Here is a 173,231-nt window from a genome sequence, read left to right as displayed (position 1 = left end):
GACCGTCGGCAGGCCCTCGCGCACGCCCCGCCAGAACGCCCGCCGCAGATGCTGCAGCTCCACCGTCGCCGTCATCGCCCGACCTCCAGGTCAGTCAGGGCGTTGCAACGACCCCTTGAAGCCGGGTCACCTGATCCCAGCCGGGCCTATCAGGCGAGGCCGAGGTCGGAGAGCTCGTAGGCGGCGCGGTACTCGAAGCCGGCCGCCTCGACCGCCGCGCGCGCCCCGCGGTCGACGATCACCGCGACACCGACGACCTCCGCCCCGGCCTCCTGCAGCGCCTCGGCCGCCGTCAGCGGGCTGCCCCCCGTGGTGGAGACGTCCTCGACCACGAGCACCGCCCGGCCGGCGACGTCCGGGCCCTCGATGCGCCGCTGCAGGCCGTGGGCCTTGCCCGTCTTGCGGACGACGCAGGCGTCGAGGAACCCCTCGCCCGCCGCCGCGGCGTGCAGCATCGCCGTCGCCACCGGGTCCGCGCCCAGGGTGAGCCCGCCGACGACGTCGTAGCGCAGGTCGCCGGTGAGCTGGCGCATCACGCGGCCGACCAGCGGGGCGCCCTCGTGGTGCAGCGTGAGCCGGCGCATGTCGATGTACCAGTCCGCCTCCCGCCCCGACGAGAGCGTCACCTTCCCGTGCACGACGGCGAGGTCGACGATCAGCTCGAGCAGGCGGTCGCGGTCGGGGTGGTACGCGGGAGCCGTCATGGTGATGACCCTAGGAGGGCGGTCAGCTCACCAGCACCTCGACCGAGTGCCAGCCCGTGGCACCGGCCGGGAAGGGGTCGGCACGCGCGTCGGTCTGCACCTCGCCGTCGGCACCGGTGGCCCGCACCGTCAGCACGTGCCGGCCGGGCGCGAAGTCGTGCGGCAGCACCCACTGGCGCCACAGGTCGGCGTCCACCGCCGGTGACAGCCGCGCCTGCTGCCAGTCGCCGTCGTCCACCCGCACCTCGACCGTCGCGATCCCGCGGGTCTGCGCCCAGGCGACCCCGGCGATGGCGCGGCGCCCGGCCGGGATCGCGCGCCCCGCGCCGGGGGTGTCGATGCGCGACGCGATGCGGATGGGCCCGTCGGCCGCCCAGTCGCGCTGGATCCAGTAGGCGTCGACGGCGTCGAACGTGGTCGCCTCGATGCGCGTCAGCCACTTGCACGCCGAGACGTAGCCGTACAGCCCGGGGATGATCATCCGCACCGGGAAGCCGTGCACGACCGGCAGCGGCTCGCCGTTCATGCCGAAGGCCAGCATCGCGTCCTCGACCTCGAGCGCGCTGCGGGTGGGCGCCCCGATCGTCATCCCGTCCGCCGACCGGCACAGCAGCTGGTCGCTGCCGGGGCGGATGCCGTTCTCCCGCAGCAGGGCGGCCAGCGGGACGCCGAGCCACCGCGCACTGCCCACGAGCGCGCCCCCGACCTCGTTGGAGACGCACGTGAGCGTGATGTCGCGCTCGATCACGTCGGCGCGGGCGAGCAGGTCGTCGAGCGTGTAGGTCCGCGGGGAGTCGAACATCCCGGTCAGCTGGAGCCGGTAGTCCGCGGGCCGGATCCGCGGGGCGATGAGCGCGGTGTCGATCCGGTAGAACTCGCCGTTGCGGGTGACCAGCGGGGTGAGGCCCTTGACGTCCCCGGCGAGGTCTGCGCCCGGCGGGAGCGCGCGGGCCGGGGACGACGGCGTCGGCAGCGTGACGCCGGCGCGCAGCGACGTCACCTCGGTGCTGCGCTGCAGCAACCGGCCGGCGCCCCCGCTGACGGCGGCCACGCCGACGGCGGCCGCACCGGTGAGGACGAACCGGCGGCGGTCCAGCTGGCCCCCCGGCCGGTCCGGGGCTCCGGCGGGGGCGGCGGTCGCCAGCGGGGCGAGCAGCGCCAGCAGCGCCAGCACGCCGGCGGCCGTGCCGGCGAGGGAGGGCAGCACGTCGGCCGACTGGCCCGCGGGCCGGGTGAGGGCGGCGAGGGCGCCGACGGTCCCGAACAGGACGATCCCGAGGACGGCGAGGCGGCGGTCCCGCAGCCCCAGGACGCCGACGAGCAACGCGTACAGGGCGACGACGACCAACGTGCCCGCGATCAGGGCGACCTTGTCGGCCTCGCCGAAGATACGGATGGCCAGCGCCGTGACCGGCTGGGGCACCAGCGCGATGACGGCGTCCCCCACCGCGACGACCGGGGAGGACGCCGGCCGCACGAACCCGGCGACCAGCTCGCCCACGCCGAGGGCCACGGCCGCCGCCAGCAGCCCCGCGAGGGCGGCGAGACCGCGTCGCGCCGGGCCCCGGCCGGCCGGGGCGGCGTCCGGGGCGCACAGCGTCGTCGTCACGCCTTCTCTTCGCAGCCCGGGCCCATCGGGATTCATCCCCCGATGATCGGAGCGCGCCGGAACTGTCAGGCTGGGCGGGTGCCGACCGCCCCCTCGCCCGCCCCCCGCCCGGTCATGCCGCCCTCGGTGCGCGTCGCCGTCGGGGTGCTGGCGGTGCTCGCGCTGCTGCTGCTGTCCAACGGCCTGCTGCTGTGGGCCGGGTTCGACGTCGCCGTCGACCGCGTCGTCGAGGCGGCCGACGACATCACCCGGGACGAGGCCGAGCAGTTCGTCCTGCTCGCCCTGGTGCCCTACCTCGTGCTGGGGCTGGTGCTGGCCGTGGCCGCCGTCTTCCTGGTGCGCCGGCGGGGCTGGGCGCGGTGGGCCGGCGTCGTCGCCACCGGGGCGCTGGCCCTGCTGACCGTGGTCAGCGTGCTGGCGTCCGGCGGCGTGACCATCGCCTCGCTGCTGCTGCTCGTGCTGTCGATCGCGGGCCTGACCAGCCTGCTGGCGGGCACGACTCGCGCCTGGCTGCCCGGGGCGGAGCGCCCCGCCTGATCAGCGGGACCGGCCCGTGGCCCGCGCCCAGCCCATGTACCGGTACCAGTCGTTGCTGGGCTTGAGCGCCAGCAGCACGATGCCGGCGATCGTGAGCAGCAGGCTGAACACGTTCAGCCCGTCGATGTAGCCGACCCCTGTACCCCCGCTGCCCATGCCGGCGAATCCGCTCAGCACGGACAGGCCGCCGAGCACCCACAGCACGATGCGGGCCCAGTTGCGCCCACGCCAGGCGAACCAGAGGAACAGCAGGTAGACCGCCGTGAAGATCGCGCTGACGACGAGGCTGAACTGCACGACGATCTCGGCGATGTCCTGCGCGGTCTCGCGGTCCTCGCCGGTCAGGCCGGCACCTGCCTGAGCGATCGCCTCGTCGAGCACCGTGTCGTAGTTGAAGAACATGACCACGGAACCGACGAGGCCGAGCACCACGGTGGCGACGAACGCACCGATTCCCGCCCGCACGGTGAACGGCTGGTCGGCCGAGCCGGGCGGGGGCGGCGGCTCGTAGGGGTTCCCGTAGCCGGGCCACTGTCCCGGCTGCTGCCACCCCTGCTGCGGCTGACCCTCCCAGCCCTGCGGCGGCGGGGCGCCCCACCCCTGCTGCGGAGGCGGGGCGCCCCATCCCTGCTGCGGAGGAGGCGGCGGTGCGTTCCAGCCCTGCAGGGGAGGAGGCTCGGACCCGCCTTCGGGGCGACCGGCGGGCTCGCCCTGCGTGCCACCCTGGTCCGACGTCATGTTTGCTGCCTCCCCGGCTCGGTGTGCCTCCCGATCATGGCCGACGCGTCCAGTCGGGTCCGCCGCCGCCCCGCGGTCGATCAGCCCCGCGTGACGCTCAGCCCGGCGTCGCCCTCGGTGACGTCGGCCGGCCAGTCCACGACGACCACGTCGCCGTCCCGGATCTCGCCGGAGAGCAGGGCGCGGGCGAGCTGGTCGCCGATGGCCGACTGCACCAGCCGGCGCAGCGGCCGGGCGCCGTAGACCGGGTCGAAGCCGTTGAGCGCCAGCCACTCCCGCGCCGCGTCGGTGACCCGCAGCGTGAGCCGCCGTCCGGCCAGCCGCCGGGCCAGCACGCCGACCTGGAGGTCGACGATGCCGGCGAGCTCCTCGGTGCCCAGGGCCCGGAAGATGACGACGTCGTCGAGCCGGTTGAGGAACTCCGGCTTGAAGTGGCTGCGCACGACCTCCTGGACCGCCGTGCGCCGGCGGTCCTCGGGCACGGACTGGTCGGCGATGATCTGCGAGCCCAGGTTCGACGTCAGGATCAGCAGCGTGTTCCGGAAGTCGACCGTGCGGCCCTGGCCGTCGGTGAGCCGGCCGTCGTCGAGCACCTGCAGCAGCACGTCGAAGACGTCGGGGTGCGCCTTCTCGACCTCGTCGAGCAGCACCACCGTGTACGGACGGCGCCGCACCGCCTCGGTGAGCTGGCCACCGGCCTCGTAGCCGACGTAGCCGGGGGGCGCCCCGACCAGCCGCGCCACCGAGTGCTTCTCCGAGTACTCGCTCATGTCGATGCGGACCATCGCCCGCTCGTCGTCGAACAGGAACTCCGCCAGCGCCTTGGCCAGCTCGGTCTTGCCGACACCCGTGGGGCCGAGGAACAGCCAGGAACCGGTGGGCCGGTCGGGGTCGGCGACGCCGGAGCGCGCCCGGCGGACGGCGTCGGCGACGGCGCGGACGGCGTCGGGCTGGCCGACGACCCGCTTCGCGAGCTCGTCCTCCATGCGCAGCAGCTTCTGGGTCTCGCCCTCGAGCAGCCGGCCGGCGGGGATGCCGGTCCAGGCCTGGACGACCTCGGCGATGTCGTCGGGGCCGACCTCCTCCTTGAGCATGGAGTCACCGGTCTCCACCGAGGTCTCCGCGTCGGCGAGCGACTTCTCCAGCTGGGGCAGCCGGCCGTAGCGCAGCTCGGCCACGTGGGCGAGGTCGCCGTCCCGCTCGGCGCGCTCGGCCTCGAGGCGCAGGCGCTCCAGCTCCTCCTTGATGGCCTGGATGCGGCCGATCGCGCTCTTGTCCTGCTGCCAGCGGGCGGTCAGCTCGGCCAGCTCCTGCCGTCGGTCCGCCAGGTCGGCCCGGAGCGCCGCCAGCCGCTCGAGGGACGACGGGTCGTCCTCCTTGGACAGCGCCATCTCCTCGATCTCCAGCCGGCGCACCGCGCGCTCGACCTCGTCGACCTCGACGGGACGGCTGTCGATCTCCATGCGCAGCCGGCTGGCCGCCTCGTCGACCAGGTCGATCGCCTTGTCCGGCAGGAAGCGGGCCGTGACGTACCGGTCCGACAAGGTGGCGGCCGCGACGATCGCGGCGTCGGTGATGCGGACGCCGTGGTGGACCTCGTAGCGCTCCTTGAGCCCGCGCAGGATGCCGATGGTGTCCTCGACGCTGGGCTCGCCCACCAGCACCTGCTGGAAGCGGCGCTCGAGCGCGGGGTCCTTCTCGATGTGCTCGCGGTACTCGTCCAGCGTCGTCGCGCCGACCATGCGCAGCTCACCGCGGGCGAGCATCGGCTTGATCATGTTGCCGGCGTCCATGGCCGACTCGCCGGTGGCGCCGGCCCCGACGATGGTGTGCAGCTCGTCGATGAAGGTGACGACCTGACCCTCGGCGTCGATGATCTCCTGCAGGACGGCCTTGAGCCGCTCCTCGAACTCACCGCGGTACTTGGCGCCGGCCACCATCGCGCCGAGGTCCAGCGCCATGAGGCGCTTGCCCTTGAGGCTCTCCGGCACGTCGCCCGCGACGATCCGCTGGGCGAGGCCCTCGACGATCGCCGTCTTGCCGACGCCGGGCTCGCCGATGAGGACCGGGTTGTTCTTGGTCCGCCGCGAGAGCACCTGCACCACGCGGCGGATCTCGGTGTCGCGGCCGATGACCGGGTCGATCTTGCCCTCGCGGGCGCGCTCGGTGAGGTCGACGGCGTACTTCTCGAGGGCCTGGAACGTGCCCTCCGGGTCCGGCGTGGTGACCTTGCGGCTGCCCCGGACGGTGCGGAACGCCGCGAGCAGCGCGTCGCGGGTGGCCCCGGCGCCGGTCAGCACCGCGCCGGCCTCGCCGCCGGCGCCGGCCAGGCCGACCAGCAGGTGCTCGGTGGAGACGTACTCGTCGCCCAGGGCGCTCGCCTGCTCCCCGGCGTCGTTCATGACGCGGAGGAACTCGCGCGTGGGCGAGGGCGCGGGCACGGTCGCCCCGCTGACGCTGGGCAGCCGGCGCACGGCGGCCTCGGCCTTCGCCCGCACGTCCGCGGCGTCGGCGCCGACGGCCTTGAGCAGCGGAGCGGCGATGCCGTCGTCCTGCTCGAGCAGCGCCGCCAGCAGGTGCAGCGGCTCCAGCGCCGCCTGGCCACGGGCGACCGCGAGCCGCTGGGCGGCGGCGATGGCCTCCTGCGAACGGGTGGTCAGCTTGCTCTCCATGGTCGCGGACCGCGTCCTTCCGTCTGTCGTGCTGGTGCCGCCTCGTCGGCGGCCCGGTGGTCGCTGTCACCAACGACCGTGGAGTTGAGTCTGTTCCACTCAACCCTGGCGAGTCCACCCGAGCGCCGGGACGCAGCTCACGCCGGGGCCGCGGACTCGGCGGTCCGCATCCACGCCCGGGCGCCGTAGACTCCAGCCATGACCGCCCTGCCGGCACCCAGCGTGGCGCTCGACGACCAGCTCTGCTTCGCGCTGTACGCGGCCTCCCGCGCCGTGACCGCGCGCTACCGACCCATGCTCGACGCCATCGGTCTGACCTATCCCCAGTACCTCGTCATGATGCTGCTCTGGGAAGAGGACCACCAGACCGTGGGGCAGCTGGGCTCCCGCCTGGCCCTGGACAGCGGCACGCTGTCCCCGCTGCTCAAGCGGCTCACCGCCGCCGGTCTGGTCACCCGTCACCGCCGCGTCGAGGACGAGCGCTCCGTGGCGATCGCGCTGACCGACGAGGGGCGCGCGCTGAAGGAGAAGTCCTACGGCATCTCGCAGGAGATGATCGGGGCCATCGGCTTCGACACCGACGAGTTCGCCGACCTCAAGCGCCGGCTGCAGCTGCTGGTCGAGCGGGTGAACGGCGGAGCAGCCGTCTGCTGAATGCGTGGACCCGGGACGTCCCGGGGTAGGGGCTGCCCCGATGCGCCGTCCAGGAGCGGGCGGCGCCCGGCACGGGAGAAGTGACATGCCCACTCGCACCGCACGCACCGCGTGGAACGGCACCCTGCAGGAGGGCTCCGGCCAGGTCGAGCTCTCCAGCTCGAAGGTCGGCACCTACGAGGTCTCGTTCCCGAAGCGGGCCGCCGACGAGGCCGGGGGCACCACGAGCCCCGAGGAGCTCATCGCGGCCGCGCACTCCTCCTGCTTCGCCATGGCGCTGTCGAGCGAGATCGGCAAGGCCGGCGGGACGCCGACCGCCCTGGAGGTCACCGCCGACGTCACGCTGGGCCAGAAGGACGGCGCCCCGACGATCACCGGCATCAAGCTGACCGTCCGCGGCGAGGTCGAGGGCCTGGACGCCGACGGCTTCCAGACCGCGGCCCAGGCGGCCAAGGTCGGCTGCCCGGTCAGCAAGGCGCTGACCGGCACCGAGATCACGCTGGACGCCGCCCTCGACTGACGAGGAACCCCCTGACGGACGAAGGCCCGGCCCCCTGACGGGGCCGGGCCTTCGTCGTGCTGGTCCTTCGTCAGACGCCGACGACGTCGGGGGTGCCGGACTCGTCGCGCAGCCGCTGGTCGCCGCTGCGGGTGCTCAAGGCGATCTCGCGGATGAAGGCGATCGCGATCACCGCGGCCACCGCCACCACCGCGGAGACCAGGAAGATCCGGCCGGTGGCGTCGCCGTAGGAGATCCGGATCAGCTCCTGGATCGCCGGCGGGGCGTCCGCGAGGTCGGCGAGGCCCACGCTGCCGTTGCCGGCCGCGGCGGCGGCCTCGGGCGGCAGGCCCGCGGTGATCAGCGTGGTGACCCGGGCGCTGAGCACCGCGCCCAGCACCGAGACGCCGATCGTGCCGCCGAGGCTGCGGAAGAAGGCCACGGCGGAGCTCGCCGCGCCCAGGTCCGACGCCGCGACCGTGTTCTGCACGGCCAGCACGAGGTTCTGCATCGTCATGCCGATGCCGACGCCGAGGACGAAGAGGAAGACCCCCAGCAGGACCATGTCGGTCTCGTGGTCCAGCAGCGACAGCAGGCCGAAGCCGAGCACGACGAGCACCGAGCCCGCGGTGAGGAACCGCTTCCACCGGCCGGTCCGGGTGATCAGGATGCCGGAGACCGTGGAGGAGAGCAGCAGCCCGCCGACCATGGGGACGGTGAGCAGACCGGCCGCCGTCGGCGAGTACCCACGGGAGATCTGCAGGTACTGACCGAGGAAGACCGTCGACCCGAACATGGCCACACCGATGGCGATGCTGGCCACGACCGCCAGCGTCGTCGTCCGGTCCCGGAAGAGCCGCAGCGGGACGATCGGCTCCAACGCGTGCGTCTCGGTGACCAGGAAGGCGGCGATGGCCAGGACCGAGCCGCCGACGAAGAGCACCGACTCGGTGGAGAGCCAGTCGAAGCTCGACCCGGCGAGGGTCACCCAGATCAGCAGCGCGGAGACCGCGGCGGTGAGCAGCGCGGCGCCCAGGTAGTCGATGTGCACGTCCCGCTTGGTCACCGGCAGGTGCAGCGTCCGCTGCAGCAGCACCAGGGCGGCCGCGGCGAAGGGGACGCCGACGTAGAAGCACCAGCGCCAGCCCAGCCAGCTCGTGTCGACGAGCAGACCGCCGATGAGCGGCCCGCCGACGGTGGCGACGGCCATGACGCTGCCGAGCAGACCGGAGTACCGGCCGCGCTCGCGCGGGCTGATCATGGCCGCCATCGCGATCTGGACCAGCGACTGCAGGCCCCCGAGGCCCAGCCCCTGGAGCACGCGCCAGGCGATGAGCGTCTCGACCGACCCGGACAGCCCGGCCAGCATCGAGCCGACGATGAAGATGACGATGGCCAGCTGGAGCAGCAGCTTCTTGCTGAACAGGTCCGAGAGCTTGCCCCAGATGGGCGTGGACGCGGTCGAGGCCAGCAGGGTGGCGGTGACCACCCACGTGTACTGGCTCTGCGAGCCGCGCAGGTCGGTGATGATCGTGGGCAGCGCGTTCGAGACGACGGTCGAGGACAGGAACGCCACGAACATCGCCAGCATCATCCCGGACAGCGCCGAGAGGATCTGGCGGTGCGTCATGCGCCCCTGCTGCTCGAGGGGGGCCTCGACGACCGGCCGGTCGACGGTGCTGGTCATGGTTCTCCTGCCGGGCTGCGAGGGGCGTTCGTGCGTGGTGGGCGGAACGGCGGGGCGCCGGTCATCGACGGGCCTCCTGCGGTTCGGGCCGGGCCGTCCGGGGTGCCGGGACGGCCACCTCGATGTCGGCGCGGAGGCGGTCGAGCAGGTCGGTCAGCCGGAGGGCGTCGTCCTCGCTCCAGCCGGACAGCGCGGCCAGCGCCCAGTCCGCGCGCATCGCGCGGGTCGCGGCGAGCGCCTCGGCGCCCTGCGCGGTGAGCCGGAGCAGGCTGGCCCGCCCGTCGCGGGGATCGGGGTGCCGCTCCACGTAGCCCGACCGCTCGAGAACGGCGAGCTGGCGGCTGGCCACGGAGACGTCGACACCGGCGCGCGCGGCCAGCGCGCTGCAGCGCTGGTCGCCGTCCTGCTCGAGGGGCAGCAGCAGCGTCCAGCCGTAGGAGGGGAGCTCGCCGTAGAGCTGGGTGGCCGCGCGGGTGCTGACGTGGCGGCCGGTCCGGATGAGCTGCGCGATGCTGGCGGTCAGCCGGTCGCGCGTCCCAGGACTGATGGGCATGACGGGGGTCCTGACGATCGGAAAGCGTGCAGAGTGCAACCATAGACTTTTTGGTTGCTGTCTGCAACGAACAATGCGTCAGGCTTCTTCCCGGGCGGCCCTCAGTCCACGGGCTCCTCGTCGGCCTCGCGTGCCCACGCGTCACCGATCCGGTTGAGCCGGTGCAGCAGCTCGGCCAGCGTGGCGACGTCCTCGGCGGGCCAGTGGCCCAGGTCGGCCTCCCAGCGCTCGCGGCGGGCGTCGCGGATCTGCGCCAGGCGCGCCGCGCCCTCGGCCGACGGCGTCAGCACCTGCGCTCGACCGTCGTCGGGGTCCGCGCTGCGCTCGACCAGGCCCAGCCCGACGAGGCTGGCCACCTGCCGGCTCACCGTGCTCTTGTCCAGGCCCAGCCGCGCCACGAGGTCGCTGGCCCGCAGCGGACCGGTGTCCTGCAGCAGCGCCAGCAGACCGAAGGCGGCGCCGTCGAGGTCGGGGTGCAGCTGACCGGCCAGCCGGGACGAGATCGCCCGGGAACGCCGCAGCAGCAGGCCGATCTCGCGCTCCAGCTCGACGAACGCGGCGTGCGGGTCGAGCTCGCTCACCGACCGCTCCGCGGGCGCCACACGACCAGCGCGTTGCCGGGCCGGCGCTGCGGCACGAGCTCGGCGCGGTAGCCCGCCGGGACCGCGGCCTCGGCGGCCATCCGGCGGTGCTCGCTGTGCTCCAGCTCGGCGAGCAGCTCGTGGACGCGCGCCTGGAGCGCCTCGACCTGCGACTCGAGCTCGATGATCCGCTTGATGCCGGCGAGGTTGACGCCGTCCTCCTGCGACAGCCGCTGCACCTCGCGGAGCAGCGCCACGTCCCGCGGGCTGTACCGGCGGCCGCCGCCGGGCGTGCGCCCGGGGCTGACCAGGCCGAGCCGGTCGTACTGGCGCAGCGTCTGCGCGTGCATGCCGGCCAGCTCGGCCGCCACGGAGATGACGAAGACCGGCGCGTCCTCGGCGACCGACCGCGCGGCGCCCCGCGCCGGGTCGACCGGGCCGGTCACCGCTGGCCTCCCGCCTGGAGGGCCGCGGTGATCTGCGGACGCGGGTCCTCGTCCATCTCCTCGGCCAGCTGCTCGACGAGCTTGCGCTCCGCGGGCGTGAGCCGGACCGGCACCGCGATGTCGAGGGTGACCAGGAGGTCGCCGGTGCGCTTCTTCGCCGGGACGCCGCGGCCGCGCACGCGCAGCGTGCGCCCGCTGGAGGTGCCGGCGGGCACCTTGAGCGAGACCGTCCCGTCGAGGGTGGGCACGGTCAGCGTCGTCCCCAGCGCCGCCTCGGCGAAGGTGATCGGCACGGTGAGCGTCAGGTCGTCGTCCTTGCGCCCGAACAACGCGTGCTCGGACACGTGGACGACGACGAAGAGGTCACCGGCCGGTCCCCCGCGCCGTCCCGGGGCACCCTTGCCGGCCAGCCGGATGCGCTGGCCGTCGCGGACGCCGGCCGGGATGCGGACGGTGATCGTGCGGGTCTGGCTGGTGATGCCGCTGCCCGAGCAGGTCGAGCAGGGGTCGTCGACGACGGAGCCGGTGCCGCGGCAGTTGCGGCAGGGCTCGGAGAACGCGAACGCCCCCTGGCTGCGACTGGTGACGCCGGCGCCCTGGCACACCGGGCAGGTGTGCGGGCTGGTCCCCGGCTTCGCGCCGCTGCCGGCACAGGTCGGACAGGTGCCCGGGCTCTGCATGCGCAGCGGCACAGTGACGCCGAGCACGGCCTCCTCGAAGGAGAGCGTCGCCTCGGTCTCGACGTCCTGACCCCGGGCGGGGCCGGACGCCGCCTGGCTGCGCGCCCGGGCGCCTCCCCCGGCGCCCCCGAAGAGGCCGCCGAGCAGGTCACCGAGGCCGCCGGCACCGCGACCACCGGCCGCGGTCCCGGCGGAGCCGGCGTTGAACAGGTCGCCGAAGTCGAAGGTCTGACCGCCGGCACCGGGGAACCCGCCGGGGAACCCGGCCCGCGCCCCGGCGCCGCCGGCGCCGAACAGCCGCCGGGCCTCGTCGTACTCTCCGCGCCGCTTGGGGTCGGAGAGCACGTCGTAGGCCTCGGAGACCTCCTTGAACCGGGACTCCGCCTCGGCGTTGCCGGGGTTCTTGTCCGGGTGCAGCTCGGTGGCCAGCTTGCGGTAGGCCTTCTTGATCTCCGCGGCGTCGGCGCCCTGGGGAACGCCCAGCGCGCCGTAGTAGTCCTTCTCGATGAAGTCGCGGGTGCTCATCGGGTGTCCCCCTCCCTGTGGATCAGTCAGATGCCGCGGCGCCCGGGTCGGCCGGCACGGCGCCGTCGACGGCGGGCGCCGGGTGCTCCGGCTCCGTCACCGCCACCATCGCCGTCCGCAGCACCCGGTCACCGCGGCGGAAGCCCTGCCGCAGCACCGTCGTCGCGGTGGGCACGACCACGTCGGCGGACGTGTCGTGCATGACCGCCTCGTGCAGCGACGGGTCGAAGGCGTCACCGGCCGCGCCGAACGCCTCCACGCCGAGGCCGTCCAGCAGCCCCAGCACGCGGTCGGCCACGACCTTGAACGCCCCGGTCAGGTCGCCGTGGTCCCGCGCCCGCTCGATGTCGTCGACGATCGGGAACAGGTTCGCGGCGAACCGCTCGGCGGCCTGGTCGACCACCAGCGTCCGGTCGCGGTCGACCCGGCGCCGGTAGTTGGCGTACTCCGCGGTGACTCGCTGGAGGTCCTCGGTCCGCTCCGCCAGCTGGGAGGACAGGTCGTCCCCACCGGCCGACGGCACCTGCTGCGGCTGGTCGTCCACGGGCATCTCGTGCTCGCTCATCTGCTCCCCTGCGAGGGTCGGGCCGGGCGGGGCACCGGCCGGCTGCTCGCCGGCCGGTGCCCGCACCTCACCACTGTTCGGGTCGATGCGCCGCTTGTCGCGGATGACGACGCGCGGCTGCTCCTCCCCGCTCGTCATCGGCGGTCGTCACCCTCGTCGACGATCTCGGCGTCGACGACGTCGTCGTCAGCCGTGGAACCGCCGGCCGAGGCTCCGCCGGCCGTGGCACCGCCGGGCGCGGCACCCTCGGCGCCGGGGGCACCCTCGGCGCCGGCCGCCTCGCCCGCCTGGGCGTAGAGCGCGCCGCCGACCTCCTGGGAGACCCGGGCGACCTTCTCCTGCGCGGTCTTGATCGCCTCGATGTCCGAGCCGCCCAGCGCGCTGCGCAGCTCGGTCAGCGCCTCGCCGAGCTCGTCCTTCTTCTCGGCCGGGATCTTGTCGCCGTTCTCGGCCAGGAACTTCTCGGTCTGGTACTGCAGCGACTCGGCCAGGTTGCGGGTCTCGGCCTCCTCGCGGCGCTTCTTGTCCTCCTCGGCGTGCGCCTCGGCGTCCTTCATCATCCGCTCGATGTCGTCCTTGGGGAGCGCCGAGCCGCCGGTGATGGTCATCGACTGCTCCTTGCCCGTTCCGAGGTCCTTCGCGGTGACGTGCACGATGCCGTTGGCGTCGATGTCGAAGGCGACCTCGATCTGCGGGACGCCGCGGGGCGCCGGGGGCAGCCCGGTCAGCTCGAACATGCCGAGCTTCTTGTTGTACATCGCCATCTCGCGCTCGCCCTGGAAGACCTGGATCTGCACGGACGGCTGGTTGTCGTCGGCCGTCGTGAAGATCTCCGAGCGCTTGGTCGGGATCGTGGTGTTGCGCTCGATGAGCTTGGTCATGATCCCGCCCTTGGTCTCGATGCCCAGGGACAGCGGGGTGACGTCGAGCAGCAGGACGTCCTTGACCTCGCCGCGGAGGACACCGGCCTGCAGGGCGGCGCCGATGGCCACGACCTCGTCCGGGTTGACGCCCTTGTTGGGCTCCTTGCCACCGGTCAGCTCGCGCACCAGGTCGGTGACGGCCGGCATGCGGGTCGAGCCACCCACGAGGACGACGTGGTCGATCTGGCCGACGGAGATGCCGGCGTCGCGGACCACCTGGTTGAACGGCGCCCGGGCCCGGTCCAGCAGGTCCTGGGTCATCCGCTGGAACTCGGCGCGGGTGATGGTGACGTCGAGGTGCAGCGGGCCCTCGGCGCCGGCGGTGATGTAGGGCAGGTTGATGTTGGTCGACTGCGCGCCCGACAGCTCGATCTTGGCCTTCTCGGCCGCCTCGCGGAGGCGCTGCATGGCCAGCTTGTCCTTGGACAGGTCGATGCCGTTGCTCGCGTTGAAGGTCTTGACCAGGTGGTCCATGACCTTCTGGTCCCAGTCGTCACCACCGAGGTGGTTGTCACCGGCGGTGGCCTTCACCTCGATGACGCCGTCCCCGATCTCGAGCAGGGAGACGTCGAAGGTGCCGCCACCGAGGTCGAACACGAGGATCGTCTGCTCGGTCTCGCCCTTGTCCAGGCCGTAGGCCAGCGCGGCCGCGGTCGGCTCGTTGACGATGCGCAGGACGTTGAGGCCCGCGATCTCACCGGCCTCCTTGGTGGCCTGGCGCTGCGCGTCCTCGAAGTAGGCCGGCACGGTGATGACGGCGTCGGTGACCGGCTCGCCCAGGTAGGTCTCGGCGTCCCGCTTGAGCTTCTGCAGGATGCGCGCGCTGATCTCCTGCGCGGTGTACTTCTTGCCGTCGATCTCGTCGGTCGTCCACGCGGTGCCCATGTGGCGCTTGACCGAGCGGATGGTGCGGTCGACGTTGGTGACGGCCTGGTTCTTCGCGGACTGGCCGACGAGGACCTCGCCGTTCTTGGCGAAGGCGACCACCGACGGGGTGGTGCGCGAACCCTCGGAGTTGGCGATGACCGTGGGCTCGCCGCCCTCGAGGACGGTGACGACGGAGTTCGTCGTGCCGAGGTCGATACCGACAGCTCGTGCCATGGGGATGGCCTCTCTTCCGTGTGCTGGGGTGGTGCTGGTCCGTGTGGGGAGTCGAGCCCGGGCCGCCTTGCGCGTGGTCCGCTCAACTTTCCTGCCCACGATAACGGCAGCCCCCGACCCCGTGTTCCCGGGAGGTCCGGTCATGTTTCTTCGGCTCGCGGTACGACCTCGACCACGCGGTGTGGCAGTCGAGCGCGCGGTCGACGTCGAGGTCGGCTGCCACATGCCGCGCCCGAGTCGCTCCCGCGCGGTCGAGCACCTGCGGCTGTCCACAGGGAGGCCCCGACATCTCCGCCCACGGCGCCACACTTCGGCCGTGCACCCCCTCCTCCGCGCCCGGGCCGAGCGCCAGTTCGGCCTGTTCACCGCGCCCGACGCGCGCCGTGCCGGCTACGAGCACGGCGAGATCCGCCACCTGTGCTCGTCCGGCACGTGGACGCGCATGCGACGCGGGATCTACGCCCTGACCGACGAGCTCGCGGCGGCACGCGCCGCAGGCCGGTCGCACACGGTCGACTGCACCGCCGTGGTCCTCGAACTCGGCAGGCCCGACCTCGCCGTGAGCCATTCGTCCGCCTTCCGCCTCCTGGGCCTGCCCGCGCGACGCCTGCTGCTGCCGGACACCGTCCGACTGACCGACCCGGAGCTGTGGCGGCGCGGCAAGGGGTTCACCGTCAACCGGGCGCCTCTCTCGGCCGGTGAGGTGGAGGTGCGTGGTCCGCTGCGGATCACGACGCCGGCGCGCACGCTCGTCGACTGCGCGCGACAGTGGCCGCTCGAGGACGCCGTCGTCGCCATGGACGCCGCGCTGCTCCGCGGTGCGGTGTCCCGCCAGGCGCTCGACGCCGCGGTCGCCGCCGCCCGGACCTGGCCCGGGGCGCCCCGGAGCGCGCGGGCCGCGGGCCTCGCCGACGGGCGGGCCGAATCACCGCTGGAGACCCGCGGCCGGCTGCGCATGCTGGGCGCCGGCTTCCCCCTCCCCGAGCTGCAGGTCGAGATCCACCTCGCCGGCCGGCTGCTCGGTGTGGCCGACGCGTGGTTCGAGGAGGCCGCGGTCGTCGTGGAGTTCGACGGGCGGATCAAGTACACCGATCCGTGGCGTGGCCGCTCTCCGGAGCAGGTGCTCTGGGAGGAGAAGCGCCGCGAGGACACGATGCGCGCGGAAGGCATCCGCGTGCTGCGCATCGTCGACGCGGATCTGGACACCGGGTGGGATCCGGTGGAGGACCGGCTGCGCTCGATGCTCGCCGTCCCCGGCCCCGCCCGCCGTCGCTTCACCACGACGGCCCGGGCGCGGGGTATCGTCCGCGCCGGCTGACCTCGACCTCGCCGTATCGCAGCGAGGTGCGCCGTCGACCGCGCGGTCGACTGCCACACCGCGCGGCCGAGGTCGCCGGTCGAGGCTCGGCGCGGGGGCCGGAGGGGTGACGGCCGGATCGTGATCACCGGCCCGGGCTACGCGCGAGTAGCCTGCGGGCACGCCAGCTATCGTGCGACCCGTGCGGGCACGCCGTGCCCGCATGCGTTCCGCGCGCCGGTCCCCCGACCGGCGCTGACGACGGCGCATGCACCGACCACAGCTTCGCCGTCGCGCATCGGCGCACGGGAGTCAACCGACGCCGCCAGGCGTGCGGGGGAGGAAAAGATGACGGGCCCGCTGCAGATCGTCCTCGGGACGATCAGCGTCCTGTTCCTGATCGTCGCGTCCGTGATGGCCTACCGGGCCGTCCGGGCCATGGTGCGGATCATCCGCACCGGCCAGCCCGACGGCACCCGCTGGGGGCCGGTCGCCACCCGTCTGAAGACCACGGCCATCGAGTCGCTGGGGCACACCCGGATGCTCAAGTGGTCCTCGATCGGGATCGCCCACTGGTTCGTGTTCCTGGGCTTCTACGGCCTGTTCCTCACGCTGGTCGAGGCCTTCGGCGAGGTGTGGAACCCCGAGTTCCACCTGCCGATCATCGGCGAGTGGTTCCTGTGGAACCTGTTCGCCGACATCATCGGCACCGGCACGATCCTCGGGATCATCTACCTGATCTACCGGCGCCAGAAGGACCACCCGCGCCGGCAGGGCCGCAAGAGCCGCTTCGCCGGCAGCAACGAGGGCCGCGGCTACTTCGTCGAGTTCGTCGTCTTCACCGTCGGTCTCTGCATCCTGCTGATCCGCGCGCTCAAGGTCTCCTCCGACCTGACCGACGCCCCCGGCTGGTCGCACCCGATCTCCGGCGCGCTCGGCCAGATCCTCCCGGACAGCCCCGACCTGCTCAGCGTCGTCGCGTTCGTCAAGATCGTCGTGAGCCTCACCTGGCTGGTCGTCATCAGCCGGATCCTGAACATGGGTGTCGCCTGGCACCGCTTCAGCGCGTTCCTCAACATCTACGCGAAGCGCAACGCCGACGGCGCCCCCGCGCTCGGCCCGCTGCAGCCCATGACCTCGGGCGGCAAGCCGATCGACTTCGAGGACCCGGGCGAGGACGACATCTTCGGCCGCGGGAAGATCGAGGACTTCACGTGGAAGGGCATGCTCGACTTCACCACCTGCACGGAGTGCGGTCGGTGCCAGAGCCAGTGCCCGGCGTGGAACACAGGCAAGCCGCTCAGCCCGAAGATGGTGATCATGGACCTCCGCGACCACCTCTACGCGAAGGCCCCCTACCTCCTCGGTGAGAAGACCGCGTCGGAGACGGCTCCGGACTACGACGTCCTCGAGCCCAGCGACGAGCAGGTCTGGGCCAGCGGCTACGCCCGCATCGAGGGCACCAACGACGCCCAGGCGCACCGCCCGCTGGTCGGCACCCTCGAGGAGGGCGGGGTCATCGACCCCGACGTCCTGTGGAGCTGCACCAACTGCGGCGCCTGCGTCGAGCAGTGCCCGGTGGACATCGAGCACATCGACCACATCGACGACATGCGCCGCTACCAGGTGCTCATCGAGTCGAACTTCCCGTCCGAGGCCGGCGTCATGCTGAACAACCTCGAGAAGCGCGGGAACCCGTGGGGCATGGGCGGCAACGTCCGCGAGGACTGGATCAAGGAGCTCGACTTCGAGGTCCGCGTCGCCGACGGCCCGCTGCCGCACGAGGTCGAGTACCTGTTCTGGGTCGGCTGCGCCGGCGCCGTCGACGACCGCGCCAAGAAGGTCACCAAGGCCGTCGCGGAGCTGCTGCACACCGCGGGCGTCGAGTTCGCCGTCCTCGGCAACGGGGAGACCTGCTCCGGCGACCCGGCCCGCCGCCTCGGCAACGAGTTCGTGTTCCAGCAGCTGGCCATGGAGAACGTCGAGACCCTCAACGGCGTCTTCGAGGGCCGCGTCCCCGGCACCCGCAAGATCGTGGCCACCTGCCCGCACTGCTTCAACTCGCTGGGCAAGGAGTACCCGCAGGTCGGTGGCGAGTACGAGGTCATCCACCACACGCAGCTGCTCGGCCAGCTGGTCGAGGAGGGCCGGCTCACCCCGGTCACCCCGATCGACCGCAAGGTGACCTACCACGACCCGTGCTTCCTGGGCCGGCACAACAAGGTCTACACGCCTCCGCGCGAGATCCTCGACTCCGTCCAGGGCCTCACCACGCAGGAGATGCACCGCTGCAAGGACCGCGGCTTCTGCTGCGGCGCCGGCGGTGCCCGCATGTGGATGGAGGAGAAGATCGGCAAGCGGATCAACATCGAGCGCACCGAGGAGGCGCTCGAGCTCGATCCCGACGTCATCTCCACCGCGTGCCCGTTCTGCATCACGATGCTGTCGGACGCCCTCACGTCGAAGAAGCAGAACGGCGAGGCCGGCGAGCACGTCGAGGTCCTCGACGTCAGCCAGATCCTGCTGCGCTCGATGCAGCCGGTGGCGGCGGGCGTGCAGGGCGCGGCCTCCGGTCCCGACGTCGGCACCACGAGTGACGACGTCGTCGGGCTGGACTCCGCCGCGACGGAGCACGACCCGAAGTAACGCACCGAGCAGTGACGGCGCGTGTTCCCCGCCCGGGGAGCACGCGCCGTCGTCGTTCGTGCATCGTGTCCGCGTGCTCCTGCAGCTGCGCGTGACCGTTCCCGCCGACCGGACGGCGCAGGTCGAGGACCTGTTCACCGGCGACCCCGGCACCGCCCACCTGTCGGTGCTCCCCGGTGCGTCGGTGGCGCCGGCGGGGGACCTGGTGATCGCGGAGGTGGCCCGGGAGTCGGCCGACGGGCTGATCCACGCGCTCCAGCAGCTCGGCGTCGACGAGGACGGCGGCATCGTCATGGTGTCGGTCGACGCCGCGGTGTCCACCGCCGCCCGCCGGGCCGAGGAGCGCGCCCCGGGGGACGGCGCCGACGCCGTCGTCTGGGAGCAGGTGGTGCGCACCACCGACGCGGAGTCCTCGCTCTCGGCCTCCTACCTGGCCTTCCTGACGATCGCCACGCTGCTGGCCGCGACGGCGATCATCAACGACTCCGCGATCCTGGTCATCGGCGCGATGGTGCTCGGGCCGGAGTTCGCCCCGCTCGCGGCGCTCGCGGTCGCCGTCGTCCACGGGCGGCCCTCGATCGCCCGCCGGGCGGCGGTGTCCCTGACCGCCGGGTTTGCCCTCGCCATCGGCGTCACCGCGCTGGCGGTGCTCGCCGGACGGACCCTGGGCTGGTTCGGCCGGGAGGTGCTCACCGCCGAGCGTGCGGAGACCGGCTTCATCACCCAGCCCGACCGCTGGTCGGTCGTCGTCGCCGTGCTGGCCGGGATCGCCGGGGTGCTGTCGCTGACCGCGGCCCGGAGCGGCGCGCTGGTCGGCGTCTTCATCTCGGTGACCACCGTGCCGGCGGCGGCCGACATGGCGGTCGCGATCGCCCTCGGCGGCGGGGCTGAGTTCTCCCGGGCCGCCACGCAGCTGGGCATCAACGTCGTCGGAATCCTCGCCGCCGCGCTGGCCACCCTCGCGCTGCAGAAGGCCGTCTGGCGCCGGATGCCGCGGGTGGTGCCCGACCTGCGGCGCGTCCAGCCGGCCCCCTGAGCCCCCGCTCGGTGCGGCTCGCGGCACGGAGGACCATGTCCGGAGTGAGCCGCGCCGCCCCCTCCAGCACCGTGACCGCACCCGCCCCCGGAGGGCTCGCCCTCATCGGCACCGCAATCGTGCTCACCGGCCTCAACCTCCGCACCGCGGTCAACAGCGTCGGCCCGGTGCTGGAGGAGATCGAGACGGCGCTGGGCGTCTCCAGCGGGGTGGCAGGGCTGATCACCTCGCTCCCGGTGCTCTGCTTCGCCGCGATCGGGTTCGCCGGGCCGCCGCTGTCGGCGCGGTTCCGCGACGCGCACGTGCTCGGCGGGGCGCTGGCCGCCATGGCCGTCGGACTCGTGCTGCGCTCGCTGGCGGGCTCCTTCTGGCTGTTTCTGCTCGGCACCGTGCTGGCCATGTCCGGCGGGGCGCTGGGCAACGTGCTGCTGCCCGGCCTCGTCAAGCGCTACTTCCCCGACCGCACCGGCCTGATGGTCGGCGCGTACGGCACGGCCCTGAGCGCCGGGGCCGCCGTTGTGTCGGTGAGCACGCAGCCCATCGCCGACGCCGTGGGCACCGAGGACGGCTGGCGCTGGGGGCTGGGCGTGTGGTCGCTGCTGGCGCTGGTCGCCGCCCTCGCCTGGCTGTTCGTCCGGGCCGCGCCGGGGGTGTCGCGGGCCTCGCACGTCTCCGTCCGGATGCGGGACCTGGTGCACAGCCGGCTGGCCGTCGCGCTGACGGTGTTCTTCGGCCTGCAGGCGATGCAGGCCTACGTGATCGTCGGCTGGTCGGCGCAGTACCTGCGCGACACCGGGCTCAGCGCGGCCACCGCCGGGCTGCTGCTCGGGATCAACTCGATCGTGGCCATCCCGGTCAACGCGATCGTGCCGGCGGTGACGGTGCGGCCGCGGGCGCAGTGGCCGCTGCTGTCGTTCTTCATGGCCTGCTACGTCGCGGGCTGGGTCGGCCTCTGGGCGGCACCCCTGGCGGCCCCGTGGCTGTGGATGGTGCTGCTCGGCCTCGGGCTCGGCACCTTTGCGATGGTGCTCACGCTGTTCGGGCTGCGGGCCCGCACCCCGGAGACGACGGCGGCGCTGTCCACGGTCGCCCAGGGGTGGGGCTACCTGATCGCCGGAGCCGGGCCGCTGCTGGTGGGCGTGCTGCGCGGTGCCACCGGCGGCTACGACGGGATGTTCGTGCTGGTGCTGTCCGGTGTCGCGGGGCTGTGGCTCCTCGGCCGGCTGGTCACCCGGCCGCGGTTCGTCGACGACGAGGTGGACCGGTCCGTCCCGGGCTGGTCGACGGCCGGCCGCCCACCGGAGGACGCCGAGCTGGTGGAGAGCGCCGGCGCCGAGGCCCCGGTGACCGCGCAGGTCAGGCCGGGCGACGGGTCTCCGCGCGGGTGAAGTTGCGGAAGGACCGGGACGGCGTGGGGCCGCGCTGGTCCTGGTACCGGGAGCCGTAGACCGCCGAACCGTACGGGTGCTCGGCCGGGCTGGTGAGCCGGAACATGCACAGCTGGCCGATCTTCATGCCCGGCCAGAGCGTGATCGGCAGGTTGGCCACGTTGGAGAGCTCCAGCGTGATGTGCCCGGAGAAGCCGGGGTCGACGAAACCCGCGGTCGAGTGCGTGAGCAGGCCCAGCCGGCCCAGCGAGGAGTTATGGGTCGGCACATAGGAGCTCCCGATGAGGAACATCCCGCTCGGTGCGGACACCTGGATGCAGCGCACCGGGACGGTCGGCACCTCGCGCACCGCGCGGATCGACCGGAACTCGTGACCGCGCTCGTCGGTCTCCAAGCGGGCGAGCTTGCGGGCGAGACGGAAGACCGGCACCCGCCGAGGCGTGAACGTGACCTGGAACGCCGGGCCGTGGTCGATACCGCCCAGCATCGCCGGCCTCTTGCGGGTGGTGGGCCGCAGACCAAGGCTCGCGGCGAGCTCGTGCACGGCCCAGGCGATGTCCTCGCGCATGTTCACGAACTCGCAGCGGCCGACCTCATCCACGTAGCCGTCGGAGTCCATGAGCCCCTGGAGCAAAGCAAGCCGTTGGTCGATGTCGCCGATCAGATAGCGATGCGGGACGTGCTTGTTCCCCAGGACCCGGAGCGCACGCAGATGGCTGCTCAACGAGCCGTTCCCGCCGAATCGCCCGCCCTCGCCGCGGCGGTGCTCGTGATCGGGATGGCGAGCTGCGCCGCCCAGTCGGTAGGCGAGCGGCGAGGACGACGGCCAGACGGTGTACCCGGCCGCCTCGAAAGAGGTCAGCACCTCGACGTCTCCCGCACCGACGGTGATCTCACCCTTGGTGCTGGTGCCGTCCCCCAACCAGTAGCCGAGCACGTAGGGATCTACTGGTAGGTCGGCTGTCGGGTACTGGGCGGCCCCGGCGAGCGCGATCTGATGGCTGTTCTCGGTGCCGTAGCGGAGCGTGCGGGCGATGTCGTCGGTGGTCTTGACGGACGAGGTCCGCGGGCGGCCGGGCCGTCGTTCCTGCTTGCTGGTCGTGACCCACAGGTGCGCCGCATCGGCGATGAACACCGAGCCGTCACTCAACTCCACCTCGCGGCAGGGCCGTCCCAGCATCACCTCGGTCGCGGCCAGCACCCGACACGGAGCGCCGTGCTCGTCGAAGACTTGATCTCCGACCGCGAGCTCGCCCATCGTCGTCCAGCCGGCCGGTGTGGGCACCTGCGTCTCGAGAGCGAGGGCTTTCCCCTCCAGCCGGGCCGCCAGGTCGTCGGGGAGGCTGACGACCTCGAGCGTCGAGCCGAGCACGAACTCGCCGGGGTGCAGCACGAACGGGTCGTCACCGTCGGGCTCCACCGGCGTGGTGAGGTCGTCCTGCTGCTCGGCCGGATCGATGTGGGTGTACCGCGAGTTGTTGAAGACGCGGAAGAACCGGTCGAGCCGGACGTCGATGCTCGAGGGCTGCACCAGGCCGGGGTCGTAGGGCTCGATGCCGAGGCGTCCCTCGGCGATCGCGGCCGTGATGTCGCGGTCGCTCAGCAGCATGGCGCGGAGTCTAGGGAACCGCCCTCCCCCTCCCCCGGGTGAACCTCCTCGAGCCCGCGGGCACACGCGCCGTTGCGAGCCCGATGACGCCTGCCGGCGCCCTTCGGGGTGCCGGCTGCTTCCGGACGGGCCGGGACGCGGGCGTACGGAGGGGCCACTACTCCGTCACCCGCGGCCGGGGCGCCGGACGTGACGGGCGACATGACACGTCGTGTGAGTGCGCTGTGACGGTGTCGCCCGCACCACGTCGTCGTCCGGTGCCGGGGATCCCGTCGGCTGCCGATGACTCCCGCGGATCCGTCGTCGTCCCGAGGAGGAACTGCGTGCTCGACATCCGGCCGGCACCCCGCGGCTCCCGTCCCGCCCCGCGGCCGACCGGTGTGGAGCGGACCTTCGCCCCCGACGAGCTGATCGTCTCCAAGACCGATCCGCGGGGGGTGATCAGCTACGCCAACGACGTCTTCCTGCGGGTGAGCGGCTACGACGCCGACGAGGTGCTCGGGCAGCCGCACAACCTCATCCGCCACCCCGAGATGCCCCGCGCCGTCTTCAAGCTGCTGTGGGACACCCTGGCCGCCCGCCAGGAGGTGTTCGCTTACATCGACAACCTGGCCGCCGACGGAGCGCACTACTGGGTGCTGGCACACGTGACGCCGTCCTACGGCGCGAACGGCGCGGTCGTGGGCTACCACTCCAACCGCCGGCGGCCGGCTCCCTCCGCCGTCGCGCGCGTGCAGCCGCTCTACCGGGCGCTGGTGGCCGAGGAGCGCCGGCAGCCGACGGCCAGAGCCGCGGTGGAGGCATCCACGCGCGTGCTCACCGAGACGCTGGTCGACCGGCAGCAGACCTACGACGACTTCGTCTGGTCGATCATCAACGACGAGGAGAGCTGAGATGGGCCTGCGCAGCCGCGTCGCCGCCCGCACGGACGCCGAGGAGCTGGCGGTCTACCGAGCCTTCGTGCAGCAGCTGACCCGTACCTGTGAGGCCGCCGCCGCCGGCGATCTCGAGGCCCGCAGCAACGCCCCGGCCGCCGGCATTCCGGAGCTGGCCGCGCTGAACGACGGCGTCAACCGGGTGCTGGACGTCTCCGACGCCTTCGTGCGCGAGTCCTCGGCCGCGCTGACCACCGCGGCCGAGGGCCGCTTCCACCGGCGGCTGCTCCTCACCGGGCTGCGCGGAGCGTTCCGGAGGGGCGCCACCGACATCAATGTGGCACGCAGCGCGATGCAGGAGACCGCCGGCCGCGTCACCGAGGCGCAGACCTCGCGGCTGCGGCTGGCCGACGAGTTCGAGTCGGTCGTGCTGGCCATGTCCGAGCAGGTGGCGACGGCGGCGACGGAGGTGAGCGCGTCGGCGTCCGGGTTGACCCAGGCGGCATCGGCCGCGAGCTCCGAGGTCGGCACCGCCCGGGAGACGATCTCCTCGCTGACCCGTTCGTCGGCCGAGATCAAGGACATCATCGCGCTGATCGACTCGGTCGCCGCCCAGACGCGGCTCCTGGCGCTCAACGCCACCATCGAGGCGGCTCGCGCGGGGGAAGCGGGCAAGGGCTTCGCCGTCGTCGCCTCCGAGGTCAAGGACCTCGCCGACCAGACCGGCCGGGCGACCGAGCGCGTCACCGCGCAGGTGGAGCAGATCCGTCAGGTGTCCGAGGACGTCGCCGCGGTCATGGCCGAGGTGGGGACGACGGTCGGCGACATGAACCGGCTGGTCGACGGGATCGCCGCGGCGGTCGACGGATCGGCGTCCCTGGGCGTGGACGGCTCCGACGTGACCGGGCTGTCGCAGATGGCCGAGCGGCTCCGCTCGGAGGCGATCGGATTCCTCGCCGAGATGCGCCGCTGACGCGACGAGCCACCGGCGCGATCGGGCTGGCCGCCGTGTACTCTCAGCGCGACCGCTCGACCGTCACCACGACGGGGCGCCAGCACGAAAGTGCTGGTCAGAGCGGTACGCGGGTGTAGTTCAATGGTAGAACATCAGCTTCCCAAGCTGACAGTGCGAGTTCGATTCTCGTCACCCGCTCCACCAGGCGCCCTCGCGCGGCCTCCCGCGGAGAGCGCAGCCGCCGCTACGGATGGCACACGTCACATCACGCCACGCGCGGGAACGGGCGGCCGTGGGCCCTTGGGCCCTGGGGAAGAGCTGTCCACCGGGTGACGATCGGCTGCATGAGCCGGCCCGCTTTCTACGCATCCCAGGCCGACGACGGACGCCCCGAGGTGGCACCGATGTCCCGACGCCGCACCCCGTGGGTGCTCGTGGAGGTGGACGGGTCCGCCGAGTCGCACCACGCGCTCGTCTGGGCCTTCCGCGAGGCCGCCCGGCGCGAGGCCACGGTGGTCGCCGTCAGCATCCTCGACGGCGCCGACGGCGATCCCCTGTCGAGCGTGACCCGGGTGTCCCGGCGTACGCAGGAGGTGATCCGGGACCACCTCGAGGCGCTGGTCCTGCGCGCCATCGCCGAGACCGGCTTCTGCGGGCGGGCCCGCACCGCCGTCCTCGAGCGCTCGGTCTTCGACGCGCTGGACGCGGCGATGCATGGTTCGGACCTGGTGATGGTGGGCGCCGGGGGCAAGCGGCTGCTCCGCCCCGTGGTCGCGCGACAACCGCTGCGCCGTGCCGTCGCGCGGGGGGCATGACCTGGCGCGGCAACCCCTTCCCGCCGTCGGCGGGTCCACCTACCGTCGGGCCGTGACCCCGCCCGACGGGGTGGTGGGCCGATGACGGGTGCCACCCCCCGCAGCGCACCGGAGCTGGCTGCGGCCGTCCTGGCCGCCGCCTCCGGCAGCCACCTCGAGGCCACCCTGCGCGAGGTGCTGCACGCGGCCGTCCTGCACGTCGAGGCGAGCTTCGGCGCGCTGGGCGTCCTGAGCCCCGACGGCCGCCGGCTGGACCGCTTCGTCATCGAGGGGATGGAGGAGGACGATCGCCGCGGCATCGGCACCCCGCCCACGGGGCAGGGCCTGCTCGGGTTGCTGGTGGCCGAGCCGGTCGCCCTCCGCCTGGCCGACCTCGCCGACCACCCCGCCTTCCGGGGCTTCCCGGAGGGCCACCCGCCGATGCGGTCCTTCCTGGGCGTGCCCGTCCGCGTCGGTGACGCCGTCTTCGGCAACCTCTACCTGACCGAGAAGCAGGGCGGTCGGCCGTTCACCGACGCCGACGTCGAGGTGACCCAGGCGCTGGCCGCCGTGGCGGGGCTGGCCATCGAGAACGCCCGGCTGCTGGAGCGGGCCGAGCGGCGGGCCTGGGCGCAGGCGGGGCTGGACGTCTCCACCGCGCTCCTGAGCGGCGCCGACCCCGGCGAGGTGCTGCGCAGTGCCGCGGCCCGGGTCGCCGCCCTCTCCGGGGCGCAGGCCGGCGGGGTCCTGACCCCGGTCCCGGGGAGCGACGGTGCGCTGCGCGTCATGGCGGCCGTCGGCCCCAACGGCCCCGACGCCGAGGGCGTGCACGTGCGCGTGGACGACGAGGTGCTGCGCGAGGTGCAGCAGTCCGGAACCCCGCGACTCGTGACCGACGTCGAGTTCGAGCGGCTGGCCGCCGGGGCCCCCGAGCTCGCCGCGCTGTTCTCCCATGCGTACGGCCCGGCCGTGCTGATCCCGCTGGGCGGGCCTCCCGCCCTCGGCACGCTGGTGGTGATGCGGCGGCGCGACCTGGAGCCCTTCGAGCCCGAGCTCCTCGACCTGGCCGGGGCCTTCGCCGCCCAGGCGACGGTGGCGCTGGAGCTGGTGCGCAGCCAGGAGCGCGAGCGCCGGCTGCAGGTGCAGGCCGACCGCGATCGCATCGCCCGCGACCTGCACGACCACGTCGTCCAGCGGATCTTCGCCACCGCGCTGGCGCTGGACCGGATCGGCCGGTCCGTGGAGGCCGAGACGCCGGACCTGGCCCGGCGCCTGGCCGAGCGGGTGGACGAGCTCGACGGCACGATCTCCCGCATCCGGACGTCGATCTTCGAGCTGCAGCACCAGGACGCCTCGCCCGAGGGCGTGCGCCACCGGCTGGTCGAGGTGGTCCGCTCCGTGGTGGACGGGCACGGCCTGCGTCCGGACCTGCGGGTGCACGGCGAGGTGGAGGAGCTCCCGGCCGCGCTCGTGCCCGACGTCGTCGCCACGGTGCGCGAGCTGATGACCAACGTGGTCCGGCACGCCCGTGCCGAGCGGGTCACCGTCACCGTGACCGTCAGTGACCGGGTGCGCGTGCAGGTGACCGACGACGGCTGCGGGCTGCCCTCGATCACCGTGCGGAGCGGGCTGGCGAACCTGGCCGACCGCGCCGAACGCCGGGGCGGGCGGCTCGGCGCCACGGGCGGGCCGTCGGGCACCCAGGTCGAGTGGTGGGTGCCGCTGGCGCGCTGAGCGTCAGCCGCCGGCCGTCTCGCGGAGCTGGGTGGCCAGGATCGCCGCCTGCGTCCGCCGCTCGAGCCCCAGCTTGGCCAGCAGGTGGCTCGTGTAGTTCTTCACCGTCTTCTCGGCCAGCCCCATGCGGTCGCCGATCTGCCGGTTGGTCAGCCCCTCGCCGATGAGCCGCAGCACGATGCGCTCCTGGTCGGTGAGCAGCTCCAGCCGGTCCCCGCCGGCGGGTGCGGCCGGACGGGGGCGGGGCGGCGGGCCGGGGAGCTCCTCCAGCAACGTGCCACCGGAGGCCACGGTGTGGACGGCGGACACCAGGGCCGGGCCGCGCACCTGCTTGAGCAGGAAGCCGGTCGCCCCGGCCCGGATCGCCGCCTCGCGCGCCTCGGGTTCGGAGTAGCTGGTCAGCACCAGGCACGGCAGGCCGGGGAGCCGCCGGCGCAGGGACCGGCAGAGGTCCGCGCCGCTCCCGTCGGGCAACCGCATGTCGAGGACGACGACGTCGGGCCGGACCGCGGGCACCCGGGCCAGTGCCTCGGCCACGGAGCCCGCCTCGCCGGCCACCATCAGCCCCGGATCGTCCTCGAGCACCTCGGCCACGCCCCGGCGGACCACCTCGTGGTCGTCCACGAGGAACACCCGCACCGCCGGCCCGACGTGATCCACGGCACACACGGTAGCCCCCGCAGGCCGCCAGGGTCACCGCTCGGCTCCTGCGAGAGGAGCGGAGCGGGCTCAGACGGGGAGCAGCAGGGCCGCGTACAGGGTGAGGCCGGGACCGAACGCCATGGCGACCACCGGCCCGTCGACGTCGGCCATCTCCTGCAGGACCAGCAGCACGGTGGCCGAGGAGCAGTTGCCGTGCTCGGACAGCACCCGGCGGGAGGCCGCCACCTGCTCCTCGGCCAGGCCCAGCTCGTCCCGGACGACGTCGATGATCCGCGGTCCACCGGGGTGCACCGCCCAGCCCGCGACGTCCTCCACCCGCAGGCCGGCGCCGGCCAGCAGCTCGTCCACCACGTCGCCCACGTGCTTGGACAGCACCCCGGGCACCCGCGGGGACAGGCCCATGCGGAAGCCGAGGTCGGTGACGTCCCACGTCATGAGGTCCGCGGTGGAGGCGTCGGTGCGGGCGACGACGCCGGCCAGCCGGCGGCCACGGCCCGCGCCGGGCTCGACGACGACGGCGGCCGCCGCGTCGGAGAACAGGGCGTGGGCGACCACCTGCTCGAGGTCCCGCTGCGCCGGCTGCACGTGCAGGCTGGTCAGCTCGCAGCACAGCAGCACCGCGGGACGGGAGCGTGCCGCCACGAAGTCGCCCACCGCGGCCAGGCCGGGGATCGCGGCGTAGCAGCCCATGTGGCCGATCAGCAGCCGCTGCAGGCCGGCCGGCATGCCCAGGTCGCTGGCCAGCCGGATGTCCAGGCCCGGGGTGGCGTACCCGGTGCAGGTGGCGACGGCGAAGAGGCCGACGTCCCCCGGCGCGAGCCCGGCGGCGTCCAGCGCCCCGGCGACGGCCTGCTTGCCGAGCGGCATGGCCTCCTGGACGTAGCGCGCCATGCGGGCGCCGGTGCCCCATGCGCTGAGGTCCTCGTCGACGGGGTTGGCCACCGCGTGGCGGCGGCTGACGCCGGCGCCGAGGAAGATCCGCTCGGCAGCGCGGACGTCGGCGTAGTGGGCGGCGAAGAAGCCCTCCCAGGCCGCCTGCTGGTCCAGCGCGGCCGGCAGGGCCGAACCGGCCCCGGTGACGACCGCCGCGGTCACGGGCGCCGCTCCGCGACGCGCACGCTCGAAGTCATGGCTCCGACGGTACGTGCGTGCTCGGGCGGTTGTCGCCTTCCCGCTTCCGCCCGTAGCCGGCGAAGACCACGGCCGTGGACCGGATCGGCTTCATCCGCACCTCCGCGCGCCGGCCCACGACCCAGCGGACGGCGTCCCGCATCGAGGGCCGCAGCCCCACTAGCCTCAGGTCCAGGCCGAGCCCGTCGGCGGCGGCGAGCAGGCGGGCGCGGTCGACGAACAGCGCGGGGTCGTGGATGCCCCGGGGCGGCCCGCCGGGCAGCCGCTCCGCGATCGTGACCATGAGCAGCCGGCCGATGCGGGTGGCGGCCAGCGCGTCGACGACCAGCGTGCCGCCGGGGCGCAGCAGCCGCGCGCACTCGGCGAGGACGGCGACGTCGTCCTCGACGTGCTCGAGGATCTCCCCCGCCACGACGACGTCGGCGCAGCCGTCGGCCAGCGGGACCGCCAGCACCGAGCCGACCACCGGGCGCACCCCGTGGGCCCGGGCCACGCGCAGCCCCGCCTCGCCGACGTCGACGCCGACGTGCCGGTACCCGAGACGAGCCGCGTGCGGCGCCATCAGCCCACCCCCGCAGGCGAGGTCGACCAGCACCTCCCCCGGGGCGGCGGGCGGGAGGTGCTCGGCCCGCGAGGCCGCGAGCCAGTGCAGGGCCGCGAACCCGCCGGACGCCTCCCACCACTGGTCGGCCAGCTGGTCGTACTGGGCCGGGTCGTTGAGGGCGAGGGGCGTCGACGGCACGGGGGCTACCCCTTCTTCAGCGGATCGTGGCCCCAGTTCATCAGGGAGTACCGCCACCGGGAGGTCTCGACGTCCTGCTTGGCCGGTTCCTGCGCCAGATGCCGCTGCACGTAGCCGTGGACCGTGCGCATGTGCGCGAGGTCGTCGTCGGTGAGGTCGTCCTTCTTCGTGCGCAGCAGCTCCACGATCCGGCGGCCGGAGGCGTGCCCGGTGGACTCGCCGTCGCCGTCCTTCTGCCCGACGGCCTGCGACTCCTCGCTGTCGAGCCAGGTCTCCAGCTCCGACGCCGTCATGTTCACCGCCTCGCCGAACTCGCGCCGGATCGTCCCGGTGTCCTCGTCCGCCATCGGTCCTCCGCTCGGGGTTCCTGCAGGTCAGGTGCTGGTCCTCCGGTACCGCTCGGCCGGAGCGCGGAAACCGCCGTCTGGTTGGGTGGTGCGGCCATCGCAGGCCCACCTACCCGTCCCCGTGGAGCTCCCCGTGTCCGTGACCGTCGTCGGCAGCGTCAACGAGGACGTGCTGGTCGCCGTGGACCGGCTGCCCGGCCGCGGCGAGACCGTGGTCGGCCGCTCGGTCACCCGTGCGCCCGGCGGGAAGGGCGCGAACCAGGCCGCCGCCGCGGGGCTGCTCGGACCCGGCGTGCACATGGTCGGCCGGGTCGGCGAGGACGCTCCCGGCGACCGGCAGCTGGCCGCGCTCGCGGGCTCCCGGGTCAACGTCAGCCGGGTGCACCGCACCCCCGGCCTGCCCACGGGCTCGGCCACCATCCCGGTCGAGGACGACAGCGGCGAGAACCTGATCGTCGTCGTCCCCGGGGCGAACGAGGCGCTCACCCCCGACGACGTCGACGTCGAACCCGTGCACCGCGCCGAGGTGCTGCTGCTCCAGCTCGAGGTGCCGACGGAGACGGTGCTGGCCGCCGCCACGGCCGCCACGGGCACCGTGGTCCTGACCCCGGCACCGCCGCAGGCCCTGCCCGACGGGCTGCTCAGGCGCGTCGACGTGCTGGTGCCCAACGAGCACGAGCTGGTGCAGCTCGCCGGCGCGGCGCCGGGTGAGCGGACGCCGGCCGAGCTGGCCGGCCTGGCGCGGGGCCTGGGCGTGCGGTCGGTCGTGGTGACGCTCGGCGCGCGCGGGGCGCTGGTCGTCCCCGCCGACGGCGGTCCGGCGCTGCTGCAGGGAGCGCTCGCCGTGGATGCCGTCGACACCACCGGCGCCGGCGACTGCTTCACCGGCGCGCTGGCGCAGGGCCTCGCCCGCGGGGAAGACCTGGCCGGCGCGGTCCGCTACGCGGTGGCGGCCGCCGCGCTCTCGACGACCGGCGTGGGAGCCCGGGGCGCGCTGCCCGGCGACGACGACGTCCGGGCGGTCCTGGACCGGGTGCCCCCGGCCGGCGAGGTCGGCTGACGGTTTCCGGTCCGGAGGCACGGGCACAGGGCCGGGAAGGACCACCGAGCCCGAGGAGGCACCGCGATGACCGAGTCCGACCGCGCATCCGACGTCGACCAGCCCGAGGGCGGCGCCCCGTCCCGCGAGGCCGAGGGCACGGGCCGGACGCCGCACCCGGAGGAACCGGCCGAGGGCAAGGAGCTCGAGGGGGGCGCGGACACCCCCGACGCCTGAGCCGGGGCGCGGGCCTTCCGGACGATCCGGACCGCCATACTCGGCTGCCATCGGTCGCCGGCGGAGGAGGACGCGTGCGGCACGCCCCCCTCCGCGCCGGGGTCACGGTGCTCGCGCTCCTCGCCGCGTCCGCCTGCTCGGCCGACCGCGCACCGGGCAGCGAGGCCACCGTCGCCTCCGGGGATCCGGCCGCCTGCCCCGGCGAGGTCCTCGACGTCGTGGTCTCGGTGGCGGCGTGGAGCGACGTCGTCCGGCGGCTCGGCGGGGACTGCGCCACCGTCACCACGATCGCCGCCTCCCCGGCCGGGGTCCCCGACGACGTCGTGCCCGCCGACCGGGCCGCGTTCGCCGCGGCCGACCTGGTCGTCCTCAACGGAGCCCGGTACGACCGGTGGGCGGTCCGGGCACTCGAGGCCTCCGACGGCGACCCCGTGGTGATGACCGCGGCCGACGTCGCCGACGACGACGCGGCCCGGCCCGGCCCCCAGCTCTGGTACGCACCGGACGTCGTCCCGGCGGTGGCCGAGGCGGTCACCCGGGAGCTCGCCGCCCTCTCCCCCGACGCGGCGCCCTACTTCGACGCCCAGCACACCGCTTGGACCGCCGAGCTGCAGCCCTACCTCGCCGCGGTCGCCGCGCTCCGGGAGGGCTCCGCAGGGCACACCTGCGCCACGACGCTGACGGCGTGGGGCCCGATGGCCCGCGCCGTCGACCTCGCCGACGCGACCCCGTCGGGGTTCCGGCGCAGCCTGCGGTCGGGCTCCGAGCCGGCCCCGGAGGACGTCGAGGCGTTCGAGACGGCGCTGCGTGCGGGGGACGTCGACGTCCTGGTCCACGACGGCGCCGCTGAGGGCACGACGGCGGACCGGCTCCGCGACATCGCCGAGGACGCCGGCGTGCCCGTCGTCGAGATGACCGCGTTCCCTCCGGACGACGACGGGTTCGTCGACTGGCAGGTGACCCAGCTCGCCGCGGTGGCCGAGGCGCTGGCGGAGGAGGGCTGACGGAGGTGCGCCGTGAGCCAGATCTCCCACCCGGACTGGTGGAAAGTGCCTGATCAGCGTGTTTCCGGAACGGTTCGGAGGGCAGGCTGGAGACATGGACGACGACCAGCGCGACGACCGGGCAGCCGACACCTCTCCGCGGACCACCGCCGACGACCCCCGGGGCGTGGAGTCGACCGCGACCACCGTGGCCCGGATGCTGGCCAACCCCCGCCGGGTGCGCCGCTCCTGAGCCTTCCCGGGTCCCGACCGGGCTCCGGTCACGCTCGGTGATCACAGCCGCCCCACCGGCACGTCTCACCACGTAGAACACGTCAACCTCTCGTCACTCAGAGCGACCACGATCGGCGCGCCGCGACCGAGGGCCTCCAGGGCTGGGGCAGCATGCCTGCCGTGACCGCCGCCATGACCCTCGCCTCCGTCGATGACATCTCGACCCCGGTTCGCCGGAGCCGGGCCGAACGTCAGGCGATCGTGCTCGACACCGCGGAGCGGCTGTTCTCCAGCCGCAGCTCGCGCAGCGTCGGCATGGACGAGCTGGTTCGCGAGACCGGCCTGGGCAAGATGACCGTCTACCGGCTCTTCAAGAGCAAGGACGACCTGGTCGGGGCGTACCTCACCCGCAAGTCCGCGACGGTCCTGGGCTTCATCGACGCCGACATCGTCCGGCTCGAGGGCGACCCGCGCGCGGCCCTGCTCTCCGTCGTCGACGCCGTCGAGCGCGACGTCACCCGCGTCGGCTTCCGCGGCTGCCCGTTCACCAACGTCAGCAGCGAGTACGACGACCCGCAGCACCCGGCCCGCAGCGCGGCGGCGGACTACAAGTTCGAGCTGCACACCCGGCTCGAGCGGCTGACCGACCAGATCGTGCCCGGTGGCGGTGAGGACCTCGCCGCGCAGATCCACCTGATCATCGACGGCATGTACCTCTCCGGCGGCCTGCTGGGCCCCGACGGCCCCGCCGCCCACGGCCGCCGGCTCGCCGAGAAGCTGATCGACGCGGCGGTCGCCCGCGCCTGAGCACCCAGGCACAGGAAGCTCTGCCTACGGCGGCCGCCGCTCACGCGCAGGTAGAGCTTCCTGAGCCTGACGTCGGGCGTGGTCGGAGGACTCCCCGCACGATGGTGCGGTGAGCGACGACCACCGCACCCCCGACCGCACCCGACCCGACCTCGACGACACGACGGTCGAGGCGCTCGGCAAGCTCTCCGAGGCCCTCGAGACGGTCGACCAGGCCCGCGGGTTCCTCTACGCCTTCCACCAGCTCACCGGGAAGGCCGACCGCCTGCTGCAGGAGTCGGTGGACCTCTTCGAGAAGGCGGGCGCGACCGGGCTCGCCGCGGACCTCGACCGCGACCTCGTCGGGCGCAACGTCATCGCCGACCGGTGGACGTTCCAGATCGTCGAGGACTTCGACGCCGGCTACTGGAGCGCCTTCCGCGGCTACGACGAGCGCGCCCGCGAGGAGCACTCCGGCGGCGACCGGCACGTGTTCGAGGCGCGCATGAAGCAGCGCGAGCGGACGCACGGCCACCCGCGTCACGAGGCCGGTCCCTCCCTCGCCGACCAGGGCTGATCCCGTTTCCTTCCCCGGAGCGGCGGGAAGGACCGCACGGTGACCATGCCCGACGAGAACGACGCCGGCACCGACCGCGAGGCGAAGCCCCTGGGCGCCGAGAAGGCGCCGGGCGAGGACAGCGACTCCCTCGGTGCGACCGAGGGCCCCGCCGACGGGATCGCCGGCCCCGCCTACCCGCCCGCCGACACCGAGCCGGACGCCCGGTGACCGCCCCCGACCCCCGGACGACCGGCGCACCGTCGGACCCCCTGAGCGTGGGCCTGGACCGGCCCGCGGCCTCAACGGAACCGGCGCGACCCACGGCGCCCTCGGGGCCCGGCCGCACCCGGCAGGCGGCGGGCACCGTCGGCCTCGGGATCGCGCTCGGACTGCTGATCTTCGTGACGATCGTGCTGGTGCTCTTCGTCGTCTACAACGGCGAGACGGTGCCCATCAGCCTGGTCTTCACCGACATCGAGGCCCCGCTGGTGGTGGCCCTGCTCATCGCCGCCGCCCTCGGTGCACTCATCAGCGGGCTGCTCGGCCTCGTGCTCCGCGCCCGCCGCCGACACCGCTGACCCTCCGTCCACTCGGGCACCCCTCCGGGGCGTGTCCGGGTGGAACGGTGCGTGCTCCTTGCTACCAGCCGGTAATATCGCTTGTTACCGGCGAGTAGCTTCGCCGTTCCCAGGACGATCCGGAGCACGGGAGCACCAGCGCGATGACGCACTACACGGCGAACCTGCGGGACCTCAAGTTCAACCTCTTCGAGTTCCTCGACACCAAGGACCGGTTCGGCACCGGACCGTTCGAGCAGATGGACGCCGACACCGCACGCGGCGTCCTCGCCGAGATCCGCAAGCTCGCCGAGGGCCCCATCGCAGCGTCGTTCACCGACGCCGACCGCAACCCGCCGGTGTTCGACCCGGCCACGAACTCGGTGACCCTGCCCGAGTCGTTCAAGAAGTCGGTCCAGGCGCTCGCCGACGGCGAGTGGTTCCGGCTGGACCTGCCCGAGGAGATGGGCGGCTTCGGCGCTCCCGTCCCGCTGCGGTGGGCGGCCTACGAGATGATCCTGGGCGCCAACCCCGCCGTCTTCATGTACGGCTCGGGCCCGAGCTTCGCCACCGTCCTCGACGAGCTGGGCACGCCCGAGCAGAAGAAGCTCGCCGCGCTCATGGTCGAGAAGCAGTGGGGCGCCACCATGGTGCTCACCGAGCCCGACGCGGGTTCCGACGTCGGCGCCGGCACCACGAAGGCCGTGCAGCAGCCCGACGGCTCCTGGCACATCCAGGGCGTCAAGCGCTTCATCACCTCGGCCGAGCACGACCTGAGCGACAACATCATCCACCTGGTCCTGGCCCGCCCCGAGGGCGCGAAGCCCGGCACCAAGGGCCTGTCGCTGTTCGTCGTCCCCAAGTTCCACGTGGACCTGGAGACCGGTGAGCTCGGCGAGCGCAACGGCGCCTACGTCACCAACGTCGAGAAGAAGATGGGCCTCAAGGTGTCCACCACCTGCGAGGTCACCTTCGGCGACGGGCCGGTGCCGGCCCAGGGCTGGCTGGTCGGCGAGGTGCACGACGGCATCGCCCAGATGTTCACGATCATCGAGTACGCCCGCATGTTCGTCGGCACCAAGGCGATCGCCACGCTGTCGGCCGGCTACCAGGTGGCGCTGGACTACGCGAAGACCCGCGTCCAGGGCGCCGACCTGACGGCGACGTCGAAGGACGCCCCGCGCGTCACGATCACCCACCACCCCGACGTGCGCCGCTCGCTGATGCTCCAGAAGTCCTACACCGAGGGCATGCGGGCGCTGTACCTGTACACCGCGAGCTTCCGCGACCAGGTCACCGCCGCCGAGGCCGAGGGCAGCGCGGACAGCGAGCAGGCGACGCTGGCCGCCCGGCTCAACGACCTGCTGCTGCCGATCGTGAAGGGCTTCGGCTCCGAGCGCGCCACGCAGCTGCTGACGGCGGAGTCGCTCCAGACGCTGGGTGGCTCGGGCTTCCTGCAGGACTACCCGATCGAGCAGTACATCCGCGACTCCAAGATCGACACCCTCTACGAGGGCACCACCGCGATCCAGGGCCAGGACTTCTTCTTCCGGAAGATCGTCAAGGACGGCGGGGTCGCGCTGACCTGGCTCGCGGGCCAGATCCAGGCGACGATCGACAGCGAGGCCGGCAACGGCCGCCTCAAGGAGGAGCGGGCGGCGCTGGCCGCGGCGCTGGGCGACGTCCAGGGCATGCTCACGGCGATGTTCGGCCACCTCACCGAGGCCCAGCAGGACATGAAGGCGCTCTACAAGGTGGGCCAGAACAGCAGCCGCCTGCTGCTGGCCGTGGGCGACCTGGTCACCGCGTGGCTGCTCGTCCGCCAGTCGGAGGTCGCGCTGGCCGCCCTGGCCGGCGACGTCAGCGAGAAGGACCGGTTCTTCTACGAGGGCAAGCTCGCCGCCACCCGCTTCTTCACCAGCCAGGTGCTCCCGCGGCTGGCGAGCGAGCGGGTCATCGTCGAGAACACCGACAACTCCCTCATGGAGGTCGACGAGGCTTCGTTCTGAGGCTCACGGCCGCCGCTCCCTGGCAGGGAGTGGCGGCCGTCGTCGTTTCCGGGCGGGGGTGCCCGGGCATGGCCGGACCGACGACGACGTCGATCGAGGAGGCACCGTGAGCGACCCGCAGGGCAGCGACCGGATCCAGCAGGACGTCCCCACCGCATCGGGCACCGGGGACAACAGCGACACCGCCTCCAACATCGACGACGTGCCCCTCACCCGCGAGGACGCCTTGGAGCGCGACGCCGCCCAGGGCGACGACCTGCCCGCCGGGGCCGACAGCGACGTCGCCCGCGCCCGGCGGGCCGGTGCGTCCGGCGAGGTCGAGGGACCCACCACGAGATCTGGAGGACCAGACGCATGAGCGACCCCACCGGCTACCACGAGTCCCCCGACACCGCCGACGGCACCGCGCCGTCCCCCGACGACGCACCCGAGGCCTCGGCGACCCTCACCACCGACGACGAGGCCCAGCGGGACGAGGGCGTGGCCCGTCCCGGCAACGACTGAGCACGCCCCCGCACGCGGCGCGGTGCCCGGACGGCGCCACCTATGCTGGCCGGGTGCCCGCCGCCGCCCTGACCGTCCTGGCGGCGGCGGAATGGCGGGCGCGGACCACGGCGCACGAGGAGCGCATCGATCGCTGGGCGGCGCCGCACCGCGCGCGGCGGTCGCGGGGCGAGACCCACCCGGTGCACGACTTCCTGTTCACGTACTACTCCGAGACGCCGGGCCGGCTGCGCCGCTGGCACCCCGGCGCCGGCACCGGGCTGGCGCCCTCGGACGACGGCCCCGCCCCGCACGCCGGGTGGCGCTGGTACCGCACCGACGACGACGGCGTCGTCGCGCTGGACCGCGCGGCCTACCTGGCCGACCGCGGCCCGACGGTGGAGTTCGTGCGCGGGCTGCTCGCCGCCACCGCGGGCCGGCCGGCCTTCACCGGCTGCTTCGGGCTGCACGAGTGGGCGATGGTCTACCGCGCCGACGAGCGCCGGCACGCGCTGCCACTGCGGCTGGGGCGGGCCGGCACCGACGCGGTCGTCGAGAGCCACCAGATCCGCTGCAGCCACTACGACGCGTTCCGCTTCTTCACGCCCGACGCCGTCGGCCGCAACCGCCTGCAGCCGACCCGGGAGACGCAGACCGCGACCGAGCAGCCGGGCTGCCTGCACGCCACCATGGACCTCTACAAGTGGGCCTACAAGCTCGGTCCGCTCGTGCCCGGCGAGCTGCTCGCCGACTGCTTCGCGCTCGCCGCCGACGTGCGCGAGCTGGACATGCGCGCCTCCCCCTACGACCTCCGTGACGCCGGCTTCCCGGCCGTCGCGATCGAGACGCCCGAGGGCAAGGCGGAGTACGCCGCTGCCCAGCGCGGGTTCGCCGCCCGCGGGGCGGAGCTGCGCCGGCGCCTGCTGGCCGTCTGCGGGTCGCCGACCCTGGCATGAGCCGGACACCCGCTCGCCGTACGGTCAGCAGGTGACCTCTGCACACGACGGCCGCTGGATCCGCCTGGACGGCACCGCGAACACCCGCGACCTGGGCGGGCTGCCCACCACCGACGGCGGCCGCACGCTGCCCTCCCGCATCCTGCGCAGCGACAACCTGCAGACGCTCAGCGACGACGACGTCCGCCGCCTGGTGGGCGAGATCGGCCTGCGCCAGGTGCTCGACCTCCGGACGAGCGCCGAGGTGCTGCTCGAGGGCCGGGGGCCCCTGAGGTCGCGGCCGGAGGTTGTCCACCGCCACTTCACGCTGCTGCCCGAGCGCGGCGAGTACACCGACGTCTTCGCCGCGGACGAGCCAGAGGTCCCCGACCTGCCGTCCGGGTGGCTGGAGTCGGTGCTGCCGCGAGGGATCGCCGAGCGCGACCAGGACGAGCCGCCGTCCGTCCGCATCTACCTCGGGTACCTCGCCGACCGGGGCGATGCCGTCGTGGCGGCGCTGCGCGCGCTGGCCGCGGAGACCGACGGCGCCTCGGTGGTCCACTGCGCCGCCGGCAAGGACCGCACGGGCGTGGTCGTCGCGCTCACCCTCGCCGTGGCCGGGGTGCCGCACGAGGAGATCGCGATCGACTACGGGCTCAGCGGGGACGTGATCCACGAGATCATGGCCCGACTGTCGGCGTCCCCCACCTACGCCCGGGACGCCGCCGCCCAGGAGGGCCCGCGGGACAGCTCCGCCCACACCCCGCGCGCGGAGACGATGACCCGCGTCCTCGAGCTGCTCGACGAGCGGTACGGCGGGCCGATCGGCTGGCTGGAGTCGCACGGCTTCGGCGCCGACGAGCAGGCCGCCCTGCGCGCCCGACTGCGCGGCTAGAGCAGGTCAGGCGCCGGCGGAAAGCGTGCCGGCCGTGGGGGGTAGGTGGGTCTTCCGCTTGTCGCGGTACATCGCGGCGTCGGCCTGGCGGAGCAGGTCCTCGGCCCCGTTCCCGGGCGCGTGCACCGCGACCCCGACGCTGGTGCCGACCGCGACCTCGCGCCCCTCGAGCCGGAAGGGCTCGCGGAAGCAGTCGACGACCCGCGCGGCCAGTCGCTCCGCGTCGACGGGCTGCTCCAGGCCCGGCAGCACGATGGCGAACTCGTCACCGCTGAGCCGCCCCACGGTGTCGCCGGGGCGGACGGCGGCCCCCAGCCGCGCCGCGACCTGGCGGAGCAGCTCGTCGCCGGCCGCGTGGCCGAGGGTGTCGTTCACCCGCTTGAAGCCGTCCAGGTCGCAGAACAGCACGCCGAGGTGGGCACCGGGGCCCGCGGTCGGCAGCGCGGCCAGCAACCGCTCCATGAACAGGACGCGGTTCGGCAGCCCGGTGAGCGAGTCGTGGTGGGCCTGGTGCCGCACGGTCTCCAGGAGCCGGGCCCGCTGGAGGGCGGAGACCGCCTGGTCGCCGGCACCCCGCAGCCGGGCGAGCACGTCGCCGCACAGCTGGTCGGGCGCCTGGCCGGTCTCCCAGCTGGCGGTCACGACGCCGAGGAAGGTGCCCGCCGTGACCAGCGGGACCGCGACGACATCGGCGACGTCGATGTCCGCGAGCAGCCGGCGCAGTGCCGGGCTGCTGTCCGCGTCCCGGATGATCTGCGGCTCGCGGCTGGTCAGAAGGTTCATGAGCTCCGGGGTGTCCTCCGGGCGCAGCCGGGCCCCGAGCAGGAGGCCCGTCGCCTCGCGGCTGAGGTTGACCGACGCCCGCGCCTGCAGCTGGCTGCCGGCCGGGTCCCAGAGCATGACCGCGGCGCTGGCGCAGCCGACGACCTGCGGCAGCGCCTCGGCGACCACGGCGCAGATGGAGTCGACGTCCTCCACGGCGGCCAGCGCGTGCGCCAGCGCGAGCAGCGCACCGGCCCGGTCGGCCTCCCGCCGGGTGTCCTCGAGGGCGATCAGCAGGTCCAGCGCCGCCGCTGCGTGACCGGCGTAGGCGGCCAGCATGGCGGCCTCGTCGCCCATCGGCTGGTCGCCGGGGCGGTACAGGGCCGCCAGCCGTCCGTGCGAGCGGCGGGGGGAGACGATGTCGGCGACCACCGCGCCGCTCCCGAGGTCCCCGCCGCTGAGCAGCGCGGCCGCCAGCTCCGCCACCCGCTCCTCGGGCACCCCGGCGCTGTGCACCAGCGGCCCTCCCCCGGTCGGCGACCGGACGGCGAGCAGGTAGGCGGGGGCCAGGACCGCCTCCGCGGCGCGGCCCACGATGCGCTCCAGCACCGTCTCGAGGTCGTCGCTGGCGACGAGGTCCGTGGCCGCGGACTGGAGGATCTGCAGCTGACCGCGCAGAGCGTGCAGCTCGGGGTCGACGGCCGGCGTGCGGCCGCGCCGCCACGGCAGCCGCGAGCGGTGCGCCCACTCCAGGCGGTAGATGCAGGCCGCGTGGCCGTCGGACTGGCACTCGTCGTGCTCGATCTCCGCCGGGGGCAGCGCGAAGATCGCCGGGACCGTGCTGAGCAGCCCCTGCGCGTACAGGCAGTCCAGCCGGGAGTGCGGGTAGCCCTCATGCAGCCGGTAGCGGATGGTGGCCGTCGTCCGCCCGGTCTCGAGGATCTCCATCGTCGAGGTGGTGCTGAACTTCTGCACGGCCCTGGGCAGCGTGCCGAACACCTGGCGCGGCGAGCCCATGGCGCGCAGCAGGATGACCAGCGAGTGCGCGAGGCCCGTCTGCAGCGCCGCGGCGCCGACCTCGTACATCGTGCGGGGATCGCGCAGGACCTCGGTCGCCGCGGTGAACAGGCGGATCCGGGTGTCGTAGCTCCACCAGCGCGACTGGTCGTCGAGCTGGGCCGCCGTCGCCGCCGTGCCGGCCCGGGCCAGCACCTCGGCCACCGCGTCGTCACCGCCGATCCGGCGGACGTACCGCAGCAGACCGCCGGTGGTCGCGCCACTGGTCTCGGGGGCCTCGACGGGGGCCGTCATCGCAGCCTCCTCGTCGGGGGGTGGTGCGCCGGGTGCCGGTCCCAGACCCTACCGAGGAGCCGGGGCCGTCTCCCGGTCGTCCGTGCGCGCGTCACCCTCGGGTGGTCGGCAGGATGCGGCACCACCCTGAGCGGCATCACCCCTTCGGGGGAGTCCCCGGACAGCGGACGACCCCGGTCTCGACGGAGAACCGGGGTCGGTCGGAGGGGGGCGCCGCCGCGGCGGCGCGACCCGCGTCAGCGCAGCGAGGTGCTGCGGCTCGCGAGCGTCAGGAGCTCGTCCCGCATCGCCGGGCTGCTGCTGCGGGCCAGGGCCGCGTCGATGGCGCGGCGGGTGCGGGCCGCCTGGCGCCGCTGCCGCCAGGTGGAGGTCAGGCTGTTCATGGTCATGCCTCTTTCGTCGTCTCGATGTGCGCGTCACCTGAGATAAGCAGGGCGAGCGCCACCATATTCCGACGAAACGTAATGAGACGGACAGCCAGGCCGATGTTTCCTCACCCTTGCGAGTGATGCTCCTCACCGAGACGCGACAGCGCCCGCCCTCCGTCGGGAGGGCGGGCGCCGTCGGGTGGGACCGCCTCCGCTCGCCCGTGGGCGAGCGGGGTCCTGCGTCAGTTCGGGCGGGGGACGTCGCCGCGCCAGGCGCCGGTCTCGGTGCCGCGGCTCTCGATGAACTCCTTGAAGCGCTTCGCGTCCGCCTTCACCTGGCGGTCGTCGAAGCCCAGGGCGGCACCGGCCTTCTCGATCAGCCCCTCGGGCTCCCAGTCGATCTGGATCATGACCCGCGTCTTGGCGTCGTCCAGACGGTGGAAGGTCACCACGCCGGCGTGCTTGGCCTCGCCGCCGGTGCTGGTCCAGGCGACCCGCTCCTCGACGTGCTGCTCGGTGATCTCGGCGTCGAACTCGCGCTTGACGCCGTCGATGTTGGTGACCCAGTGGGTGTGCGTGGGGTCGATCTGGGTGATCTTCTCGACCCCGCCCATGAACTGGGGGAAGGACTCGAACTGCGTCCACTGGTCGTAGGCGACCCGGATCGGGACGTCGACGTCGACGGACTCCTGCACGGTGGCCACGGTCTCAGCTCCTCGTGTCGTTGATCGGTCGTGCGGCACCTACCCGGGAGCCGCGGCACCGACACGTGCGAGTTCGCAGGTCAGGCGGCTGCACCCGGCCGGACGACGACGGTCGGTCAGCCCTGGGACGCGTCCCGGCGGGCCGCGGCCACGTCGAGGGCCACCTGGACGGTGGCCCCGCCGACGAGCAGCAGGCAGACCAACCGGGCCAGCCCGGCGCCGATGTTCGCCCCCTCGTCCTCGGCGGCGAGCAACGTCAGCCCGTCGACGAGCAGCATCACCGCGGCGGCGGCGAGCACGAGCCCGCCGAGCCGCCTGCCCCGCTGGTCGGAGGCGCGCACCAGCACGACCCCGCCGGCGATGGCGCACGCATAGGCGAGCAGCTGCACGACCCCGGGCGCCGTCCCCTGGGCCGAGGCGGGGCGCGAGCCGCTGACCACGATCGCGACCCCGGTGAGGACGACGAAGAGCATCAGGGCTGCGAGTGCACGCTCACGGCGGTCCACGTCGGTCTCCTCGGGGTCGGGCCGCCGGTCAGCAGAGCAGCGCGCTCCCCGGATCCTGCAGCACCGCGCCGACGTCGGCCAGGAACCGCGAGCCCAGTTCGCCGTCGACGATCCGGTGGTCGAAGGAGAGCGCCAGCGTGGTGACCTGCCGCGGCCGGACCTTCCCCTTGTGCACCCACGGCCGTTCGCGGACCGCCCCGAACGCCAGGATCGCCGCCTCGCCCGGGTTGAGGATCGGCGTGCCGGTGTCCACGCCGAACACGCCCACGTTGGTGATCGTGAACGTGCCGCCGGTCATGGCTTCCGGCGCCGTGCGCCCGGCGCGTGCCGTCGTGGTCAGCTCCGCGAGGGCGCCGGCCAGCTCGGGGAGGGTCAGCCGCCCGGCGTCCCGGATGTTCGGGACGACGAGGCCCCGCGGGGTCGCCGCGGCGATGCCGAGGTCGACCCGACCGTGGACGACGATCTCCTGCGCCGCCTCGTCCCACGAGCTGTTGATCATCGGGTGCCGGCCGATCGCGAGCAGCACCGCCTTGGCGACGAACAGCAGCGGGCTGACCGGCACCCCGGCCAGCTCGGGCCGCTCGGCCAGCCGGCGGCGCAGCTTCATCGTCCGGGTGACGTCGACGGTGAGGAACTCGGTGACGTGCGGCGCGGTGAACGCGCTGGCCACCATCGCCGCGGCCGTGTGCTTCCGCACGCCCGTGACCGGTATCCGCTGCTCGCCCGCCGACGGTGCCGGGGGTACCGCCACCGGGACAGCGGCCGCGCGAGCGGCGTCGACGTCGGCCCGGGTGATGACGCCACCCGCCCCCGTGCCGCTGACCGTGGCGAGGTCGACCCCGCAGTCCTTGGCGTACCGCCGCACCGGCGGCTTGGCCAGCGGCCGCGGGCCGCGCCGGCCGGGCGCGACGGCGGTCGACGAGGCGGCGTCCGCTCGGACGGCGGCCGCCTCGGCCTGCCGGCCGACCTCCAGGCCGCCGTGGCGCACCGGCTTGGTGCGGGCGTCCGGCGCGGTGGCGAGCAGCGGTGCGCTCCCGGTCTCGGCGGTGCGCCGCGGCCTGCGGCGGGCCTCGGTGGTCCGCGGGCCGTAGCCGACAAGGACCGCCGTCCGCCCGGTGGCCGTGGTCTCGCCGATCAGGCCCGTGCCGGCGGGCTCGGACGGCGCCTCGCCGGTGTCGATGGTGATGATCGGCGTGCCGACGTCGACGGTCGCGCCGGCGTCGACGAGCAGCTCGACCACCCGCCCGGCGTGCGGCGAAGGCAGCTCGACGGCCGCCTTCGCCGTCTCCACCTCGCACAGCGGCTGGTTGACGGCGACGGTGTCCCCCACCGCCACCAGCCACTGGAGGAGCTCCGCCTCGGTCAGGCCCTCGCCGACGTCGGGCAACCGGAACTGGCGCAGCGCGCCCGCGGTCTGCGTCATGTCAGAACCCCATCGCGCGGTCGACGGCGTCCAGCACCCGGTCGAGGTCGGGGAGGAGGAGCTCCTCGACCTTCGACGGCGGATAGGGCACGTCGTAGCCCCCCACCCGCAGCACCGGCGCCTCCAGCGAGTGGAAGCAGGTCTCGGTCACCCGCGCGGCGATCTCGGCACCCGGCCCCAGCGTCACCGGGGCCTCGTGGACGACGACGCAGCGCCCGGTGCGCCGGACGGACTCGTGGACGGGCTCGAGGTCCAGCGGCGAGATCGTGCGCAGGTCGATCACCTCCAGGGACCGTCCCTCGGTGGAGGCCGCCTCGGCCGCCTGCAGCGCGGTCGTGACCATCGGGCCGTACGCCAGCACGGTGACGTCGTCGCCGGCGCGCACGACTCGCGAGGTGAACAGCGGCCCGGGGGTCGCGGAGGTGTCGACCGGCCCCTTCTCCCAGTACCGCCGCTTGGGCTCCAGGAAGATGACGGGGTCGGGCGCGGCGATCGCCTGCTGGATGCCCCAGTACGCGTCGACCGGGTTGCTGACGGCGACGACCTTGAGCCCGGGCGTGTGGGCGAAGTAGGCCTCGGGGCTCTCGCTGTGGTGCTCGACGGCGCCGATGCCGCCGCCGAACGGGATCCGGATGACCATCGGCAGCGGCACCAGGCCCCGGGAGCGGGCGTGCATCTTGGCCACCTGCGTGACGATCTGGTTGCAGGCGGGGAAGACGAAGCCGTCGAACTGGATCTCCACGACCGGCCGGTAGCCGCGCATCGCCAGACCCACCGCGGTGCCGACGATGCCCGCCTCGGCCAGCGGGGTGTCGACGACCCGGTCCTCGCCGAAGTCCTTCTGCAGCCCGTCGGTGATGCGGAAGACCCCGCCCAGCCGGCCGATGTCCTCCCCCATCAGCACGACCTTCGGGTCGTCCTCCATCGCCCGGCGCAGCCCGAGGTTGAGCGCCCGGCCGATGGTCAGCTCCTGGGTGGCCGGCGCGTCCAGCACCTCGGCGCTCACGAGCGCTCACCCCCCTCGAACGACGCCTGGTAGGCCTCGAACTCGGCGCGCTGCGCGGCCAGCGGCGGCGTCTGCTCGGCGTACACGGCGTCGAACATGGCCGTGGGCCGGGGATCGGGCATGCCGATCGTGCCGCTGCGGATGCGCGCTGCCAGCGCGTCGGCCTCGGCCTCGACGCCGGCGAAGAAGGCGGCGTCGGCCAGTCCGCTGCGGGAGAGGTAGGCCATGAGACGGGCGATGGGGTCGCGCAGCTTCCACTCCTCGACCTCGGCGGCCAGCCGGTAGCGGGTCGGGTCGTCGGAGGTGGTGTGCGCGCCCATCCGGTAGGTGAACGCCTCGATGAACGTCGGGCCCTGCCCCTCGCGCGCCGCCTGCAGCGCGGCACGGGTCACGGCCAGCACGGCCAGGACGTCGTTGCCGTCGACCCGGACACCGGGGAAGCCGAACCCGGCGGCCCGGCGGTAGAGCGGCACCCGCGACTGCCGCTCGAGCGGCACGCTGATCGCGTACTGGTTGTTCTGGCAGAAGAAGACCACGGGCGCGGAGAAGCTCGCGGCGAAGACCATCGCCTCGTTGACCTCGCCCTGGCTCGTGGCGCCGTCGCCGAGGAAGGCCAGCACGGCGCTCTCCGCGCCGTCGCGCTGCACGCCCATGGCGTAGCCGGTCGCGTGCAGGGTCTGGGCGCCGATGACGACCGTGTAGAGGTTGAAGCCGAGCGCGACCGGGTCCCAGCCGCCGTTGTCGACGCCGCGGAACAGGCTCATGACGTGCAGCGGGTCGACCCCGCGGGCCCAGGCGACGCCGTGCTCGCGGTAGGTCGGGAAGGCGGTGTCGCCGTCCCGCAGCGCGCGGCCGGCCCCGAGCTGGGCGGCCTCCTGACCGAGCAGCGAGGCCCAGATGCCCAGCTCGCCCTGCCGCTGCAGCGCCGTCGCCTCGCCGTCCCACCGGCGGACGAGGGCCATGTCGCGGTAGCAGCCGCGCAGCTCCTCGTCGGAGACGTCCAGCGGGTAGTCGGGGTGCTCCAGCCGCTCGCCCTCGGGCGTCAGCAGCTGCACCAGGTCCATCTGCCGGGGCAGGTGCGGCGCACCGGCCCCCGGTACGGGGTCGACGACCTCGTGCAGGTCGCCGATGTCGGCGTCGTCGGTCTCGTGGCGCACAGCGGTCACCGCTCGCTCCTCGTCTCAGCCGCCCTGGCCGGGGTCACCGGCACCGTGCGGAGGTGGACGTCTGCGCGGCGCCGGGGTGTGGCACCACTCACACATCCTGGCACGTGGGCGCGCCGGGACACGACCACGACGCCCACGACCGCCACGGGTCACCCGTCGGGAGGTACGCCCGTGCTTGTCCTGGGGACGGCTGGCGAGCATCATCCGCGCATGCGACGCACGGGGGTCCTGCTGCTGCTCAGCGCGCTGCTGGGCGCCCTCGTCGTGCTGGGCGCCTCGCCGGCACAGGCCTGCGAGTGCGTGACCGGCACGACGGCGGAGTTCACCGAGCGGGCGGACGCCGTCTTCACCGGCCGGCTGATCGCGCGCGAGGAGCCGAGCGGGGTCATCATCAGCAGCACCGACCCCGCCCTCCACGTGTTCGCCGTGGACGCCGTCGCCAAGGGTGCGGTGTCCGAACGGCAGGAGGTCCTGTCCCCGGTGTCCGGCGCCTCGTGCGGGCTGGAGATCCCCGGGGGAGGGCCGGTCGCCGTCTTCGCCACCCGCACCGCCGATCCCCACCTCAGCCCGGGGTCGCCGCCGCTCGAGGACGACCAGTACTACGCCTACCTCTGCGGCGGCACCGCACCGCTCACCCCGGAGCTCGAGTCCGCCCTGGGGCCGTTGCAGCCCGTCGCCGGCGCGCCCGCACCCGCACCTGCTGTCGAGCCGCGGGCCGTCGCGACCACGGCACCGGACAGCGACGGGCCGCCCTCGTCGCTCCTGGTCCTCGGCGGTGGAGCAGTTCTCCTCGGCGCGGGAGCGCTGCTCGTGCTGCGCCGTCGACGGGCCCGCTGACCGGCGTCAGCTCTCCCGGCGCCTGATCCGGACCGGGCCGCGGGCGGTGGCGACGTCGACGACCACCCCGCCCTGGGTCACCTCCACCTGACCCGCCGCGGCCAGTCGTCCGGCCGCGTCCCGGGCGGCGGGCATCAGCTCGCGCCACTCGTCGGCGCCCACCTGCCGGGCCGCCTCGGACGGGCAGATCGTGGCGCCCGCGCGCCGGAGGTCGAGCAGGTCGCTGATCGCCTGCTCCAGCCGCGCGCCGACGTCGTCCACACCCCCGAGCCTGCGCGGCGATCCGCCGGAGCGCCAGCGCACCGCCCGGGCGGGTTGCGGGAACTGGCGGCGCGGCGGGTCGGCGGGCGCCGTTCGGGTACTGGCCCCGGCATGGTGGAGCGGACACCCTTCGGGGTGCGCGGCAAGGGCAAACGCGGGATCAGCACGCTGGGCTGGGCACTGCGCGGCGCGGCCGCCGGTGCGGCGGGCAGCACGGCGCTCAACGCCGTCACCTACCTGGACATGGCCGTCCGGGGGCGCGGCACCAGCTCGACGCCCGAGGACACGGTCGAGCAGCTGGCCGCGAAGGCGCACGTACCGATCCCCGGCGACGGCGTCACCCGGCAGCACCGGGTGCAGGGCCTCGGTCCGCTCCTGGGCCTGGTGGCCGGCGTCGGGGTGGGGACGATCGGCGGGCTGGCCCGCGCCCGCGGCTACCTCTCGGCCAAGCCCGTGGGCATCGCCCTCACCACGGCCGGGGTCATGGTCGCGGCGAACGGCCCGATGACGGTGCTCGGCGTGACCGATCCGCGCACGTGGTCGGCGACGGACTGGCTCAGCGACGTCGTCCCGCACCTGGCGTACGGCGTCGTCGTCAAGAACACGATCGACGCCTTCGACAGGCCCTGACCCCACCCCGCGGAAGGGGGCAGGATGCGCGGGGTGGAGGAGATCACCACCGAGGAGCAGCTGCGCGCGCTGCTCGGGGACCCCGTGCCCGCGGCGCTGGCCAAGGAGCGGACGGCGCTCACCGACCTCGACCGCGAGTGGCTGGCGGCCAGCCCGTTCTGCCTCATCGCGACCAGCGGCGCCGACGGCAGCTGCGACGTCTCCCCCAAGGGCGACCCACCCGGCTTCACCCTCGTCCTGGACGACCGCACGATCGCGGTGCCCGAGCGGGCCGGCAACCGCCGGGCCGACGGGTACCGCAACATCCTCGCCAACCCGCACGTCGGCCTGATCCACCTGCTGCCCGGGCCGCACGGACACCCTCCGGATCAACGGCCGGGCGCGCCTGGTCACCGAGCCGGCGCTGCTGGACCGGATGGTCGTCAAGGGGCACCGCCCGGTGCTGGCCGTGGTCGTCGAGGTCGAGCAGGTGTTCCACCACTGCGGCAAGGCGTTCCTGCGCTCGCAGCTCTGGGATCCGGACAGCTGGGCGCCCGACGCCGTCCCCTCGCGGGCCCGGATCGCGCACGCGCTGGAGCGCAAGGACGAGCCGCTCGAGGAGCTGGAGCGCTACTACTCCGACGCGACCTACGCGGCTGGGCTCTACCCCTCGACCGTCCAGCCGGCCTCGTCCACGCCGCCGGGCACGGGCGCGTCGGGGTCGTAGGGCGTGCGGGTGAAGACGAAGGTGCCCAGGTCGAGGTGGTCCGCGGCGATGCGCAGCGTCTCGCCGGCGTAGTAGCCGTCCAGCCCCACCCAGCGCCCGTCCCGCTGCTCGAACCGGCTCGCCCGCCCGGTCCGGCCCGGCAGCGGCCCCAGGTGCAGTCGCCCGCCGGCCACCGCCCGCAGGATGCTGGGCGAGACGCCCCAGAACCAGACGCCGAGCACGTCCAGCGGCACGGGCGACGGCGACGGGCGCCAGGCCTCGACCACCCGCGGCTCGGCGGCCCGCAGGTCGGCCAGCACCCCGAAGACGACCGGCTCCACGCCCGCGGTGGCGTTGGCCAGCGAGACGGCGCCGGTCTGCTCCTCGCGGTCGACGAAGACCCCCGCGAGGAAGCCGGGCATCGAGCCGCCGTGCCCGACGAGGGTCCGCCCGTCGACGCGCATCACCTGCAGCCCCAGCCCGTACGCCGACCAGCCGGGGACGGAGGAGTCCACGCCGGCGGGCTGGGTCATCTCCTCGAGCGTGGCCGCGTCGAGGACGTCGGCGGTGTCGCCGAGCAGGAAGGCGGCGAAGCGCCCCAGGTCGGTGAGCGTCGCCCAGAGCTGCCCCGCGGCCGCCATCACGCCCGCGTGGTGCTCGGGCTCGGCGAGGACGACGTCGGCCCACGGGTGGACGGCGCGCCCCTGGGCTGCGGGGGCGACGGGGCGCGGCGTCGTCCGGGTCATCCCGAGCGGTGCCAGCACCTCGTCGCGGACGGCGTCGTCCCACGAGGTGCCGCGCATCCGCGCCGCGAGCTCGCCCAGCAGGCCGAAGCCGAGGTTGGAGTAGTGGAAGCGCCGGGCGGCACCGAGGACGACGTCGGCGTCGCCCAGTCCGAGGTCCTCCAGCGAGCCGCCGGGCACGCGCTCCCACCAGCCGCCGGGGCTCTCCGCCGAGGCGCCGGCCAGGTGCGAGAGCAGCTGCCCCACGGTGCGGTCGCCCAGGGGCGTGCCGGGCAGATGCCGCTCCAGCGGGTCGTCCAGGGAGAGCCGGCCCTCGTCGCGCAGCCGCAGAACCAGCACGGCGGTGACCGCCTTGCTGATCGACCCCAGCCGGTACTGGACGTCGGTGTGCGGCTCGGCCACCTCACCGCGCCCGGCCGACCACACGAGCCCGCCGTCGCGCACCGCGCCCACGACCAGGCTGGGCGCCCGGCCGTCCCGCTGGGTGCGCGCCGCGCGGGCGAGCAGCGTGCGGGCGGTGGCGGGCAGCACGGGTTCGGGCATGCCGGCGACCGTAGCGCCGCGCCGCCGCGCGGGTCAGGTGGTGGGGACGACGTCCCGCGCCGGGAGGCGGCCGGTGCGGGTGGCCCACCGCTCGAACCAGACCGTCACCAGCGGGGGGATGGAGGCGGCCAGCGCGAGCACGGTGGTGCCCGGCGACCAGCGCAGCACCCGCGCGGCCAGCAACGTGATCAGCACGTAGGCGAGAAAGATGCCGCCATGGATCGGCCCGAAGATCTTCACCCCGATCTCGCTGGTCTCGGGCACGTACTTGACGAACATCCCGATGAGCAGGCCGACCCAGGAGAAGGCCTCGGCGATGGCGGCGACACGGAACGCGCTGGCGACGGTGCGGGGGGTCACGTCCCCGATCCTGCCCGAGCCCTCGACCGAGGCGGGCCCGTCCACGGTGTGAGATCCCGTACCCACCGGGCGAGGCCATGGTGGCAGGGTCGCGGCCGTGCGGGGTCTGGCGCGGCGGGAGTTCTGCCTGGTCCTGCTGCGCCGGATGGCCGACGTCCGCCCCGACCTGGTCGCCGAGGCGCTGCCCCGGCTGGGCGCCACGCGGGCCGAGGCGCACGCCGCCCACACCCGGTGGCAGTAGAAGGACCCCGTCCCTCTCACGCCTCGCACGCTCGGCGCGAGCCTCCGGACGGGGCCGAACCCGAGGAGCTGGAGGATTGCCGGTTCGGCGACCTCGACGTCCAGGTGCGCCGCTGGCCGCTGCCGCTGTGGCCGCACCTCTTCTGGGAGGTGGTGAGCGGCCCCGGTGGCTCGGTGCTGGACGAGCACCTGGCCCGCGCGCCGGGGTCCCCGGTGCCGCCGGCCGCCCCCGGGCAGCTGCTGGTGTGGGAGCACGTGCTCGACGACGTCGTCGCCGTGCCGGGAGCCCGCAGCATCGACCCCGGGGTCGTCACCCGGCGGCAGGTCGAGCTCCCCGGAGGGGTCCGGGCGACGTTCGTGTGGGGGCTGCTGCAGCGGGTCGATCAGGCCGCGAGCCGGCGGGCGCCGGCGTAGCCGCCCATGACGTCGATCGACGCGACCTTCACGACGTCGCCCGACGTTGGGGCGTGGACCATCTGGTTGCCACCGATGTAGATGCCCACGTGGCTGACCGGGCTGTAGAAGAACACCAGATCGCCGGGCTGCAGCTCGCTGCGGGAGACCGAGCGGCCCATCTGGGACTGCATGCGGCTGGAGTGCGGGAGGCTGATGCCCGCCGCCGCGAAGGCGTACTGGGTGAGGCCCGAGCAGTCGAACGCGCGGGGACCGCCCGCGGCCCAGACGTAGGGCTTGCCGCGCTGGGCCATGGCCGTGTCGATGGCGACCTGGGCGGCACCGCTGTTGGCGACGACGGGAGCCGAGGCCGCGGCCAGCGGCTCGGTGCGCTCGGCGCGGCTGGCTCGCGTGGTGTGCCCCGCGGCGGCCACGGCCTGCTTCTCCTCGTCGCTGAGCCGGTCGTGGACCGCCTTGTACTCGGCGATCTCCCGCTCCAGGTCGGCCTGCTGACCGAGGAGGGCGTCGTACTGGCGCTGGGCCTCGGCGACCGACTCCTGGACCTGCTGCTGCGCGGCCACCGCGGCGGTGTTCGCGTCGGCGGCGAGGCCGAGCAGCTCGTTCTGGTGCCCGGCGACCATCTGCAGCGTGGACATCCGGTTGACGAACTCGTCGGCCGAGCCACTGATCATCAGCGCCTGGAAGGAGTTGAGCCCCTCGCCGGTGTAGGCGGTGCGGGCCACGCCCCGGACGGTCTCCTGCGCCTGTGCCAGCACCGCCGCGGCCCGGTCGAGCTCGACCTGCGCCGCCTGAGCCGCGGCCTGCTGCGCCGTGAGCGTCTCGCGCGCCTCGTTGAACTTCTCGGACAGGGCCTCGAGGTCGTGCCCGCGGGCGGCGACGAGCTCGGCGGCCTCGGCGGCCGTGCCCGGCGTGGCCGGGGCGGCGGAGGCGGGCGTCGCGGCCAGCAGGACGCCGACGGCTCCGACGAGGGCGAGGGCGGCGCGACGGGCGGTGCGGCCGGGGAAGGGCTGCAGGCGGGACGCCATGAGCGGCGGCTCTCCGTTTCTTCGGTACAGCGGCGATCTGACGCCCGTTTGGTGACTGAACGCCTCGGCGGGCGCACTGACCGTAAGCCTGTTATCGAGCCGTGACAATGGGTGAATCACAAGTTTGTGGTTTGGCCCGGAGGTGGCCGGGTAACGGTGCAGGTCAGCCCGCTACCACTGTGACGAACTCGTCCGGCTTGTCGCGCGCGCCACGCGCGTCCGACCCCGGCCGCCACGCCCGAATCGGTTTCGCATGGCGCCCCGGGGACCACTACGGAGTCATGGACCTTCGCCGCCCCCTCCTGCTCCTGGTCGTGGCAGGATCGCTCGTCGCCTGCGGCGACAACACCGATCTCCAGCGCGGTGAGACCAACTGCGACTCGACGTCCGAGGAAGCCAGCAACCCCCACGACGCCAGCTGCCAGGAGCCCGGCACCGACGCCGACAACTGATGACCCGGAGGCCCCGCTGAGCGCACGTCCGCTGCGCTCCTGGGCGCGGGCCCTCCTCTCCGGCGCGCGGCGACGGCTGCGGGGCCGCGACCTCGCGCTGATCGCCGCCGGGCTGACCTTCTACGCGGGCATCGCGGTGGTGCCCCTGCTGGTGCTGGCCTTCTCGCTCACCGCCCGGCTCACCTCCGCGGACCGCGTGCGCGAGCTCGGCGACCGGGTGGCCCAGCTGCTGCCGTCGGAGCTCGGCGCGCCCGACGCTCTCGACCGGCTGGTCGAGGCCGGCGTGGGGCTGGGCCCGCTGGACATGCTGCTCGCGCTGCTGCCCATGTCGCTGTATGGCGAGGGCCTGCGCCGGGCACTGCTGCGCTTCAGCGCCCGCGAGGAGGGGATGACCGCCTGGCGGGGCCGGCTGGCCGCCCTGCCGCTGCTGCTCGTCTCACCCTTCCTGCTCTACCCCCTGCTGCTGGCCGCGGGCGCGATGGCCGGCCTCGCCGACGACGGCGGCGCCTGGGCGACGATCGGCCGGGTCGCGGTGGGCTTCTACGCCTGCCTGGCCGCCCTGGCGCTGCCCCTGGCCTGGGGCTTCCGGGTCGTCGGCGGTGGCCGGGTGCGGTGGCCCGCGCTGGTCTGCGGCGCCCTGTTCACCGCCGCCTGCGTCTCGGGCTTCCTGCAGGGGTTCGTGCTCTTCCTGACGCTGCCGCTGGACCTCGGGGCCCCGTTCGGCGGGCTGGAGGTGGTCGGTGGCGTCGTGGCGATCGGCTTCTGGCTGTTCCTGCTGCACCTCGTGGTGCTCGCGGGGTGGCTGCTCACCGGCTCGCTGGACGAACTCCTGGAGCGCCGCCGGGCGGGCGCCCGGGACTGAGGCCGGATCAGCCCGGGACGGCGGCCAGCTGCGGCGGCAGGTCGTCGCGGTGCAGCACCACCAGCGTGCTCACCGCCCGGGTGAGCACGACATAGAGGCGGTGCAGCCCGCGCGGTTCGGCGGCCACGATCGCCGCCGGGTCGGCCACCACGACCGCGTCGAACTCCAGGCCCTTGGCGAGGGTCGCCGGCACGACCGCCACCCGCGCCGGGGGCTCGCCGTCGTCGACGAGCGCGGCGGCCGGGATGCCCGCGGCCGCCAGCAGCTCGACCACCTGCCCCACGACGTCGTCGGCGCACACCACCCCGACGGAGCCGGGCTCCGCGGCCAGCTCCCCCACCACCGCGGCCAGCGGTCCGGCCAGGTCGGTGATCGGCCGGATCCGCAGCGACCCCGGCTCGCCGCGGACGGCGGTCGCGGCGGGCAGCCCCGGCGCGATGACCGGCAACAGCCGGTTGGCGTAGTCGAGCACCTCGGCCGGCACCCGGTACCCGCGGGTCAGCGGCCGGACGACGGTGTCGGGCCGGCCCAGCCCGGCCAGGGTCTGCCGCCAGTCGGCCGAGGACCACGGGCTGGTCGCCTGGGCCAGGTCACCGAGCACGGTCAGCGACCCGGCGGCGAGCCGCCGGGCGACGGCGCGGCACTGCATCGGGGAGAGGTCCTGCGCCTCGTCGACGACGACGTGCCCGAACCCCTGCGTCCGCTCGAGCAACCCGGCCGCCTCGTCGACGAGCACGGCGTCGGCCTCCGACCAGCGCGCCGAGCGGACCGACCGGGGCGGTGCCGACCAATGCAGCAGGGCCTGCTCGGCGTCGTCCAGCACACCGCGCGCCGCACGGGCGAGGAGCGCGGCGTCGGTGAAGAGGGCGGCGACCAGGCCCGCGGCGTCACGGGCCGGCCACGTCTGATCGCAGAAGGCGCGGACTTCCGGGCTGCGGGCCGCCCGGCGCGTCTCGGCGTCGGTGGGGCTGCCGCCCGCGGCCTCCTTCTGCCGGCGGGCGTCCCCGGCCAGCAGCATCGCCAGCCGCTCCCGCCCGGCGGCGTAGTGGAGGAGCTGCTGGTCGTCGTCGCCCCGGGCGCGGCGGCGCAGGTCGTCGACGTAGCGCTTGAGCCGCTCGACGGGGACGCGGTAGCGGCGTCCGGCCAGCGGCACCATCACGTCGTCGGCCGGCTTGCGGATCTCGCCCTACAGCGCCCGCCGGAGCACCTCGGCCATCCGGACGTCGCCCTTGAGGACGGCGGCGGCGGGCGTGTCCGTCCCGCGCACCGGCACCCGTCCGGTCAGGTCGGCGACCGTGGACTGGACGACGTCGACCTCGCCGAGCGTGGGCAGCACCTGCTCGATGTACCGCAGGAAGGCGCGGTTGGGCCCCACGACGAGGACGCCGGTGCGCGCCAGCTGGCCGCCGTGCGTGTAGAGCAGGTAGGCGGCGCGGTGCAGGCCGACGGCGGTCTTGCCGGTGCCCGGGGCGCCCTGCACGCAGATGGACTCGCCGAGCGGCGCGCGGACGATGTCGTCCTGGTCGGGCTGGATGGTGGCGACGATGTCGCGCATCGGCCCGCTGCGCGGGCGCTCGATCTCCGCACGGAGCAGAAGGACCCCACTGCCCCCCTCCGCTCGCGAGCTCGCGGCGGGGCCCTGCAGCGGGGCCACACCGTGGTCGGCCACCAAGATTTCGTCCTCGTAGCCGGTGAGCTCACCGCCGGCGAAGCCGAACCGGCGCCGCCGCGCCAGGCCCTGGGGGTCGGCGGCGGTGGCCTGGTAGAACGGCCGGCTCATCGGGGCGCGCCAGTCGATGACGACCGGGTCGCCGGCGTCGTCGCGCACGTGCCGGCGGCCGATGTGGAAGGTCTCGGGCGCCGGGCCGCCGCTGTCGGTCCGCCCGAAGAACGGGGGCACGCCGGGGTCGGCGGCGAGGGCTCGCAGCCGGGCGGCGCGGGCGGCGCCGAGGCGCTCGGACGCCCAGGCGTCCACGCCGGCATCGGTCACCGCGGTGGCGGCGGCCCGCATCTCGGAGAGGCAGTCCAGCGCGCGGGCCAGGTGGTCGCGCTCGGCGGCGAGGACGGGATCGGGAGGGGAATCGGTCTCGGACGGGGCGAGAGGAGACACGGTCGGAGGACGTTACGCCGACCGCGGCGGATGGTCGAGGGACTTCCTGCCGGCCCTAGAACGACAGCGACGCGAGAGCTGCCTTCCCGGGGCAGTTCTCGCGTCGTCATCGCGGCCCTCGGTCGACGAGGGCGAAATGGCTCAGCTGTGGGCGCGGAGGATGCGTCCCAGGCGGGCGATGAAGCGCACGCCGTCGCCCTGCGAGGCGCCGATTGGGGCGCGGTCGGCCTCGAGGTAGGACGGGTCCGCGAAGAGCATCGGAGCGAAGCTCATCGGGATGTTGCCGAGCGTGCTGGGCCTGTGAGCGGTGTGCGTTCCCATGACTGTCTCCTGACGAGTGGTCCGTGGTCGCGGTGTTCATCGGCCACATCGGGGTGGTGCTTTAGTGATAACGCCGAATGGCGCGGATGACTCCCGGACATTTGTGAGACGCTGCTCACTGGAATGAGAAAAAGTGTCGGCCGCCACGTCCAGGAAGTGACGGCTGACACTTTTCGGCCATTCGGGCGAAGCCGGTCAGGCGCGGTCGCCGGGCTCCACGATGGTCACCTCGACGGCCCGCAGCTGCCCCGGCGTCTCCAGGAGCACCGCCTTGGTGGGCTCGCCGACCTCCAGGGACGGCTCGCGGCGCAGGGCGGCCAGCCCGGTCAGCCTCCGGTCGGCCAGCACCTCGTCGACCAGCCCCCGGTCGCCGCCGGTGAACAGCGCGACGACGTCGGCCAGGTGCGGCAGCAGCACGCGCGCCGCGGTGTCGGCGGCCGAGGTGACGACGGCGTCGGTCTGGTGGCCGCGCCGGCGGGCGAACCGCTGCTGCGACCAGCCGCCGGCCGCCGTGCGCCCCTGGACCTGGCGCGCGTCGACCTTGGAGGCCACCAGCCGCTCCCCCGTGCACACGCCGACCGCCCACCGGCCCCGGCGCACCAGGAGCACCGCCGCCGTGCGCTCGGCGCGGGCGGCCTCGGTGAACCCGGCGAGCACCGGCTGCTCCGGCGTCCAGCCGAACGGCGCGCGCAGGACGATCGTCGTGGTGTCCGTGCAGGTGAGCCGGACCGTGCCGTCGTCGTCGGCGACGACGTCGGCGAACGCACCGTGCCGCTCCGCCACGCCGTCGAGCCACCTGCCCAGCCGCTCGGGTGCGACGCGCAGCCGCCGGCCGCCTCCGGGAGCCGGCCGCGGCCGGGTCACCGGGACCGCAGGTCGAGCAGCCGGCCGAGCACGTCCCCGGTGCGCAGGCCGTCGTGCTCGAACTCGTTGGTCACCCAGGTGCGCACGTTCCCCACCGCCTCGGCGGTCTGCAGCGAGAGCTCGGTGTCGACGTACATGTCGTCGAAGTACACGGCGGCGTCGACCGGCACCTCGTTGGCCGCCAGCCGGGCGGGGTCGTACAGCTCCGGGAGGTCCGCCCGGGCGGCCAGCGCGTGCGCGGCCGGGCCGAAAGGCCGCAGCGAGGCGATCTCGTCGAACATCCAGGGGTAGATCATCTCGCCGGTGAACGGCAGGGGGCGGACGGCGCCGTCGAACTCCGGGCCCCGCTCGGCCTCGGCGGCCCACGCCGTCGCTCCGGGGCCGGCGGCGTAGATGCTCTCGTGCAGGGCCGCGTAGAGAGGGTTGTCCCAGAACGAGGTCCGGCGGGCCACCTGGTCGAGGAAGGTGTCGGACAAGCCGCTCGGGGCGCCGTCGTCCAGGGCCTCCTCCAGCAGCCAGTGCAGCTCCTCGGCGCCGGCCTGGCTGCCCAGCACCTGCCCGACGGTCTGCAGCCGGCGGACCGAGAGCACGTCGCCGTCCGGGAGCCGTACGGGTGCGGCCGCCAGCCGGTCGGCGACCGCACCGGCACGGGCCACGTCACCGGGGTACCGCTCGTAGAAGCGGCGCACCTTGGCGGCCACCCGTGGATAGGTGCGCCGGTACGGCTCGCGGGCGTCGGGCTGCAGCGCGGGGAGCCCCCCGGTGATCAGGCAGCGCTCCAGCCCCTGCGGCGCCCGGGACAGGTAGGTCAGGGTGACGAAGCCGCCGTAGCTCTGCCCCAGCGTCGTCCAGCGCCGTCCGCCGTAGAGGGTGGCGCGGACGTGCTCGGCGTCGGCCACGATCGAGTCGGCGCGGAAGGCCAGCAGGTGGTCGGCGGCGGCCCGGGCGTCGGGGAACCGCTCCACGACTGCGCCGGTGACGCGGGAGCTGCGGCCGGTGCCGCGCTGGTCGAGGAGGACGACGCGGAAGGCCTGCAGCGCGCGGGCGATCCAGCCCCCGCGGGTCGGCCGGGGCGATTTCCCGCCGGGCCCGCCCTGGAGGAACAGCAGGAGCGGCAGGTCGCGGTCGCGCTGGTCCGGGTGCACCAGCTCGCGGACGAAGACCTCGATGCCCGCGCCGTCCCCGGTGCTCCAGTGCAGCGGGACGTGCACAGTCCGGTCGCGGACCAGCGCCCCCGGGATCTCGTACCGCTCGTCCACCTGGCGTACTCCGGTCAGCGCGCCAGCGCCGGCACGGAGGCGTGCTCTGCGGGCACGTGCAGCGCCCGCTGGGTCAGGGCGACGACGACGGCGGCGATCGCGGCGGCCACGGGAGCCACCGACAGGGCGGCGTTCGCGCCCGAGACGTCGACGACCTTGCCCGAGACGGACGCACCGACGGCGACACCGAGGGCCAGCGCGGTCCCGATCCAGGTGAACGCCTCGGTGACCGCGGCCCGCGGCACGAGCCGCTCGGCGAGGGTGAAGGCGCTGATCAGGGACGGCGACACGGCGATGCCGGCCAGCAGCACGAACGGCACCATGAGCCACACGTCGCGGACCAGCATCAGGGGGGCGCTGAGCACCGTCAGCAGCACGAGCACGCCGGCCAGGCGGTGCCGCAGCGGCAGCCGCCAGTGGACGCAGCCCCAGCCGATGCCGCTGATCATCGACCCGACCGCCAGCGCGGCGATGAGGACGCCGGTCATCGGCCGCTGATCGAGCTCGTCGGCGAAGGCGACCAGGCAGATCTGGAAGGTCCCGAGGACGACGCCCACCCCGGCGGCGACGACGAAGAGGACCTTGAGCCCGTCGCACCGCATGGCCGAGCTGACGGGGCGGTGCTCGGACGCCGTGGGCAGCGGCTCGGTGCGGCGCTGCGCGGCGAACAGCAGGCTGCCCACGGTGGCGAGGACGAAGGCGGTGACCAGCCCGGCGGTGGCGTGCCCGGTGGTGGACAGGATCGTGACCAGCACCGGGCCCAGCACGAACACCAGCTCGTCGACCGCGGACTCCATGGCCATCGCGGTGGGCAACCGGTGGCTGCCCCGCAGCAGATGGGTCCAGCGGACCCGGATCATCGAGGACACCGGGGGCAGGCAGGCCCCGGCCAGCCCGGCGGCGAGGAACACGACGGCCAGCGGCCAGTTTTGGCGGACGGCGACCAGGAAGGTACTGCCCGACGCGACGAAGACGGCGAGCAGCGGGAGCAGCACGCGCCGCTGCCCGAGGGCGTCGGACAACCGGCCGACGACCGGGCCCGCGACCGCCGTCGTCACGGCACCGACCGCGGCCACGGCGCCGCCGAGGCCGTAGGAACCCGTCTCGGCCGCCACGAGGAGCACGCACCCCAGGCCGACCATGGACAGCGGCAGCCGGCCGACGAAGGCAGCCAGCACCATCGGCAGGGCGTGCGGCGTGCGCAGCACCTGCAGGTAGGGATTCGCCACGTGGGGAAGAGCCTCCGTCGAACGGGTTGCGGCTCTCCCACGCTAACCGACCCGGGGCGCCGTCGCCGGGCTCACGGAGTGGTCGACCCGGCCGCCGACGCCGTTGTCGGCGGACGGATCGCGGGCACGCTATCGCGGGGGGCGCGGCTCAGCTGCGCCCGTACGCGGGCCCGACCTCGGCGAGGAAGTCGTCCCACACCTCCGGGGCGGGCGTGCCGGTCACCTCGGCGCCGAACTTCTCCAGGTACCAGTGCCAGCCCAGGGCGAAGTCGACGACGTCGACATCGGCGCCGAAGACCTGGACGAAGCGGAGCACGGTGCGGTCGCCCTCGGTGGCCAGGTCGAGATCGATCCGCCAGTTCTCCGAGCCCTCCTGCTCCCACTCGACCGCCAGCCGCCGCGGGGGGTCGCACTCGAGGATCGTGGTGGGGCTGCCCTCCTGCTCGCCCTCCTCGTGCGTCATCGTGAAGGTGCCGGTTCCCCCGGTCCCCCGCTCGCCCTCGTAGGTGCCGATCCAGCGGGCCATCCGGTCGGGCTCGGTGAGCGCCGCCCAGACGTCGTCGATGGGGTCGGGCCACTCGCGGCGGAACTCCAGTCGCTGCCGGCCGTCGTCGAGCCGGGTGACGACGCCTCGCCGCTGGTTCTCGCTCATTCCGGTTCTCCGTTCCTCTTCGACCGCCCACCGCGGGCGATCTCGGTGTCCAGTGCGTCCAGCCGCTGGGCCCACAGGTCGCGGTAGGGCTCCAGCCAGTCGTCGAGCTCGCGCAGCGGCGCGGGGTCGAGCGCGTAGAGACGCCGCTTGCCCTCGGACCGCACGGTGACCAGGCCGGCCTCGCGCAGCACCCGCAGGTGCCGGCTGATGGCCGGACGGCTCACCAGGAAGCGGCCCGCGAGCTCGCCGGCGGCCACCTCGCCGCGCGCCAGCAGCCCGACGAGCTCCCGGCGGACCGGGTCGGCGAGGGCAGCGAGCGCGTCCACCGGCCGGGCGTAACACACCGGTTACGCGTCGGCCAGGGGTTCCGTCGTCCCGCATCGGGGCATCCGAGTGAGCATGACCGTCACCGATCCCGACACCCCGGATCCGCTCAACGACCCGCGCACGCTGCAGGCCGACCCCGGCGCGCTGGGCGAGGGCGAGGACCTGGCCTCGACCGCCGACGATCCGGTCGCCTCCGGCGAGGACGAGCTCGCCACCGAGGACGAGGGCGAGACCGGCTACACCACCCCGTAGTCGTTGCGGACGTGTGACGGATCGGTCCGGCACGGGTATCCCTCGGGTGCACCATCGAGCACCCGAGGAGGACCCCATGGCCACCGGAGAGACCGGCTTCGAGGACGTCTTCTACGACCTCGTCTCCGTCCAGTACCACTCGCTCAAGGCCGGGCACGACTACGGCCAGTACGTCCGGGACGCCGAGAACGCCGGCCTGGACGACATCGCGGGTTTCTTCCGCGAGGTGATGGAGCAGGACTCGGCGCGGGCAAAGCGCTGCCACGAGTTCCTAGGACGTCTGCAGCGCACGTCGCAGGGCGGCCCCGCCACGCAGTGACCCGGTCGCGGGGCACGATGGGCGCGTGATCAGTACCCCGCTGACCCGCTGGTTCGACCTCACGACGCCGGTCATCGGCGCCCCGATGGCCGGTGTCTCGGGTGGCGCCCTGGCGCGCGCCGTCTCGCAGGCCGGCGGGCTCGGCATGATCGGCGTGAGCGGCCGGCACAGCGCCGAGTTCGTGACCGCGGAAAGCGCCGTGGCCGGGGAGGACCAGCTCCCGTTCGGCGTGGGGCTGATGATCTGGACGCTGGCAGACCGGCCCGAGCTCTTCGAGGCGACGGTGGCCGCGCAGCCCAGCCTGGTGTCGATGTCGTTCGGCGACCCGGCGCCGTACGTGGGGCCGCTGCACGACGCGGGGATCGCGGTCGCGGCGCAGGTGAACACCGTCGCCGACGCGCACCGTGCGCTGGAGGCGGGGGTCGACGTCCTGGTCGCCCAGGGCACGGAGGGCGGCGGGCACACCGGGCAGCGGGCGCTGCTGCCGCTGCTGAGCGAGGTGCTCACGCTGACCGACCGGCCCGTGGTGGCCGGGGGCGGGATCGCCACGGGCCGTGCCATGGCCGGAATGCTGGTCGCGGGGGCCGTCGGGGTGTGGATCGGGACGGCGCTGCTGTCGTGCACCGAGGGGCTGAACGGCGCCGGCGCGCGGCAGCGCATCCGCGAGGCGTCGGGCGACGAGACGGTGCTGACCAGGTCGTTCGACGTCGCGGAGGGGATTGCCTGGCCCGAGCGCTGGCCCGGCCGGGCGCTGGTCAACGACTTCTCCCGCACCTGGCACGGCCGCGAGGACGAACTCGTGGACGACGCCGCCGCACGGCAGCTCGTGGGCGAGGGCCGCCGCACGGGCGACCCGGCGCACGCCCCGCTCTACGCTGGCGAGGCGGTCGGGCTCGTGACGACGGAGCGCTCGGCAACCGACGTCGTCCGCGAACTCACCGCCGACGCCGAGAAGGCCCTCCGCGCCGTCCCGGGCCTGCTCAGTCCGTGACCCGGGCTCTCGAACCGGTTCCAGGATGAGGCGACTGGACCCCAACCCTAGTGCCTCGATATGTGTCTGACCTGATTGCCGCCGTTGCACGAGGGTCTCCCTGGCGGACCGGATCGCTGCCGACAACGCCTGGAGCGACAGGCTCGCCGACCGCACCCCCTTAACCCCGCCAGCGAAGCCGTGATCCCGATGGTCCTCAACGGCCCTGGTCATGAAGAAGCAATAGTCCCGAGCCGGTTCAGCAGAGCCGGCTGGGCCCTACGGCCACAGGTCGATGCAGCTCAACGCCACCGGCCGGGGCGCACCGTCGGACGGGGAACGGACCAGCGAACGGTACACGGACTGCTCCGGGACGAGAGTCAGGACATGGGCTCCCTTCAACCCCAGTCGATGCCCATCATGAATTCCGCCGCTCCCCATCGTTGGCGTCGAGTCGGTCCGCTGTGGCTATTCGCAGAGGATCAAGTCGGAACACCGTTGCTGACCGCTGCTCGTCAAGCAGCATGGTGAAGCGGATTTCCTCAAGGTCCGCCTCAGCTGCCCGGATGTCGTCCTGCAAGCTGCTGCCGTCTCGCTCCAATACATTGAGAGACAACTGCAGGTGGCGCTGTACGTCCTCGACACTGAGCCGACCGTGCACGAAGTCGTCGAGGGCGCCAAGCAGCTCCTCCAGCACAGCTTCGTTGCCGACGCTCACCGCGTGATCACCGTGAAGCGTGGCACGCGTACTCCCTACGGCAGCACGACTCCGTCGCCAACTGTGCGGGCGTACCAGACCTCGAACTCAACACCAGGCGTGACGTAGATTCGGGCGAGGTCACTCCAGAACAACAGGTGGACACGTAATCGGCCATCGAGCTGCTCCTCGAGTTCCTCGATGACAGCGCCGAACATGTCGCCGTTCTCATGTTCTCCCGCCTCTCGAAAGCGGAACATCACGCTGGGTGACCCCTCTCGGAACACGCTCGTCAACAGCCGTGCCCGCTCCGCCTCTTCGAGCCGAATCAAGGCGTCAGCCCGGTGACCAGCCGCTACATCGCTACGGGCCATGAACGATGATGTCCCTAAATTGCGGCAATAGTTCCTCCGGAATGAAGTATGCCGTCCCCTCACCTGCGGGACTGATCGTTTCGATGCCGTCAAGCGTAGACCTAGGGATGCAACCCGACGTAATGCAGTACGGGCCTCTTCCCGTTTTGCCCATCAGATTCGAGAAGTGCTCGGCCTGGTCTTTGGTCGGGAAGAAGTACTTCCCCTCCGTGCCGCCGGGAGCTGACCTATAGGTTCCCGAGCCCACAAGGTCTCTAAACTCTGCAGGTTCAACAGCGCGGTATAAACGGGTCAGGTCGTCCCCTTCACCACTCGCGGCCCTTAAGGTGCGACCCGCCCTGACTCCATTGATGCCGCCCTTGACAAACCCTCCACCCGGCACGAAGGAAACGGCGGCTAGTGCGCATCCAGCCTTCGAAGGGCTTGTAAGGCAGTTGACGGCATCAGTGAAGCCTGAGAGCTCGCCCAAGGTTCTCATGACCTCGCCCGGTTCGGGGTTGTACGAGGGCCCGATCCGGGGCATACCCCCGTTCTGGTATACGACCCATTGTTCCCGCGCATTGGCGCTGGTGCCTATAGGCGATGACCGCTTTACGGCAGGCACTATGGCGCGGGGAATGGAGCGCTCCGCTGCGCTCGTGCTGCTGACTGGCGAAATAGGTCGGGGTCGGGTCGGCGCCGCTGGGGCAGGCTTACCGCGGCCCGTGTAATGCCAATTGCGACAAGCGGCGTCACCTCCGCAACCCGGCATCATGGGCTCCAGTCCGCTCGGGTCGGATTTGGTGACTGGGCTGTTGTCGGCATACGCGTAGGCGGAGAGTGATCCGGGATTGGTCACCGTCAGGAGCGGATCGACGGTGAGGAAGCGACCGAGTGAGGGGTCGTAGGCACGCGCACCCAGTTGCGTGAGACCGCTGAAGGGCGACGCCGGTGCGTTCAGGTATCCGCGCGCGCTCGACCACGTGACCGCGGCGCCGCGAGCGACCCCGAACGGGTCCTGGAAGCGCCGCGTCACCTGACCGTCGGTAGCCCGGACCTCCACCGTCGCGGTACCCAGCGGGTCCGCATCCAGGAAGAACAGGGTCGACCCGGCAACGCCGGCGGTGGCGTTGCGTTCGGCCACCGCGACGCCGTTGAACGAGTACGTCCGGCTCGCCGAGGCAGTGCTCCCACCAGGAGCCACCCGGAGTTGTGTGTCCCCAATGAAGGCCGTGGCGCCGTTCGTCGGGTCGCTCTGAACGAGCAGGTTGCCATCCGCGTCGTACACGTTGGTCTGCTTCTTGCCGTCGGCCGTCACGGTGACCGACCCGAGGTTGCCGCGGGCGTCGTAGTCGAGAGTCTGACCCGGACGGCTCGTGGTGCGCCCGACGCCGTCCCAGCCATAGGTGCTCGTGGTCGTCGCGGTCCCCGTCTTCCGGGTCACCGACTGGACGGCGTGCGGACGTGGCTGACCGGCCGCCGGGTAGGCATAGGTATCCGTCGTGTCCGCCCCACCGCTCACAGAGTGCTTGGTCACCGACATGCGGTTTCTCGAGGCGGGGTCCACCACGTAGCTGTTCCAGTAAGGCGCAGGTCCACCTAGACCAGTGACCGAGGGAGGCAGAGAGCAGTTTCCGCTCGACGGCGTCCACGCTTCCGTGAGGCTGCCCAGGCGGTCGTAGCTGAAGCACTGATTGTCTGCAGCGACACCGTCCGCGCCGGTACTGACCGCGGTGACGTTGCCGGCGTGGTCATAGCTGTACTTCCGATCGGACGTGACCGTGTTCGTCGTCCGGCTCGCGATACCGGACTGCTGGGTCAGCCGATTGGTGCCGTCGGCGAAGGTGAATGTGCGGTAGAAGTACTGGCTCGCCCGCGACTGCCCGTACTGGGCCACCTTGCCCAGGTACGTGTAGGTGATGCCGCCTGCGTAGGTGAACGAGCTGCCGGAGATGGTTCCGGTGAAGCTGGCGATGTTGCCGAGCCCGCCGTAGGAGTACTTGAGCGTCTCCGCCGCAATTCCACCCATGGCCGGCTTGGACACCTGCTCGATGGAACCGTCCTGCGCGTACGTGACAGACGTCGTGTAGGTGCCTGACAGCGCGGTTCCCGCCGGCAGTGTGGTCGAGTTGCCCGTGGGCCGCCCCGCCACGTCATAGCCGGTGACTGCCTGCGTGTAGGCCGTCCCTGGCGCGGTCGCCGTCGACCCCACGTAGCTCGACGACCGGGTCAACTGGCCCTTGCTCAGGGTGTCGAAGGTCCAGTCGGCGAGCAGCGGGCCGGAGGCCGTTCCCTGCCGCTGGGCGACCTTGCGGTCAAGGGCGTCGTAGGTGGATGCCACCGTCGCGCCGCTCGCGTCGGTGGTGCTCACCGCACGGTCGGCGTCGTCGTAGGCGATGACCGTGGTGCCCGAGTCGGGATCGTTCGCCGTGACCTGGCGGCCGAGGGTGTCGAACGTCCAGGTCCACACGTTGCCGGCCGCGTCGGTCATCCCGGTCCGGCGCCCGGCGGCGTCGTACCGGTAGGTGGTCGCCGTCTGCTGCGCCGTCGGCGACGGGGACGCCGCCTGGTACTCGATCAGCCTCGTCATGTTGCCTGCGCTGTCGGTCAGCGTGGTGGTCGGAGTACCGCCCGCCGGCGGCGTGGTGTCCACCCGATCGGCGCCGAGGTGGGAGAACGAGGTCTGCCACGCCTTCACCTCGTTGACCCACTGCTGATCGGTGAGCACCCGGCCGGCGCCGTCGTAGGTGCGGAGCTGCTGTCCTGAGATCGTCGTCGTCGGTACGAAGAGGGTGCCCGAGGGCTCGACCGACGTCGTGTAGTACGGCTGGTTCTGCTGGTAGTCGCGGCCGGCGGCGTCGTAGTAGGTGTCGGCGACGACGGTGCCGCCGCCGGGAGCGCTCTCCTGGGTCTGCCGTGGACGACCGAGTCCGTCGTAGAGGGCCCAACCGGTCACGGTCCCGATCGGCGTCAGCCGTGTCGTCGAGACGGCCAACGGCGCGGTCGTCGACACGGTGTACCCAAAGGCAACGGTCGGTGTGGGATTGGACGCCTGCGGGCGACCGGGCGTCCACACGGCGGCCCGTCGGCCGAGGGAGTCGTACGTCGCGGAGGTGATGCGTCCGTTCTGGTCCGTGACAGACGTCTCGAGGCCCCACGCCGGGTTCACCGTGGTCGTCGTCGTCCAGCCCAGCGGGTTGGTGACTACCGTCTTGGTGAGCGGGCCGCCGGCAGCGGGCGTGTAGGCCGTAGTCGTGGTGCGGTTCAGGCCGGCCCTCGGGTCGGTGACGGAGGTGACCCGGCCCAGGGAGTCGTACGAGGCGGTCGACGTCGTCAGCCACACGGCGGTGGCAGCGGTGCTCCCCGTGTAGGCCTTGGCCACCTGCGTGGACGTCGCGTCGCCCTTCACCGGCGGAGCGCCGAGCGCCCCACCGTCGTAGAAGGTGCGGGCAGCCGAGATCGCGTCCGCTGGGTAGCTCGGTGCGACCAAGCAGGGCTTTCCGACGAGGGTCGCCTCGGACGGGAAGTCGAGGAGCCAGGCGCCGGTGTTCGTGGCGTAGCTCGTCCGGGCGCACGTCGTACCGGCGTCGGGGGTGATCGCCTCGACTTGCACCGCTCGCCCGAAGGCGTCGTAGGACGACCGCGTCTCTGTGCGGCGGGTGCCGCCGGTGGAGAGCGGCTCGCTGGTGACGACGCTGCCGTCTGCAACCATCCGGGCGGTGTTGACCCCGTCGTTCGCGGTGACGGCCGACGCCCACGGCGTGTTGACGGTGCTCGACACCACGGCCCCACCCACACCGTTCAGCACCCGGGCCTCGCGAACGCTCCCGGCGAGCCACAGCGAGTCAGGAACGCTGGACCCGTCGCTGGCACCGACCGACGCGGCCTTGGCGCCCCCGCCGGTGGACGCGCGGTCGCCGTCCATGCCCCGGAAGAACGTGTAGGCGGTGGTCTGCTGGGCGGCCGGCTTGTTCGCGTCGCCGACCCGGACCTCCACCGAGTTGTAGCCGGCGTAGGTGGACCAGGTCCGCCGGTTCTCCGGGGTGAGCGGGGAGTTGTCGTACCGCCAGGCCGGCGTGCCGGTGTAGACGTAGTTCGTGTGCTGGACGGCCGAGTTCGAGCCGCCGGTGCGCGGGTCGGCGAGGACCGACGTCACCACGTAGGTGTGAAAGAGGTCCTGCTTCGCCGGTTGTGGCGGCGTCGTCTGCGGCGCCCACCACTGCGGGAAGCAGCGCCGGTTGTTCGCAGGAGCGTTGGCCAGGATGGCGGCAACCTCGGTCGGGGCGCAGTCCTGAGCCGAGTAGTTGACCGAGATGACGGCACCGGTCTCGGTCGAGATCGACGAAATGCGGTACTTGTCCAGCGGCGCCAGCCCGTCGATGGCCCAGACGCGGTTCTGCAGCGGCACTCCGGCGAACTTCACGTCGGGCACCGTGACCGCGGTACCACCGGCCGTTCCCGAGTGACCGATCGAGGCGAGCCACAGGGCCGCGCTCGTCCCGTCCCCGGGGTCGGGGAACGAGTGCTTGAGCGTCCAGGTGTCCACCCCGGCGTAGGCGCTCCCGGTCCAGTACTGCGTGGTCACCGTGCTGAGCCTTGTCGTCGTCCAGAAGCTCGGGGACAGCTGCGTGCAGGGCGCGGCCGTGCAGTTCTGATCCCACGGGACGTCGGGCCAGTTGGTGGGGTTGGTGCTGACGCACCCGGTGCTCGATGCACACCGGTCCGCGTAGCCGAAGAGCACCTTGTCGCTCGCGCCGTTCGCCGCGTACACGGTGCTCGCGGTCAGGCCGTACTCGATGCGGTCCAGCTGACCCCCGCGCACGTAGGGCGTCGCGCCGGAGCGGTTCTGCGCGTACCGGTTGGTCTCGGCCGTGTAGTAGTAGGCGCTGGCGTTGCTGTGCGTGTCGACGACGTAGTCCAGGTTCCAGCGCCACGCCTGCGTGCAGGACGATGCCGCGAAGGTGCCGGCGTTGCAGGGCTCGCCCGCGTCGTTGCCGTAGACCGGCGTGGTCCACGCCGAGTTAGTGGTGGCCTTGCCCGCCGACCAGCCCGGCAGCTGGTTGAGACCGAAGAAGTACTGCGTTCCGTCGGTGGTCGTCAGGCGCCAGTGCTCGCCGCCCAGCGCGCCGTTACCGGCGCCGGTGAGCTTCTCGAGCCGCGAACCGTCGTCGTTCTGCAGCTTCCAGATCCCGGTCGCGTTGTCGCGCACCAGGCGACCGGACTGCCCGCCCATGCTGAGCACGGCGTTGTCGGTCTTCCAGCAGAGATCGCCGGAGGTGGTCACCGGGCCCGACGAGCCGCTGTCCAAGGAACAGGGGACGTAGGCACGCTCGATGAAGCCGCCGCCGGAGAGGTCCCAGCCCTCGCCTACGGCCGAGGGCTGGTTGTTCGTCGATCCGGTCTTGCCGTCGACGCGCTGCGAGTTGTAGTCCAGCGCCAGCGACGGCGAGGGGCCGGCCGCCGCCGGTGGTACACGCAGCGGGTAGGACCAGGCGAAACCGCCGGTCTGGGCGGAGACGTCCCATTCGGAGGCCGGCGAGAGACTGGTGGCACCGAAGTCGCCGGTCCCGCTCGACGACGTCGCCGAGCTGGTCGCCGCGAGCATAATCGTCGAGGCGCCGGCCAGCGACGGAGAGACGATGGTGTCCTCACCACTGATCCCGGTGGGCACGGGCTGCTGGTCCGCACCGGGGGCGCGCCCGTTGTCGGGGTACTGCACCCAGCGGACGCGCCCGGCGTAGTCGGCGGCGAACATGCCTGCGAGAACCGAGTTGGGCACGCGCACAGCGACCGGATCGCTGTCGCCCTTGTCCGTGCGACTCAGTCGCAGCGCGACCCCCTGGGCCACGTACTTCTTGCCCTGCTCAGGGTTCAGGACCTCGACGGTGACCGCCGTGTCGTCCGGCTCGTCCGAGGCGGCGCCGTCAACCGGGCTGGCGGGCGCGATGGCCAGCCCGCCGCCGACCTCCTGCCATTCCCCCGTGACGACGGCCGGTGGGGCGCTGCCCGGCTCGGTCGTCCGCGTCTGCGGTCCCTTAGCGGGGCGGCCGGGCTGCTTGAGGCTCACCTCCGTGCGGCTGCCCTCGAGTGCGGTCCGCGGCGGTACGACCGAGGAGTTCACCTTGTCGGGTGCCGCACCCGGCTCCCACTCCTGCCCCTGGACCACCTTGCCGAGGTAGGGCTTCGGGGGTCCGGGCGGAGCGGCCGATGCGGGCGACGTAGCGGAGACCACGCCGATAGTCAGCGCGAGGCTGATTCCTGCGGCCGTGACCAAGCGCAGCGCGACCCGCGTTCGGGCGGCCGGGCGAACACTGGAACTGGACACAGAACTCCTCAGGGAGGCTGGTGCGCGGGTGAAGTGGCGAAGGTCGTCAGTCGAGCCCGGGAAAGAAGCCCCCGGAACTCACGTCCTGAATCTGCTGTGGGGTGAGCACCCCCTGGACCACGAATGGGTTGCCGATCCTGCCGGTGTAGAAGTCGCCTGCCACCCCGTTGGCAAAGCCCGAGCCGAGCGTGAACCCGAGGCTCGCCGTCGGACCGGCGGGTTGCCGGTAAGCCCGGGTGGCCGAAAGTACGCCGTTCTGATAAACGCGAAGTTCGTGGTTGATCGCGTCGTAGACGCCAGTGACATACACCGGCACTCCGAGAGTGATTGGCGTGCCGACTGTCGCCCGCCCGGCGTTGTTCTGCGTCGTTGCGCTCACGACGAAGGACCATTTCCGCTCTGGGGTGAGCTGGAGAGAAAAGCCGGAGCTCGTCTGTCCGCGCTCGGAGATTGCCGTCTGGTGGAGGGTGCTGGCCACGGTCGGCGTCATCCACCCGCCGACCGTGAAGCTCTTGGTGGTGTCCACCACGACGCCCGGTGCGCTCATCATGGGCGTCTTGGCCGTGGACGCAAAGTTGAGCGTGCCCTCCGCGCCGAGCGTGACGCCCTCGGGAACGGCTATCGGGTATTGGCCCGTAGCCCTGTCGGGGTGGGGATTGTTGTCCGCTACACAGTTGACCGGCGTGCTGGTCGAATCACACTCGGCCAACGGAACGGGACCACCTGCATCAGTGGTCCACTGGTGCGCCGTCGCGTAGAGGTTGTCCGGACTCTGGGCCATCGTCGACCACCTCAGGGTCGTCGGGGCCGATCGGGCCTTGGCTTCTCCGAACGCCCAGACGGTCAGCTCTCCCACCGGGGCATCCACCGGCGCCACCGTGATCGTCGCCGTCGAACCGCAGACGTAGTGGATGCCGCCAGCCTGGCTGTCGCTGCCGCAGGCCGGAAGCGCCGTGTACGTCGGCGCGTTCGCCGAGGTTCCCCACTTCCAGGCGAAGCCCACCACGTTGTCTGCAGCCGATCGTTGCGCGAGCGTGACCGTCATGGGCGTGCCGACGCTTACGATGGTGGTCGTCGGGACCGTTGCAGTGAGCACCGGAGCAGCCGGTGCGGCATTGCGGATCTGGAAGTAGCAGTACGGGGAGAAGCCAGACGAGTCGATCCCGTCGACCGCCTGCGAGAGCCACCGATACGAGCCGTCGGGAAGGCCGTCCGGGACCTTGACGTCGAACACGCCGTTCTGTTTCGTGCCGGCGTTGATAAAGTCGTACGGGTTGGCCGGGATCACACTCCTACCGGCGGAATCCTGTACCCAGAAGACGACTGTCACACCTCCGGGGTCCCAGTCGGATGCCAGCACCGCGAGAGAAATTTTGTTGACGTCGTTGTGGCGCAGGACGGGACCGGGGCCGGTGGTCGCGCACCCTTGGCCCGCGGTGTTCATGCCCCACGGCGTCCCCGGGGGCGTATTGTAGCGGACGGTCATCGACGCGCCCGAGGTGAACCTGCGCCACGACGTCCAGTCGCCCTCGTTGTCCGCAGTCAGCCCGACGGTCACGTGGGGGGCGCCGTTCCCTGCTGCCCAGTTCGCGACGTACATGGCGTCAAGGCCCACCCCGTACTGGTGGGCGCAGTTGCTGCGCTGCGGCCCGAGCGTCGTCTTCGAGACGGGCGCGATGAAAGCCGGCTGCCGGTTCCACGTCGTGTTCGGGTCGACCATGCCCGTGAACCAGAGGTTGTAGACGTTGCTGGTGCACGCAGACGAGTAGAGCTGCTGCGTGTTGAAGTGGGCGTTGAGGATGTGCTTTCCCGCCAGCCCCTCGGTCTTGAGCTGCCAGAACGTGCGGTCGGTGTGCGCGCGACCGTCGGGGCTGTTGGCCGCATTGATGTGACCCACATGGGCCTGGTTGTCCGCGCCGCGGTTCGAGCCGAGCCAATAGGACGCGTTCGGGTAGGCGCTGTCGACGAGGGTCCAGGCCTGGGTACCGCCGGTGAAGTCCGGGTCGACGTACGCCGGGTAGGTGACGTCCTGCGCTTCCGCGGGCGCCGATGCGTCCACGGTGATCGCCGCGGCGGAATTCTGCGCCTCGATGGGCTGAGCGAGGCCCGCACCACCGGGCCCGTCGGCGTCTCCCCCGTCGGCCGAGTCCCACCACATGGGGGACGGCGACACCAGCTGGGACCCATCGGGCGCGGTGGCCGTGGCGGACTCTGCCGCCTGGCCGTCCGCGACCTTGGCCCCACTGATCCCGAAGCGCACCTCGTCGAGGCGGGGGTTGTCGGCGGCCTCGGGCGTCTTGATGACCAGGACCTCGGTCATCCCGTTGATGGTCGCCGTGAGACGGAGGTCGACGCCGGGGAGGACCTCTGGATAGGTCACCGATGAGTCGTCCACCACCGCATCGGGCAGCTCGCCCAAGGGAGAGGCGATCGTCATCCACGTGCCCGTCGTCGTCTGCACGCGAGCGAGCGGTCCGGTACCGCCAGGAGAAAACTCGACCTGGACCGGCGATGCCGTGGGAGCGAGCATCCCGTCCGACTTCTCGGCGAGCTCCGTGGAGACGTCAACCCAGCCGTCGTCCTGCCGCACCCGGACGGGCTCGGCGGAGATGGTCAGCTGCTCGGTCCCGTCCGGCAAAACCTCCACCGTGGTGGTCTCCGTCAGGGACGAGTCATCAATGACCGGGTGGTCGTACTCCTCCGCGATGGCCGCGGCCGTCGCCTTGTCGGGAGCCGACTCTGCATCGGCAATCTCAGGTGGCGCCGCGGGAGCCGCCGGAGCGGCCTGCGCCGGCATCGCGACGGTCATGCTGCCGCAGGCAAGCGCGGCCACGAGGAGCGTTCGGAGGGACAGTGCGGAGCGCCCGGCAACACGCTTGCGGATCGATGTCGACGACACGAGACCTCATCACAGGCAGAAGGACCAGCGGTGGTCTTCTGCCCCTCCGTGGGCGACCGCGGGCAGCCTGAACCGTGCTCGTCGAGCGCAGCAACGGGGTGGCGGAGTCTCGTTATCTAAACGTTACCCAGCACGGGAATGCCCGCCGGAGGTCTTGTGTCCTGGAGCCCACTCTGAGTAGCTTCCTTGCAAACTCCCTGTTCAGACGCGCGACCGCCCGCGTACACCTTCGACAGCGTATTTACTCTGCTATAGGCGGCTGTGACTTCACGTCACGAGCGATGCCGATCGATCGGCACTTCCCTACCCATGCAACGGTTCAGGCGTGAGGGCCTGCAGGGGGCCAACAAGCGCTCGTCTGCGCCTTGAGCCACGCAGCGACGGGTTCGTCGGCACGGCGCCTCGCGACAGCACGTGGCGAAGGCCCGACGCAGGAGGAATCCGGCGCACGCCCCTCTTTATGCCGGTGAGGCGGTGGGCCTGGCGACGGCGGAGCGTTCTCCGACCGGCGTCGTCCGCAAGCTCAACGCCTACGCCGAGAAGCGCTCGGCGCCGCAGCCCGGCTGATCGGCTCGTGATCACTGCGCTATGAGCGCCGGCGTCAGACGGCGCAGGTGTCGTCGGTGCAGCCGTCGGCGGCCGGCACCGTGATCAGCGGGTTGGCGTCGGCCCACGCCCGCTGTAGGATCTGCAGCAGCTGCTCGGCGGGCTGAGCCCCCGCGGCGCCGTACTTCCGGTCGACGACGAAGAACGGCACGCCCCGCGCGCCGAGCTCGATCGCCGTCGCGCTGTCCTCGCTGACCGCCGCGCGGAACCGACGGTCGGTCAGCGCCTCGCGCACCTCGGCCTCGTCCAGGCCCACCTCGACGGCCAGGGGCACCAGCGACTCGACGTCGAAGACCGAGCGCTGCTCCTCGAAGTAGGCGTGCAGCAGGCGCTCCTTGAGCTCGTTGCGCTTGTCGTGCTCGGCGGCCAGGTGCAGCAGCTCGTGGGCCAGCAGGGTGTTGCCGCTGATGCCGTCGGCCAGGTGGTACTCCAGCCCCTCGGCGGCGGCGAGCTCCTCGAGCCCGCGCATGTTCTCGCGCATCTGCTCCTCGGGCACGCCGTACTTGGCGGCCAGCGCCGGCAGCGTCGGGTGTGTCTCGCCCTCGGGGGCGGTCGGGTCGAGCTGGAAGGAACGCCACACGACCTCGACCTGGTCGCGGTGCGGGAACCGCTCCAGGGCGGTCTCCAGCCGGCGCTTGCCGACGTAGCACCACGGACAGACGACGTCGGACCACACCTCTACGCGCATGCCCGGCCCAACCCTGGCGTCCGCCAGGGCATTCCGGCAGTTAGCCGGCCGGCGGCCGGTGGGCCCGGGCCCGCGCCCGGCCGTCTCCCCGCGTGGGATCGAGGAAGACGTAGCGCACGCCCTCGTGCCGGGCGACCAGGCGCCGCTTGGCCTCGTCGGACGCCCGCTCGATGTCGGCGACCGTCGCGGTGTCGTCGAAGTCGACCTTGGCCATGACGATCAGCTGCCCCGGCCCGATCACGGTGGTCATCAGCACCGGGACGGCGCTGACCTGCTCCACCCCCGCCAGCTCCTCGCGGAACTGCGCCTCGATCGACGGCGCCACGGACTGCCCGATGAGCAGCGACACGTTGGCCCAGGCCAGCGCACCCGCCACGAAGAGCAGCAGGACACCGATCAGGATCGCGGCGATGCCGTCCCACAGGGGGTCGCCGGTGACCTGCTCCAGGAAGAGGCCGAGCGCGGCGAGCACCAGCCCGATCAGCGCGGCACTGTCCTCGAAGGTCACCGCCTTGACGGTCGTGTCCGACGTCTCGGCGAGGTACCGGCGGGGCGTCGTCCCCCATCGGCGGGCCGAGCTGCGCACCTGCCGGACCGCCTTGAGCCAGGACTCGCCCTCCAGGACGAACGAGACCGCCAGCACGATGTAGGCGACGAGGGGGTCGCCCTGCTCCTCGCCCTCGAGGATCGTCGAGATGCCCTGCCAGAACGAGAAGCCCGCGCCCAGCGTGAAGGTGGCCAGGCAGGCGAGCAGCGCCCAGAAGTAGGTCTCGCGGCCGTAGCCGATCGGGTGCCGCGCGTCCGGGTCCCTGGCGCCCCGCTTGAGCGCGACGAAAAGCAGGACCTCGGTGATCGTGTCCGCCAGCGAGTGCGCCGCCTCGGACATCATCGCCGAGGAGTGGCTGATCAGGCCGCCGACCAGCTTGGCGATCGCGATGCCCAGGTTGGCCAGCCCGGCGACGACGACGGTGCCGGTGGACTCGCTGTTCCCCTGGCCCTCCCCGGCGTCCTTCGCCAGGACGTGCCCCGGGGCGGGGGCGGGCTGCGTCATGCGCGCTGCGGTGCCCCGCGGGCGGGCGCGCCATGCACACCCGCCCGCGGGTCGCGGTCAGCGCACGCCGACGAGGTCCACCACGAAGACGAGGGTGGCGCCGGGCTTGATGACGCCGCCGGCGCCGCGCTCCCCGTAGGCCTTGTGCGGCGGGATCGTGAGCCGGCGGCGGCCGCCGACCTTCATGCCGGTCATGCCCTCGTCCCAGCCCTGGATGACCATGCCGACGCCGAGGCGGAACTCCAGCGGGTCGCCGCGGTCCCAGGAGGCGTCGAACTGCTCGCCGCCGTCGTGGGTGACACCGACGTAGTGGGCGCTGATGAGGTCACCGGCCTTGGCCTCGGGACCGTCGCCGACGACGAGGTCCTCGATCACGAGGTCGTCGGGGGCGGGTCCGGTCGGCGGCTCGACCTCGGGACGGGTCAGTTCAGCCACGGTGCTCCCTCCTGCGCCGGGGCTCTCCCGGCGCCGCGACCCATCCAAGCAGCGCGGGGAGCGGGTCGCCCGGTCGGTCACTGCACCGCGGAGGGGTCCGTCCAGATCGCCTCCCAGACGTGACCGTCCGGGTCGGTGAAGCTGGTGCCGTACATGAAGCCGTGGTCCTGCGCCGGCTGCCACGGCTTGCCCTCCGCGGCGAGGGCCCGGACGAGCATGTCGTCGGCCTCGGCGCGGGAGTCGACGGACAGGGCGTTGATCACCGTCGTCGCCTGCGCCGGGTTCCCCACGGTGCCGCTCGGCACGAAGTCGGCGAAGCGCGCGCGGGTGAGCAGCATGGCGGTGATCTGCTCGCTGATCTCGACCGATGCCGTGTTCTCGTCGCCAACTGCTCGTCGAAGCCAAATCCCCTCGGGGGGGTGGGTGGCACGCCGGTGTGCGTGCTCTCATCCGTTCCGACCCGCGACGGCAGCGGAACCCATCGACCGCTGTCAGTGCCCGTCGCTACGGTCCGGCGATGATCGACCACCTGGGCCTGCAGTGCACCGACCCCGCGGCGGCGGCGGCGTTCTACGTGCGCGTCTTCGAGCCGTGCGGCGTGCACGAGATGATGCGCTTCGACACCCCGCACGGGCCGGTGATCGGTCTGGCGGGGCCGGCCGGCCAGCCGCAGCTGTGGACGTCGCCGGTGGAGGGACCGGGGAATCGGCCGGTGCACCTCGCGCTGGCCGCGCCGTCCCGGGACGCCGTCGACGCGGTGTTCGCCGCCGCGCAGGAGGCCGGCGCGGAGATCCTGCACGCGCCCCGCGAGTGGCCCGAGTACCACCCGGGCTACTATGGCGTCTTCGTCCGCGACCTGGACGGCAACAACGTGGAGGCCGTGCACCACAGGTTCCCGTCGTCCTGATCCGGGCAGATTCGGGCATGGACTCCGCAGCCGCGCCCTGGTGGACCCGCGCCGTCGTCTACCAGGTCTACCCGCGCTCGTTCATGGACTCGGACGGCGACGGCATCGGTGACCTGGGCGGGATCCTGCAGCGCCTGGACCACCTGGCCGACCTCGGCGTCGACGTCCTCTGGCTCTCGCCGGTTCACCCGTCACCGCAGGCCGACAACGGCTACGACATCAGCGACTACCGGGACATCGACCCGCTCTTCGGCTCGCTGGCGCAGCTCGACGAGCTGATCACGGCGCTGCACGCGCGCGGGATGAAGCTGGTCATGGACCTGGTGGTCAACCACACCAGCGACGCGCACCCCTGGTTCGTCGAGTCCCGGTCGTCGCCGGACTCGCCCCAGCGCGACTGGTACTGGTGGCGGCCGCCGCGCGCCGGCTTCTCCGCCGGCGAGCCGGGTGCCGAGCCGACGAACTGGCAGTCGTTCTTTTCCGGTCCGGTGTGGGAGCTCGACGGGGCCAGCGGCGAGTACTACCTGCACCTGTTCGACCGCCGGCAGCCCGACCTGAACTGGGAGAACCCGCAGGTCAGGACGGCGGTGTACGAGATGATGCGCTGGTGGCTCGACCGCGGGGTCGACGGCTTCCGGATGGACGTCATCAACATGATCAGCAAGGACGTCGCCCCGGACGGCTCGCTGCGTGATGGCCGGCCCATCCCCGGCTCGTCGCTGGGCAGCGGTTTCTCCTCGTTCCTGAACGGGCCGCGGATCCACGAATTCCTGCAGGAGATGCACCGCGAGGTGTTCGCCGGGCGGGACGGAACGTTCCTCACCGTCGGCGAGATGCCCGGCGTGACCGTCGAGGAGGCGCGGAGGTACACTCACGACCAGCCGCGGGCGGTGTCGCGCTTCGGCGACGACTCCCCGCGCTTCCGGCGAGACTCGGCCACGTGCCTCGCCACGCTGCTGCACCTGCACCGGGGGACGCCCTACGTCTACCAGGGCGAGGAGCTCGGGATGGCGAACTTCCCGTTCCAGGCGCTCGAGGAGTTCGCCGACGTCGAGTCGCTCAACCACTCGGTGCAGGCGGTCTCGGCGGGGCACGACCCGGGCGAGGTGCTGGCCGCGCTGCGGGCGATGAGCCGGGACAACGCCCGCACGCCGGTGCAGTGGGACGCCTCGCCGAACGCCGGCTTCACCACCGGCACGCCGTGGCTGGCGGTCAACCCCGACCACGTCGAGTGGAACGCGGCCGCGCAGCGCGAGGACCCGACGTCGGTGCTCGCCCACTACCGCCGGCTGATCGCGCTGCGGCACGAGCTGCCGGTGGTCGCACTGGGCGACTTCTCCATGCTGCTGCCCGACCACGACGAGGTGTACGCGTTCACCCGGTCGCTGGACGGCGTCACGCTGCTCGTCGTCTGCAACCTCTCGCGCACGCCGCACGACCTGGCGTCGCTGCTGCCCGCGGCGGTCGACGCGGAGCTGGTGCTGGGCAACCTGCCCGACGCCGGCGCGGAGCTGCGCCCGTGGGAGGCCCGCGTCCTGCAACTGTGAGTGGCAGATCGCCCACCTAGGGTTCGACGGGTGAGCCGGATCGTGGACGCAGTGCTGCCGGCCCGCATGGGGACGCCGTTCCGCTGGCTGGTCGGCTCGTCCTGGTCGAGCAACCTCGGTGACGGCATCGCCCTGGCCGCCGGGCCGCTGCTGGTCGCCTCGCAAACCTCGGACCCGCTCCTCGTCGCCCTGGCCGCCCTCCTGCAACGGCTGCCCTGGCTGCTCTTCGGGCTCTCCGCAGGCGTGGTCGCCGATCGGGTGGACCGCCGACGCCTGGTGATCGTCGTCAACCTGATCCGCGCCGGCGTGCTCGCCGTGCTCGCGCTGGCGCTCGTCACAGGTGCGGTCGACGTCGTCGTCGTCCTGACTGCGATGTTCCTCATGGGCGTCGCCGAGGTCTTCGCCGACACCACCAGCGGCACCCTCCTGCCCATGTTGGTGGCGAAGCGCGACCTCGGCGTCGGCACTGCGCGCGTGATGGCCGGCCACCTGACCATGAATAACCTCGCCGGGCCCGCCATCGGCGCATTCCTCTTCGCGGCGGGCGCGGCCTGGCCGTTCGTCGTCCAGGCGCTGTGCCTCGTGCTCGCGGTGATCCTGGTGTCCCGCATGGCCGTGCCCGCCGTCCCGCGACCGGAGACGCCGAGCCACCTGCGGCGCGACGTCGCCGAGGGCTGGCGCTGGACGTGGGGCAATGCGCCGGTCCGGACGCTGACGCTCACGATCGTCACGTTCAACGTCACCTATGGCGCCGCGTGGTCGGTGCTCGTCCTCTACGCCACGGACACCCTCGACCTGGGTGCCGTGGGCTTCGGTCTGCTCACCTCGGTCAGCGCCCTCGGCGGGGTCCTCGGCACGATCGGCTACGACTGGCTGGAGCGGCGGGTCGGCCTGGCGGACATCATGCGCGTCGGCCTGGTCATCGAGACGTTCGCCCATCTCGGCTTCGCGCTTACCACGACCGGCTGGGTGGCGATGGTGATCATGTTCGTCTTCGGTGTGCACGCCTCGGTCTGGGGGACCACGGCACGCACCGTGCGCATGCGTGCCGTCCCGATGGCGCTGCAGGGCCGGGTGGGCAGCCTGTACCTGATCGGCGTCTTCGGAGGGATGGTCGCCGGGCAGGCGCTGGGCGGCGTGATCGCGAGGATCTGGGGCATCACCGGCCCGTTCTGGTTCGCCTTCGTCGGCTCCGCGCTCATCCTGGTGCTGATCTGGCGGCAGCTCGAGCACATCGCCCACGCGGACGAGGAAGCCCTCGCCGCGGCGTGACGAGTGCGCGCTCAGCGTGGGTCCGCAGTCCGCAGAACCACGCTGAGCGCGCACTCGCTCGGCTCAGCCGTCAGCTTAGGGGGGAGCGGGGGAGCAGGCGGTCGCTGATGATCCGCTTCTGGATCTCGCTGGTGCCCTCGAAGATCGTGGTGAGGCGGGCGTCGCGCCAGTGCCGCTCGACCTGCCGCTCGGTCGTGTAGCCGTTGCCGCCGTGCAGCTGCATGGCCTGGTTGGTCACCCGAACCGACATCTCGGTCGCCTCGAGCTTCACCATCGACGCCTCCTTGGCCACCGGCAGCCCGAGGTCGATGAGGTGCGCGACCTGGCGGTAGAACGCCCGCGACTGCTCGATCTGCGCGGCCATCTCGGCGACGGCGAAGCGCAGCGCCTGGAAGTCGCCGATCGGGTGGCCGAACTGCTCGCGCTCCTGCAGGTAGAGGATCGAGTCCTCCAGCGCGGCGCGGGCCAGGCCGACGGCGCGGGCGGCGGTGTGCACGCGCGCGGTGTTGAGGAACTTCTGCGCCTCGGCGAACCCGGCCTGCTCGGCCGCCTTCCCCTCCTCGTCGCTGTCCTCGCGCGCCGCCTTGGCCTGGTCGACGACGTTGTCCCTGGGGATCCGCACACCGTCGAAGGTGAGGTCCCAGGTCAGGAAGCCGTGGTAGCCGATCTTGTCGATTGGGTGCCCGGTCAGGCCCTCGGGGAACTCGCCGCGCTTCTTCTCCAGCAGCAGGTTGATCAGCCCCGCCGAGCGCGACTCCCCCTCCTCCGGATCCCGCTCGCGCACGAGCACCTGGATGAAGTCGGCCGCCTCGGCGTTGCCGCACCAGCGCTTGCGCCCGGTCACCACCCACTCGTCGCCCTCGAGGACGGCGCGGGTGGAGACGCCGGCGAGGTCGGACCCGGCGTCGGGTTCGGAGAGCGCGATCGCCCCGATCCACTCGCCGCGGGCGCTGCGCCGGTTGAGCTCCTCGCGCCGATCGGCGTCGGGCACCGCCGTCCCCAGGCCCTGGGAGCGGGCCAGGATGCTCGCCGTCGACATCCAGGCGCGGGCCAGCTCCTCGCTGACCATGCAGTACTCGAAGACGCCGAGGCCGAGGCCGCCCTGCTCGGCGGGCACGGTGATGCCGAAGTAGCCGAGCTCGGCCAGCCGGTCCAGCAGCGACGCCGGGATGGTGCCCTTCTGCGGATCCAGCTCGTTGGCGAGCGGCAGCACCTCGTCCATCGCGAACCGGCGGGCCTGCAGCTGCAGTTCCTCGCGCTCGGGCGTGTGCCACGGGGGCAGCAGCGCCGGCGGCGGGGGCAGCAGGGTCTCGGTCTCTTCGGTGCTGGCGCTCGACGTCATCGTCGGTCGGCCCTCCTCGACGGCGGATGTTCCGTTCACCTTGGCCGGTGCCCCTTTCCCCCGCACGCCGCCGTCATCCGCCCGCGTGACGGGCCTCACCCGCTTTACCGCGGAAAAGCAGATCAGGGACGCCGACGCTGCCGGGCCAGGGCGATGTAGTGCTCGACCGCGGCCGGGTCGTCAACGGTGCCCACGTTCACGGCCGTCGCCGGGTCCACGCCCTGGAACAGCCGCTTGAGCGGCACCTCCAGCCGCTTGCCGGTCCGGGTGTGCGGCACGGCCGGGACGGCGAGGATCTCGTCGGGCACGTGCCGTGGGGAGGCCTGCTCCCGGATCACCTCGCGCAGGCGGCGGACCAGTTCGTCACCGAGCTCCACCCCCGGCGCGAGCTGCACGAACAGGGGCATCCAGTAGCCGCCGTCGGGCTGCTCGACCCCGAGGACGACGCAGTCGAGCACCTCGGGCACCGACTCGACGGCGGCGTAGATGTCCGCCGTCCCCATCCGGACGCCGCCGCGGTTGAGCGTGGAGTCCGAGCGCCCGGTGATGACGCAGGTGCCCCGGTCGGTGATCTCCATCCAGTCGCCGTGCCGCCACACGCCGGGCCAGGGCTCGAAGTAGGCGGCGCGGTACCGCGCCTCGTCCGGGTCGTTCCAGAACCGCAGCGGCATCGAGGGCATCGGCTCGGTGATCACCAGCTCGCCCAGCTCAGCGGTCACCGGCTCGCCCTCGGGGGACCACGCCGCGGCGGCCACCCCGAGCATCGGGCGCTGCAGCTCCCCCGCCGTCACCGGCAGCAGCGGCGAGCTGCCGATGAACCCGGTCGCGACGTCGGTACCGCCCGACAGCGAGCCGAGCAGCACGTCACGGGCCACCGCCTCGTACACCCAGCGGAAGGCAGCCGCCGGCAGCGGCGACCCGGTGGAGCCGATGCCCCGCAGCGCGGAAAGGTCATGCTGCTCCCCCGGCCGCAGCCCTGCCTTCTCGCACGCGGACAGATAGCCGGCACTCGTGCCCAGGTAGGTCATGCCGGTGCGCGCGGCGAGCGCGAACTGCGCGTCCAGGGCCGGATAGGCGGGTGCGCCGTCGTGCACCACGAGCGTGCAGCCCGACAGCAGCGTCGACGTCGCGATGTTCCACATGATCCAGGCGGTCGAGGCGTACCAGAAGAACCGGTCGCCGACGCCGACGTCCATGTGCAGCTCGGCGGACTTGCGCTGCTCGAGCACCACCCCGCCGTGCCCGTGCACGATGCCCTTGGGCAGCCCGGTCGTGCCCGAGGAGTAGACGATCCACAGCGGGGCGTCGAAGGCGGTCGGCTCGAACACCGGCTCCTGCACGTCGGCGACGGCGTCGGCCCAGGCCAGCGCGCCATCCGGGAGCTCGCCCGGGAACAGCCGGGGCACCGAGATCGTCGTCCGCACGCTGGGCAGCGCCGCCCGCAGCGAGGCGACGACGTCGCGGCGGTCGAACGCGCGCCCGCCCCAGCGGTAGCCGTCGACGGCGACCAGCACCGTGGGCTCGATCTGCGCGAACCGGTCCAGGACGGCGCGGGTGCCGAAGTCGGGCGCGCAGGCCGACCACACCGCACCCACCGAGGCGGCGCCGAGGAAGGCGACCACCGCCTCCGGCACGTTGGGCAGGTAGCCGCTCACGCGGTCGCCGGGGCCCACGCCCAGCCGGCGGAGGGTGGCGGCGAAGGCGCCCACCTGCCCGCGCAGCGCGTCCCAGGAGATCTCGGCCGGCTCGCTGTCCTCGGCCGTGGCGATGATGGCCGGGTGGTCGGGGGTGCTCTGCCGGAAGACCTGCTCGGCGTAGTTGACGCCCGTGCCGGGGAACCACTCCGCGCCCGGCATCTCCCGCCGGGGCAGCACGCGGTCGTCGGGGACGTCGAGCACCCCGGTCCAGCGCGCCAGGTCGCCCCAGAACTGGTCCAGGTGCTCGACCGACCAGCGCCACAGCGCGTCGTAGTCGACCGGGTCACCGAAGGAGAGACCGCGTCGCCGGGCCACCCACTCCGCGAAGGCCGCGATGCGCGTCTCCCCCACGCTGTCCGGAGTCGGCTGCCAGAGGACGTCGGTCACGCCCGAACCCTGCCATCCTGACCCGAGCGTGCCCACCGGAGACAGGAGCGACCGTGCGCGAGCGGAACGTGCTGGGTGGTCCGCTGCAGCCGTGCGGCGTCGACCCGGTGACCGGCTTCTACCGCGACGGCCACTGCGCCACCGGCCCGGAGGACGTCGGCTCGCACACCGTCTGCGCCGTCGTCTCCGCGGAGTTCCTCGCCGTGCAGCGGGAGCTCGGCAACGACCTGTCCACGCCCCGCCCCGAGTACGGCTTCCCCGGCCTGCGCCCCGGGGACCGCTGGTGCGTCGTCGCCACCCGCTGGCTGCAGGCGTACCAGGCGGGGGCGGCCGCGGGCGTCGTCCTGGCCGCCACGAACGAGCGCGCCCTCGACGTCGTGCCGATCGAGGCGCTGCGCCAGCACGCCGTCGACGTCCCCGACGACCTCAGCGAGCTGGAATGAAAGCCGCCGCGTTGATGCTGCCGCCGGCATGAGCGACCTCCTCGACGTGCCCGTGACCACCCTCCAGGGCGCCGCGACGACGCTGCGCGAGCTGACCGGCGGCAACCCCGCCCTCGTGGTCAACGTGGCCAGCAAGTGCGGCCTGACCCCGCAGTACACCGCGCTGGAGGCCCTGCACGAGGAGTTCGCGCCCCGCGGCTTCACCGTCGTGGGCGTGCCCTGCAACCAGTTCATGGGCCAGGAGCCGGGCACCGCCGATGAGATCGCCGAGTTCTGCTCGGCCACCTACGGCGTCACCTTCCCGATGACGGAGAAGGTGGACGTCAACGGCGAGAACGCCCACCCGCTCTTCCAGCAGCTGACCACCGCCCCGGACATGGACGGCAAGGACGGCGACGTCTCCTGGAACTTCGAGAAGTGGGTCCTGAACGGCCAGGGCGACGTCGTGGCGCGGTTCCGCCCGATGACAACCCCCGACGCTCCCGAGGTCCGCGCGGCGATCGAGTCCGTCCTCCCCGGCTGACCTCGCCCTCGCGGTGTCGCAGCGGACCTCGCCGTCGACGGCGAGGTCGGCTGCTGCCCGGCGCGGCTGACCGACCCGGCGGCGAGGCGGGGCCGCGCCTAGGTTCGAGGCCATGGCCGACCTCCGTTTCTGGTTCGACCCGGTCTGCCCGTTCGCCTGGATGACGAGCCAGTGGGTCCGCCAGGTGAGCGCGCAGCGGCAGTACGACGTCGAGTGGCGGTTCATCTCGCTGCGGCTGCTCAACGCGCACATCGACTACGCGACCCACTTCCCGCCCGAGTACGAGGCCGGGCACACCTCCGGCCTGCGGCTGCTGCGCGTCGCCGCCCGGGCCCGCGCCGAGCACGGCCCCGAGGCCGTCGACCGGCTCTACGCCGCGATGGGCGCGCATGTGTTCGAGGTGCCGGCCACCGACGGGGACGCCGCACGCCGGGGCACCCGCGCGTTCGTCGAGCCGGTGCTCGCGCACGCCGGCCTGCCGGCCGAGCTCGCCGCCGCCCTGGACGACGACTCCTGGGACGCCCAGATCCAGGCCGAGACCGACGAGGCGCTGGCCCTGACCGGCAAGGACGTCGGGACGCCGATCCTGCACTTCCGGCCCCCGGAGGGGATCGCCTTCTTCGGCCCGGTGATCAGCCGGCTGCCCGCGGACGAGGAGGCCGTCGAGCTGTGGGACCACGTCGTGGCGCTGGCGTCGTTCCCGGGCTTCGCGGAGCTCAAGCGCAGCCTGCGGGAGCGCCCCCAGCTCCCCGCGTTCGGCGTGCGCACCGGCGAGGTGGGCCGCTCGGAGGACTGGCACGGCGGCAGCCGCCGGCAGAAGCGGTAGCTCGGGTTCCCGGCGACCGCAGCGGGCAGTAAGGTAAGCCTTACCACCCATCGCCGTCCCCGGGAGCTCGTGTGACCACCACGGCCGACGCTCCCGTGCGGAGCGGCGCGCGCCCGCGCCCGGGCGGTGGACCGATGCGCACCCGCAGGCTGGTGGTGCTGCTCGTCCTGCTCGGGCTCGTCGCCGCCGCGGCGCTGGCCAGCATCGCCGTCGGCACCCGGTCCCTGGCGCCCGGCGAGGTCTGGCGGGCGCTGTTCGACGACGACCCCACGAACGAGGCCGCCGTCATCGTGCAGCAGCTGCGCGTGCCGCGGACGGTGCTCGGGCTGATCGTCGGCGCCGCGCTGGGCATGTCCGGGGCGCTCATGCAGGGCCACACCCGCAACCCGCTGGGCGACCCCGGGCTGCTCGGCGTCACCGCCGGCGCCTCGCTGGCCGTCGTCTGCGCGATCGCCTTCCTCGACGTCGGCTCGGTCTCGGGCTACGTCTGGTTCGCCTTCGGCGGCGCGCTGGCCGGCACCGTCCTGGTGTACGCGATCGGCTCCGCCGGCCGCGGCGGCGCCACCCCCATCACCCTGGCGCTGGCCGGCGCGGCGCTGTCGGCGCTGCTCTACGCGCTGGTGCGCGCCGTCGTCGTCAGCGACACCCAGACCCTCGACTCGTTCCGCTTCTGGCAGGTGGGCGCGCTCGCCGGACGGGGTGCGGAGGTGGCCTGGCAGGTCGCGCCGTTCATCGCCGTCGGCGTCGTGCTCGCCCTGGCCAACGCGCCGGCGCTGAACCTCCTCGGCCTCGGTGAGGACGTCGCCCGCGGGCTGGGGCAGCGCATCTGGCTGGCCCGCACCGTCGGGCTGGCCGCGATCACGCTGCTGTGCGGCGCGGCCACCGCCGCCTGCGGGCCGATCGCCTTCGTCGGGCTGGTGGTGCCGCACGTGGTGCGCGCCCTCACCGGCCCCGACCACCGATGGCTGGTCCCCTGCGCAGGCCTGCTGGGGGCGGCCCTCCTGCTGTCGGCCGACGTGGTGGGCCGCGTGGTGGCCCGCCCCGGCGAGCTGCAGGTCGGCATCGTGCTCGCCGTCCTCGGTGCCCCCTTCTTCATCGCGCTGGTCCGCCGCCGGAAGACGATGGCGCTGTGACGGCCACCCTCGAGCGGCCGGTCAGCGGCCCGCGCGGCCGGACGGCGATCCGCCTCGGCTCCGCGTCGGTGCTGCTCCGCTGGCGGCACCTGCTCGTCCCGCTGGTCACCCTCGTCGTGCTGGTGCTCGTCTCCGCGGTGAGCATCGGCCGGGGCGACTTCCCGATCGCGATCCCCGACGTCCTGCGCACGCTCGTGGGCCTGGGCGAGGGCCCGCAGAACTTCATCGTGCTGCAGCTCCGGGCGCCCCGGGTGATCGTCGGCCTGCTGGTCGGGCTGGCCCTGGGCGTGGCCGGCGCGCTGTTCCAGACCTTCGCCCGCAATCCGCTGGCCTCCCCCGACACCCTCGGCATCACCATCGGCGCCTCGGTCGGGGCCGTCGCGGCGCTGGTCCTCAGCGGCGGCAGCTCGGTGGGCGCGGTGCTGGGCGGCTTCGGCGTCCCGCTCGCCGCGCTCTGCGGGGCCCTGGTCACCGGCGTCCTGCTGTTCGTGCTGGCCTGGCGGGCCGGGGTCGACGGGTACCGGCTGGTGCTGGTCGGCATCGCGCTGTGGTCGGTCGGGAGCGCGCTGGTCGACTGGCTGCTCACCAACGCGCAGGTCTACGACGCCGCCGCGGCCTACGTCTGGATCACCGGCTCGCTCAACGCCCGCACGTGGGACCAGGCCGTGCCCCTGGCCATCGCGCTGGCCGTGCTGGTCCCGCTCGCCCTGGCGGCCGGCCGGGCGCTGAGCGTCCTGCAGTTCGGCGACGACACCGCGCGCGGGCTGGGCCTGCGGCTGGCCGGGGCGCAGACGGCGGTCGTGCTGCTCGCCGTCGCCCTCACCGCCGCCGCCGTCTCCGCCGCCGGGCCGATCACCTTCGTGGCGCTGGTCGTCCCGCAGGTCGCCGTCCGGCTCACCGGCGGCTCCCGGCCGCCGCTGCTGGCCTCGGGCCTCATCGGCGCCGTGCTCGTGGTCAGCGCCGACCTGGTCACCCGGACCGCGCTCCCCGAGGCGCTGCCGGTCGGCATCCTCACCGCCGTGATCGGCGCGCCCTACCTGCTCTGGCTCCTGGTCCGCGGAAGGCGGCGATCCACGCTATGACGTCCACCTCCACCGAACCCGCGGTGCGGCACGACCCGGTCGCCGCGCCCGGCCGGGTGCGGCTGGCCGCCGAGCACGTGCGCCTGGCCTACGACGAGCGCGTCGTCGTCCACGACCTGGACCTGGAGCTCACCGACGGCTCGTTCACCGCGATCGTCGGGCCCAACGGCTGCGGCAAGTCCACGCTGCTGCGCGCCCTGGGCCGGCTGCTGCGGCCCTCGGGCGGCCAGGTGCTGCTCGACGGCCGGGCGATCGCGCGGACGCCGACCCGCGAGGTGGCCAGGGTGCTGGGCCTGCTCCCCCAGTCGCCGATCGCGCCCGAGGGGCTCACCGTGGCCGATCTGGTGGCCCGCGGCCGGCACCCGCACCAGAGCTGGCTCCGGCAGTGGTCGCGTGACGACGAGACCGTGGTGGCCGAGGCGCTGGAGTGGACCGACATGGCCGGGCTGGCCGAGCGCCCGGTGGACGAGCTGTCCGGCGGCCAGCGCCAGCGGGCCTGGATCTCGATGGCGCTGGCCCAGGGCACCGACCTGCTGCTGCTGGACGAGCCCACGACCTACCTCGACCTGGCCCACCAGATCGACGTGCTCGAGCTCGTGGGGCGGCTGCACGCCGAGCGGGGCCGCACGGTCGCCGTCGTCCTGCACGACCTGAACCTGGCCGCCCGCTACGCGCAGCGGCTGGTCGCCATGAAGGACGGCGTGCTGGTGGCCTCGGGCACGCCCGCCCAGGTGCTCACCGAGGAGCTGCTCGCGGACGTCTTCGACCTCGAGGCGCGGATCGTGCCGGACCCGGTCGCCGGGACGCCGATGGTCGTGCCGGTGCGCCGCCTGCGCTGACCCCCTGGTCGGCTCTACTTAGGGCAGGCTAACCTTCCTCGCAACCGGCGATGATCATCACCGCCTGACCCGAGGGAGAACCCGAGTGCACCGCACATCCCGCCGCCTGCTCGGCGGCCTGCTCGCGCTCGCCGTGGTGGGCGTCAGCGCCTGCTCCGGCGACGACGACGGCGGCGACGCCGCGGCATCCGGCGAGGGCTGGTCGTTCACCGACGACCTGGGCACCACCGTCGAGCTGGACGCCGCCCCCGAGCGCGTCGCCGCCATCAACGACGTCGCGTCCTCGCTGTGGAACTACGGCGTCGCGCCGGTGGCCACCTTCGGGCAGACCTCGACCGCCGACGACGTCGCCTTCGAGGGGCGCGACCTCTCCGACGTGGAGATCCTCGGCGAGAGCTACGGCGACATCGACCTCGAGCAGCTCGCCGCCGCCGCGCCCGACGTCGTCGTCACCACGGTCTACCCGACCGACTCGGAGGGGACGCTGGACGAGTCCCAGCCGCTGTACGGCTTCGAGTCGCTCGAGCAGCAGGAGCAGGTCGCGCAGATCGCCCCGATCATCGCCGTCGCCTGGGCCGGGTCGGCCACCGACGTCATCGAGCGCACCGCCGAGCTGGCCGAGGCCCTGGGCGCGGACATGGACAGCGAGGAGGTCCGCGCGGCCGAGGCGGACTTCGAGGCGGCCTCCACGGCGCTGAGCGAGGCCGCCGCCGGCGGGCTGACCGTGCTGCCCGTCGCCGCGTACGCCGACGAGGGCTTCTACATGGCCAAGGCGGAGGACGAGCCCTCTTTGCGGATGTACGGCGAGCTCGGCGTGCAGTTCGTCGACCCGGGTGGCGAGGAGTACTACTGGCAGACCGCCGGCTGGGAGGACGTGCCGCAGTACCCGAGCGACATCCTCCTGTACTCGCTGCGCGGGGCGCTCACGCCCGAGCAGATGGCCGAGCAGCCGACCTACGGGCTGCTGCCGGCCGTGCAGGCCGACCAGGTGCACCCGTGGAAGTACATCGGGATGGACTACACCGCCCAGGCCGCCTACATGGAGGAGCTGGCCGGCTGGCTGGAGGCGTCGCAGGACGTCACGCCTTGATCCACCCGCGGGCGTCGGGGGAGGCCGCCTCCCCCGACGCCCGCGGTCGGGTCCGTCGGACCGCACGGGACACTGGAGGCATGGAGCTGCCCAGCGCCCTGTACGTGCGCACCGCCGAGGGGTTCGAGGCCACAGCTCTCACGATCGGGCCGTGGGACCCCGGCCTGCAGCACGCCGGCCCGCCGGCGGCGCTGCTGGCGCGCGAGGTCGAGCGGGCCAGCGGGATCGACGGCGGCCAGACGGTGCGGCTGAACTACGACATCTTCGGCCCGGTGCCGGTCGGGCCGGTGCGGATCAGCACCATCGTCGTGCGCCCCGGACGCCGCATCGAGCTCGTCGAGGCCGTGCTCGACGCCGGGGACGACCGCCCGCTGATGCGGCTGTCCGCGTGGCGGATGCGCACCCGCACCGAGGGGCTGCCCGCCGCCGTCCCCGGCTCCGCGCCGGTCGCCCCGCACCCGGCGCCGGCCGGCGTGCAGGAGAGCGCGCCCGGCGAGGCGGCCTTCTTCCGCAGCGAGGTGGCCTACCACAAGGCGCTGGAGTGGCGGTTCGCCTCCGGCAGCTTCAACTCCCCCGGGCCGGCGGCCGCCTGGACCCGGCCGGAGTGCACCCTGGTGGACGGCGAGCCGATGAGCCCGCTGCAGCACCTGCTGGTCATGACCGACGCGGCCAGCGGCATCTCCGCCGTGCTGGACTGGAACTCCGCCACGTTCGCCAACGTCGATCTGAGCGTGGCGCTGCACCGGCCGCCGCGCGGCGAGTGGCTGGGCATGGACGCGACCACCGTCCTGGGCGACTCGGGTGCGGCGCAGTGCTCCGCGGTCCTGTTCGACGGCGACGGTGCGATCGGCCGGTCCACGCAGTCGCTGTTCGTGGAGCCGCGGTGAGGGTCGCGGCAGCACCCGGGGTGGATGACGACAGGGAGGAGCGTTCGTGGGTGACGCGCTGAGGGACGTCCTGGACTGGTTCGCCGGGCGCGGGCTCGAGGTGGTGCTGATCATCCTCGGGTCGGTGCTGCTGGCCCGGTTCGTGGGCTGGGCCGGCGGTCGGGTGACCGACCGGATCGACGAGCGCTCCACCGGCGACGACGCACTCGTGCGCTCCGAGGCCGCCAAGCACCGGCACTCGCTCACCCAGGTCATCACCTGGACGGCCGTCGTCCTCATCTACGCCGTCGCGGTGTTCTTCGTCCTCGACCGGCTGGGCGTGCCGGTGACCGGGCTCGTGGCGCCGGCGACCGTGCTGGGCGTGGGCCTGGGCTTCGGCGCCCAGCGGATCGTCGGCGACGTCCTGGCCGGCTTCTTCATCATCACCGAGCGGCAGTACGGCTTCGGTGACGTCGTCGCGATCGCCGTCACCGGCGCGGGCGACCCGGCCCAGGGCACCGTCGAGGACGTGACCCTGCGGGTGACCCGGGTCCGCTCGGCCAACGGCGAGGTGATCACCGTGCCCAACGGGCAGATCGTCAAGGTGGTCAACCTGTCGCGCGACTGGGCGCGGGCCGTCATCGACGTCCCGGTGCCCTCGGACGCCGACGTCAACCGGGTCAACGAGATCCTCCGCGAGGTCGGCCGCGAGGCGTTCCGTGACCCGGCCATGCGCCCGCTGCTGCTCGACCCGCCCACCGTCATGGGCGTGGAGAGCCTGGGGCTGGACGAGGTGAACGTCCGCGTCGTCGCCCGCACCCTGCCGGGCAAGCAGTTCGAGGTCGGCCGTGACCTGCGGGTCCGGATCGTGCTCGCGTTCCGCGAACAGGGCATGCAGGTCACCCCGCCCCCCGCGGCGGGCGACGGGCACACCGCACAGCTCGTGCGCGAGGGGGAGGACGCGTGAGCACGCCAGGGAACGAGCCACCGGCTGAGCAGGTCGCCACGCCGACGGTCAGCACCGCCCCGACCGGCGGGACCGCCGAGGCCCCGCACACCTCGTGGTGGCACTGGAAGAGGCTGCCCGACCACCTCGGCCGCGCCCGCACCTCGACGGTGATCCTGTCGGTGCTGTTCCTGGCGGTCTTCACGCTGTACCTGAACGTCCGCCCCGAGGACGGCCTGACCGACACGACCCCCGCGGGCGGCAGCAGCGGCGTCCAGACCCCGACGAATCCGGTGATCCCGACCGACCCCACGACGACGTCGCCGGAGCCCACCGAGGAGCCGACGCCGACGACGGAGCCGGAGGAGACCGAGGAGACCGAGGAGAGCGGGACCCCGTCCGAGGAGACGGACACCCCGACGACGAGCAGCACACCGAGCACCTCCAGCTCCTCGGCGCCGGAGACGACCACCGAACCGAGCGTGCCCACCGAGACCTCGGAACCCGCCTCCCCGACGAGCGGGACGACCGGGACCTCGCCGTCCACGTCCGGGTGACCGTGACCGAAGCGGAACCACCCGGACACGACGCCGCACCACGACGCAGGGCAAGATCAAGCCTCTGTCCCGCCCGAAGGAGACCTCACTCGTGTCCGCTCGTTCCCTGACCCGCCGCGCGGCGACCGTCGCCGTCGCCGCCACCAGCGCCGCGCTGATCCTCTCCGGCTGCGGAGACGACTCCGACACCTCGGGCTCCGGCGACGCCGCGGCCGACGAGAGCCGCCCCGCCGTCGAGGTCGACGAGGAGCTGGCCGCACGGGTGCCCGACGAGATCGCCGAGGACGGCACGATCACCGTCGGCACCGACTCCAGCTACGCGCCGAGCGAGTTCATCGACGAGGACGGCGAGACGATCATCGGCTTCGACGTCGACCTGTTCTCCGCGGTCGCCGAGAAGATCGGCTTCGAGGCGGAGTTCGAGTCCGCGTCGTTCGACTCGATCATCGCCGGCGTGGGCTCGGGCCGGTACGAGGTCGGCGTCTCCTCCTTCACCATCAACCCCGAGCGCCTGGCCGAGGCGACGATGGTCAGCTACTTCTCCGCCGGCACCCAGTGGGCCACCAAGGCCGGCAACCCGGAGGACGTCGACCCCGACAACGCGTGCGGCGCGATCATCGCGGTGCAGCGCGGCACGGTGCAGGTCGACGACATCACCGCCCGCTCCGAAGAGTGCGAGGCCGCCGGGAACGAGCCCATCGACATCCAGCAGTTCGAGGGGCAGGACGAGGCCACCGCCGCGATCGTCTCCGGCCGCGCGGACGCCGGCCTGGCCGACTCGCCGGTCATGGCCTACGCCGTGCAGCAGACCAACGAGCAGCTGGAGCTCCTGGGCGACATCTACGACTCCGCGCCCTACGGCTACGTCGTCCCGAAGGCGGAGACCGAGTTCGGGCAGGTGCTGGCCGACGCGCTCACCGCGCTGATCGAGGACGGCACCTACGAGGAGATCCTCGAGAAGTGGGGCGTCGAGGCCGGCGCCATCGACACCCCCGAAGTCAACCCGGCCGGCTGACGCCTCCACCTCTGCCGATGGACCCCGACACCAGCACGACACCGGCACCGCCCGAGCAGATCCGGGCGGTGCCGGTCCGCCATCCCGGGCGCTGGATCGCCGCCGCCGTCATCGCGGTGCTCGCGGCCATGTTCGTCCACATGCTGGTCACCAACCCGGTGTTCCAGTGGGACTTCATGGTCGAGAACATGTTCAGCGACGCCGTCCTCCGGGGCGCGCGGACGACGCTGATCATGACCGTCCTGGCGATGGTCATCGGCATCCTGCTCGGCATCGTGCTGGCGGTCATGCGGCTGTCGGCCAACCCGGAGGTCTCCGGCGCGGCCTGGGTCTACATCTGGTTCTTCCGCGCCATCCCGCGCATCGTGCTGCTGTTCTTCGTCGCGAGCCTGGGTGCGCTCTACGCCCGGTACGAGTTCGGCTTCCCGTTCGACCAGCAGCTCATGGACCTGTTCGGCTTCCAGGGCGACTGGCGGCTGTTCGGCTTCGACGGCAACGAGATCTTCAAGGGCTTCGTGGCCGGCCTGATCGGCCTGGCGCTCTCCGAGGCCGCCTACATGGCCGAGATCGTGCGGGCCGGCATCCAGTCGGTCGACCCCGGCCAGGCCGAGGCGGCCCACGCGCTGGGCATGAGCCGGGGCAAGACGATGCGCCGGATCGTGCTGCCCCAGGCGATGCGGGTGATCATCCCGCCCACCGGCAACGAGACCATCGCGATGCTCAAGGACACCGCGCTGCTCGTCGCGGTGCCGGTGACCACGGAGCTCAACTTCCAGCTGCGGGCCATCGGCACCCGCACCTTCCAGGTCATCCCGATGGCCGTGGCCTCGATCCTCTGGTACCTGGCGCTGGCCAGCCTGCTCATGGTCGGCCAGTACTTCCTCGAGCGGCGGTTCAGCCGGGGGTTCGGGAACCGCGAGACCCGCCAGCAGCGGGCGGCCCGCCGGGCCCGTGACGTGGGGAGCACGCATTGAGCAGCGCCGTCGGGACGTCGACGCCCCCGCCCATGGTGGAGGCGCGGGGCGTGCACAAGTCCTTCGGGCACGTCGAGGTGCTCAAGGGCATCGACCTGACCGTCGCCCCGCGCGAGGTCATGTGCATCGTCGGGCCGTCCGGCTCGGGCAAGTCGACGTTCCTGCGCTGCATCAACCACCTGGAGCGGATCGACGCCGGGCGGCTCTCGGTGAACGGGCACCTGGTCGGCTACCGCGAGAAGGGCGGCCGGCTGCACGAGCTGCGCGACTCCGAGGTCGCCGCGCAGCGCCGCGAGATCGGCATGGTCTTCCAGCGGTTCAACCTCTTCCCGCACATGACCGCGCTGGAGAACGTCGTCGAGGCCCCGGTCCAGGTCAAGGGCGTTTCGAAGGCCGAGGCCCGCGAGCGCGGCGCCGCGCTGCTGGAGCGGGTCGGGCTGGCCGACCGGATGCACAACTACCCGAACCAGCTCTCCGGCGGTCAGCAGCAGCGGGTGGCGATCGCGCGGGCGCTGGCGATGGAGCCCATGCTCATGCTCTTCGACGAGCCCACCTCCGCGCTGGACCCCGAGCTGGTCGGTGAGGTGCTGGACGTCATGCGGGGCCTGGCCGCCGACGGGATGACGATGGTCGTCGTCACCCACGAGATGGGCTTCGCCCGCGAGGTCGGCGACACCCTGGTGTTCATGGACGACGGCGTGGTGGTGGAGGCCGGCGACCCGAAGCAGGTGCTCACCGACCCGCAACACGAGCGCACCCGCGCGTTCCTCTCCAAGGTCCTGTGAAGCCCGACCCCGCATGGGGCGGATGTTTCACGTGGGACAGCCGCCCGCTCAGCGGCTGACCGGCTCCAGGAACTCCAGACGGTTGCCGAACGGGTCCGCGCTGTAGAACCGCTCGTGCCCGGGGAAGTCGCCGTCCCAGGTGACGGGGGAGCCGGCCCGCTCCAGCGCCGCGGCGACGGCACGCAGACCGGTGACGAGCAGGCCGGGATGAGCCTTGCGGGCGGGGAGGAACGGGTCTTCGACGCCCAGGTGCACCTCCAGTCCGCCGCCCCGGAACCAGCAGCCGCCCCGCGCGGCGAGGACCGGCGGCTTCTCCAGCTCCCGCATGCCCAGCACGTCCCGTCAGAAGGCCCGGCACCGCTCCTCGCCGCCGGGCGGGATGGCCAGCTGCACGTGGTGCACCGGGTGCAGCTGGAACGGGGGCAGCGCGTCGGCGGTCACGCCGTCGACGCTAGCGATGCGCGCGGCGGGTGACCTGTCGAGCACCAACCATGCGAACTCGTGGCGATGAGCGGCTGATGGCCACGAGTGCGCATGGTTCGCGCGGGCAACCCGGCGATCAGCCCTCGATGCGACGCACCCGCCGGGCCGAGTCGAGCCGCTCGCTGTAGGCCTTGGCGTTGTACTGGATGTGCAGCTGGTCGTCCTCGGTCGCCTCGCGCATCACCTTCGCCGGGACGCCGGCGATCAGCGACCGCGGCGGGAAGACCTTGCCCTGGGTGACGACGGCGCCGGCGGCCACGATCGACCCGGAGCCGATGTGCGCACCGTTCATGATCACGCTGCCCATGCCGACCAGCACGTCGTCGTCGATGCGGGCTCCGTGCAGCACGACCCGGTGCCCCACCGACACCCGCTCCCCCACGACCAGCGGGAAGCCGGGGTCGGAGTGCAGCGTGCAGCCGTCCTGGATGTTGGAGTCGGCGCCGATCCCGATGACCTCGGCGTCGGCCCGGGCCACCGCGCCGTACCAGATGCTCGACCGCGGGCCCATCGTCACCGCCCCCACCACGACCGCCGTGGGCGCGACGAACGCGTCGTCGTCGATGGCGGGAGTACCGAAGTCCAGGGCGCCGATGAAGGAGTCGCTCACCCCTGCACCCCAGCACAGCCCACGGTCCCCGACGCGCTCGGGGCACCGGTCAGGCCCGCGGGCGCCACTCCGCGACGAACTGCCCGGCGCTGCGCGAGGCCAGGTCCTGCTGCACGAACCGGAGGGTCTCGGCGGGCACGTCGGGGTTCTCGACGGGGATGCGGGACACCTCCGTGCCGTCGTCCCGGCGCCGGACGACGACGTCGTGCACCGCCGGCGGGGGCAGCAGCCCCTGGGCCAGCGACGAGACGAACGCCCCGAGGATGCGGACGCCGTGCCGCACCCGGCCGCCCGGCCGGGGCTCGAAGCCGGCGACGAACACCTCGGCCGCTGCGGGCCCCTCCGGTCCGGTCACGACGGCGATCCTGTCAGGGCGTGACCTCGGCCAGGGCCGCGGGGACCTCGCCCGGGAGCTCGCGGGCCAGGAAGCCCAGCCGGCCCACCGACGAGGCCAGCCGCTCCCCGGCGCGGCCGTGCAGCCAGGCGGCCCACAGCGCGGCCTGGGCCGGCTCGGCGCCCCGGGCCAGCAGCCCCCCGGTGATCCCGGCGCGCACGTCGCCGGACCCGGAGACGCCGAGCCCGGCGGTGCCGCTCTCGTCCCGCCACAGCCGGCCGTCCGGCGCGGCGATCCACGAGGTGGCCCCGCCCAGGCCGACGACGGCCCGCGCGCGATCGGCGAGGTCCGCGGCCGCGCCGGCCGGGTCGTCGTCGACCTCGTCCTCCCCGACGTGCAGCGCGTAGGCGGCCTCGGTGGGGTTGGGGGTGAGCACCACCCGGCCGTCCAGGTGGTGCACGCAGCTCTCCTCGGCGGTCACCGTCGCCAGCCCCAGCGCGTCGAGCGCGAGCGGGCCGTGCAGGTGCGGCAGCAGCCGCTCGCCGAAGCCCTGGGTCGCCTCCTTGTCGGCCATGCCGGGCCCGATGAGGACGGCGTCGGCCGCCTCGGCCAGGTCGCGGACGGTGTCGGCGGCCTCGGGGGCGATCGCGCCGCCGTCGGTCTGCGGCAGCGCCCGGACCAGCGCCTCGGGCAGCGCGGTGGCGACATGCGGGGCCATCGAGGCGACCGTCGCTACCTGCAGCTTGCCCGCGCCGGCGCGCATCGCGGCGACGGCGGCCAGCAGGACCGCGCCGAGGGTCTCGGTGCTGCCCCCGATCACCAGGATCGAGCCGCGCGCGTTCTTGCTCCCCGACGGCTCCGGCAGCGGCCAGGCGCGGAGCACCTCGGGGGTGACGAGGACGGGGTCAGGGCTGCTGCGCGGCATCGGGTTCCTCGGTGATCGGCTCGTCCTCGGCGGTCAGGTGCGCCACCTCGTTGAACCCGACGAGCCGGAACGCTCCGGACTCGAGGCGCTCGTAGCGGGTGAGCGACGCGTTGGCGACCTGCTCCTCCCGGTCGACGGCGAGCAGCTCCTGCTCGGTCAGCTCCTCGAGCACGTAGCGGAACACCATGATCACCGCCTGGTGGGCCACGATCACCAGCCGCTCGCAGTCGTGCCGCAGCCCCTCGGTGGCCAGCAGGCTGCGGATCCGCAGGGCGACGTCGGCCCAGCTCTCCCCGCCGGGCGGCCGGTAGTAGAACTTGCCCAGCAGGTCGCGGCGCTCGGCCTCGGCCGGGTACTGCTCGCGGATCCCGGCGCCGGTCATCCGGTCGAAGGCGCCGAAATCGCGCTCCCGCAGCCGCTCGTCGGTGCGCACCCGGAGATCCAGGCCGGCGGTGGCTAGCCGCGCGGTCGTGAGCGCGCGCTCGAACGGTGAGCTCAGCACCGCCGTCGGCCGCTCGTCCTGCGGCAGCCCCGCCAGCCAGGTGCCCAGCGCCTCGGCCTGGGAGCGTCCGGTGTCCGACAGCGGGACGTCGGGGTCGCGGACGTCGAGCTCCAGTCGGCCGGCCCCGGCCCGGTGGGCGTGCGCGTCGGCGACGTTGCCCATGCTCTCGCCGTGGCGCACCAGCCACAGCACCGACGGTCCCGGTTCCCGGCTCGCCACGCCTCACCCCTCCGCTCTGTCGCCGCGCCGTGCGGCCGTCCGCCCGCCGGTAGCCGCGCGCGACGATCCCGAAACCGTCGGCCCCCGCGGGCAGGATGGCGCCGTGACGCTGCCGACCGACCTGCCGGTGCTGGCCTTCGCCGACCAGGCGGCGCTGGAGGCCTGGCTGGAGGCCGAGCACGACACCGCGCCGGGCCTCTACGTGAAGATCGCGAAGAAGGGCTCCGGCGTCCCGTCGGTGAACTGGGAGCAGCTGGTCGAGGTGCTGCTCTGCTTCGGCTGGATCGACGGCCGCGCCAACCGCCTCGACGACTCCTTCTACCTGCAGCGCATCACCCCGCGGCGGCCGAGGAGCGTCTGGTCGCTGAAGAACGTCGGCACGGTGGAGCGGCTGATCGCCGAGGGCCGGATGCGCCCGGCCGGGCTGGCCGCCGTCGAGGCGGCGAAGGCCGACGGGCGGTGGGAGCGGGCCTACGCCGGCCCGGCCACCATCACCGTCCCCGACGACCTCGCGGCCGCGCTGGACGCGGTGCCCGCCGCCCGGACGGCGTTCGACGGCCTCTCCGGGCAGGACCGCTACTCCGTGCTGCACCGGGTGCACACCGCGGCCACCGAGCAGACCCGCGCCCGGCGGATCACCGCCCTCGTGGAGCAGCTGGCCACCGACGGCCGACCGCGCTGACCGCCCGGATCAGCCGGGGTAGGCGCTCGCCCGCTCCTGCCAGAAGCGCGCGTCCCGCTGTCGCCACCACAGCATGAGCACCACCCCGGCGGCCATGACGCCGACGCCGATCACCAGCGGCGGGCCCACGCCCAACCAGGCCTGACCGGTGTAGGAGTTCTCCGCGTCGGCGAGATCCCGGACCGAGAGCACCAGCAGCCAGCCGAGCATCGCCGCGCCGGCCAGCGGGCCCACGCCGAGCACCAGCAGGTCGCGCACGCTCGAGAACAACCGACGACGGAAGTAGACCGCGCAGGCGAGACCGGTGAGCGCGTAGTAGAGGGCGATGAGCAGCGACAGCCCGGTGATCGAGTCGTAGAGGGCGTTCTCGCTGACCAGCCCCACCCCGACGTACCAGGCGACGCCGATGCCGGCGACCCACCAGGTGGAGACGTCGGGCGTGCGGTGCACGGGCGAGACGGCGGCGAACCGGCGGGGCAGCGCGGCGCGGCGGGCCATCGACAGGCCGGTCCGCGACGCCGGGATGATCGTCGTCTGCGTCGAGGCGATGGCGGAGGTGGCGACGGCGAGCAGCACCACCCAGTCCCAGCCGCCGAGCACCCGGGTGGACAGCAGCGCGAAGACCGCCTCCTCCTCGTCGGCGTTGCCGGCCAGCCACCCGGTGCCCGCGAAGGCGAGGACCGCCGTCGCCACGCCGAGGTAGGTGCCGAGCAGGGCGACGGTCGACCAGATCCCCGCCCGCCCCGGCGCGCGCTGCGGGTCCCGGGTCTCCTCGGTGAGGTTCACCGCGGACTCCCAGCCCCAGTAGGCGAAGACGCCGAGCAGCAGCCCCCCGGACAGCGCCGCGCCCCCGGAGCCGAACGGGTCCAGCCAGCTCCACTGCGGGGTGAGGCCACCGAGCGGGCTCGTGCCCCGCAGGCCGCGCACGAGGGCCACGACGGCGAAGACCGCCAGCGCCACCGTCTGGGCCACGATGAGGCCGTTCTGCAGCCGCGCCGAGAGCTCGGTGCCGCGGACGCAGACCGCCGCCATCACCACCACGAGCAGCACCGAGAGGCCCATGACCACGGGCGTCGAGTCCGCCCACCCGTCCAGGCCGGCGGCGAGCAGGGTGAACCGCACGCCGACCTCGGCGAGCGAACCCAGCACGAGGACGCCGGTCATCGCGATCGCCCAGCCGCCGATCCAGCCCGCCCAGGGGCCCAGCGCGCGGGTGACCCAGGAGAACGTGGTGCCGCAGTCCGGGTCGACCCGGTTGAGGGCGGCGAAGGCGCCGGCGATGAGCAGCATCGGCACGAACGACGCCAGCAGCACGCCCGGGGCGTGCACACCGACCAGGGCGACGATCGGCCCGAGGACGGCGGCCAGCGAGTACGCCGGCGAGGTGGCCGCGAGGCCGATGACGAAGGTGTCCAGGAAGCCGACGGCGTCGGGGCGGAGCGTGGGCGCCTGCGGGTCGCTGGTGGTGGTCACCCGCGGCGGCGGATCTGAGCGGTCACCGGTCGATTGTGCCGCCGGCGCGGCGGCGTCCGTACCGGGGCCGTTCCGGATCAGCCGGTGAGCCGGACGCCGAACCGGTAGCCGTTCTGGTCGACGCTGGTCACGGCCACCGGCTTCCCGTACGTGCGGGCGTGCACGATCAACCCGTTGCCGATGTAGAGCGCCACGTGGCTAATCGGCGAGTAGTAGAAGACCAGGTCACCGGGCTGGAGCTCGTCGCGGGAGACCTGCCGGCCGAGCGTCGACTGCGCGCGGCTCGAGTGCGGGAGCTTCACTCCGGCCGTCCCGTAGGCGAACGAGGTCAGGCCGGAGCAGTCGAAGGCGTCCGGGCCGGTGCCGCCCGAGGCGTAGCTGTCACCCACCTGCGCCAGGGCCGCCGCGATGGCCACCGCGGCCGCCGAGCCGGGGACGACCGGCAGCTCGTCGACGGAGGGGGCGCTCAGCGAGCGGCCGGCGACGGCCGTGGTGACGCGCTCCTGCTCGGCGGCGGACAGCCGGGCGAAGTCGTCCTGGTAGGCGGCCGCGCGCTTCTCGACCTCGGCCTTCTGGTCGCGCAGCTGCTGGGCCGCGGCCTCGGCGAGCGCTGCCGCCTCGTCGGCGGCGGCCTGCGCCTCCCTGGCCGCCCGCTGCGCCTGAGCCGCCGCGGAGACGACGACGTCGGTGTGATCGGCGATGAGGTCCAGCGTGGTGATCTGCTGGACCAGCTCGGTGGCGGACTCGCTGGTGAGGAAGGCCGCCATGCGCGACTGGCTCACGCCGGTGTGGGCGGTCTGGGCGATGGCGCGCAGCTGCGGCTCGTAGACGGCCACGGCCTCGTGCGCGGCGGCGGCCTGCTCCGCGGCGGCCGCGGCGGCCTTCCGGTGCTCGGCCACGACGAGCTCGGCGTCGTGCAGCTGCTCGTCCACGACGGTGAGCTCCTGGGCGGCCTTGCGGACCAGGTCCGCGGCCTCGGCGGCGGTGCTCGGGTCCGCGCCGGCGGGGGTCGGTGCCAGCACTCCCGTGGCGACGGCGATGAGCGCGGCGCCGGCCAGGACGGCCCGGGAATGGCGACGTGGGGTCGTGCGCGCGGACTGCACCGTCGGCCTCCGATCAGCTGCGCCAGCGCCGGGGAAGGGCACTGTTTGTTGCGCGTCGACACGCACCGTAGGGACGAAGTGTCGGCACGTAGCTGACGGCGCGCGGGATGGGAAGAGCTGGGCCCTCCCGTCCACCTCACCCGCCCCGCGTGCCCCAGGAGGCCGCTCCCGTCCCACTCCGACGGGCAGTGATCGCGAGGAAGCGGTCGGGGACGGCGCGGGTCACGACCGATCGGGGAACGGCGGCGGCACGGCCGGAGTCGACGGCAGCGCCCAGCGGGGGCGCCGGCCCAACACGTGTGGCCGCTGCCCGCAGCGGGCAGCGGCCACACGTCACGGCCCCGGCCCGAGCGGGCCACGGGCCGTGGATCAGCCGGCGAGGGGCTCCTGGACGTGGAGCCCGGCAACGGTCTGGAAGTCGCGGAGGATGGCGGACAGCTCGTCGGCGGTCCACGCCTCGCAGCAGTCGCAGCCGCCGTCGGCGAAGCTGACCAGACCGAGCTTGCCGCCGGCCTGGTCCTCGGCGATGGCGAGGTTGCCGGCGGACGGGTGCCGGTGGCAGGAGCAGGCCGCGGCGCAGAGCCCCAGCCCCCAGCCGGAGATGACGACGGTGTGCCCGTCGTCGCGGACCTTGCCGACCTGGAAGACGGACGGCTTGTGACTCCTGCTCATGGGAGTCCTCCCCTCGACAGCCCGTTCCGGAGAGCGGGGCCCGTGCTCGTTGAAGAAGATGAGCCACTGGAGGTTTCGGCAGCCACGCCGCTGCGGTAAAGCCCTGAGTTGCTCCAACTTGCTCCACCCAAGGTAATCGGGCAACCACGAAGCGTCGCCGTCATTTCTTCCCAGGTGTCGCGACCGCCGCTTGTCGGAACTCGACCGCTTCCGGCCGTCGGGGTGACGGGTGTGACGGACGGGTCCGCCGGGGTGGCGGGCCCGCCGTCGACGCGGGCCCGCCACCGTCCACCCTCAGGCGCGACCGACGCCCTCGGCGACTGCCACCACCTGTTCCGCGGTGAAGTCCAGCGGCGCCTGGAGGGTGAAGACGGTCCCGTCGGACAGCGTGCCCTGGAGGAACCAGGTCTCCGCCGTCGGCAGCAGGGCGGCCGGCCGGCCCTGGACGGTCACCTGGTCCATGCGGCCGTCCACCGCACCGACGTCGCGGGGGAGGTCGGCCGGAGCGCTGGGCTGCCGAGGCAGGTGCACGGTGAGCGTGCGGGCGCGGGCATCGGTCGCCGGGCGCCCGGCCGGGTCGGCGAGGGTGAGCACGCGCTCGTCCTTGTACGCCACGACCACCCACCCGCGGGGCGCGAGACGCACCTGGAGGGGCACCGGCATACCGCGGTCGACCACGCGCCGGGCGGCGTCCACGACCGCTTCCTCCGAGCCGAAGCGACCCGTTCCGGAGACCCGCACCCACCGGTCGTCGGCCTGCTTCCAGATCACCGACCAGGCCTCCGGTCCGCCGGCGACGTCCATCCGGTAGACGGTGGCGTCCTCCCCGGCGATCTCGGTCTCCCCGACCTCGTCCTCTCCCGAGGTGTCCGGCTCCCGGTCGTGGACCCCGAGGCCGAGGCCGCTGTCCGGGTCGTCCGGGTCGCTCCATCCCGCGTGGTGCGCTCCGATCCGCACGTCGTCGAAGGACGGGTCCGCCGAGACCGACGGGCCGTCGAGGCCGGGCGGAAGGCTGTCGAACGAGAGCGGGAACGCCGGCACGGAGTAGTCGACGAGCTCGATCGGGCCGGGCGGGCCGTACGACTCCTCGCCCTGGACCACGGTGACGCCGACGACGACCGCGGCCGCAACGACCAGGGCCGGCCCGACGCGCCGCGCCCGCCGGGCGCGGCGGATGCGGCGGCCACGCCGCACCACGTCGGTGACGGAGTCGGTGAGGGTGACATCGGCGTAGGCGCCGGAGAACTCGGTGCGCAAGTCGGTGGTCACGAGCAGACCTCCAGGTCGGGAGCGATGGTGACGCGCAGGGTGGTGAGCGCCCGGTGCAGATGTGCCGAGACCGTCCCCGGCGAGAGGTCCAGCACCTGGGCGGTCTGCCGGGTGTCCAGATCCAGGAATACCCGCAGCGCCACGACCTGGCGCTGGCGCTCGGGCAGCGCCGCGACCGCCCTCAGCAGGTCGTCGCGCTCGGGGTGGTCGGTCGGGTGCTCGGCGGCACGAGCGGCGACCTCGGAGGTGAGCGCCACCTCGCGGCGCGTGCGGCGCCACCGCGAGACGCGGTGGTTGAGCGCGGTGCGGACGACCCATGCGGACGGCGCGGGGTGGCGGCTGACCTTCGGCCAGCTCGCCCAGGCACGGGCGAAGGCCTCGGCGACCGACTCCTCCGCCACGGCGCGGTCGGTGCCACTGGCCACGACCGCCCGCAGGCATGGGTCCTTCCACGCCGCGTAGAACTCGGCGAAGGACTCCTCGGGTGTCATGCCCGGTACACGCGCTGACCGCTCGTGCGGCTTACCGCGTCAGGACACGACTGGGTCACGATCCGCAGTCTGACGGCTGCGGAGAGCACATGGGCTCAGCTGGCCGGCGAGACCGAGCTCATGTTGAAGTCGGGCACCCGCAGCATCGGCATGGCCGCGCGGGTGAACCAGTCGTTCCACTCCCGCGGCAGCGTCCGCTCGGTCCGGCTGGCCTGCACCGCCCGCCCGAGCAGGTCCACGGGCGACTCGTTGAACCGGAAGTTGTTCACCGCGCCGGTCACCTCACCGCCCTCCACGAGGAAGACGCCGTCCCGGGTGAGGCCGGTGAGCAGCAGCGTCTGCGGGTCGACCTCACGGATGTACCAGAGCGTGGTGAGCAGCAGCCCGCGCTCGGTGGCCGCCACCATGTCCGCCGGCGCCACCGTCGCCGAGCGGTCCTCGAGGATCAGGTTGTCGACGGCGACCGTCGCCGGCGCCGTCTGCTTGAGCGCCCACGCCCGGGGCCGGATCAGGTTGGTCAGCACGCCGTCGGCGATCCAGTCGATCGCGGGGGCGGCCAGGCCGTTGTCGAACACCGAGGCCGCACCGGAGGAGGCCGGCACCACCTGGAACGGCGCCGTCTCCAGGCCGGGGGCGGCCGGGTCGCTACGCAGCGTGAGCGGCAGCTCGGCCAGTCGCTCGCCGATGCGGTTCCCGCCGCCGGGCTTGGCGAAGACGTTGCGGCCCTCGTCGGCGTCGCGGGCCTCCATCGTCCAGTAGAGGTAGATCATCAGGTCGCTGACCGCCGAGGGCGGCAGCAGCGTCTCGTAGCGCCCGGCCGGGAGGTCGACGCGCCGCTGCGACCAGCGCATCTTCTGCTCCACCTCGGCGGCGAGCGCGGCCACCGACACGTCGGCGAAGTCCCGCGTGCTGGTGCCCGCCCACACCGAGCGGGCGAAGTCGGGGCTCTTGCCGTTGAGCTCCACGCGGCCGGTCGGCTGGTCGGTGCGCAGCCGCAGGCCGGTGGAGGTGCCCAGGTAGGTGGTGCTCATCGAGTGCTCGGCGAACCCGAACAGCAGCTCGCCGCGGTCGCGCGCCTCGCCGAACGCCTGCCCCAGGTCGGGGGCGAACTCCGCGAACACCTGGATCGAGGTCTCGGCGGGGTCGGCCGACCAGTCGCCGTTGCCCGGCGGTTCCTCCGACACCAGCGGGACGGCGTCCTCGGCCGGGCCGGCGTCGCGGGCGGCCCGCTCGCTGGCGGCGACCAGCGCGGCGACGTCCGGCGTCCCGGTGCGGGCCACCGTGCCCGACGCCATCCCGGCTCCGCCGTCGACGAAGGAGATGACGACCACCGAGCGCGAGCGCATCGCGCCGTTGGTGGTCAGGCTGTTGCCCGCCCAGCGCAGGTTGGCCGCCGAGTGCTCGGTGACGTAGGTGATCTGCGCGTCGGCGGTCGAGGCCGCGAGCGCCTGCTCGACGAGCTGCTGGGCGCTCACCCGGCTCATCGCCCCGCCTCCTGCACCGTGTTGAGCACCGACACCTGGTCGAAGCGGGCGGTCGGGCAGCCGTGGCTCACCGGCGCCACCTGCCCGGGTTGGGCCTTGCCGCAGTTGAAGGCGCCGCCCAGGACGTAGGTCTGCGGGCCGCCCACGACCGACATCGAACCCCAGAAGTCCGTCGTCGTGGCCTGGTAGGCGACGTCGCGCAGCTGGCCGGCCAGCCGGCCGTTCTCGATCCGGTAGAAGCGCTGGCCGGTGAACTGGAAGTTGTAGCGCTGCATGTCGATCGACCAGCTCTTGTCGCCGACGACGTAGATGCCGCGCTCCACCCCGCCGATGATCTCGTCGGTCGACGGGCCGTCGGGCGCCGGGCGCAGCGACACGTTGGCCATCCGCTGCACGGGCACGTGGCCGGGGGAGTCGGCGAAGGCGCAGCCGTTGGAGCGGGGCAGCCCGCGCAGCCGGGCCATGTTCCGGTCGACCTGGTAGCCGACCAGCACGCCGTCCTTGACGATGTCCCACTGCTGCCCGGCCACGCCCTCGTCGTCCCAGCCGACCGTGGACAGGCCGTGCGGGGTGGTGCGGTCGCCGGTCACCTGCAGCAGCGGCGACCCGTACTGCAGGGTGCCCAGCTTGTCGACGGTGGCGAAGGACGTCCCGGCGTAGGCGGCCTCGTAGCCCAGCGCCCGGTCCAGCTCGGTGGCGTGCCCGATCGACTCGTGGATGGTCAGCCACAGGTTCGAGGGGTCGATGACCAGGTCGTAGCGGCCGGCCTCGACCGACGGGGCCTTGGTCTTCTCGCGCAGCAGCTCCGGGATCTCGGCCAGCTCCTGCGCCCAGTTCCAGCTGCTCCCGGTGAGGTACTCCCAGCCCCGGCCGGCCGGCGGCGCCAGGGTGCGCATGCTCTCGAACGAGCCGGTCGCGCGGTCGACGGTGAGCGCGGTGAACTCCGGGTGGATGCGCACGCGCTGCTGGCGGGTGCGGGTGCCGGCGGTGTCGGCGTAGTACTTCTGCTCCTTGACGTGCATGCAGCTGCTCTGCACGTGCTCCACGCCGTCGGCGGCCAGCAGCCGCTCGGAGAACTCGGTGAGCAGCGCGGTCTTCTCGGCGTCGGGCAGCTCGAACGGGTCGGTCTCGTACTCGGAGACCCAGCTGACGTCGCGGTACACCGGCTCCGGGGCCAGCTCCACGCGGTCGCTGTTGATGGCCGCGGACACGGTGGCCACCGCGACCGCCTCCTCGGCCAGCCGGACGGCCTCCGCGGCGGTGAGGACGACGCCGGCGGCGAACCCCCAGGTGCCCTCGTGCACCACCCGGACGGCCAGCCCCAGGTCCTCGCCGTCGGTGACCGCCTCCGGCCGGGCGTCGCGCAGGCTGATCGTCTGCGTGCGGATGCGTTCGACGCGGATGTCGGCGTGCTCGCAGCCGAGGTCCAGGGCCCGGGTGAGGGCGGCGTCGGTGAGCGCCGACAGGGGGAGCGCGAGGAAGGACTCGTCGACCGAACGGGTTTGCGGCACGCGCCCCTGTCTACCTCATCCGAGCTCCTCGTCCACCCAGCACCAGCGCCACGCCTCGCCGGGCTCCGCGCTGACGACGACGGGATGGCCGACGGCACCGAAGTGCGCCCGCGAGTGCCGCCGCGGGGAGGAGTCGCAGCACCCGACGTGCCCGCAGCTCAGGCAGGTGCGCAGGTGCACCCACGTCGTCCCCTCGACCAGGCAGTCCTCGCACGCCGACGCCGGCTGCGGCCCGGTGACCGGGGCGCGCTCCAGGTGCTCGCAGTGCGGGCCGCGGGGCGCCGGCGCGAGGGCCCGGTCGCGGTCCGGGAACTCGACCTCGTCCTGCCGGTCCAGCAGCGACTCCTCGACGTCGATCGCCGCGAGTGCCGCCGACAGCACCTCCCCCGGCGCCGTGCCCTCGTCGCGGGCCCGGATGACCACCTCGCGCTCGGCGGCGAGCATCTGCATGCGCAGCCGGGCGTAGGTGTCCGACGGCGTCTCCTGGTCCGCGAGCGGGCGGCCGAGGCGCTCCCACGCGGCGTGCGCGCGGGCCGTCGAGCGGTCGCGCAGCCGCTGGACCACGTCCACGGGCTCGCGCCCGGTGACGAGGTCGTCGAGGCGGCGCAGCCCGGCGGCGTTGGCGGCGTCCCCCAGCTCGGCGGCGCGCAGCGCGTCCTCCGCCGGGTCCGGCCCGGGCAGGCCCACCCGGCGCACGAGCCAGGGCAGCGTCGAGCCCTGCACCAGCAGGCTCCCGACCACCACGGTGAAGGCGGCGAGCAGCAGCACCTCCCGGTCGGGCAGGTCCGCGGGCAGCAGCTGCGCCGCGGCCAGGGTGACCACCCCGCGCATCCCCGCCCAGGAGACCAGAGCCGCCACCCCGTAGTTCCAGGCCTGGCGCCGCATCCGGGGCGTGCCCGACGACAGCAGCACGTCCACGCCGAAGATGAAGACGAACCGGGCGACGACGGTGGCCGCGAACGCCGCAGCGCAGACGGCGACGATCCGGCCGGTGCCCAGGTCGCTGTCGGCGGCGTCGGAGAGCAGGCCGGGCAGCTGCAGGCCGATCACCAGGAAGACGGCGTTCTCCAGCACGAAGGCCACCGTGCGCCAGGTGATCGCCTCGGTGACCCGCGCCGACGCCGTCTGCACCCGCGGCGACAGGTGCGCCAGCGTCAGCCCCGTGACGACGGTGGCCAGCACACCCGAGGCGTGCACCTCCTCGGCCGGGAGGAAGGCCAGGTAGGGCGCGACGAAGGAGATCAGGGTGTCCAGCACGGGGTCGCGCAGCCGGGCCCGCGCCATCGCGAGCACCGCCGCGACCGCCAGGCCGATCAGCACCGCCCCCACGACCGCCCAGCCGAAGTCGCCGGCGACCTCCGGCGCGGACGGCGAGGAGGTGAGCGCGGAGAGCGCCACCGTCAGGGCGATGAGCGCCGCGGCGTCGTTGACGAGGCTCTCCTGCTCGAGCAGGGTCGCCACCTTGCGCGGGAGGCCCAGCCGGCGGCCGAGCGCGGCTGCGGCGACCGCGTCCGGCGGCGCGACGACGGCGCCCAGCGCCAGCGCGGCGGCGACGGCGACCCCCGGCAGCACCAGCCAGGTCACCCAGCCCACGACGACGGTCGTGAAGACGACGAGCACCACCGACAGCAGCACGATGCTGGTCTTGTTGTGCCGGAAGTCGAACGGCGACGTGCGGACGGCGGTCGCGTAGAGCAGCGGCGGCAGCAGCGCGTGCAGGACCAGGTCGGGGTCCAGGCTGACCTCCGGCGCGAGGGGCAGGAACGACGCCGCGGCGCCGACGAGCACCAGCACCAGCGGTGTGGGCCACCCGAACCGGTCGCAGAGCGCGGCCACCAGGCCCACCGCGAGCACGAGGGCCACGAGCTCGGCGACTACCTCCACGGCGGAGTCCTCACGGCCGCCGATCCTCCCAGGAACCGGCGGGGTTGCGCCGGGTCAGCGGGCGGGTACCACCGGGCGCATGGCCGGGACCGGTGACGACGTCACCCTCACCTTCGGCGGCAACGCGACGACGCTGCTGAGGCTCGGCGGGTTCACGCTGCTGACCGACCCGAACTTCCTGCACCGGGGGCAGCGCGCGTACCTCGGCTACGGCCTGACCGCCAAGCGGCTGACCGACCCCGCCCTGGAGCCGGCGCTGCTCCCGGCGCTCGACGGGATCCTGCTGTCGCACATGCACGGCGACCACTGGGACCGGATCGCCACGAGAGCGCTGCCCAAGGGCACCCCCGTCGTCACGACCCCCCAGGCGGCGAAGTGCCTGGCCGACCGGGGGTTCACGCAGACCTCGGACCTGCAGCCATGGCAGACGCACGAGTTCACCCGCGGGACGACGACGCTGCGCGTCACCTCGGTGCCCGGCGTCCACGGCCCGGGGCCGCTGGCCCGGTTGCTGCCGCAGGTCATGGGCAGCGTGCTGGAGCTGGTCCGGGACGGCGACGTCACCTGGCGCGGCTACATCTCCGGCGACACCCTCTACCGGCCGCACCTGGGCGAGGTGCTCGAGAGGTGCGGGCCGCTCGACGTCCTCATCCCGCACCTCGGCGGCACCAAGGCGCTGGGGATCACCGTCACCATGGACGGCCGCCAGGGCGCGGACCTCGTCGAGCTGCTCACGCCGCCGGTGACCGTGCCGGTGCACTTCGACGACTACGACCGCTTCAAGAGCCCGCTCGGTGACTTCCTCACCGAGGTGGCCCGCCGCCGGCTGCCCGGTGAACTGCGCACCGTGCAGCGCGGCGACACGATCAGCCTGCGCGCCTGACCGGTCTCAGCCCCGGGACAGGATCTCGTCGAGCTTGGCGTAGCCCTCCTGCACACCGACGTCCATGCCGCTGGCGAGCATCGCGTCGCGGTCGGCGAAGGAGTCGCACAGCGACGTCGCGACCAGGCGGGTGCGGCCGTCGCCGAGGTCCTCCAGCCGCAGCTTCTCTAGGGCGACGCCGTCGGGCATGCCCGAGAACGTGAAGGTCTGGACGATGAGCTCGGCGGGGCGCAGCTCGTGGAAGCTGCCGTAGAAGCCGTACTCCTGGCCCTCGTGGATCGCCGTGTAGCGCCAGGAGCCCCCGGTGCGGGCGTCCCACTCGTCGATGCGGGTCCGGGTGCTGTTCGGCCCCATCCACTGCGCCACCAGCTCGGGATCGACGTGCGCGCGGAACACCTTCTCCCGGGGGGCGTCGAACTCGCGGGTGATGCGGATCAGCGGGACGTCGGGGTCGGCGACGATCCGGGCCTCGCGGTGCGTGGTGCTGGTCATGACGGACTTCCTTCCTGCGGTTCGGCGGAGTCGGCGTCCGGCATCGCTCGCAGGACGTCGTCGAGACGGCGGTAGCGCTCCTCCGCCTGGCGGCGGTAGCGCTCGATCCACTTGGTCATGAGGTCGAAGACCTCTGCCTCGAGGTGCACCGGGCGGCGCTGCGCCTCCCGGCTCCGGCTCACCAGGCCGGCGTCCTCCAGCACCTTGAGGTGCTTGGAGACGGCCTGGACGGTCACGTCGTAGGGCGCGGCGAGCTCGTTGACCGTGGCGTCGCCGACCGCGAGCCGCGCCACGATGTCCCGCCGGGTGGGGTCGGCCAGCGCCGAGAACACCCGGGAGAGCGGATCCGCCACCACGATCCTCCTTCCTCAACCTTTCGGTTGAGGAAGACCGTAGACCGGTCCGCGAACCGTTGTCAACCGTCCGGTTGAGAAAGCCCCGAGATCTGCCCACTCAGGCCTTTCGAGGGCCCGAGAGCCCCGAGTGTGCAGATCTCGGAGCAGTCAGCCGGTGGCGAGGCGGGCGGCGCGCTCGGCGACGTCGCGCCGCAGCGCGTCGGCGTCCACCCGCGTCGAGCGGCCCTCCGCCACCACCTGGCTGCCGCCCACCCACACGTCGCGCACGTGCCGGCCGTCGGCCGACCAGAGCAGGTGCGCGAGCAGGTCGTCGGCGTCGCCGACGGGCTCGAAGACGAGGTCGCGGGTGTCCACGTGCACGAGATCCGCGCGCCGCCCGGGCTCGAGCACCCCGAGGTCGGGGCGGCCCAGCGCGTCGGCGGCCGCGCCGGTGACCATCCAGAATGCCTCGGCGGCGGTCAGCGCGGTGGCCGACCGTTCGCGCAGCCGCGCCATGCCGGCGGCCAGGCGCAGGTCGGCCAGCAGGTCGAGGGAGTCGTTGGACGCCGGGCCGTCGGTGCCCAGGCCCACCCGGAAGCCGCGGTCGAGCATGTCCCGCACGCGCGCGACGCCGCTGGCCAGCTTGGCGTTGCTCGCCGGGCAGTGCGCCACGGCGACGTCGTACTCCCGCCAGAGGTCCAGGTCGCCGTCGTCCATGTGCACGCAGTGCGCGGCCAGCACCCGCCCGCCCAGGACGTCGTGGGCGGCCAGCAGCGCGGGCACCGAGAGGCCGTGGGTGGCGAGCAGGTCGTCGCCCTCGGTCGCGGTCTCGGCAACGTGCAGGTGCAGCAGCAGGCCGTGCTCCCGGGCCGCGGCGGCCGCGTCGCGCAGCACGGGCAGCGACACGGTGTAGGCCGCGTGCGGGCCCAGGCCGTACTCGACCGTGCCGTCGTCGGGCGCACCGGCGGCCAGCGCGACGGCGGCGCGCAGCTGCTCCTCCATCGGCGGCATGCCCGGCAGCGGGAGCAGCGGGGTGGCGATGACGGCGCGGGCACCGGTGACGCCGACGGCGGCCGCGATCCGCTCCGGCTGGAAGTACATCTCGACGCTGGTGGTGATGCCGTTGCCGAGCATCTCCGCCGACGCCGCGGTCATCGCGACCTCGACGTCGTCGGCGGTGAGGCGGGCCTCCCGCGGCCACATGACCTCCTGCAGCCAGCGGTCCAGCGGCAGCCCCTCCCCCTGCCCGCGGAACAGCACCATCGGCGCGTGCGAGTGGGCGTTGACCAGGCCGGGCGTGAGGATGCCGGGCAGCGCGACCACCTCGGCGTCGGCCTGCGGCGGAGCATCGGCGGCGGGGCCGACCCACTCGATCGACCCGTCCAGGACGTCGACGGCGGCATCGGGGACGACGGTGCCGGCGCGGTCCCCGACCACGGCGGCCCGGGCGGTGAAACGCTGGCGCATACCTGGCGACGCTAGCCGCGCCGACCGTCGGCGTCGCGGCAGCGCACCGGGATCGGCCGATACCGTGGAGCCATGGACCTCCTCGCCGCCGCTGCCTCCGACCAGGGCGGGATCACCGGATTCCTGCTGGATCTGGTGAACTCCCTGGGCCCGGTGGGCGTGGGCCTGGCCATCCTGGCCGAGACGGTGATCCCGCCCATCCCGAGCGAGGCGGTCCTGACCCTGGCGGGCGTGCTCATCAACGACGGCGAGATGAACATCGTCCCGGTCGTCCTGTTCGCCACCCTCGGCTCGGTGCTGGGCGCCATCTTCTTCTACTACGTGGGCCTCGCCCTGGGCCCGCGGCGCTCGCACGCCTTCCTCGACCGGCTCCCGCTCGTGGAGACCGAGGACGTCGACAAGACCTTCGCCTGGTTCGAGCGGCACGGGCGCTCGGCGGTGTTCCTCGGCCGCATGGTGCCGATCGTGCGCAGCTTCATCTCGGTGCCCGCCGGCGTGGTGCGGATGCCGATCGGGCAGTTCCTGCTGTTCACCACCGCGGGCAGCCTGATCTGGAACAGCGTGCTCATCGGGCTGGGCGTGGCCGCCGGCGACTTCGTGCGCGACAACCTGCACTACCTGGACTACGCGGTCGTGATCGCCGTCGTCGCGTTCGTGGCCTGGTTCCTCTACAAGAAGCTCAGCGGCCGCCTGCGCCGTCCCCCGTCGGCCGGCGCCTACCTGCCGGCCGACGAGCGCGACGAGGCATGACCCGCCGGCGCCCCGCGGTCGTCGCGTTCGACGTGAACGAGACGCTGCTGGACCTGGCGCCCGTGCGCGCCGCGCTGGTGGCGGCCGGGCAGCCGGAGTCGATGCTGCGCGCGGTCTTCGCCCGCACCCTGCTCACCGGCTTCGCCGCCACCGTCACCGGCAGCTGGTGCTCCTTCCGGGACGCCTTCGACGCCGCACTCGCCCAGGAGAGCCCGCTGCCGGCGGACGACCGCGCCGGTGTGCTCGACGCGTTCGCCGAGCTCGCGCCGCACCCCGACGTCGAGCCGGCGCTGCGGCGGCTCACCGAGGCGGGCGTGCGCGTGGTGACGCTGTCCCACGGCTCACCCGGGGTGGCCGAAGCGGGGCTGCAGCGCGGCGGGATCGCGCCGCTGGTCGCGACGACGCTGAGCAGCGAGACGATCCGCGCCTGGAAGCCCGCCCGCGAGACCTACCTGTGGGCCGCGGGCCGGTGCGGCGTGGCGCCCGACCGCCTGGCGCTGGTCGCCGCGCACGGGTGGGACGTGCTCGGCGCGCAGCGGGCCGGGCTGACCGGCGCGTGGTTCCCGCGCAGCGAGCGGGTGTACCCGGCGGTCTACGAGGCGCCGCACGTGCAGGCCGACGACCTGGCCGGCGTCGTCGAGGGGCTCCTGGCCCTGCCCGCATGAGCGAACTGGTCGACACCCCGCACGGTCCCGCCCGGGTGGTCAGCACCGGCGACGGCAGCGCGGGCACGCTCGTGCTCGGTCACGGAGCGGGCGGCGGCGCGGACGGCCCGGACCTGGTGGCGCTGACCGCGGAGGCGGCGGACGCCGGCTGGCTGGTGCACCGGGTCGACCAGCCCTGGCGCGTGGCGGGCAAGCGGATCGCACCCGCGCCGCCGCGGCTGGACGAGGCGTGGGGTGCGGTGCTGGACCGGCTGCGGCTGACCGACCGGCTGCCCGGCCGGCTGGTGCTCGGCGGCCGGAGCGCGGGCGCCCGCGTCGCCTGCCGGACGTCGGCGGCCGAGGGCGCGGCCGGGGTGCTGGCGCTGGCGTTCCCGCTGCACCCGCCGGGGCGGCCGGAGAAGACGCGCGCGGCGGAGCTGACCGGCGTGGCGGTGCCGATCGTCGTCGTGCAGGGCGAGACCGACGCCTTCGGCCGGCCCGAGGACGTCGCCGCCGTGCTCGCCGGCTCCGGGCAGGCCTCGGTCTACGCGGTGCCGGGCGACCACTCGCTGAAGAAGAACCCCGGGCTCGCCGCGGCGGCGGCGCTGTCCTGGCTCACCGAGGCCCTGCCCGCCTGACGGCGCGCCGGTCGCGAACCATGCGCACTCGGGGCCATCAGCCGCTGATGACCACGAGTTCGCATGGCTCGCGGGTACGCCGGTCCGGTCAGCGGCGGCGACGCCGACGGCGGAGGAGCAGCACCACCGCGACGACCGCGGCCGCGGCGCCGACGGCGGGCGCGTACCGGCCCGGCCCGCCCGCGGATACCTCGAGCAGGTCGATCGGCTCCGGGCGCGCAGGCGCGCCACCCGGGGCGGACGGCGCGGTCGGCGCGGGGCCCGCCGGCGGGACGCTGCGCGCCGGGGCGCCGGTGGCCGGGCGGGCCGGGGGAGCGGACGGGCCCGTCGGCGGACCGCTGGGCCGGCGGGCACCGCCGGACACCGGGGCGGCATCCGCGGGCACGGCGGTCTCGGCGGGCAGCGGCGCCCCGGGCGGCGCGGCCTCGGAGGGAGCCGCCTTGGTCGGAGCTGCCTTGGCCGGAGCCGCCTTCGCGGGGGCCGCCTTCGCAGCAGCCTTGGTGGCCGCGCGCTTCTCGGCCGCCGTGGCCGGCGCCGCCTTGGCCGGCGACGCCTTGGCCGCCGTCGTCTTCGCCGCCGCCTTCTTCGCGGGGACAGCCTTCTCCGTCGCCGCGGTGGCCTTCTTCGCGGGCGCGGACTTCTTCGCCGGCGCGGCAGCCGGCTCGGTCACCTTCTCGGTCGCGCTGGCCGCAGCCTTCTTGGTCGCGGCGGCCGCCTTCTTCACGGTCTTCGCGGCAGCGCCCGTCCCGGGCACCTGCTCGACCGAGGCGGCGATCTCCTCGACCACGCCGGTGGCCGTCGCAGCCGCCGCGGCGGCCGGGCCGGGGGCGGGAACCGGGGCCGGGGCGCCCAGCTGGGCGGCGAGCTTCTCGGCGAACTGCGCGAGCATCTTGTCGGCGACGTCGGTCATCACGCCGCGGCCGAACTGCGTGGGCCGCCCGGTGATGGTCAGGTCGGTGACGACGTCGACGCGCGTCGCGCCGCCGTCGGCCACCAGGGTCGCCGTGATGACGGCCGCCGCCGTCCCGTTGCCGCGCTGGTCCTTACCGCGGGCGTCGATGACGGCGCGGTGCGCGGCGTCGTCCCGCTCCGTGAGGGTGGCCGTGCCCTGGTAGGTGAGGTTGATCGGCCCCAGCTTGACCTTGATCGAGCCGGTGCACCGGTCGCCGTCGGCGGAGTCGAGCCGGGCCCCCGGCATGCACGGCACCGACCGCTCGGCGTCGAGCAGCACCCGCCACGCCTCGTCGACGGGCACGGGCACGTGGAACGAGTTCTCCAGTTGCACGGCTGGACCCTCCTGAAGGTGCGTCCCGCCGGCTCCCGCACGTGCCCCGGTTGGGACGGACGAGTACGGACCGGCGGCGTCCCGACGCTACCGCCCGGCAGGCTCCCCCACCTGTGCGGCGCGGGCGTCCTGAGCCGCGTGGGACGGGTGTTCCGGGCGCGCCTCCGGGAGCCGCAGCTCGCGCCGCCGCAGGACGGCCGAGGCGGTCAGGGCGACCAGCCCGGCCGCCGCCAGGCCCGCGCCCAGCAGCCCGGGCGAGGTGTAGCCGTAGCCCGCGGCGATGACCAGCCCGCCCGCCCACGCGCCCAGGGCGTTGGCCGCGTTGAGCGCCGAATGGTTGAGCGCCGCGCCGAGCATCTGCGCCTCGCCGGCGACCTCCATGAGCCGCATCTGCAGGCACACCACGAGCGTCGAGGCGCCGGCGCCCACCAGGAAGATCGCCACGACGACGGTGACCGGCGTGCGGGCGGCCAGCGGGATGAGCGCGAGCAGCACTCCCGTGGCGATGTTCGCGCCCACCAGCGACCGGAACAGCGCCAGGTCGGCCAGGCGCCCGCCGAGCGCCGTCCCCACCACGCCGCCGAGCCCGAACGCGAGCAGCACCAGCGGGATCGAGTCCCGCGACATGCCGGTCACGTCGGTGACCAGCGGCGCGACGTAGCTGTAGACGGCGAACATGCCCCCGAAGCCGACGACACCCACGAGCAGGGTGAGCACCACCTGCGGGCGGCGCAGCGCGCCGAGCTCGGTGCGCACGGTCGCGTCGGGGTCGCCCGGGGACGCCGGGACAGCGGTGGCGACGGCGGCGATGGTCAGCGCGGCGATGACCACCACGGCCCAGTAGGCGCTGCGCCACCCCAGCTGCTGCCCCAGCCAGGTGGCCGCCGGCACCCCCGCCACGTTGGCGACGGCGAGGCCCAGCATCACCGAGCTGACCGCGCGCCCGCGCAGGTGCGGCGCCACGAGGGAGGCCGCGACCAGCGACGCCACGCCGAAGTAGGCCCCGTGCGGCAGCCCGGCGACGAAGCGGGCCGCCAGCAGCGAGCCGTAGCCGGGCGCGAGCGCGGTCAGGGCGTTGCCGACCAGGAACGCGACCATGAGCCCGATCAGCAGCCCGCGGCGGGGGAGCCGGGTCCCGAGCGCGGCGATCACCGGAGCGCCGACGACGACGCCCAGCGCGTACAGCGAGATGACGTGCCCGGCCGTGGGGATGTCGATGCCGACGCCCTCGGCCACTTCGGGCAGCAGCCCCATGGTCACGAACTCCGTCGTGCCGATCGCGAAGCCGCCCAGCGCGAGGGCGACGACCGCGGCGGCCAGCCGGCCGCGGGAGAGCTCGGAGGGGGCGCTCATGCGGCGGGCACCGCCGCGTCCTCGTCCACGACCAGCTGCCAGGGGCGCACCACGAGCAGGAGGATCGCGAGCGCCAGCCCGAGGGCGGTGACGACGACGGTGCCGATGGCCGCCGCGTCGTCGCCGAGCAGCCCGACGACGGGCGACACCAGCGCACCGACCCCGAACTGGACGGCGCCGAGCAGCGCCGCGGCCGTGCCGGCGGCGTCGCCGTGGCGGGACAGCGCGAGCGCGGGGGCGTTGGGCAGGGCCAGCCCGCAGGCGGCCAGCACCGCCCACAGGCTCAGCGCCACGCCCCACAGGCCGCCGGTGGTGGTCACCGCCAGCGCCACGAGCACCGCACCCGCGACCGCCCCGGCCGCCGTGCCGCTGACCAGCACCTGGGCCGGCGACCAGCGGCGGAGCAGGACAGGGTTGAGCTGGGTGGCGGCGATTAGCCAGAACGCGCCGGCGCCGAAGAGCAGGCCGAACTGCTGCTCGTCGAGGCCGAACTCGCCCTGGTAGACGAACGCCGACCCCGCCACGTAGCTGAACAGCCCGGCCATGGTCAGCCCGGCGACGAGCACCAGCCCGACGTAGGCACGGTCGCGCAGCAGCCCGCGGTAGCCGCGCAGCGTCCCGGCGATCCCGCTGGACCGGCGGCGCTCCGGGGGCAGCGTCTCGGGGAGCAGGCGCGCGCCCACCGCCACCATGACGACGCCGTACACCGCCAGCAGGACGAAGATCCCCCGCCACGAGGTCCAGCGGAGCATCTCCCCGCCGATCGTGGGCGCCAGCACGGGTGCAGCACCGAGCACGAGGAACAGCCGCGACAGCATGGTGGCGGCGGCCCGGCCGTCGTACAGGTCGCGCACGATGGCGATGGCCACGACCGCGCCGGCCGCCGTCCCGACGCCCTGCAGCACGCGGAGCGCGCCCAGGACGGCCAGGTTCGGGGCGATGACGACCAGCAGGGACGCCAGCACGTGCAGCGCGGTGCCCGCCAGCAGGGGCCGCGTGCGGCCGAGCGCGTCGGACAGCGGCCCGAGGACGAGCTGCCCCAGGGCCAGGCCGATCAGGGTGCCGGTGAGCGTGAGCTGGACGGCGGCCGACGTCGTCTCCAGCTCGCGCTCGATGGTCGGGAGCGCCGGCAGGTACATGTCGATGGTCAGCGGCCCGATGGCGACGAAGGCGCCCAGGACCAGCGCGGTGCGGGCGGGAGAGGGCGCGGGCACCGCGGGAGCCGCGGTCGGCCGTTCGTGCAGGGTGGTCACGGGGGTCCTCCGGAGGAGCGGGACGGAGCGGGGACCCACGCTGGCCGGACCGCAGTACGAAGGGCGACAAGCGCGGGTGGCTCCGGGTCATTCCGGACGGGCGGAGACACGCCGGGAGTTCACGCAGGTGTCACGGAGGCGGCGGCCGGGTGGGCAGCAGCGCCCGCGCCGAGTGGGCCCGGACGGCGCCGGCCCACAGCCCCGCGCCGTAGGCGAGGTCGTCCAGCCGCCGTGCGGCGAGGAGACGGACCGGTCCGGTCCGCGACCGGTGCGGCAGCCACGCCAGCAGCCCCTCGACGACGGCGAGGCCGAGGAGCCGGCGCCGGGCCCGGCGCGAGACCAGGGCGGCCGCGAGGCTCACCGGCCAGTGGTGCCGGGTGGCCGCCCGGGACAGCGCCCGCGCCGCGGCGCCGCTGCTCCGCGCGGTCAGCACGGCGGCCAGGGCCAGCGGCGGGCGCTCCCCCGGCCGGGCCAGCCGCCGGGCCAGCCGCACCGCCCGGGTGGCGAGCACCCCCGCGGCGGCCGCCCGTCCGGCCCGTCCCCCGGCTCCCGCGAGCGCCGCGGCGGCCGCCAGCTCCGGCGCGATGACCAGCGGCGAGACCAGCGCTCCGTGCCGCTCGGCCAGCAGGGCGGCGCCGGTGCCGTAGTAAGCGCGCCGGCGGACCCACTCCCCGACCCGCGTCGGGTTGTCGTGGGCCACCTCGGCGGCCGGTTCCAGGCGCACCCGCCAGCCGGCCGCCGCCAGCCGCCACACCAGGTCGACGTCCTCGGCCACGCGCAGCGCCTCGTCGAACCCCTCCCCCAGGGCCGACCGGCGGCACAGCAGCGCGGCGCTGGGCACGTAGGAGACCGCCGAGAGCTGCCGGACCGGTGCCGGGCGCGCACCCATGTCCAGCGCGCCCGCGATCGCCTCCTGCTCGTGCAGCCAGCCCCGGCCCGGCAGCCCGACGATCCGGGGAGCGACGGCGGCCAGCCGCGGATCGGCCAGGTGCGCGCGGAGGACCGGCAGCCAGCCGGGGCGCGGCACGCAGTCGGAGTCGAGGAAGGCCACGAACGGCGTTCGGACTTTGCGCAGCCCGGCGTTGCGCGCCGCCGCGGGGCCGCGGGCGGTCCCGTGCCGGACGACGACGGCGCCGTCAGCCCGCACGGGCGACGCCGACCCGTCGTCCACCACCACGACCGGCAGCCCGGCCGTGGCCGGATCGGCGCGCAGGGCCGCGAGCAGGCGGGCCAGTGCGACCGGCCGGTCCTTGACGGGCACGACCACGGTCACGTCGGTGGCGCCGGCCGCGGGCGGGAGGTCGGGGTGGGCCAGCCCGGCGTCCAGCAGGTGCGCGGCGAGCGTGGCGGTCGCCGCGTCCCGGACGACGAGCCGCTCCCCCGCCAGCAGCGTCCGGGCCCGCGGGGTCAGGCGCAGCAGCCGCAGCGGCGAGCCGCCGAGCAGCGTCGACCCGCCGTCCCGGCACCGCACCCGTGGGTCCAGGCGCACGCCGAACCCGTCCGGCAGCCGGTCCGCGGGCGCGGCGGGGACGGGTGCGTGCACCGCAGGAGTCTCCCCCGGGACGGTGCCGGCGAGACGGGGCGGTGCGCTGGCCGCGCACCCGCTGTGCTTAGGTGAGCCTTACCTGATCGTCCGAAGGAGTTCGTCATGCCCGCCCGTCCCCTGCTCCGCGGCGCCGCCCTGCTGGCCGCCGCCGCTCTCGTCGTCACCGGCTGCGGTTCCGACGACGACACCGACACGACCTCCGGCGGTGAGGCGGGCAGCAGCTCCTCGGGCGCCTTCCCCGTCACCGTGACCACCGCCTTCGGCGACGTGGAGATCGAGGAGGAGCCGACCCGGGTGGTGGCCCTGGGCTGGGGCGACGCCGAGACGGCGCTGGCCCTGGGCGTGCAGCCGGTGGGCGCCAGCGACTGGCTGGCGTTCGGCGGCGAGGGCGTCGGCCCGTGGTCGGAGGGCCTGTACGACGAGGCCCCCGAGATCATCGAGACGACCGAGCCCAGCTACGAGGCGATCGCCGCCCTGGAGCCCGATCTGATCCTGGACACCAAGTCCGACGGCACGCAGGAGCGCTACGACCAGCTCAGCCGGATCGCCCCCACCGTCGGCCAGCCGACGGGTGTCGGCGCCTTCCAGACCACCTACGACCAGCAGCTGGAGCTGGTCGGCCAGGCGCTGGGCCGGACCGACGAGGCCGACGAGCTCGCCGCCGAGGTGACCGAGGCGTTCGAGACCGCCGCCGCGGAGAACCCGGCGTTCGAGGGCACCGAGGTCGCCGTCGCCGCCTTCCTCTCGACCGGGTACAGCGCCTACGTGCAGGGCGACACCCGCGTCGACTTCATGGAGGAGCTCGGCTTCATCAACAAGCCGGCCATCCAGGAGCTGGCCACCGACAGCTTCTACATCCCGGTGAGCGAGGAGCAGGTGTCCCTTCTGGACGCCGACCTGACCGTCGCGTTCCCGATCTACGTCGAGGCCGCGGAGTACACGTCCAACCCGCTGTGGCAGGCCCTGCCCTCGGTGCAGGAGGGCCGCGCGGTCGTGCTGGAGGACGAGGCACTCGCCAGCGCCTTCTCCATCGGGACGGCGCCGAGCATCCAGTACGCGCTGGAGAACGCCGTTCCGCTGTTCGCCGAGGCGCTCGCCTGAGCGTCGCCGCCTGACCGCACGGGCCCCGCCGGACCGCTCCTCAGCCGAGCCGTCCGGCGGGGTCCACCCGCCACTCCGTCACCGCCGCGACCAGCCGCCTCGTGATCGCGGCCAGCAGCTCCGCCCCCTCGGCCGCCGACGCGCCGGCGGGGTCGCCCAGCACCCCGGTGGGGCTCACCGCCCGCACCCCCTCGGCCCGCAGCCGGGGCAGCATCACCGCCATCGGCGCGGTCTCCCCCGCCACCGCGTCCGCCGCACGCACCTCACCGGGTTCCACGTGCAACATCAGTGACGTCTCCGTCCGCCCCGCGTGCGCGTCACCGCCGGGTGCGCCGCAGGCGAACCAGGCCACGTCCCGCCCCTCCGCGCGCAGCAGCGGCACCGCCGTCCGCAGCGCTTCCAGGTTGCCGCCGTGGCCGTTGACCACCAGCACGCGCCCCGCCCACCGGCCGGCCGACCGCCCGAGCTCGACCAGCACGGTGGTCAGCGCCTCGGTGCCGATCGAGACCGTGCCGGGGAAGCCCTCGTGCTCGCCGCTGGCGCCGTACGGCAGCGCGGGCGCGAGCAGGGCGCCGTCCAGGTCCGGGAGGGCCGCGCGCGCGACGGCCGCGGCGACGGCGGTGTCCGTGCCCATCGGGAGGTGGTGCCCGTGCTGCTCCACCGAGCCGAGCGGGACGACCAGCAGCGCCGCCTCGGGCACGCGCGGCCACACCGCGCCGGCGAGCTCGGGCACGCGGGCAGCCTAGGGGGCGGGGAGCCGCGACCTCAGGCGGCCGGGGACGGCTCGTCGTGGACGAGCACGTCCTCCTCCAGCTCCTCGGCGAGCCCGGTGAAGAGCCCGCAGATCCGCTCCAGCTGCTCGGCGGTCCGCCGGACGTCGTCGGCGTCGGCGACCTCGCCGGCGAGCGCACGTTCCTCCAGCGACCGGAGGGCCGTGGCCAGGGCGTCCGCACCCAGCGTCGCGGCACCCCCGGCGAGCCGGTGCGCGGCCAGGGCGAGCGCCTCGGCGTCCCCGGTGGCGACCGCCCGCTCGACGGCGGCCATGCCGATCGGCGCGCTCGCCACGTAGGTGCGCAGGAGCGTGGCGGTGAGCGCCCGCTCGGCGTCCTCCTCCACGCCGGCGACGTCGCCGAGCCGGCGGCGGACGACGTCCTCCAGCTCCTCGGTGCCCGTCCCCGCGGCCTCGTCGATCGCCCGGGCGAGGTCGGCCAGGCTGCACGGCTTGGCCAGGTAGCCGGCCCCGAGGGAGCGGCCGGCCACGACGTCACCGGGCAGGGCGCGGCCGCTCAGGAAGATGACCGGGACGTCGGCGCTGCTGGGGTGCTCCCGCAGCGCGGTGGCCAGGCCCAGGCCGCTCCCACCCGGCATGAACATGTCGGTGAGGACGACGTCGGGCTCGAAGCTCCCGTCCAGCACGGCCGTCGCCTCGTCGGCGGAGGCGGCCGCGCGGATCCGGTAGCCGGCCCAGGACAGCCGCCGCTCGAGCATGAGCCGGGTGGCGTCCTCGTCCTCGACCACGAGCACCTTCACCACGCTGCATCTCCCTGCTCCCGGCGGACCCGACGTCCTCCTCCCTCTTCGGCAGCTCGGCCGCGGGACTTCAGCGCACCGAGGGCAGGCACACTCGGAGGTGTGGCTCCCCGACGCTGCCCCTGCGGAACGGGGCTGCCCTACGACCAGTGCTGCGGCCCCCTGCACGCCGGCGACACCCCCGCCGCCACCGCCGAGCAGCTGATGCGCTCGCGGTACAGCGCCTTCGTCGTCGGCGACCCGGCCTACCTGCTGGCCACGTGGCACCCGAGCACCCGGCCGCCGGCGCTGGAGCTGGACCCCGGCGTCCGCTGGCTGGGGCTCGACGTGCTGCGCACCGAGGGCGGCGGCCTGCTCGCCGCCGAGGGCACGGTCGAGTTCACCGCGCACCGGATCGCGGGCGGGGAACGCGGCGAGCAGCACGAGGTCAGCCGGTTCGTCCGCGAGGACGGCGCCTGGCGCTACCTGGACGCCGAGTAGCCCCGCCTCACCCGACGGCGACCGCGGCCGGCACGGGCGCCTCGTCCCGCGCGCGGGCCGGCAGCCAGGCGGCCACCGAGAGCGCCCCGACGACGCAGGCGCCGGCGCACACCCAGGAGCCGGCCGAGAGCCCGTCGACGAACGCCTGGCGCACGGTGTCCGCCGCGCCCGGGTCGGGCGACTGCGCGGCGACGGCCAGTCCGGCGACGACCGAGTCGGCCGCGAGGTCGCGGGCCTCCGCGGGCGCGCCGGCCAGGGCGTCCCGGACGGTGCCGGCGTAGACCGTGCTCAGCACCGATCCCACCACCGCGACGCCGAGCGTGCCCCCGACCTCGCGCACCGTGTCGTTGACCGCCGATCCCGCGCCCGCCTGGTCGGCGCGCAGCGCACCCATCACGGCCTCGGTCGCCGGGCTGGTCACCAGGCCCAGGCCGGCGGCCATCAGGACCATCGAGACCACGATGCGGCCCCAGTAGGCCGAGTCCACGGCCGCGCCGGCCGCCGTGACGAAGCCCAGCGCCATCACCAGCAGGCCGGCCGCCACGACGCGCTTCGTGCCGAACCTGTGCATCGCCATGATCGCCAGCGGTGCGGTGGCGCCGATGACCAGCGCGAAGGGCAGCGTCCGCAGGCCGGCAGCGAGCGGGCCGTACCCGAGGACCGCCTGGAAGTACTGGGTGATCAGGAAGATGAAGCCGAAGAGCGCGAAGAAGGCCAGCGCGATCGCACCGCTCCCCGCCGACACCCGCGCGTCGGTGAACAGCCGGACGTCGAGCAGCGGCTCGGGACGGCGCAGCTCCCAGACCACGAACCCGGCCAGGGCCAGCACCGCACCGGCGTAGCCGGCCACGGTGACCGCCGACGTCCAGCCGTGCCCGGGCGCCTCGATCGTCGTCCAGACGAGCAGCCCGATCCCGGTCACCGAGGCGAGCGCCCCGAGCGCGTCGAAGCGGGACGGCGCCCGCTCGCGCGACTCGCGCAGGACCAGCTGCCCGGCCACCAGCGCCACGACCACCAGCGGCAGCTTGGCCAGGAACACCGAGCCCCAGGCGAAGTGCTCGAGCAGCCATCCGCCGGTCACCGGCCCGATCGCGACCGACAGCCCGGTGACCGCCGACCAGACCCCGATCGCCGTGGCGCGCTCGCGCGCCCCGGGGAAGGCGGTGAGGAGCAGCGCGAGCGTCGCCGGGAAGATCAGCGCGGCGCCCGCCCCCATAAGCGCCCGCGCCGTGACGAGCTCGGCCGTGGTGCCGGCGGTCGCGGCGAGCAGCGAGGTGAGGCCGTACCGCGCCAGGCCGAGCTGCAGCATGCGCCGCCGGCCGTAGCGGTCGCCGAGGTACCCGCCCACGAGCAGGAGGGCGGCGAACACGAGCGTGTAGCCGTCGACCATCCACTGCAGCCCGCTGGTGTCCGCCGAGAGCTCCGCGGCCACCGTCGGGAGCGCGACGTTGACGATCGTGTTGTCGATGCCGACCAGGAGGACCGACACGCACAGGACGGCCAGCACCCGCCACGGGCGGGGCTGCGGAACGGGGTTCGACTGGTCCATGGCGGCCTCCGTAGTAGAACGATGTGCCATAGCAGTAGGACAACGTTCTACAGTTGGGCAAGAGGGAGGATGGACGCATGGCCGAACCCACCCAGCGCACGCCCAGCCGCGACCTCGAGGCGGCCCTCGTCGACGCCGCCGAGCGGGTGCTGGTCCGCGACGGGCTGCGCGGGCTGACCGTGCGCGCCGTCGCCACCGAGGCCGGCGTCGCACCCATGGGCGTCTACAACCGGTTCGGCAGCAAGACCGGGCTCGTCGCCGCCGTCCTCGTCCGCGGCTTCGACGGCCTGGCCGCCGGCATCCGCACGCGGGAGGACGCCGACCCGGCCGAGCGGCTGCGCGAGTGCGGCCGCAGCTACCGCCGCTTCGCGCTCGCCCACCCCCAGCACTACGAGGCGATGTTCGGCAGCGGCGCCAGCTCCGCCGACCGCGCAGCCGCCTTCAGCGACGAGCTCAAGGGCCACGCCACCGCGGCCTTCGGCGTGCTCGTCGACGAGGTCTCCCGCGCCATGGACGCCGGCGTGCTGCGCCGCGACGACCCGCGGGAGGCCGCCCAGGTCATCTGGTCGGCGGTGCACGGCGCCGTCGCCCTCGAACTGGCCGGCGTGGCGCAGGTGGACGATCCCGACGCCTCCTACGAGCGCCTGCTCGGAGCGCTGGTCGACGGCCTCGGCTGACGCCTCCTGCGTGTGTGGTGCGAGCGCGGCCGGGGCACGGGGTCCGGGAACGGTTGTGCACGACGAGAGGACGACGCCATGAGCGCAGAGGACACCCGCAAGGTCGCCGAGCTGCTGAAGGACCAGCGGTTCGGCTTCCTCACCACGACCACGCCCGAGGGGAAGCTCACCAGCCGCCCCATGACGCTGCAGGAGGTCGAGTTCGACGGCGACCTGTGGTTCTTCGCCGAGCGCGGCTCCCACCCCGTGCAGCACGTCCAGGCCTCGCCCCAGGTCAACGTGGGCGTCGGCTCCGGCGGCACCTGGGTCTCCCTCACCGGCTCCGCCTCCGTCGTCGACGACGTGGCGAAGAAGAAGGAGCTGTGGAACAGCGGCGTCGAGGCCTGGTTCCCCCAGGGCCCGGAGGACCCGTCGATCGTGCTGCTGCGCGTCGAGGGCGACTCCGCCGAGTACTGGGACAGCCCCGGCGGCCGGCTGGCGACCGCGTTCAGCTTCGTGAAGGCGAAGGCGACGGGGCAGCGGATCGAGGGCGGCGAGAACGAGAAGGTCGAGCTCTGACCCCCGCGCCGTTGACCTAGGCGCGCACCGGCACGCCGGCCGCGAGGGCTGCACCCGCGCGGTCGGCGGGCTTCGGGCGGGCGAACAGGTAGCCCTGGGCCGATCCGCAGTCCAGGTCCGCGAGCGTGCGGCGCTGGTCCTCGGTCTCCACGCCCTCGGCGACGATGTCCAGGCCCAACGTGCGGGCCAGCTCGACGATCGAGGTGATCAGCGTGACCGCCGAGCGGCCCCGCGGCAGGTCGGTGACGAAGCTGCGGTCGATCTTGATGATGTCCGCCGGCAGGTGCCGCAGATAGGACAGCCCCGAGAAGCCGGTGCCGAAGTCGTCGATGGCGATGCGGACGCCGAGGGCACGCAGCGACTCCAGCTGCGCCACGACCGCGTCGCCGTCCCGGACCAGCACGCCCTCGGTGACCTCCAGGGTGAGCTGCTCGGCGGGGAAGCCCGACTCCGCCAGGGCGGCGGCCACGAGCTCGGTGACGTTCCCGCCGTCGTGGAACTGGCGGGGGGAGAGGTTCACGGCCATGCGCAGCGGCATCCCGGTCTCCGCCGTCCAGACCGCGCCCTGGCGCAGCGCCTCGCGCAGCACCCAGGCGCCGATGGCGACGATGTCGCCGGTCTCCTCGGCGAGCGGGATGAACTCGGCCGGCGGGATGAGCCCGCGCTCGGGGTGGTTCCAGCGCACGAGCGCCTCGAAGCCGGTCGTGCGGCCGTCGGTGAGGCGCACCGTGGGCTGGTAGTGCACCTCGAGCTCGCCGTTCGCGGCGGCGCCGCACACGTCCTGGGCGAGCGCGGCCCGGCGGCTGGCTGCCTCGGCCATGCCGTCGGCGTAGACGACGAGGCGGTTCTTGCCCTGCGCCTTGGCCAGGTACATCGCCAGGTCGGCGTTGCGCAGCAGCGCGTCGGCCGAGCCGCCGGTCAGGTCGGTGGAGGCGGCCACGCCGACGCTGCCGTGGATGACCAGGGTGCCGTCGGCCAGCGGCACGGGCAGCGAGAGGGCGATCAGGGCCCGCTCGCCGACGGCGCGGGCCACGTCGGTGCCGCCGCTCACCACGACGGCGAACTCGTCGCCACCGATCCGCGCCACCACGTCGCCCGGCCGGACGCAGCCGCGCAGCCGCTCGGCGAGCACGAGGAGCAGCTCGTCGCCGGAGGCGTGGCCGCGGCTGTCGTTGACGGCCTTGAAGTCGTCGAGGTCGATGAACAGCAGGCTCACCTCGTTGCCGCGGGTCAGCAGGCGGCGGGTGACCTCCTCGAGCAGCGTCCGGTCGGCCAGCCCGGTGAGCGGGTCGCTGAGCACCTGGTCCTCGTTGAGCCGCCACGAGGAGAGGTGGGCCAGGCTCGCCGCGAGCACGAAGGCGGCGTGGATGCCGGCCCACGCCCACGGGTTGCCCTCCCCGCCGTGCCCGAAGACGGCATGCGGCTGGAGCGTGCCGAACACGCCGTGGTGCAGGGCGACGACGACGACGACGATGCCGAAGGGCACCCAGTCCTGGTAGAGCGAGACGACGCCGATCATCACGAAGAAGCTGAAGTGCGACTCGGTGACCCCGCCCCACAGGTGCACGAGGGCGACCGAGGCGGCCATGAGGCTGCAGGTGGTGGCGGCGGCGTGCACGGCGCGGCTCAGCCCCGGGACCACCGCCACGACCAGCGGTCCGGCGACGGCGGCGAACACGGCGACGGCGGCCGGCTGCCCGTACCCCCACACCCAGGCCAGCAGGACCAGCCCCACGGCGCAGGCCAGCGCCAGCCGCACGATCGCGCGGTGCCGGCGCTCGAAGACGGCGTCGGGGAGCCGGCGGCCGGTGGGCAGCAGCTGGACGGTGCGGGTGCGGAGATCGGCGAGCACGACGTGGTGATCGGTCCGCCCGCCGCCGCTCCCAAGTTCCCTCCCCGGCCCTTACCCCTAGGTGTGAGGCGGGTGTGGCAGGTCACTCCGCGAAGACGGCGGCGAGCGCGGTGGCGACGTCCCGGTGGTCCCGGACCAGCCGGAGCCGCCCGCGGCCGGCCCTGGCCAGGTCGCGGCCGAGCTCGACGTCGTCCTCCCCCGAGGTGTCGAGCAGCACGTCCAGGCGCGGGAGGCGGGCGGCCACGGGACGCGGATCGGGGCCGGCGTTGTGCACGCAGTCGGAGAGCAGCAGGACGCGCGCGTCCCGCGGGTGCACCCCGGACAGCTGCCGCGCCGCCGTCTCCAGGGCGAAGGTCACGTTGGTCAGGCCCTGCGCCGGCACGCGGAGGAGGAGGTCGAGGAGCGCCTCCGGGGCGACCTGCTCCCCCCGGCGCAGCAGCACGGCGGCGTCCGACCAGAAGGCGACCACCGCGAGGGGGTCCCGCGCCAGCTCCCCCGCCAGCGCCCCGACCGCGGCGGCGGCCGTGCGCACCCGTTCCCCCTTCATGGAGCCGGAGACGTCGACGACGAGGACGACGGTGCGCCGCTGCCGCACCCGCTCCCGGACGACGACGTCGGTCTCCTCCGGGAACGGGTTGCCGGCGATCTGCTCGAGCGTCCGCTCCAGGTCCAGCTCGTCGGATCCGCCGCTCCACGAGCGGCTGACCAGCTCACCCACCCCCTTCCGGAGCCGCCGGTCACGGGGCGGCCGGGGGACGGCGAGCCGCCGGGCGATCTGCCGGGCCCGCTGCCGGGTGAGCTGGTCCGCCGGGCTCTCGGCGGTGAGGTCCGCCAGCGGGATCAGCTCCGCCGGCTCGTCGGTGGTGCCCGGCGCGCTCGCCCCGGACGGACCCGGGCGGAACGCGCCCCGGCGGCGGTCCCCGGAGGAGAGCGCCAGCCCGCCCCCACCGCCCGCGGGCCGGTAGAGCGACGGCTCCTCGGTGAGCTGCTTGGGACGGCGGCGCAGCGGCCGGGCCCCGCGGGGGTGGCCGGCTCGCCTGGTGACGGGGCTGTCGGCCTCGACCGCTCTTCAACCGGGCGCGGCCGCCGCGGGGCGCAGCAGGAAGTGGTCCTCCCACAGCTCGCGCAGCACCGCCTCCGGCGTCGCCTCGACGGTCTCGTCGAGGAAGATCCGCCCCGACAGCGCGAGCATCAACGCGTCCAGCACGGTCGCCGTGTAGTCCGCGGGCAGCCCGCGCGGGGGGTCGGGCGACGGCTCGTCCGGCAGCGTCGTCCCGCGCATCGCCGCCAGCTGCGCGGCGATCAGCGCGACGTCGATGGCGCCGCGCACGCTGCTGCCCTGCCGGACGTCGTCCCGCTGCCGGGTCGCCCGGGTCAGCGCCACCGCGTCGGCGACCAGCCGCGGGGATCGGACGCCGGTGCGCCGGGCGACGATGCCCCGTTCGGCCTCGGCGTCCTGGTACCCGATCGCCAGGCGGCAGAGCCGGTCGTGGACCGAGGTCGACAACCGGGTCGTGCCCACGTTGTCGAAGGGGTTCATCGAGGCGATCACCCGGAACGAGGGCTCGGCGACGACCGTGCCCACCCGCGGGACGGCGATCCGGCGCTCGGCCATGGCGGTCAGCAGCGTGTTGAGGGTGTCCTCCGGTGCCCGGTTGAACTCCTCGACATAGAGGAACCCGCCCGAGCGCATCGCCTCGATCAGCGGCCCCGGCACGAAGTTCTCCGGCGTGTAGTCCTCCCGCAGCACGCGGGCCGGGTCGTGGTGCCCGACCAGCCGGGTGGGCGTGAGGTCGGCGTTGCCCTCCACGAAGACCAGCGGGATCCCCCACTCCGCGGTGACCGCGCGCAGCAGCGTGGACTTCGAGGTGCCGGGCGGGCCCTCCAGGAGCAGGTCCCGGCCGGCGGCCACCGCAGCCAGCAGCAGGTCCAGCTCGTTCTCCCGGCCGACCAGGTGGCGGGCGACGCGGGCCCGGACCGCCCGCACCGCGGCCCCGTCGTCGCCGGTGACCCGCAGCCCGGTCACCACCGGATCGCCGTCGAACACGTCGTCCCTGGAGATCTCGGTGCTCCTTCGCTCGCTCGGCCGCCCCGGTGCCGGGACGGCGGCCGCTACCGGGTGGTGAAGCCGGCGTCGACCGGGAGGGTCACGCCGGTGATGTAGCGGGCCTCGTCGGAGACGAGGAAGAGGATCGCGTTGGAGATGTCCACCGGATCCACCCAGGGCACCGGCAGCGCGTTGGTCGCCCGGAAGACCGGCTCCGCCTTCTCCCGCGAGGGCGACGGGTCGTCCGGCGTGAACAGGCCCCAGGTCTTCTCGTTCTGGATCATCACCGTGTCGACGCCGGTGGGGTGCACGCTGTTGACCCGGATCGAGTGCTCCGCGAACTCGTTGGCCAGCGTCCGCATGATGCCCACGACGCCGTGCTTCGCCGCCGTGTAGTGGACGGTGTTGGGCACGCCCTTGAGCCCGGCGGTGGAGCTGGTGAGGACGATGGCCCCGCCGCGGCCGCCCTCGACCAGGTGCGGGAGCGCCACCTTGCAGGTGTTCCAGACGCCGGTGAGGTTGATGTCGATCATCTCGCGCCAGTCGTCGTCGGAGAGCTCGAGCGCGGGCTGGATCTCGAACACCCCGGCGTTGGCCAGCACGATGTCGAGCCGGCCGAGCTGGGCCACGCCCTCGTCCAGGGCGGCCCGCAGGGCACCGGAGTCGCGCACGTCGGCCTTGGTCGCCACGATCCGGCGGTCCAGCGCCTCGACCTGCCGGACCGTCTCGGCCAGATCCTCCTCCGTGGCCGGTGGGTACATCCGGATGGACCCGACCGGTCCGGCGATGTCGACGGCGATGATGTCCGCGCCCTCCTGGGCCAGCCGCAGCGCGTGGCTGCGGCCCTGGCTGCGGGCGGCGCCGGTGATGAAGGCGACCTTGCCCTCCACGCGGCCGGCCATCACTTCACCACCGATCCGGCGTCGACCGGCAGCTGCACGCCGGTGACGTAGCGGGCGTCGTCGCTGATCAGGAAGAGGATCGCGTTGCTGATGTCCACCGGGTCGACCCACCGGATGGGCAGCGCGTTGAGCGCCTGGAAGATCTCGCCGGCCTCGTCCCGGGTGACCTCGGCCGCCGGCTTGTCCGGCACGAACAGCCCGTAGGTCTGGTCGTTGTGGATCATGTCGGTGTCCACCGCGGTCGGGTGCACCGAGTTGACGCGGATCATGTCGGGGGCCAGCTCGTTGGCCAGCGTCTTCATGAGGCCCACGACGCCGTGCTTGGCCGAGACGTAGTGGGCCAGGTTGCCCATCCCCTTGATCCCGGCCGTCGAGCTGGTGATCACGATGGCCCCGCCCTGCCCGTGCGCCCGCAGGTGCGGCACCGCGGCCCGGACGGTCTTGAAGACGCCGGTGAGGTTGATGTCGATCATGTCGTCCCACATCTCGTCGGTCAGCTCGGTGACCGGCCCGAAGCTGGCGATCCCGGCGTTGGCCAGCACGATGTCGAGCCGGCCGAGCTGCGCGACGCCCTCGTCCACGGCCTCCGTCAGCGCCCCGCTGTCGCGCACGTCGGCCTGCGAGGCCACGATCCGCCGGTCCAGGGCCTCGACCTGCCGCACGGTCTCGGCCAGGTCCTCCGGCGTGGCCAGGGGATAGCCCACCGAGCCGACCTGCGCGCAGATGTCGACGGCGATGATGTCGGCGCCTTCCTGCGCGAGCCGCAGGGCGTGGGACCGCCCCTGGCCGCGCGCGGCGCCGGTGATGAATGCGACCTTGCCGTCCAGCTTGCCCATGTCTGCCCCTCGACCTCGTCGTCGACCGCGCTCCGGAGGAGGCGCGCGACGCGAGGCGCCTCGGGCAGGGACGCTAAAGGGCAGTGACCCACGCCACAACGGTCTACGGCGGGGCGAGGGCGGTCAGCGGAGGTCGATGCCCGCCAGCGGGGACTCGTCGCAGATCTTGGCGGGGATGGACGGGATGCCCAGCAGCGTCGGCTGCCCGCGGACCGGTCCGCTGTGCGAGTGGTCGATGTGGCTGCGCGGCGTGACCAGCTCGAGGTCGCGGGCGGCCAGGGCGCTCTCGCCGTACCCCTGCACGCACTCGGGGTCCGGGCCGTCCAGCGGCAGGCCGGTGAAGAACTTGGCGGCCATGCACCCACCGCGGCAGGCGTCGAAGTGGGCGCACTTCGTGCACGCGCCGCCGGTCTGCGGGTTGCGCAGGTCGGCGAAGAGCTCCGAGGACTGCCAGACCCGCTGGAACCCGCCCTCGTCGCGCACGTTGCCGGCGAGGAAGTTCTCGTGGATGGCGAACGGGCAGGCGTAGACGTCGCCGACCGGGTCGATCAGGCAGACCACGCGCCCCGCGCCGCACAGGTTCAGCCCCGGCAGGGCCTCGCCGAACGCCGACAGGTGGAAGAACGAGTCCCCCGTCAGGACGCCGTCGCCGTTGGCCAGCAGCCAGGTGTAGAGCTCGCGCTGCTGGGCCATCGTCGGGTGCAGCTCGTCCCAGACGTCGGCCCCGCGGCCGGAGGGGCGCAGCCGGGTGATCCGCAGCTGGGCGCCGAAGGAGTCGGTGAGCGCCTTGAACTGGTCGAGCTGGCCGGCGTTCTCCCGGGTGACGACGACGGAGACCTTGAAGTCCTTCATCCCGGCCTCGGCCAGGTTCTCCAGCGCGCGCATCGCCGTCGCGTAGGAGCCGGTACCGCGCACCCGGTCGTTGACCTCGGCGGTGGCGCCGTCCAGGGAGATTTGCACGTCGACGTAGTCGGTGCGGGCCAGCTGGGCGGCCCGGGCCTTGTCCAGCTTGATGCCGTTGGTGGAGAACTTGACGCCGACGTCCTGGCCGATGGCGTAGTCGAGCAGGTGCCAGAAGTCCGGCCGGACCGTGGGCTCGCCGCCGCCGACGTTGACGTAGAAGACCTGCATCCGCTGCAGCTCGTCGATGACCGCCTCGGCCTCGGCCGTGGACAGCTCGTTCGGGTCCCGCCGTCCCGAGGAGGACAGGCAGTGCGCGCACGCCAGGTTGCAGGCGTAGGTGAGCTCCCAGGTCAGGCAGATCGGGGCGTCCAGGCCGTACTCGAACTGGTCGACGAGCCGGCCACCGACGGGGCGCTCGGCCGGGGTGGTGGGGCGGGGCGGCAGGAGAGCGGTCACGCGTCGGTCCTTCTCTCGATCATCTGCGAGCGGGCCAGGTCGGCCAGCGCCTTCTCGTACGCGGGCCGCTGGGCCTGTGTGACGCCGCAGGCCACGAGGGTGGCACTTGCGCTCGGGTGGTCGGCCAGCGCCTCGACGACGGCGACCAGGGTCTTCGACTTCAGGAAGGAGAGCTTCCGGTTGCCGAAGTGGTAGACCAGCGCGCCGAAGGGCTCGGGCCGCAGCGCGACCGAGCGGGCGCGCCGCCAGGGCGCGGCCGGGTCGAACGCGACCTCGGCAGGAGACACCGCCGTGGTCACCGGGACGTCGTCGCTCAGTAGACGCCGCACATGCCGTCGATCGAGACCTCTTCCACCAGCGACTCCTCGACCAGGGTCTCCTCGGCGGCGGCGGGGGCCGGCGCGGTGTCGACGTCGGTGGTGGTCTCGGGCATGGCGCACTCCAGGTGATCGCGGTCACGGACGTTGCAGCGAGGCTAATGACACCCGGTGCCACGCGGCAACAGGGGGTGTCCGATCCACCGGCTCCCGGGTGCGGACCGTGCATGATGCGGGCGTGACCGCCATCGAGACCGCTGTCCCCGGCGTCCCGGCCGAGGGCACCCGCGCCCGGGTCGAGCGGGCGGCGCTGGACCTGTTCACGCTGCGCGGCTTCGAGCAGGTCACCACCGACGAGGTCGCCGACGCGGCGGGCATCAGCCGGCGCACGTTCTTCCGCTACTTCGCCACGAAGGCCGACGCCGTCTGGGGCGACTTCGCCGCCCACGTCGCCCGGCTCGAGGAGCTCCTCGCGGACGCCGACCCCGCGCAGCCGGTGCTGGGCTCGGTGTGCGCGGCCTACGTCGAGGTCAACGACTACGTGGCGGCCGAGCTGCCGCTGCTGCGCGAGCGGATGCGGCTGATCCTCACCGAGCCGGCGCTCCTGGCGCACTCGCAGCTGCGGTACGCGGAGGTGGACCGGGTCGTCGCCCGGTACGTCGCTGCGCGCTCGGCGGGGCGGGAGACCGACCTGGTCCCGCGGCTGGTGGCCGCGACCACCCGCGCGGCCGCGACGACGGCGTTCCAGGCCTGGCTCCGCGACGAGCGCTCGGCGCTGGGCGACCACCTCCGCCAGGCGTTCGCCGAGCTGACCGCAGGATTTCCCGCGCTGCTCCGCTGAGCCCTCACCCGCCGGTGTGGCGCAGTTCTCCCGCCGTGCCGATAGGGTGGCACTCGGTGTCACCGGCCGCTCCGGGCGGCGGCAGCAGATCAGCGACAGGAGACCAGCACATGGCGAACCCGTGGTTCGAGTCGGTGGCCGAGGCCCAGCGACGGGCGAAGAAGCGGCTGCCCAAGGGCGTCTACGGCGCGCTGGTCGCGGGCTCCGAGCGCGGGCTCACCGCCGAGGACAACATCGCCGCCTTCGCCGAGCTCGGCTTCGCGCCGCACACGGCGGGGCTGTCGAACGAGAAGCACATGGCGACCACCGTCATGGGCCAGGAGATCAGCCTGCCGGTCATCATCAGCCCGACCGGCGTCCAGGCCGTCACCCCCGACGGCGAGGTCGACGTCGCCCGCGCCGCTGCCTCCCGCGGCACCGCCATGGGCCTGTCCTCGATGGCGAGCAAGCCCATGGAGGAGGTGATCGCGGCCAACCCCAAGACCTTCTTCCAGCTGTACTGGGTGGGGGACCGCGACGTGATGGCCGCCAAGGTCGAGCGCGCCCGCCGGGCCGGCGCCGCCGGGCTCATCGCGACCCTCGACTGGTCGTTCTCCTACGGCCGCGACTGGGGCAGCCCCTTCATCCCCGAGCGGATCAACGTCGAGGCCGCCCGCCGGTACGCCCCGCAGGTCATCACCAAGCCGCGCTGGCTGTGGAGCTTCGCGAAGACCGGGAAGATCCCGGACCTGACCGTGCCGAACATGGTCGCCACCCCCGGTGACCCGGCGCCGACCTTCTTCGAGGCCTACGGCCAGTGGATGCAGTCCCCCATGCCCACGTGGGAGGACGTCGCCTGGCTGCGCGAGCTGTGGGGCGCCGACAAGCCCTTCATGCTCAAGGGCGTCATGCGGGTGGACGACGCCAAGCGCGCCGTCGACGCGGGCGTCAGCGCCATCTCGGTCTCCAACCACGGCGGCAACAACCTCGACGGCACCCCGGCCGCGATCCGGGCGCTGCCGACGATCGCCGGGGCCGTCGGCGACCAGGTCGAGGTGCTGCTGGACGGCGGGATCCGCCGCGGCGGCGACGTCGCCAAGGCCCTGGCCCTGGGCGCGCGGGCCGTCATGATCGGCCGCGCCTACCTGTGGGGGCTGGGCGCGAACGGCGAAGCGGGTGTCGGCAACGTCCTCGACCTGCTCCGTGACGGCCTGGGCTCGGCGATGATCGGCCTCGGCCACACCTCGATCGACCAGTTCAGCCCGGACGACCTGGTCATCCCGCCGTCCTTCGAGCGGCACCTGGGCGTCGACGGCGTCGACGCCCCGTTCGCGCCGGAGGCGTCCGGCAAGGCCTGAGCCTCCTCGCTCCACCGACCGCGGGGAAAGTAACCTCAGGACACCGTTCTGGAGGTGCCCTTCCCCGCGGTCGGTGCGCCGCGTCAGCGAGATGCGGCGGACTCGGCGATCCCGTCAGGGCGCAGCAGCTCGGCCCGACGGCGCAGACGGGTGCGCATCCACGGGTGGCCGACGGCCGCGAGCGCCCACGCTGGGACGCCGAGCCACCACCATGCGTTGTCGGTGAGCGCGACGAGCGCGGACCCTAGCGCCCCGAGCCCGAACAGGGGCGATGCCCACCGCCGTTGCCGGTCGTACTGCTCCCACTGCGCGACCGCCAGGCCGTGGGCGGCCGCCCGCACCTGAGGGTCGGGGGGCACCGGCCCGCGGAACGCCGCCCGACGGACCCGCTTCGAGAGACCTTCGGGCGAGCGTTCCGCGACCTCCCGCACCCCTCGTTGCTGTCGGTGCTGAACTGCTCCCATCACCGCACCGAAGAAGATCCCCAGGAGACCGCCCTGGACGAGGGATGCAGTCCAGCTCTCACCGTCCCCGTAGTGAGTCCACACAGCCCAGAACGAGCCGAACAGCGACCCGTTCAGCAGCCCGAGCACCCAGGCCGGGGCGTGCAGCAACCGTTCGCGCATGCACCGATCGTCCTGGTGGGGAGCGTGCCGGGCCAGCAGGTCACCCGGTCGGGTCGCGCCGGCCGGACGCGGGTCAGCCGAGCAGACCGCCGAGCTTGCCGCCGATGCCGCCGCCCCCGAGCTGCTTGATCAGCTCCATCGGGTCGATGCCGAACTTCGAGAGCAGCCCGGCGTCCCGGTCGGTGTCCACCTGATCGGGCAGCTCGGACTCCGCCTGCTGGGCCCTGCCCTCGTCGCCCTGTGAGCGCAGCAGCTCCAGGATCTGGTTCTTGTCGATGTTCATGGCGTCCCGCTACCCCCGGGCACCGGCGCTCAGTCCAGCGGAGAACCCGGGGCGAGCAGCGCCGCCCGCTCGCGCATCCGGCCGCGCAGCCAGGCGGACAGGGCCACGACGTTCAGGGTCGGAGCAGCTCCGCACGCCGGCGCAGTCTCCGCGGGAGCACGAGCCGACCGTAGGCGAGTCCTGCGAGGACGACTGCCACGCCGACCCACCACCACGGCGAGCTCTCGAGTGCCAGGCGGACGAGCAGGCCGAGGAAGACCAGCGAACCCAGGAGTCCGAGCACGCGGTGGCGCTGCCGATCCGCCACAGACTGCTGCGCCAACTCGTAGGCAGCAGCACGGGTGACCGGGTCATCGGGCACAGCACCTCCGAGGGCCGCACGACCCGCGGCACGGCGAACCGCGGGAGAAAGCACTCCAATGGCGTCCGTCTGGCGGCGCACCTGGGCCTGGGGCACCGTCGCACCAAGGAGCGCACCAGCGATCCCGGCACCGACTGCGGCGGACAGGGCTCCTGTCCGACCGGGTCCACCGAGGGTGGCGGCGAGAAGGCCGGTGAGCAGCCCGCACAGGAGTCCGAGGACGAGGCACACCTGCCACCGGGACGCTCGCGCCAGCCACTCGTTCATCGGAAGATCGTCGGCCACATGCGTCCACCGAACCAGCCGCAGCCGATCCCCCAGCCGCCGAACCACCCGTCTGGGTGTCCCGCTGCCGGCGATCAGTGGTACGGCTCAGCGAGCCGCCGCGACGATGCGATCGGGGCGGACGTCCACCCGTCCGGCGCCCCCGAGCCAGCGCCGCAGCATCCCGGTCGGGTCCTCGACGCGCGCCGTCGTCCCGTCGGCCCGGCGCACGTCGAGATCGGCGGTCAGCACCGCCGCACCGTCGCCCAGCACGTCGTCGAGCCGGCACCTGCGCCCCTCCACCACGACCCACGGCTGCGGCAGCAGCGACCCCGCGAGCCGCCGCCCGGCCCGGCCGCGCCGGTCGACCAGCGGCCCGCGCAGCGGTGGGGTACGGCTGTCGGTGGCCAGCCGCGCGACCGTCGGGATCCTGCGGACGACGGCCAGCACGGCCCGCCGCATCCCCGCCGCGCCGCGGCCACCGCCGGTCATGAGCCGGCCCAGCAGCAGCGCCAGCCGGATGAGGGCGCGGGCGTGCGGCTCCCGCTCGGCCTGGTGGCTGTCGAGCAGGTCGTCGTCGGCCTCCCCCGCCAGGACGGCGGCGAGCTTCCAGCTCAGCTGGTGGACGTCGCGCAGCCCGAGGCCGAGCCCCTGGCCGACGAACGGCGGGGTGAGGTGGGCGGCATCGCCGGCGAGCAGCACCCGCCCGGAGCGCCAGCGGTCGGCCACCTGGGCGCGGAAGGTGTACTCGACGGCGCGCACCAGCTCCACCGCCGACGGGTCGACCGGCGCCAGCAACCGGCGGAGCGCGGCCGGCGTCGTCAGGTCCGCGACGGTCTCCCCCGGTGCGAGCCGGAACTCCCAGCGGTACCGGTCGCCGGTGACCGGCATGAAGGTCGCGGCGCGCGCCGGGTCGCACACCTGGGACACCCCCGGCCAGATCGGCAGCGGCACCGGGGACCGGACGTCGAGCACCAGCCAGCGATCGGCCGGCCCGAGGTCGCGCATGCGGGATCCGATGAGGCCGCGCACGGTGCTGTTCGCGCCGTCGCAGCCGAGGACCGCCGTCGCCCGGACGGACCGGTCCGCACCGCCGTCCCGGTCGCGCACGGTCAGCGTGACGCCGTCGCCGTCGGCGGTCACCCCCGTCACCTCGGCGCCGCGACGCAGCTCCACTCGCGGCGATCGCTCGACGGCGGCGGCGAGCACCGCCTCGAGGTCGGGCTGGTGCACCAGCGAGCCCTGCGGCCACCCGTTGCGGCCCGCGGCGGGGTCGCGGCGGAACTCGGCGAGTACCGAGCGCGGGGCGTCGACCAGCCGCAGGCCGGCCAGCGGGCGGGTGAGCGGGACGAGGTCGTCGGCCACGCCGGCGTGCTGCAGGACGCGGAACACCTCGTCGTCCAGATGCACCGCCCGGGGCAGGTCGTAGGGCGTGCGGTGGCGTTCCAGCACGAGCACGGGCAGGCCGCGGCGGGCGAGCAGCAGCGCCGCGGTGAGCCCCACCGGGCCGGCACCGACCACGACCACGGGAGCGCCGGACACGGCGACGAGTGTCCCCGTGTCGCCCGCCGGAGCACCGCACGGCCCCCCACCTTGACGCGCCGGGCAGACCTGCTGAGAGTGTGGCTCGGAGCACTCTCGTGCTGCGCACCCGTCATCGGTGGCGGGCCTCGATCGAAAGGACAGCAGTGAAGACCAAGGGCGCGATTCTCTGGGGCGTGGACGAGGAGTGGTCGGTCGAGGAGATCGAGGTCGGCGATCCGGTAGCCGGTGAGGTGACCGTCGAGCTCGCCGCGTCGGGCCTGTGCCACTCCGACGAGCACCTCGTCACCGGCGCCACCCCGGTCGGCTTCCCCGCGCTGGGCGGCCACGAGGGCTCCGGCACCGTCGTCAAGGTGGGCCCGGGCGTGACCGACCTCAAGGAGGGCGACCACGTCGTCACCGCCTTCATCCCCGCCTGCGGCAAGTGCCCGCCGTGTTCCCGCGGTCAGCAGAACCTCTGCGACCTCGGCGCGCACCTCCTGGGCGGCACCGCCATCTCCGACGGCACCCACCGGGTGACCGCCCGCGGCCAGGGCGTCTCGCCCATGTGCCTCCTGGGCACCTTCTCCCCCTACATCACCGTGAACCAGGCCTCGGTCGTGCGGATCGAGCCCGACATCCCGCTGGAGATCGCCGCCCTCGTCGGCTGCGGCGTCACCACGGGCTGGGGGTCGGCGACCAAGGTCGCCGACGTCCGCCCCGGCGACAACGTCGTGGTCATGGGCGCCGGCGGTGTCGGCATGAACGCCATCCAGGGTGCGGCGGCGGCCGGCGCCAAGCGGGTCATCGTCATCGACCCCGTCGCGCAGAAGCGCGAGTGGGCGATGGACCTGGGCGCCACCCACGCCTTCGCCAGCATGGAGGAGGCCGTGCCGGCCATCAACGAGCTGACCTGGGGCCGGATGGCGGAGAAGACGATCATCACCGTCGGCGACATCCAGGGCGAGGACGTCGCCTCGGCCATGAGCGTCACCGGCAAGGGTGGTCGCGCCGTCGTCACCGGCATGGGCAGCGCGGCCAACATCGACGTGAAGCTCAGCCTGTTCGAGCTCACGCTGCTGCAGAAGGACCTGCAGGGCGCCATCTTCGGCGGCCTGGCCCCGCGCAACGCCATCCCCGAGCTGCTGTCGCTCTACCAGGAGGGGCAGCTCAAGCTCGACGAGCTGGTCACCACCCGGTACAAGCTCGAGGACATCAACCAGGGCTACCAGGACATGCGCGACGGCAAGAACATCCGCGGCATGATCGTCTACACGGACGCCGACCGCTCGTAGTTGGCCGCACCCTCGGGCCCGCCCTCACCCCAGCAACCGGGTGAGGGCGGGCCCGAGCTCGTTCAGGGACCGCACCGGCTCCATCCGCCCGCCCCCGCGTACGGCCAGCAGGCGCGCAGCCTCCAGCGCCTCGTCGCTGGGCAGCGGGCACAGCACGTGCAACCGGTCGATGCCGGCCAGCGCCGAGGCCGCGGGCTCCCCCGCCGTCGACAGCCCGTCGGAGAGCAGCACGACCACCCGCTCGTCCGCCGTCGCCGGCAGCAGCTCGCGCCGGGCCCCGCGCAGGGCGGCGGCGATGTCGGTCTTCCCGTGCCCGCGCAGCCCCACGAGCTCCAGGACGACGTCCTCCGCCGCCCGGTGCCGGCCGAGGGGCTGCAGCACCGTCACGTCGTCGGCGAACGTGAGCACACTGGTCTGCAGCCGCTCGTCGGCCGCCAGGACGACGCCGGCCGCCGCGACCGCCGCGATCGCCACCCCGAGCCCCTGCATCGATCCCGATCGGTCGACCAGCAGGCAGACGGCGCGGCGCGAGCCGGTCCAGTTGCGGGTCACCAGGTCCTCGGCGGTCGGCGGCCAGACGCCGGACCAGCGGTCCAGGGTCCGGTCCAGGTCCAGGTCGCCCTCGGGACGGCGGGTCGCCACGAGCCGCCGCGTGCCGCGGGCGCGGGTCGCCCCCACCCGGCCGACCTGCACGAACACCCGCGCGGCCAGCCGGCGCGCGGCCGACCGCAGCTCCCGGTCGGTCGCGGTCGCCAGGTCGGCCAGCAGCGCCGCCGCGGCGTCGGGGTCGGCGCCCATCAGGCCGGCGAAGGCGTCCTCGTCGAGCTCGCCGACCTCGGGGCTGACCGACTGGAACGCCTGGTGCCGCAGCTGCATCTCGCGCCGCCCGGTCGTGCGCGGACCGCGCCGGGAGGCCCGGTCGGTGCGGGGTGCGCGCTGCTCCGTGCCCGTCTCAGCCGACGGGCCCGGCGCTTTTCCCTGACCACCACCCAGCTGCGCGGCGTCGTCCCCGGGCGTCCGCTCCGGGGCCGGGGGCGCCGCGCTCTCCGGCCACACCTCGTCCAGGATCTCGTCGAGCACCGCCTCCGGCGTGCGCTCGACGCCCTCGGTGACGCGGATCCGGCCCGACAGCGCGGCGTGCGCAGCGTCCCGGGCGGTCTCGCGGCCCCCGGCCAGCTGCTGCCCCCGCATCCGCAGCAGCCCGTCGAGCAGCAGCACCAGGTCGATGGCGCCGCGCACCGACGAGCCGGTGCGCAGGTCGCGGTGCTCGCGGGTGGCCCGCACGAGGCGGACGGCCAGCACGACCTGGGCCGCATCGGCCCCGGTGACACCCGCGACGATGGCGCGCTCGGCGTCCTCGGGCTGGTAGCCCAGGACGACGCGGCACATCCGGTCCGCGATGGCCTGCCCCACGCGGGCGGTGCCGATCGCGTCGAACGGGTTCATCGCCGCGATCAGCCGGAAGCCCGAGGTCGCGTGCACGGTGCCGAGGCGGGGGACGGCGATCTCGCCCTCGGTGAGCACCGTGATGAGGACGTTGAGCGTCTCCTCGGGGATGCGGTTGAGCTCCTCGAGGTACAGCAGGCCCGAGCCGCGCATCGCGGTGAGCAGCGGGCCGTCGGTGAAGTTCTCCGGCAGGTCGCCGCCGGCGAGCACCGCGGAGGGGTCGTACTGGCCGATCAGCCGCGCCGGCGTTAGCTCGGCGTTGCCCTCGACGAAGACGACGTCCTGACCGGTCTCGGCGGCCACCGAGCGCAGCAGCGTGGACTTGCCGGTGCCCGGGGGGCCCTCCAGCACGACGTGGCGGTGCGTCGCCAGTGCGACGGTCAGGACCTCGCGCTCGCGCGCCAGCCCGACGACCGGGCCGGGCACCGCGGGATCGGGGGTCACCGGCTGAGCGACAGGCATGGGGGCCTTCCTGGGAGAGCGGCAGCGCCAGCACCGTACCCAGCGGGCCGGGGGCGCCCGGACGACGACGGCCGGGACCCCCGATCGGGGTCCCGGCCGGTTCGGTCGCTGGGTGGCTCAGCTCGCGGTGATCTGTTCCAGCTCGATGACATCCTCAGGAGCGGAGATGTCCTCGTCCTCGCCGTGCTCGGTGAAGGTGAACGTGCCCTCGTCATCCGCGAGCTCGAGCGGATACGGCGGGTCGTCATCCCGCACACTCAGCTCGGTCCCGTCCTCCAGCGTGACGACGACGACGTCGTCACCATCCAGCTCGTCCTTGTCGGTTCCGTCCTCGGCGTCGTCACCTCGCAGCTGCTCGACGGTCTGGGTCAGGTTGAATTCCTCGAAGCCGGAACTTCCGTCGGCCGGAAAGGCAACCCACTGGCCGTCGTACTGCTCCGCGTCCTCGGCGGTCACGCCGTATGACGCGAGGAAGTCCGGGGTCGCCTTCGCGTAGACGTCCCCGCCGATGTTGATGAGCTCGATCTCCATGTCCTGGACGGTGATGGAGCCGGCGGCGTTGTCGCCCTGCAGCTGCATGTCGATCTCGGCCTCCTCCCCGTCCTGCGAGAGAGTGCCCTTGAGGTGGACCGACCCGGCCTCCTCCAGCGCGTCGGCGGCGAGCTCGGCGACCTCCGGGCCGTTCTTGCCCTCCAGCGGGCTGCTGCCGCAGGCGGTGAGCAGGAGCGCCCCGGCGGCCAGGGCGGCCGGAGCGGTGAACGTGCGGATGCGCATGGGACTCCTCGGACGTCGGACCCCGTATCCGGGGGCGCGGCCATCCTGTCAGGCGTCGGCGGGGCGCCGCGCGGCCACGACATCCATCGGGTGACGGCGGTCACCCGGCGGGCAGACCCGCGAGCCGGCGGATCCGCTGCCGTTCCCGGTCGTCGAGGTTCCGGTCGGCCAGCCGCCGGGTCGCCGCGACGGCCAGCGCCGGCCCCGGCTCGAGTCCCGTCGCGCGTCGGAACGCCCGGGCGAAGGTGCCCTGGGCGGCCCCCACCACCGCGGCCTGCAGCCGACCGCCCGGGACGCTGCCCACCGAGACCACCAGCCACGCGTCGGCGACGTCGACCTCCGCCGGGCCGCGGGCCGCGTTGGTCCAGTCGATGACGACCGGGCCGTCGGCGGTCAGCAGCACGTTCTCGGGATGCAGGTCCAGGTGCAGCAGGGCGTTCCCGCCGCCGAACGGTCCGGCGAGCCAGTCCGGCGCGGGCACGTCGTGCACCGCCCGGTGCAGTCCCGCCAGCACGCGCGCCTGCGCGGCCAGGGTCCACGGCCGCCGGGTCAGCGCGGCCGTCATCGTCGGGCCCACGACCCGCTCGAGGACGAGGTCCGCGCCGTCGACGTCGAACACCTCCGGCACCGGCAGGCCGGCGGAGCGGGCGTACGCCATGACCGCGGCCTCGCGCTCGGCCGACCGACCGGGGTCGCGGTAGCGCCGCAGGACCCGGTTCCCGTCGAGGGCGAAGACGTCGGCATCCCGCCCTCCGCCGACCAGCTGCACGCGCAGGAGTGTGGCAGCACGGGAGCCGGCTCAGCGTCGCCGCGGCGCCGGGCGCACCGGGACGCCCGCGGCCGCCGGGTCCAGGGGCACGGCGGAGCGCAGGACGGCCGGTCCGAGGCGCAGCACTCCGTCCGCGAGGGCCGCGCAGCGGATGCCGGCCCGGCCGCGCAACCCCCGGTGCGCGCCGGGCGCGAGCACCGTGTCCAGCCAGGCGCACGGGTGGGCCGGGCGGCCGCCGCGCAGCCGCACCTCGCCGGCGCCGCTGTCCAGCGAGAACTCGGCGCCGCGCAGCGCCTCCACCTCCGCGCCCCGGAGCACCACGGTCCGGCGGGTCAGCAGCGGGTCCAGGCCGCCGGTGCCCAGTTCCGCGGCGAGGGCCTCGACCGCCTCGGCGGCCAGCACCGTGAGCTGGGCGTCGCGGTGCGCGGGCCGGCCGGCGTAGCGGTCGCCGACGACGCCGTACCCGGCGCGGACCTCGATCTCCTCCCGCCGGTCCGCCGCCTGCTCGGGCACCGCACCGCCCGGGCGCCCGTCGTACCGGTGCGCGGGGGAGGCCACCAGCCCCACGATCTCGACGTCGTAGCGGTGCGGAAGGTCGGGGACGGCCATGTCCGCAGTGTCGGGCACGATGGCGGCATGCCGACGCCGGATGCTGCCCCTGCCGACGACCTCGCCCTCGGCGACGATCTGCGGGCGTTCGTGGACGCCTCGCCGTCGCCCGGGCACGCGGTGGCGGAGCTGGCGCGGCGGCTGACCGCGGCCGGGTTCACCGAGCTGGCCGAGACCGACCGGTGGTCGCTGTCGGCCGGCGGGCGCCACTTCGTCGTCCGGTACGGCAGCCTCATCGCCTTCCGGCTGGGCAGCGGGCCGCTCGGCGACACCGGCATGCGGCTGGTGGGCGCGCACACCGACTCCCCCACGTTCAAGGTCCGCCCGCACTCCGACGTCCGCGCGGCCGGCTACCGGCTGGTCGGCGTCGAGCCGTACGGCGGCGGGCTCTGGCACACCTGGCTGGACCGCGAGCTGACCGTCGCCGGGCGGGTCGTGCTGCGCGGCGGGGGGACGACGCTGGTCCGGCTGCCCGGCACGCCGCTGCGCTTCCCGTCGCTGGCGATCCACCTCGACCGCTCGGTCCGCGAGGGCCTGACCCTGGACCCCCAGCGCCACCTGGTCCCGGTCTGGGACGGCGACCTCGGCGAGGAGCCGGGCCTGCTGGAGGCCGTCGCGGCCGCCGCGGGAGCCACCCCCGGCGACGTCGTCGCGCACGACCTCGTGCTGGCCGACACCCAGCCCGCCGCCCGGGCCGGCGCCGACGGCAGCTGGATCGCCGCCCCGCGGCTGGACAACCTGACCTCCTGCCACGCCGGGCTGCTCGCGCTGCTGGCCGCGCCCGCGGGGGAGCGCACCCAGGTGCTCGTGTGCAACGACCACGAGGAGGTGGGCAGCGGCTCCATGGCCGGGGCACGTGGCAGCTTCCTCGAGGACGTCGTCCGCCGGCTGGCCACCGCCACCGACTCGGGCGACGGCGAGGCGGTGCACCGGGCCATCGCGCGCTCCCGGCTGGTCTCGGCGGACATGGCGCACGGCGTGCACCCCACGCGCGCCGAGCGGCACGAGCCGGCGCACCAGCCGCGGCTCGGCGGCGGCCCGGTGGTCAAGCTCAACGCCAACCAGGCCTACGCGACCGACGCGACCAGCGGCGGGTGGTTCCGCGACCGGTGCGCGGAGGCCGGCGTGCCGGTGCAGTCGTTCGTCATGCGCGCCGACCTGCCGTGCGGCAGCACCATCGGGCCGCTCACCGCGACCCGGCTGGGCATCGCGACCGTCGACGTCGGCATCCCGCAGCTGGCGATGCACTCCTGCCGCGAGCTGGCCTCGGCGCTCGACGTCCCGCTGATGGTTGACGCGCTGGCCGCCTGCTTCTCCGACTGACCCGATGAGAACGGCGACCGGCCGGGGCATCGAAGGTCGCCCGGCCGGCCGCCGCCGTTTCGCCCCCGGTGTCACCCGGGGATCAGCTCACCTGCGGCGCTCGGCGTCCCCGCCGCCCTCGACCTCGATCTCCTCCTTGCGCAGGTCGGCCGAGACCTGCTCCTGCTCGGTGACCGTCGTCTTGTCCAGGCGCACGCGCTCCACCGGCACGGCCTCCTTCTCCACGACGGCGCGTTCGGCGTGCAGCACGACCTCGTGCTCCTCCTCGGAGATGGCCGGGCCGTCCATCGCGTTGCCGACGTTGGCGTCGGTGATGGGCTCGCGCTCCAGGCGGACCTCCTCGTGGGTCACCGGCACCGTCTGCGTCACGTTCTCGCTGACGACGTACTTGCGCAGCCGCGCGCGGCCGGCCTCCTCGGTGGTGGTGCCGACCCGCAGGCGCTCTTCGGAGCGGGTCATGGCGTCGTCGGCGGTCGGGCCGGAGGTGTCGTGGCCCACGGCCCGACCCTGGACGTCGTCGTAGACCCCGTCCCCGTCGGTGTCCCGACGTCCCGTACCGGCCACGTCGGTGCCGACGGTGCCCGTGCCGGCCATGGAGCGGCCCGACGTGTTCTCCAGGTCCATCTCGGAGGTCCGGTTCGTGTCGGTCCGCCCGGTCGTGCCGGTGCCCATGCCGTAGTAGCGGTAGAGCTCCTGCTCCTCCTCCGGCGACAGGTGACCGTCGGTGTCGATCTTCGGAGCGTCCTTCACCCGGTCCTTGCTCACCGGAACCCGGAGGCCGTCATCGGTCAGGTCCGCGTCCCGGATCGGGACGAACGACTCCTTCGTACCGAACAGGCCGGTGCGGACGGTGACCCACTCGGGCTGACCCGTCTCGTCGTCGAGGTACACCTCGCCGGCCGAGCCGATCTTCTGGCCTGCCTCGTCGTAGACGTCCTTGCCGATCACGCGGTCGAGGGTCTCGGTACCGATCATCGTTGATGCGCTCCCGTCTCTGCTGAGGTGTTGCGGATCACAGGGAGGGGTGACCGTGCGCGGCGGGGTGAAACGATCCGTCGCCGGTGCCACGCGCGACCGCGTGGACGAGTCGCCCTGACTAGGCGTGACGGTCCGACACCGCAACCGGGTATAGCGCTCCGTTCGCGCAGGTCAGCGCAGAGCAGCCAGATCCCCGAGGCCCTTGATTGCGTGACACAACCGTTCTGATCGCCCGATCACTCTCCGCAGTTTCGCTCTCCGCCCGGCGCGTCGGGCACCGTGGGCCCCGGCGCGTCGTCCGCGGCGTCCGGCCCGCGTCTGCCTAGCGTCGTCGGGTGCCTCCCCGCTCGCCGTACGACAACCTCGTCCACCCGCGCACCCAGAAGAAGCCGGCGCCGACCGTCGAGGCCGAGAAGGACCTCGTCGTGGAGGACCCGAGCTCGGGCTTCGTCGGGGCGGTCGTGCGCTGCGAGAAGGACGTCGTCCACCTCGAGGACCGGCACGGTCGCGTCCGGGGCTATCCGCTGGGCCCGGGCTTCTGGGTGGAGGGGCGGCCGGTGGTCCTCGTCCGCCCGAAGCAGGCCGCACCGTCGGCCCCGGCGCGCAGCGCCTCCGGATCCACGTACGTCGCCGGCGCCCGCGCCCGGGTGGCCCGCGAGGGGCGTATCTACGTCGAGGGCAAGCACGACGCCGAGCTGGTGGAGAAGGTGTGGGGCCACGACCTGCGCATCGAGGGCGTCGTGGTGGAGCCGCTGCACGGCGTCGACGACCTGCCCTCGATCGTCCGTGAGTTCCGGCCCGCCTCGGGACGGCGCCTCGGCGTTCTCGTCGACCACCTCGTGCGGGGGTCGAAGGAGTCCCGCATCGCCGAGCAGATCAGCGGTGACCACGCGCTCGTCGTCGGCCATCCGTTCATCGACATCTGGCAGGCCGTCAAGCCCTCGGTCGTCGGCATCAAGGCCTGGCCGACGGTGCCCAAGGGCGAGGACTGGAAGACCGGCGTCTGCCGGCGGCTGGGCTGGGAGGACGACACCGGCTACGTCTGGGCGCAGCGGATCCTGGCCCGCGTGCGCACCTGGACCGACCTCGAGCCGCAGCTGATCGGCCGGGTCGAGGAACTGATCGACTTCGTCACGACCGACTGAGACCCGCAGCGCTCAGCCGGCGGCGTACTGCGGGGCGGGCGGGAGGCCGAAGAACTCCTCCAGGGTCGCCACCCCGGTGTCGTGCAGCTCGGTCGCCAGCTCCGGCCCGACGTAGCGGAGGTGCCACGGCTCGTACTGATAGCCGGTGACCTGCTCGGAGCCCGCGGGATAGCGGACGACGAAACCCGTCCGGTGCGCGTTGGCGACCACCCAGCGCCCCTCCGCCGTGTCGCCGAAGCAGCGCTCGATGTCGCAGCCCCCGCCGCCCACGTCGACGGCCAGGCCCGTCTGGTGCTCGCTGAACCCCGGCCGCGCGCTGCGCAGCTCCGCACCGGCGACGCCGAAGCGCGCCGCCGAGTTGCCGAACAGCCCCTGCTGGTACTCGAACGAGCGGTAGGCGCTCTGCACCTCGACGTCCAGTCCCGCCGCCGCGGCCTCGGCCCGCAGCGCCGCGACCGCCCGCGCCGCCTCCGCCCGCAGCTGCATCCCCCCGCCGATGTCGACCAGGTCGGCAGGGGCGTGGTCCAGGGGCTGCAGCGGCCTCAGCTTGTTCACCACCACCCAGGTGCTGGCCGGGTCGTCGATCGAGCGCTGACCGCGGTCGAACGCCGGCGGGAGCGCCGGCGGCGGGGGAGGGTCGGGCGCCGGGGGAGCCGACGGGGCGACCGCCGGCGCCTCCGTCGGGGACACGGCGACCGCGTCCGCGAAGCTCCGCGGGTCCAGCAGCTCGCTCGCGGTCACGGCTCCGCCGGACACCAGCAGCACGAGGGCCAGTGCCGTCAGCAGCCGCGCGACGCGGCGCCCCCGAGCGGTGCGGACGGCGTGCAGGACGGCCCCCGCTCTTCCCGGCCCGGCGGTCCGGCCGTCGGGTCCGGACGCCGATCATGCCCTGCCGCTAGGTCATCCGACGAGCCATCGGCGGCCGGCGTCCCCGTGATCGGGCGGCCTGGTCCTGGCTCGCGATCGGACGCGAGCCAGGACCATACGAGCCGAGCCGGAACCGGGGTCAGCCAGGGACGTAGTTGAACGTGTCCGGGTCGGGGCCGGTGCGCTCGCCGCGGTCCAACCCGGTCAGCGCGGCCATGTCCGACGTCGACAGCTCGAAGTCGAACAGCGCGAAGTTCTCCTCCATGCGCTGCCGCGAGGACGACTTCGGGAAGACGACGTCGCCGCGCTGCACGTGCCAGCGCAGCACCACCTGCGCGGGGGTGCGCCCGAGCCGCTCGGCGATGGCGGTGATGGCGGGGTCGTCGAGCACCTTGCCCTGGGCGATGGGCGACCAGGCCTCGGTCACGATCTCGTGCTCGGCGTCGAACGCCCGCAGGTCGTCCTGCGCCAGGTAGGGGTGCACCTCGATCTGGTTCACCGCCGGCCGGACCTCGGTCTCGGCGAACAGCCGGCGCAGGTGGTGGGCGTTGAAGTTGGAGACGCCGATGGCGCGGCACCGGCCGGAGGCGTAGATCTCCTCCATCGCCTTCCAGGTCTCGACGAAGTCGACGTCGATGCCCGGCAGCGGCCAGTGGATCAGGAACAGGTCCAGGTGGTCGAAGCCGAGGTCGGCCAGCGTGCGGTCGAAGGCGCGCAGGGCGTCGTCGCGACGGTGGAAGCCGTTGTTCAGCTTGCTGGTCACGAAGATCTCGTCACGGTCGATGCCCGAACGCGCGACGGCCTCGCCGACACCCTTCTCGTTGCCGTACATCTCGGCGGTGTCGATGTGCCGGTAGCCGACCTCGAGCGCGGTGGCGACCTTCTCGGCGGTCTCCTCGGGCGGGACCTGGTAGACGCCGAACCCCAGCTGCGGGATCTGGACGCCGTTGTTCAAGTCGATGGTGGGCACAGCAGAAGCCACGAGGGTTCCTTTCGGTGATCGGGAGGGCCGCGTCGGCTGCGCGCTGCCGGAAGGCGCGTGACCGGCCCGTTCCGCGCCCTACCCCTGCGCGCCCGTGTCAACCCGACGACCGGGCACGGCGGGTGCCTCCGTCGGGCGGGACCGCAGCAGCGGCGCGCCGAGCAGCGAGAGCAGGCCCGCGACCGCGGCGGCCACGGCGGGGACCGCGAACGCCTGCTCCGCACCCCAGGCGTCGACGGCCGCACCGGCGATCGCGGAGCCCGCCGTGACGCCGACCGTGAGGCCGGTGATCGTCCAGGCCAGCGACTCGGTGAGCACGCCCGGCGCGACGCAGGACTCGACGAGCGAGGTGCCCGACACGAGCACGGGCGCGATGGTGAGCCCGGCCAGGAACCCGCAGCCGATCAGCACCGGCAGCGAGCTCACCCCCCACAGCAGCTGGCCGGCCAGGCCGAAGGCGACCGCCGTCCCCACGAAGCGCGCGGCCAGCGTGCCGGGCAACCGCGCCAGGCCGTAGACCAGCCCGGCGACCAGGCTGCCGCCGGCGAAGACCGCCAGCACCAGGCCGGACAGCGCCTGGGCGCCCTCCGCCTCCGCGAACCCGATGACCACGACGTCGATGGCGCCGAACAGCCCGCCCACGGCGAGGTAGGTGACGGTGACCACGAGCAGCGCGGGCGTGACCACACCCCGCCGGCGGCGGGGCGCAGCGGAGTCGACCGGGTGCAGCGGCGGCTCGGTGTCGCGCTGGCCGGCGAGCCAGAGCCCGCCCACCACGCCGAAGACGATCCCGGTCAGGAAGCCGACCGGCGGGGCCAGCAGCGTCGCGAGCAGGGTGACCAGGGGCGGCCCGAGGACGAACACCACCTCGTCGGCGACCGCCTCGAACGCGAAGGCCGTCTGCCGCCGGTCGCGGTCCAGCAGCGCCGACCAGCGCGCCCGCACCATCGAGCCGATGTTGGGCGCGGCCGCGCCGGTGAGCGCCGCGAGCAGGAACCAGCTCCACCGCGGGGCGCCGGCGCTGACGGCGGTGACGAAGGCGATCCCGGACAGGGCCAGGGCCAGCATCGCGATCCGCAGGACGGGGCCCTGCCCGCGCCGGTCCATGGCGCGCGCCCACTGCGGGCCGGCCAGCGCGTAGGTCAGCGCGAGGGTGCCGGAGACGGCCCCGGCCAGGCCGTAGCTGCCGGTCTCGCTCTCCACCAGCAGCACGGCGCCCAGCCCCAGCATGGGGGCCGGCAGCCGGCCCACCCAGCCGGCGAGGGAGAAGGAGGCGGCGCCCGGGACGGCGAACAGGCGCAGGTAGGGGCCGAAGAGGGTGCGGGGTGACACGGCGTTTCTCGCGCTTCCTGGCCACGGGCGAGTGCGGGTCGAGTGCTCCGCCGGTCTCTCGGGTGGCGGGGGGAGCCTAGCGGCGGCGGGACCGCTGCCGGCACCGCAATTCCGGTCGCGCGGCTACATTCGGGCCATGACCGGCGCCGCACTGCCCGACCCGGTGGTCCGGCGCGCCGACGCCGCCCCCACCCCGGGCAGCGGAGGTCTGGTCGACCGGCACGGCCGGGTCGCCACCGACCTGCGGGTGTCGCTGACCGACCGCTGCAACCTCCGCTGCACCTACTGCATGCCGCCCGAGGGCCTGGACTGGCTGCCCAAGGTCGAGGTGCTCACCGACGAGGAGGTCGTCCGGCTGGTCCGGATCGGCGTCGAGCAGCTCGGCATCGAGGAGGTCCGCTTCACCGGCGGCGAGCCGCTGCTGCGCCCCGGGCTCGTCGGCATCGTGGCCGGCGCCACGGCGCTGACGCCGCGCCCGGAGGTCAGCCTCACCACCAACGCCATCGGCCTGTCCCGCGTGGCGCCGGCGCTGGCCGCCGCCGGTCTCGACCGGATCAACGTCAGCCTGGACACCGTCGACCGCGACCGCTTCAAGCAGCTCACCCACCGCGACCGCTTCGACGACGTCCTCGCCGGCCTGGCCGCCGCGCAGCGCGCCGGGCTGACGCCGGTCAAGGTCAACGCCGTCCTGCTGCGCGGGATGAACGAGGAAGACGCCGTCCCCCTCCTCGACTTCTGCCTCGAGCACGGCTACCAGCTGCGGTTCATCGAGCAGATGCCGCTGGACGCCCACCACGCCTGGACCCGCGGCGAGATGGTCACCGCCGAGGACATCCTGGAGCGGCTGTCGGCGGCGCACACCCTCACGCCCGACACCGAGGCCCGCGGGTCGGCGCCGGCCGAGCGCTGGCTGGTCGACGGCGGCCCGGCGACCGTCGGCGTCATCGCGTCGGTCACCCGCTCGTTCTGCGGCAGCTGCGACCGCACGCGGCTCACCGCCGACGGGCAGATCCGCAACTGCCTGTTCGCCCGGGAGGAGTCCGACCTGCGGACGCCGCTGCGCGAGGGCGCCACGGACCAGGAGATCGCCGACCGCTGGCGGATCGCCACGCTGGGCAAGCTGCCCGGGCACGGCATCGACGACCCGTCGTTCCTGCAGCCGGCCCGGCCGATGTCGGCCATCGGGGGTTAGGCGTGGTCACCGTCCGGTACTTCGCCGGCGCCCGCGCCGCCAGCGGCACCGACACCGAGAGCCGCGAGGCGGCCTCGCTCGACCAGCTGGTCGGCCAGATCGTCGACGCGCACGGCGAGCGGATGGCCCGGGTGCTGACCGCCTGCTCGTTCCTGGTCGACGGGACGCAGACCCGCGACCGCTCGATGCGGTTGTCGTCGGGGTCCGTCGTCGACGTGCTGCCGCCGTTCGCGGGAGGATGAGCGCATGAGCATCTTCGACAAGGCCAAGGCGAAGGCCGAGGAACTGCTGGGCCGCGCCGAGCAGGTCTACGGCGAGTCCCACGGTGACGCCGCCGCCACGGTCGCCGGTGAGGCGCACGTGATGGAGGCGCAGGCCGAGGAGGAGCAGCTCGAGCGCGAGGAGAACCGGGACGACGACGGGCTCGCCGGCGCGCGCTGACCGGCGCACGAGGTGGTTGACGCCGGGGACGGCGGCGCGGAATGTGCCGATATGGTTCCGGCTGCCGTCGACGACGTCGCCCCGTGGCCGGACTGGTGCTCGGCCGCCGAGGGAGCCCTGCGCTTCCTGGCCGGGTACGTGGGGTGGGACGTCTGGCTCGTCACCCAGGTCGTCGATGATCGGCAGGTGATCCTCCTGGCTCACCCCGAGGGCGCCGTCTCCCCGGGCATGGAGCTGCCGTGGGACCAGAGCTTCTGCCGCGAGATGACCGAGGGCCGTGCACCGCGGCTGGCCACCGTCACGGCGGCCGTCCCCGCGTACGCCTCCCGCACCACCGGCTCGATCGCCGATGTGGCCGCCTACGTGGGGGTGCCGCTCGTGCGCGCCGACGGCAGCCTGTTCGGCACGCTCTGCGGAGTGGCGTTCCGCGCCCGACCGCGCAGCGCAGCACGCGAGTTGCGCGTGGTCGAGGCGGCCGCGCGCCTGCTCAGCACCCTCATGGCCGCCGGGATGGACCCGCCACCCCTGCCCGGACCCCCGACGACGACGGGCTGGCCGGCGGGCGCTAGTCGCTGCGCCCGGGCTGCCCGCGCAGCCGGATGGCGACGAGCGCGACGTCGTCCTCGGGGCGGCCGCTCACCAGCCGCTCGATGATCTCGTCGCACAGCACGTCCAGCGGCCGGTCGGCCAGCTCGAGGGCGGCGTCGCGCAGTGCCGCCATCCCGGCGTCCAGGTCGCTGGAGCGCCGTTCGATGAGCCCGTCGGTGAACAGCAGGACCGTCGTCCCGGCGGCCAGGTCGACGACGGACTCCTGGCGCACGGCGCCGGGGTCCACGCCGAGGAGCAGGTCTCCCTGCCACCGCCCGAGCTCGCCGAGGTTCCCGTCCGGGTGGATGACCAGCAGCGGCAGGTGACCGGCGTTGGACCAGCGCATCCGGGTCAGGCCGTCGGGCACCCCGGCCTGCTCGAAGCGGGCGACCGCCGCGGTGGCGTAGGTGCCCACCTGCAGCTGGCTCATCGCGCCGTCCAGACCGCTGAGCACCGCCGCGGGCAGCCCGTCGCTGTACGTCGCGATGCCCCGGAGCAGCGCGCGGAGCTGGCCCATCGTCGCCGCGGCCTCGGTGTCGTGGCCGGCGACGTCGCCGATGACCAGCATCGTGGCCCCGGACGGCTGCACGAACGCGTCGTACCAGTCGCCGCCCACCCGGGCGGCCTCCGCGGCCGGCGTGTACCGGACCACGATCTCGGCGTAGTCCGGCTGCAGCGGCGCGGTGAGCAGGCTGCGCTGCAGCCCCTCAGCGAGCTGGCGCTGCTCGTCGAACAGCCGGGCGTTGTCCAGCACCAGCCCGATGCGGTCGGCCACCTGGTGGGCCGTGCCCAGGTCCGCCTCGCTCGGCGGACCCGGCCGGCTCATGAGCAGCGTCAGGGCGCCGACCACCCGCCCGTGCCCCTGGAGCGGCAGCGTCACGGCGTGGCCGATGCCCACGCCCAGGAAGATCTCACGGGCCTCGCCCTCGGGCAGTGATGCCAGCGCCTGGGCGCCGGAGAAGGAGACCGTCTCACCGCCGCGCAGCGCCCGCAGGAGCGGCGCGTCGGCCGGCAGGTCGGCCAGCCGCACCTCCGCGTACCGCTCGATCAGCCGCCGCGCCTCCGGGTCGACGTGCCAGGAGCCGACGTCGCGGGGGCGACCGTCGGGGTCGATGACGGTGAGCAGGCACCCCTCGGCCAGCCGGGGCACGACCAGCCGCGGGATGCGGGCCACGGCGGCGTCCAGGTCGAGCGTGCCGCCCAGCTCGGCGCCGATGCTCTCGAGCACCGCCAGGCGGTCCTGGGCGACCCGTCGTTCGGTGACGTCGGTGAAGTAGAAGTGCAGGCCGCCGTCGATCGGCACCGCCTCCACCTGGTACCAGCGGTTGAGCGGATCGGGGTAGAAGGCCTCGACCGTGGATCTCACCCGCTCGGCCATCGCGCGCCGATAGGTGCGGCCGAACTCGCTGTCGTCCCCGCGGTTGGCCGGATAGGCGTCCCAGTAGTTGCGCCCCACCAGGTCCTCCGCCGCGACGAGCAGCATCGGCTCCGCGGCGGGGTTGAGGTGGGTGATCGTCCAGTCGGCGTCGACGGCCATGAAGCCGATGGGCATCGAGGCCAGCACGCTGTCACTGTGCGGCAGCGTCATGCCGTGCCCCTCCCCCGTCGTCCGCCCGCCGCGCGGACGCCCGGAGCAGCGCGACGAAGACGTCGCACATCAGTTATGCCACGCCGGGTCGTGCCCACTCAAGTACCGGGGCCGAAGACGTGCCCCTGCGCGTCCGGGTCAGCGGCGGCGGCGGGCGAGCAGGAAGATCAGCAGCAGGAGCAGCACGACGCCCGCGGCCGGGCCCGCGTACCGGCTCGCCGCCGCGCCGCCGGCGACCTCGAGCAGGTTGATCGGCTCCGGATCGGCCGCCGGGCGCTGCAGCGGCCGGGGAACCGACGGCACCGACGCCACGGCCGTCGCCACCGGTGCCGGCTCCGGGGACGCTGCCCCGTCGGGGGACACCGCGGGTGCCGGCACGGTGGCGGGCGCCGGGACGGTCGCGGATGCGAGCACGCTCGCGGGCGCCGGGGCGGTCGCGGGCTGCTCGTCACCGGCACCGAGCTGGGCGGCCAGCCGGTCGGCGAACTGGCCCAGCAGCTTGTTGCCGACGTCGGTCATCACGCCGCGCCCGAACTGGGCCGGCCGCCCGGTGATGTTCAGGTCGGTGAGGACGTCGACCTTCGTGCCGTCACCGTCGGCGGACAGCGTCGCCGTGATGACGGCCGACGCCGTGCCGTTGCCCCGCTGGTCCCGGCCGCGGGCGTCGATGACGGCCTTGCGCGCCACCTCGTCCTTCTCGACGAACGACGCCTTGCCCTGGTAGGTCAGCGTGATCACGCCGAGCTTGACCTTCACCCGGCCGGTGAAGTCGTCGCCGGTGACCGAGTCGAGGGCGGCGCCGGGCATGCACGGGGCGATGCGTTCGATGTCGAGCAGCACCCGCCACGCCTCGTCGACGGGCACGGGAACGGTGAAGGAGTTCTCCAGTTGCACGTGAAACCCTAACCCTGGATCCCGGCCGCGGCGGTGACCGCGCGACGGGTGAGCACCCGCGCCAGGTGCTCGCGGTAGTCGGCCTTGGCGTTGAGGTCGTCGCTGGGCGCGGTGCCCTCCGCTGCGTGCGCCGCCGCGCCGGCGATCGCGTCGGCGCCCGCGGTCGCACCGGCCAGCGCCTGCTCGGTCGCCGTCGCCCGCAGCGGCGTCGGCCCCATGTTGGTCAGGCCGATCCGGGCCTCGGCGATGTGGCCGTCCTCGCGGCGCACCGCTGCCGCGACGGCCACGATCGACCAGGCCTGCGCCACCCGGTTGAACTTCTCGTAGTGCATCCCCCACTGGCCGGCCAGCTTCGGCACCCGCACCTCGACCAGGATCTCGTCCTCGGCCAGCGCGGTGGTCAGGTAGTCGACGAAGAACTCCCGCGCCGGCACGGTGCGGCGGCCGCCCGCCCCGGCCAGGACGAACTCCGCGTCCAGGGCGAGCGCCACCGCCGGCAGGTCACCGGCCGGGTCGGCGTGGGCGAGCGCCCCGCCGAAGGTCCCGCGGTGGCGCACCTGGCGGTCGGCGACCGTCTCGGTGGCCTGCGCGATCAGCGGCGCGTGCTGGGCGATCAGCGGGTCGCTGACGACGTCCGAGTGGGTGGTCATCGCGCCGATCACCAGCGCGTCGCCGTCCTCCCGGACACCGCGCAGCTCGGAGACCCGGGTGAGGTCCACGACTGTGGACGGCGCCGCCAGGCGCAGCCGCATGACCGGGATCAGCGACTGCCCCCCGGCGAGGATCTTGGCGTCCTCGCCGCCGTCGGCCAGCGCCCGGAGCGCCTCGTCGACGGTGCTGGGACGGACGTACTCGAAGGCCGCGGGGATCATCGGTCGCCTCCCAGGCTGGACTCCGGCGTCGAGACGCCGGTGGTGGTCTCGGTCTGCGCGCCGCCGTAGGCGTTGGTGCCGGCGGTCGCCCGGTCCCCGCCGTCCCCGCCCTGGTGGATTGCCCGCCAGACGCGTTCGGGGGTGAGCGGCATGAGGATGTCGGAGACCCCGAGGTGGCGGACCGCGTCGAGCGCGGCGTTGACGACCGCCGGTGTCGAGGCGATGCACCCGGCCTCGCCGACCCCCTTGGCGCCGATCGGGTTGCCCGGCGCCTCGTGCACCGTGTTGGCGGTGTCGAAGTGCGGCAGGTCGGCGGCGGACGGCACCAGGTAGTCGACGAAGGTGCCGGTGGTGAGGTTGCCGTCGGCGTCGTAGACGGCCTCCTCGTACAGCGCCTGCGCGATGCCCTGCGCCAGGCCACCGTGCACCTGGCCCTCGACGATCAGCGGATTGACGATCTTCCCGACGTCGTCGACGCAGGCGTACTTGCGGATCGACACCCTGCCGGTCTCGGTGTCGACCTCCATGGCGCAGACGTGCGTGCCGTGGGGGAAGGAGAAGTTGACCGGGTCGAAGGTCGCGTCGGCGTCCAGCGAGGGCTCCACGCCCTCGGGGAAGTTGTGCGCCGCGAAGGTGGCCAGCGCCAGCTCCTGGATGGAGACGCCCGTGCCCGGGGTGCCGCGCACGGAGAAGGTCCCGCCCTCGAACTGCAGGTCCTCCTCGCTGGCCTCCAGCAGGTGGGCCGCGACCGTGCGTGCCTTGGCCACCACCTTCTGCGCCGCATTCACCACCGCGGCCCCACCGACGACGAGCGACCGGGAGCCGTAGGTGTCCAGGCCGCGCGCGGAGATCGCGGTGTCGCCGTGCAGCACCTCGACGTCCTCGAAGGGGACGCCCAGCTCGTCCGCGACCAGCTGGCTCCACGCCGTCTCGTGGCCCTGCCCGTGCGGCGTCGAGCCGGTGACCACCTCGACCTTGCCGGTGGGCAGCATCCGGATCGAGGCGTGCTCCCAGCCGCCCGCGCCGTAGGGGTGCGAGCCGAGCACGCGGGACGGCGCCAGGCCGCACATCTCGGTGAAGGTGGAGAAGCCGATGCCGAGCTGGACGGGGTCGTTCGTCTCGCGCCGGCGCTGCTGCTCCGCGCGCAGCTCGTCGTAGCCGAGCAGCTCCAGCGCCTGGCGGGTTGCCTCGTCGTAGTCGCCGCTGTCGTACTCGAGCCCGGCCACCGTGGTGAACGGGAACTCCTGGGCGCCGATCCAGTTCTTGCGGCGCAGCTCGAGCGGGTCCATGTCCAGCTCGACGGCGAGCTCGTCCATGATCCGCTCGATGGCGAAGGTCGCCTCGGGGCGGCCGGCGCCGCGGTAGGCGTCGGTGGGCGTCTTGTTGGTGAAGACGCCCTGGCAGTCGAAGCGGTAGGCCGGGAACTTGTAGATCCCCGGGAACATGAACGCGCCGAGGATCGGGACCCCGGGGCTGACCAGCCGCAGGTAGGCGCCCATGTCCGCGAGGAGGTGGACCTTCAGGCCCTTCACGTTGCCCTCGCGGTCGGCCGCGATCTCGATGTGCTGGATCTGGTCGCGGCCGTGGTGGGCGCTCATCAGCGACTCGCTGCGGGTCTCGGTCCACTTGACCGGCTTCCCGAGCTTGCGGGCCACCAGGAGGGTGAGCACCTCCTCCGGCGTCACCTGCAGCTTCCCACCGAAGCCGCCGCCGACGTCGGGCGCGATGACCCGCAGCTTGTGCTCCGGCACCCCGGTGATCATCGCCAGCATGATCCGCAGGATGTGCGGCACCTGGGTGGAGGACCACATCGTGTAGCCGTCGCCCTGCGGCTGGACGACGGTCGCCCGCGGCTCCATGAACGCCGGGATGAGCCGCTGCTGGACGAACCGCCGGCGCACGACCACGTCCGCGGCGGCGAACGCCTCGTCGGTGTTCTGGCCCGTGCCGGCCTCGCCGGCGTCGAAGATCCACCGGAAGCTCTCGTTCGTGTCCAGGTGGTCGTGGCAGAGGTCGGGGTTCGCCCCGGTCGCCCGCTCCATGTCGACGACGACGGGCAGCGGGTGGTAGTCGACGTCGACGAGCTCGACGGCGTCCTGCGCGGCGGCCTTGCTGCGCGCCACGATCACCGCGACCGCCTCGCCGACGTGGTTGACCTCCTCGACGGCGACCGACGGGTGCCCCGGGTTGACCATGTCGGGCGTCACCGGCCAGGCGCACGGGATGGAGCCCTGCTCCTCCTTGAAGTCCTGCCCGGTGAGGACGGCGACGACGTTCGGCGCCGAGCGGGCGGCCTCGACGTCGACGGCGAGGATCTTGGCGTGCGCGAACGGGCTGCGGACGACGGCCAGGTGCAGCATCCCCGGCAGGACCAGGTTGTCGGTCCAGGTGGTCTTCCCGGTGATCAGCCGGGCGTCCTCCTTGCGCCGGCGCGCCTGGCCGACCTCCTTGGCCGGGCCCGCGGTGGCCGGGCGGTCCTCCACGGCGGTCATGCCTGCGCTCCCAGGGTGTCCGGGGTGCTGCCGCGCATCTCGGCAGCGGCCTGCTGCACGGCGCGGACGATGTTCTGGTAGCCGGTGCAGCGGCAGAGGTTGCCCTCGATGCCCTCGCGCACCTCGTGCTCGCTCGGATCCGGGTTGTCGGCGACCAGGTCGATCGAGGCCATGATCATCCCGGGGGTGCAGTAGCCGCACTGGAGGCCGTGCATCTCGTGGAAGGCCTTCTGCATGGGGTGCAGGGAGCCGTTCTGCGCGATGCCCTCGATGGTGGTGACCTCGCTGCCGTCGGCCTGGACCGCCAGCACCGTGCAGCTCTTCACCGCCTCGCCGTCGCGGTGCACCGTGCAGGCCCCGCAGTTGCTCGTGTCGCAGCCGACGACGGTGCCGACCTTGCCGAGCCGTTCTCGCAGGTGGTGGACCAGGAGGGTCCTGGGTTCGACCTCGTCCGTGTAGGTCACGCCGTCGACGCGCACCGATATCTGGGTCACGGGTCCTCCGCTCTGGCCACTGCTCGGTCACCTGGAGCGGAGTCTTACGCATGGGAAGTGACTTAGGCCACACTTAGCTGCGCCGGGGTCGTCGTCAGCGGTCGGCGGTGCGGTGGATCGGCCCCTCCGTGCCGGCCAGCCGCTCTCCGGAGCCGCCCCAGCGGCCCGCGATGATCTCCGCCGCGATGGACACCGCGGTCTCCTCGGGGGTGCGGGCGCCCAGGTCCAGCCCGATCGGCGAGGACAGCCGGGCGAGCTCCGTTTCGGTCAGTCCCGCCTCGGCCAGCCGCTGCCGGCGCTCGTCGTGCGTGCGGCGGGAGCCCATGGCACCGACGTAGGCCACCGGCAGGCGCAGGGCGACCTCGAGCAGCGGGACGTCGAACTTCGGGTCGTGGGTGAGCACGCACAGCACGGTGCGCTCGTCGATCCGCCCGCCGTCCACCTCGCCCCGCAGGTACCGGTGCGGCCACTCCACGACGACCTCGTCGGCCTCGGGGAAGCGCCGCGGCGTCGCGAACACCGGCCGCGCGTCGCACACCGTGACGCGGTAGCCGAGGAACGACCCGACCCGCGCGACGGCCGCGGCGAAGTCGATCGCGCCGAAGACCACCATCCGCGCTCGCGGGGCGAAGGCGTTGACGAACAGCTCCAGGTCGTCGCCTCGGCGCTCGCCGTCGTGGCCGACGTGCAGCATCCCGGTGCGCCCGGCGGCGAGCATCCCGCGGGCGTCCGCGGCGACGGCGTCGTCCAGCCGCTGCGTGCCGAACGTGCCCGAGGTCCGGTCCGGCCAGACGACGAGGCGGCGGCCGAGCCGGTCGTCCGGGCCGGCCACGCAGGTGACGACGGCGACCGGTTCGTGCCGGTCGACCGACTCCTTGACCTCGCCCAGCTCGGGGAACGACTCCCGCGAGACCGGCTCGACGAACACGTCCAGGATCCCGCCGCAGGTCAGCCCGACGGCGGACGCGTCGTCGTCGCTGACGCCGTAGCGCCGCAGCGTGGGCTCCCCGGAGCCGACGGCGTCCTGCGCCTCCTCGTAGACCGCGCCCTCGACGCAGCCGCCGGAGACGCTGCCCACCGCCGTCCCGTCCGGGCCGACGAGCATGGCGGCCCCGGCCGGCCGCGGGGCGGAGCGCCAGGTGGCCACCACCGTGCCCACCCCGATCGTCTCCCCCGCCTGCCACCAGCCGACCAGTTCGTCGAGGACGTCACGCATCGCTGTCCACCTCCCGCTCAGGCATGCTGGATCAGCTCTGTCAGCTCCTGGAACGCGGCCATGCTGTGCCCGGCGACGAAGTGGTCGACCGAGGGCAGCGCCGCCTGCATGCCTGCGGCCAGCGGCTCGTAGCCCGGCCGCCCCTTGTGCGGATTGACCCACACCACCGCGTGCGCGAGCCGGTGCAGCCGCGCCATCTGCTCGGCGAGCACCTCGGTGCCGCCGCGCTCCCACCCGTCGCTGCACACGACGACGACGGCGCCGCGGGCGGTGCCGCGCTGCCCCCAGCGGTCCAGGAACGCCTTGAGCACCTCGCCGAGCCGGGTGCCGCCCGACCAGTCCGGGATCGCCGACCCACCGGCGGCCAGCGCCCGGTCGGGGTCGCGCAGCCGCAGCTCGCGGGTCACCCGCGTCAGCCGGGTGCCCACGGTGAACACCTCGGTCGAGGCCGGCCGGGACCGCACGGCCACGTGGGCGAACCGCAGCAGCGCGTCGGCGTACGGGCTCATCGAGCCGGACACGTCGACGAGGAGGACGACGCGACGGGCGCGCGGCGCGGCGCGCCGGTGCAGCAGCCGGGTCACCTCGCCGCCGTCGCGCAGCGCCCGGCGCACCGTGCGGGCGGGGTGGACGGCGCCGGCCGGGCTGGCCCGTCGGCGGCGCGAGGGGCGCATCGGTGCGGCCGGCCGGAGCACGGCGAACAGCCGGCGCAGGTGCTCCAGCTCCGCCGGGCCGAGCTGGGAGACGTCGCGGTGGCGCAGCACCTCCGCCTCGCTGGCCCGGACGGCGAGCTCCTGGGCCCCGGGCTCGGCGCCGTCCCCGGATCCGGCGTCCAGCGGCGCCATCGCGGAGACCACCGGGCGCGGGGGCGGCGTGCGCCGCGGGGCGCGGGGCAGCTCGCCGCCGAACCAGGCGGAGAAGGCGGCGTCGTAGCGGTCCAGGTCGTCCGGGCCCGAGCACAGGGTCAGCCGGCCCGCCCAGTACACGTGGCCCGGGTCGAGGACCTCCAGCGCGCCCAGCGCGGCGAGCATCGCCTCGACCCGGTCCGGGGACGCCGCCACCCCGGCCGCCCGCAGCGTGCGCGCGAACCCCAGCACGCTGTCGACGACGTCGCGGGTGTCAGCCACCGGAGAGCACCGAGCCCACCTGCTGCCGCACCCGCTCGGTGTCCTCCCGGTACTTGAGCACCGCGCCCAGCGTGCGGGCGGCGGTGTCCGGGTCGAGCTCGCGGGCGCCGAGGGTGTGCAGCGCCGTCGCCCAGTCCATCGCCTCGGCGATCCCCGGCGGCTTGAGCAGGTCCAGGGTGCGCAGCCGGGCCGTCGCCCGGGCCACCTCGCCGGCCAGCCGCTCGGTCACCTCGGGCAGCCGGCGGCGGAGGATCGCCACCTCGCGGTCGAAGCCCGGGTGCTCCAGCCAGTGGTAGAGGCAGCGCCGCTTGAGCGCGTCGTGCACCTCGCGGGTGCGGTTGGAGGTGAGCACCACCAGCGGCGGCGTCGTGGCGCGCACGGTGCCCAGCTCCGGGATGGAGATGGTGAAGTCGGAGAGAACCTCGAGCAGGAACGCCTCGAACTCGTCGTCGGCCCGGTCGATCTCGTCGATCAGCAGCACCGACGGCGAGTCCTCCAGCGCCTGCAGCAGCGGGCGGGCGAGCAGGAAGCGCCGGTCGTAGAGCGAGGCCTCCAGGGCACCCGGGTCGTCGGCGGCGTGCGCGGCCTCGGCGGCGCGCAGGTGCAGGAGCTGGCGGCCGAAGTCCCAGTCGTAGAGCGCCTGGCTGGCCTCCAGCCCCTCGTAGCACTGCAGCCGGTAGATGGGCCGGCCGGTGACCTCGGCGAGCGCGTGCGCCAGCGCGGTCTTGCCGACGCCGGCCTCGCCCTCGAGGAAGAGCGGCCGGTGCATCGTCAGCGCCAGGTAGGCGGCGGTGGCCAGCCCCTCGTCGGGCAGGTAGCCGGTGCCCTCGAGGGCGGCCGCGAGCTCATCCGGGCTGGTGAGGTGGGTCACGCCGGAAGCATCCCACCGTCACGGGCAGGCGACCCACTCCTCCTCGCCGTCGGTGAACACCTGCCGCTTCCAGATGGGCAGCCGCTCCTTCACCTCGTCGACGAGGTGAGCGCAGGCGGCGAACGCCGCGGCCCGGTGCGAGGAGCTGACCGCGCACGCCAGCGCCACGTCGCCGATGCCGAGCAGGCCGATCCGATGGCTGACGGCGACGGCGTGCACGTCCTCGCGCGCGGCGAACTCCGCGGCGATCTCGGCCAGCACGTCGGCGGCGGTGGGGTGGCCGACGTACTCCAGCTCGGTCACCCCGCGGCCGCCGTCGTGGTCGCGGACGACCCCGGCGAAGCTGACGACGGCGCCGGCTGCCTTGTCCGCCACGGCGTCCTCGTGCTCGGCGACGGACAGCGGCTCGTCGACGACCCGGGCGATCACGGCAGCGACGGTACCCCCGGCGGGGGCACGTCGAGGTCGGCCGGATCCGCCAGGCCGGTGCAGTCGACCTCGACGACGTCCCGCTCCGCCAGGTACCGGCGCGCCCCCTCGTCGCCGGTCGCCGTCGCGCTCACCCCCGCCCAGTGGTCGCGGCCGAGCAGCACGGGGTGCGCGCGGACGCCGTCGTAGGTGGCGACGGCGAGGGCGTCGGGAGCGGCGTGCGCGGCGACCGCCCGCAGCGCGGACGCCGTCATGCCGGGCATGTCCACGAGCGTGACTAGGGCGGCGTCGACGGTGCCGGGGAACCCCCGCAAGCCGTCGAGCCCGGTGCGCAGCGAGGAGGCCATCCCGGTCTCCCAGTCCTTGTTGGCCAGCACGGTGGCGCCGGAGAGGTCCGCGGCGCGCCACACGTCGACCGCCTGCGCACCGAGGACGACGAGCACGACGTCGCAGGCCGCCCGCGCCGTCCGCACCGCCCGCTCGACCAGCAGGCTGCCCTCGTACTCGACCAGCGCCTTGGGCATCCCGTAGCGGCGGCCGCCCCCGGCGGCGAGGACGACGGCTGCGCAGGTCATGCCGTCCACTCTCTCAGCGGGCGTAGACGGCGACCTCGGAGGCCTTCACCGCCGCCCACACCTCGCTGCCGGGCGCGAGACCGAGCTCGGCGAAGGCAGTGGCGGTCACGTCGGCGACCAGCGGCACCGCGCCGGCGAGCTCGCAGCGCACCGTCGTCCCGTGCGGGACGGCGCCGGCGAGCCGCAGCGGCCAGACGTTGCGGGGGCTGCCCACCGGCCGGGCCAGGAACAGCGCGACCGACTCCGGCCGCACCGCCGCGAAGACCGGCCCGGTGACCTCCTCGGCGACCGCCACCTCGCCGCCGTCGTCCAACTGCACGGTCCGGCCCTCGCCGACCCCCGGCAGCAGCGAGACGCCCACCAGCCGGGCCACGTAGTCGGTGCGCGGCCGCCGGCCCACGTCCGTCGGCGTCCCGGTCTGCACGACGCGCCCCTCCTCGACGACGACGACGCGGTCGGCCAACGCCATCGCGTCGACCGGGTCGTGGGTGACCAGCACCGTGCTGCCGGCGAACTCGGCCAGGTGCCGGCGCAGCTCGGCCCGCACCGTGAGCCGGGTGCGGGCGTCCAGCGCGGAGAGCGGCTCGTCGAGCAGCAGCAGCGCCGGGTCGCCCACCAGCGCCCGCGCCAGCGCCGCCCGCTGCGCCTGCCCGCCGGACAGCTCCGCCGGGCGCCGTCCGCCCAGCCCGTCCAGGCCGACGCGGGCCAGCCAGCCGTCGGCGGCCGCGCGCGCCGCCGTCCGGCCATGCCCGCGGGTGCGCAGCCCGAACGCGACGTTCTCGGCCACGCTGAGGTGGGGGAACAGCAGTGCGTCCTGGAAGACCATGCCGAGCGGGCGGCGGTGCGGTGGCAGGTGGACGCCGTCGTCGTCCCAGGTCGTGCCGTCGACGGCTACCCGGCCCGCGTCGGCCGGCAGCAACCCGGCCAGCACGCGCAGCAGCGTCGACTTGCCCGCACCGTTGGGCCCGAGGACGGCGAGCACCTCGCCGTCGGCCACCTCGACGGCGACGTCCAGCGCCAGTGACCCGCGCTGCACCGCCATCTGCGCGGAGAGCGTCACGGCGTGGCCCGGCCCAGCCAGCGGTCGCGCAGCAGCAGGAGCGTGGCGAGCGAGACGGCCAACAGCACCAGCGACAGGACGACGGCGGCCTCGGGCTCGCTCTGCAGCGCCAGGTAGACCGCCGTCGGCATCGTCTGCGTTGTTCCCGGGAAGTTGCCGGCGAAGGTGATGGTGGCCCCGAACTCCCCCAGCGCCCGCGCCCAGCAGAGCACCGCGCCCGCGGCCACGCCCGGCGCGACCAGCGGCAGGGTGACGCGGCGGAACGTCGTCCACCGGTCGGCGCCGAGCGTCGCGGCGACGTCCTCGAACCGGGCGTCGGCGGCGCGCAGCGCGCCCTCCACGCTGACCACGAGGAACGGCATGGCGACGAAGGTCTGCGCGACGACGACCGCGGCCGTCGTGAACGGGACGGTGATGCCGAAGGCGTCCTCCAGCCAGGAGCCGACGATCCCTTGCCGGCCGAGCACCAGGAACAGCGCGACGCCGCCCACGACCGGCGGCAGCACCAGCGGGACGGTCACCAGCGCGCGCAGCACGGTGCGGCCGCGGATGCGGGAGCGGGCGAGCACCCAGGCGAGCGGCACCCCGAGCACCAGCGAGACGGCGGTGGCCGCGGTCGCCGAGAGCAGGCTGAGGCGCAGGGCCTGACCGACCCCGGGCGCGGTGAGCTGCTCCCCCAGCGACGACCACGGCGCCCGCACCAGCAACCCGACCAGCGGCAGGACCAGGAACGCGACGGCCAGCGCGGCGGGGACGGCCAGGGGCAGGGGGACACGCCCGGCGCCCGGGCGGCTCACGAGGACGGCCGGAAGCCCGCGTCGGCCAGCGCCGCGCGCCCCTCGTCAGAGAGCACCAGGTCGGCGAAGGCCTGCGCGGCGGCGGGGTTCGGCGCGTCCTCGAGGACGCAGAGCGGGTACTCGTTGATCGCCTGCTCCGCCTCGGGGAAGGGGATGCCCTCGACGTCGGGCCCGGCGCTACGGACGTCGGAGGCGTAGACCAGCGCGGCGTCCACCTCACCGAGCTGCACCTTGGTCAGCCCGGCGCGGACGTCCTCCTCCTCGGTGTCGGGCACGGGGGTGATGCCCGCCGCCTCGAAGACCTCGGCGGCCGCGGCGCCGCACGGGACGGCGGCCGCGCAGACGGACAGCACGAGATCGGGGTCGGCGAAGTCCGCCAGGCCGGTCACGCCGCCGGGGTTGCCCGCCGGGACCGCGATCTCCAGGACGTTCTCGGTGAAGACGACGGGCTCGCCGGCCTCGAGCCCGGCATCGGTGACCACGGCCATCTGCTGGGGGTTGGCCGAGGCGAACAGGTCCGCGGGCGCGCCCTGGACGATCTGGGTGGCCAGCGCCGAGCTGCCGGCGAAGTTGAACCGGATGTCGAGGCCGGGGTTGTCCTGCTCCAGCCGGTCGCCGAGCTCGGTGAAGACGTCGGTGAGCGAGGCGGCGGCGAAGACGGTGAGCGTGCCGCTCGGGCCCTCGGCGGCGTCCTCGCTCCCGTCCGCGGCCCCGCACGAGGTCAGGGCGACGGCGAGCACGGCACCGGTCAGCAGGCGAGCGACACGCATGCGCGGGACCTTAGCCGCACATCCGGTCCGCAGGTGCGGATCCGCGACCGATCAGGGGACGTCGACGCTGACCTGGGTGGCCTTGACGGTCGCGACGGCGCGGGCCCCCACCTCGAGCCCGAGCTCGTCGGCCGCCTCGCGCGACATGAGGGAGACGACGCGGAAGGGGCCGGCCTGGATCTCCACCTGGGCCATCACGGTGTCGCGCACGACGCGGGTGACGATGCCGGTCAGCCGGTTGCGCGCCGAGGAGGACCGGGTCGTACCGGGCGCCGGCGGCTCGTGCAGCTCGGTGGCGACGCGGGCGAGGTCGGCGCCGTCCACCACGGCCGGGCCCGCGCCGTCCCGCGAGGCCGGCAGCCGCCCGCTGTCGATCCAACGGCGCACCGTGTCGTCGCTGACGCCGAGCAGCGCCGCGGCCTCGGCGATGCGGTAGGGAGCGGCCACGGCCCGACCCTAGCCGCGGCTGTGGACGGCGCCCCGCCGTCCACAGCCGCGCACCGGCGACGTCGGCTGGACGGGGCAGCATGCCCACGTGATCGACGACGCCTGGCTCGCAGACCTCCTCCGGCACCGGGCGTCCGCGCTCGCCGACGCCGGCATCGCCACGGAGACGGCCGCCGCGCTCGCAGCACAGGGGGTCGTTCTCGACGCCGACGGCCTGGTCACGCGGACCCTGCTCGACGCCCTGGACGCGACCTGGGAGCGCGGCTGGCAGCCGGCCGACGTCGCCCACGTCGCCCGCCGGACCGCGACCGCCGGGTCGGTGCCGCTGGCCGTCGCGCTGATCGCGGAGCACGCCCGCCGCACCTCGGCCGTCGACCGGGCGCCCGAGACCTGGGTCGACCAGCTGCGCGAGCTCGGCGCCGCGGAGGCGGAACCGTCCGGGCACGGCACGGTGGTGACCGCGTGGCAGCGGTCGGAGCGCCGCTCGCCGGCCGAGGCGTGGCGCATCGCGCTGCAGCTGCTCGGGACGCTGCGCGGCACCGCTCGCATCGAACTGCTCGTGCCGCCGCCGTCGCGGTGGGGCGCCGCCCGGGTGCGCACCGGCAGGCCCGCCGGTGGTGGGGACGACCGGGCGCTGCGGGTCATCCGCGGACTGCTGGCCAAGGCCGAGTCCACCGCGTTCGCCGAGGAGGCCGAGGCGCTGACCGCCAAGGCCCAGGAGCTCATGACCCGGCACGCGGTCGACGCCGCGGTTCTGCAGGGCGCGGCCCCGCCCGCCGACGTCGGCACCCGGCGGGTGCACGTCGCGGACCCGTACGTGCGCGCCAAGGTGCAGCTGCTGGGGGCGGTCGCGGAGGCCAACGACGTGCGGCTGGTCTGGTACCAGGGCCTCGGCATCGCCACGGTCGTCGGCGGGCGGGCGGACCTCGACGCGGTCGAGCTGCTGTTCACCTCACTGCTCCTGCAGGTCGCGCAGGGTCTGGCGGCCGCCGAGCGGCACACCGGTCGGCACTCCTCGCCGCGCGCGTTTCGCCGCGCGTTCCTGCTCGGCTACGCGCACCGCATCGGCGAGCGGTTGCAGGACGCCCGCCGCCGCGCCACCGCCGAGGCCGCTGCCGAGCGGGAGCTGGACCTGCTGCCGGTGCTGCGGTCGCGGCGCGAGGCCGTCGACGCCGCGGTGGCCGAGCTGTTCCCCAGGCTCCGCACCAGCCGCAGCCGCGCCTCGGTCGACGCGGGCGGCTGGATCGCCGGACGGAGCGCGGCCGAGCGGGCCGACGTCGGGCCGCGCCGCTCGCCGCTGACCTGATCCGCGGCCCGAGGCGTTCCCGCGGGAACGTCGAGGCGCCCGCCGCCGCCACGAAGCAAGGGATCCACCCGGCTCTGTTCCGGCTCGCCCATGGATCGGTTTGTCGATCTTCCGTCGAGGGGAGACGTAGCCGGTGCCGCGCGCCTCCGCCCTGACTCTCCCCGACGGGGCCACCGACGACAACCCGGCCGGCGCGACCGCCTCCGTCCGCACCCGCCGCATCCGCCGGATCGCCCGCGAGGTGCTCGGCTACGACAGCTTCCGCCCCGGCCAGGAGGAGGCGATGCAGGCCGTCGTCGGCGGCCGCGACACCCTCGCCGTGCTGCCCTCAGGGGCCGGCAAGACCGCGATCTACCAGGTCGCCGGGCAGCTGCTCGACGGCCCGGTCGTCGTCGTGTCGCCGCTGATCGCCCTCCAACGCGACCAGGTCGAGCGGCTCACCGAGCTCGAGGAGGAGGCCGGCCGGGCGGCCCAGCTGAACTCGACGATGTCCGCCGCCGACCAGCGCGAGGCGCTCGCCGGCGTCGGGAACGGAACGGTCCGCTTCCTCTTCCTCGCTCCCGAGCAGCTGGCCAAGCCCGACGTCGTGGACGCCCTGGCCGCCGCGCGCCCGGCGCTGTTCGTCGTCGACGAGGCGCACTGCGTCTCGGCGTGGGGGCACGACTTCCGCCCCGACTACCTGCGGCTGGGCAACGCCGTCGAGCAGCTGGGCTCCCCCACCGTGCTGGCGCTCACCGCCACCGCCGCCCCGCCGGTGCGCGCCGAGATCGTCGAGCGGCTCGGCATGCGGGAGCCCGCGGTCGTCGTGGCCGGCTTCGACCGCCCCGAGATCCGCCTCGAGATGGACCACCACGCCGACGCCCGCGGCAAGGAGCTCGGCGTGCTCGACCGGGTGCTGACCGAGATCGGCGAGGGGCGGGGCCCGGGCATCGTCTACAGCGCCACCCGCAAAGGCACCGAGAGCATCGCCGCGGAGCTGCGCGAGCGCGGGCTGCGGGCCGGCCACTACCACGCAGGGCTCAGCAAGGCCGACCGCGAGGAGACCCAGCGGGCGTGGATGGACGACGAGCTCGACGTCGTCGTCGCCACCACGGCCTTCGGCATGGGCATCGACAAGCCGGGCACCCGCTTCGTGATCCACTCCGAGCCCGCCGACTCGGTCGACAGCTACTACCAGGAGATCGGGCGGGCCGGCCGGGACGGCGAGCCGGCGCTGGCGGTGCTCGTCTACCGGCAGGAGGACCTCGGGCTGCGCCGCTTCTTCGCGGCCGGCACCCCGGCCGAGGAGGAGCTCCAGCAGGTCGCCGGGCTCGTGGCCGCCGCGCCCGCCGCAGGCCTGGAGGACGGCGTGGACGTGAAGGCCCTCCGCGAGGAGACCGGCCGCGCCGCCAGCCCGCTGGTCCGCGACCTCAACCTCCTCGAGCAGGTCGAGGCCGTCGTCCTCGACGAGGACGGCGCCGCGCACCCCGCTGAGGGCGCCCCCAGCCCCGGCGAGGCGGCCGCGGCGGCCCGCGAGCTGGCCGAGCAGCGGGAGCGGGTCGACCAGAGCCGCGTGGAGATGATGCGCGGCTACGCCGAGACCACCGAGTGCCGCCGGCAGTTCCTGCTCGGCTACTTCGGCGAACAGCTCGACCAGCCCTGCGGCAACTGCGACAACTGCTCCAGCGGCGTCGCCCTCGAGCAGCCCGACCCCGCCGACCCCGGCGTCCCGTTCGCCACGGAGAGCGCCGTCGAGCACAGCGAGTGGGGCAACGGCGTGGTCATGCGCGTCGAGGACGACCGGGTCACCGTGCTGTTCGACGAGGTGGGCTACAAGACGCTGGCGCTGGCCGCCGTCGCCGCCCACGACCTGCTGCGCGTCCGCGGCTGAACCGCTTCGAGCTGCGGACGCCGCCCGGGGGCTTGATCATCGCAGGACGACCGGGGTGCACGCCTGGAGCAGACGGGCCGGGACCCCAGGAAGAGGAGTGCGCGCGTGAAGGTCCTCGGCATCAACGCGATCTACCACGATCCCGCGGCAGCCCTCGTCGTCGACGGGCAGATCGTGGCCGCCGCCGAGGAGGAGCGGTTCAGCCGGCGCAAGCACGGCAAGCGCCCCCTGCCGTGGAGCGCGTGGGAGCTGCCCGAGCTGTCCGCCGCCTGGTGCCTGGAGGCGGCCGGCATCCGCCCCGACGAGCTCGAAGCCGTCGCCTACTCCTTCGACCCCGGCCTGATGACGACGCCGGAGGACACCGGCCTGTTCGACGACGGCGACGTCATGCGCAAGAGGTACGCCGAGATGGCGCCCGACTTCCTCGCGCACGCGCTGCCCGGGCTCGACCCGGCGAAGGTCCGCTACGTCAAGCACCACGTGGCGCACGCGGCGTCGGCCGGGCTCGCCGCGCCGCAGCGGGACAACGCCGTCCTCGTGCTGGACGGCCGCGGCGAGGCGCACAGCCACCTTGCCGGGCGGTACACCGACGGGCAGCTGGAGATCCTCGCCGGCCAGGCGCTCCCCCACTCCCTCGGCCTCATGTACGAGGAGCTCACCGACCACCTGGGCTTCCTGCGCAGCTCCGACGAGTTCAAGGTTATGGCGATGGCCTCCTACGGCAAGCCGCGCTTCACCGGCGCGCTGTCCGAGCTGATCCGGGCCACGGACGACGGCGGCTTCCGCACCGAGAAGATCGACTTCACCGAGTTCGCCCCCCGCCTGCGCTCGGGCTGCCAGTGGACCGAGGCGCACGCCGACCTCGCCGCCAGCGTCCAGACGCGCCTGGAGGAGGTGCTCGTCGACCTCGCCCGCTGGGTGCACGCGCAGACGGGGGAGAAGACGCTCACCCTGGCCGGCGGCACCGCGCTCAACTGCGTCGCCAACACCCGGATCCTCGCCGAGAGCCCGTTCGAGCAGGTGTGGGTGCAGCCCGCGGCCGGCGATGCCGGCACCGCCCTCGGCGCCGCCCTGCACGTCGCCCGCGAGCTCGGCGAGGACACCCGGCCGATGCCCGGTGCGGCCCTGGGCCGGGGCTGGAGCGACGAGGAGATCGAGCGGGTCCTGCAGACGGCGGCCATCGACTACGAGCGGCCCGACGACGTCGCCGAGGCGGTCGCGGAGGTGCTCGCCGACAACGGCATCGTCGCCTGGTTCCAGGGCCGCAGCGAGTACGGCCCGCGCGCGCTCGGCCACCGCTCGCTGCTCGCGCACCCGGGGTACGAGGCCAACCTCGAGCGGATGAACGACGTGAAGGGCCGCGAGCAGTTCCGTCCCGTCGCGCCCATGGTGCTGCTGGAGAAGGCGCCGGGTATCTTCAGCCGGGGCCCCATCCCCTCGCCCTACATGCTCTTCGTGCACGACGTCGCCGAGGAGTGGCGCGACCGCATCCCCACGGTGACCCACGTCGACGGGACCGCGCGCATCCAGACGATCGACGCCGAGCAGCAGCCGCTGGTGCACCGGATGATCGCCGCCTTCGAGCGGCGCACCGGGATCCCCGTCGTGGTCAACACCAGCCTCAACACCGCCGGCCGGCCGATGGTGGACGACCCGAGGGATGCGCTGGAGTGCTTCGGCTCGGCGCCGGTCGACCTGCTGGCCATCGGCCCGTTCGTCGTCCGGCGGGCCAGGCCGACGTCCCGGACGGATAAGTGAGCCTTGTGCCACACGACCGGGTGATGCGCGTCTGACCTGGCAGATCGCGGGTACCGAGGTCGAGCCGTTCCCCATCGGGCGGCCCACAACCTAGGAGGACCTCATGGCCGCATCCGCGGACCGCAGCGGCACCGGACGCGCCGGGAAGACCTGGCCGGAGCTGCTCGCCCTGGCCTTCGGCGCCGTCTACCTGCTCATCGGCATCGTCGGCTTCTTCATCACCGGCTTCGACAACTTCTTCGGCAACGAGGTCGCCCCGGGCGTCCACCACGCCGACGAGAACCTGCTCGGGTTCATGATCAACCCGGCGCACAACGTGGTGCACATCCTGATCGGCGCCGTCGGTCTGGCGCTGTCCCGCACGCTCGCCGGTGCCCGCACCTACGGCTGGCTGCTGGCCGTCGGCTACGGCGCCGCGTTCGTCTACGGCCTGATCGCCGTCGGCGAGGACTGGGACTTCCTCAACCTCAACGGCGCTGACAACGTGCTGCACATCCTGACCGCGCTCGTCGGTCTGGCCATCGCGCTCGGCCCGGTCAACGACCGCGTGGACGCGCGTCGCAGCATCTGAGCAAGGACCCCGTGCCCCCCGGCACGGGGCCGCGAGCCCGGGCCGGGTCCCGGCGTCCCCTCGAGGGCGCCGGGGCCCGGCCCGCTCGCACGTCAGGGGCGGGTGCCGGACCGGCGCACCAGGTAGCCACCCACCCCGGCGACCACGAGACCGCAGACGAGCTGCGCGATCCCGACGCCGGCCTGGTCGCTGCCGAACCAGGTCACCGACGACACCAGCAGGACCAGGGCCACGCCAAGCACGAACAGGCCGGTCAGCCGGGCCCTGTCCTGCTCGGGCGTGCGCCGGGGGGAGCGGTCGGGGGTGCCGGAGGTCATGCCCCGGGTCTACCAGAGCAGCGGCCGGTCCGAGGGGCGGGGCCTCAGAGCTTCCGGAACAGCAGGATCTCGTCCCGGTCGTCCCCGGCGGCGACGCGGATCGCCCCCGGCAGGCGGCCCACCTCGGCGTAGCCCAGCCGGCGGTAGAACCCGTCGACGCCCGTGCCGCCGCGGGCGGTGAGCGAGACGAACTCCCAGCCCCGGTCCGCGGCGATGCGGTGCACACCCTCCATGAGCGCCCGGCCCAGCCCCCCGCCCTGGCGGGACGGGTGCACCTGCACCCGCAGCACGGCGCCCCAGTGCCGGCGCAGCGGGGACGGCGACCCGACCAGCGCCGCGAAGCCGGCCGTCTCGCCGTCGACGGTGAGCACGCACAGCACGGTGCGCCCGCAGGTCACGCCCTCGAGCAGGCGGTCGAGCACCGGTGCGACGTCCTCCACGCCCACCGGCGGGACGAAGCCGACGGCGCCACCGGCGTTGCTCACGTCCACCCAGCAGGCGAGCAGCTCGGCCCTCAGCGCGTCGTCGACGACGGTGACGGCACGGACGTCGACGGCGGGCACGACGGCCATCCTCCCCCGTCGCGCGGCACGAGGAACCAGGGGTTGTCAGGCAAGCGCGCGCTTGCCTATGGTGCGCGGCGTGGGCGACGTGTTCCGGGCGCTGGCCGACCCGACGCGGCGCGCGATCCTCGACGAGCTGCAGGAGCGCTCGGGCCAGACGCTGTTCGAGCTGGTCAGCCGGCTCGTGATGCGGCACGGCCTGACCTCCAGCAGGCAGGCCGTCTCCCAGCACCTCGACGTCCTGGAGGCCGCCGGCCTGGTCCGGACCCGGCGCGAGGGCCGCTACAAGTTCCACGACCTGGACACCGCACCGCTCCGTGCGATCACCGACCGGTGGCGCACCGACCCCCGGGAGAACCCGTGAACATCACCCTGACCAGCGTCTTCGTCGACGACCAGGAGAAGGCGCTGCGGTTCTACACCGACGTGCTGGGCTTCGTGGTGAAGAACGACGTCCCGATGGGGGAGCACCGCTGGCTCACCGTCGTCTCGCCCGACCAGCCCGACGGCGTCGAGCTGGTGCTCGAGCCCGACGAGCACCCGGCGGCCCGCGCGTACAAGCAGGGCCTGGTGGCCGACGGCATCCCCTACAACTCCTTCAGCGTGACCGACGTCCAGGCGGAGTACGACCGGCTGACCGCCCTGGGGGTCCGGTTCACCCAGCCGCCCACGCAGATGGGGCCGGTCACCACCGCCGTGCTCGACGACACCTGCGGCAACCTGCTCCAGATCGCCGCGACGTGAGCCCGCGGGGTCAGCCGGTCTTCGTCGGCGGCTTGCCCGCGAGGAGGGCGAGCCCCGCGGCGTCGCGGTCGTAGGCGCAGGCATCGCGCACGTCGCTCGGCGCGACGAGCGCGTCCAGGTCCTCGCCGCCCGACTCCGGGACGCCGCCGACCGGGGCCTCGGTGGGGCCTCCGGCGACCGTGCCGTCGGCCGGCTCGTCGCCGGTGGCCTCCTCCCCGGTTCCCTCGTCCTGCGCCGGCGGGTCCAGCGCCAGGTCGACGATGTCGCGGATCCGGTCGTAGTCGGGGTAGGCGGGGTCGATCACCGAGTTGTCGAAGACGACGCTGCGGATGTCGGCGTCCTTCACGAGGAACGCCAGGTCGACGAAGTCGTCCAGCGCCGAGCGGGGGATGTCGGTGAAGACGACGTCCTTGGTGGTGCGGGCCAGCTCCTGGTACTTGCGCAGCAGGGTGATCGGGTCGGCGGCGTCGACGATCGCGTCGATGGTGCAGCGCTGCCGGGCCATCCGGTCGTAGTCGGTGAGGTTGTACCGGCCGCGGGCGAACTCCAGGGCCGTGAAGCCGTCCAGGCGCTGGTTCGGCCCGGGGGCGATGAAGTCGTCGGGCAGGATGCGCTTCGTCGGCTCGCCCCCGATCGGCACCCAGTAGTTCACGTTCACCGTGATGCCGCCGAGCGCGTCGACCAGCCGGCTGAAGCCCTCGAGGTTGATCAGGACGTAGTAGTCCAGGTCCAGCCCGAGCGCCTCGCCCACGCCGAGCTTGAGGAAGTCGGCCCCGGGGTTGTCGGTGGGCCCGAGGGCGTCGGGGTGCATGGCGGGGCCGTTGCGGTAGACGGCGTTGAGCAGGCTCTCGCTCTCGCTGCCGGCGTCGAACCCGTCCGGGTAGAGAGCGGCCAGCGGGCTGTCCGCGGGGAAGGGTAGGTCCTCGAGGTTGCGGGGCAGGCTGAACAGCGTCGTGTCGCCGGTGTCGGTGTCGATGCTCGCGACGATCACGGTGTCGGTGCGCACACCCTCGCGCCCCACGCCGCCGTCACCACCGAGCAGCAGCACGTTGACCCGCTCCTGGTCGCCGAACGGGTCCGGGTCGTCGTCCTGGACGGTCGCCGAGCGGCCGTCCTCGGGGAAGACCTCGGCGATGAGGTCGCGCCCCTCGAGCGCGAACCGGCCCGCGACGGCCGCGGGGACGATGGCGGCCGCCAGCAGCGCCACGACCACCAGGCCGCCGACGGCGCGCAGACCGCGGCCGGTCCCGCGGGGCACCAGGAGCAGGTGGCCGGCGATCACGACCGCCGCCCACAGGGCCGTGCCCACGCCGATGCCGACGACGATCCACATGAGCGACGAGGTGTCCGCGGCCGCGCGGATCGCGGAGCGCTGCCCGCTGGTGGCCAGCCAGATCCCGGTGCCGGCCAGGACCAGGAACAGCGCGAGGACCACGCCGCCGAGCACCCGGCGTCCCGTCGCGAGGAAGCCGGTGCCGGGCAGGAGGGCGTTGAGCACCGTCCAGCCGAGGGCGCCGCGGAAGCTACGGGCAGGGTGCGGCGCACTGCGGGGCGCGCGGTGGGAGACGGGGGGCTCCGGCGCCCCGGACGCCGGCTCGGCCGGCGTCCCGGACGTGCTGCTCACCGGCGCATCGCCGCGGTCGGAGCCCAGGTCACGCCGCCATGCTCCCACCGATGGCGGCTCCAGGTCGCGCTGCGGGTCCTTCCCCGCCCGGAACCCTCGTCCGGGCGACACGCCGAGCGGCTCCGCTCGTGCGTGCGGGGGCCTCGGAACGGGCACCCCACGGGCACCCGTGCCCGCGGCTACGGCCGCGTAGGTTACGACGGCGTAGGTCGAGTCGACCCGGAGGTCCCCATGCCCCAGACGTCCCCGCAGGCAGCCGTCCTCACCGAGCTCGAGCCGGTGGTGGCGCAGAACCTCGACCGGCACATCCGGATGGCCAAGGAGTGGCACCCGCACGACTACGTGCCGTGGGACGAGGGGCGCAACTTCGCCTTCCTGGGCGGCGAGGACTGGTCACCCGAGCAGTCCCGGCTGGACGCCACGGCCAAGGCCGCGATGTTCGTCAACCTGCTCACCGAGGACAACCTGCCCAGCTACCACCGGGAGATCGCCACCCGCTTCGGCCGGGACGGCGCCTGGGGGCAGTGGGTGGGCCGCTGGACGGCGGAGGAGGGCCGGCACGGCGTCGCGCTGCGCGACTACCTCGTGGTCACCCGCGGCGTGGACCCGGTCGAGCTCGAGCGGGCGCGGATGGACTACATGACCACCGGCTACGACTCCGGCGACAAGACGCCGCTGGAGGCGGTGGCCTACGTGTCCTTCCAGGAGCTGGCCACCCGGGTCTCGCACCGCAACACCGGGCGCGCCACCGGCGACCCGATCGCGGACAAGCTGCTCGCCCGCATCGCGACCGACGAGAACCTGCACATGATCTTCTACCGGAACCTGGTGACGGCGGCGTTCGACATCGACCCGGACGAGATGATGAAGGCCGTGGCCAAGGAGGTCATGACCTTCGAGATGCCCGGCGCGAACATGGCGAACTTCCGCAAGAACTCGACGATCATCGCCAAGGCCGGCATCTACGATCTGCGGCTGCACCACGACGAGGTCGTCGCGCCCATCCTGCGCACCTGGAAGGTGTTCGACCGCACCGACTTCGGGCCCGAGGGCGAGCAGGCCCGCGAGCAGCTGGCGGAGTTCCTCACCGGCCTGGACGCGCAGGCGACGAAGTTCGTCGAGAGCCGCGAGCGGATGCGGGCCCGGATGGCGGCCAAGGGCGAGACGCCGGTCCAGGTCTGAGGGCTCTCGCCGCACCCGGGTGATCAACGCCCGTGAGCGGCCCTCTCGGGACGGGTGAGAGGGCCACCGACGGGCGCTCGGGACGGGCGCGCCCTGAGGGGCACCCGACCGGAACGTCGGCCCGTAGGCGGACAATCACCCCATGCGCCTGGCGACCTGGAACGTGAACTCGATCCGCATCCGGGCCGACCGGGTCGCGGCCTTCCTGCAGCGGCACGACGTCGACGTCCTGGCGCTGCAGGAGACCAAGTGCCGGGACGACCAGTTCCCGGAGATGGTGTTCAGCCCGCTGGGCTACGAGGTGGCGCACGTCGGACACTCGCAGTGGAACGGCGTGGCGATCCTGTCCCGCGTTGGGCTCGACGACGTCGAGATCGGCTTCCCCGGCATGCCGTCGTGGTCGTCGAAGGAGGGGATGGACCCCGCACCGGAGGCGCG

Annotated in this window: 181 protein-coding genes, 1 tRNA gene and 2 pseudogenes (1 of these 184 only partly in view); 78 read left to right on the top strand and 106 right to left on the bottom strand. The window is 73.8% G+C overall.

Translation table 11 applies throughout. The annotated features are described in order from the left end of the window. Positions 1-149 precede the first annotated feature (149 nt). Together pyrE and DQ239_RS14075 are read right to left on the bottom strand one after the other, a co-directional pair. The gene (pyrE, locus tag DQ239_RS14080) at positions 150-704 is read right to left on the bottom strand and encodes an orotate phosphoribosyltransferase (RefSeq protein WP_113835026.1); all 555 of its coding nucleotides are present in this window, start codon (positions 702-704) and stop codon (positions 150-152) included. Positions 705-726: 22 nt separating this feature from the next. After that, a complete protein-coding gene (locus tag DQ239_RS14075; RefSeq protein WP_199583011.1) occupies positions 727-2,313 on the bottom strand; it encodes a molybdopterin-dependent oxidoreductase in 1,587 nt (528 codons plus the stop codon). A 78-nt stretch (positions 2,314-2,391) separates the two neighbouring features. On the opposite strand from DQ239_RS14075, the gene DQ239_RS14070 reads away from it, so the two are divergent. Continuing rightward, on the top strand, positions 2,392-2,850 hold the full coding sequence (locus DQ239_RS14070; protein ID WP_113835024.1) for a hypothetical protein: 459 nt from the start codon (positions 2,392-2,394) through the stop codon (positions 2,848-2,850). On the opposite strand, the gene DQ239_RS14065 is transcribed toward DQ239_RS14070, so the two are convergent. Together DQ239_RS14065 and clpB are read right to left on the bottom strand one after the other, a co-directional pair. Next, positions 2,851-3,588: a hypothetical protein gene (locus DQ239_RS14065; protein ID WP_113835023.1), complete on the bottom strand. Its 738-nt coding sequence runs from the start codon at positions 3,586-3,588 to the stop codon at positions 2,851-2,853. 80 nt (positions 3,589-3,668) lie between these two features. Further along, positions 3,669-6,260, bottom strand: a complete 2,592-nt coding sequence (gene clpB / locus DQ239_RS14060) for an ATP-dependent chaperone ClpB (RefSeq protein WP_113835022.1) — start codon at positions 6,258-6,260, stop codon at positions 3,669-3,671. A gap of 198 nt (positions 6,261-6,458) precedes the next feature. On the opposite strand from clpB, the gene DQ239_RS14055 reads away from it, so the two are divergent. Together DQ239_RS14055 and DQ239_RS14050 are read left to right on the top strand one after the other, a co-directional pair. Continuing rightward, positions 6,459-6,914: a MarR family transcriptional regulator gene (locus DQ239_RS14055; RefSeq protein WP_113835021.1), complete on the top strand. Its 456-nt coding sequence runs from the start codon at positions 6,459-6,461 to the stop codon at positions 6,912-6,914. Between the two features lie 85 nt (positions 6,915-6,999). Next, the gene (locus DQ239_RS14050) at positions 7,000-7,434 is read left to right on the top strand and encodes an OsmC family protein (RefSeq protein WP_113835020.1); all 435 of its coding nucleotides are present in this window, start codon (positions 7,000-7,002) and stop codon (positions 7,432-7,434) included. A 70-nt stretch (positions 7,435-7,504) separates the two neighbouring features. On the opposite strand, the gene DQ239_RS14045 is transcribed toward DQ239_RS14050, so the two are convergent. The 7 genes from DQ239_RS14045 to dnaK form a co-directional block, all read right to left on the bottom strand. Further along, a complete protein-coding gene (locus tag DQ239_RS14045; protein WP_233489225.1) occupies positions 7,505-9,100 on the bottom strand; it encodes an MDR family MFS transporter in 1,596 nt (531 codons plus the stop codon). Between the two features lie 61 nt (positions 9,101-9,161). Continuing rightward, complete coding sequence (locus DQ239_RS14040) at positions 9,162-9,653, bottom strand: MarR family winged helix-turn-helix transcriptional regulator (RefSeq protein WP_113835019.1); 492 nt, start codon at positions 9,651-9,653, stop codon at positions 9,162-9,164. 101 nt (positions 9,654-9,754) lie between these two features. Beyond that, entirely contained in the window at positions 9,755-10,234 is a 480-nt protein-coding gene (locus DQ239_RS14035) for a MarR family winged helix-turn-helix transcriptional regulator (protein WP_113835061.1), read from the bottom strand. Next, the gene (locus DQ239_RS14030) at positions 10,231-10,680 is read right to left on the bottom strand and encodes a helix-turn-helix transcriptional regulator (protein WP_113835018.1); all 450 of its coding nucleotides are present in this window, start codon (positions 10,678-10,680) and stop codon (positions 10,231-10,233) included. The genes DQ239_RS14035 and DQ239_RS14030 overlap by 4 nt, the downstream gene beginning before the upstream one ends. Next, positions 10,677-11,885: a molecular chaperone DnaJ gene (gene dnaJ, locus DQ239_RS14025; protein WP_113835017.1), complete on the bottom strand. Its 1,209-nt coding sequence runs from the start codon at positions 11,883-11,885 to the stop codon at positions 10,677-10,679. The genes DQ239_RS14030 and dnaJ overlap by 4 nt, the downstream gene beginning before the upstream one ends. A gap of 22 nt (positions 11,886-11,907) precedes the next feature. Beyond that, positions 11,908-12,588 carry a nucleotide exchange factor GrpE gene (grpE, locus tag DQ239_RS14020; protein WP_113835016.1) on the bottom strand — a complete coding sequence of 227 codons (681 nt, stop codon included), beginning with the start codon at positions 12,586-12,588 and terminating at the stop codon, positions 11,908-11,910. Beyond that, a complete protein-coding gene (gene dnaK / locus DQ239_RS14015) occupies positions 12,585-14,474 on the bottom strand; it encodes a molecular chaperone DnaK (RefSeq protein WP_113835015.1) in 1,890 nt (629 codons plus the stop codon). The genes grpE and dnaK overlap by 4 nt, the downstream gene beginning before the upstream one ends. A gap of 316 nt (positions 14,475-14,790) precedes the next feature. On the opposite strand from dnaK, the gene DQ239_RS14010 reads away from it, so the two are divergent. From DQ239_RS14010 to DQ239_RS13995, 4 genes are all read left to right on the top strand, one after another. Then, on the top strand, positions 14,791-15,792 hold the full coding sequence (locus tag DQ239_RS14010) for a type IV toxin-antitoxin system AbiEi family antitoxin domain-containing protein (protein ID WP_113835014.1): 1,002 nt from the start codon (positions 14,791-14,793) through the stop codon (positions 15,790-15,792). A 327-nt stretch (positions 15,793-16,119) separates the two neighbouring features. Then, a complete protein-coding gene (locus DQ239_RS14005) occupies positions 16,120-18,417 on the top strand; it encodes a (Fe-S)-binding protein (protein WP_113835013.1) in 2,298 nt (765 codons plus the stop codon). Positions 18,418-18,490: 73 nt separating this feature from the next. Then, positions 18,491-19,453 (top strand): DUF389 domain-containing protein, encoded by a 963-nt coding sequence (locus DQ239_RS14000; protein WP_113835012.1) that lies wholly within the window; start codon positions 18,491-18,493, stop codon positions 19,451-19,453. A 44-nt stretch (positions 19,454-19,497) separates the two neighbouring features. Continuing rightward, positions 19,498-20,841 carry an MFS transporter gene (locus tag DQ239_RS13995; RefSeq protein ID WP_113835011.1) on the top strand — a complete coding sequence of 448 codons (1,344 nt, stop codon included), beginning with the start codon at positions 19,498-19,500 and terminating at the stop codon, positions 20,839-20,841. Here the strand turns inward: DQ239_RS13995 and dcd are convergent. Together dcd and DQ239_RS21350 are read right to left on the bottom strand one after the other, a co-directional pair. Continuing rightward, positions 20,810-21,094: pseudogene (gene dcd, locus DQ239_RS21355) on the bottom strand (dCTP deaminase); the annotation flags it as partial. The gene DQ239_RS13995 and the pseudogene dcd overlap by 32 nt on opposite strands. Positions 21,095-21,346: 252 nt before the next feature. Continuing rightward, a pseudogene (locus DQ239_RS21350) lies at positions 21,347-22,021 on the bottom strand (hypothetical protein); the annotation flags it as partial. Positions 22,022-22,773: 752 nt separating this feature from the next. On the opposite strand from DQ239_RS21350, the gene DQ239_RS13980 reads away from it, so the two are divergent. The 5 genes from DQ239_RS13980 (at position 22,774) to DQ239_RS13960 (ending at position 26,808) form a co-directional block, all read left to right on the top strand. After that, complete coding sequence (locus DQ239_RS13980) at positions 22,774-23,343, top strand: PAS domain-containing protein (RefSeq protein WP_199583009.1); 570 nt, start codon at positions 22,774-22,776, stop codon at positions 23,341-23,343. Between the two features lies 1 nt (position 23,344). Beyond that, entirely contained in the window at positions 23,345-24,298 is a 954-nt protein-coding gene (locus tag DQ239_RS13975; protein WP_113835010.1) for a methyl-accepting chemotaxis protein, read from the top strand. A gap of 109 nt (positions 24,299-24,407) precedes the next feature. Continuing rightward, positions 24,408-24,481 (top strand) — tRNA-Gly (locus DQ239_RS13970). A gap of 143 nt (positions 24,482-24,624) precedes the next feature. Beyond that, positions 24,625-25,095, top strand: coding sequence for a universal stress protein (locus DQ239_RS13965; RefSeq protein WP_113835009.1), 471 nt, complete (start codon positions 24,625-24,627; stop codon positions 25,093-25,095). An 81-nt stretch (positions 25,096-25,176) separates the two neighbouring features. After that, complete coding sequence (locus DQ239_RS13960; protein ID WP_199583008.1) at positions 25,177-26,808, top strand: GAF domain-containing sensor histidine kinase; 1,632 nt, start codon at positions 25,177-25,179, stop codon at positions 26,806-26,808. Between the two features lie 3 nt (positions 26,809-26,811). On the opposite strand, the gene DQ239_RS13955 is transcribed toward DQ239_RS13960, so the two are convergent. The 4 genes from DQ239_RS13955 to DQ239_RS13940 all read right to left on the bottom strand — a co-directional run bounded on the left by DQ239_RS13955 (position 26,812) and on the right by DQ239_RS13940 (position 29,691). After that, positions 26,812-27,468: a response regulator transcription factor gene (locus tag DQ239_RS13955; RefSeq protein ID WP_113835008.1), complete on the bottom strand. Its 657-nt coding sequence runs from the start codon at positions 27,466-27,468 to the stop codon at positions 26,812-26,814. Between the two features lie 69 nt (positions 27,469-27,537). Then, the gene (locus DQ239_RS13950) at positions 27,538-28,566 is read right to left on the bottom strand and encodes a 3-oxoacyl-[acyl-carrier-protein] synthase III C-terminal domain-containing protein (RefSeq protein WP_113835007.1); all 1,029 of its coding nucleotides are present in this window, start codon (positions 28,564-28,566) and stop codon (positions 27,538-27,540) included. A 31-nt stretch (positions 28,567-28,597) separates the two neighbouring features. After that, a complete protein-coding gene (locus DQ239_RS13945) occupies positions 28,598-29,344 on the bottom strand; it encodes a methyltransferase domain-containing protein (protein ID WP_113835006.1) in 747 nt (248 codons plus the stop codon). Between the two features lie 5 nt (positions 29,345-29,349). Further along, positions 29,350-29,691, bottom strand: coding sequence for a DUF3140 domain-containing protein (locus tag DQ239_RS13940; protein ID WP_113835005.1), 342 nt, complete (start codon positions 29,689-29,691; stop codon positions 29,350-29,352). Between the two features lie 133 nt (positions 29,692-29,824). Between DQ239_RS13940 and DQ239_RS13935 the strand changes: the two genes are divergently transcribed. The 13 genes from DQ239_RS13935 (at position 29,825) to DQ239_RS13895 (ending at position 38,408) form a co-directional block, all read left to right on the top strand. After that, entirely contained in the window at positions 29,825-30,751 is a 927-nt protein-coding gene (locus DQ239_RS13935) for a ribokinase (RefSeq protein ID WP_113835004.1), read from the top strand. A 66-nt stretch (positions 30,752-30,817) separates the two neighbouring features. Then, positions 30,818-30,967: a hypothetical protein gene (locus DQ239_RS20380; RefSeq protein ID WP_158544840.1), complete on the top strand. Its 150-nt coding sequence runs from the start codon at positions 30,818-30,820 to the stop codon at positions 30,965-30,967. 74 nt (positions 30,968-31,041) lie between these two features. After that, positions 31,042-31,971, top strand: a complete 930-nt coding sequence (locus DQ239_RS13930; RefSeq protein ID WP_158544839.1) for a zinc ABC transporter substrate-binding protein — start codon at positions 31,042-31,044, stop codon at positions 31,969-31,971. Between the two features lie 94 nt (positions 31,972-32,065). Beyond that, positions 32,066-32,203, top strand: coding sequence for a hypothetical protein (locus DQ239_RS20375; protein WP_158544838.1), 138 nt, complete (start codon positions 32,066-32,068; stop codon positions 32,201-32,203). Between the two features lie 161 nt (positions 32,204-32,364). Then, on the top strand, positions 32,365-32,991 hold the full coding sequence (locus tag DQ239_RS13925) for a TetR/AcrR family transcriptional regulator (protein WP_233489221.1): 627 nt from the start codon (positions 32,365-32,367) through the stop codon (positions 32,989-32,991). 109 nt (positions 32,992-33,100) lie between these two features. Further along, positions 33,101-33,547, top strand: a complete 447-nt coding sequence (locus DQ239_RS13920) for a hypothetical protein (protein WP_113835001.1) — start codon at positions 33,101-33,103, stop codon at positions 33,545-33,547. Positions 33,548-33,586: 39 nt separating this feature from the next. Then, complete coding sequence (locus DQ239_RS20660) at positions 33,587-33,757, top strand: hypothetical protein (protein ID WP_199583007.1); 171 nt, start codon at positions 33,587-33,589, stop codon at positions 33,755-33,757. Continuing rightward, positions 33,754-34,107 (top strand): lipopolysaccharide assembly protein LapA domain-containing protein, encoded by a 354-nt coding sequence (locus tag DQ239_RS13915; RefSeq protein ID WP_233489218.1) that lies wholly within the window; start codon positions 33,754-33,756, stop codon positions 34,105-34,107. Before DQ239_RS20660 ends, DQ239_RS13915 begins: the two co-directional genes overlap by 4 nt. Positions 34,108-34,250: 143 nt before the next feature. Beyond that, positions 34,251-36,095, top strand: coding sequence for an acyl-CoA dehydrogenase (locus DQ239_RS13910; protein ID WP_113835000.1), 1,845 nt, complete (start codon positions 34,251-34,253; stop codon positions 36,093-36,095). A gap of 106 nt (positions 36,096-36,201) precedes the next feature. Beyond that, positions 36,202-36,453, top strand: coding sequence for a hypothetical protein (locus tag DQ239_RS13905; protein ID WP_113834999.1), 252 nt, complete (start codon positions 36,202-36,204; stop codon positions 36,451-36,453). Further along, on the top strand, positions 36,450-36,599 hold the full coding sequence (locus DQ239_RS20655) for a hypothetical protein (protein WP_199583006.1): 150 nt from the start codon (positions 36,450-36,452) through the stop codon (positions 36,597-36,599). Before DQ239_RS13905 ends, DQ239_RS20655 begins: the two co-directional genes overlap by 4 nt. 53 nt (positions 36,600-36,652) lie before the next feature. Next, positions 36,653-37,534, top strand: a complete 882-nt coding sequence (locus DQ239_RS13900; protein WP_113834998.1) for a 3-methyladenine DNA glycosylase — start codon at positions 36,653-36,655, stop codon at positions 37,532-37,534. Between the two features lie 31 nt (positions 37,535-37,565). Beyond that, positions 37,566-38,408 carry a tyrosine-protein phosphatase gene (locus DQ239_RS13895; RefSeq protein ID WP_113834997.1) on the top strand — a complete coding sequence of 281 codons (843 nt, stop codon included), beginning with the start codon at positions 37,566-37,568 and terminating at the stop codon, positions 38,406-38,408. 6 nt (positions 38,409-38,414) lie between these two features. Here the strand turns inward: DQ239_RS13895 and DQ239_RS13890 are convergent, their stop codons facing one another. The 7 genes from DQ239_RS13890 to pdhA all read right to left on the bottom strand — a co-directional run bounded on the left by DQ239_RS13890 (position 38,415) and on the right by pdhA (position 45,609). Next, positions 38,415-40,481 (bottom strand): sensor domain-containing diguanylate cyclase, encoded by a 2,067-nt coding sequence (locus DQ239_RS13890; RefSeq protein ID WP_113834996.1) that lies wholly within the window; start codon positions 40,479-40,481, stop codon positions 38,415-38,417. Between the two features lie 236 nt (positions 40,482-40,717). Next, positions 40,718-40,870 (bottom strand): hypothetical protein, encoded by a 153-nt coding sequence (locus DQ239_RS20370; RefSeq protein WP_158544837.1) that lies wholly within the window; start codon positions 40,868-40,870, stop codon positions 40,718-40,720. Positions 40,871-41,091: 221 nt separating this feature from the next. Then, positions 41,092-41,553 carry an SRPBCC family protein gene (locus DQ239_RS13885; RefSeq protein ID WP_113834995.1) on the bottom strand — a complete coding sequence of 154 codons (462 nt, stop codon included), beginning with the start codon at positions 41,551-41,553 and terminating at the stop codon, positions 41,092-41,094. A 116-nt stretch (positions 41,554-41,669) separates the two neighbouring features. Then, positions 41,670-42,059: a hypothetical protein gene (locus tag DQ239_RS13880; RefSeq protein ID WP_113834994.1), complete on the bottom strand. Its 390-nt coding sequence runs from the start codon at positions 42,057-42,059 to the stop codon at positions 41,670-41,672. 28 nt (positions 42,060-42,087) lie between these two features. After that, on the bottom strand, positions 42,088-43,482 hold the full coding sequence (locus DQ239_RS13875; RefSeq protein ID WP_113834993.1) for a dihydrolipoamide acetyltransferase family protein: 1,395 nt from the start codon (positions 43,480-43,482) through the stop codon (positions 42,088-42,090). A gap of 1 nt (position 43,483) precedes the next feature. Beyond that, entirely contained in the window at positions 43,484-44,488 is a 1,005-nt protein-coding gene (locus tag DQ239_RS13870; protein ID WP_233489215.1) for an alpha-ketoacid dehydrogenase subunit beta, read from the bottom strand. Next, positions 44,485-45,609 carry a pyruvate dehydrogenase (acetyl-transferring) E1 component subunit alpha gene (gene pdhA, locus DQ239_RS13865; protein ID WP_348519332.1) on the bottom strand — a complete coding sequence of 375 codons (1,125 nt, stop codon included), beginning with the start codon at positions 45,607-45,609 and terminating at the stop codon, positions 44,485-44,487. The genes DQ239_RS13870 and pdhA overlap by 4 nt, the downstream gene beginning before the upstream one ends. Positions 45,610-45,864: 255 nt before the next feature. On the opposite strand from pdhA, the gene DQ239_RS13860 reads away from it, so the two are divergent. After that, positions 45,865-46,491 (top strand): hypothetical protein, encoded by a 627-nt coding sequence (locus tag DQ239_RS13860; RefSeq protein ID WP_113834992.1) that lies wholly within the window; start codon positions 45,865-45,867, stop codon positions 46,489-46,491. A 6-nt stretch (positions 46,492-46,497) separates the two neighbouring features. Here DQ239_RS13860 and DQ239_RS13855 read toward each other — a convergent pair whose 3' ends face one another. Further along, positions 46,498-46,752 carry a DUF3253 domain-containing protein gene (locus tag DQ239_RS13855; protein ID WP_113834991.1) on the bottom strand — a complete coding sequence of 85 codons (255 nt, stop codon included), beginning with the start codon at positions 46,750-46,752 and terminating at the stop codon, positions 46,498-46,500. A gap of 111 nt (positions 46,753-46,863) precedes the next feature. Here DQ239_RS13855 and DQ239_RS13850 point away from each other — a divergent pair, with 111 nt between their 5' ends. After that, complete coding sequence (locus DQ239_RS13850) at positions 46,864-47,382, top strand: hypothetical protein (protein WP_199583004.1); 519 nt, start codon at positions 46,864-46,866, stop codon at positions 47,380-47,382. A 415-nt stretch (positions 47,383-47,797) separates the two neighbouring features. Continuing rightward, complete coding sequence (locus DQ239_RS20645) at positions 47,798-48,088, top strand: hypothetical protein (RefSeq protein ID WP_199583002.1); 291 nt, start codon at positions 47,798-47,800, stop codon at positions 48,086-48,088. Here DQ239_RS20645 and DQ239_RS13840 read toward each other — a convergent pair. Next, positions 48,025-49,353, bottom strand: coding sequence for a serine hydrolase domain-containing protein (locus DQ239_RS13840; protein WP_113834990.1), 1,329 nt, complete (start codon positions 49,351-49,353; stop codon positions 48,025-48,027). The two genes, DQ239_RS20645 and DQ239_RS13840, sit on opposite strands and share 64 nt — an antisense overlap. Before the next feature lie 33 nt (positions 49,354-49,386). After that, on the bottom strand, positions 49,387-49,713 hold the full coding sequence (locus tag DQ239_RS13835) for a DUF3817 domain-containing protein (protein ID WP_113835054.1): 327 nt from the start codon (positions 49,711-49,713) through the stop codon (positions 49,387-49,389). Positions 49,714-49,810: 97 nt separating this feature from the next. Between DQ239_RS13835 and DQ239_RS20365 the strand changes: the two genes are divergently transcribed. Both DQ239_RS20365 and DQ239_RS13830 read left to right on the top strand, forming a co-directional pair. Then, positions 49,811-49,954 (top strand): hypothetical protein, encoded by a 144-nt coding sequence (locus DQ239_RS20365; protein ID WP_158544836.1) that lies wholly within the window; start codon positions 49,811-49,813, stop codon positions 49,952-49,954. Between the two features lie 104 nt (positions 49,955-50,058). Continuing rightward, positions 50,059-50,367 (top strand): hypothetical protein, encoded by a 309-nt coding sequence (locus DQ239_RS13830; protein WP_113834989.1) that lies wholly within the window; start codon positions 50,059-50,061, stop codon positions 50,365-50,367. Here DQ239_RS13830 and DQ239_RS13825 read toward each other — a convergent pair. Beyond that, entirely contained in the window at positions 50,337-51,392 is a 1,056-nt protein-coding gene (locus tag DQ239_RS13825; RefSeq protein ID WP_113834988.1) for a C40 family peptidase, read from the bottom strand. The genes DQ239_RS13830 and DQ239_RS13825 overlap by 31 nt on opposite strands. Positions 51,393-51,673: 281 nt before the next feature. Here DQ239_RS13825 and DQ239_RS20640 point away from each other — a divergent pair, with 281 nt between their 5' ends. Both DQ239_RS20640 and DQ239_RS13820 read left to right on the top strand, forming a co-directional pair. Continuing rightward, positions 51,674-51,844 (top strand): hypothetical protein, encoded by a 171-nt coding sequence (locus DQ239_RS20640; RefSeq protein ID WP_199583024.1) that lies wholly within the window; start codon positions 51,674-51,676, stop codon positions 51,842-51,844. A gap of 16 nt (positions 51,845-51,860) precedes the next feature. Then, complete coding sequence (locus tag DQ239_RS13820) at positions 51,861-52,706, top strand: YhjD/YihY/BrkB family envelope integrity protein (protein WP_113835053.1); 846 nt, start codon at positions 51,861-51,863, stop codon at positions 52,704-52,706. A 7-nt stretch (positions 52,707-52,713) separates the two neighbouring features. Here DQ239_RS13820 and DQ239_RS20975 read toward each other — a convergent pair whose 3' ends face one another. The 8 genes from DQ239_RS20975 to DQ239_RS13785 all read right to left on the bottom strand — a co-directional run bounded on the left by DQ239_RS20975 (position 52,714) and on the right by DQ239_RS13785 (position 59,467). After that, the gene (locus DQ239_RS20975) at positions 52,714-53,859 is read right to left on the bottom strand and encodes a hypothetical protein (RefSeq protein WP_233489208.1); all 1,146 of its coding nucleotides are present in this window, start codon (positions 53,857-53,859) and stop codon (positions 52,714-52,716) included. A 33-nt stretch (positions 53,860-53,892) separates the two neighbouring features. Continuing rightward, positions 53,893-54,816, bottom strand: a complete 924-nt coding sequence (locus DQ239_RS20970; RefSeq protein WP_233489205.1) for a hypothetical protein — start codon at positions 54,814-54,816, stop codon at positions 53,893-53,895. 141 nt (positions 54,817-54,957) lie between these two features. Further along, positions 54,958-55,137 (bottom strand): hypothetical protein, encoded by a 180-nt coding sequence (locus DQ239_RS13810; RefSeq protein ID WP_113834987.1) that lies wholly within the window; start codon positions 55,135-55,137, stop codon positions 54,958-54,960. A gap of 195 nt (positions 55,138-55,332) precedes the next feature. Beyond that, positions 55,333-56,001 carry an acVLRF1 family peptidyl-tRNA hydrolase gene (locus tag DQ239_RS13805; RefSeq protein WP_113834986.1) on the bottom strand — a complete coding sequence of 223 codons (669 nt, stop codon included), beginning with the start codon at positions 55,999-56,001 and terminating at the stop codon, positions 55,333-55,335. Beyond that, positions 55,998-57,260, bottom strand: coding sequence for an alpha/beta fold hydrolase (locus tag DQ239_RS13800; RefSeq protein WP_113834985.1), 1,263 nt, complete (start codon positions 57,258-57,260; stop codon positions 55,998-56,000). Before DQ239_RS13800 ends, DQ239_RS13805 begins: the two co-directional genes overlap by 4 nt. Before the next feature lie 14 nt (positions 57,261-57,274). Next, positions 57,275-58,489, bottom strand: coding sequence for an MFS transporter (locus DQ239_RS13795; protein WP_113834984.1), 1,215 nt, complete (start codon positions 58,487-58,489; stop codon positions 57,275-57,277). Positions 58,490-58,637: 148 nt separating this feature from the next. Beyond that, a complete protein-coding gene (locus DQ239_RS13790) occupies positions 58,638-59,141 on the bottom strand; it encodes an SRPBCC domain-containing protein (RefSeq protein ID WP_113834983.1) in 504 nt (167 codons plus the stop codon). After that, on the bottom strand, positions 59,138-59,467 hold the full coding sequence (locus tag DQ239_RS13785) for a metalloregulator ArsR/SmtB family transcription factor (protein ID WP_113834982.1): 330 nt from the start codon (positions 59,465-59,467) through the stop codon (positions 59,138-59,140). Before DQ239_RS13785 ends, DQ239_RS13790 begins: the two co-directional genes overlap by 4 nt. A 73-nt stretch (positions 59,468-59,540) precedes the next feature. On the opposite strand from DQ239_RS13785, the gene DQ239_RS13780 reads away from it, so the two are divergent. The 3 genes from DQ239_RS13780 (at position 59,541) to DQ239_RS13770 (ending at position 61,030) form a co-directional block, all read left to right on the top strand. Beyond that, positions 59,541-59,720 (top strand): hypothetical protein, encoded by a 180-nt coding sequence (locus tag DQ239_RS13780; RefSeq protein WP_113834981.1) that lies wholly within the window; start codon positions 59,541-59,543, stop codon positions 59,718-59,720. 76 nt (positions 59,721-59,796) lie between these two features. After that, a complete protein-coding gene (locus DQ239_RS13775) occupies positions 59,797-60,039 on the top strand; it encodes an acyl carrier protein (RefSeq protein ID WP_113834980.1) in 243 nt (80 codons plus the stop codon). A 25-nt stretch (positions 60,040-60,064) separates the two neighbouring features. Continuing rightward, on the top strand, positions 60,065-61,030 hold the full coding sequence (locus DQ239_RS13770; protein ID WP_113834979.1) for a nitronate monooxygenase: 966 nt from the start codon (positions 60,065-60,067) through the stop codon (positions 61,028-61,030). A 397-nt stretch (positions 61,031-61,427) separates the two neighbouring features. On the opposite strand, the gene DQ239_RS13765 is transcribed toward DQ239_RS13770, so the two are convergent. Genes DQ239_RS13765 through DQ239_RS13750 form a run of 4 tightly spaced genes read right to left on the bottom strand, consistent with a single transcriptional unit; the run spans position 61,428 to position 71,283 of the window. Continuing rightward, positions 61,428-61,727: a hypothetical protein gene (locus tag DQ239_RS13765; protein ID WP_113834978.1), complete on the bottom strand. Its 300-nt coding sequence runs from the start codon at positions 61,725-61,727 to the stop codon at positions 61,428-61,430. 35 nt (positions 61,728-61,762) lie between these two features. Further along, positions 61,763-62,080, bottom strand: a complete 318-nt coding sequence (locus tag DQ239_RS13760; protein WP_113834977.1) for a hypothetical protein — start codon at positions 62,078-62,080, stop codon at positions 61,763-61,765. Continuing rightward, the gene (locus DQ239_RS13755) at positions 62,070-68,384 is read right to left on the bottom strand and encodes an RHS repeat-associated core domain-containing protein (protein WP_147252123.1); all 6,315 of its coding nucleotides are present in this window, start codon (positions 68,382-68,384) and stop codon (positions 62,070-62,072) included. The genes DQ239_RS13760 and DQ239_RS13755 overlap by 11 nt, the downstream gene beginning before the upstream one ends. 46 nt (positions 68,385-68,430) lie before the next feature. Further along, the gene (locus DQ239_RS13750; RefSeq protein WP_113834975.1) at positions 68,431-71,283 is read right to left on the bottom strand and encodes a LamG domain-containing protein; all 2,853 of its coding nucleotides are present in this window, start codon (positions 71,281-71,283) and stop codon (positions 68,431-68,433) included. A gap of 414 nt (positions 71,284-71,697) precedes the next feature. Between DQ239_RS13750 and DQ239_RS20360 the strand changes: the two genes are divergently transcribed. Then, the gene (locus DQ239_RS20360) at positions 71,698-71,850 is read left to right on the top strand and encodes a hypothetical protein (protein WP_158544835.1); all 153 of its coding nucleotides are present in this window, start codon (positions 71,698-71,700) and stop codon (positions 71,848-71,850) included. A 34-nt stretch (positions 71,851-71,884) separates the two neighbouring features. Here DQ239_RS20360 and DQ239_RS13745 read toward each other — a convergent pair whose 3' ends face one another. The 4 genes from DQ239_RS13745 to DQ239_RS13730 form a co-directional block, all read right to left on the bottom strand. Then, positions 71,885-72,577, bottom strand: coding sequence for a DsbA family oxidoreductase (locus tag DQ239_RS13745; RefSeq protein WP_113834974.1), 693 nt, complete (start codon positions 72,575-72,577; stop codon positions 71,885-71,887). 40 nt (positions 72,578-72,617) lie between these two features. Next, positions 72,618-73,628, bottom strand: coding sequence for a cation diffusion facilitator family transporter (locus DQ239_RS13740; protein WP_113834973.1), 1,011 nt, complete (start codon positions 73,626-73,628; stop codon positions 72,618-72,620). Positions 73,629-73,685: 57 nt separating this feature from the next. Next, positions 73,686-74,063: an FKBP-type peptidyl-prolyl cis-trans isomerase gene (locus DQ239_RS13735; protein WP_113834972.1), complete on the bottom strand. Its 378-nt coding sequence runs from the start codon at positions 74,061-74,063 to the stop codon at positions 73,686-73,688. A 77-nt stretch (positions 74,064-74,140) separates the two neighbouring features. Beyond that, positions 74,141-74,401, bottom strand: coding sequence for a VOC family protein (locus DQ239_RS13730; RefSeq protein ID WP_199583000.1), 261 nt, complete (start codon positions 74,399-74,401; stop codon positions 74,141-74,143). Between the two features lie 179 nt (positions 74,402-74,580). On the opposite strand from DQ239_RS13730, the gene DQ239_RS13725 reads away from it, so the two are divergent. Genes DQ239_RS13725 through DQ239_RS13715 form a run of 3 tightly spaced genes read left to right on the top strand, consistent with a single transcriptional unit; the run spans position 74,581 to position 77,789 of the window. Continuing rightward, positions 74,581-74,970 (top strand): VOC family protein, encoded by a 390-nt coding sequence (locus DQ239_RS13725; RefSeq protein ID WP_113834971.1) that lies wholly within the window; start codon positions 74,581-74,583, stop codon positions 74,968-74,970. Positions 74,971-74,987: 17 nt separating this feature from the next. Beyond that, positions 74,988-76,517 carry an alpha-glucosidase gene (locus DQ239_RS13720; RefSeq protein ID WP_113834970.1) on the top strand — a complete coding sequence of 510 codons (1,530 nt, stop codon included), beginning with the start codon at positions 74,988-74,990 and terminating at the stop codon, positions 76,515-76,517. Positions 76,518-76,547: 30 nt separating this feature from the next. Next, the gene (locus tag DQ239_RS13715) at positions 76,548-77,789 is read left to right on the top strand and encodes an MFS transporter (protein WP_199582998.1); all 1,242 of its coding nucleotides are present in this window, start codon (positions 76,548-76,550) and stop codon (positions 77,787-77,789) included. A 70-nt stretch (positions 77,790-77,859) separates the two neighbouring features. Here the strand turns inward: DQ239_RS13715 and DQ239_RS13710 are convergent, their stop codons facing one another. Together DQ239_RS13710 and DQ239_RS13705 are read right to left on the bottom strand one after the other, a co-directional pair. After that, complete coding sequence (locus DQ239_RS13710; RefSeq protein WP_113834969.1) at positions 77,860-79,131, bottom strand: acyl-CoA dehydrogenase family protein; 1,272 nt, start codon at positions 79,129-79,131, stop codon at positions 77,860-77,862. A 122-nt stretch (positions 79,132-79,253) separates the two neighbouring features. Continuing rightward, the gene (locus DQ239_RS13705) at positions 79,254-81,215 is read right to left on the bottom strand and encodes an acetoacetate--CoA ligase (RefSeq protein ID WP_113834968.1); all 1,962 of its coding nucleotides are present in this window, start codon (positions 81,213-81,215) and stop codon (positions 79,254-79,256) included. A gap of 53 nt (positions 81,216-81,268) precedes the next feature. On the opposite strand from DQ239_RS13705, the gene DQ239_RS13700 reads away from it, so the two are divergent. The 13 genes from DQ239_RS13700 to DQ239_RS13640 all read left to right on the top strand — a co-directional run bounded on the left by DQ239_RS13700 (position 81,269) and on the right by DQ239_RS13640 (position 92,294). Further along, a complete protein-coding gene (locus DQ239_RS13700) occupies positions 81,269-81,658 on the top strand; it encodes a DUF2237 domain-containing protein (protein ID WP_113834967.1) in 390 nt (129 codons plus the stop codon). 28 nt (positions 81,659-81,686) lie between these two features. Continuing rightward, positions 81,687-82,181, top strand: a complete 495-nt coding sequence (locus tag DQ239_RS13695) for a glutathione peroxidase (RefSeq protein ID WP_113834966.1) — start codon at positions 81,687-81,689, stop codon at positions 82,179-82,181. A gap of 112 nt (positions 82,182-82,293) precedes the next feature. Then, positions 82,294-83,007: a hypothetical protein gene (locus DQ239_RS13690; protein WP_113834965.1), complete on the top strand. Its 714-nt coding sequence runs from the start codon at positions 82,294-82,296 to the stop codon at positions 83,005-83,007. 134 nt (positions 83,008-83,141) lie between these two features. Next, complete coding sequence (locus DQ239_RS13685) at positions 83,142-84,140, top strand: iron ABC transporter permease (protein WP_113835051.1); 999 nt, start codon at positions 83,142-83,144, stop codon at positions 84,138-84,140. Continuing rightward, a complete protein-coding gene (locus DQ239_RS13680; RefSeq protein WP_113834964.1) occupies positions 84,137-85,222 on the top strand; it encodes an iron chelate uptake ABC transporter family permease subunit in 1,086 nt (361 codons plus the stop codon). The genes DQ239_RS13685 and DQ239_RS13680 overlap by 4 nt, the downstream gene beginning before the upstream one ends. Next, positions 85,219-86,061 (top strand): ABC transporter ATP-binding protein, encoded by an 843-nt coding sequence (locus DQ239_RS13675; RefSeq protein WP_113834963.1) that lies wholly within the window; start codon positions 85,219-85,221, stop codon positions 86,059-86,061. The genes DQ239_RS13680 and DQ239_RS13675 overlap by 4 nt, the downstream gene beginning before the upstream one ends. 85 nt (positions 86,062-86,146) lie before the next feature. After that, on the top strand, positions 86,147-87,151 hold the full coding sequence (locus DQ239_RS13670; protein ID WP_113834962.1) for an ABC transporter substrate-binding protein: 1,005 nt from the start codon (positions 86,147-86,149) through the stop codon (positions 87,149-87,151). A gap of 80 nt (positions 87,152-87,231) precedes the next feature. Continuing rightward, positions 87,232-88,038, top strand: coding sequence for a thioesterase family protein (locus DQ239_RS13665; RefSeq protein ID WP_113834961.1), 807 nt, complete (start codon positions 87,232-87,234; stop codon positions 88,036-88,038). A gap of 46 nt (positions 88,039-88,084) precedes the next feature. After that, entirely contained in the window at positions 88,085-88,984 is a 900-nt protein-coding gene (locus DQ239_RS13660) for a mechanosensitive ion channel family protein (RefSeq protein WP_233489203.1), read from the top strand. Then, positions 88,981-89,520, top strand: coding sequence for a hypothetical protein (locus DQ239_RS13655; protein WP_113834960.1), 540 nt, complete (start codon positions 88,981-88,983; stop codon positions 89,518-89,520). The genes DQ239_RS13660 and DQ239_RS13655 overlap by 4 nt, the downstream gene beginning before the upstream one ends. A gap of 91 nt (positions 89,521-89,611) precedes the next feature. Beyond that, positions 89,612-90,535 carry an ABC transporter substrate-binding protein gene (locus tag DQ239_RS13650; RefSeq protein ID WP_113834959.1) on the top strand — a complete coding sequence of 308 codons (924 nt, stop codon included), beginning with the start codon at positions 89,612-89,614 and terminating at the stop codon, positions 90,533-90,535. Positions 90,536-90,552: 17 nt separating this feature from the next. Beyond that, positions 90,553-91,509 carry an amino acid ABC transporter permease gene (locus DQ239_RS13645; protein ID WP_113834958.1) on the top strand — a complete coding sequence of 319 codons (957 nt, stop codon included), beginning with the start codon at positions 90,553-90,555 and terminating at the stop codon, positions 91,507-91,509. A gap of 32 nt (positions 91,510-91,541) precedes the next feature. Further along, the gene (locus tag DQ239_RS13640) at positions 91,542-92,294 is read left to right on the top strand and encodes an amino acid ABC transporter ATP-binding protein (protein ID WP_113834957.1); all 753 of its coding nucleotides are present in this window, start codon (positions 91,542-91,544) and stop codon (positions 92,292-92,294) included. Between the two features lie 48 nt (positions 92,295-92,342). On the opposite strand, the gene DQ239_RS13635 is transcribed toward DQ239_RS13640, so the two are convergent. From DQ239_RS13635 to DQ239_RS13615, 5 genes are all read right to left on the bottom strand, one after another. Next, complete coding sequence (locus DQ239_RS13635) at positions 92,343-92,621, bottom strand: hypothetical protein (protein ID WP_233489200.1); 279 nt, start codon at positions 92,619-92,621, stop codon at positions 92,343-92,345. 232 nt (positions 92,622-92,853) lie between these two features. Next, positions 92,854-93,387: a gamma carbonic anhydrase family protein gene (locus DQ239_RS13630; RefSeq protein WP_199582994.1), complete on the bottom strand. Its 534-nt coding sequence runs from the start codon at positions 93,385-93,387 to the stop codon at positions 92,854-92,856. Between the two features lie 49 nt (positions 93,388-93,436). Next, the gene (locus DQ239_RS13625) at positions 93,437-93,742 is read right to left on the bottom strand and encodes a hypothetical protein (protein ID WP_113834956.1); all 306 of its coding nucleotides are present in this window, start codon (positions 93,740-93,742) and stop codon (positions 93,437-93,439) included. Positions 93,743-93,755: 13 nt separating this feature from the next. Beyond that, positions 93,756-94,646, bottom strand: coding sequence for an NAD(P)H-hydrate dehydratase (locus tag DQ239_RS13620; protein ID WP_113834955.1), 891 nt, complete (start codon positions 94,644-94,646; stop codon positions 93,756-93,758). After that, positions 94,627-95,367 (bottom strand): histidine phosphatase family protein, encoded by a 741-nt coding sequence (locus tag DQ239_RS13615; protein WP_233489198.1) that lies wholly within the window; start codon positions 95,365-95,367, stop codon positions 94,627-94,629. The genes DQ239_RS13620 and DQ239_RS13615 overlap by 20 nt, the downstream gene beginning before the upstream one ends. A 103-nt stretch (positions 95,368-95,470) precedes the next feature. Between DQ239_RS13615 and DQ239_RS13610 the strand changes: the two genes are divergently transcribed. Beyond that, complete coding sequence (locus DQ239_RS13610) at positions 95,471-96,049, top strand: YdeI/OmpD-associated family protein (RefSeq protein WP_113834954.1); 579 nt, start codon at positions 95,471-95,473, stop codon at positions 96,047-96,049. Positions 96,050-96,058: 9 nt separating this feature from the next. Here DQ239_RS13610 and DQ239_RS13605 read toward each other — a convergent pair whose 3' ends face one another. The 8 genes from DQ239_RS13605 to DQ239_RS13570 all read right to left on the bottom strand — a co-directional run bounded on the left by DQ239_RS13605 (position 96,059) and on the right by DQ239_RS13570 (position 105,936). Then, a complete protein-coding gene (locus DQ239_RS13605; protein WP_113834953.1) occupies positions 96,059-97,522 on the bottom strand; it encodes an APC family permease in 1,464 nt (487 codons plus the stop codon). A 77-nt stretch (positions 97,523-97,599) separates the two neighbouring features. Beyond that, entirely contained in the window at positions 97,600-98,625 is a 1,026-nt protein-coding gene (locus tag DQ239_RS13600; protein WP_113834952.1) for a C40 family peptidase, read from the bottom strand. A 369-nt stretch (positions 98,626-98,994) separates the two neighbouring features. Then, on the bottom strand, positions 98,995-99,297 hold the full coding sequence (locus tag DQ239_RS13595; RefSeq protein ID WP_113834951.1) for a hypothetical protein: 303 nt from the start codon (positions 99,295-99,297) through the stop codon (positions 98,995-98,997). Positions 99,298-99,591: 294 nt separating this feature from the next. Continuing rightward, positions 99,592-100,566 carry a hypothetical protein gene (locus DQ239_RS13590; protein ID WP_113834950.1) on the bottom strand — a complete coding sequence of 325 codons (975 nt, stop codon included), beginning with the start codon at positions 100,564-100,566 and terminating at the stop codon, positions 99,592-99,594. Next, entirely contained in the window at positions 100,563-101,057 is a 495-nt protein-coding gene (locus DQ239_RS13585; protein ID WP_113834949.1) for a sigma-70 family RNA polymerase sigma factor, read from the bottom strand. Before DQ239_RS13585 ends, DQ239_RS13590 begins: the two co-directional genes overlap by 4 nt. Before the next feature lie 95 nt (positions 101,058-101,152). Next, positions 101,153-102,541 (bottom strand): metallopeptidase TldD-related protein, encoded by a 1,389-nt coding sequence (locus DQ239_RS13580; protein ID WP_113834948.1) that lies wholly within the window; start codon positions 102,539-102,541, stop codon positions 101,153-101,155. Beyond that, positions 102,538-104,052 (bottom strand): TldD/PmbA family protein, encoded by a 1,515-nt coding sequence (locus DQ239_RS13575; RefSeq protein WP_113834947.1) that lies wholly within the window; start codon positions 104,050-104,052, stop codon positions 102,538-102,540. Before DQ239_RS13575 ends, DQ239_RS13580 begins: the two co-directional genes overlap by 4 nt. Positions 104,053-104,067: 15 nt before the next feature. Continuing rightward, positions 104,068-105,936 (bottom strand): cation:proton antiporter, encoded by a 1,869-nt coding sequence (locus DQ239_RS13570; RefSeq protein ID WP_113834946.1) that lies wholly within the window; start codon positions 105,934-105,936, stop codon positions 104,068-104,070. A gap of 79 nt (positions 105,937-106,015) precedes the next feature. Here DQ239_RS13570 and DQ239_RS13565 point away from each other — a divergent pair, with 79 nt between their 5' ends. Continuing rightward, on the top strand, positions 106,016-106,819 hold the full coding sequence (locus DQ239_RS13565; RefSeq protein WP_113834945.1) for an MBL fold metallo-hydrolase: 804 nt from the start codon (positions 106,016-106,018) through the stop codon (positions 106,817-106,819). A gap of 6 nt (positions 106,820-106,825) precedes the next feature. On the opposite strand, the gene DQ239_RS13560 is transcribed toward DQ239_RS13565, so the two are convergent. From DQ239_RS13560 to DQ239_RS13550, 3 genes are all read right to left on the bottom strand, one after another. Then, a complete protein-coding gene (locus DQ239_RS13560) occupies positions 106,826-107,311 on the bottom strand; it encodes an SRPBCC family protein (protein WP_113834944.1) in 486 nt (161 codons plus the stop codon). After that, on the bottom strand, positions 107,308-107,664 hold the full coding sequence (locus tag DQ239_RS13555) for a metalloregulator ArsR/SmtB family transcription factor (RefSeq protein ID WP_113834943.1): 357 nt from the start codon (positions 107,662-107,664) through the stop codon (positions 107,308-107,310). Before DQ239_RS13555 ends, DQ239_RS13560 begins: the two co-directional genes overlap by 4 nt. Before the next feature lie 150 nt (positions 107,665-107,814). Further along, positions 107,815-109,113: an amidohydrolase family protein gene (locus DQ239_RS13550; protein WP_113834942.1), complete on the bottom strand. Its 1,299-nt coding sequence runs from the start codon at positions 109,111-109,113 to the stop codon at positions 107,815-107,817. Between the two features lie 72 nt (positions 109,114-109,185). On the opposite strand from DQ239_RS13550, the gene DQ239_RS13545 reads away from it, so the two are divergent. Genes DQ239_RS13545 through DQ239_RS13535 form a run of 3 tightly spaced genes read left to right on the top strand, consistent with a single transcriptional unit; the run spans position 109,186 to position 111,145 of the window. After that, positions 109,186-109,863 (top strand): DedA family protein, encoded by a 678-nt coding sequence (locus DQ239_RS13545; protein ID WP_113834941.1) that lies wholly within the window; start codon positions 109,186-109,188, stop codon positions 109,861-109,863. Beyond that, positions 109,860-110,528: an HAD-IA family hydrolase gene (locus DQ239_RS13540; RefSeq protein ID WP_113834940.1), complete on the top strand. Its 669-nt coding sequence runs from the start codon at positions 109,860-109,862 to the stop codon at positions 110,526-110,528. The genes DQ239_RS13545 and DQ239_RS13540 overlap by 4 nt, the downstream gene beginning before the upstream one ends. Further along, positions 110,525-111,145, top strand: a complete 621-nt coding sequence (locus DQ239_RS13535; RefSeq protein ID WP_113834939.1) for an alpha/beta family hydrolase — start codon at positions 110,525-110,527, stop codon at positions 111,143-111,145. The genes DQ239_RS13540 and DQ239_RS13535 overlap by 4 nt, the downstream gene beginning before the upstream one ends. Positions 111,146-111,233: 88 nt before the next feature. Here DQ239_RS13535 and DQ239_RS13530 read toward each other — a convergent pair whose 3' ends face one another. From DQ239_RS13530 to mftF, 4 genes are all read right to left on the bottom strand, one after another. Continuing rightward, positions 111,234-112,430 (bottom strand): SRPBCC family protein, encoded by a 1,197-nt coding sequence (locus tag DQ239_RS13530; protein ID WP_113834938.1) that lies wholly within the window; start codon positions 112,428-112,430, stop codon positions 111,234-111,236. 87 nt (positions 112,431-112,517) lie between these two features. After that, on the bottom strand, positions 112,518-113,783 hold the full coding sequence (locus DQ239_RS13525; RefSeq protein ID WP_113834937.1) for an MFS transporter: 1,266 nt from the start codon (positions 113,781-113,783) through the stop codon (positions 112,518-112,520). Then, entirely contained in the window at positions 113,780-115,036 is a 1,257-nt protein-coding gene (locus DQ239_RS13520; RefSeq protein WP_233489196.1) for a multidrug effflux MFS transporter, read from the bottom strand. The genes DQ239_RS13525 and DQ239_RS13520 overlap by 4 nt, the downstream gene beginning before the upstream one ends. 130 nt (positions 115,037-115,166) lie before the next feature. Beyond that, positions 115,167-116,579 (bottom strand): mycofactocin biosynthesis glycosyltransferase MftF, encoded by a 1,413-nt coding sequence (mftF, locus tag DQ239_RS13515; protein ID WP_113834936.1) that lies wholly within the window; start codon positions 116,577-116,579, stop codon positions 115,167-115,169. A 105-nt stretch (positions 116,580-116,684) separates the two neighbouring features. On the opposite strand from mftF, the gene DQ239_RS13510 reads away from it, so the two are divergent. Beyond that, a complete protein-coding gene (locus DQ239_RS13510) occupies positions 116,685-117,683 on the top strand; it encodes an iron-siderophore ABC transporter substrate-binding protein (protein WP_113834935.1) in 999 nt (332 codons plus the stop codon). Positions 117,684-117,723: 40 nt separating this feature from the next. On the opposite strand, the gene mftE is transcribed toward DQ239_RS13510, so the two are convergent. Further along, a complete protein-coding gene (mftE, locus tag DQ239_RS13505) occupies positions 117,724-118,416 on the bottom strand; it encodes a mycofactocin biosynthesis peptidyl-dipeptidase MftE (protein ID WP_113834934.1) in 693 nt (230 codons plus the stop codon). A 32-nt stretch (positions 118,417-118,448) separates the two neighbouring features. Continuing rightward, on the bottom strand, positions 118,449-119,216 hold the full coding sequence (locus DQ239_RS13500; protein ID WP_147252122.1) for a response regulator: 768 nt from the start codon (positions 119,214-119,216) through the stop codon (positions 118,449-118,451). A gap of 99 nt (positions 119,217-119,315) precedes the next feature. Here DQ239_RS13500 and DQ239_RS13495 point away from each other — a divergent pair, with 99 nt between their 5' ends. Next, positions 119,316-119,693, top strand: a complete 378-nt coding sequence (locus DQ239_RS13495; RefSeq protein WP_113834932.1) for a YchJ family protein — start codon at positions 119,316-119,318, stop codon at positions 119,691-119,693. Positions 119,694-119,700: 7 nt separating this feature from the next. Here the strand turns inward: DQ239_RS13495 and DQ239_RS13490 are convergent, their stop codons facing one another. Beyond that, positions 119,701-121,242 (bottom strand): DHA2 family efflux MFS transporter permease subunit, encoded by a 1,542-nt coding sequence (locus DQ239_RS13490; protein ID WP_113834931.1) that lies wholly within the window; start codon positions 121,240-121,242, stop codon positions 119,701-119,703. A gap of 77 nt (positions 121,243-121,319) precedes the next feature. Between DQ239_RS13490 and DQ239_RS13485 the strand changes: the two genes are divergently transcribed. Together DQ239_RS13485 and DQ239_RS13480 are read left to right on the top strand one after the other, a co-directional pair. After that, entirely contained in the window at positions 121,320-121,919 is a 600-nt protein-coding gene (locus DQ239_RS13485) for a TetR/AcrR family transcriptional regulator (RefSeq protein ID WP_113834930.1), read from the top strand. 78 nt (positions 121,920-121,997) lie between these two features. After that, on the top strand, positions 121,998-122,477 hold the full coding sequence (locus DQ239_RS13480; RefSeq protein WP_113834929.1) for a pyridoxamine 5'-phosphate oxidase family protein: 480 nt from the start codon (positions 121,998-122,000) through the stop codon (positions 122,475-122,477). Between the two features lie 16 nt (positions 122,478-122,493). On the opposite strand, the gene DQ239_RS13475 is transcribed toward DQ239_RS13480, so the two are convergent. The 8 genes from DQ239_RS13475 to mftA form a co-directional block, all read right to left on the bottom strand. After that, the gene (locus DQ239_RS13475; protein ID WP_113834928.1) at positions 122,494-124,329 is read right to left on the bottom strand and encodes a bifunctional diguanylate cyclase/phosphodiesterase; all 1,836 of its coding nucleotides are present in this window, start codon (positions 124,327-124,329) and stop codon (positions 122,494-122,496) included. An 82-nt stretch (positions 124,330-124,411) separates the two neighbouring features. Further along, complete coding sequence (locus DQ239_RS13470; protein ID WP_233489194.1) at positions 124,412-125,047, bottom strand: VWA domain-containing protein; 636 nt, start codon at positions 125,045-125,047, stop codon at positions 124,412-124,414. 351 nt (positions 125,048-125,398) lie between these two features. Continuing rightward, positions 125,399-126,376, bottom strand: coding sequence for a MoxR family ATPase (locus DQ239_RS13465; RefSeq protein ID WP_233489193.1), 978 nt, complete (start codon positions 126,374-126,376; stop codon positions 125,399-125,401). Positions 126,377-126,441: 65 nt separating this feature from the next. Then, positions 126,442-127,278: a mycofactocin-coupled SDR family oxidoreductase gene (locus DQ239_RS13460; protein ID WP_113835045.1), complete on the bottom strand. Its 837-nt coding sequence runs from the start codon at positions 127,276-127,278 to the stop codon at positions 126,442-126,444. Then, positions 127,278-128,114, bottom strand: a complete 837-nt coding sequence (locus DQ239_RS13455) for a mycofactocin-coupled SDR family oxidoreductase (protein WP_113834926.1) — start codon at positions 128,112-128,114, stop codon at positions 127,278-127,280. The genes DQ239_RS13460 and DQ239_RS13455 overlap by 1 nt, the downstream gene beginning before the upstream one ends. A 123-nt stretch (positions 128,115-128,237) precedes the next feature. Continuing rightward, entirely contained in the window at positions 128,238-129,473 is a 1,236-nt protein-coding gene (gene mftC / locus DQ239_RS13450; RefSeq protein WP_113834925.1) for a mycofactocin radical SAM maturase, read from the bottom strand. Continuing rightward, on the bottom strand, positions 129,470-129,772 hold the full coding sequence (gene mftB, locus DQ239_RS13445) for a mycofactocin biosynthesis chaperone MftB (protein ID WP_233489191.1): 303 nt from the start codon (positions 129,770-129,772) through the stop codon (positions 129,470-129,472). Before mftB ends, mftC begins: the two co-directional genes overlap by 4 nt. A 14-nt stretch (positions 129,773-129,786) precedes the next feature. Next, positions 129,787-129,906, bottom strand: a complete 120-nt coding sequence (gene mftA, locus DQ239_RS13440; protein WP_113834923.1) for a mycofactocin precursor MftA — start codon at positions 129,904-129,906, stop codon at positions 129,787-129,789. Positions 129,907-130,028: 122 nt separating this feature from the next. Here mftA and mftR point away from each other — a divergent pair, with 122 nt between their 5' ends. Both mftR and mftD read left to right on the top strand, forming a co-directional pair. After that, on the top strand, positions 130,029-130,631 hold the full coding sequence (gene mftR / locus DQ239_RS13435; protein WP_233489189.1) for a mycofactocin system transcriptional regulator: 603 nt from the start codon (positions 130,029-130,031) through the stop codon (positions 130,629-130,631). A 110-nt stretch (positions 130,632-130,741) separates the two neighbouring features. Further along, positions 130,742-131,968, top strand: coding sequence for a pre-mycofactocin synthase MftD (gene mftD, locus DQ239_RS13430; RefSeq protein WP_113834922.1), 1,227 nt, complete (start codon positions 130,742-130,744; stop codon positions 131,966-131,968). A gap of 83 nt (positions 131,969-132,051) precedes the next feature. On the opposite strand, the gene DQ239_RS13425 is transcribed toward mftD, so the two are convergent. The 4 genes from DQ239_RS13425 to DQ239_RS13410 form a co-directional block, all read right to left on the bottom strand. Next, positions 132,052-132,594 (bottom strand): hypothetical protein, encoded by a 543-nt coding sequence (locus DQ239_RS13425; RefSeq protein ID WP_113834921.1) that lies wholly within the window; start codon positions 132,592-132,594, stop codon positions 132,052-132,054. A gap of 73 nt (positions 132,595-132,667) precedes the next feature. Continuing rightward, a complete protein-coding gene (locus DQ239_RS13420; protein WP_113834920.1) occupies positions 132,668-132,877 on the bottom strand; it encodes a hypothetical protein in 210 nt (69 codons plus the stop codon). Between the two features lie 112 nt (positions 132,878-132,989). Further along, entirely contained in the window at positions 132,990-133,160 is a 171-nt protein-coding gene (locus tag DQ239_RS20355; RefSeq protein ID WP_158544834.1) for a hypothetical protein, read from the bottom strand. A gap of 450 nt (positions 133,161-133,610) precedes the next feature. Then, positions 133,611-135,044, bottom strand: a complete 1,434-nt coding sequence (locus DQ239_RS13410; RefSeq protein ID WP_113834918.1) for a bifunctional 3-(3-hydroxy-phenyl)propionate/3-hydroxycinnamic acid hydroxylase — start codon at positions 135,042-135,044, stop codon at positions 133,611-133,613. 146 nt (positions 135,045-135,190) lie between these two features. Between DQ239_RS13410 and DQ239_RS13405 the strand changes: the two genes are divergently transcribed. Next, entirely contained in the window at positions 135,191-136,318 is a 1,128-nt protein-coding gene (locus DQ239_RS13405) for an NDMA-dependent alcohol dehydrogenase (protein WP_113834917.1), read from the top strand. A 24-nt stretch (positions 136,319-136,342) separates the two neighbouring features. Here the strand turns inward: DQ239_RS13405 and DQ239_RS13400 are convergent, their stop codons facing one another. The 4 genes from DQ239_RS13400 to DQ239_RS13385 all read right to left on the bottom strand — a co-directional run bounded on the left by DQ239_RS13400 (position 136,343) and on the right by DQ239_RS13385 (position 140,378). Then, entirely contained in the window at positions 136,343-138,226 is a 1,884-nt protein-coding gene (locus DQ239_RS13400) for an AAA family ATPase (RefSeq protein WP_113834916.1), read from the bottom strand. A gap of 117 nt (positions 138,227-138,343) precedes the next feature. Beyond that, complete coding sequence (locus DQ239_RS13395; protein WP_113834915.1) at positions 138,344-139,000, bottom strand: hypothetical protein; 657 nt, start codon at positions 138,998-139,000, stop codon at positions 138,344-138,346. 100 nt (positions 139,001-139,100) lie between these two features. Then, positions 139,101-139,769 (bottom strand): phosphotransferase, encoded by a 669-nt coding sequence (locus DQ239_RS13390; RefSeq protein ID WP_113834914.1) that lies wholly within the window; start codon positions 139,767-139,769, stop codon positions 139,101-139,103. A gap of 30 nt (positions 139,770-139,799) precedes the next feature. Beyond that, positions 139,800-140,378: a molybdenum cofactor biosysynthesis protein gene (locus DQ239_RS13385; protein ID WP_113834913.1), complete on the bottom strand. Its 579-nt coding sequence runs from the start codon at positions 140,376-140,378 to the stop codon at positions 139,800-139,802. 27 nt (positions 140,379-140,405) lie between these two features. Here DQ239_RS13385 and DQ239_RS13380 point away from each other — a divergent pair, with 27 nt between their 5' ends. Next, on the top strand, positions 140,406-141,701 hold the full coding sequence (locus DQ239_RS13380) for a M18 family aminopeptidase (protein WP_113834912.1): 1,296 nt from the start codon (positions 140,406-140,408) through the stop codon (positions 141,699-141,701). A gap of 87 nt (positions 141,702-141,788) precedes the next feature. Here DQ239_RS13380 and DQ239_RS13375 read toward each other — a convergent pair whose 3' ends face one another. Beyond that, the gene (locus tag DQ239_RS13375; RefSeq protein ID WP_113834911.1) at positions 141,789-142,676 is read right to left on the bottom strand and encodes a PRC and DUF2382 domain-containing protein; all 888 of its coding nucleotides are present in this window, start codon (positions 142,674-142,676) and stop codon (positions 141,789-141,791) included. Positions 142,677-143,014: 338 nt separating this feature from the next. Between DQ239_RS13375 and DQ239_RS13370 the strand changes: the two genes are divergently transcribed. Further along, on the top strand, positions 143,015-143,824 hold the full coding sequence (locus tag DQ239_RS13370; RefSeq protein ID WP_113834910.1) for a DUF3097 domain-containing protein: 810 nt from the start codon (positions 143,015-143,017) through the stop codon (positions 143,822-143,824). A gap of 12 nt (positions 143,825-143,836) precedes the next feature. Here the strand turns inward: DQ239_RS13370 and DQ239_RS13365 are convergent, their stop codons facing one another. The 3 genes from DQ239_RS13365 to DQ239_RS13355 form a co-directional block, all read right to left on the bottom strand. After that, complete coding sequence (locus tag DQ239_RS13365) at positions 143,837-144,565, bottom strand: M15 family metallopeptidase (protein WP_199582988.1); 729 nt, start codon at positions 144,563-144,565, stop codon at positions 143,837-143,839. Positions 144,566-144,830: 265 nt separating this feature from the next. Further along, positions 144,831-145,673, bottom strand: a complete 843-nt coding sequence (locus DQ239_RS13360) for an aldo/keto reductase (RefSeq protein WP_113834908.1) — start codon at positions 145,671-145,673, stop codon at positions 144,831-144,833. A gap of 78 nt (positions 145,674-145,751) precedes the next feature. Then, a complete protein-coding gene (locus tag DQ239_RS13355; protein ID WP_113834907.1) occupies positions 145,752-147,005 on the bottom strand; it encodes an MFS transporter in 1,254 nt (417 codons plus the stop codon). Between the two features lie 136 nt (positions 147,006-147,141). On the opposite strand from DQ239_RS13355, the gene moaA reads away from it, so the two are divergent. The 4 genes from moaA to DQ239_RS13335 are packed head-to-tail and all read left to right on the top strand — an operon-like array spanning position 147,142 to position 149,292. Continuing rightward, a complete protein-coding gene (moaA, locus tag DQ239_RS13350) occupies positions 147,142-148,197 on the top strand; it encodes a GTP 3',8-cyclase MoaA (protein ID WP_199582986.1) in 1,056 nt (351 codons plus the stop codon). A 2-nt stretch (positions 148,198-148,199) separates the two neighbouring features. Continuing rightward, positions 148,200-148,439 (top strand): MoaD/ThiS family protein, encoded by a 240-nt coding sequence (locus DQ239_RS13345; RefSeq protein WP_113834906.1) that lies wholly within the window; start codon positions 148,200-148,202, stop codon positions 148,437-148,439. Positions 148,440-148,443: 4 nt separating this feature from the next. After that, complete coding sequence (locus DQ239_RS13340) at positions 148,444-148,638, top strand: hypothetical protein (RefSeq protein WP_113834905.1); 195 nt, start codon at positions 148,444-148,446, stop codon at positions 148,636-148,638. Positions 148,639-148,689: 51 nt separating this feature from the next. Then, on the top strand, positions 148,690-149,292 hold the full coding sequence (locus DQ239_RS13335) for a GAF domain-containing protein (protein ID WP_199582984.1): 603 nt from the start codon (positions 148,690-148,692) through the stop codon (positions 149,290-149,292). Here DQ239_RS13335 and DQ239_RS13330 read toward each other — a convergent pair. The 14 genes from DQ239_RS13330 to DQ239_RS13265 form a co-directional block, all read right to left on the bottom strand. After that, a complete protein-coding gene (locus DQ239_RS13330; RefSeq protein WP_113834904.1) occupies positions 149,204-150,814 on the bottom strand; it encodes a SpoIIE family protein phosphatase in 1,611 nt (536 codons plus the stop codon). The genes DQ239_RS13335 and DQ239_RS13330 overlap by 89 nt on opposite strands. 138 nt (positions 150,815-150,952) lie before the next feature. After that, on the bottom strand, positions 150,953-151,708 hold the full coding sequence (locus DQ239_RS13325; protein WP_113834903.1) for an SRPBCC family protein: 756 nt from the start codon (positions 151,706-151,708) through the stop codon (positions 150,953-150,955). 8 nt (positions 151,709-151,716) lie between these two features. Continuing rightward, positions 151,717-152,580 carry a xanthine dehydrogenase family protein subunit M gene (locus tag DQ239_RS13320; protein WP_113834902.1) on the bottom strand — a complete coding sequence of 288 codons (864 nt, stop codon included), beginning with the start codon at positions 152,578-152,580 and terminating at the stop codon, positions 151,717-151,719. Beyond that, positions 152,577-155,072 (bottom strand): molybdopterin cofactor-binding domain-containing protein, encoded by a 2,496-nt coding sequence (locus tag DQ239_RS13315; protein ID WP_113834901.1) that lies wholly within the window; start codon positions 155,070-155,072, stop codon positions 152,577-152,579. Before DQ239_RS13315 ends, DQ239_RS13320 begins: the two co-directional genes overlap by 4 nt. Next, positions 155,069-155,566 carry a (2Fe-2S)-binding protein gene (locus DQ239_RS13310; RefSeq protein ID WP_113834900.1) on the bottom strand — a complete coding sequence of 166 codons (498 nt, stop codon included), beginning with the start codon at positions 155,564-155,566 and terminating at the stop codon, positions 155,069-155,071. Before DQ239_RS13310 ends, DQ239_RS13315 begins: the two co-directional genes overlap by 4 nt. A 94-nt stretch (positions 155,567-155,660) precedes the next feature. Further along, positions 155,661-156,782: an XdhC/CoxI family protein gene (locus tag DQ239_RS13305; protein WP_113834899.1), complete on the bottom strand. Its 1,122-nt coding sequence runs from the start codon at positions 156,780-156,782 to the stop codon at positions 155,661-155,663. A gap of 17 nt (positions 156,783-156,799) precedes the next feature. Beyond that, positions 156,800-157,909 carry a VWA domain-containing protein gene (locus DQ239_RS13300; protein ID WP_233489186.1) on the bottom strand — a complete coding sequence of 370 codons (1,110 nt, stop codon included), beginning with the start codon at positions 157,907-157,909 and terminating at the stop codon, positions 156,800-156,802. Next, a complete protein-coding gene (locus tag DQ239_RS13295; protein WP_113834898.1) occupies positions 157,902-158,780 on the bottom strand; it encodes a MoxR family ATPase in 879 nt (292 codons plus the stop codon). Before DQ239_RS13295 ends, DQ239_RS13300 begins: the two co-directional genes overlap by 8 nt. Before the next feature lie 18 nt (positions 158,781-158,798). Continuing rightward, entirely contained in the window at positions 158,799-159,209 is a 411-nt protein-coding gene (locus DQ239_RS13290) for a molybdenum cofactor biosynthesis protein MoaE (protein ID WP_113834897.1), read from the bottom strand. Beyond that, a complete protein-coding gene (locus tag DQ239_RS13285) occupies positions 159,206-159,784 on the bottom strand; it encodes a nucleotidyltransferase family protein (protein ID WP_113835041.1) in 579 nt (192 codons plus the stop codon). Before DQ239_RS13285 ends, DQ239_RS13290 begins: the two co-directional genes overlap by 4 nt. A gap of 13 nt (positions 159,785-159,797) precedes the next feature. Further along, positions 159,798-160,844 (bottom strand): ABC transporter ATP-binding protein, encoded by a 1,047-nt coding sequence (locus DQ239_RS13280; protein ID WP_113834896.1) that lies wholly within the window; start codon positions 160,842-160,844, stop codon positions 159,798-159,800. Beyond that, positions 160,841-161,641, bottom strand: coding sequence for an ABC transporter permease (locus tag DQ239_RS13275; RefSeq protein ID WP_113834895.1), 801 nt, complete (start codon positions 161,639-161,641; stop codon positions 160,841-160,843). The genes DQ239_RS13280 and DQ239_RS13275 overlap by 4 nt, the downstream gene beginning before the upstream one ends. Then, positions 161,638-162,411, bottom strand: a complete 774-nt coding sequence (gene modA, locus DQ239_RS13270) for a molybdate ABC transporter substrate-binding protein (RefSeq protein WP_113834894.1) — start codon at positions 162,409-162,411, stop codon at positions 161,638-161,640. The genes DQ239_RS13275 and modA overlap by 4 nt, the downstream gene beginning before the upstream one ends. A gap of 51 nt (positions 162,412-162,462) precedes the next feature. Continuing rightward, entirely contained in the window at positions 162,463-162,858 is a 396-nt protein-coding gene (locus DQ239_RS13265) for a TOBE domain-containing protein (protein WP_113834893.1), read from the bottom strand. 88 nt (positions 162,859-162,946) lie between these two features. Between DQ239_RS13265 and DQ239_RS13260 the strand changes: the two genes are divergently transcribed. The 4 genes from DQ239_RS13260 (at position 162,947) to DQ239_RS13245 (ending at position 168,363) form a co-directional block, all read left to right on the top strand. Then, complete coding sequence (locus DQ239_RS13260; RefSeq protein WP_113834892.1) at positions 162,947-164,164, top strand: DUF2786 domain-containing protein; 1,218 nt, start codon at positions 162,947-162,949, stop codon at positions 164,162-164,164. A 133-nt stretch (positions 164,165-164,297) separates the two neighbouring features. Next, entirely contained in the window at positions 164,298-166,034 is a 1,737-nt protein-coding gene (locus tag DQ239_RS13255; RefSeq protein WP_233489183.1) for an ATP-dependent DNA helicase RecQ, read from the top strand. Between the two features lie 105 nt (positions 166,035-166,139). Next, positions 166,140-167,792, top strand: coding sequence for a carbamoyltransferase C-terminal domain-containing protein (locus tag DQ239_RS13250; protein WP_113834891.1), 1,653 nt, complete (start codon positions 166,140-166,142; stop codon positions 167,790-167,792). A 103-nt stretch (positions 167,793-167,895) separates the two neighbouring features. Beyond that, complete coding sequence (locus DQ239_RS13245; protein WP_113834890.1) at positions 167,896-168,363, top strand: DUF4383 domain-containing protein; 468 nt, start codon at positions 167,896-167,898, stop codon at positions 168,361-168,363. A 92-nt stretch (positions 168,364-168,455) separates the two neighbouring features. Here the strand turns inward: DQ239_RS13245 and DQ239_RS13240 are convergent, their stop codons facing one another. Both DQ239_RS13240 and DQ239_RS13235 read right to left on the bottom strand, forming a co-directional pair. Next, positions 168,456-168,680 carry a hypothetical protein gene (locus DQ239_RS13240; protein WP_113834889.1) on the bottom strand — a complete coding sequence of 75 codons (225 nt, stop codon included), beginning with the start codon at positions 168,678-168,680 and terminating at the stop codon, positions 168,456-168,458. Positions 168,681-168,724: 44 nt separating this feature from the next. Next, on the bottom strand, positions 168,725-169,243 hold the full coding sequence (locus DQ239_RS13235) for a GNAT family N-acetyltransferase (protein ID WP_233489180.1): 519 nt from the start codon (positions 169,241-169,243) through the stop codon (positions 168,725-168,727). A gap of 79 nt (positions 169,244-169,322) precedes the next feature. On the opposite strand from DQ239_RS13235, the gene DQ239_RS13230 reads away from it, so the two are divergent. Further along, entirely contained in the window at positions 169,323-169,607 is a 285-nt protein-coding gene (locus DQ239_RS13230; RefSeq protein ID WP_199582982.1) for a metalloregulator ArsR/SmtB family transcription factor, read from the top strand. Further along, positions 169,604-169,987, top strand: a complete 384-nt coding sequence (locus DQ239_RS13225; protein ID WP_113834886.1) for a VOC family protein — start codon at positions 169,604-169,606, stop codon at positions 169,985-169,987. Before DQ239_RS13230 ends, DQ239_RS13225 begins: the two co-directional genes overlap by 4 nt. 10 nt (positions 169,988-169,997) lie before the next feature. Here DQ239_RS13225 and DQ239_RS13220 read toward each other — a convergent pair whose 3' ends face one another. Beyond that, positions 169,998-171,611, bottom strand: a complete 1,614-nt coding sequence (locus DQ239_RS13220; RefSeq protein ID WP_113834885.1) for an LCP family protein — start codon at positions 171,609-171,611, stop codon at positions 169,998-170,000. A 231-nt stretch (positions 171,612-171,842) separates the two neighbouring features. On the opposite strand from DQ239_RS13220, the gene DQ239_RS13215 reads away from it, so the two are divergent. Then, complete coding sequence (locus DQ239_RS13215) at positions 171,843-172,793, top strand: acyl-ACP desaturase (protein WP_113834884.1); 951 nt, start codon at positions 171,843-171,845, stop codon at positions 172,791-172,793. A gap of 142 nt (positions 172,794-172,935) precedes the next feature. Then, positions 172,936-173,231, top strand: partial view of an exodeoxyribonuclease III gene (locus tag DQ239_RS13210; RefSeq protein ID WP_113834883.1) — the 5' portion only. The gene runs 514 nt beyond the window's last position; only the first 296 of its 810 coding nucleotides appear in the window; its start codon is at positions 172,936-172,938; its stop codon lies off the right edge, out of view.

The sequence above is a fragment of the Blastococcus sp. TF02-09 genome (assembly GCF_003319105.1).
Classification (GTDB): Bacteria; Actinomycetota; Actinomycetes; order Mycobacteriales; family Geodermatophilaceae; genus Blastococcus.
This window is presented reverse-complemented; position numbering and strand designations above follow the sequence as displayed.

Excerpts from the sequence above, each read along its gene's own strand:
- pyrE (WP_113835026.1), bottom strand. The coding sequence starts at position 704 with ATGACGGCTCCCGCGTACCACCCCGACCGCGACCGCCTGCTCGAGCTG.
- DQ239_RS14065 (WP_113835023.1), bottom strand. The coding sequence starts at position 3,588 with ATGACGTCGGACCAGGGTGGCACGCAGGGCGAGCCCGCCGGTCGCCCC.
- clpB (WP_113835022.1), bottom strand. The coding sequence starts at position 6,260 with ATGGAGAGCAAGCTGACCACCCGTTCGCAGGAGGCCATCGCCGCCGCC.
- DQ239_RS14055 (WP_113835021.1), top strand. The coding sequence starts at position 6,459 with ATGACCGCCCTGCCGGCACCCAGCGTGGCGCTCGACGACCAGCTCTGC.
- DQ239_RS14050 (WP_113835020.1), top strand. The coding sequence starts at position 7,000 with ATGCCCACTCGCACCGCACGCACCGCGTGGAACGGCACCCTGCAGGAG.
- DQ239_RS14045 (WP_233489225.1), bottom strand. The coding sequence starts at position 9,100 with ATGACCAGCACCGTCGACCGGCCGGTCGTCGAGGCCCCCCTCGAGCAG.
- DQ239_RS14040 (WP_113835019.1), bottom strand. The coding sequence starts at position 9,653 with ATGCCCATCAGTCCTGGGACGCGCGACCGGCTGACCGCCAGCATCGCG.
- dnaJ (WP_113835017.1), bottom strand. The coding sequence starts at position 11,885 with ATGAGCACCCGCGACTTCATCGAGAAGGACTACTACGGCGCGCTGGGC.
- grpE (WP_113835016.1), bottom strand. The coding sequence starts at position 12,588 with ATGACGAGCGGGGAGGAGCAGCCGCGCGTCGTCATCCGCGACAAGCGG.
- dnaK (WP_113835015.1), bottom strand. The coding sequence starts at position 14,474 with ATGGCACGAGCTGTCGGTATCGACCTCGGCACGACGAACTCCGTCGTC.
- DQ239_RS14005 (WP_113835013.1), top strand. The coding sequence starts at position 16,120 with ATGACGGGCCCGCTGCAGATCGTCCTCGGGACGATCAGCGTCCTGTTC.
- DQ239_RS13975 (WP_113835010.1), top strand. The coding sequence starts at position 23,345 with ATGGGCCTGCGCAGCCGCGTCGCCGCCCGCACGGACGCCGAGGAGCTG.
- DQ239_RS13965 (WP_113835009.1), top strand. The coding sequence starts at position 24,625 with ATGAGCCGGCCCGCTTTCTACGCATCCCAGGCCGACGACGGACGCCCC.
- DQ239_RS13960 (WP_199583008.1), top strand. The coding sequence starts at position 25,177 with ATGACGGGTGCCACCCCCCGCAGCGCACCGGAGCTGGCTGCGGCCGTC.
- DQ239_RS13940 (WP_113835005.1), bottom strand. The coding sequence starts at position 29,691 with ATGGCGGACGAGGACACCGGGACGATCCGGCGCGAGTTCGGCGAGGCG.
- DQ239_RS20380 (WP_158544840.1), top strand. The coding sequence starts at position 30,818 with ATGACCGAGTCCGACCGCGCATCCGACGTCGACCAGCCCGAGGGCGGC.
- DQ239_RS20375 (WP_158544838.1), top strand. The coding sequence starts at position 32,066 with ATGGACGACGACCAGCGCGACGACCGGGCAGCCGACACCTCTCCGCGG.
- DQ239_RS13910 (WP_113835000.1), top strand. The coding sequence starts at position 34,251 with ATGACGCACTACACGGCGAACCTGCGGGACCTCAAGTTCAACCTCTTC.
- DQ239_RS20655 (WP_199583006.1), top strand. The coding sequence starts at position 36,450 with ATGAGCGACCCCACCGGCTACCACGAGTCCCCCGACACCGCCGACGGC.
- DQ239_RS13890 (WP_113834996.1), bottom strand. The coding sequence starts at position 40,481 with ATGACGGCCCCCGTCGAGGCCCCCGAGACCAGTGGCGCGACCACCGGC.
- DQ239_RS20370 (WP_158544837.1), bottom strand. The coding sequence starts at position 40,870 with ATGACCATGAACAGCCTGACCTCCACCTGGCGGCAGCGGCGCCAGGCG.
- DQ239_RS13875 (WP_113834993.1), bottom strand. The coding sequence starts at position 43,482 with ATGACGCAGACCGCGGGCGCGCTGCGCCAGTTCCGGTTGCCCGACGTC.
- DQ239_RS13860 (WP_113834992.1), top strand. The coding sequence starts at position 45,865 with ATGCGACGCACGGGGGTCCTGCTGCTGCTCAGCGCGCTGCTGGGCGCC.
- DQ239_RS13850 (WP_199583004.1), top strand. The coding sequence starts at position 46,864 with ATGGTGGAGCGGACACCCTTCGGGGTGCGCGGCAAGGGCAAACGCGGG.
- DQ239_RS20645 (WP_199583002.1), top strand. The coding sequence starts at position 47,798 with ATGGTCGTCAAGGGGCACCGCCCGGTGCTGGCCGTGGTCGTCGAGGTC.
- DQ239_RS13840 (WP_113834990.1), bottom strand. The coding sequence starts at position 49,353 with ATGCCCGAACCCGTGCTGCCCGCCACCGCCCGCACGCTGCTCGCCCGC.
- DQ239_RS13825 (WP_113834988.1), bottom strand. The coding sequence starts at position 51,392 with ATGGCGTCCCGCCTGCAGCCCTTCCCCGGCCGCACCGCCCGTCGCGCC.
- DQ239_RS20640 (WP_199583024.1), top strand. The coding sequence starts at position 51,674 with ATGGACCTTCGCCGCCCCCTCCTGCTCCTGGTCGTGGCAGGATCGCTC.
- DQ239_RS13810 (WP_113834987.1), bottom strand. The coding sequence starts at position 55,137 with ATGGGAACGCACACCGCTCACAGGCCCAGCACGCTCGGCAACATCCCG.
- DQ239_RS13790 (WP_113834983.1), bottom strand. The coding sequence starts at position 59,141 with ATGAGCGAGAACCAGCGGCGAGGCGTCGTCACCCGGCTCGACGACGGC.
- DQ239_RS13780 (WP_113834981.1), top strand. The coding sequence starts at position 59,541 with ATGACCGTCACCGATCCCGACACCCCGGATCCGCTCAACGACCCGCGC.
- DQ239_RS13775 (WP_113834980.1), top strand. The coding sequence starts at position 59,797 with ATGGCCACCGGAGAGACCGGCTTCGAGGACGTCTTCTACGACCTCGTC.
- DQ239_RS13760 (WP_113834977.1), bottom strand. The coding sequence starts at position 62,080 with ATGGCCCGTAGCGATGTAGCGGCTGGTCACCGGGCTGACGCCTTGATT.
- DQ239_RS13745 (WP_113834974.1), bottom strand. The coding sequence starts at position 72,577 with ATGCGCGTAGAGGTGTGGTCCGACGTCGTCTGTCCGTGGTGCTACGTC.
- DQ239_RS13740 (WP_113834973.1), bottom strand. The coding sequence starts at position 73,628 with ATGACGCAGCCCGCCCCCGCCCCGGGGCACGTCCTGGCGAAGGACGCC.
- DQ239_RS13730 (WP_199583000.1), bottom strand. The coding sequence starts at position 74,401 with ATGCTGCTCACCCGCGCGCGCTTCGCCGACTTCGTGCCGAGCGGCACC.
- DQ239_RS13725 (WP_113834971.1), top strand. The coding sequence starts at position 74,581 with ATGATCGACCACCTGGGCCTGCAGTGCACCGACCCCGCGGCGGCGGCG.
- DQ239_RS13720 (WP_113834970.1), top strand. The coding sequence starts at position 74,988 with ATGGACTCCGCAGCCGCGCCCTGGTGGACCCGCGCCGTCGTCTACCAG.
- DQ239_RS13710 (WP_113834969.1), bottom strand. The coding sequence starts at position 79,131 with ATGACGTCGAGCGCCAGCACCGAAGAGACCGAGACCCTGCTGCCCCCG.
- DQ239_RS13695 (WP_113834966.1), top strand. The coding sequence starts at position 81,687 with ATGAGCGACCTCCTCGACGTGCCCGTGACCACCCTCCAGGGCGCCGCG.
- DQ239_RS13690 (WP_113834965.1), top strand. The coding sequence starts at position 82,294 with ATGGCCGACCTCCGTTTCTGGTTCGACCCGGTCTGCCCGTTCGCCTGG.
- DQ239_RS13685 (WP_113835051.1), top strand. The coding sequence starts at position 83,142 with ATGCGCACCCGCAGGCTGGTGGTGCTGCTCGTCCTGCTCGGGCTCGTC.
- DQ239_RS13675 (WP_113834963.1), top strand. The coding sequence starts at position 85,219 with ATGACGTCCACCTCCACCGAACCCGCGGTGCGGCACGACCCGGTCGCC.
- DQ239_RS13665 (WP_113834961.1), top strand. The coding sequence starts at position 87,232 with ATGGAGCTGCCCAGCGCCCTGTACGTGCGCACCGCCGAGGGGTTCGAG.
- DQ239_RS13645 (WP_113834958.1), top strand. The coding sequence starts at position 90,553 with ATGGACCCCGACACCAGCACGACACCGGCACCGCCCGAGCAGATCCGG.
- DQ239_RS13640 (WP_113834957.1), top strand. The coding sequence starts at position 91,542 with ATGGTGGAGGCGCGGGGCGTGCACAAGTCCTTCGGGCACGTCGAGGTG.
- DQ239_RS13635 (WP_233489200.1), bottom strand. The coding sequence starts at position 92,621 with ATGCGGGAGCTGGAGAAGCCGCCGGTCCTCGCCGCGCGGGGCGGCTGC.
- DQ239_RS13620 (WP_113834955.1), bottom strand. The coding sequence starts at position 94,646 with ATGCCGCGCAGCAGCCCTGACCCCGTCCTCGTCACCCCCGAGGTGCTC.
- DQ239_RS13595 (WP_113834951.1), bottom strand. The coding sequence starts at position 99,297 with ATGAGCAGGAGTCACAAGCCGTCCGTCTTCCAGGTCGGCAAGGTCCGC.
- DQ239_RS13585 (WP_113834949.1), bottom strand. The coding sequence starts at position 101,057 with ATGACACCCGAGGAGTCCTTCGCCGAGTTCTACGCGGCGTGGAAGGAC.
- DQ239_RS13580 (WP_113834948.1), bottom strand. The coding sequence starts at position 102,541 with ATGAGCCGGGTGAGCGCCCAGCAGCTCGTCGAGCAGGCGCTCGCGGCC.
- DQ239_RS13565 (WP_113834945.1), top strand. The coding sequence starts at position 106,016 with ATGGCCGGGACCGGTGACGACGTCACCCTCACCTTCGGCGGCAACGCG.
- DQ239_RS13560 (WP_113834944.1), bottom strand. The coding sequence starts at position 107,311 with ATGACCAGCACCACGCACCGCGAGGCCCGGATCGTCGCCGACCCCGAC.
- DQ239_RS13550 (WP_113834942.1), bottom strand. The coding sequence starts at position 109,113 with ATGCGCCAGCGTTTCACCGCCCGGGCCGCCGTGGTCGGGGACCGCGCC.
- DQ239_RS13545 (WP_113834941.1), top strand. The coding sequence starts at position 109,186 with ATGGACCTCCTCGCCGCCGCTGCCTCCGACCAGGGCGGGATCACCGGA.
- DQ239_RS13540 (WP_113834940.1), top strand. The coding sequence starts at position 109,860 with ATGACCCGCCGGCGCCCCGCGGTCGTCGCGTTCGACGTGAACGAGACG.
- DQ239_RS13535 (WP_113834939.1), top strand. The coding sequence starts at position 110,525 with ATGAGCGAACTGGTCGACACCCCGCACGGTCCCGCCCGGGTGGTCAGC.
- DQ239_RS13525 (WP_113834937.1), bottom strand. The coding sequence starts at position 113,783 with ATGAGCGCCCCCTCCGAGCTCTCCCGCGGCCGGCTGGCCGCCGCGGTC.
- DQ239_RS13510 (WP_113834935.1), top strand. The coding sequence starts at position 116,685 with ATGCCCGCCCGTCCCCTGCTCCGCGGCGCCGCCCTGCTGGCCGCCGCC.
- DQ239_RS13490 (WP_113834931.1), bottom strand. The coding sequence starts at position 121,242 with ATGGACCAGTCGAACCCCGTTCCGCAGCCCCGCCCGTGGCGGGTGCTG.
- DQ239_RS13485 (WP_113834930.1), top strand. The coding sequence starts at position 121,320 with ATGGCCGAACCCACCCAGCGCACGCCCAGCCGCGACCTCGAGGCGGCC.
- DQ239_RS13480 (WP_113834929.1), top strand. The coding sequence starts at position 121,998 with ATGAGCGCAGAGGACACCCGCAAGGTCGCCGAGCTGCTGAAGGACCAG.
- DQ239_RS13460 (WP_113835045.1), bottom strand. The coding sequence starts at position 127,278 with ATGGCCGGCCGCGTGGAGGGCAAGGTCGCCTTCATCACCGGCGCCGCC.
- DQ239_RS13455 (WP_113834926.1), bottom strand. The coding sequence starts at position 128,114 with ATGGGCAAGCTGGACGGCAAGGTCGCATTCATCACCGGCGCCGCGCGC.
- mftA (WP_113834923.1), bottom strand. The coding sequence starts at position 129,906 with ATGCCCGAGACCACCACCGACGTCGACACCGCGCCGGCCCCCGCCGCC.
- mftD (WP_113834922.1), top strand. The coding sequence starts at position 130,742 with ATGGCGAACCCGTGGTTCGAGTCGGTGGCCGAGGCCCAGCGACGGGCG.
- DQ239_RS13425 (WP_113834921.1), bottom strand. The coding sequence starts at position 132,594 with ATGCGCGAACGGTTGCTGCACGCCCCGGCCTGGGTGCTCGGGCTGCTG.
- DQ239_RS13420 (WP_113834920.1), bottom strand. The coding sequence starts at position 132,877 with ATGAACATCGACAAGAACCAGATCCTGGAGCTGCTGCGCTCACAGGGC.
- DQ239_RS13400 (WP_113834916.1), bottom strand. The coding sequence starts at position 138,226 with ATGCCTGTCGCTCAGCCGGTGACCCCCGATCCCGCGGTGCCCGGCCCG.
- DQ239_RS13395 (WP_113834915.1), bottom strand. The coding sequence starts at position 139,000 with ATGCGCATCCGCACGTTCACCGCTCCGGCCGCCCTGGCCGCCGGGGCG.
- DQ239_RS13385 (WP_113834913.1), bottom strand. The coding sequence starts at position 140,378 with ATGGCCGTCCCCGACCTTCCGCACCGCTACGACGTCGAGATCGTGGGG.
- DQ239_RS13380 (WP_113834912.1), top strand. The coding sequence starts at position 140,406 with ATGCCGACGCCGGATGCTGCCCCTGCCGACGACCTCGCCCTCGGCGAC.
- DQ239_RS13375 (WP_113834911.1), bottom strand. The coding sequence starts at position 142,676 with ATGATCGGTACCGAGACCCTCGACCGCGTGATCGGCAAGGACGTCTAC.
- moaA (WP_199582986.1), top strand. The coding sequence starts at position 147,142 with ATGACCGGCGCCGCACTGCCCGACCCGGTGGTCCGGCGCGCCGACGCC.
- DQ239_RS13340 (WP_113834905.1), top strand. The coding sequence starts at position 148,444 with ATGAGCATCTTCGACAAGGCCAAGGCGAAGGCCGAGGAACTGCTGGGC.
- DQ239_RS13335 (WP_199582984.1), top strand. The coding sequence starts at position 148,690 with ATGGTTCCGGCTGCCGTCGACGACGTCGCCCCGTGGCCGGACTGGTGC.
- DQ239_RS13330 (WP_113834904.1), bottom strand. The coding sequence starts at position 150,814 with ATGACGCTGCCGCACAGTGACAGCGTGCTGGCCTCGATGCCCATCGGC.
- DQ239_RS13320 (WP_113834902.1), bottom strand. The coding sequence starts at position 152,580 with ATGATCCCCGCGGCCTTCGAGTACGTCCGTCCCAGCACCGTCGACGAG.
- DQ239_RS13315 (WP_113834901.1), bottom strand. The coding sequence starts at position 155,072 with ATGACCGCCGTGGAGGACCGCCCGGCCACCGCGGGCCCGGCCAAGGAG.
- DQ239_RS13305 (WP_113834899.1), bottom strand. The coding sequence starts at position 156,782 with ATGCGTGACGTCCTCGACGAACTGGTCGGCTGGTGGCAGGCGGGGGAG.
- DQ239_RS13285 (WP_113835041.1), bottom strand. The coding sequence starts at position 159,784 with ATGACCTGCGCAGCCGTCGTCCTCGCCGCCGGGGGCGGCCGCCGCTAC.
- modA (WP_113834894.1), bottom strand. The coding sequence starts at position 162,411 with ATGCGTGTCGCTCGCCTGCTGACCGGTGCCGTGCTCGCCGTCGCCCTG.
- DQ239_RS13245 (WP_113834890.1), top strand. The coding sequence starts at position 167,896 with ATGGCCGCATCCGCGGACCGCAGCGGCACCGGACGCGCCGGGAAGACC.
- DQ239_RS13240 (WP_113834889.1), bottom strand. The coding sequence starts at position 168,680 with ATGACCTCCGGCACCCCCGACCGCTCCCCCCGGCGCACGCCCGAGCAG.
- DQ239_RS13215 (WP_113834884.1), top strand. The coding sequence starts at position 171,843 with ATGCCCCAGACGTCCCCGCAGGCAGCCGTCCTCACCGAGCTCGAGCCG.